208 protein-coding genes, 1 tRNA gene and 2 pseudogenes (1 of these 211 cut by a window edge) are annotated in these 226653 nt (G+C 66.2%); 100 read left to right on the plus strand and 111 right to left on the minus strand.

The window, feature by feature from the left end; translation table 11 throughout:
- Positions 1–358 precede the first annotated feature (358 nt).
- From DM450_RS17455 to DM450_RS17495, 9 genes are all read right to left on the minus strand, one after another.
- A complete protein-coding gene (locus DM450_RS17455) occupies positions 359–1390 on the minus strand; it encodes a contractile injection system protein, VgrG/Pvc8 family (RefSeq protein ID WP_142636936.1) in 1032 nt (343 codons plus the stop codon).
- On the minus strand, positions 1390–1764 hold the full coding sequence (locus DM450_RS17460; protein ID WP_142636938.1) for a phage tail protein: 375 nt from the start codon (positions 1762–1764) through the stop codon (positions 1390–1392). Before DM450_RS17460 ends, DM450_RS17455 begins: the two co-directional genes overlap by 1 nt.
- Positions 1764–3539: a hypothetical protein gene (locus tag DM450_RS17465; protein WP_142636940.1), complete on the minus strand. Its 1776-nt coding sequence runs from the start codon at positions 3537–3539 to the stop codon at positions 1764–1766. The genes DM450_RS17460 and DM450_RS17465 overlap by 1 nt, the downstream gene beginning before the upstream one ends.
- A 4-nt stretch (positions 3540–3543) precedes the next feature.
- Positions 3544–3756 carry a GpE family phage tail protein gene (locus tag DM450_RS26480; RefSeq protein WP_312846180.1) on the minus strand — a complete coding sequence of 71 codons (213 nt, stop codon included), beginning with the start codon at positions 3754–3756 and terminating at the stop codon, positions 3544–3546.
- Positions 3681–4016, minus strand: coding sequence for a phage tail assembly protein (locus tag DM450_RS17475; protein WP_142636942.1), 336 nt, complete (start codon positions 4014–4016; stop codon positions 3681–3683). The genes DM450_RS26480 and DM450_RS17475 overlap by 76 nt, the downstream gene beginning before the upstream one ends.
- 118 nt (positions 4017–4134) lie before the next feature.
- A complete protein-coding gene (locus DM450_RS17480; protein ID WP_142636944.1) occupies positions 4135–4644 on the minus strand; it encodes a phage major tail tube protein in 510 nt (169 codons plus the stop codon).
- 38 nt (positions 4645–4682) lie between these two features.
- The gene (locus DM450_RS17485; RefSeq protein WP_142636946.1) at positions 4683–5813 is read right to left on the minus strand and encodes a phage tail sheath subtilisin-like domain-containing protein; all 1131 of its coding nucleotides are present in this window, start codon (positions 5811–5813) and stop codon (positions 4683–4685) included.
- Positions 5814–5824: 11 nt separating this feature from the next.
- Positions 5825–6178, minus strand: coding sequence for a GPW/gp25 family protein (locus tag DM450_RS17490; RefSeq protein ID WP_142636948.1), 354 nt, complete (start codon positions 6176–6178; stop codon positions 5825–5827).
- On the minus strand, positions 6175–6714 hold the full coding sequence (locus DM450_RS17495; protein WP_142636949.1) for a phage baseplate assembly protein V: 540 nt from the start codon (positions 6712–6714) through the stop codon (positions 6175–6177). The genes DM450_RS17490 and DM450_RS17495 overlap by 4 nt, the downstream gene beginning before the upstream one ends.
- Before the next feature lie 111 nt (positions 6715–6825).
- Between DM450_RS17495 and DM450_RS17500 the strand changes: the two genes are divergently transcribed.
- From DM450_RS17500 to DM450_RS17530, 8 genes are read left to right on the plus strand one after another with little or no spacing between them, the layout of a single operon-like run.
- Positions 6826–7722, plus strand: a complete 897-nt coding sequence (locus DM450_RS17500) for a baseplate J/gp47 family protein (RefSeq protein WP_142636951.1) — start codon at positions 6826–6828, stop codon at positions 7720–7722.
- Entirely contained in the window at positions 7719–8351 is a 633-nt protein-coding gene (locus DM450_RS17505) for a phage tail protein I (RefSeq protein WP_142636953.1), read from the plus strand. The genes DM450_RS17500 and DM450_RS17505 overlap by 4 nt, the downstream gene beginning before the upstream one ends.
- A complete protein-coding gene (locus DM450_RS17510) occupies positions 8351–9382 on the plus strand; it encodes a hypothetical protein (RefSeq protein WP_142636955.1) in 1032 nt (343 codons plus the stop codon). Before DM450_RS17505 ends, DM450_RS17510 begins: the two co-directional genes overlap by 1 nt.
- 36 nt (positions 9383–9418) lie before the next feature.
- Positions 9419–11785 carry a hypothetical protein gene (locus DM450_RS17515; RefSeq protein WP_142636957.1) on the plus strand — a complete coding sequence of 789 codons (2367 nt, stop codon included), beginning with the start codon at positions 9419–9421 and terminating at the stop codon, positions 11783–11785.
- Positions 11786–11811: 26 nt separating this feature from the next.
- Entirely contained in the window at positions 11812–12174 is a 363-nt protein-coding gene (locus tag DM450_RS17520) for a hypothetical protein (RefSeq protein ID WP_142636959.1), read from the plus strand.
- Positions 12171–12344: a hypothetical protein gene (locus tag DM450_RS25905; RefSeq protein ID WP_185928645.1), complete on the plus strand. Its 174-nt coding sequence runs from the start codon at positions 12171–12173 to the stop codon at positions 12342–12344. The genes DM450_RS17520 and DM450_RS25905 overlap by 4 nt, the downstream gene beginning before the upstream one ends.
- On the plus strand, positions 12337–12810 hold the full coding sequence (locus DM450_RS17525; protein ID WP_142636961.1) for a lysozyme: 474 nt from the start codon (positions 12337–12339) through the stop codon (positions 12808–12810). The genes DM450_RS25905 and DM450_RS17525 overlap by 8 nt, the downstream gene beginning before the upstream one ends.
- Positions 12810–13418, plus strand: a complete 609-nt coding sequence (locus tag DM450_RS17530; RefSeq protein WP_142636963.1) for a hypothetical protein — start codon at positions 12810–12812, stop codon at positions 13416–13418. Before DM450_RS17525 ends, DM450_RS17530 begins: the two co-directional genes overlap by 1 nt.
- A 430-nt stretch (positions 13419–13848) precedes the next feature.
- Here DM450_RS17530 and DM450_RS17535 read toward each other — a convergent pair whose 3' ends face one another.
- The 7 genes from DM450_RS17535 to DM450_RS17565 form a co-directional block, all read right to left on the minus strand.
- Positions 13849–14316 carry a phage virion morphogenesis protein gene (locus DM450_RS17535; protein WP_142636965.1) on the minus strand — a complete coding sequence of 156 codons (468 nt, stop codon included), beginning with the start codon at positions 14314–14316 and terminating at the stop codon, positions 13849–13851.
- Positions 14316–14801, minus strand: a complete 486-nt coding sequence (locus tag DM450_RS17540) for a phage tail protein (protein ID WP_142636967.1) — start codon at positions 14799–14801, stop codon at positions 14316–14318. Before DM450_RS17540 ends, DM450_RS17535 begins: the two co-directional genes overlap by 1 nt.
- A 3-nt stretch (positions 14802–14804) precedes the next feature.
- Entirely contained in the window at positions 14805–15023 is a 219-nt protein-coding gene (locus DM450_RS17545) for a tail protein X (protein WP_142636969.1), read from the minus strand.
- Between the two features lie 127 nt (positions 15024–15150).
- Complete coding sequence (locus DM450_RS17550) at positions 15151–15615, minus strand: head completion/stabilization protein (RefSeq protein ID WP_142636971.1); 465 nt, start codon at positions 15613–15615, stop codon at positions 15151–15153.
- 102 nt (positions 15616–15717) lie between these two features.
- On the minus strand, positions 15718–16479 hold the full coding sequence (gpM, locus tag DM450_RS17555) for a phage terminase small subunit (RefSeq protein ID WP_260609974.1): 762 nt from the start codon (positions 16477–16479) through the stop codon (positions 15718–15720).
- A gap of 110 nt (positions 16480–16589) precedes the next feature.
- Positions 16590–17618, minus strand: a complete 1029-nt coding sequence (locus tag DM450_RS17560) for a phage major capsid protein, P2 family (protein ID WP_142636973.1) — start codon at positions 17616–17618, stop codon at positions 16590–16592.
- Between the two features lie 51 nt (positions 17619–17669).
- On the minus strand, positions 17670–18545 hold the full coding sequence (locus DM450_RS17565) for a GPO family capsid scaffolding protein (protein ID WP_142636975.1): 876 nt from the start codon (positions 18543–18545) through the stop codon (positions 17670–17672).
- Between the two features lie 162 nt (positions 18546–18707).
- Here DM450_RS17565 and DM450_RS17570 point away from each other — a divergent pair, with 162 nt between their 5' ends.
- From DM450_RS17570 to DM450_RS17585, 4 genes are all read left to right on the plus strand, one after another.
- Positions 18708–20594 (plus strand): terminase large subunit domain-containing protein, encoded by a 1887-nt coding sequence (locus DM450_RS17570; RefSeq protein WP_142636977.1) that lies wholly within the window; start codon positions 18708–18710, stop codon positions 20592–20594.
- Positions 20591–21664 carry a phage portal protein gene (locus DM450_RS17575; protein WP_142636979.1) on the plus strand — a complete coding sequence of 358 codons (1074 nt, stop codon included), beginning with the start codon at positions 20591–20593 and terminating at the stop codon, positions 21662–21664. Before DM450_RS17570 ends, DM450_RS17575 begins: the two co-directional genes overlap by 4 nt.
- Before the next feature lie 146 nt (positions 21665–21810).
- Positions 21811–22623 carry a DNA adenine methylase gene (locus tag DM450_RS17580; protein ID WP_142636980.1) on the plus strand — a complete coding sequence of 271 codons (813 nt, stop codon included), beginning with the start codon at positions 21811–21813 and terminating at the stop codon, positions 22621–22623.
- A gap of 246 nt (positions 22624–22869) precedes the next feature.
- Positions 22870–25440, plus strand: coding sequence for a toll/interleukin-1 receptor domain-containing protein (locus DM450_RS17585; RefSeq protein WP_142636982.1), 2571 nt, complete (start codon positions 22870–22872; stop codon positions 25438–25440).
- A gap of 172 nt (positions 25441–25612) precedes the next feature.
- Here the strand turns inward: DM450_RS17585 and DM450_RS26305 are convergent, their stop codons facing one another.
- A complete protein-coding gene (locus tag DM450_RS26305) occupies positions 25613–26650 on the minus strand; it encodes an SOS response-associated peptidase (protein ID WP_260609975.1) in 1038 nt (345 codons plus the stop codon).
- A gap of 362 nt (positions 26651–27012) precedes the next feature.
- On the opposite strand from DM450_RS26305, the gene DM450_RS17595 reads away from it, so the two are divergent.
- A complete protein-coding gene (locus DM450_RS17595; RefSeq protein WP_142636984.1) occupies positions 27013–27309 on the plus strand; it encodes a hypothetical protein in 297 nt (98 codons plus the stop codon).
- A gap of 177 nt (positions 27310–27486) precedes the next feature.
- Here the strand turns inward: DM450_RS17595 and DM450_RS17600 are convergent, their stop codons facing one another.
- The 3 genes from DM450_RS17600 to DM450_RS17610 all read right to left on the minus strand — a co-directional run bounded on the left by DM450_RS17600 (position 27487) and on the right by DM450_RS17610 (position 29981).
- Positions 27487–28425: a helix-turn-helix domain-containing protein gene (locus tag DM450_RS17600; RefSeq protein ID WP_142636986.1), complete on the minus strand. Its 939-nt coding sequence runs from the start codon at positions 28423–28425 to the stop codon at positions 27487–27489.
- A gap of 22 nt (positions 28426–28447) precedes the next feature.
- On the minus strand, positions 28448–29758 hold the full coding sequence (locus DM450_RS17605; protein ID WP_142636988.1) for a tyrosine-type recombinase/integrase: 1311 nt from the start codon (positions 29756–29758) through the stop codon (positions 28448–28450).
- A gap of 149 nt (positions 29759–29907) precedes the next feature.
- Positions 29908–29981: transfer RNA gene (locus DM450_RS17610), tRNA-Gln, on the minus strand.
- 178 nt (positions 29982–30159) lie between these two features.
- On the opposite strand from DM450_RS17610, the gene DM450_RS17615 reads away from it, so the two are divergent.
- A complete protein-coding gene (locus tag DM450_RS17615; protein ID WP_409529346.1) occupies positions 30160–31575 on the plus strand; it encodes a Ppx/GppA phosphatase family protein in 1416 nt (471 codons plus the stop codon).
- The gene (locus DM450_RS17620; RefSeq protein WP_142636990.1) at positions 31572–32243 is read left to right on the plus strand and encodes an RlmE family RNA methyltransferase; all 672 of its coding nucleotides are present in this window, start codon (positions 31572–31574) and stop codon (positions 32241–32243) included. Before DM450_RS17615 ends, DM450_RS17620 begins: the two co-directional genes overlap by 4 nt.
- A 131-nt stretch (positions 32244–32374) precedes the next feature.
- On the opposite strand, the gene DM450_RS17625 is transcribed toward DM450_RS17620, so the two are convergent.
- Positions 32375–33004: a c-type cytochrome gene (locus tag DM450_RS17625; RefSeq protein WP_142636991.1), complete on the minus strand. Its 630-nt coding sequence runs from the start codon at positions 33002–33004 to the stop codon at positions 32375–32377.
- Between the two features lie 121 nt (positions 33005–33125).
- Here DM450_RS17625 and DM450_RS17630 point away from each other — a divergent pair, with 121 nt between their 5' ends.
- The 11 genes from DM450_RS17630 to DM450_RS17680 all read left to right on the plus strand — a co-directional run bounded on the left by DM450_RS17630 (position 33126) and on the right by DM450_RS17680 (position 45450).
- The gene (locus tag DM450_RS17630; RefSeq protein ID WP_142636992.1) at positions 33126–34034 is read left to right on the plus strand and encodes a prephenate dehydratase; all 909 of its coding nucleotides are present in this window, start codon (positions 33126–33128) and stop codon (positions 34032–34034) included.
- Between the two features lie 186 nt (positions 34035–34220).
- On the plus strand, positions 34221–34874 hold the full coding sequence (locus DM450_RS17635; RefSeq protein ID WP_142636993.1) for a hypothetical protein: 654 nt from the start codon (positions 34221–34223) through the stop codon (positions 34872–34874).
- The gene (locus DM450_RS17640) at positions 34871–36199 is read left to right on the plus strand and encodes a DUF4350 domain-containing protein (RefSeq protein ID WP_142636996.1); all 1329 of its coding nucleotides are present in this window, start codon (positions 34871–34873) and stop codon (positions 36197–36199) included. The genes DM450_RS17635 and DM450_RS17640 overlap by 4 nt, the downstream gene beginning before the upstream one ends.
- Positions 36196–37170: a MoxR family ATPase gene (locus DM450_RS17645; RefSeq protein ID WP_142636998.1), complete on the plus strand. Its 975-nt coding sequence runs from the start codon at positions 36196–36198 to the stop codon at positions 37168–37170. The genes DM450_RS17640 and DM450_RS17645 overlap by 4 nt, the downstream gene beginning before the upstream one ends.
- Before the next feature lie 4 nt (positions 37171–37174).
- Positions 37175–38503, plus strand: coding sequence for a DUF58 domain-containing protein (locus tag DM450_RS17650; RefSeq protein ID WP_142637000.1), 1329 nt, complete (start codon positions 37175–37177; stop codon positions 38501–38503).
- The gene (locus DM450_RS17655) at positions 38500–39570 is read left to right on the plus strand and encodes a stage II sporulation protein M (RefSeq protein WP_142637002.1); all 1071 of its coding nucleotides are present in this window, start codon (positions 38500–38502) and stop codon (positions 39568–39570) included. The genes DM450_RS17650 and DM450_RS17655 overlap by 4 nt, the downstream gene beginning before the upstream one ends.
- Positions 39567–40505, plus strand: coding sequence for an RDD family protein (locus DM450_RS17660; RefSeq protein WP_142637004.1), 939 nt, complete (start codon positions 39567–39569; stop codon positions 40503–40505). The genes DM450_RS17655 and DM450_RS17660 overlap by 4 nt, the downstream gene beginning before the upstream one ends.
- A complete protein-coding gene (locus DM450_RS17665; RefSeq protein ID WP_142637006.1) occupies positions 40502–40969 on the plus strand; it encodes a GNAT family N-acetyltransferase in 468 nt (155 codons plus the stop codon). Before DM450_RS17660 ends, DM450_RS17665 begins: the two co-directional genes overlap by 4 nt.
- A complete protein-coding gene (locus tag DM450_RS17670; protein ID WP_142637008.1) occupies positions 40969–41490 on the plus strand; it encodes a GNAT family N-acetyltransferase in 522 nt (173 codons plus the stop codon). The genes DM450_RS17665 and DM450_RS17670 overlap by 1 nt, the downstream gene beginning before the upstream one ends.
- Before the next feature lie 4 nt (positions 41491–41494).
- Positions 41495–42346, plus strand: a complete 852-nt coding sequence (locus tag DM450_RS17675) for a sulfurtransferase (RefSeq protein WP_142637010.1) — start codon at positions 41495–41497, stop codon at positions 42344–42346.
- 215 nt (positions 42347–42561) lie between these two features.
- Positions 42562–45450 (plus strand): CHAT domain-containing tetratricopeptide repeat protein, encoded by a 2889-nt coding sequence (locus tag DM450_RS17680; RefSeq protein WP_142637013.1) that lies wholly within the window; start codon positions 42562–42564, stop codon positions 45448–45450.
- A 48-nt stretch (positions 45451–45498) separates the two neighbouring features.
- Here DM450_RS17680 and DM450_RS17685 read toward each other — a convergent pair whose 3' ends face one another.
- From DM450_RS17685 to DM450_RS17705, 5 genes are all read right to left on the minus strand, one after another.
- A complete protein-coding gene (locus DM450_RS17685) occupies positions 45499–46044 on the minus strand; it encodes a glutathione peroxidase (protein WP_142637015.1) in 546 nt (181 codons plus the stop codon).
- Positions 46045–46113: 69 nt separating this feature from the next.
- Positions 46114–47070 (minus strand): NAD-dependent epimerase/dehydratase family protein, encoded by a 957-nt coding sequence (locus DM450_RS17690; RefSeq protein ID WP_142637017.1) that lies wholly within the window; start codon positions 47068–47070, stop codon positions 46114–46116.
- Between the two features lie 4 nt (positions 47071–47074).
- The gene (locus tag DM450_RS17695; protein ID WP_142637019.1) at positions 47075–47761 is read right to left on the minus strand and encodes a glutathione S-transferase family protein; all 687 of its coding nucleotides are present in this window, start codon (positions 47759–47761) and stop codon (positions 47075–47077) included.
- A 172-nt stretch (positions 47762–47933) separates the two neighbouring features.
- On the minus strand, positions 47934–48569 hold the full coding sequence (locus DM450_RS17700; RefSeq protein WP_142637021.1) for a CoA transferase subunit B: 636 nt from the start codon (positions 48567–48569) through the stop codon (positions 47934–47936).
- Positions 48569–49276 carry a CoA transferase subunit A gene (locus tag DM450_RS17705; RefSeq protein ID WP_142637022.1) on the minus strand — a complete coding sequence of 236 codons (708 nt, stop codon included), beginning with the start codon at positions 49274–49276 and terminating at the stop codon, positions 48569–48571. Before DM450_RS17705 ends, DM450_RS17700 begins: the two co-directional genes overlap by 1 nt.
- A gap of 86 nt (positions 49277–49362) precedes the next feature.
- Here DM450_RS17705 and DM450_RS17710 point away from each other — a divergent pair, with 86 nt between their 5' ends.
- The 3 genes from DM450_RS17710 to DM450_RS17720 all read left to right on the plus strand — a co-directional run bounded on the left by DM450_RS17710 (position 49363) and on the right by DM450_RS17720 (position 54128).
- Positions 49363–50244 carry a LysR family transcriptional regulator gene (locus DM450_RS17710; RefSeq protein ID WP_142637023.1) on the plus strand — a complete coding sequence of 294 codons (882 nt, stop codon included), beginning with the start codon at positions 49363–49365 and terminating at the stop codon, positions 50242–50244.
- A 107-nt stretch (positions 50245–50351) separates the two neighbouring features.
- Positions 50352–51134, plus strand: coding sequence for a universal stress protein (locus tag DM450_RS17715; RefSeq protein WP_142637024.1), 783 nt, complete (start codon positions 50352–50354; stop codon positions 51132–51134).
- 681 nt (positions 51135–51815) lie between these two features.
- Positions 51816–54128, plus strand: a complete 2313-nt coding sequence (locus DM450_RS17720) for a CDC48 family AAA ATPase (protein ID WP_142637025.1) — start codon at positions 51816–51818, stop codon at positions 54126–54128.
- 52 nt (positions 54129–54180) lie between these two features.
- On the opposite strand, the gene DM450_RS17725 is transcribed toward DM450_RS17720, so the two are convergent.
- From DM450_RS17725 to polA, 3 genes are all read right to left on the minus strand, one after another.
- Positions 54181–54948, minus strand: coding sequence for a glutaminyl-peptide cyclotransferase (locus DM450_RS17725; RefSeq protein WP_142637026.1), 768 nt, complete (start codon positions 54946–54948; stop codon positions 54181–54183).
- 41 nt (positions 54949–54989) lie between these two features.
- Positions 54990–56126, minus strand: a complete 1137-nt coding sequence (locus DM450_RS17730; protein ID WP_142637027.1) for a mechanosensitive ion channel family protein — start codon at positions 56124–56126, stop codon at positions 54990–54992.
- Positions 56127–56191: 65 nt separating this feature from the next.
- Positions 56192–59032 carry a DNA polymerase I gene (polA, locus tag DM450_RS17735; RefSeq protein WP_142637028.1) on the minus strand — a complete coding sequence of 947 codons (2841 nt, stop codon included), beginning with the start codon at positions 59030–59032 and terminating at the stop codon, positions 56192–56194.
- Between the two features lie 238 nt (positions 59033–59270).
- On the opposite strand from polA, the gene DM450_RS17740 reads away from it, so the two are divergent.
- A complete protein-coding gene (locus tag DM450_RS17740; protein WP_142637029.1) occupies positions 59271–59594 on the plus strand; it encodes a hypothetical protein in 324 nt (107 codons plus the stop codon).
- Between the two features lie 111 nt (positions 59595–59705).
- On the opposite strand, the gene bla is transcribed toward DM450_RS17740, so the two are convergent.
- The 4 genes from bla to DM450_RS17760 form a co-directional block, all read right to left on the minus strand.
- The gene (gene bla, locus DM450_RS17745) at positions 59706–60740 is read right to left on the minus strand and encodes a class A beta-lactamase (protein ID WP_142637030.1); all 1035 of its coding nucleotides are present in this window, start codon (positions 60738–60740) and stop codon (positions 59706–59708) included.
- 301 nt (positions 60741–61041) lie between these two features.
- Positions 61042–62685, minus strand: coding sequence for a chaperonin GroEL (groL, locus tag DM450_RS17750; protein WP_142637031.1), 1644 nt, complete (start codon positions 62683–62685; stop codon positions 61042–61044).
- Positions 62686–62732: 47 nt separating this feature from the next.
- Positions 62733–63020, minus strand: coding sequence for a co-chaperone GroES (groES, locus tag DM450_RS17755; RefSeq protein WP_086492655.1), 288 nt, complete (start codon positions 63018–63020; stop codon positions 62733–62735).
- Positions 63021–63205: 185 nt separating this feature from the next.
- The gene (locus tag DM450_RS17760) at positions 63206–64585 is read right to left on the minus strand and encodes an MATE family efflux transporter (RefSeq protein WP_142637033.1); all 1380 of its coding nucleotides are present in this window, start codon (positions 64583–64585) and stop codon (positions 63206–63208) included.
- A gap of 140 nt (positions 64586–64725) precedes the next feature.
- Here DM450_RS17760 and DM450_RS17765 point away from each other — a divergent pair, with 140 nt between their 5' ends.
- Positions 64726–65184: a c-type cytochrome gene (locus tag DM450_RS17765; RefSeq protein ID WP_221889441.1), complete on the plus strand. Its 459-nt coding sequence runs from the start codon at positions 64726–64728 to the stop codon at positions 65182–65184.
- Positions 65185–65291: 107 nt separating this feature from the next.
- Here the strand turns inward: DM450_RS17765 and DM450_RS17770 are convergent, their stop codons facing one another.
- The 7 genes from DM450_RS17770 to DM450_RS17800 all read right to left on the minus strand — a co-directional run bounded on the left by DM450_RS17770 (position 65292) and on the right by DM450_RS17800 (position 69489).
- Positions 65292–65945: a hypothetical protein gene (locus DM450_RS17770; RefSeq protein ID WP_260609978.1), complete on the minus strand. Its 654-nt coding sequence runs from the start codon at positions 65943–65945 to the stop codon at positions 65292–65294.
- A gap of 79 nt (positions 65946–66024) precedes the next feature.
- Positions 66025–66972 (minus strand): bifunctional helix-turn-helix transcriptional regulator/GNAT family N-acetyltransferase, encoded by a 948-nt coding sequence (locus tag DM450_RS17775; RefSeq protein WP_142637035.1) that lies wholly within the window; start codon positions 66970–66972, stop codon positions 66025–66027.
- Between the two features lie 163 nt (positions 66973–67135).
- Positions 67136–67507 carry a 50S ribosomal protein L7/L12 gene (gene rplL, locus DM450_RS17780; RefSeq protein ID WP_021232876.1) on the minus strand — a complete coding sequence of 124 codons (372 nt, stop codon included), beginning with the start codon at positions 67505–67507 and terminating at the stop codon, positions 67136–67138.
- 87 nt (positions 67508–67594) lie between these two features.
- Positions 67595–68107: a 50S ribosomal protein L10 gene (rplJ, locus tag DM450_RS17785; RefSeq protein ID WP_142637037.1), complete on the minus strand. Its 513-nt coding sequence runs from the start codon at positions 68105–68107 to the stop codon at positions 67595–67597.
- A gap of 358 nt (positions 68108–68465) precedes the next feature.
- Complete coding sequence (locus DM450_RS17790) at positions 68466–68723, minus strand: helix-turn-helix domain-containing protein (protein ID WP_142637039.1); 258 nt, start codon at positions 68721–68723, stop codon at positions 68466–68468.
- Positions 68723–69271, minus strand: a complete 549-nt coding sequence (locus DM450_RS17795; RefSeq protein ID WP_260609981.1) for a DUF2975 domain-containing protein — start codon at positions 69269–69271, stop codon at positions 68723–68725. The genes DM450_RS17790 and DM450_RS17795 overlap by 1 nt, the downstream gene beginning before the upstream one ends.
- A gap of 26 nt (positions 69272–69297) precedes the next feature.
- A complete protein-coding gene (locus DM450_RS17800; protein ID WP_142637042.1) occupies positions 69298–69489 on the minus strand; it encodes a hypothetical protein in 192 nt (63 codons plus the stop codon).
- A 456-nt stretch (positions 69490–69945) separates the two neighbouring features.
- Between DM450_RS17800 and rpoB the strand changes: the two genes are divergently transcribed.
- The 3 genes from rpoB to DM450_RS17815 all read left to right on the plus strand — a co-directional run bounded on the left by rpoB (position 69946) and on the right by DM450_RS17815 (position 80845).
- Entirely contained in the window at positions 69946–74097 is a 4152-nt protein-coding gene (gene rpoB / locus DM450_RS17805) for a DNA-directed RNA polymerase subunit beta (RefSeq protein ID WP_142637044.1), read from the plus strand.
- Between the two features lie 82 nt (positions 74098–74179).
- Complete coding sequence (gene rpoC, locus DM450_RS17810; RefSeq protein ID WP_142637046.1) at positions 74180–78484, plus strand: DNA-directed RNA polymerase subunit beta'; 4305 nt, start codon at positions 74180–74182, stop codon at positions 78482–78484.
- Positions 78485–78646: 162 nt separating this feature from the next.
- Complete coding sequence (locus DM450_RS17815) at positions 78647–80845, plus strand: putative bifunctional diguanylate cyclase/phosphodiesterase (RefSeq protein ID WP_142637048.1); 2199 nt, start codon at positions 78647–78649, stop codon at positions 80843–80845.
- A 210-nt stretch (positions 80846–81055) separates the two neighbouring features.
- Here the strand turns inward: DM450_RS17815 and DM450_RS17820 are convergent, their stop codons facing one another.
- From DM450_RS17820 to hisS, 9 genes are all read right to left on the minus strand, one after another.
- Positions 81056–81583, minus strand: coding sequence for a TIGR02281 family clan AA aspartic protease (locus DM450_RS17820; protein ID WP_142637050.1), 528 nt, complete (start codon positions 81581–81583; stop codon positions 81056–81058).
- An 11-nt stretch (positions 81584–81594) separates the two neighbouring features.
- Complete coding sequence (locus tag DM450_RS17825; RefSeq protein WP_142637052.1) at positions 81595–82332, minus strand: hypothetical protein; 738 nt, start codon at positions 82330–82332, stop codon at positions 81595–81597.
- On the minus strand, positions 82329–83459 hold the full coding sequence (gene ispG / locus DM450_RS17830) for a flavodoxin-dependent (E)-4-hydroxy-3-methylbut-2-enyl-diphosphate synthase (protein ID WP_142637054.1): 1131 nt from the start codon (positions 83457–83459) through the stop codon (positions 82329–82331). Before ispG ends, DM450_RS17825 begins: the two co-directional genes overlap by 4 nt.
- Before the next feature lie 136 nt (positions 83460–83595).
- The gene (metK, locus tag DM450_RS17835; protein ID WP_142637056.1) at positions 83596–84825 is read right to left on the minus strand and encodes a methionine adenosyltransferase; all 1230 of its coding nucleotides are present in this window, start codon (positions 84823–84825) and stop codon (positions 83596–83598) included.
- Positions 84826–84866: 41 nt separating this feature from the next.
- Positions 84867–86534 carry an apolipoprotein N-acyltransferase gene (gene lnt / locus DM450_RS17840; RefSeq protein ID WP_260609983.1) on the minus strand — a complete coding sequence of 556 codons (1668 nt, stop codon included), beginning with the start codon at positions 86532–86534 and terminating at the stop codon, positions 84867–84869.
- A gap of 165 nt (positions 86535–86699) precedes the next feature.
- Positions 86700–87614 (minus strand): DUF4167 domain-containing protein, encoded by a 915-nt coding sequence (locus tag DM450_RS17845; RefSeq protein WP_142637061.1) that lies wholly within the window; start codon positions 87612–87614, stop codon positions 86700–86702.
- A 239-nt stretch (positions 87615–87853) separates the two neighbouring features.
- Positions 87854–88708, minus strand: coding sequence for a peptide chain release factor N(5)-glutamine methyltransferase (prmC, locus tag DM450_RS17850; RefSeq protein WP_142637063.1), 855 nt, complete (start codon positions 88706–88708; stop codon positions 87854–87856).
- Complete coding sequence (gene prfA / locus DM450_RS17855) at positions 88701–89771, minus strand: peptide chain release factor 1 (protein WP_142637065.1); 1071 nt, start codon at positions 89769–89771, stop codon at positions 88701–88703. Before prfA ends, prmC begins: the two co-directional genes overlap by 8 nt.
- Positions 89768–91024: a histidine--tRNA ligase gene (gene hisS / locus DM450_RS17860; protein WP_142637068.1), complete on the minus strand. Its 1257-nt coding sequence runs from the start codon at positions 91022–91024 to the stop codon at positions 89768–89770. The genes prfA and hisS overlap by 4 nt, the downstream gene beginning before the upstream one ends.
- Positions 91025–91200: 176 nt before the next feature.
- On the opposite strand from hisS, the gene DM450_RS17865 reads away from it, so the two are divergent.
- Complete coding sequence (locus DM450_RS17865; protein ID WP_142637070.1) at positions 91201–93150, plus strand: M61 family metallopeptidase; 1950 nt, start codon at positions 91201–91203, stop codon at positions 93148–93150.
- A 280-nt stretch (positions 93151–93430) separates the two neighbouring features.
- Entirely contained in the window at positions 93431–93976 is a 546-nt protein-coding gene (gene ppa / locus DM450_RS17870; RefSeq protein ID WP_142637072.1) for an inorganic diphosphatase, read from the plus strand.
- 108 nt (positions 93977–94084) lie between these two features.
- Here the strand turns inward: ppa and DM450_RS17875 are convergent, their stop codons facing one another.
- The gene (locus tag DM450_RS17875; RefSeq protein WP_142637074.1) at positions 94085–94834 is read right to left on the minus strand and encodes an SDR family NAD(P)-dependent oxidoreductase; all 750 of its coding nucleotides are present in this window, start codon (positions 94832–94834) and stop codon (positions 94085–94087) included.
- 591 nt (positions 94835–95425) lie between these two features.
- A complete protein-coding gene (locus DM450_RS17880) occupies positions 95426–96877 on the minus strand; it encodes an NAD-dependent succinate-semialdehyde dehydrogenase (RefSeq protein ID WP_142637076.1) in 1452 nt (483 codons plus the stop codon).
- 266 nt (positions 96878–97143) lie between these two features.
- Between DM450_RS17880 and DM450_RS17885 the strand changes: the two genes are divergently transcribed.
- The 6 genes from DM450_RS17885 to DM450_RS17910 all read left to right on the plus strand — a co-directional run bounded on the left by DM450_RS17885 (position 97144) and on the right by DM450_RS17910 (position 104760).
- The gene (locus tag DM450_RS17885) at positions 97144–97467 is read left to right on the plus strand and encodes a hypothetical protein (RefSeq protein ID WP_260610424.1); all 324 of its coding nucleotides are present in this window, start codon (positions 97144–97146) and stop codon (positions 97465–97467) included.
- A gap of 130 nt (positions 97468–97597) precedes the next feature.
- Positions 97598–98629, plus strand: coding sequence for a DUF2889 domain-containing protein (locus DM450_RS17890; RefSeq protein WP_142637081.1), 1032 nt, complete (start codon positions 97598–97600; stop codon positions 98627–98629).
- Positions 98630–98859: 230 nt separating this feature from the next.
- The gene (locus DM450_RS17895; protein ID WP_142637083.1) at positions 98860–102330 is read left to right on the plus strand and encodes an indolepyruvate ferredoxin oxidoreductase family protein; all 3471 of its coding nucleotides are present in this window, start codon (positions 98860–98862) and stop codon (positions 102328–102330) included.
- Between the two features lie 110 nt (positions 102331–102440).
- Entirely contained in the window at positions 102441–103256 is an 816-nt protein-coding gene (locus DM450_RS17900; RefSeq protein WP_142637085.1) for an SDR family NAD(P)-dependent oxidoreductase, read from the plus strand.
- On the plus strand, positions 103253–103756 hold the full coding sequence (locus tag DM450_RS17905) for a nuclear transport factor 2 family protein (protein ID WP_260609987.1): 504 nt from the start codon (positions 103253–103255) through the stop codon (positions 103754–103756). The genes DM450_RS17900 and DM450_RS17905 overlap by 4 nt, the downstream gene beginning before the upstream one ends.
- Positions 103753–104760: an LLM class flavin-dependent oxidoreductase gene (locus tag DM450_RS17910; RefSeq protein ID WP_260609988.1), complete on the plus strand. Its 1008-nt coding sequence runs from the start codon at positions 103753–103755 to the stop codon at positions 104758–104760. The genes DM450_RS17905 and DM450_RS17910 overlap by 4 nt, the downstream gene beginning before the upstream one ends.
- Positions 104761–104964: 204 nt before the next feature.
- Here DM450_RS17910 and DM450_RS17915 read toward each other — a convergent pair whose 3' ends face one another.
- Complete coding sequence (locus tag DM450_RS17915) at positions 104965–105828, minus strand: LysR family transcriptional regulator (RefSeq protein WP_142637087.1); 864 nt, start codon at positions 105826–105828, stop codon at positions 104965–104967.
- 125 nt (positions 105829–105953) lie between these two features.
- On the opposite strand from DM450_RS17915, the gene DM450_RS17920 reads away from it, so the two are divergent.
- From DM450_RS17920 to DM450_RS17935, 4 genes are read left to right on the plus strand one after another with little or no spacing between them, the layout of a single operon-like run.
- Positions 105954–107555 (plus strand): carboxyl transferase domain-containing protein, encoded by a 1602-nt coding sequence (locus DM450_RS17920; RefSeq protein ID WP_142637089.1) that lies wholly within the window; start codon positions 105954–105956, stop codon positions 107553–107555.
- A gap of 5 nt (positions 107556–107560) precedes the next feature.
- Positions 107561–107872: a DUF3088 family protein gene (locus DM450_RS17925; RefSeq protein WP_142637091.1), complete on the plus strand. Its 312-nt coding sequence runs from the start codon at positions 107561–107563 to the stop codon at positions 107870–107872.
- Complete coding sequence (locus DM450_RS17930; RefSeq protein ID WP_142637093.1) at positions 107869–109710, plus strand: acetyl/propionyl/methylcrotonyl-CoA carboxylase subunit alpha; 1842 nt, start codon at positions 107869–107871, stop codon at positions 109708–109710. Before DM450_RS17925 ends, DM450_RS17930 begins: the two co-directional genes overlap by 4 nt.
- The gene (locus tag DM450_RS17935; RefSeq protein WP_142637095.1) at positions 109710–110162 is read left to right on the plus strand and encodes a MaoC family dehydratase; all 453 of its coding nucleotides are present in this window, start codon (positions 109710–109712) and stop codon (positions 110160–110162) included. The genes DM450_RS17930 and DM450_RS17935 overlap by 1 nt, the downstream gene beginning before the upstream one ends.
- Before the next feature lie 276 nt (positions 110163–110438).
- Here DM450_RS17935 and DM450_RS17940 read toward each other — a convergent pair whose 3' ends face one another.
- Positions 110439–111263, minus strand: a complete 825-nt coding sequence (locus DM450_RS17940; RefSeq protein ID WP_142637096.1) for a glycine-rich domain-containing protein — start codon at positions 111261–111263, stop codon at positions 110439–110441.
- A 387-nt stretch (positions 111264–111650) separates the two neighbouring features.
- Here DM450_RS17940 and DM450_RS17945 point away from each other — a divergent pair, with 387 nt between their 5' ends.
- On the plus strand, positions 111651–112508 hold the full coding sequence (locus tag DM450_RS17945) for a hypothetical protein (RefSeq protein WP_142637098.1): 858 nt from the start codon (positions 111651–111653) through the stop codon (positions 112506–112508).
- A 24-nt stretch (positions 112509–112532) separates the two neighbouring features.
- Here the strand turns inward: DM450_RS17945 and DM450_RS17950 are convergent, their stop codons facing one another.
- Entirely contained in the window at positions 112533–113321 is a 789-nt protein-coding gene (locus DM450_RS17950; RefSeq protein WP_142637100.1) for an IclR family transcriptional regulator, read from the minus strand.
- A 132-nt stretch (positions 113322–113453) separates the two neighbouring features.
- Between DM450_RS17950 and DM450_RS17955 the strand changes: the two genes are divergently transcribed.
- The 5 genes from DM450_RS17955 to DM450_RS17975 all read left to right on the plus strand — a co-directional run bounded on the left by DM450_RS17955 (position 113454) and on the right by DM450_RS17975 (position 119144).
- Positions 113454–115040, plus strand: a complete 1587-nt coding sequence (locus DM450_RS17955; protein ID WP_142637102.1) for an acyl-CoA synthetase — start codon at positions 113454–113456, stop codon at positions 115038–115040.
- A 126-nt stretch (positions 115041–115166) separates the two neighbouring features.
- Complete coding sequence (locus DM450_RS17960; protein ID WP_142637104.1) at positions 115167–116309, plus strand: MaoC family dehydratase N-terminal domain-containing protein; 1143 nt, start codon at positions 115167–115169, stop codon at positions 116307–116309.
- Between the two features lie 194 nt (positions 116310–116503).
- Positions 116504–117712 carry a CaiB/BaiF CoA transferase family protein gene (locus tag DM450_RS17965; RefSeq protein ID WP_142637106.1) on the plus strand — a complete coding sequence of 403 codons (1209 nt, stop codon included), beginning with the start codon at positions 116504–116506 and terminating at the stop codon, positions 117710–117712.
- Positions 117713–117761: 49 nt separating this feature from the next.
- Positions 117762–118685, plus strand: coding sequence for an SDR family NAD(P)-dependent oxidoreductase (locus DM450_RS17970; RefSeq protein ID WP_142637108.1), 924 nt, complete (start codon positions 117762–117764; stop codon positions 118683–118685).
- Between the two features lie 114 nt (positions 118686–118799).
- Positions 118800–119144 carry an excalibur calcium-binding domain-containing protein gene (locus DM450_RS17975; RefSeq protein WP_142637110.1) on the plus strand — a complete coding sequence of 115 codons (345 nt, stop codon included), beginning with the start codon at positions 118800–118802 and terminating at the stop codon, positions 119142–119144.
- 78 nt (positions 119145–119222) lie between these two features.
- Here DM450_RS17975 and DM450_RS17980 read toward each other — a convergent pair whose 3' ends face one another.
- Positions 119223–119783, minus strand: a complete 561-nt coding sequence (locus tag DM450_RS17980; protein ID WP_185928648.1) for a TetR/AcrR family transcriptional regulator — start codon at positions 119781–119783, stop codon at positions 119223–119225.
- A gap of 86 nt (positions 119784–119869) precedes the next feature.
- Between DM450_RS17980 and DM450_RS17985 the strand changes: the two genes are divergently transcribed.
- From DM450_RS17985 to DM450_RS17995, 3 genes are all read left to right on the plus strand, one after another.
- The gene (locus DM450_RS17985; RefSeq protein WP_142637114.1) at positions 119870–120592 is read left to right on the plus strand and encodes an alpha/beta fold hydrolase; all 723 of its coding nucleotides are present in this window, start codon (positions 119870–119872) and stop codon (positions 120590–120592) included.
- Positions 120593–120772: 180 nt separating this feature from the next.
- Positions 120773–121222, plus strand: coding sequence for a hypothetical protein (locus DM450_RS17990; protein ID WP_142637116.1), 450 nt, complete (start codon positions 120773–120775; stop codon positions 121220–121222).
- Positions 121223–121935: 713 nt separating this feature from the next.
- Positions 121936–122538, plus strand: a complete 603-nt coding sequence (locus DM450_RS17995) for an NYN domain-containing protein (protein WP_142637118.1) — start codon at positions 121936–121938, stop codon at positions 122536–122538.
- Between the two features lie 613 nt (positions 122539–123151).
- Here DM450_RS17995 and DM450_RS18000 read toward each other — a convergent pair.
- The 20 genes from DM450_RS18000 to DM450_RS18095 all read right to left on the minus strand — a co-directional run bounded on the left by DM450_RS18000 (position 123152) and on the right by DM450_RS18095 (position 141014).
- Positions 123152–123754 (minus strand): response regulator transcription factor, encoded by a 603-nt coding sequence (locus DM450_RS18000; protein ID WP_142637120.1) that lies wholly within the window; start codon positions 123752–123754, stop codon positions 123152–123154.
- A 172-nt stretch (positions 123755–123926) separates the two neighbouring features.
- Positions 123927–124298: a flagellar protein FliS gene (locus tag DM450_RS18005; protein WP_142637122.1), complete on the minus strand. Its 372-nt coding sequence runs from the start codon at positions 124296–124298 to the stop codon at positions 123927–123929.
- A 13-nt stretch (positions 124299–124311) separates the two neighbouring features.
- A complete protein-coding gene (fliD, locus tag DM450_RS18010) occupies positions 124312–125757 on the minus strand; it encodes a flagellar filament capping protein FliD (protein WP_142637124.1) in 1446 nt (481 codons plus the stop codon).
- Between the two features lie 75 nt (positions 125758–125832).
- Positions 125833–127008 (minus strand): 5-demethoxyubiquinol-8 5-hydroxylase UbiM, encoded by a 1176-nt coding sequence (gene ubiM, locus DM450_RS18015; protein ID WP_142637126.1) that lies wholly within the window; start codon positions 127006–127008, stop codon positions 125833–125835.
- 113 nt (positions 127009–127121) lie between these two features.
- A complete protein-coding gene (locus DM450_RS18020) occupies positions 127122–128258 on the minus strand; it encodes a flagellar biosynthesis protein FlhB (RefSeq protein ID WP_142637128.1) in 1137 nt (378 codons plus the stop codon).
- Between the two features lie 18 nt (positions 128259–128276).
- Entirely contained in the window at positions 128277–129059 is a 783-nt protein-coding gene (locus DM450_RS18025) for a flagellar biosynthetic protein FliR (RefSeq protein WP_142637131.1), read from the minus strand.
- Positions 129056–129346 (minus strand): flagellar biosynthetic protein FliQ, encoded by a 291-nt coding sequence (locus DM450_RS18030; RefSeq protein WP_142637133.1) that lies wholly within the window; start codon positions 129344–129346, stop codon positions 129056–129058. Before DM450_RS18030 ends, DM450_RS18025 begins: the two co-directional genes overlap by 4 nt.
- Positions 129347–129360: 14 nt before the next feature.
- Positions 129361–130185 (minus strand): flagellar type III secretion system pore protein FliP, encoded by an 825-nt coding sequence (fliP, locus tag DM450_RS18035; RefSeq protein ID WP_142637134.1) that lies wholly within the window; start codon positions 130183–130185, stop codon positions 129361–129363.
- A complete protein-coding gene (locus DM450_RS18040) occupies positions 130182–130487 on the minus strand; it encodes a flagellar biosynthetic protein FliO (protein ID WP_142637136.1) in 306 nt (101 codons plus the stop codon). The genes fliP and DM450_RS18040 overlap by 4 nt, the downstream gene beginning before the upstream one ends.
- 6 nt (positions 130488–130493) lie before the next feature.
- Complete coding sequence (fliN, locus tag DM450_RS18045; protein ID WP_142637138.1) at positions 130494–130868, minus strand: flagellar motor switch protein FliN; 375 nt, start codon at positions 130866–130868, stop codon at positions 130494–130496.
- A gap of 18 nt (positions 130869–130886) precedes the next feature.
- Positions 130887–131807 (minus strand): FliM/FliN family flagellar motor switch protein, encoded by a 921-nt coding sequence (locus tag DM450_RS18050; protein ID WP_142637140.1) that lies wholly within the window; start codon positions 131805–131807, stop codon positions 130887–130889.
- Positions 131808–131815: 8 nt separating this feature from the next.
- Positions 131816–132412, minus strand: a complete 597-nt coding sequence (fliL, locus tag DM450_RS18055) for a flagellar basal body-associated protein FliL (RefSeq protein ID WP_142637142.1) — start codon at positions 132410–132412, stop codon at positions 131816–131818.
- Positions 132413–132439: 27 nt separating this feature from the next.
- Positions 132440–134152: a hypothetical protein gene (locus tag DM450_RS18060; RefSeq protein WP_142637144.1), complete on the minus strand. Its 1713-nt coding sequence runs from the start codon at positions 134150–134152 to the stop codon at positions 132440–132442.
- Between the two features lie 45 nt (positions 134153–134197).
- The gene (locus tag DM450_RS18065; RefSeq protein WP_142637146.1) at positions 134198–134623 is read right to left on the minus strand and encodes a hypothetical protein; all 426 of its coding nucleotides are present in this window, start codon (positions 134621–134623) and stop codon (positions 134198–134200) included.
- Positions 134620–135957: a FliI/YscN family ATPase gene (locus DM450_RS18070; RefSeq protein ID WP_142637148.1), complete on the minus strand. Its 1338-nt coding sequence runs from the start codon at positions 135955–135957 to the stop codon at positions 134620–134622. Before DM450_RS18070 ends, DM450_RS18065 begins: the two co-directional genes overlap by 4 nt.
- Positions 135951–136409 (minus strand): hypothetical protein, encoded by a 459-nt coding sequence (locus DM450_RS18075; RefSeq protein WP_185928649.1) that lies wholly within the window; start codon positions 136407–136409, stop codon positions 135951–135953. The genes DM450_RS18070 and DM450_RS18075 overlap by 7 nt, the downstream gene beginning before the upstream one ends.
- On the minus strand, positions 136402–137409 hold the full coding sequence (fliG, locus tag DM450_RS18080) for a flagellar motor switch protein FliG (protein ID WP_142637150.1): 1008 nt from the start codon (positions 137407–137409) through the stop codon (positions 136402–136404). The genes DM450_RS18075 and fliG overlap by 8 nt, the downstream gene beginning before the upstream one ends.
- Positions 137409–139235, minus strand: a complete 1827-nt coding sequence (fliF, locus tag DM450_RS18085) for a flagellar basal-body MS-ring/collar protein FliF (protein WP_142637152.1) — start codon at positions 139233–139235, stop codon at positions 137409–137411. The genes fliG and fliF overlap by 1 nt, the downstream gene beginning before the upstream one ends.
- Positions 139236–139242: 7 nt before the next feature.
- Positions 139243–139641, minus strand: a complete 399-nt coding sequence (gene fliE / locus DM450_RS18090) for a flagellar hook-basal body complex protein FliE (RefSeq protein WP_142637154.1) — start codon at positions 139639–139641, stop codon at positions 139243–139245.
- Positions 139638–141014 (minus strand): sigma-54 interaction domain-containing protein, encoded by a 1377-nt coding sequence (locus DM450_RS18095; RefSeq protein ID WP_142637156.1) that lies wholly within the window; start codon positions 141012–141014, stop codon positions 139638–139640. The genes fliE and DM450_RS18095 overlap by 4 nt, the downstream gene beginning before the upstream one ends.
- A gap of 274 nt (positions 141015–141288) precedes the next feature.
- Here DM450_RS18095 and DM450_RS18100 point away from each other — a divergent pair, with 274 nt between their 5' ends.
- On the plus strand, positions 141289–142113 hold the full coding sequence (locus DM450_RS18100) for a flagellin (protein WP_142637158.1): 825 nt from the start codon (positions 141289–141291) through the stop codon (positions 142111–142113).
- Positions 142114–142326: 213 nt separating this feature from the next.
- The gene (locus DM450_RS18105) at positions 142327–143388 is read left to right on the plus strand and encodes a class I SAM-dependent methyltransferase (protein WP_142637160.1); all 1062 of its coding nucleotides are present in this window, start codon (positions 142327–142329) and stop codon (positions 143386–143388) included.
- An 80-nt stretch (positions 143389–143468) separates the two neighbouring features.
- Here the strand turns inward: DM450_RS18105 and DM450_RS18110 are convergent, their stop codons facing one another.
- The 13 genes from DM450_RS18110 to flgB all read right to left on the minus strand — a co-directional run bounded on the left by DM450_RS18110 (position 143469) and on the right by flgB (position 153368).
- The gene (locus tag DM450_RS18110; protein WP_142637162.1) at positions 143469–144302 is read right to left on the minus strand and encodes a flagellar motor protein MotB; all 834 of its coding nucleotides are present in this window, start codon (positions 144300–144302) and stop codon (positions 143469–143471) included.
- Positions 144303–144311: 9 nt separating this feature from the next.
- On the minus strand, positions 144312–145175 hold the full coding sequence (motA, locus tag DM450_RS18115) for a flagellar motor stator protein MotA (protein WP_142637164.1): 864 nt from the start codon (positions 145173–145175) through the stop codon (positions 144312–144314).
- A gap of 57 nt (positions 145176–145232) precedes the next feature.
- The gene (locus tag DM450_RS18120) at positions 145233–146156 is read right to left on the minus strand and encodes a flagellar biosynthesis protein FlgL (protein ID WP_142637166.1); all 924 of its coding nucleotides are present in this window, start codon (positions 146154–146156) and stop codon (positions 145233–145235) included.
- Between the two features lie 33 nt (positions 146157–146189).
- The gene (gene flgK, locus DM450_RS18125) at positions 146190–147527 is read right to left on the minus strand and encodes a flagellar hook-associated protein FlgK (RefSeq protein ID WP_142637168.1); all 1338 of its coding nucleotides are present in this window, start codon (positions 147525–147527) and stop codon (positions 146190–146192) included.
- Positions 147528–147530: 3 nt separating this feature from the next.
- Complete coding sequence (locus DM450_RS18130; protein ID WP_142637170.1) at positions 147531–147923, minus strand: rod-binding protein; 393 nt, start codon at positions 147921–147923, stop codon at positions 147531–147533.
- Positions 147920–148996: a flagellar basal body P-ring protein FlgI gene (locus tag DM450_RS18135; protein ID WP_142638093.1), complete on the minus strand. Its 1077-nt coding sequence runs from the start codon at positions 148994–148996 to the stop codon at positions 147920–147922. Before DM450_RS18135 ends, DM450_RS18130 begins: the two co-directional genes overlap by 4 nt.
- Before the next feature lie 80 nt (positions 148997–149076).
- The gene (locus tag DM450_RS18140; RefSeq protein WP_142637172.1) at positions 149077–149772 is read right to left on the minus strand and encodes a flagellar basal body L-ring protein FlgH; all 696 of its coding nucleotides are present in this window, start codon (positions 149770–149772) and stop codon (positions 149077–149079) included.
- A gap of 2 nt (positions 149773–149774) precedes the next feature.
- The gene (gene flgG / locus DM450_RS18145) at positions 149775–150563 is read right to left on the minus strand and encodes a flagellar basal-body rod protein FlgG (protein WP_142637174.1); all 789 of its coding nucleotides are present in this window, start codon (positions 150561–150563) and stop codon (positions 149775–149777) included.
- 12 nt (positions 150564–150575) lie between these two features.
- Positions 150576–151328, minus strand: a complete 753-nt coding sequence (locus tag DM450_RS18150) for a flagellar basal body rod protein FlgF (protein WP_142637175.1) — start codon at positions 151326–151328, stop codon at positions 150576–150578.
- Positions 151329–151345: 17 nt separating this feature from the next.
- Positions 151346–152158 carry a flagellar hook-basal body protein gene (locus tag DM450_RS18155; RefSeq protein WP_142637177.1) on the minus strand — a complete coding sequence of 271 codons (813 nt, stop codon included), beginning with the start codon at positions 152156–152158 and terminating at the stop codon, positions 151346–151348.
- A 24-nt stretch (positions 152159–152182) separates the two neighbouring features.
- Positions 152183–152578 carry a flagellar hook capping FlgD N-terminal domain-containing protein gene (locus DM450_RS18160; protein ID WP_142637179.1) on the minus strand — a complete coding sequence of 132 codons (396 nt, stop codon included), beginning with the start codon at positions 152576–152578 and terminating at the stop codon, positions 152183–152185.
- Entirely contained in the window at positions 152575–153018 is a 444-nt protein-coding gene (gene flgC, locus DM450_RS18165) for a flagellar basal body rod protein FlgC (protein WP_142637181.1), read from the minus strand. Before flgC ends, DM450_RS18160 begins: the two co-directional genes overlap by 4 nt.
- A 2-nt stretch (positions 153019–153020) precedes the next feature.
- A complete protein-coding gene (gene flgB / locus DM450_RS18170; RefSeq protein ID WP_142637183.1) occupies positions 153021–153368 on the minus strand; it encodes a flagellar basal body rod protein FlgB in 348 nt (115 codons plus the stop codon).
- A 196-nt stretch (positions 153369–153564) separates the two neighbouring features.
- On the opposite strand from flgB, the gene DM450_RS18175 reads away from it, so the two are divergent.
- The 8 genes from DM450_RS18175 to DM450_RS18210 all read left to right on the plus strand — a co-directional run bounded on the left by DM450_RS18175 (position 153565) and on the right by DM450_RS18210 (position 160188).
- On the plus strand, positions 153565–154326 hold the full coding sequence (locus tag DM450_RS18175; RefSeq protein WP_260609998.1) for a MotA/TolQ/ExbB proton channel family protein: 762 nt from the start codon (positions 153565–153567) through the stop codon (positions 154324–154326).
- Positions 154323–154835: a hypothetical protein gene (locus DM450_RS18180; RefSeq protein WP_142637185.1), complete on the plus strand. Its 513-nt coding sequence runs from the start codon at positions 154323–154325 to the stop codon at positions 154833–154835. Before DM450_RS18175 ends, DM450_RS18180 begins: the two co-directional genes overlap by 4 nt.
- A complete protein-coding gene (locus tag DM450_RS18185; protein WP_142637187.1) occupies positions 154832–155344 on the plus strand; it encodes a flagella basal body P-ring formation protein FlgA in 513 nt (170 codons plus the stop codon). Before DM450_RS18180 ends, DM450_RS18185 begins: the two co-directional genes overlap by 4 nt.
- A gap of 115 nt (positions 155345–155459) precedes the next feature.
- Complete coding sequence (locus DM450_RS18190; RefSeq protein ID WP_142637189.1) at positions 155460–155783, plus strand: flagellar biosynthesis anti-sigma factor FlgM; 324 nt, start codon at positions 155460–155462, stop codon at positions 155781–155783.
- Entirely contained in the window at positions 155780–156151 is a 372-nt protein-coding gene (locus tag DM450_RS18195; RefSeq protein WP_142637191.1) for a flagellar protein FlgN, read from the plus strand. Before DM450_RS18190 ends, DM450_RS18195 begins: the two co-directional genes overlap by 4 nt.
- Before the next feature lie 184 nt (positions 156152–156335).
- Positions 156336–157265 (plus strand): lytic transglycosylase domain-containing protein, encoded by a 930-nt coding sequence (locus DM450_RS18200; RefSeq protein ID WP_142637193.1) that lies wholly within the window; start codon positions 156336–156338, stop codon positions 157263–157265.
- A 101-nt stretch (positions 157266–157366) separates the two neighbouring features.
- Positions 157367–159439 carry a flagellar biosynthesis protein FlhA gene (locus DM450_RS18205; protein WP_260610425.1) on the plus strand — a complete coding sequence of 691 codons (2073 nt, stop codon included), beginning with the start codon at positions 157367–157369 and terminating at the stop codon, positions 159437–159439.
- Positions 159436–160188 carry a sigma-70 family RNA polymerase sigma factor gene (locus tag DM450_RS18210; protein WP_142637195.1) on the plus strand — a complete coding sequence of 251 codons (753 nt, stop codon included), beginning with the start codon at positions 159436–159438 and terminating at the stop codon, positions 160186–160188. Before DM450_RS18205 ends, DM450_RS18210 begins: the two co-directional genes overlap by 4 nt.
- A gap of 69 nt (positions 160189–160257) precedes the next feature.
- Here DM450_RS18210 and DM450_RS18215 read toward each other — a convergent pair whose 3' ends face one another.
- The 3 genes from DM450_RS18215 to DM450_RS18225 all read right to left on the minus strand — a co-directional run bounded on the left by DM450_RS18215 (position 160258) and on the right by DM450_RS18225 (position 164287).
- Positions 160258–161124 carry an SMP-30/gluconolactonase/LRE family protein gene (locus DM450_RS18215; RefSeq protein ID WP_142637197.1) on the minus strand — a complete coding sequence of 289 codons (867 nt, stop codon included), beginning with the start codon at positions 161122–161124 and terminating at the stop codon, positions 160258–160260.
- A 203-nt stretch (positions 161125–161327) separates the two neighbouring features.
- A complete protein-coding gene (locus DM450_RS18220; protein ID WP_142637198.1) occupies positions 161328–163124 on the minus strand; it encodes an IlvD/Edd family dehydratase in 1797 nt (598 codons plus the stop codon).
- A gap of 20 nt (positions 163125–163144) precedes the next feature.
- Positions 163145–164287 (minus strand): aldose epimerase family protein, encoded by a 1143-nt coding sequence (locus DM450_RS18225; protein ID WP_409529366.1) that lies wholly within the window; start codon positions 164285–164287, stop codon positions 163145–163147.
- A gap of 194 nt (positions 164288–164481) precedes the next feature.
- Between DM450_RS18225 and DM450_RS18230 the strand changes: the two genes are divergently transcribed.
- Entirely contained in the window at positions 164482–165804 is a 1323-nt protein-coding gene (locus DM450_RS18230) for a sugar MFS transporter (RefSeq protein ID WP_142637202.1), read from the plus strand.
- Positions 165805–165885: 81 nt separating this feature from the next.
- Here the strand turns inward: DM450_RS18230 and DM450_RS18235 are convergent, their stop codons facing one another.
- Positions 165886–166635, minus strand: a complete 750-nt coding sequence (locus tag DM450_RS18235; protein ID WP_142637204.1) for a FadR/GntR family transcriptional regulator — start codon at positions 166633–166635, stop codon at positions 165886–165888.
- 130 nt (positions 166636–166765) lie between these two features.
- Here DM450_RS18235 and DM450_RS18240 point away from each other — a divergent pair, with 130 nt between their 5' ends.
- The 11 genes from DM450_RS18240 (at position 166766) to DM450_RS25910 (ending at position 181475) form a co-directional block, all read left to right on the plus strand.
- A complete protein-coding gene (locus DM450_RS18240; RefSeq protein ID WP_142637206.1) occupies positions 166766–168292 on the plus strand; it encodes an aldehyde dehydrogenase (NADP(+)) in 1527 nt (508 codons plus the stop codon).
- Positions 168293–168359: 67 nt separating this feature from the next.
- On the plus strand, positions 168360–169364 hold the full coding sequence (araD1, locus tag DM450_RS18245; RefSeq protein WP_142637208.1) for an AraD1 family protein: 1005 nt from the start codon (positions 168360–168362) through the stop codon (positions 169362–169364).
- 3 nt (positions 169365–169367) lie between these two features.
- Positions 169368–170294 (plus strand): Gfo/Idh/MocA family protein, encoded by a 927-nt coding sequence (locus DM450_RS18250; RefSeq protein WP_142637210.1) that lies wholly within the window; start codon positions 169368–169370, stop codon positions 170292–170294.
- 22 nt (positions 170295–170316) lie between these two features.
- A complete protein-coding gene (locus DM450_RS18255; protein ID WP_142637212.1) occupies positions 170317–171882 on the plus strand; it encodes an alpha-N-arabinofuranosidase in 1566 nt (521 codons plus the stop codon).
- Positions 171879–172763: a 2-dehydro-3-deoxygalactonokinase gene (locus DM450_RS18260; RefSeq protein WP_142637214.1), complete on the plus strand. Its 885-nt coding sequence runs from the start codon at positions 171879–171881 to the stop codon at positions 172761–172763. The genes DM450_RS18255 and DM450_RS18260 overlap by 4 nt, the downstream gene beginning before the upstream one ends.
- Positions 172760–173392 carry a 2-dehydro-3-deoxy-6-phosphogalactonate aldolase gene (locus DM450_RS18265; RefSeq protein WP_142637216.1) on the plus strand — a complete coding sequence of 211 codons (633 nt, stop codon included), beginning with the start codon at positions 172760–172762 and terminating at the stop codon, positions 173390–173392. Before DM450_RS18260 ends, DM450_RS18265 begins: the two co-directional genes overlap by 4 nt.
- Positions 173393–173394: 2 nt before the next feature.
- A complete protein-coding gene (locus DM450_RS18270) occupies positions 173395–174411 on the plus strand; it encodes an arabinan endo-1,5-alpha-L-arabinosidase (RefSeq protein ID WP_142637218.1) in 1017 nt (338 codons plus the stop codon).
- A gap of 99 nt (positions 174412–174510) precedes the next feature.
- Complete coding sequence (locus tag DM450_RS18275; protein WP_142637220.1) at positions 174511–175932, plus strand: family 43 glycosylhydrolase; 1422 nt, start codon at positions 174511–174513, stop codon at positions 175930–175932.
- Between the two features lie 238 nt (positions 175933–176170).
- Entirely contained in the window at positions 176171–179005 is a 2835-nt protein-coding gene (locus DM450_RS18280) for a TonB-dependent receptor (RefSeq protein WP_142637222.1), read from the plus strand.
- A 161-nt stretch (positions 179006–179166) separates the two neighbouring features.
- The gene (locus DM450_RS18285) at positions 179167–181254 is read left to right on the plus strand and encodes an MGH1-like glycoside hydrolase domain-containing protein (RefSeq protein WP_142637224.1); all 2088 of its coding nucleotides are present in this window, start codon (positions 179167–179169) and stop codon (positions 181252–181254) included.
- 65 nt (positions 181255–181319) lie between these two features.
- The gene (locus tag DM450_RS25910) at positions 181320–181475 is read left to right on the plus strand and encodes a hypothetical protein (protein WP_185928650.1); all 156 of its coding nucleotides are present in this window, start codon (positions 181320–181322) and stop codon (positions 181473–181475) included.
- Between the two features lie 2 nt (positions 181476–181477).
- Here the strand turns inward: DM450_RS25910 and DM450_RS18290 are convergent, their stop codons facing one another.
- Positions 181478–183541 carry a protein-disulfide reductase DsbD family protein gene (locus DM450_RS18290; RefSeq protein ID WP_142637226.1) on the minus strand — a complete coding sequence of 688 codons (2064 nt, stop codon included), beginning with the start codon at positions 183539–183541 and terminating at the stop codon, positions 181478–181480.
- Here DM450_RS18290 and DM450_RS18295 point away from each other — a divergent pair.
- On the plus strand, positions 183540–185336 hold the full coding sequence (locus DM450_RS18295; RefSeq protein WP_312846155.1) for an alkaline phosphatase family protein: 1797 nt from the start codon (positions 183540–183542) through the stop codon (positions 185334–185336). The genes DM450_RS18290 and DM450_RS18295 overlap by 2 nt on opposite strands.
- Positions 185333–186577 carry an FAD-dependent monooxygenase gene (locus tag DM450_RS18300; protein ID WP_142637229.1) on the plus strand — a complete coding sequence of 415 codons (1245 nt, stop codon included), beginning with the start codon at positions 185333–185335 and terminating at the stop codon, positions 186575–186577. The genes DM450_RS18295 and DM450_RS18300 overlap by 4 nt, the downstream gene beginning before the upstream one ends.
- A 64-nt stretch (positions 186578–186641) precedes the next feature.
- Here the strand turns inward: DM450_RS18300 and DM450_RS25915 are convergent, their stop codons facing one another.
- From DM450_RS25915 to hemC, 3 genes are read right to left on the minus strand one after another with little or no spacing between them, the layout of a single operon-like run.
- Positions 186642–187577, minus strand: coding sequence for a hypothetical protein (locus DM450_RS25915; protein WP_185928651.1), 936 nt, complete (start codon positions 187575–187577; stop codon positions 186642–186644).
- A 19-nt stretch (positions 187578–187596) separates the two neighbouring features.
- A complete protein-coding gene (locus tag DM450_RS18310; RefSeq protein WP_185928652.1) occupies positions 187597–188241 on the minus strand; it encodes a uroporphyrinogen-III synthase in 645 nt (214 codons plus the stop codon).
- Between the two features lie 59 nt (positions 188242–188300).
- Positions 188301–189254 carry a hydroxymethylbilane synthase gene (hemC, locus tag DM450_RS18315; RefSeq protein WP_142637233.1) on the minus strand — a complete coding sequence of 318 codons (954 nt, stop codon included), beginning with the start codon at positions 189252–189254 and terminating at the stop codon, positions 188301–188303.
- Between the two features lie 61 nt (positions 189255–189315).
- Here hemC and tsaD point away from each other — a divergent pair, with 61 nt between their 5' ends.
- From tsaD to DM450_RS18340, 5 genes are all read left to right on the plus strand, one after another.
- Complete coding sequence (tsaD, locus tag DM450_RS18320; protein WP_142637235.1) at positions 189316–190350, plus strand: tRNA (adenosine(37)-N6)-threonylcarbamoyltransferase complex transferase subunit TsaD; 1035 nt, start codon at positions 189316–189318, stop codon at positions 190348–190350.
- Positions 190347–191360: an NAD(P)H-dependent glycerol-3-phosphate dehydrogenase gene (locus DM450_RS18325; protein ID WP_142637237.1), complete on the plus strand. Its 1014-nt coding sequence runs from the start codon at positions 190347–190349 to the stop codon at positions 191358–191360. The genes tsaD and DM450_RS18325 overlap by 4 nt, the downstream gene beginning before the upstream one ends.
- A complete protein-coding gene (locus DM450_RS18330; RefSeq protein WP_185928653.1) occupies positions 191357–192880 on the plus strand; it encodes a lipopolysaccharide biosynthesis protein in 1524 nt (507 codons plus the stop codon). The genes DM450_RS18325 and DM450_RS18330 overlap by 4 nt, the downstream gene beginning before the upstream one ends.
- A 74-nt stretch (positions 192881–192954) precedes the next feature.
- On the plus strand, positions 192955–193674 hold the full coding sequence (locus DM450_RS18335) for an OmpA family protein (protein WP_142637239.1): 720 nt from the start codon (positions 192955–192957) through the stop codon (positions 193672–193674).
- 164 nt (positions 193675–193838) lie between these two features.
- Positions 193839–194564, plus strand: coding sequence for a hypothetical protein (locus DM450_RS18340; RefSeq protein ID WP_142638100.1), 726 nt, complete (start codon positions 193839–193841; stop codon positions 194562–194564).
- A 155-nt stretch (positions 194565–194719) separates the two neighbouring features.
- Here DM450_RS18340 and DM450_RS18345 read toward each other — a convergent pair whose 3' ends face one another.
- The 4 genes from DM450_RS18345 to uvrB all read right to left on the minus strand — a co-directional run bounded on the left by DM450_RS18345 (position 194720) and on the right by uvrB (position 201812).
- Positions 194720–196225 carry a S10 family peptidase gene (locus DM450_RS18345; RefSeq protein WP_142637241.1) on the minus strand — a complete coding sequence of 502 codons (1506 nt, stop codon included), beginning with the start codon at positions 196223–196225 and terminating at the stop codon, positions 194720–194722.
- Positions 196226–196487: 262 nt separating this feature from the next.
- The gene (locus DM450_RS18350; protein ID WP_142637243.1) at positions 196488–197993 is read right to left on the minus strand and encodes an acetyl-CoA hydrolase/transferase family protein; all 1506 of its coding nucleotides are present in this window, start codon (positions 197991–197993) and stop codon (positions 196488–196490) included.
- A gap of 160 nt (positions 197994–198153) precedes the next feature.
- Positions 198154–199272, minus strand: coding sequence for a helix-turn-helix transcriptional regulator (locus DM450_RS18355; protein ID WP_260610003.1), 1119 nt, complete (start codon positions 199270–199272; stop codon positions 198154–198156).
- 350 nt (positions 199273–199622) lie between these two features.
- A complete protein-coding gene (uvrB, locus tag DM450_RS18360) occupies positions 199623–201812 on the minus strand; it encodes an excinuclease ABC subunit UvrB (protein ID WP_142637245.1) in 2190 nt (729 codons plus the stop codon).
- 120 nt (positions 201813–201932) lie between these two features.
- Here uvrB and DM450_RS18365 point away from each other — a divergent pair, with 120 nt between their 5' ends.
- Both DM450_RS18365 and DM450_RS18370 read left to right on the plus strand, forming a co-directional pair.
- Positions 201933–202487, plus strand: coding sequence for a DUF3617 domain-containing protein (locus tag DM450_RS18365; RefSeq protein ID WP_142637248.1), 555 nt, complete (start codon positions 201933–201935; stop codon positions 202485–202487).
- Positions 202488–202532: 45 nt separating this feature from the next.
- Positions 202533–203294, plus strand: coding sequence for a triacylglycerol lipase (locus DM450_RS18370; RefSeq protein WP_185928654.1), 762 nt, complete (start codon positions 202533–202535; stop codon positions 203292–203294).
- Here DM450_RS18370 and DM450_RS18375 read toward each other — a convergent pair.
- Entirely contained in the window at positions 203291–204175 is an 885-nt protein-coding gene (locus tag DM450_RS18375) for an EamA family transporter (protein WP_142637249.1), read from the minus strand. The genes DM450_RS18370 and DM450_RS18375 overlap by 4 nt on opposite strands.
- Before the next feature lie 280 nt (positions 204176–204455).
- Between DM450_RS18375 and tnpA the strand changes: the two genes are divergently transcribed.
- The 4 genes from tnpA (at position 204456) to DM450_RS18395 (ending at position 207458) form a co-directional block, all read left to right on the plus strand.
- Positions 204456–204899 carry an IS66-like element accessory protein TnpA gene (tnpA, locus tag DM450_RS18380; protein ID WP_142635971.1) on the plus strand — a complete coding sequence of 148 codons (444 nt, stop codon included), beginning with the start codon at positions 204456–204458 and terminating at the stop codon, positions 204897–204899.
- The gene (gene tnpB / locus DM450_RS18385) at positions 204896–205249 is read left to right on the plus strand and encodes an IS66 family insertion sequence element accessory protein TnpB (protein ID WP_142635969.1); all 354 of its coding nucleotides are present in this window, start codon (positions 204896–204898) and stop codon (positions 205247–205249) included. The genes tnpA and tnpB overlap by 4 nt, the downstream gene beginning before the upstream one ends.
- 92 nt (positions 205250–205341) lie before the next feature.
- Positions 205342–206850 carry an IS66 family transposase gene (tnpC, locus tag DM450_RS18390; RefSeq protein WP_185928620.1) on the plus strand — a complete coding sequence of 503 codons (1509 nt, stop codon included), beginning with the start codon at positions 205342–205344 and terminating at the stop codon, positions 206848–206850.
- The gene (locus tag DM450_RS18395; protein ID WP_142635965.1) at positions 206847–207458 is read left to right on the plus strand and encodes a UPF0149 family protein; all 612 of its coding nucleotides are present in this window, start codon (positions 206847–206849) and stop codon (positions 207456–207458) included. The genes tnpC and DM450_RS18395 overlap by 4 nt, the downstream gene beginning before the upstream one ends.
- Before the next feature lie 356 nt (positions 207459–207814).
- Here the strand turns inward: DM450_RS18395 and DM450_RS18400 are convergent.
- Together DM450_RS18400 and DM450_RS18405 are read right to left on the minus strand one after the other, a co-directional pair.
- Positions 207815–208198: pseudogene (locus DM450_RS18400) on the minus strand (ATP-binding protein); the annotation flags it as partial.
- A gap of 23 nt (positions 208199–208221) precedes the next feature.
- Positions 208222–209682, minus strand: a complete 1461-nt coding sequence (locus DM450_RS18405; RefSeq protein WP_142637251.1) for a hypothetical protein — start codon at positions 209680–209682, stop codon at positions 208222–208224.
- A 328-nt stretch (positions 209683–210010) separates the two neighbouring features.
- On the opposite strand from DM450_RS18405, the gene DM450_RS18410 reads away from it, so the two are divergent.
- Positions 210011–211777 (plus strand): recombinase family protein, encoded by a 1767-nt coding sequence (locus tag DM450_RS18410; RefSeq protein ID WP_142637253.1) that lies wholly within the window; start codon positions 210011–210013, stop codon positions 211775–211777.
- A 51-nt stretch (positions 211778–211828) separates the two neighbouring features.
- On the opposite strand, the gene DM450_RS18415 is transcribed toward DM450_RS18410, so the two are convergent.
- From DM450_RS18415 to istA, 4 genes are all read right to left on the minus strand, one after another.
- On the minus strand, positions 211829–212074 hold the full coding sequence (locus DM450_RS18415; protein ID WP_142637255.1) for a hypothetical protein: 246 nt from the start codon (positions 212072–212074) through the stop codon (positions 211829–211831).
- A gap of 100 nt (positions 212075–212174) precedes the next feature.
- Positions 212175–212582 carry an HNH endonuclease signature motif containing protein gene (locus DM450_RS18420; protein ID WP_142637257.1) on the minus strand — a complete coding sequence of 136 codons (408 nt, stop codon included), beginning with the start codon at positions 212580–212582 and terminating at the stop codon, positions 212175–212177.
- 211 nt (positions 212583–212793) lie between these two features.
- A complete protein-coding gene (gene istB, locus DM450_RS18425) occupies positions 212794–213522 on the minus strand; it encodes an IS21-like element ISSsp4 family helper ATPase IstB (protein WP_013831348.1) in 729 nt (242 codons plus the stop codon).
- Positions 213509–215023, minus strand: a complete 1515-nt coding sequence (gene istA / locus DM450_RS18430) for an IS21 family transposase (RefSeq protein WP_142632652.1) — start codon at positions 215021–215023, stop codon at positions 213509–213511. Before istA ends, istB begins: the two co-directional genes overlap by 14 nt.
- A gap of 260 nt (positions 215024–215283) precedes the next feature.
- Between istA and DM450_RS18435 the strand changes: the two genes are divergently transcribed.
- A complete protein-coding gene (locus tag DM450_RS18435; RefSeq protein WP_142637259.1) occupies positions 215284–215463 on the plus strand; it encodes a hypothetical protein in 180 nt (59 codons plus the stop codon).
- 174 nt (positions 215464–215637) lie between these two features.
- On the opposite strand, the gene DM450_RS18440 is transcribed toward DM450_RS18435, so the two are convergent.
- From DM450_RS18440 to DM450_RS26555, 3 genes are all read right to left on the minus strand, one after another.
- Complete coding sequence (locus DM450_RS18440; protein WP_142637261.1) at positions 215638–216942, minus strand: hypothetical protein; 1305 nt, start codon at positions 216940–216942, stop codon at positions 215638–215640.
- 174 nt (positions 216943–217116) lie between these two features.
- A complete protein-coding gene (locus DM450_RS18445; protein WP_142637263.1) occupies positions 217117–219480 on the minus strand; it encodes a hypothetical protein in 2364 nt (787 codons plus the stop codon).
- A 123-nt stretch (positions 219481–219603) separates the two neighbouring features.
- The gene (locus DM450_RS26555) at positions 219604–220125 is read right to left on the minus strand and encodes an HNH endonuclease signature motif containing protein (RefSeq protein ID WP_142637265.1); all 522 of its coding nucleotides are present in this window, start codon (positions 220123–220125) and stop codon (positions 219604–219606) included.
- A 1209-nt stretch (positions 220126–221334) separates the two neighbouring features.
- On the opposite strand from DM450_RS26555, the gene DM450_RS18455 reads away from it, so the two are divergent.
- Genes DM450_RS18455 through DM450_RS18465 form a run of 3 tightly spaced genes read left to right on the plus strand, consistent with a single transcriptional unit; the run spans position 221335 to position 223172 of the window.
- Complete coding sequence (locus DM450_RS18455; RefSeq protein WP_142637267.1) at positions 221335–221958, plus strand: DUF2971 domain-containing protein; 624 nt, start codon at positions 221335–221337, stop codon at positions 221956–221958.
- Between the two features lie 45 nt (positions 221959–222003).
- The gene (locus DM450_RS18460; protein WP_066213739.1) at positions 222004–222816 is read left to right on the plus strand and encodes an IS5 family transposase; all 813 of its coding nucleotides are present in this window, start codon (positions 222004–222006) and stop codon (positions 222814–222816) included.
- Positions 222813–223172 (plus strand): hypothetical protein, encoded by a 360-nt coding sequence (locus DM450_RS18465; RefSeq protein ID WP_142637269.1) that lies wholly within the window; start codon positions 222813–222815, stop codon positions 223170–223172. Before DM450_RS18460 ends, DM450_RS18465 begins: the two co-directional genes overlap by 4 nt.
- A 305-nt stretch (positions 223173–223477) precedes the next feature.
- On the opposite strand, the pseudogene DM450_RS18470 reads toward DM450_RS18465, so the two are convergent.
- A pseudogene (locus tag DM450_RS18470) lies at positions 223478–224119 on the minus strand (magnesium chelatase domain-containing protein); the annotation flags it as partial.
- A 169-nt stretch (positions 224120–224288) separates the two neighbouring features.
- Here DM450_RS18470 and DM450_RS18475 point away from each other — a divergent pair.
- The 5 genes from DM450_RS18475 to yidC form a co-directional block, all read left to right on the plus strand.
- Entirely contained in the window at positions 224289–225119 is an 831-nt protein-coding gene (locus DM450_RS18475; RefSeq protein WP_242526270.1) for an alpha/beta hydrolase, read from the plus strand.
- A 142-nt stretch (positions 225120–225261) separates the two neighbouring features.
- Positions 225262–225396 (plus strand): 50S ribosomal protein L34, encoded by a 135-nt coding sequence (gene rpmH, locus DM450_RS18480; RefSeq protein WP_086494189.1) that lies wholly within the window; start codon positions 225262–225264, stop codon positions 225394–225396.
- A 152-nt stretch (positions 225397–225548) separates the two neighbouring features.
- Positions 225549–225929 (plus strand): ribonuclease P protein component, encoded by a 381-nt coding sequence (gene rnpA, locus DM450_RS18485; protein ID WP_142637271.1) that lies wholly within the window; start codon positions 225549–225551, stop codon positions 225927–225929.
- Positions 225926–226171 carry a membrane protein insertion efficiency factor YidD gene (gene yidD / locus DM450_RS18490; protein WP_379489270.1) on the plus strand — a complete coding sequence of 82 codons (246 nt, stop codon included), beginning with the start codon at positions 225926–225928 and terminating at the stop codon, positions 226169–226171. Before rnpA ends, yidD begins: the two co-directional genes overlap by 4 nt.
- A 70-nt stretch (positions 226172–226241) precedes the next feature.
- Positions 226242–226653: the 5' portion of a membrane protein insertase YidC gene (gene yidC / locus DM450_RS18495; protein WP_142637273.1), read on the plus strand. It continues 1355 nt past the right edge of the window; 412 of the gene's 1767 nt are visible here — the first part of the coding sequence; the start codon lies at positions 226242–226244; its stop codon lies beyond the right edge, outside the window.

Consider the following 226653-nt stretch of genomic DNA (forward strand, 5'->3'; position numbering starts at 1 on the left):
CAATCCCAACTCGCTAACGCCAAAGGCGTTGAAGGGGAATTTTGAAGTGTCGCCCCGGCACGCTAAGGCTGGCAAGTTCGATTCCGCATGACTCCGCGCAACTCGGTCAACCGCTATCAGGCTGAAGATAAGACCGGCTATTTGCGGCAAATAGTGCATTTTGCGCGATAAGAACGCGCCTTACCGCCGTGGAATATTCCAGCTATTTATCAATTACTTATGCCAAGTCAAAGACGGACTGTCGCTCCGCCAAACAGCGTCTTCTCTTTTCAGCTAAGTCCGCTTTGCGGGCGAGATTACGTGATCACCTACGTCTGAAACGGGCGCGAAGCGGTTGTTGGGGGCATGCCCACTCGGCCTAGATTACGACTTCTAGCGTCAGGCTCGTGGATAGACCGCCACGGCCGACCATTTGATGGTCGGCCGTGGCGATCAGCCATTGCGTCGCGTCAACATGCGGTCGAAAATCTGCGACCGTCACTTTGACGCCCGGGGCGAGCAAAGGGTTTCCGTGTGGCAGCGAAAGCTCGAGGTTGGCACTCGCCCGCTGAATACGCTTGTGTTCGGCTGCGCAGGCCGCCTTTGCATCGGCTTCGCTTCCATAGACGCGCTTGAGGCGCTTCCGGTTGGTTCCCCCGGTGCTGTGCGTCTTGCGCTTGCCTGCTTTATGATCGTGCCATTGCGCCTCCGCACCGTCCTGCGCCTTGTCGCGGGCGCAGCGCTTCCATGAATACCGGCTGCACTGGCTACGGTTGATGGTGGCCGTGGGCAACGCGGCGCCGGAGGCCGTCGTCGCAGCGCCAATTGGGGCAAAGATGAGGGCGCCGCCCTTTACCGTGGCGCTTGCGTCGTGTCGCCGCGCCAGGTCGCGGAGGAACTGCATATCGGACTTGTTGCCCTGCTCCCCCGCCGCCACCGTCTGACCAGACAAATCGGGATGGCACCGTGCGTTGAGGGCATGCCGCTTGGCGATTTCGGTCACAACCGCGCCGATAGTGGTTCCCGCCCAGACCCTGTTGCGCCGGGTGCGGAAAGAGTCCTTGAAATCGGCGCTGCGGGCGCGGATGCAGATCCGATCTGGCGGGCCTTCCCAACTGAGTTCGTCCACCGTGAATGCGCCCTTGTCGACCATTCCAGGCGTTACGCCGGTTCCGCGCAGCCACCCCATCTTGAGGCGCAGCGTTGAGCCCTGAGGTGGGGGTGTAAATTCGCCATCAGAATCGTGCACCGTGATTTCGAGCTCGTCCGCTTCCTCGCCCCGGCGCTCGGAAAGGCGCAGGGACAGTAGCCGAGGTTCGATGCTGTCTGTCAGGCTCTTGCCGTCCAGCGCCACATCCCATGCGGCGCGGGGCTGGACGTAGGCTTGCCCGGTGGTGACAACCTCTGCCATCACGCCACCCGCGAGAGTTCGATTGTGAACGAGGTTGCGCGTGCGCGGCCGTCGTCGATCAGATTGGCGGCGTCCTCGTCCAGCGAATCAATCGTGAAGGTGCCAAGGTTGTTGCCCAAGCCGTCGAGCAAGGGCAGGGCTTCGCCTTCGTCAGCCATTTGGGCCAGCGTTTCCAGCGACGAATAGGTGCCTGCCACTTCGGCCACGATGGTGCCCTTGAGTGTGATCTTGTCGTCGCCAGGGCCAGTGAACTGGCTGGCGGGACGTGCGCCGAAGCGCTCGGTCTTTTCGTTTCGCCAGTCGCGCTTGCGAGAGCGACCGTCAAAGGGGAGCGTGGTCGTATCGAAGACGAACATTCCAAGGGCGGCCAGCATCAGAAATCATCTCCATATCCGCGCCGGCCGTTCTGGCGCTGCCCTTCCTCGACCAACTTCGCCACACGGCGGGCAAATGCCTCGGAATCCTCGCCGGGCTTTTGGGCGATATGGAAGTGGTTCTCGATCTTTGCTGGCTGCGAAGCGGGGCGAACTGCTGCGGCGGCCGGAGCGAACGGGACGGCACCCGCTCCGGCCACAGCACTGGCCATGCGGCCGACTGCGCGCACGGGCCTGCCCTGGCCGCGTTCCAGCCCGATGCCCAGACCCTCGTTGATATGGCCGCCCATCTCCATGAACAGCCGCGACGGGCTCTTGATGCCGAAGTAGTTCTTGAAGGCGGTGACGCCGGATTTGGCGATGCCGATCAGGCGCGCGACCAGCAGCGCCGGATTGAGGGACGAGAGCAGACCGGTCATCATCATGGAACCGATCGATTTCATCCAGCCCGGCAGCGCGTTGAATTTGCCTTTCAACCATTCGAAACCGCTCATGAGAGCCGCCTTCACTGTGCCCCAGTGAGCATAGATCATATAGGCAGCAACCCCGATGGCGGCGACGGCGGCGGCGATCAGCAGCGGAACCGCGCCGACGGCAGCGATCACCGTACCGATCACCGAAGCGACGATGCCAAAGCCCGTGACAAGTCCGCCGATGATGGGAGCCAAAGTCGCAACGGCACCGGCAATTGCGGCAAAGCCGACGAGCAATGGCCCGATAACGGCAATCACGGCCCCGCCGATCACGATCCATCTGCGAGTTTCCGGTGAAAGGCCCGAAAAGGACTTGATGACGCCGGTAAATGCCTTGATCGCAGGCGTGAGGGCGGGAATCAGTTCGGTGCCAATGGTCAACGACATGTTCTGCCATGCGGTATCGGCCGCACGCAGTTGGTTTGCGGTCTGGTCGCTGGTTCGGAGCAAGTCGCCCTGCGCGTTCTTGGTCGATTCCATGATCAGGGACGCGCGCGCCATGATCTTCTGCTGCTCGGAGAACTCCTTGCCCACCGGCTTCAGGCCCATTTTCAGGGCCTGCGCCTTTACCGCGGCGTCGGTCATGAACACGCCGAAGTCGCGCAGCGGTTCGCTTTCGCCGGTCAGGCCGGATCGCAGCTTCTCCAGCGCGGCGCCGGGATCGACGTTGTAGAAGCTGGAGAGGTCCTGCGCGAGAACGGCGAACTGTTGGCTCATGGCGGCCGATTTGCTGGGATCGGCCATGTTGAAGAAGATGCCGAAGGTGTTCGCCGCGTCCATCATCTCCACCTTTGTGCGGTCGAGCGAGTTGCCAGTCTTTTCCGCCCAGGCATTCATCATGCCCGCCTGTTGCCCGAAGGTGACCCCGAAGGCGCTTTCCAGTTCCCCGGCATCCACGGCGGCCTGAAAGGCGGCGCGGCCGAAAGCGACCAGCGGCAGGGTGACTGCCGCCGATGCTGCCGCGCCCGCCTTGCCTGCGATCTCGGCCGTCTTGCCCGCGCGGGAACGGATCGTCTCCACGCGGCGCAGCTTGCCTTGCTGGATGTCGATTTCACGGTTGGTTTCGGCAATCGCGGCTTTCAGTTCACGCTCGGCCATGATCAGGCCGCCGTTCTGCGATCCACCCTTGGCCATGGTGCGATTGATGCGCGCGAGGTCCTTCTCCATGGCCCGCACTTCCTGCTGCATGCCGCGAATGGCCTCGGCGCCGCCCTTGCTGGTGCCGATGATGTTCTTGATGTTGTCCGAGACCTTGTCGATCCCGGTGAACTGAAACAGCAGGTTCAGCTTGTTGTCGGCCATGCGGCTATTCCACCCGGTTCATCGTGTTCCAGCGATCCACGGCGAGGCGGGACCACATGGCCAATTCTTCAAGGTCCATCGCCGCGAACTCGGAGAGCGGCCAATGGAAAACGGCTGCAACGTTGGCGATCTGCTCCTCGATCAGCCCCCAAGTGCCTTGACCATCGCGGCCTTCATCGCCGGGGGCATAAAAAAACCCTTCACGGCGCCCGCGAATTCCAGCAGGTCCTCGGTGTCGAGACCGGCGATGTCGCTCTCCATAAGGGTCGGCATGGTGATGCGCGGCAGGACGACGAAGAGCGTGTTCACGTCGGTGTTGAACAGTTCCTCAACCTTGAGATTGCGCAGTTCGCCCGCTTTCGGCTTGCGGAGCGTTACCTGGCGGATTTCGGTTTCGCCCCGCATGATCGGGCTCGAAAGCGTGATCGTGACGGTCTGGGGCTGGTTGTCGGCAGTGGGGGCAGCAGCATCGGCCATGGCGGGCTTCCTTGATCAGCAGCGGGCAGATGGAACCCCCTTCCGGCGCGCCCGCCAGAATTCGCCGGAAGGGGGGGAGATTGGGCCGCGTGTTGGGAGAGGTGCGGCCCGGAAAGGATCAATCGCCGATGATCGCGCGGATCTCGGCATAGCGATCCACGCCGAACACCACGAAGATGCCGGCCAGCAGGTCGATCTCGAGGATCACGGTGTTGTTGCGGATCAGCTTGTAGTAGGCGCAGGCCATCTTGTAGGTGGTCTCGGTATCGTCCCCCACCTTCTGGCTGCCGAAGTCCACCTCGGTGTACCGGCCGCGCGCGACCACTTCGACGTAGTCGACCACGCCCGTGCCCTGATTGCGATAGCCGCCGACGAAACGAAGCTGGGCGGCATCAACCGTGGTGGCGCCGAACTGCTGCAGCGGGGACAGGAACATGCCGCCCGCCTTGAATTCGAATTCGATCTTGTCGATGCCCTGGTCGATGATCACGGGGCCGAGCATGCCGCCGCCCCGGTATTCTTCCGTCTTGAGGGCCAGCTTGGGGATGGTCAGTTCGGGCACTTCGCCCTTCCAGCTATCGCCTTCGCCATAGCAATTCATGTCTACGAGTTTCGAGGGGAAGCCCATCGCGGTTCTCCTGTGTGTGCGGTGTCCGTACGCGGCGATCAGGCGGCCAGCTGGGCGGCGAGGTCGGCGTAATACTTGTCGGTGATGCGCTGGTTCAGCGTCAGGCCTTCCAGCGGCGCGGTCGGGGTGAAATCGTAGTCGATCACCAGCTTGCCGGCGGCGAGGGCCTCTGCCGGGTTCAGTTCCCCGTCGAACCACGCCTTGCCACCGATCAGGCGGCCTTGGGTGACAAGACGGCGGAACTTGGCGTTGATCGCCTCGAGGCAGTCCTTGATCAGCGCCTTGGTCAACGGGCGATCCTGCGCCCACACCAGCCCCAGGGCGATTTCGTCCTGCAGCATCTGCGACGTGCGCACGGCGGGTTCGAAGGCGAATAGCGGTTCGTCCGAGCAAGTGTCGTTGCCCCAATAGACGAACCCGCCTGAGGGCGAGCGGATCATGGTGACGATGTCGGAATCGTTCAGCGCCGCGACGTCAGTCGTTTCGTCCTGAATGTCGAAGAACAGGTCTTTCGAAATCCCGGTCACGCCGCTCACGGCCACGTTGCTGAGCGACTTGTGCCAGCCCGTTTCCTCATCGATCTGGGCGCGCAGGCCCAGCGCACGGGCCACGGCATCGCCTGAGAAGTCGTTCGACCAGTTGGGCCAGATCAGCGAGAGTTCGCGGGCGGCGAAATTCTCGCGATAGGTCTTGGCCTCGGCAATCGTATCCCCGATGCCTGCGGCGTAGACGCGGCCCCGCAGCTTCTTGGCCACGGTGGCAAAGGCGGTGGTCACGGCCTGGCTGTCCAGCCCTGGCGCACCCAGCACGCGCGGGCGATAACCGGTCTGCGCCTCGGCCGCGAGCAGGGCATACATGCCGGTGTAGAGACCGGCACTGCCGATCACGGCGGCGTCCTGCTCCGCTTCATCGTCCCCTTCGGCCACGCGGACCACGATCACGATGGGGCTGACCTGATCGTAGATCGCCTCCAGCGCGGGGCCGAGCGTGCCGGTGGTGCCGGTCTTGGCAAGGGCGCTGCGCAGGTCCGCGATCGGCGCGGGCTTGTTGAGCGGGAACAGGGCGGCGTCCGCATCGTCGGCCGTGGCGATCAGGCCGATCACGCCGCTGGCGAGCGTGGCAATGGTGCGGGTGCCGGTGAGCAGGATATTCGTCTTGATGCCGTGCATGGTGGCGGCTCCTATCGGGACAGGGGGATGGAAAGGCGGGTCAGGACGTTGCCCGCCACATCGGTGCGGTTGCCGGTGACGTTCATGACGGCTTGCCCGGCGGCGAGATCGCCTTCGAATGTCACCTGAGTGATGGCGATGCGAGGTTCCCACCGGGTAATGGCCAGTGTTACCGCCATTGCCGCCAGCAACAGGGTGGCCTTGTTTGACGGCCGGTCGATCAGATCGAACAGCAGGCATCCGTAATCGTGGAGCATCACCCGGCTGCCGATGGGCGTGGTGACGATGTCCGTGATGGACTGCACAAGGTGGTCATCGCCGGAAAGCGGTTTGCCCGAGGTGCTCATGCCGGTGAGGGAGGTCACGGTGCTGGCGCCCCAGACTGAGCGGTGCCGGCGGTGACGCCGATATGCTTGTGCCCCTTCAGGCTGACCGAACCGGCCAGAACGTCATCGCTGGCCGTGATCTTGCCGCTGACGTTCACGTCTCCGACGATGTCCACCCCGCCATCGGAGGCAAGGACGGTTGTCCCGCCCGAGGGAAGCTGGATCAGCAGTTCGGATGCATCGGGATCGTAGGAGATCATGGCTCCGTCCTTGAAGCGAATCAGGGCAACGGGTTCGTCAATCGGCGCCGGGTTTGCGTCGGACGGTATAGCGCCCACCACGATCCCGGCGCCGATCTCCCCGGCCGGGCAGATCACCAGGACCTGTTCGCCCACGCTGGGGGGAAGCCAGACGCGCGTTTCCCCCATGCGGGGGGCGGCCCATGGAAGCGGGGGCGATTCCACATCGTCATCCAGCATGACCGTGCAGCGGGCGGCAGCAAGGTCCACGGAGGCAACGGTGGCGTAGCGCGCCAGTGCGTCGGGATCGGTGGGAGCGTCTTCGGGCGTTCTCATGGGGCCACCATGGCGGACCCGAAAAACCAAGCTACACCCTGGGGTTGTGGCCCCTGCCGCCTACAACGCACGCGGGTAGCGATAAGGTCTGGCCCTGCCGATAGCTGAGGAATGGTTGGTTCCATCGCCTCATCCCCCGCCGTCGATCTTTCGACCGTGCCCGCCCCGGTGCTGGTGCCGCAGCCCTCCTATGCGGAGCGGCGCGCGGGAAAGATCGCGCGCCTTCAGGAACTGCACGAAGAGTTCACCGCTCTGGTGGCCAGCGATCCGGCAATCAAGCTGATCGATGCGGACAGCTATGACGAGCAGGTACTGGCGCAGGCCTGCAACGACATGGGCCAGGCGCTGCTGCTGGCGTTCGCCACCGGCAGCAACCTCGATCAATTGGGCGCGGGGAACGACGTTGCCCGTCTTGTGGTGACCCCCGCCACCGAAACGGCGGATGCCGTCATGGAGAGCGACACCGCTTTCCGGCAGCGCATCCAGCTTTCGCGCCATGCATTCTCGGTCGCCGGGCCGGAACTGGCCTATGTCTTCCACGCCCGCTCAGCCCATAGCGACATCGCCGACGCCTCTGCGGTTTCGAGTGCTCCCGGCGAAGTCGTGGTGACGGTGCTTTCCGGCAGCGGCACGGGCGTGCCCTCGGCAGACGTTCTGTCCGCCGTCGAAGCCGTGCTCACGGACAGCAGCGTGGTCCCCATGACCGATCTGGTCACGGTGCAGGCCGCACGGCCGTTCGAGTATGAGATCGTTGCGGAGATCTACCCTTTCGCCGGGCCGGATGCCGACCTGATCCTGTCGACGGCGCAGGAAAGCCTTGGCGCCTATCTCGAATCGACGCGCAAGCTGGGGCGCGATGTCGCGTGTTCGGCCCATATCGCCGCGCTGCACGTGGGCAATGTGCAGCGGGTGAAGCTGATTTCTCCGGCGGCGGATAAGGCGCTGGACCTGTCGCAGTACCCGCTGCCGACCGCGATTTCCGTCACCATCGGGGGCACGGAGTGGTGAAGACGCTGCTTCCCCACAACGCGAAGGCGGATGAGCGCGCGATGGAACAGGCGATGCAGGCCCGCATCGACCTGTCGAACATCGGCACCCTGAAGGACCCGCTTGCCTGTACCGCCAGCGTGCTGCCCTTCCTGGCATCGGAACTGGCCGTCAGCCATTGGGACACCGCGTGGAGCGAGGCCGAGAAGCGCCAGGCGGTCGCGGACGCCACCGCCTTCCACAAGATCAAGGGCACCCGCGCCGCCGTGGAAGAGGTGCTGGCGCGCCATCACGGGGCGCTGGATGTTGTCGTCTGGCACGAGGCCAATCCCCGGCGCAGCCCCTTCACCTTCGAAGTCCGTGCGCCTGCCGCCGCGATCCCGGCCAGCTTTCTCACGCAGGACCGGGCCGAGGCGATCATCCGCGACGTGGCGGCCGCCAAGTCGCTGCGTGACCATTTCGACTTCGTCCAGAACGTCGGCCTCACGTCCGGCATGTTCGTGGCGGCGGGCGGAAAGAGCGGCACCGCGCTGCGTGCCGACTATGCCGCCGCGCGCGATGACAGCCGCGACTGGTCGATCCTCCTGCAGACCGAGGACGGCGAGCCCATCGCCAATGGCGAGGCCGCCGATTTTCTGGAGACCGAGTGATGGCAGACTTCGTCCTTTCCCTGACGGACGCGGGGCTTGCCGCCGTGCGCGCCGCGTCGGGCACCAGCAAGACGGTGATCGCCACGCTGGGCCTGACCAACACGCCCTTTGTCCCGGCGCCGACGCTCACCGCGCTGCCGGGCCAGTTCAAGCAGATCGCGATCCTGTCCGGCGTGGCCCCGGCGCCCAACGTCATCCACCTGACCGCCTACGACCAGTCGGCCGAGGTGTGGGATGCGACCGGCTTCGGGCTGTTCCTAGACGATGGCACGCTGTTCGGGGCCTATAGTGGCGAGGAAACCGTGCTGAGCAAGGCCGGGCTGGCCTTTGCCCTCATGGCCTTCGACATCGCGATCAACGCCGACCTGGTCGCCAACATCGACTTTGGCGATACGAACTTCGTCTGGCCCCCCGCGACCGAGGAAACGCGCGGCATTGCCCGCCTGGCCACGCAGGGCGAGGTGGACGAGGGTGCCGAGGGCCAGACCATCGTCACCCCGCGCACGCTGGGCAATCGCCTTGCCGCCATGGCCGCCGCGATCAACGCGGCCATCACGGCCTCGGTGAACGCGCTCACCGCCTCCATCGCCGCGCTGACCGCCCGCAAGATCAGTGCCGGCGGCCTCGCAACTGGGGGCGGGGACCTGTCGGCCGACCGCACGATCACGGTGACCGAGGCGAGCGCCGCCGAGATCACGGCGGGCACCGCTGCCGACAAGGTGGTCACCCCGCGCCGCCTCGGCCCGATCTCCATGTCGCTCACGCAGAACGGCTATATCCGCTTCTTCGGGTTCCAGATGGCCTGGGGGCGCTTCAACGCCGCCGCGAACGACAGCACGGCGGTGGCATTCGCGCAGCCGTTTCCCACCGCGTGCTTTTCGGTGGTCGCCAGCGGCGGCGTGTCCGGCGGGCCGGATTCCAAGGACAACCCGCCGGTCGTGATCGCATCGACCATCACCAAGGACGGCTTTTCCGTCTTCAGCGCCGACGATTCCAACGACGTCACCTGCTTCATCGCGGTGGGCTGGTGATGCCCGCAAGGCTCCGCAACAAGGACGCTGCCTGACATGGCGAAAATCTCCCTTCTCCCTGACGCCCTCGATCTCGACGGCAGCGAACTGGTGCCCATCGTGCAGGGCGGCGCCACGCGGCAGGCCAGCTTCGGCGGTGCTGTTGCCACCCTGGCGCAGCCATTTGTCGTCCAGGCGCAGGCCGCCAGCGATCAGGCCGCCGACCTTGTCCGCGCGGAAAACACCTTCGTGGACGTTTCGCTTGCCGCCGCCGAGGCCGCCGTTGCGGATGGCACCTACTTCAAGCTGGTCGACAGCGCCGCCGGTACTGCGGAAATTCGCCTGCGGAACGCTGATGGTTCGGCGCTGGTCTATACCGAGATCACCCGGTCGGCGCTGGCATCCAACGGCGCCGACAAGGGGGCGTCGATGGTGGGCATGCAGGGTGGCGGCACCGCCGAACAGGGCCTGTCCGGCGCGCGCGGTCCCACGCTGGCCGAGGCTGTGTTGCTGACGATCCCGGCTGCTTTCACCGCCATCCAGTTGTCCGGCCACTCCGCGCCGGGGCTCGGCAAGTGCCTCTACCGCCGCGTTGCCGGGGAGCCGGGCCATGGTGGCAAGTTCCAGTCCGGCGACGGTGCATGGTGGGAACTGGCCGAGGAAGCGGTAACCCCGCAGATGTTCGGCGCTGCGGCCGATGACGGCAGCTTTGCAGGCACGAACGACCTTGCCGCCATCAAACTGGCCTTCAACGTCGCCTGCGCGCTGGGTGTGCCGCTGCGCATCAACCGCCCGCACTATGCCGTCGCAGCGGTCTACACCGATCCCATCGAGATCCCCGCGACCGGCGGCGTGATCGAGTTCGAAGGGCTGGGCCGCATCCGCTGGGGCAATTTCGGCCTTCCGCTGTTCTGGAATCAGGATGGCGTGGGCCGGATCGAGATCAGGAACGCGAACCTCATCGGCGATTACACGACGCCGCTGACGGTCAACAAACCGGCCTATGTCCAGCAGTTCTACAACGCGCTCGGGCGCGGCGCGGGCTACGGCTTCGGCAACAGCGTGACCGGCATGCTCTCCTTCCTCGGTTCAGCCGACGTCGAGGTCAGCAACCCCCGCTTCACGGCCCGGACGCTGGAGAACGACAAGCTCATCACCGTCTGCATCATGGCCGGTGAGGGCGCGAACGGTGCCAAGGGGGCGTTCAAGGTCACCGGGACCTCCACGTTCGACGGTATCCACTTCGGCATCCTCGCCTGGGCGTACAAGTCGCTCGATGTCGGGGACATCCTGGCAGACCACTGGGGCCAGCTTTCGGTTGCGGGTTATGCCGGGATCGCCACCCACGTGATCTACTGCTCGGTGCAGGGCGACGAGGACGTGCGTACGACGCTGGGCGACGTCTACGACCTTGGCACGGAAGTCGCCGGTATCGATTTCACGCTCGGCTCCTGCTCGGTCAAGTTCACCTCGCAGGGGCAGGCGATCCGGACGGGCAATCTCTATTCGCTGCGCGCTGCCGGCATCCTCGATATCAACGGCTCCAACTTCGATATCGCCTCCCTGTTCTGGAAGGGCGACAGCGCAGCCAAGCTGGGCGCGGGCAAGCCGATCCGCATCGGGCTCGGCCTTTATGACGGCTATGGCCGCACCGCGAATGGCGGCAAGTTCGGCAGCGTCTATCTGCATATCCCGGACGATCACAACAACACGGTGATCTTCTCGGAATACGGCTGCTACAACGTGAACTTCGGCAAGGTCACGATCCGGCACGACGGCACCTCGCAGCAGGCGGGCATCATCTCCGGTCCGTTCGGCAACTGCGACTTCGACGTCTATCTCGACATGCCGAACACGATCACGGCAGGCGCGCCGACGTTCATCAACATCCAGAACGGCGGGGACAACAACCGCGTCACCATGCGCACCAACAGCCCGCAGTTCAAAACGATGCGGGTCATCGAAAGCGACAAGGTCGGCTCCACCGGCAACACAGCGCTGATCACCGGCATCCTGACCGGCGAGGAACGCCGCCTGACGCCGGGCCACGAACTGGGCCTCTACCGGGTGGAAGCGCGTCTGGCGATGACGGCAGGCGCCACGCTGACTGCCGCCAACCTGATCCCGCGCGGCGCCAACGTGATCGCCCTGACCTCGACGATCTCGACGGCCGCAGGCACCTCGGCCGGGCTGACCGGATACAAGCTGGGCACGGCCGCCGACGATGATCTCTACGGCGTGCGGACCGGGGTGGGGGTGGGTGGCTACACCGGCAACGCGCAGTGGACCGCCGATGCTTCCGGCGTTCGCATCGCTGCCGAGAGCGTGATCGTGACCGCCGTGGGCGGCAATTTCGATGGCACGGGCGAGATCCTGATCGTCGCGAACTACTTCATCGGCGCTCCCTACACCGACCTGCTTTGACCCCCTCGAGAACGGTTGCTGCCCTTATGAAACTTGACGATTTCCTGCTCTGGCTGCTCTCGCTGTTCGGCGGCCTTGCCCTGTGCGGCGCGCGCCTGGGCTGGCTGCTGTTCGGCGTGGCGCCCGAGCCCCCGGCCGATCCCACCGCTTTCACGCTGTGGCGCCGCAAGCGGCAGTGGCTGGTCATTTCCGAACTCTCGGCCTTGCCCGCCTTCGCCACGATCTCGGTCCTGATCGGGCGCCTGCGCGAATGGCCGATGGAGGGGGTGATCCTGCTCTCCATGGTGCTGGGCGCGCTGGGCTTCGCCTTCTTCCTCGACGCGCTCCAGACCTTGGTGCGCAAGCGCATCGGCATGGCCGACGGCGCCCTGAAGGACGAAACGCCATGAGTTGGCCTTTCCTCGCGCTGATGCTGCTGTTCGCGGCGCTGTCGCTTTTCGCGCTGTGGCGCGCGTCCCGGCTGCACCGCCGTATCCTCGAGATCGACCCGCAGGCGCGCTGCCCGGCCACCCATCCGCTCGACTACCTCTCCCACCGAAAGGAAACCCGTCATGACTGACGCCCGCACGCTCAGCCCCGCAGGCGCCGCGCTGATCCACAAATGGGAAGGCTGCGGCAAGCAGCGCGCCGATGGCCGCTTCGATGCCTATCCCGATCCCGGCAGCAAGGACGGCAAGCCCTGGACCATCGGTTGGGGCTCCACCGGGCCGGACATCGCCAAGGGCACGATCTGGACGCAGGCGCAGTGCGATGCCCGGTTCGACCGCGATATCGCGCGCTTCGTCAACGAGGTGGCGCGGTTCATCGGCAGCACGCCGACCACGGCGAGCCAGTTCGATGCGCTGGTGTCCTTCCACTACAACACCGGGGCCATCGCCTCTTCGACGCTGGGCAAGCTGCATAAGGCGGGCAGGTTTGCCGATGCGCAGGCGCAGTTCGGCAAGTGGATCTACAACGACGGGAAGGTCATGGACGGCCTGAGGAAGCGCCGCGCGGACGAGGCTGCGCTTTACGGGGCCAAGTGATGGAAGCGCTTGCCATCGTGGGCGTCGCCAAGAAGGTGCTGCCCTGGGCGTGGGGTGCGATCAGGAAGCACTCGCGCCTCTTGCCCTACCTCGCCGCCGCCGCGCTTGTCTGGTGGCTCTGGAGCGGCAGGCAGGACGCCCTCCGGCAGCGGGACACGGCGCGCGCCGCGCTGGCCGCCGCCAAGGCCGCCACCGCCACCGAGATCGCGGCCCACCGCAAGACCAAGGACGATTACCGCGCCGCCCAGGCAGAGGCGGCCCGGCTCGATGCCGAACGGATCACGCGCGAGAAGGCGCGTCAGCAGGAGATCAACGATGCCGCTTCGAAGGACTATGCGGCGAGCCTTGCCGCTCTGCGCGCTCGCTATCAGCGCTTGCTCGACAGCGCCCGGGCCGGAAGCCCCACTGGCGGTGCGACCGGAAACGTCGCAGTGCCCGGCCTATCCGCTGCCCCCGGCGGAACTGCTGGTGCGGCCGACCTACGATTGGCTGGCGCCGCTGGAGAATGCCTCACGCCCGCCGAGCGGCTGATGGCGGCAGAGCAGGCGGCACAGCTCGATGCGCTGATCGGCGCGGTGATAAGTCAGTCGACAGTTACTGGCCGCTGACCGCCAAAACGGACCGCGTCACAAACCCAAAGGGGGCGTTCCAGCTATGGAGCGCCCTCTTTTCCCGTGCTTGGGCCTGTTACTTATGGGACCTGCTGACTGATACCTTCAGGCAGCCCAGACGTATGATGTCGCTCGGCGTTTCTGTTACGTGAATTTGGCCGTCCGGATGACCTGCCGAACACCAGATGGTGGTGTGTTTCGCTTTATCGTCGAGGTGGAACGAGGATGCCTGGTCCAAGTTCACCCAGATTGAACGCTTTGTCTTAACCTCGGTCAATTCAACCCAATTGCCTGTCATGGCACCCCCTTCGTCTAGACCTCCAGAATATGCGACACGGCGAGAAGCGTACAGGCGCAAATAGTTACCACGTTGCCCTGGACAAGCTCCAGCCGCGCCACGGCGGCGGTTGGAGAGGACACGGTGCTCCTATTTGCCAAGCATGTCGAAGACGATCTCGGCAATCAGGTCGAGGTCTTCGGGGGTGAAGCCGAGCAGGACGCGTTCGGGATACTTGGTGCGGACCGTCTTGCCGTTCTCGGTGTGGCCCACGAAGTCGGTCAGGCCGTACTGGTGGGCGCGGGCGGTGTGGGCGACGGACCCTTCGAAACCGACCGAGACACCGCTGGGCGTGGCGTTGATCTTGAACGATCGGCTCAGGCGCAGCTTGCGGAACATGCGGCCCTTTTTGATGCCGTCCTTTCTCGCCTTCAGGTTCCGCTTCTTGCGCGGCTGCATGGCCGATCCATCGGGCTGGATATTGGCGGCAATGCGCTTTGCGTTGGCCTTGCGCAGTTCCATGCCGATCTTGCGCGAGATCCGGCGGCGCCGGGCGGGGGACAGCTTTTCAAGCTCGCGGACGAGGAAAGCGTCCAGCTGCGCGAAACGGTCCGCCATTACGGGGCCACCTGAAACGGCATATCGTCGTCATGCGCCCAGATCGCGGTGAGCGGGCCTTCCTCGGCGCGCAGGGGCGTATCGTCCGGCAGCATGGGCACGGATTCGTCGATCACGGTGAGGACCGGCGCGCCGCCCGCCATGGCGACGGTGACGATCTCGGTCAGCGACAGCGTGATGCGGACATCGGACGTCTTGTCGTCGATGATGTTCGTTTCGAACGGGATCGGCGGGGCATCGCCGGCCAGCAGGTCCGGCTGCTGGTATCGCGCCCACTCGACGATGACGTAAAACAGCATCTCGGGGGCGCCCGTGAAGTTCTCTGCCACCACGATCAGTTCGTATTCCCAGGAAAAGCCGTGCTGCCGGTTGCCGGTGGCGCGGATGTTGCCGCGCTCCACCCACATGGCGAGCCGGTCCGGATCGCGGGCGGTTTCGGGAAGAAAGGCGGCGATGGCTTCGCGGAGCAGGCCGGGTTTCTTCATGGATCAATCCCAGGCGTTGATGGTGTCCAGCGCGACGGCGGCTGCGGCGGGCGGTTCGGGCAGCGTCACTGCGCGGCCTTCGGGCAGGATCGGGCCGAGCGCGGCAAGGCCGGGGTTCAGGGCATAGGCCTGCTCGACCACGCCGCCTTCGGTCGTGCCGAGGACGCGCCAGCAGATTTTGGCCAGCGTTTCGCCCTGCATGGCTTTGGTGATGGAGGTCATTGGGCAATGGCCCTCGCCACGACAGTGCCGATGAAGCCAACGATGAAGGCTAGAATGGGCAACTGATAGGAGAAGAGGACCGAAATTCTTGTCCGCCAGTTCCCGAGATGGATGCGTTTCCGACCCATCAGATCAGCTCCACGGCGGTGCGCGGCGTGCCGAGGATGTCGCGGATGGCGTGGGTGGCCATGCGCAGATACTCCTGCGCGGTCGTCGCCTCGGTGTCGGCGCGTGCCTGGCCGTCCTGCGTTGCCGTCAGGTCGCGGTGGGTCTCGGCCAGTTCGGCCGCCGCGTACATGCGGACGGCGCGGGTGTAGAGCAGCGTCAGGCGATGTTCGCCCGCCACCATGCGTTCGGGTTTCACATCGGCCAGCGATGCCGCGCCCTCCGCTTCGCACTCGCCGCGCCATTCGGCCAGTTCGCCTTCGACCGACAGCATGCCGCCCTGCACCGCGCCGAGCAGCCGCTCGGGCGTGACCATGGTGGTCAGGCGCAGGGCATCGCGCATGGCAGTGGCGTTGAAGTCTGGATACCAGCCATCGCCGGGCACCGTTATGTCAGCGGGGCGGGCAGGACCGGCAGAGAACGACATGGGCAGGGCTTCCTGAAAGGGGTGGGGGGTGAGGCTCAGAGCGCGGGTTGGGCTGTTGCCGTCCGCTTCTGTTCCGCCCCCCGGCGCGGGTGGCGCAGCTGGTTATGCGGGCGGGGAGGCGGGTGGACCAAGCTTCTTCAGTTCGGCCTCGTATGCCTGCCTGAGCTTCTTGGCGCCGCTGCCTTCATGCAGGGCGATGGCGCGGTCGAGGTGGCTGATCGCGGCGGCCAGCAGGGCGGGCTTGCCCCCGGCGACGGCCGATTCCGCGTTCGGGTCGAAAGCGTCGGCGCGGGCCTTGAAGGCAAGTCCAAGGGCCTTTTCCAGCTTGGCGCGGACCTGATCGAAGATATCGGCATCGCTGACCAGATCAGCCACGACGCCCAGCACATCGAAGGGCACGCTGCCGGGATCCTTGATGCCCGCTTCGGCCACTTCCTCGGCCACCAGCGTGGCCGGACTGCGGTTGTAGCGTTCGGGCAGTTCGATCCCGGCCAGCAGGACGTATTCGGCCAGCTTGAGCGCCAGCGGCCAGTCCTGGATGTCGATGGCCCAGATCATGATGGTCGAGACGATGTCGTCCTGGGTGCCGGCAGCGGCGTCTGCCGCGCCTTCCACCCATGGGCGATACTTCTCGATCATGGTGCGCTTGGCTTCGATCTTGCGTTCGGTGGACTGGATGTTGCGAAGGGTGCTCAGGTCAATGCCCAGCGCGGCGCGCAGCAACTCGTACTCGGTGGCGACCGGGCCGGTTTCGGGCATCGGGGCGGCGGTGCCGGTGGGAGGCACGGCGGCGGCGAGGCGCGAGGCCGCAGCGAGCTTGCGCTGATAGCTGGCCTGCGCGGGGGAAATCACTCTGGGCGGCATGGCGGGCGGCTCCTGTAAGGGGGAACCTGCCCCGCCCGGGGAGAGGAAAGAGCCGGGCGGGGCAGGGAAGGCGGTCAAGGGACCAACCGCCTTTTGTGACGGGGCGTCGATCAGGCGTCCTTGGCTTCGATGTTCTCGATCAAGCAGGCGTAATCGAGGTCCTCGATCACGTAGGCTTCGTTCGACGAGTTGTAGTCGGTGACCTGGTCGAGTTCCGGCTCGTCCTTCAGGAGGCGGCGCTGCTTGCCGTCCTGGAAGTAGATCGAGAGGTTGTCGAACCGGGTGATCAGGACCTTGCCGTTGGGGAAGCCCGGCACGCGCGCGGCGGGAAGGCCGCCGAGACGCTTGGTCGACATGATCAGGTCGCGGGCCAGCTGCTCGGTCGGCGCTTCATCCTGATTGATCAGGGGGAAGTACTTGTCGTGCAGCAGATCGCCGCCGGTGATGGCCACCAGTTCGGTGTCATCCTTCGCCCAGGCGGCGAGCAGGGTTTCCTTGGCGTCCCAGACCATCGCGTCCAGCGACGCGTAGTCGCCCGCCGCACCGTAGGTCACCTTCCCGGCGGTGGCGCCTTCGTCCATGACACGGGCCGCGTTTTCGAGGCGCATCTTCTGCAGCCAACCGATGTTGACGTCGGTCAGGAGCGGCGTGGTTTCCGGGTTGGTGGTGGCGTTGGCCGTCGCTGTCAGGCCGTTGAAGCCGATCAGGATGCGGTCGAGGGCGAAGCGCTTGAGGTTGTTGTCGCGCCAGAGCGTCTCGAATTCGGGGAATTTCGCCCACATGTCGATCTTGCCGTAGCGGATGGCGACGTCGAAGTTGGTCTGCACGCAGGCATAGCCGCGCTGGTCCATCGTGCTGGGATCGCGGCCCGCGCGGCGGGTGCCGCCTGCCGTGTTGGTGCGGCTTGCGATGGGGCTGCCGATGCCGAGGCCGAGCAGTTCGCCCGACATTTCGTCAACGGGGCTCATGTTGATCTGCGACAGGAAGGCGCTCGATTCCTGCACGCGCTGCTGCAGCTTCTGCTGGACGGACGGCGCGACCGAGAACTTGCGGGCCTGTGCGGTGGCCGCCGACACGCCGTTCAGCGCGGCGATGTTCTCGACCATCGCGTTGAACTTGGCGAGGGTTTCATTCTTCATGGGTATTGTCCTTGGAAGGGGAGAGGCAGGCGGCGCGGCGGCGTTGCGGGATCAGCAGTCGGTGCGGACGGCGTTGGTGAGGCCGCCGGTCGCGGGATCGCGGCGGGTGAACTGACCGCTCGGCTCGTTCTCCAGCGAGGTGCGCAGCCCCGCGAGATCGGCGGTCAGCCTGGTGATCTGCGCTGCGGTTTCCTTCGACGAAGCCTCGAAGGCGCTGGTCAACTGACCGACCAGTACGCCGAACGCGGCCAGCGCGCCGTCTGCCTGCGGTGCGGCCGGTGCCGGGGGATCGCCTGCGGGTTCCTGCTGGGTCTGCGGCTGCTGGGAAGCTGACGAATTGCCGGTGAACTGGGCGAGCATGCCCTTGATGGTGGCAAAGATGCCGGTGGGATCGGGATTGACCTCTTCCGCGCCGAAAACCTCCTGCGGGATTTCGTAGGCCTGGCACAGCAGGTTGTCGGCGGAGAGCTTGCGGTTGGAGTAGAAGCCCGGCGTCCGCGCCGCGAATTCCAGCGCCTCGGTGCCGAAGGAGGCCGGGCTGTCGGTGGCCGCCATGCCGGCGAGGTATGCCTTGCCGGTGCCACGGCAGTTCTGGCCGATTTCGATGGACGAGAAGATCTTCTGCTTCTTCTTGTTGATCTCGACGAAGGCGGGGAGGGGCGCGATCGCGGCCGAAAGGGCCATGACCTTCTGGGTCACGCTTCCGACCGGCAATTCGATTTCCTCGGCCTTCACGGCAACGACATCGCCCAGCATGTCGAACGAGCCGCCGGGGATGATCGCGCGGAAGTGCTCAAGATTGATGCGCACCCCGTAGAGTTCGGGATTGAACGTTTCGGCGCAGTCGAGAATGTCCTGCCGCGAAATCTTGCGGCCATCGGTGGTGTCGCCTTCCACGGCCACACGGAAATAGCGAAGTTCTGCCATCGGTTAGCTCCGGTCCTTCGGGTGCGCGGCCGGGTCTGGCCGAACTGATTGAGCCCAAAGGACAGGGTTGGAGGCCTCTTCGCAACGCGGGCGCGTTGTGGCTGCGAGGGTCCACAACGCTACCCCGGCGAACCCGATGAAATTCACCCGTAGCGTGGCCCCATGGCGACCAAATCGGCAGCAAAGAAACCCCGGCAGGACGCGGCGGCGGGCGGTGATGAACCGTCCGGCGAGCGCCCGGCCGTGGGCGCGGTGCCCGCGATTGTCGCCCAGCGCACCAAGGCGCGGTCCTTCTTCTGGCGGGGCTGGACGATCCAGCAGATCGCGGAGGAAATGGAGCTGCCTTACGCCACGGTCTATTCGTGGAAGGTTCGCCACAAGTGGGAGGAAGCCCCCGCGATCCAGCGCGCCGAGGAAGGCACGCTGGAACGCTACCTGACGCTGCTGGCCAAGGACAACAAGACCGGCGGCGACTTCAAGGAAATCGACCTGATCGGCCGCCAGTTCGAACGTCTGGCGCGCGTCGCCCGGTACGCCGATGGCGGCAACGAGGCCGATCTCAACCCGTCCCGCTCAAACGGGGCCAAGGCGACGAACGCCAAGAAGGAAAAGACCAAGAACCTGATCACGGGCGAGATGCTGGCGAAGCTTCGCGCGGACCTTGAGGACGGCCTGTTTGGCCATCAGTCGATCTGGCTGACCTCGACCTCCATGCGCACCCGCATGATCCTGAAATCGCGCCAGATCGGCGCGACCTGGTATTTCGCGCGGGAACGCCTGCTGGTGGCGCTGGAGACTGGCAAGAACCAGATCTTCATTTCCGCATCGCGCGCCCAGGCGAACATCTTCCGCAACTACATCGTGCAGTGGGTGCAGAAGGTCTGCGGCATTGCGCTGTCCGGCGATCCCATGGTGATCCAGCGCGGCGAGGGCCAGGGCGGCGAGCCGCAGGAAGCAGTGACGCTCTACTTCCTCGGCACCAACTACCGCACCGCGCAGGGCTATACCGGCGACGTCATCATTGACGAGTGCTTCTGGATTTACGGTTTCGAGGAACTGTTCAAGGTCGCCAGCGCCATCGCGACGCATAAGCAGTTCACGCGCACGCTGTTCTCCACGCCCAGCACGCTCGCCCACGAAGCCTATCCCATGTGGACGGGCGAGCGCGTCAACAAGCGCAGGGCGAAGGCCGACCGGCTGAAGATCGATATCGGGCATGCGACGCTCAAGGCAGGATCGCTGGGCGCCGATGGCATCTGGCGTCAGATCGTCACCGTGTTCGACGCCATCGACGGTGGGTTCGATCTGGTTGACCTGGCTGAACTGCAGCTTGAGTACGCGGCCGACGAATTCGATAACCTGTTCCGCTGCATCTTCCTCGACGACAGCCAGTCGATGTTCCCGTTCCAGATCATGCGCCGCTGCATGGTCGATAGCTGGGACGCCTGGCACAAGGATTATCAGCCCTATGCCCTGCGCCCCTACGCGGGCGAAGTGTGGCTGGGCTATGACCCCAACGCCAGCGAGAGCGGCACGGGCGACGATGCGGCGCTGGTGGCGATCGCTGCGCCCACCACGCCCGGCGGCAAGTTCCGCATCCTCGAAAAGCAGCGCCTGAAGGGCCTCGATTTCGTCGGCCAGGCGGAAGCGATCAAGGCCATGACCCGCAAGTACAACGTCACGAAGATCGGCATCGACGTGACCGGCGCCGGCAAGGCCGTGCACCAGCTTGTCGTGAAGTGGTTCCCCGACGCGCTGCCGATCACCTATTCGGTGCAGACCAAGACGGCGATGGTCCTGAAGGCCAAGAACGTCATCAGCAACGGGCGCCTCGAATTCGACGCCGGGTGGCTGGACATGATGGCCGCCTTCATGGCGATCCGCCCGGAAATCACCAAGGGCGGCACCCAGGTCACTTACGTCGCGAGCCGCGCCGGGGGCGTCGGCCACGCCGACCTCGCCTGGGCAACGATGCACGCCCTGTTCTTCGAACCCCTCGACATCATGGAAACCGACGAGGGCGAATCCACGCTGGAGATTTTTGCATGAATAGACGGCGCAATCACCGGCGGCCGACGCGCCAGCACTCGCCGGCTCAGGCCAACGCTCCAGAGACCGTGGGCGACGGCGAAGACACCGCCATGTTCAGTTTCGGCACGCCCGAGAGCGTCATCGACCGGCGCGAAATCTTCGACCTGTTCGAAGTGGCGCACAATGGGCGCTGGTACGAGCCGCCGATCTCGCTCGCCGGCCTCGGCCGTGCCTATCGCATGGCCCCCCATCATCAATCCGCGATCCTGCTCAAGCGCAACCTGCTGGCGGCAAGTTTCGTGCCCGGTACGCTGTTCCCGAAGGCCGAATTTGCGCGGTGGGCGCTGGACTGGCTGACCATGGGCAATGCTTATCTGGAGCGGGTGAACAGCCGCCTCGGACGACCGGCGGCGCTGCGCTGCTCGCCTGCCGCCTACACGCGCGTCGGGCTCTTGCCCGATCAGTTCTTCTGGGCGCCGCGCAGCTACGCGATCTCCGACGCGGTGGAATACCCGGCCGGGGCCGTCCATCACCTTTCCGAGCCGGACCCCATGCAGGAAATCTACGGCATGCCCGAGTACCTCTCGGCGCTGCAATCCGGCCTGCTGAACGAGAGCGCCACCCTGTTCCGCCGCAAGTACTATCTGAACGGTTCGCACGCCGGGTACATCCTGTGCATCACCGATGAGAACCTGAGCGAGAAGGACAGCAAGGCGATCCGGCAGGCGATGCGGGATTCGAAGGGGCCGGGCAATTTCCGCAACTTCTTCCTCCATCTGCCGAAGGGGAAGGAGAACAGCGTCAAGGTCATCCCCATTGCCAGCGTCGGCGCCAACGACGAGTTCCTGAACATCAAGAACGTCACGGCCGAGGATCTGCTGGCGGCGCACCGCGTGCCGCCGCAGCTGATCGGCATGGTCCCGAAGGGGACGAGCGGCTTCGGCAACGTCAACGACGCGGCGGCCATGTTCTACGAAATGGAAATCGTGCCGATCCAGTCGCGCATGCTGGAAGTGAACGACTGGCTGGGCGTGGAAGCGGTGCGCTTCGAGCGCCCGGCGATGGCGCTGCCGAGGACTGCCGCCTGAGGATTCCTCCCGCCGATGAGGCGGGGGACTTGGGCGTTGGACCGCCTTTGTCCGACGAATGCCAGTTCGTCATGATCCCACTCGGTCCCGCCATGGGGCCATCCCGCCTACCGACTCGGTTCGGGAACGAATAAGGAACAAAAACAATGCTGTCGAGCCCCCTCTCTTCGTTCGAGCGGGTAGACCCGGTGCGCCCGCTGGCGCCCTACATCGGAGGCAAGCGCGCGCTGGCAAAGCGCCTGGTCTCGCTGATCAACTCCATCGAACACGTCACCTATGCCGAGGTTTTCGTGGGAATGGGCGGCGTGTTCCTGCGCCGCGACCAGAAGCCCAAGGCCGAGGTCATCAACGACTGGTCGGAGGACGTGGCGACGTTCTTCCGCGTGATCCAGCACCACTACCTCGCCTTCCTTGACATGCTGCGCTGGCAGATCACGAGCCGCGCCGGCTTCGAAAAGCTGCTGGCGCTGGAGCCTAGCTCGCTGACGGACATGCAGCGGGCCGCCCGGTTCCTCTATCTCCAGCGCCTGGCGTTCGGCGGAAAGGTGCGGGGCAAGTCGTTCGGCGTGATCGTCGATCGCGGGGCGCGGTTCGATGTGACGAAGCTGGCGCCGATGATCGAGGCGGTGCACGAGCGGCTCGCGGGCGTCGTGATCGAGCGTTTGCCCTGGCCGGACTTCATCGCGCGCTATGACCGGCCGGGGACGCTGTTCTATCTCGATCCGCCCTACTACGGCAGCGAGGGCGACTATGGCCGCGACATGTTCGACCGCAGCCAGTTCGAACACATGGCGCAGCAGCTACGCGGCGTGCGCGGGCGGTTCATCGTGTCGCTCAACGATCATCCCGAGGTGCGCCGCATCTTTGCCGGGTTCGATTTCCGGGAAGAGAAGCTGGCCTATACGGTGGGCGGTGGGGCTAAGGCCAAGACGGTGGGCGAGGTCATCATCACCAACTGATGGATCTGGGCTGCGCACCGCATGGTGCGCAGCTATTACCACCCACGACAGCGACGCGCCCTTGTCGGCCCTCCAGCTGGGAAATTAGTGCGCCGATGAGCGGAAATTCTCTTTATGACCGGGACTGGAGACAAACCCCGAACCGGAGCGCCGATAATCTGACCTAAAAATGCCTCTGTAACGAATGCGAGGCTTCCGTTACGTGTGATCGCTAACTTGATCACACTGAAATGAATTCGAGGGACTATGCTGCCGACCGTATTTCTGTCGCTTTCTGGCATCGACGTAAATTTCGTCGGCAACGTCGAGCGCAACATTCCGCCAGGAATGGCATATTTCTATCCAAAGAGCTTTGAGAACGGCGAGAACCTCATCTCGGCGATGGAAGAACGGGTGGCAGAGAGCCGCATATTCGTACTTTTCGCATCGCGCGCATCAGTCGATTCCGTTTGGGTTCAATTTGAGATCGAGCGCGCGCGTCTCAATAAAATCCAGAACCCGGGGTTCCGATGTTTTGTCTTCCCTGTTGAGCCCGGTGTTGACCGAGCCAAGCTCCCCGCATGGATGCGCGAGGCATGGATTTCGTCGGCCGGCCACACCGCCAAAGATATCGCCCGTTATCTACGTGGTGTGCTGGCGAGCATGGCGGAGCTTAGCGGGACGATCCTACCGCCACTCGGGCGCGGCGGCCTTATCGACAAAGCACGCCGTGAGTATCAGAATGCCACGTTCACTAACAAGGTCGCTCCAGGCCTGTTCCTGTTCGCCGGCCACGCCGGCATTGGCCGCCGAACGGTCAAACGTCTTCTCATTCCGACACTTTTCCCAACACGGCCTGAGATGAACTACGGACCGGAGTTTGAACTTCCGCCCCATGCCGACCTCAGCGACATCTACCGCGCCGTTCGACAGGAGTTGGAAGACCACTTTTCGATTAAAGAATTCGAAAGAGCCTTGGCCGTTTTCAATGATGCGTCGATCGACGAGCAGGTCGACGAAATCCTTCGGTCGATGTGTCACTTCGCTGACCTTGGTCAGACGGTGACGATAGCCATTGGCCTCAGCCTGTACGAGGATCGCGGCGAACTTAAGCCTTGGGCCGCTGCGCTGTTGAGTGCTGCCGCGCGGTTTGACCAACTCAAGCTATGTCTGATCTCTGCGCGCCAGCTGAAATTCAAAGACCTGCGACCGCTGAAGAATGTCCAACAGGTGGACGTCGAACAGCTCGAGGCGCCCGACGTTCGGACTCTAATCTTGGAGACAATACCGGTTTTCGGAGGAGCACCTGCTCTGCCAAACGACACGGTGATCCAGTCAATCGGAGGGCATCCAACCGTAGCGCGTACCGTCGCCCGCCTCATTGCCCATGGTGGCCCGGTGGTCGTCGACAGCGACCCAAAGCAAATCCATGATATTCAGGAAGAGATCCTAGCAGAAAGCCTCAGCTTTGATCGCCTGACGCCGGTCGAGCGTGACATTCTCTCGATTCTGAGCTGGGTTCCTCAGCTTAATGGACGAATGATGGCCGACATCATCCAAGACCATCACGGCATCAAGCAAGAGGAAATGGTTGAAACGATCGAGTTTTTGATTGCCGGCTGCCTCATGCAGATCAGCGGTTCCAACTACCTTATCTCCGCGCCGATCCGAGGGATGTTTCGCCGGAAGCATGGTTACGGAAGCATCGAACTTCGCACCGTCTTCGCGCGCTTCCTGAAGGCTGAATGGGCCGCCGCCGTCGAAAATGACGAACTGAGAGCCGAATTGTTCGACGCTTTTGTCTACATGACCGCACTGGAGGGAGGCACACTCCCCAAGGAATTCAAGGGCCTTCTCTTGCCCTCGACCCTGCAAGACCTCGTTCGTGACGCCTATGATCGACGTCATATCGACGATCACGCTCTTGATCGAGTCGTGGCATGGGGAATGCCCGCTATCGACATGAAAATGGACGAGAATACCCGAGAGGAGATTCTGTCTTACCTGCTGCGCGCGCTGGTCCGGCTTGGCTCTCCCGATGCCAACCGAGTGCTCGGTTTCATTAAGGACAGTGGTTTCCGATCAGCTGCCTATCTTGAGGCGTTTCAAATTCGCTTATCTAGTGGCGATTTGAATGACGCTGTTTTGCGGCTTCGCGAAGCACGCAAGATCGGCAAATATATGAACAGCGTGATCGCCGATCTCGCCATTTGCCTCAAACTCCTCGGGCGGTGGACCGATTTAGATACGCTTCTGCAAGAGGAGGTCCGCAGGGTTGATCGTAATCCTGTTCTTCTGGACATCAAAATTGGAATTCTCGTTGCCGCAGGCGAATTTCCAGAGGCCGAGCGTGAAATTGGACGGCTTCGTGCGATGCCGTTCGATGACGGGCGAGCGGACTCGCGCGAGGCGACTATCCTGATGAACCGTGATCGTGATTTCGAAGGCGCATATAAACTGCTGACTGCTGTGCTGAACCGTCAAACACGCGGAGCGCTGGGGGTTCGCCGGCTTCGTGCTTTGGCTGCGGCCCGCGGTAAGCGCTACGAGGAGGCGCGGCGGGACGCGACCCATTTGCGTCCTAGGCAGGGCGGCGAAGACGCCTATCAGCGTATCGAAGCCGAAATCATGCTCACGCAGAAGGACTATGATGGTGCAGAGGCTGCACGGCGAAAGGTCCGTTCTGAAACGGTGCAGGATCGCTTGCTCGGCGCTCGCATTCTCGAGGCCAAGGGGCTCGATATCCAGACTCCCTTCGACCAACGTCAATCGCTTCTCAATGAAGCGGCTACGATTCGGCAGGCGAATCGATCCGTCGACGAGTATGATTTCGATTGACGCTTTTGGCTCTGAGATGGCGGGTTGTGGTGATGGCAGTCGTTCTAGCGCGGGCTTTGAAACGTCTTGAGTTGGTTGGCAGCTGACGTGACGCCGCGTAAGCGTTGCACCCCCCGCTCCAACCCGACAGTCGCCTACCGGCCCCGACCCGTCATCCATAATCCCTGGCACCTCAGTATTCGCTCTCTGAGACAGGCGGCGGCAAAATCGTTCCGCCAGATTTCCAGAGCACCCCAGTCGCTTGAACACGCATGCGATCTGCCGGAAGGGGGCGGTCGAAGCGGAACAGTTCGTCCAATGGGGCGTGCAGCCACGTGTCCCACTCTGCCTCATCGAGAATGACGGGGGAGCGGTCATGGATCGCGGCGAGTTCCGGCGCGTTTTCGGTCATGACGCCCGTGTAGCACGTGCCCCACTCGTCGCTGTCTCGCCACAGGCCGGCCCAGGCGAATGCCGGGCTGTCCTTCACCGACAGCCATGTCGTTGTCATCGACCCGGCCGGGCCAACCGCCTCGGCGTATGCCGCTGCGGGAATGAGGCAGCGCTGCGCGGGAAAAAGCGCCCACTGTTTCCAGAAGCCGTTCAGCTTGTCGAACCGGGCATTGTTGACCGGCTTGGGCTTCAGCGGTTGTCCGGCCTTGCCGCGCAGGTAGACCGGGAAGCCCCATGTCATCTGCTCGAGCACGCGCTCGCCGTCGACCAGGCGCACCACCCAGCCCGGCTCGCGCGGGTGAACAATCGCGGGCCCCTCGTTGAACTCGCGCAACTGGCGCGCGCCGAAGAGGCTCTTGATGAGTTGGCGGTCGCCCGGTGTGTATCGGTTGCACATGCAGGGAAGCTGCTGCGTTCCGCAGTCTGATTCAAGATCAGGCGCATACCGCCGTGCCAGGCGCCCCATCTGCACCGGATCGAGCGGCTCCACGCCCAGGCGATAGGCCCACGCGGCCACGGCACTGGCGAGGCTGGTGGTGTGGACATAGGTCGCGCCGCTGTCGAATTGGTGGAACGTGGACTGATAGGCGAGGTCTTCCCAAAACGATGCCGCCTGCCACCGCTCCGCAACGCCGCGCTGGACCAGCAGTTCCAGCGCGAGGCGGTGCCCCCATGTCCGCTCTACGTCGCCGCCGTGTGCGCGTGCCGCCGCATCTTCAAGGACATGGAGCGCAAGGCGCGAGAGGCGGTCGATTCGCATGATGAGGGAATAGAACATAGCACGAACATGCGGCAAGGGTGCCTGCGGCCGCCGCCCCATGGTGGTCGAGAGGCCCGCCCCACGCGCGCGGCGCGCCCTGCCTCTCGGTTGAAACATTATTACGTCTAGGCGCAACGGATCGGCCTTACGCTGACCCCGCGCGCCGCACTTGCCCCCACGCCTCGCCTGCTCGCTCTCTGGGCGGATTTTTCGCATGGTCGGGGGCGGTTCTGCACCCCTGAAAGGGCGGTTTTGGCCGGTGTCTGGCCGGGCAGGGCGCTTCGTGCATCATTTTGCGCCTTTTTGCACGAGCCATCCTGTTACGCGCCGTTTCAGTATGCCATTCACGGTGCACCATTTTCGGCGGGCGTGAGGGATAAATGGACAAGGCATTTGAAAGCGAAATTCTTGAGATTGCGGCACGTTACCGCGCGCAGGCGGCGGAATTTCCTACTTTGTATCCGCCGCGCGCGGACGATTTGGGCCAGCATATCCGTATCCGGCGGGAAGTGCCGCTTGAGTGGATCGCGATGGCTGAAATCTTGGAAAAGGCCCGCCCTTTGCCAGAGCCTGCAGCTTTGAGGCGCGTGCTTGCGTCATTCGATTATGGGGTCGGTGAGATCGCGGAAGACCTTTGTCGTCGTTACGACGAGCTTTCCGATTTCTTGACCGACTAAGCCGCAAAAACTCGCTGCCGCGCTTGGCACGCCCTTTGCTCTTGCCCCCCCTGGACACCCCGGGGCGGCGCAGCCGCCCCCGCGCGCCTTCTCCGTTGGCGCTCCGCTGATTGCGGGAATTACCTTCTAGGCATGGGGGCAATGCAAACTTGACGCCTAAGGGCGCCCCAAGCGCACTTAGTCCTTTCTATCTGGTTCTGTAGGTGGGGAATGAAGCGGCATTTCCATACTTTCAGAGGCAAATGAAAGGATGCCGAGGCGGGCGTTGTAGGCCGCCTGTGCGGCTGCATCGCCGGGATGACGGATCGCGGCCCACTGGTCGGTCGGAATGTCGCCCATGAGGTCCGTCTCCGCGCGCACGAAGGCGGCTTCCCCGACCTTGGCGTCGCGTTCCTTCCCGCGCCGCAGGAAGTCGGCCGCGCCGGTCAGGGTCTTGCCCAGGCGGTCTGCCAGACGCTGCACGCGGTTGGGCACCTTGCCCGATCCGGAGCGCTCCGGGTGCGATGCGAGCGTCACCCCGCGCCGCTTCAGGATTTGCCGCATCGTCATCTGAATCGGGCTTGGGAGGCGCGTGATCTCGAAAAAGTACGCGTTGGGCGCGGCCTTGGTCGGCTGCTTTTTGTTGTCTGTCGGCTCGCACCGGCGCACCCAATCGATCAACCCAAGGTCGCGCAGGATGTTGAGGTGGCGATATACGGTGTCGCGGCCGCATTCGGCCGCACCGGCGATCATCTCATACGTTGCGATGCATTCGCCCGTTTTGAAATTGGTGAAGCCAAGCACGGCATCAAGCGTGTTGAGGACGTTCCACTTCAGAACCCGCCGCCTTTGGGGGGCAGCGCCCGGAGTGGCGGGGGCCTTCGACGAGGCTGCCCGATCTGCGGCAAAAGCGATGCGCGCGTCTTCGTTGGCGTGCTTGAACCACTTTTTCGCCACCTCGACGATCGTGGCTAGCACGATTTTTCCCTGCCGCGCGCTGCCGTCACCAAGGATGCGGCCGACCTGTGCGCGCGAATCGTTGACGTCAAAGGTCCGGCGCCAGAAGCGGACGCGGGCTTCCGAGGTCGGGATGCTGGCGGCACCGGCCAGCAGATTGCCAAACGAGACCGCGTTCATCACGCGGCCTCCGCTTGGGTGGTCAGCCTGCCGCTGTGGCGCGATCCTTGGCTCGCCACGGCCGGTGCGCCGGCAGCAGCAAGTGCGGCTCGGCCGCGCCCTGCATCAGCAGGTCGGCCCAGATCTGCGCCAGCTTCCGCCGCCGGGGCAGGTACATGGCGCGGTTGTAGATAGGTTCGACGCCCTGCTGCGCGTGCGCGAGCATCAGATCGATGATCGCGCGGTCGCGTTCCTGATCCTCCATCGCCGCGCGTTCGTTCATGATGGTCGAGAAGGTCGAGCGCCAACCATGGGGCACGTGTACCCCCCGATACCCCGCGAGCCGGTACACCTTGCTCAAGGTGCTGTCGCTGATCGGCTTCGTCCAGGCGCCGGGGCCGGGGAAGAGCCAGCTTGGCCCGTCCCGCGACTGGCAAGCCAGGCTTTCCGAGATCGCCGCCTTCGCGACGTCCGCCGCTTGCCGGGACAACGGAATGACGAATTCCCACGTGATGTCGCGCTTCTGCGACCGCGTGAGCTTCATTTTCTCGGCCGGGATGCGCCAGACCGGGTTCGCACCGTCCAGCCCCTCGAATTCCTGCCGCTCGGCCAGGCGAACGACGCCCGGCCGCGCTGCCGTCAGCGCCAGCAGGCGCGAGGCCAGCACCGTTGACCAGTGCGACCCGGGCAAGTCCTCGACGTCCTTCAGGAGCTGCCGCGCGAATTCGACCTTGAGCGCGGCAGGGCGCAGCTTCGGGTCGGTGGGCAAAAGCGCCTTCTGGATGATCGCGGCCGGATCGGTCTCGGCCAGGCCCGAGGCAATCGCCCAGACGAACACTTCCGAGACGTGGTTGCGCACGCGGTGTGCCACGTCGTGCGAGCCGCGCTTCTCGATCCTGCGCACCATGTCCAGAACGACCGGTGGCGTGATGCCGCGTATCGGCTGCTTCCCGATCACCGGGAACACGTGCAGTTCCAAACGGCCGAGGATCGCTGCCGCGTACCGCGCGTTCAGCGTCTTGGCCTTGGCCTCGTGCCAGGCACGCGCGATTCGCTCGAAATTGTCGAAAGCATCGGCCAGCGCCTGAATCTTGCGGGCTTGCTTCTCGGCCGAGGGATCGATCCCGTCGCGAAGCTGTGCCTGCGCCTTGTCGCGGGCGATCCGCGCGGCGCTGAGCGTCACTTCTGGGTAGGCCCCGATCGAGAGCGTCTTCTCTTTCCCGGCGAATCGATATTTGAGCCGCCAGAGCTTGGAGCCCGACTTGCGCACGAGCAGATACAGCCCTCTGTCGTCGGTCAGCTTGCGGTCTTTCTCGCCCGGAATCGCCTTCCGGCAGGCAGTGTCGGTTAGCAAGGGTGAATACCCCCGATACCCCCAACTGTACCCCCACGGGGCCTGCGCTTGGCTGAGACGAGTAGAGATTGCATAAGCCGTATGTCGCAGAAAAAGCGGCGGAAACGCAAGGCGTTCGCGCTTGATGGAGACCGGCTGAGATAGGGAAGTGGATGCCCCGCGAGGATTCGAACCTCGATAGACGGAATCAGAATCCGTAGTCTTACCATTAGACGACGGGGCATCGGGAGGCGCCCCTCTAGTAGCGGTCGTGATTCGGGTCAACACCCTTTTTTACCGCCCTTGCTCCTTTCTCGTCTGGGCGTTAGCATCGGCGCAGGTATCCGCCACGCATGGCGGCAGATTTTTTGAAGAGATTTTGAAATATGGCGGAGCACGATCCGCCGGCAGCAAGAGTCGACGTGCCAGGCCGCCCAAGCAGGCGGCGCAAGGCGAGGAGGGGCAAATCGCGCCCGTCCGGCCCGGGCACGGCCAAGGCGAAGGGGCAGGCAAAGGATGCCGGCGCCGTCGCGGCAGGCGGAGCGCCGCGCGAAGAATCAGCAAACCGGGCGTCGGCACCGCCGCGCCGGGCGAAGTCGCGTACGGCCCGCAAATCGGGCAAGTCGCGCAAACCCGGCAAGAAGGCCGAAGGTGCGCAGGCGCGCTCGGCCGAAGCGCGCTCCCCTGAGGTCGCCGCGCCGGCTGCCGCCGAATCGCGTATTCTCGAAGTGCGCGGGCTCGAAGTACGGGGCACCGGTGGTCTGCCGCTGATCCGCGATTCGCTGCTGGCTCATCCCGCCGGGCGTCCGTCCGGGCGGCAGTCCTATGCCGCGATCGACCTTGGCACCAACAATTGCCGCCTGCTGATCGCCCGTCCTTCGGGCGAGAACTTCACGGTGATCGATGCCTTCAGCCGCGTCGTCCGGCTGGGCGAGGGGCTGGCGCAGTCCGGGCGTCTTTCCGATGCGGCGATGGAGCGCACGCTCGGCGCGCTGCGCGTCTGCGCGGACAAGCTGATGCGGCGCAACGTCTACCTCGCCCGCTCGGTGGCGACCGAGGCCTGCCGCCGCGCGGTCAACGGGCCCGAGTTCATCGAGCGCGTGCGCGCGGAAACCGGGATCGCGCTCGACATCATCAGCGCCCGCGAGGAAGCGCGGCTGGCGGTGCTGGGCTGCCATGTCCTGCTCGAATCGGGGCTGGGCCCGGCGATGATCTTCGACATCGGCGGCGGTTCCACCGAACTCGTGCTGATCGAGAGCACCGGCACCGTGCCGCGCATCCTCGACTGGCAGTCGGTGCCCTGGGGCGTGGTCTCGCTCACCGAAAGCTGCCCGCCCGAAGGCTCGACGCTGGAAGAGCGGCTGGCGCGCTATCGCCACATGCACGGCATCGTCGCGGACAGCTTCGCCGCATTTTCCAAGCGCGTTTCCGGGGCCCGCGAAAGCGCCGCGCAGACCGGGCCGCTGCGCCTGCTGGGGACCAGCGGCACGGTGACGACGCTGGCCAGCCTTCATCTCGAACTGCCGCAGTACGACCGCCGCATGGTGGACGGCCTGATCGTGCCCGCCGAATCGATGCGCGGGATCAGCGCCAGGCTGTCCTCGATGTCGATCGAGGAGCGCCGCGAACTCAACTGCATCGGGCGGGAGAGAGCCGATCTCGTGGTGGCCGGATGTGCTATCCTCGAGGCGATTCTCGATCTCTGGCCGGCCGCCCGCCTCGGCGTTGCCGACCGCGGCATTCGCGAAGGCATCCTGCGCAGCCTCATCGCTTCGCATTCATCGAACAAGACCATGCTCGCCACCGCGGGCGCACAAGCATTGGAGGCCCGGCCGTGAGCCGATCCGGACGCGATCCCAAGGAGCGGCTTCGTACCGCCAAGAAGCGCACGACCAGTTCGGCGCGCTGGCTGACCCGCCAGCTCAACGACCCTTACGTGAAGAAGGCCAAGGCCGACGGCTATCGCAGCCGCGCCGCCTACAAGCTGGTCGAGCTCGACGAGAAGTTCGACCTGTTCAAGGGTGTCGAGCGCGCGGTCGATCTCGGCATCGCGCCGGGCGGCTGGAGCCAGGTGCTGCGCCTCAAACGCCCGCAGGCGAAGATCGTGGGTATCGACCTGCTGCCCACCGACCCGATCGAGGGGGTGACGATCTTCGAGATGGACTTCATGGCCGACGAGGCGCCCGCCGCGCTGGAAGGCGCGCTCGACGGGCCGCCCGACCTCGTGCTGTCGGACATGGCGGCGAACACCGTGGGCCACAAGCAGACCGACCACTTGCGCACGATGGGCCTGGTCGAGACTGCCGCCGACTTCGCGATCCAGACCCTGGCGCCGGGCGGTACTTTTGTGGCCAAGGTCTTTGCGGGCGGCACCGATACCGAACTGCTGAACCTGCTCAAGCGCCGCTTTTCGAGCGTCAAGCATGCCAAGCCGCCGGCGAGCCGCAAGGATTCGTCCGAGTGGTACGTGATCGCCAAGGGCTTCAAGGGGCGCGAGGAGGCGTAAACGCCGCTATCGTCCTGCCCGTATATTCGCGGGCCGGGTGCCTGGCCGCCCCCGAATGACGAAAACGGCCCGACAGGCGACTCGGTGAAGCCTGCGGACCGTTTTCTGCCGGCCGGAGCCGGATCTGGGAATTACTGCGCGGCGGCCGAGGCTTCGCCGGCCGGTGCTGCCGAGGCATCGCCCGCAGGCGCATCGGCGGCGGGTGCGGCGGCGGGTGCGGCAGCGGGCGCAGCGGCGGTCGGCAGCGGCAGGTTGGAGCCCTGGGCGTTGAGATAGGCGATCACGTTGGCGCGGTCTTCCGGCTTGGGAAGCCCCGCGAACGTCATCTTGGTGCCGGGCGCCATTGCCTTGGGGCTCTTGAGCCACTGGTTCAGCTTGTCGAAGTCCCACTTGCCGCCCACACCCTTGAGCGCGTCGGAGAAGGCGAAGCCGCCCACGCCCTTGCCCACGTCCTCGCCGACGACGCCGTAGAGGTTGGGGCCGATGCCGTTGGCGCCGCCCTGGTTGACCGTGTGGCACGACTGGCACTTGGCGAACGTGGCCTGGCCCTTGGCGACGTCGGCGCTGGCGAGCAGCGTGGCGATCGGCGGCTCGGCGCCGCCCTCGGCGGTCTGTTCCACGCCTTCGATCGCATAGCCCATCGTCGCCGGACGGTCATGCTTGTCGGCGCGAAAATACATGCCACTGGCAATCGAAAGACCGAGACCTACGACCCCGGCGAACAGAGTCCACCCGGCAATTGTATTGAAACGATCGTCCATGTCCTGTCTGCCCCGGGTATTGTTATGATGATCCTCTTGGCTTCGAGGTCGTAATGTTGCCCGCAAGTTAGCGCAAGAGCCATTGCGGTCGCGCGCAATGCCGCCTAATCGCGCGGACGCTATGAACTCCTATCCCAAACCCGCACTCGAACTCGTTTCGCGCATGGCTGACGCGGCCGCGGCAGATCCCGCCCGGGCGATGGCGTTCCAGGGCGCGCCCGGATGCAATTCGCATCGCGCCGCGCTGGAATACGATTCCAATGCCCTGCCGCTGCCGTGCTTCTCGTTCGAGGACGCGCTCGACGCGGTGAAGGAAGGGCGCGCCGAGCGGGCGATCATCCCGATCGAGAACTCGCAGCACGGGCGCGTGGCCGACATCCACTTCCTGCTGCCCGAAAGCGGGCTGTCGATCGTGGGCGAGCATTTCATGGCGATCCACCATGCGCTGATGGCGCTGCCCCATGCCGATGGCAGCACCGGTCCGTTCTCGGCCGCCTACAGCCATCCGCAGGGCCTCGGCCAGTCGCGCCATTACTTGCGCGAGCGGGGCATCGTGCCGATGGCCTATGCCGATACCGCCGGCGCCGCGGCGCTGGTGCGCGAACTGGGCGATACCGGCGCCTGCGCCATCGCCCCCAAGCTGGCGGCCGAACTCTACGACCTCAGGGTCGTCGAGGAAAACGTCGAGGACGCGGCGAACAACACCACGCGCTTCGTGGTGCTGGCGCGCGAGCCGCTCGATCCCTTCGCGCTCAAGGGCGAGAAGGCGATGACGACCTTCATCTTCGAGGTGAAGAACATTGCCGCCGCGCTCTACAAGGCGCTGGGCGGGTTCGCGACCAACGGCGTCAACATGACCAAGCTGGAAAGCTACCAGATTGGCGCCAGTTTCGCGGCGACGACGTTCTATGCCGACATCGAGGGCGCGCCGGGCGATCCGCGCGTGGATTCGGCGCTGCAGGAACTGGCCTTCCACTGCAAGTACGTGCGCCCGCTCGGCACGTATCGCCAGGCGCGCGCGCGGGGCTGAACCAAATTGAACGGGGCCGGTCCCGGACTGGCCCTGAGATTTCGCCTGCGACGCCGCCGGACAGGTCGCGGGCGTCCGGGCGAAATCATGAAAAGCGCTGTTCGGACAACTTGTTAAGCGACACTGGCTTGCCTGCCGGTCCACCCCGTGCCAATCATCGGCGCGGTGGTAGCAGATAGGGCTTGAGTGGCGGGGCAAGCAGCAGCAGCGGCGGCAGCAAAGGCGGGTGAGGACTGGGCGGAGGTGCGCGGCGCGTCCGACATCCAGTACGCGCCCTTGCCGCATGTCCGGGTGCCGCCGGCGCAGACGCCCGAATGGCTGCGCGCACTCGGCCGCTGGCTCGAATGGCTGCTGGCCCCGGTCGGGCGGGCGCTGGGCATGTCCTGGCCGATCTTCCAGTATGTGCTGATCGCGCTTGCCGCGGTGCTGGCGCTGTTTGTGCTCTGGCGGGTGCTGGGGCCGATGCTGCTGGATCGCCGGCCGAAGGACGCGGATGAGGGCGTGGCGGCATGGGTGCCCGACCGGGCCGAGGCCGCCGCCCTCCTCGAGGATGCCGACCGGCTGGCCGCCGAAGGCCGGTTCGCCGAGGCGACCCATCTCCTCCTGCGCCGCAGCGTGCAGCAGATCCGCGCCAGCCGTCCGGACTGGATCCACCCGGCCAGCACCGCGCGCGAGATCTCGGTGCTGGCGGCGCTGCCCGAGGCCGGTCGCCATGCCTTTGCCACGATCGCCGAGCGGGTGGAGCGCAGCCGCTTTGCCCTGCGCGATCTGGGCGCGCCGGACTGGGTGGCCGCGCGCGAGGCCTATGCCGCCTTTGCGCAAGTGCGGCTGGCGGCATGAACGGCAACGACCTGCATCCCGAAACCGTCGAAGTCGGCGCCAATCCCTTCTCGCGCCGGGCGGTGCTGGCGCTCGTCCTGCTGGGCACCGCGCTGTTCATGGCGCTGCTGTGGATGATCGGCACCGGTATCGGGTTCAGCGAGACCAATGACGGTGAGGCCCATGCCGAGGGGCGCGGGCTCAACGGCTATGCGGCGATGGCGCAGTACCTCGAACTGCGCGGCCACCCCGTCCACAAGACCCGCAATGTCGGCGCGCTCGACAAGCCGGGGCTGCTGGTGCTGACGCCGCCCGCCACGACCGACGGCAAGGAGATCGACAAGATCGTCGCCAAGCGCCGCTATATCGGCCCGACCCTGGTGCTTTCGCCCAAGTGGCTGGCCTTCCCCGTCACGTCCCGGCAGCAGGAGAAGGGCGCGCGCAAGGGCTGGGTCAATCTCGACGAGCTCACCACGCTAGATTGGCCGGGGTTCCTCGATGACGTCTCCGTCGGCCGGGGCCAGGCCAGGGGGGCGCACGGGGCGCTGACCTGGCACGGGCTGGGGGGCGCCGGCGCCTTGCCCAGCCGTAAGGCGGTGCAATGGGGCAAGGGCGAAAACCTCGTGCCGCTGGTGCAGGACGAGCAGGGCCGTATCCTCGCCGGGTTCATCGCCGATGGCGGCGACTATCCCGAACTCGCCCGGGCGGCGAGGGTGACGCTGGAAACCAGCGAGGACGTGGATGGCATCTACCCGATCGTTGTGGTGTTCGAGCCCGATCTCGTCGACAACTGGGGCATGGCGGACCGCCGCTCGGCGCAGCTGATCGATGCGCTGGTCGCCGCCAGCGAGGTCGGCCCCAGCCAGGACGTCACTTTCGATCTTACGCTGAACGGCTTCGGACGGGCGCAGAACCTGCTGACGCTGGCCTTCACGCCGCCGTTCCTGGCGGCCACGCTGTCCCTCCTGCTGGCCGCGCTGGTGCTCGGCTGGCGCGCGTTCCTGCGCTTCGGTCCCCCGGCGGTTTCCGGGCGGGCGATCGCCTTCGGCAAGCGCGCGCTGGTGGCCAATGCGGCAGGTCTGGTGCGCCGCACCGGGCGGCTTCACCTGATTTCCCGGCCTTATGCCGATCACGCGCGCGACCGGCTGGTGCGCGCGCTCGGCCTGCCGCGCACGCTCGACGGCGCCGATGCCGATGCCGCCATCGACCGCGCCCTTGCCGCGCGTGATCCCGGCGCCGAACCCTTTTCACGGATCGCCGCGCGCCTGAGGCTGGCGCGGCGTTCGCAGGAACTCGTCAAGGCTGCGCGCGATCTCCACGCGCTCGAAAGGAAGCTTACCCGATGACCGACGCCCAGACCCTCGACCTCGCGCAAGTCGCCGCGCTGGCCGCGGACATCCGCGAGCAGATCGCCAAGGCGGTGGTCGGCCAGCACGCGGCGGTGGAGCACATGCTGATCGCGCTGATGGCGCGCGGCCATGTCCTGCTCGAAGGCCCTCCGGGAACCGCCAAGACGTTTCTCGCGCAGTCGTTCGCGGCGGCGATCGGGCTCGATTTCGGGCGGATCCAGTTCACTCCGGACCTGATGCCGGGCGACATCCTGGGGTCGAACCTGTTCAATTTCCAGACCAGCCAGTTCACCCTGACCCACGGCCCGATCTTCTGCGACCTGCTGCTGGCGGACGAGATCAACCGCACCCCGCCCAAGACCCAGGCGGCGCTGCTCGAAGCGATGCAGGAGCGGCGGGTGACGCTCGACGGCACCGTCCATCCGCTGCCCGACCAGTTCATGGTGGTGGCAACGCAGAACCCGATCGAGAGCCAGGGCGTCTATCCGCTGCCCGAAGCCCAGCTCGACCGTTTCCTGTTCAAGCTCGACATCGCCTATCCCAGCCTCGAGGAGGAACTGCGCATCGTCACCCGCTTCGGCGAGAACCGCGGCGCGCCGAGCCCGGCGGACTGCGGCATCCTTGCGGTGGCCAGCCCCGCGCTGCTGGAGGCGGCGACCCGCGCGGTCTCGGCCGTGACGCTGGCGGAAAGCGTGACCGACTATATCGTGCGGCTGGTCCGCGCCACCCGCGAGAGCCCCGATCTTGCCGGCGGCGCCTCGCCGCGCGCGGCGGTGCTGCTGGCAGGGGCAGCCCGCGCGCGCGCCGCGCTCGACGGGCGTGACTACGTGGTGCCCGACGATGTGAAGGCGCTGGCGCCCAGCGTGCTGCGCCACCGCCTGCTGCTGAGCCCGGCGGCCGAGATCGAGGGCAAGCAGGTGGAAGCGCTGGTCGCCCACCTCGTGGAGCAGACCGAGGCGCCGCGCTGACGCGATGAGCCTGCGTTTCGCCCCCCTGGTTCCCACTGCCCGCGCGGCGGCGCTGCTGGCGATCGCCGCGCCGGTCGCGCTGGTGATCGGCGCGGCGCGGCCGGAGGCGTGGATCGCGGCGCCTCTGGTCGGTCTTGCGGTCTTTGTGCTGGTGTTCTGTGACGCCTTGCTCGCCGGGCGGCTGGAGCGGTTCCGGGTCACCGTGCCGGGCGATGTCGAAGTGGGCGCCGAGGCGGTCATCGCGGTCGAAGCGGCGCTGCGCGGCGGGCGGGCATCGCGCATCGAGGTTGCGCTGGGCTGCGATCCGCGTCTGGCAGAAGGGGGGCGCGGGCAGTTTCCGCTCCGCCGTGATGGCGAGGAATGGCGCGGAAATCTGCCGTTTCGGCCCTCGCGCCGCGGCACCGGCAAAGTCAGCCGCACCTGGCTGCGCTGGACCGGGCCGCTGGGGCTCGGCGCGCGGCAACTGGCGGGCGATCTCGATGAGGAGGTGCGGGTCTGGCCCAATGTCGCGGCGGTGCGTTCGCCGGCATTGCAGGTCTTTCTCAAGGACGCGCAGTTCGGCGTCCTCGCCCGCCGGATTCGCGGCGAGGGCACGCAGTTCGAATCGCTCGCCGAATACGAACCGGGCATGGATCGCCGCCGGATCGACTGGAAGTCCTCGGCCCGCCACGTCCATCTCTACGCCAAGGAATACGAGGTCGAACGCAACAACCAGATCGTCTTCGCCTTCGACTGCGGGCAGTCGATGTGCGAGCCGGTCGACGGCGTGCCGCGGCTCGACCGGGCGGTCTCGGCCGCACTGGCGACGGGCTATGTCGCGCTCAAGGGCGGCGACCGCGTGGCCCTGTTCGGATTTGCCGCGCATCCGGAAGTCTCGACGCCGTTCATCGCCGCCTCGCGCGATTTCCACCGCCTGCAGCGGGCTGCCGCGGGGCTCGAATACCGCTCGGAAGAACCGAACTTCACGCTTGCGCTGGCGACACTCGCGGCGCGGCTGCAGCGCCGCTCGCTGATCGTGGTCTTTTCCGAATTTGCCGATCCTACCAGCGCGCAGCTGATGATCGAATCGATCGGCCGCCTGGTCTCGCGCCATCTGGTGCTGTTCGTGGCGATCGCCGACGAGGAACTGGAAGGCATCTCGTCGGCGGCACCCGATGACATGGAGGCGCTGTCGATGGCGGTTTCCGCGGATCTGCTGCTGCGCCAGCGGGCGCTGGTCCTGCGCGAACTGCGGCAGATGGGCGTTGAAGTGATCGAGGCACCCTATGCGGCGATCGGCACGCGGCTGATCGATGCCTATCTGGCGATCAAGCGTTCGGGAGCAATCGGATGAGCGCGATGTCGACAGGGACGGATATGGCCGCAGGGCAGGCCAGCGCCATCGCCAGCGTGGCCTTGCGCTCCGACCGGTTCCGGCTCGAGCGCGAGGGCGACTGGCAGCGGCTCGAGGCCATCGTCACGCGTATGGAAAAGGGGCGGCTGCGCAGCCTTTCCGACGAGGACCTGCTGGCCTTGCCGGGGCTCTACCGCACGGTGGCCTCCAGCCTCTCGATCGCCCGCGAAACCTCGCTCGACGCGGCCACGCTGGCCTATCTCGAGGCGCTGGTGCAGCGGGCCTGGTTCGTGGTCTACGGCCCGCGTTCCTCGCTGTGGGACTGGCTGCGCGGCTTCCTGGGCGGCGGCTGGAGCGCGGCGGTGCGGGCCATGTGGGTGGACGTGCTGGTGGCGCTGGCGGTCATGGTCGCAGGGACGCTGGTCGGCTGGTTGCTCGTCGCCCACGATACCGAGTGGTATTCGGCGCTGGTCTCGCCCGAAATGGCGGGATCGCGCGTCCCCGGCGCCACGCGCGAGGCGCTGCACGCCACGCTGTTCGGCCAATCCGGCCGTTCGGGCATGAGCGTGTTTGCCGCCAGCCTGTTCAGCAACAATGCCCAGGTCTGCATCCTCTCCTTCGCGCTCGGTTTTGCACTGGGCGTGCCGACACTCCTGCTGCTGGTGCAGAACACCGCGCTGCTCGGGGCGATGCTGTGGCTCTACAGCGGCAAGGGGCTGCTGCTCGACTTCACCGGCTGGCTGGCGATCCACGGCACCACCGAACTCTTCGCGATCCTGCTGGCGGGGGCCGCGGGGCTGCATATTGGCCGTTCCATGGCATTTCCCGGACGGCGCTCGGTGCTGGCTGCGGCTTCCGAGGCTGGACGCCGCGCGGCGACGGTGATGACCGGGGTGGTGCTGATGCTGATCCTGGCCGCACTGCTGGAAGGTTTTGCCCGCCAGCTGGTCGATCAGACGTTTGGACGGCTGGCGATCGGCGGCTTCATGCTGGCGCTATGGTGCGCCTACTTCTTCGCCTTTCGCGGCAATCACCCGCGCATTGGCAAACGGGGGCGCAAGGCATGAGCGCGATGCCCAACCGCCATCGCCGCTCCTCGCGCGATCGCCTGCTGGTCACCCCGGAAGGCATCTCGGTGCCGGTCACCGTCGCCAGCCGGGGCGCCCGCTTCGGCGCCGTCGCGATCGACTTCATCGTCATGATCGTGCTCATGGTGGCAACCACCTGGGCGCTGATCTACATTGCCGGCGGGGTCACCACGTTCGATCGCAGGCTGGAGGAAAATTCCGCCGCCGGCCACGCCCTGCAGTTCCTCATGATCGTGTGGCTCATCGCGATCTTCCTGTTCCGAAACGCCTATTTCCTGTTCTTCGAACTCGGTCCGCGCGGTGCCACGCCCGGCAAGCGACTGGCCGGGATTCGCATTGCCGCGCGCGACGGTGGCCGGTTGACCGCAGAGATGGTGATTGCGCGCAATCTGCTGCGCGATGTCGAACTGTTCCTGCCGGTCGTCTTTATCCTCCAGGCGGGCGCGGACAGCGGCATCGGCTGGCTGACGGCCTGCGGCTGGTTCGCGATCTTCCTGCTGTTTCCCCTGTTCAACCGCGACAACTTGCGCGCCGGTGACGTGATCGCGGGATCCTGGGTGCTGGAGCGGCCCCGCCGGAAGCTGGAAGCGGCGCTGTCGCTGGAGGTGGAGCCCCGGAGCGAGGACGAGGACTTTGGCACCGCCCCGGCGCGCGAGTATCGCTTCACCGAGGCGGAGCTGGCGGTCTATGGCGAATACGAGCTTCAGGCGCTGGAACGGGTGCTGCGCGAGAACCGTCTGCAGGCGCTGGAAAGCGTCTATCAGACGATTGCCCACAAGATCGACCGCAACGATGGCTGGAACGACGAACGCGCGTTTCTCGAGGCCTATTACACCCAGTTGCGTGCGCGGCTCGAAGCGGGCATGCGCATGGGCCGCCGCAAGGCCGACAAGTTTGCAGGGGATGCCCGTTGACGCTCGCGCTCACCATTGTCGAGGATGACCTCGCGGCCCCTGCCGTGCTTGAACTGCTCCAGTTCCATCTGGACGAGATGCACCAGTGGTCGCCGCCCGAAAGCGTGCACGCCATGCCGGCCGAGCGCCTGCGCCAGAGCGACGTGACGTTCTTTTCGGCCTGGGACGGTGAAACCCTCGCCGGCTGCGGGGCGATCAAGCACCTCGGCGAAGGGCACGGGGAACTGAAGTCGATGCGGGCGGCACCGGCCTATCGCGGCAAGGGGGTGGGCAAGGCGATCCTGCTGCGCCTGCTCGAGGAAGCGCGCGCGCGCGGTTATGTTCGCGTCAGCCTGGAAACCGGCAGGCCCGAGCCGTTCCATCCCGCGCACGGCCTCTACCGCGCCCACGGCTTTGCCGAATGCCCGCCGTTCGGCGACTATGTTTCCGACGATTTCTCGATCTGCATGACGAAAGACCTGTGATGAACCTGCGCCCCGCCGTTCCCGCCGATGCCGCTGCCCTGGCCGACCTTGGCCGCCGCAGTTTTGTCGTCAAGTTCGGGCACATGTACCGGGCGGAGGATCTCGCCAATTTCCTCGCCGAATCGCACAGCGAGGCCAAGATCGGCAAGGAGATCGCCGATCCGGAGATGCGGGTGATGCTGGCCGAGGCGGACGGCAGGTTGCTGGGTTTCTGCAAGCTGGTGATGACTTGCGGTTGGCACGAACATGCGCGCGGCGGGCAGGTGATCGAACTCAAGCAGCTTTACACCGATCCCGATGCGACCGGACAGGGCATCGGCGCCCGGCTGATGGACTGGGCGCTGGAGGTGGCAGGCCGCCACGAGGCCGACGAAGTGCAGCTCTCGGTCTGGAGCGGCAATGAGGGGGCGCAGAAATTCTATGCGCGCTATGGTTTCGCCAAGGTCGCCGACATCCACTTCATGGTAGGCGAGCAGCGCGACGAGGAATTCCTGTTCGCGCGGATGATGCAAGGATCCTGAAGCGATGGCCTATCGGACGCTGATCTCGGTTGCCGAACTGCATGCGCTACTGGCGGCGGGCGAGGAGGTGCTGATCCTCGATTGCGAATTCGAACTGGGGGCGCCGGACAAGGGGCGGGAGGCCTATCTTGGCGGGCACCTGCCGGGTGCGCGTTATGCCCACCTCGATGATGATCTGGCGGCGCCTTCGGATGGCACGAATGGCCGTCATCCCTTGCCTTCGCCGGTGGCCTTTGCCGCCTGGCTGCGCCGGCAGGGACTGAAGCAGGGGCAGCAGGTGGTGGCCTGCGATTCCAGCGGCGGAGCCTGGGCGGCACGGGCCTGGTGGCTGCTCAACTGGGTCGGGCATGACGTGGTCGCCGTGCTTGATGGCGGCAAGCAGGCCTGGGCGCAGGCAGGACTTCCTGCCGAGACGGGGCCGGCCGGTCCGGTACGGCCGGGCGATTTCGCGGCGCAGCCGCCTCTGGTCGCCGCGCCGGTGAGCGCGGCCGAGGTCCTGGCCAATATCGAGGGCGCCGCCGCGCAAGTGCTAGATGCCCGGGATCCTTTGCGGTTCCGGGGCGATCCCAACCCGATCGATCCCGTCGCCGGGCATATCCCGGGCGCACGCAACCGCTTTTTCCGCGACAATCTCGGGCCGGACGGGCGTTTCCGTCCGGCCGCCGAACTGGCCGAGGCGTTTTTGCGACTGCTCGACGGCAAGCCTGCGGTGCTGTCCTGCGGATCCGGCGTCACCGCCTGCCACAATGCCCTCGCCATGGCCCATGCCGGGCTTTCGGGGGCGCGGCTCTATCCCGGATCGTGGAGCGAGTGGATCGCCGATCCTGCTCGCCCGGTGGAGACCGGCGCCTGCTGACTTTTCCAATTTGCCTTGCAAGCGGCTGAAATATCAACTGCTTGCGTTCTTGCTTCGGGCGGACAAAACTGCCTTCAGGCGAAGCGAGTGCCATCGCCGGTGGCGACCCTGTAAGATGGGGTTCGGCGGCGGCGTGAGGGGCGATTATGGTGCGGTTGCGGACAGGCGTTCTGGCGCCGTTACTCGGAGCGATACTGGCATTCCACGGAACACCGGTGCGGGCGCGCACTGCGGTCGACGCGGATCTGCAGGCGCTGGCCGCGCTCGATACCTCGGGTGACCCGGCCTCCGCGCTCGCCCGCATCGATGCGGGGCTTGAACGGGCCCGCAAGGAGGCGCGGCGGGACCGCACGGCGGAACTGCTGGCCGAGGCCAACCGGGGCGAAGCGCTGTTCTGGCTGTCCCGCTACCGGGAGGCGCTGGCCAGCTTCGAGCATGTCGACCAGGGACTGGCTGCGCTTGGCGGGCCGATGACGCCGCGTTGGGCGGAAGTGGTCAACAATATCGGCTCGGTCCATTCCAGCCTTGGCGAACTCGACGAGGCGGCACGTTACAAGCAGCGTGCGCTGGACCTCAGCGCCCGGCTGACGGGCACCGCGAGCAGCGAATATGCCGCCGCGCTTTATGGCGCGGCGCTGGTCGATTACCGCCGGGGCAGGGTGCTCGAGGCGGTGCCGCGGATCGAGCAGGCCATCGCCATTGCCGGCCCGGCCGCGCAGCGCACCGGTCACAACGTCGAATTGCCGACGGTTGCCGGGATCACCCTCGCCTCCATCGAGATGCAGGCGGGCGATTCCGCATCGGCCGTCGCGGCGGCGCGCGGTGCGGCGCTGTGGGCCGAAGCCCATCTCGGCAGCGAGCATCGGCTGACCCTCGCCGCGCTCAACCAGCTTGGCGCCGCGCTCAATGACGGCGGCCTCTACGGGCAGGCGACCCCGATCCTGCGCCGCACGCTGGACTTGCGCGTGAAGTTACTGCCGCGCGATCATCCTGACATCGCCTATTCTCTCAACGCCTTGGCGTTTGCGCTGGAGCATGGCGGCTATCCGGACGAGGCGCTGCCTTTCTACGAACGTTCGGCCGCGATGTTCGAGGCGCTTCCACGCGAATCGCAGCCGATGTCGGGTGCCAATACCTTTGGGCAGATCGGCCGCATCGCCGCGCGTAATGGCGAGACCGAGCGGGCTCTGGCGCTGTTTCGCAAGGCGCTGGCCCTCGCGCGGCGTAACGCATCGTCGCCGGACGACCTCGAGGTGCTCTGGGCCGAAGTGAACCTGGCGACGGCGCTTGGCGGCCGCGGCGAACTGGGGGCGGCGCAGGTGCTGCTTGACCATGCGGTTGCAGGTTATGCGCTGCGGGCGCAGCCGAGCAACCCGGACCGGGTGACGGCATCGGTCCGGCGCGCGGCACTGCTGGGCCCGCAGGGCGCGCCGCACCAGGCGCTGGACGAGGTGCGCCGGGCGGTGGCGCCGCTGCGCGATCACCTTCTGGACCGGGCCAATCCCCAGGCTGAGGTCTCGCGCCTGCGCCTGGATGTGGCCGCTGTCTTTGTCGAGGAAGCGCGTGTGGCACTGGCGGCAGGCGACAGCGGGACCGCTTTCGATGCCTTGCAGATGGCGACCATGGGTGACTTGCAGGCCTCGATGCTCTCGCTCGGTGCCCTCGGTGCGGATGCGGCAGGCGGTCAAGTCGGCCAGGCACTCGGCGATTACCGTGCGGCCAAGGCGCGTCTGCGCGAAGTGGCCCGTAACCGCGACAGGGCGATTGGCCTCGGCGAAAGCGCGGGGCTTTCGGCCTTGCAGCGGGAGGTCGAGGCCGCACAGGAGGACGTTCGCCGCCGCGATGGACGGCTGGCGGCGCTGGTTCCCGGTTATGCGGCGCTGACCGGATTCGCGCCGACCAGCCTTGCCGATGCACGCGCTGGACTGCGCCGCGACGAGGGCATGGTGCTTTACGGACAGGACACGCAAGGGCTGGTGGTGATGGCCGTCACCGGCCGCGGGGTGACACAGGCCAGCGTGCCGGTCGTCCCGCGTCATCTGCTGGACCTGCAGCGCAAGATACGCGCCTCGATCGACGATGGCATGCTGGCTGGTGGCCTGGCGCCGTTCGACCGGAAATCGGCCCATGCGCTCTATTCGCTGTTGTTCCCGCCACCGGTGGAGCGTGCGCTGAAGGGCGTTCGCAAGGTGCGGGTGCTGGCGGCGGGGACGCTCGCGGCCTTGCCGTTCGACGCCCTGGTGACCGCGCCGCCACGCGGGGACGACAACGATCCTGAAGCGCTGCGACGTACCGCCTGGTTCGTGCGTCGCCATGCCGTCTCGATGATCGTCAGTATGGCACCTCCCGTTCGGCGATCGGCGCGGCCACCGCGCGGCGAGGATGCCGCGACCGGGTTCGCGGGGATCGGCGCCTTGCGTTCGGGCGCCTGGAAGGCGGCGTTGGCGGGGCAGGCGGCGAAGGGAATAACCGCCGAGGCGAATCCGCGGCTGGTGCAACTGGCCGCGCTCCCCGACCTTCCCGGCGCGCAGGGTGAGTTGACGGCGATGGCTCGGCGCTTTGGCCGCGACAGCCTCCTGCTGACCGGTGACGCGGCGAGCGAGGCCGCGGTGAAGGCCGCGCCGCTGGACCGGATGCGGGTCTTGGCCTTTGCGACGCATGGTCTGGTCGGCGGGGCGCAGCGCAATCTCGTCGAACCTGCACTGGTGCTGGCACCGCCGGGCCCTGGCGATACGGGTGATGACGGCCTGCTGACGGCCTCGGAAATCGCGCGTCTGCGGCTGGATGCGGATTGGGTGATCCTATCCGCCTGCGATACCAGCGCGGGTGAGAGCGAAAATGCGCCGACCTATTCGGGATTGGCGCGGGCTTTCATAGCGGCCGGAGCGCGCGCAATGCTGCTGTCACACTGGCCGGTGCGCGATGAAGTGGCCGGGCGTATAACGCTGTATACGGTAAAGGCGGCGGGCGGCGGAGCGGTTCGTCGCGGTTCCGGGCGGGCGGAGGCCTTGCGCCGCGCCGAGCTCAGGATCATTGCCGATCGCACGCTGGCCGGTTCAGCCCATCCCGCCATCTGGGCGCCCTTCGTGCTGGTGGGCGATTGAGGGGCTGTCGCGCTGCCGTGCCGGTGGTGCGAAAACCCCTCCGCAGCGTCATTTCGCCAGTTCGGCCTCGATCGCACCGACCAGCAGCGGATCCTGCGGGGCGGTGCCCGGCGCGAACCGGCCAACGACCGCGCCGTCGCGCGCGATGAGGAACTTTTCGAAGTTCCACAGCACCTCGGGATCGTCATTGGGCGTCATGCCGTACCCCTTGAAGCGTTCTTTCATGCCCTCGACGTCGCCCTGCTTGGTGGGGATCGCTTCGGTCAGCGCGGCGTAGAGCGGCTGCTTGGCTTCGCCAGTGACGTCCGCCTTGGTGAAGAGCGGGAACGAGACTCCGTAGTTGAGCTGGCAGAACTCGACGATCTCCTCGTCGCTGCCGGGTTCCTGGGCGCCGAAGTCGTTGGCCGGGAAGCCCAGCACTTCGAAACCCCTGGCCTTGTAGTCTTCGTAGAGCTTTTCGAGGCCTTCGTACTGCGGCGTTAGCCCGCACTTGGAGGCGACGTTGACCACCAGCAGCACTTTGCCTGCGTGGTTGGCGAGCGTGTCGGCGCTGCCGTCGATGCGGGTGAGGGGAATGGCGGCGATATCGGTCATCGGGAGCAGTCTCCTTGTGAATCGGGGCGGAGACTGCCCCTGCTTGCCGGTGCGGGCAAGGCGGCGCGATCAGATGGTTTGTCCCAGAACGGGTGAACTCCATTCGGGATCATGGGCATAGGGCAGCGGATCGCCCTGGCGAAGGGCGGCGAGAACGGCCGCGAAGTCGCTCCGGGCGCGCCAGCCCAGCAAGCGCTCGGCCTTGGCCGGATCGTAGACGCGCTCGATCCGCTCGGGAAGCACCCAGCCTTGCCGGGTGTAGAGTTCGTTCGCGTCGGGGAAATGGCGCAGGATCACACTGCGGGCATCGCGGGCCAGTTCCGCTGCATCCTCGCGCGTGAAGGGCGGCGGGGCGGAGAGCACGAACGTCTCGCAGCCCTCGATCCGTTCCAGCGCGGCGAGATGGGCAAGCGCGGCGTCTTCCACGGTCAGGCGGCGATGGAGCAGTTCGTTGGCCTTGAGATTGGGGCCGGACGGCACCGCAAGGCTATCGTCGTCCTCCGGGAAGAACCGGCCGGTGCGCAGGATCGCCGCCGCCATGCCGCTGCCCTGCGAGACAACGCGGCAGAGGTTTTCGGCGGCGAGCTTGGTGGCGCCATAGATGTTGCGCGGCTCCAGCGGGCCGAATGCCTCGTCCATCCACCACGCCCCCTTGTCGCCTGCCCCGGCCCGCACATCGGCGCGCACCATCAGCGAAGTGGTGGAGGTGAACAGAAACCGTGCGTGGCCCTCCAGCGCCGCGGCTTCCAGCAGGTTGAGCGTGCCGGTGACGTTGGTGTCGATGAAGGCCTGTCGCGGGAAACGGACGATGTCGGGCTTGTGCAGCGCCCCTGCGTGGATGACCGCCTCGATGCCATAATGGGCGACCGTCTGGAACACGAGGCTGCGGTTCGCCACCGAGCCGAGTACGCGGGTATGCGCGCCGGGCGCGACATCGAGCCCGGTCACGTCATGCCCGCGCGAGGCCAGCAGCGGAGCGAGATGGCGGCCGAGCCAGCCCGAGGAGCCGGTCAGCAGCACCCGCATCGGGTCAGTCCTGCGAGCGGTAGTCGGCGATCACGTCGCCGCACTCGGCGAGTTCCGCCTCGTGGCCTTCCTCGCGCCAGGTTTCGGCCAACGCTTCGGTTTCCCACTGCTTCATGGCCGGGTGGTCCAGGACGGTGTCGACCCAGACCTGACAGGTGCCGACGTCGAGACCATACGTGCGGATGCGGAAGGCGACCGGGGCAAAGAAGGCGTCGATCGCGGTGAACTTTTCGCCCGCCAGCCAGGGACCGCCGAAACGGGAGAGGCCTTCGCTGAAGATCTCCCTCAGACGGGCAACGTCGCGTACCAGCGCAGGCCGCATGGCCCTCGGTCGTACGCGCGTGCCGACGTTCATCGTGCAGTCGTTGCGCAAGGCGGAGAAGCCGCCATGCATTTCGGCGACCGCGCATTGTGCAAAGGCACGGGCGGCTTCGTCGCTGGGCCACACGCCGGGGTGACGGTCGGCCAGATAGAGCGTGATGCCCAGCGAATCCCACACCGTCCGCTCTCCGTCGATCAGGGCAGGGACTTGGCCGGTGGGGGAAAAGCTGCGGAACGCGTCGTAATTGGCAGGCGCCGTGAAGGGCTCGATCCGATCGGCAAAATCGATGCCGAGCGCCTTCATCAGCATCCAGGGCCTGAGCGACCAGCTGGAGTAGTTCCGATTGGCGGTGATCAAAGTGTAGGCCATCCGGAACTCTCCTTTGTTTGAAAATCCGCCGCAGGCGGATTTTGCTGCACCGGCCCACTCCCCACCCGACCTCCCATCAGGATACACTCGTGGGAGGTCGGCCCCCTCAGCGAAAAGGTCCCCCGGACCTTTTCGTGTTCTTCGGGACGGGAGTGGGCCGGTGCTGCGACTCTCACGTCAAATAATGCGCCGTGGTCTTAGCGGCGACTTCTTCCGCCGTCACGCCCGGAGCCAGTTCGATCAGCTTGAACGGGCTCTGGTGGTCGGGGCGCTGGAACACGGCAAGGTCGGTGACGATCATGTCGACCACGTTCTTGCCGGTGAGCGGCAGGGTGCAGGCCGGGATGAACTTGGGATCGCCGTTCTTGGCGTTGTGCTCCATGACCACGATGATCTTCTTCACGCCGGCCACGAGGTCCATCGCGCCGCCCATGCCCTTGATCATCTTGCCGGGGATCATCCAGTTGGCGATGTCGCCGTTCTCGGCGATCTCCATGGCGCCCAGCACGGCCAGGTCGATGTGGCCGCCGCGGATCATGCCGAAGCTGGTGGCGCTGTCGAAATAGGCCGATTGCGGCAGTTCGCTGACGGTCTGCTTGCCGGCGTTGATGAGGTCGGCGTCGACTTCGTCGGGATAAGGGAAGGGCCCGATGCCGAGCATGCCGTTTTCCGACTGGAGCGTCACCGTCATGCCGCCGGGAACATGGTTGGCGACCAGCGTCGGGATGCCGATGCCGAGGTTCACGTAGAACCCGTCCTGAAGCTCCTTTGCCGCGCGGGCGGCCATTTCGTCACGAGTCCAGCTCATCAGGCGGTCTCCCTTTCGCGGGTAGTCGTGAATTCGATCTTCTTGTCGTATGGCGCGCCCAGCACCAGACGCTGGACAAAGACACCCGGCAGATGGATGCCATCCGGGTCGAGCGAGCCGGTGGGGACGATCTCTTCCACTTCGACGACGCAGATCTTGCCACACGTGGCGGCAGGCACGTTGAAGTTGCGCGCGGTCTTGCGGAACACGACGTTGCCGCTTTCGTCCGCCTTCCATGCCTTCACCAGCGACAGGTCGGCAAAAATGCCTTCCTCGAGGATATATTCCTCGCCCCGGAAGACTTTCACTTCCTTGCCCTCGGCGATCTGCGTGCCGACGCCGGTCTTGGTATAGAAGCCGGGGATGCCGGCGCCGCCGGCGCGCATGCGTTCGGCCAGCGTGCCTTGCGGGCAGAATTCGACTTCGAGTTCGCCCGAGAGGAACTGGCGTTCGAACTCCTTGTTCTCGCCCACGTAGGACGAGATCATCTTGGCCACCTGCTTGGTGCGCAGCAGCTTGCCGATGCCTTCGTTATCGATACCGGCGTTGTTGGAAGCGAACGTCAGGCCCTTGACGCCCGAATCGCGCACCGCGTCCAGCAGGCGCTCGGGGATGCCGCAAAGGCCGAAGCCCCCGGCGGCGATGAGCAGGCCATCCTTCAGCAGTCCGTCCAGCGCGGCAGAAGCGCTGGGGTAGATCTTGTTCATGCTGTTCTCCCGTTTGGAGCGAACCTAGACAGCCAATCCCATTACGAATAGCGATTGTTTTTTATCGGAATCGATAAGTCAAAATTATGAAACGCATCGCCCTTTTCCATCTCGAAACGTTGATGTGGATCGACCGGCTCGGCACGTTCGCAGCTGCGGCACAAAGACTCAATACCACCCAGCCCGCGATCTCGGCGCGCGTGCGCGAGATCGAGGACCAGCTCGGCGTGCCGCTGTTCCAGCGCGACGGACGGCGCATGGTGTTGACGGCGCGCGGGCGGCGGCTGGTGGAGACGGCGGAACCCCTGCGGCAGGGGCTGGAGCAGGTCCTGCTGGAAGCCAGCGACTTTGCCGGGGCTACCGGCAACGTGCGCATCGGTTCGGGCGAGATCGCGGCGGCAACCTGCCTGCCCGGCTACATCGCGGCTATCGAGCGCGAGCGGCCGGGGGTGACGGTGGAGATCGAAATCGACCTCACGGCGCGTCTGCTCCAGCACTTGCTGGCGGGAACTTGCGATATCGTTTTCCTGGCCGGGCCGGTGGCGAGCCCGGGCATCCGCACGGCGCCGATCGGCGCGGTCGAGCTGGTCTGGGCGGCCAGCCCTGCTGTGGCCGCCGCCGGGGGCTTCGCGAGACCGCTTCCGGTCTGGTCACTGCCGGACCATTCGCCGCTGCATGCCGTGACGCTCGATGCCTTCGAGGGCGGCGCCCTTGCGGCGCGCTCGCTTGGCACCTGCAACAATGTGCGGACCCTGATCGAAATCGTAGCCTGCGGGCAGGGGGCGGCCGTATTGCCCGAGACGATGGTGCGCGGTGAACTGGCGGCAGGGGCGCTGGTCGAAGTCCTGCCCCGGCCATCCCGGCGCATTCATTTCGAGGCGGCGATCCGCTCTCGCGAGCGCGAGGCGGTTGTGCTCGACCTATTTGAACGCGCGGGGCAACTCTCCATCGACCAGGGTAGTGCCTGAAAGCCGGCAGCATGCCGGAAAGCGCCCGGGCCAATCGGCGCTTTGATCTCGGTCATGGTGGCGGCATACCCATGGGCTATGCAGGACCGGAAAAACGGAGAAATGCCATGCGCTCGATACTCGTGAACGCCGACCGCAAGCCCGCCAGCGATGCCCGTCTCGATACGGCGCTGGAACTGGCGCGCCATCTTGATGGCCACGTCACCGTGCTCGTCGATACACCGGTGTCGCGCTACATCGCGATGGACCCGATGGGCGGCAGCTATGTGATCAGCGAAGCGCTCGACCGTGCCCGGTCCGACGATGATGCTGCAGCGGATGCGGTGGAAACCCGCCTTGCCCGCGGCGACGTGCCTTTCGAAGTGGTTCGCAGCGAAGACGATCCGGTGCCCGCGCTGGCGGCCGCCGCGCGGCTGGCGGATCTTGTCGTGCTCACGCGGTCGGGCGGAATGGTGGGCCCGGTGGCGCTGTCTGCCCGCGCTCCCGTGCTGGCGCTGCCCGATGATGGCCGTCTCAGCCTGCCGATCCGCCGAGCAGTGATCGCCTGGGACGGTGGAGAGCAGTCCGCTGCCGCGCTCAAGGCTGCGATTCCGCTGCTGGGAAGCTGTGAACTGGTCAAGGTCGTCTCGGTGATCGAGAAGGTGGGCGGTTTCCCCGCGACCGATGCACTGCGTTATCTGTCGCGCAACGGCATCCACGCCGAGTTCGAGGAACTGGAGCGTCGGGGATCGACGGAGGAGACATTAGCCGTCGCGGTGGGCCAGGCCCAGGCAGACCTGCTGGTCATGGGCGCTTACGGCAAGAGCCGCATGCGCGAATTCCTGTTCGGCGGGGTCACTGCGTATTTCCTGAGCGACAAGGGCGCGCCGGCACTGCTTTTTGCGCATTGAGCGCACGGGGATGGCCGGAGAAGGCCGGGCTCGCGACTGCGAGCCCGGCCTTTCGTGTTTCCGGTTGATGGCGTTTGGTGTCCAGTCTGGAGCGGCGTCTGGCGTGGCATTGCCGCCGAATCGGTTCCTACCCGTTCTTTCGGGGCACTGTCGGGCGGGGAGGTGCTAAATAAGGTTAGGAAATTTCGCGTCGCAGCAGACAACGCTGGTCAGTGGGCGCGGATCCATCGCCCTGCCGATTGCGCTGCGTTCAATCATGAGGCGTGATTCACTTTCCAATGCACTGGATTTGCACGATCTTTGCCGAATTACGCGGTGTAGTTCGATACTTCGCAACTTGAATTGCATATATTGCAACACGGCGCTGGCTATTTCGCACTTGCACAATCGGTCGCCGGGAGGCATACAGATCCTGCCTTTCAGGCATCCTCTCCCAAAACTTCCACGGCCCGGTCGGTAACGTCCGGGCCTTTTTTTGTGCCCGCGAGACGCGCCCTAATCCGGCAAAATGGATGTGCTTTGCATCGCGCGCCCGGCCCGTTCGGAGCAATCCGGCCTTTCGTCCGTTTGAAATCCCTCAGGCGCATACCTAGTTCCTTGAGCACGTTCCCATCGTCTCTGCCTTGCCCGTTCGGGGAGGCCGAAGCGCAGAACCAGCATCGGGAACTTGAAAGGACAGTCATGGCGGAAGTCCCAACCCAGGTGGACGAACGGGTGGTCAAGCTGCAGGTCGCGGCGGCCCGGCAAGAAGAAAGCGGACAGGGCATTGCCCGCCTGTCGCGCGCCTCGCTCTCGGCGATCGGCGCGATGGAAGGCGACGTGCTGGAAGTGACCGGAAAAACCGTGACGGTGGCCCGTGCCGTGCTGGCCTATCCGGAAGACGAAGGGCTCTCGGTGATCCGGCTCGATGGTCTTCAGCGCGTCAATGCCGAAGTCGGCTCGGGCGATCATGTCAGCGTACGCAAGGCGGAATCGCGCCCCGCGCAGCGGGTGGTCTTTGCACCCGCGCAGAAGGACATGCGCCTGCAAGGGCCGTCCGGCGCGCTCAAGCGCAACTTCTTCGGCCGTCCGATGGTGCAGGGCGATATCGTCGCGACCACCGGCCAGCAGCAGGTTGCCGACATTCCGCCCGAACTGCGCCGCATGTTTAATGCGCCGGCCTTCGCGCTGACCCAGATCCGCCTCAATGTCGTCTCGACGACGCCGCGCGGCATCGTCCATATCGACGAGAATACCGAAGTCGAACTGCGCGAGCTGTTCGAGGAAGCTGATACCACCCGCGGTGACGTCAACTACGACGACGTTGGCGGCATGGCCGACACCATCCGCCAGCTGCGCGAGATGGTGGAACTGCCGCTGCGCTATCCCGAACTGTTCACCCGTCTGGGTGTCGCGCCGCCCAAGGGCGTGCTGCTGCATGGCCCGCCGGGCACCGGCAAGACGCGTCTTGCCCAGGCCGTCGCCAACGAGAGCGAGGCGAGTTTCTTCTCGATCAACGGGCCCGAGATCATGGGCTCGGGCTATGGCGAGAGCGAGAAGGCGCTGCGCGAAGTGTTCGAGGAAGCGGCCAAGGCGGCGCCCGCGATCATTTTTATCGACGAGATCGATTCCATCGCCCCCAAGCGCGACCAGGTCCACGGGGAGGCGGAAAAGCGCCTTGTCGCGCAGCTGCTCACGCTGATGGACGGGCTCAACAGCCGTGCCCATGTGGTGGTCATCGCCGCGACCAACCGGCCCGATGCGATCGACGAGGCACTGCGCCGTCCCGGCCGGTTCGACCGCGAGATCGTGATCGGGGTGCCGGACGAGAGCGGACGCCGCGAAATCCTCGGCATCCACACCCGCGGCATGCCGCTGGGCGACCAGGTGGACCTCAAGGAACTCGCCCGCACGACGCATGGCTTTGTCGGCGCCGATATCGCCGCGCTCGCGCGGGAAGCTGCGATCGAGGCGGTGCGCCGGATCATGCCGCAGCTCGATCTGGAAGCGCGCACGATCCCGGCCGAAGTGCTCGAAAGCCTGCAGGTGATCCGTGAGGACTTTGTCGAGGCGCTGCGGCGCGTCCAGCCTTCGGCCATGCGCGAGGTCATGGTCCAGGTACCCGACATCGGCTGGTCCGACATCGGCGGGCTCGACGAGGCGCAGCAGAAGCTGCAGGAAGGCATTGAACTGCCGCTGAAGAACCCCGAGGCGTTCCGCAAACTGGGGATCCGGCCAGCCAAGGGATTCCTGCTCTATGGGCCGCCCGGAACCGGCAAGACACTGCTCGCCAAGGCCGTGGCCAAGGAGGCGGAGGCGAACTTCATCTCGATCAAGTCGTCCGATCTCCTGTCCAAGTGGTACGGCGAGAGCGAGCAGCAGATCGCCCGCCTCTTTGCCCGCGCGCGGCAGGTGGCACCCTGCGTGATCTTCATCGACGAGATCGACAGCCTCGTGCCCGCACGCGGCGGCAGCGCTATGGGCGAACCGCAAGTGACGGCGCGGGTGGTCAACACCATCCTTGCCGAGATGGACGGCATGGAGGAACTCCAGTCGGTGGTGCTGGTCGGCGCGACCAACCGGCCGACGCTGGTCGATCCGGCGCTGCTGCGTCCCGGCCGGTTCGATGAACTGGTCTACGTCGGCACGCCGGACGAGGGCGGGCGCGCGCATATCCTCGGTATCCATACCGCGAAGATGCCGCTGGCGGACGACGTATCGCTGGCGGATATCGCCGCGCGGACGGCGCGCTTCACCGGTGCCGATCTCGAGGACGTGGTGCGCCGGGCCGGCCTCATTGCCATCCGCAAGCGCGGGGCCGATGTGGAAACCGTCACGATGGCGGATTTCGACGAGGCGCTGGAAGACAGCCGCGCCACGGTGACCGAGGAAATGGAATCCGAATATGCGCGGATGAAGGGCGAACTGAAGAAGCGCGCCATGGAAGTCGCACCGCTCGGTTTCATTGCCCCGGGCATGGTCGAACCGACCCGGCCGAAAAAGCACGGCGAGTAATCACGGTTGAGAGCCGTGCCTGCCCTCCCTGGAAAGGGGGGCAGGCGCGGCTTCACGGACAGACCGGGGTTATCTGGTAGATCCCGAACCAGTTCTTGCCGGTCACGAAGATGCGCTTGCCCTTGGCATCCCAGGCAATGCCGTTGAGCACCGCGTCCATGCCCGAGGCCCCGTCGCCCCGGCGCAGGCCCGAAAGATCGAGCCAGGCCTTCACCTTTCCGCTGGCCGGATCGATCCGGGCGATGCGCTCGGTGAGCCAGACGTTGGCCCAGATCTCGCCGTCGATCCATTCCAGCTCGTTGAGATTGTCCACCGGCTTGCCCTCGGCGGTTACGGCGAGACTGCCGGTCTGGCGCATGGTGGCGGGATCACGCAGGCGCAGGCTGGCGCTGCCGTCGCTCTGGTAGATCACCTCGCCGCTGCGCGTCATGCCCCAGCCTTCGCCTTCGTAGTGGAAGCTGCCGACGGGCTTCAGCGTCTTGCGGTCCCAGCGAAAGCCCTGGCCGCCGCGCCAGGTGAGGCTGATGATCTGGTCCTTCCAGTCGATGATGCCTTCCCCGAACAGGCTGGGATCGATCTCGGCCTGGGTCAGCGGGGTGGGATCTTCCAGCTTGCGCACCACGATGCGCGAGGCGCCTTCGCGGCCGGTGCTCTCGTAGAGCAGGCCGTTCGCGTAGAAGAGCCCCTCGGTGAAGGCGGTGGGATCGTGGGGGAAGCTTGCTTCGACGCGGTAGCTGCAGACCGGGATCCCGGCATGGGCGGGGACCGCTGCGGCAGGCGCGAGCAGCAGGGCGAGGACGGCGGCACAAGCACGGATCATGCGCCTGCGAGTGCCGCAGTCGGGCGCCGGCCGCAAGTGCTTTAGCGGGAGGCGCGCCGCGCGCCAAGATCCGCGACGGCTTCGGAGATCGAGGGCCCGGCGGCCAGTTCGACTGGTGCCACTTGCAGCGTGCGGCGCCGCACCAGGGCTTCAGGCATCTCGCGGCGGATCCAGTCGAGCATGTGTTCACGCATCGCGCAGCGCAAGTCGAACAGCGTCGGCCCGTCGCGCGCGCTCATCAGCAGGCGTACTTCCATGGCCTGGGCGCTGTGGTCGGTGACCTGCAGCACCTGTGCGCGGCCGTCGAACAGCCTGTGGGCGGTGACGGCGCGGGTATATTCTTCTCGCAGCGGCGTGATGTCGGTGGCGGGATCGAGATAGAGCATCACCGTGCCGAGCAACTGGGAGGTCGTCTTGGTCCAGTTCTGGAAGGTATCCTCGAGGAAGCGCGTGGTGGGAACGACCAGCCGGCGCTGGTCCCAGAGATTGACGACGACGTAGGTCGTGCGGATTTCCTCGATCCGGCCCCATTCGCCGTCGATGATGACGACGTCGTCGATCGAGATCGGTTCGGTCAATGCCATCTGGAAACCGCCGATCAGCGCCTTCAGGGCAGGCTGGGCGGCGGCACCGACGGCAAGCGCGGCAAGACCGGCCGAGGCCATCAACGTGGCGCCCACCTTCATCACGCCGGGAATCGAGAACAGCATCAGCGAGACCACCAGGAACACGATCACGAAAGTCGCGATGCGGCTGAGGATGGCAAGGCGGGTGCGGCGGCGGCGGGCGCTGCGGTTATCCTCCACCGATATGTCGGCGCGCAGGGTCATGGCATCGACCAGCGCGTGGAGGATGGCAATGGCGATCCAGCCGGTCAGCAGCGGCATCACGAAACCGGCGACGCGTTCCCAGAAATCACTGAGCGCCGGGGTTTGCCGGGCGGCCAGCACGATACCCATGGCCATGAAGGCCCAGCGCGTCGGGCGGGCGAGACGGGCGACGAGAATGTCGTCGGACTGGCTGGTACTGGACGTGACGATGCGGCGCAGTATGCGGAACAGCACGAAGTGTGCCGCAAGGGCGATGGCCGCGCCCAAGGCGCCTGCAATCACCGCGATAAGGACTTGCGCGGCCCAGTCTGGCAGCACGCCGACGTAGCGTTCGATCAGCTTGGTCATGAGGGGGGAACGATGCTGCGGCGCAGCAAGTTCCCCTTGGTCCTCGTTTTAGCGGAGTTTACGACCTAGTGCGCCGCGCCCCAGCTCAGCCCGTGGCCGATCTCCACGCCCAGCGGCACGTCCAGCTTCACCGCCGGTTCCGCCGCCGTCGCCATGACCCTGCGGATCACTTCGGAGGCGGCAGCCACGTCGGCTTCGGGCAATTCGAACACGAGTTCGTCGTGCACCTGCAGCAGCATGCGGACATGGCCGAGCCCGGCCTCGGCCAGTGCCGGGTTCATGCGGGCCATCGCGCGCTTGATGATGTCGGCGCTGGTGCCCTGGATCGGCGCGTTGATTGCCGCGCGTTCGCTGCCCTGACGCTCGGCGCCGTTTTTGGAATTGATGCGCGGGAACCAGGTCTTGCGGCCGAACAGGGTCTCCGAATAGCCCTTGGCGCGCACGGTCTCGAGCGTTTCGTGGATATAGCGCTGGATGCCCGGGAAACGTTCGAAATAGCGGTCGATCATCGCTTGCGCCTCGTCGGCCTCGGTGCCGAGACGGCCGGCAAGGCCCCAGCGCGAGATGCCGTAGAGGATCGCGAAGTTGATCGTCTTGGCCCGCCCGCGGGTGTCGCGGTCGACATGGCCGAACATCTCCATCGCCGTGCGGGCGTGGATGTCCTCGCCATTGGCGAAGGCTTCCTTGAGGCTGGGCACGTCGGCCATGTGCGCGGCAAGGCGCAGTTCGATCTGCGAATAGTCGGCGGCGAGCAGGACATGGCCGGGCTCGGCCACGAAGCAGTCGCGGATCTGGCGGCCGATCTCGGTGCGGATGGGGATGTTCTGCAGGTTCGGATCGGTCGAGGACAGGCGCCCGGTCTGGGCGCCGACCAGGCTGTAGCTGGTATGGACACGCTGCGTCTTCGGATTGATCGCGGCTTGCAGCGCCTCGGTATACGTCGAGCGCAGCTTGGACAGCTGGCGCCATTCGAGCACCTTGGTGGCGACGTCGGCACCTTCGCCGGCCAGCTTTTCGAGCACCGACTGGTCGGTCGAATACTGGCCGCTCTTGCCCTTCTTGCCGCCCTTGTAGCCGAGCTTGTCGAACAGGATCTCGCCCAGCTGCTTGGGGCTGCCGATGGTGAATTCCTGCCCGACCCTGGCATGGATCTCGGCCTCCAGGGCGCCGATGGCTTCGGCGAACTGGCTGGAAAGCCCGGCCAGCTTTTCACGGTCGACCTTGACGCCGTGGCGCTCCATCTGCGCGACGACCGGGATCAGCGGGCGGTCGACGCGCTCGTAGATGCGCGTGCCGCCTTCATCGGACAGGCGCGGCTTGAGCAGGGCGTGCAGGCGCCAGGTGACGTCGGCATCTTCCGCGGCATATTCGGTGGCGCGCGAAAGCGGCACTTCGCCGAAGGGGATCGCCTTCTTGCCGGTGCCGCAGACGTCCTTGAACGCGATCGGCGTGTGCAGCAGGTGGCGCTGGGACAGTTCGTCCATGCCGTGGCCGCCGCCGATTCCGTCGACCGAGCGGCCCGCATCCAGGCAGAAGCTGACGATCATGGTGTCGTCGATCGGTGCGACAGCGATTCCGTAGCGGGCCAGCACGTTGAGGTCGTACTTGATGTTCTGGCCGATCTTGAGGACGGCATCGCTTTCCAGCAGCGGTCTCAGCAGCGCGATCGCGGTATCGAGCGGAACCTGTTCGGGCTTTTCGGCGAACATGTCCGAGCCGCCATGGCCGAGCGGGATGTAGCAGGCCTGGTTGGGGCCGATGGCGAGGCTGACGCCGGTAAGGTCGGCCTGCATCGAATCGAGCATCGAGGTCTCGGTATCGACGGCCACGACGTGGGCGGCGGCGGCCTTGGCGATCCAGCGTTCCAGCGCTTCCACCGTCTGCACGCATTCGTAGCCGGCATGGTCGATGGCGGGCCATTCGGGCAGCGGCTGGCGGGCGGCGCCTTCGGTCGGGCCGCCAGCGGCGGTCACCGGCTTGGCGGGATTGAGCTGGGTCGCGCGTTCGGGGCTGCCGTGGCCGCCGTCGAGGCGCTTCAGCAGGCTGGTGAAACCGTGCCTGCCGAGGAATTCGGCCAGCGGGGCGGGCGGAATGGCGTCGAGCTTGAAGTCCTCCAGCGCCATCGGCAGCGTGCAGTCTTCCTTGAGCGTGACCAGCACCTTCGACAGGCGCGCCTGCTCGGCCTGTTCGATCAGGCGTTCCTGCAGCTTCGACTTCTTCATCGCGGGCGCGGCGGCGAGCGCGGATTCGAGGTCGCCGTAGTCCTGGATCAGCTTGGTCGCGGTCTTGGGGCCGACGCCGAAGACGCCCGGCACGTTATCGACCGAGTCGCCCATCAGTGCCAGTACGTCACCCACTTTTTCCGGCGGTACGCCGAACTTCTCGATCACTTCGGGAATATCGATGCGCTGGTTCTTCATGGTGTCCAGCATGTCGACGCAGCCGCCGCCGATGCCGCACTTGCCGACCAGCTGCATGAGGTCCTTGTCGGACGAGACGATGGTCACGTCCCAGCCCTGCGCGGTGGCGGCGCGGGCGTAGGAGGCGATCAGGTCGTCCGCCTCGAAGCCCACTTCCTCGATGCAGGGCAGCGAGAAGGCACGGGTGGCGTCGCGGATCAGCGGGAACTGGGGGACGAGATCCTCAGGCGGCGGCGGCCGGTTGGCCTTGTAGTCCTCGTAGATGTCGTTGCGGAACGAATGGCTGCCGGCATCGAGGATCACCGCGAGGTGGGTCGGTCCGTCGGCCTTGTTGAGGTCTTCGGCCAGCTTCCACAGCATCGTCGTATAGCCGTAGACCGCGCCCACGGGCGTTCCTTCCGGGTTGGTCAGCGGCGGCAGGCGGTGATAGGCGCGGAAGATGTAGGCCGAGCCGTCGACGAGATAGAGATGCTGCTTGGAATCCATGGCACGATCCGTAGCAGCGCCCGCGCGGCGCGTCAGCACTGCTCTCGAAAAAGGGAATGGGCATAATTCGCTATCCACCGGGAACCGGATCGCCTGTCCGCCGTTTGGGAGCGCATGCTTGAAACGCACGCGCACGAGGCCTAATCCTTGCGCGACCTGTCAGGAAGCGGAACCGGCCCCCCAGGCAGCTGCGTGCGGCCACCGGCGACGACTTCAGCAAAGAGGGAAGACTGAACACATGCGCAAGACCATGATCGCCGTGACTGTCGCTGCCGCGGCGCTTTCGCTCGCCGCCTGCTCGCAGAAGACCGAGGATGCCGCCAGCGACACCGCGACCTCGGCTGCCGAGGACGTATCGCAGGCCGCTGACGACATGGGCGATGCGGTTGACGCCGCGGGTGACAAGGCCGCGCAGGCTGCCGACGACACCAAGGATGCCGCCAGCGAAGCCGCCAAGTCTGCCGAGAAGACCCTTGACGACACCGCTGCCGATGCTGCCGCCGCTGCGGCCGATGTCACCAATGCGGAGAACGAACCGCATGATTCCTCGGCCCAGCACTGAGGGGTCAGGCACTGAGGTGACAAGCCCGGGCTTCGGTCCGGGCAGCCAGCCCCAAACGAAAAGGCCCGCCGGAGCGATCCGGCGGGCCTTTTCGTTTGGGAATATCTACTCTCAGCGCGCCGAGGCGGTGCGGCGGTAGCTGCCGGCGTCGGCCAGGTAACCTTCGTAGAGTGTGCGGGCGATGCTGGCGATGCGTGCTTCGCGGGCCGGGCGGCTGCCCTGGCCCGTGACGTAGATGGCCACAGCATAGGCGCGGCCGTCCGCGGTCTCGATGAAGCCGATGTCGCTCGAGGTGTTGTTGAGCGAGCCGGTCTTGTGCGAGACGGTGACACCGCTGGGCAGGCCGGCGCGGATGCGGTTGCGTCCGGTGACGCAGCGGCCCATCGCGCCCATCAGCACACTGCGGCTGCTTGGGGTCAGCCACTTGCCCTGGTAGATGCCGGTCAGGAGTTCGACCATGGCCAGCGGGGTGGCGCTGTCACGCTTGTCGACTACCTTGGCGGGATTGATGGCGCCGTCGTCGCGCACCAGCGTGGCGATGTCATGGTCGATGTGCCAGTCCTCGATCCCGGCGCGGCGGACCCAGGCATTGACGGCGGCGGGGCCGCCGACGACCTTGAGCAGGGCATCGGTCGCATAGTTGTTCGACCGGGTGATCATCAGTTCGAGGAGTTGCCGGGCCGACATGTAGGCGCCGGGACGGACCGGGGCGATCGGGCTGGAGAACGGCGCCGAGGCGACCGGGATCATCAGCGGATATTCGCTCGACAGGCTCCACTTGCCTTTGTCCACGCCGTCCAGGAAAGTGGCGGCGATGGCAACCTTGCTGGTGCTGGCCATCGGGAAGCGCTGGCTGCCCAGCACATCGACGGTGCGGCCGGTGGAGAGGTCCACCGCGGCCACGCCGATGCGTCCCTGCGAGGCTTCGGCAACGCCGGCCAGACGCCGCTCGAAATCGTTCGAGAACGTTCGCGGCGCACGTTGTTCGGTGCCGAACACCGAATCAAAGGATTCCTGGAATTCGTCGATGTTGCCCGCATGGGCAGGCGCGAGCGAAACCGCGCCGGCAGCGACAAGTGTTGCGACCTTCAAGAAGCGCTGCGTGCCGGCAAGGCACCGCGCAACGAGTTTGTCTGCCCCGATCATGCAGAACTACCCTAGCTTTTTATCCGTTCCCCAAGAGTTAATACGGATTCGGCAAAACGCCAGAGCCACGCGACGAACTGCATGGTCCATGCGGGCAATTGCGGGAACCGGCATGATCCTGTCGGTTTCGCGATGGATTCGGATTCGCTTGGGCAGGATTGCAAGTCCTTCTCGGGCCTCGCCAGGCCTCGTCAGGCTTCGCCAGGCATCGTCGGGCGGGCGGCAAACGAAAAGGGCCGGAGAGATCGCTCTCTCCGGCCCCAATTCGCGTCGGTGACGTGGTTGGCTTAGAAGCCGCCCCTTAGAAACCGCCCATGCCGCCCATGCCGCCCATGTCGGGCATCGCCGGCATGGCGGGCTTGTCGTCGGCCTTTTCGCTGATCGCCGCTTCGGTGGTGATCAGGAGACCGGCGACCGAAGCCGCATCCTGCAGCGCGGTGCGCACGACCTTGGTCGGGTCGATGACGCCGGCGGCGACGAGGTTTTCATAAACGTCGGTCGCGGCGTTGAAGCCGAGCGATTCGTCCGAACCGTCGAGCAGCTTGCCGGCGACGACGGCGCCGTCGTGGCCCGCGTTCTCGGCGATCTGCTTCAGCGGAGCGGTGATCGCCTTGCGGACGATGTCGACGCCGCGGGTCTGGTCGTCGTTGGCGCCGGTCAGGCCATCGAGGGCGCGCGTTGCGTAGAGCAGCGCGGTGCCGCCACCGGGGACGATGCCTTCTTCGACGGCAGCGCGGGTCGCGTGGAGAGCGTCGTCGACGCGGTCCTTGCGTTCCTTCACTTCGACTTCGGTCGCGCCGCCGACCTTGATGACGGCCACGCCGCCAGCCAGCTTGGCGAGACGCTCCTGGAGCTTTTCGCGGTCGTAGTCGCTGGTGGTGACTTCGATCTGGGCACGGATCTGCTCGACGCGGCCCTTGATGTCGTCAGCGGCACCCGAACCGTCGACAATGACGGTGTTGTCCTTGTCGATGGTGACCTTCTTGGCCTGGCCAAGCATGCCGAGCGTGACGCTCTCGAGCTTGATGCCGAGGTCTTCCGAGATCATCTCGCCGGCGGTCAGCGTGGCGATGTCGCCCAGCATGGCCTTGCGGCGATCGCCGAAGCCCGGAGCCTTGACGGCAGCGATCTTCAGGCCGCCACGCAGCTTGTTGACGACGAGCGTGGCAAGGGCTTCACCCTCGATGTCCTCGGCGATGATGAGGAGCGGACGGCCCGACTGCACCACGGCTTCGAGGATCGGCAGCAGCGCCTGGAGCGACGACAGCTTCTTCTCGTGGATGAGGATGTACGGGTTCTCGAGCTCGACCGTCATCTTCTCGGGGTTGGTGACGAAGTAGGGCGAGAGGTAGCCGCGGTCGAACTGCATGCCTTCGACGACATCGAGTTCGAATTCGAGACCCTTGGCCTCCTCGACGGTGATGACGCCTTCCTTGCCGACCTTTTCCATGGCCTCGGCGATCTTTTCGCCGACTTCGGTGTCACCGTTGGCCGAGATCACGCCGACCTGGGCGATTTCCGAGGAACCGGCAACGGCCTTCGAGCGGCCCTTGATGTTCTCGATGACCTTGCCGACAGCGAGGTCGATGCCGCGCTTGAGGTCCATCGGGTTCATGCCGGCGGCAACCGACTTCATGCCTTCGCGTACGATCGCCTGGGCGAGAACGGTCGCGGTGGTGGTGCCGTCACCGGCTGCGTCGTTGGCCTTCGAGGCCACTTCGCGCAGCATCTGGGCGCCCATGTTCTCGAACTTGTCCTTGAGTTCGATTTCCTTGGCGACCGAAACACCGTCCTTGGTGATGCGGGGAGCACCGAAGCTCTTCTCGATCACGACGTTGCGGCCCTTGGGGCCCAGGGTCACCTTGACGGCGTTGGCGAGGGTGTCGACGCCGGCGAGAATGCGTTCACGCGCGTCGCGGCCGAACTTTACGTCCTTGGCTGCCATGTTTTAAATCCTTCCAGAAAATATGAAAAACGCGGAAATTCGGGTGATCAGCCGATCACGCCCAGAATGTCCGATTCCTTCATGATCAGCAGGTCTTCACCGCCGACCTTGACTTCGGTGCCCGACCACTTGCCGAACAGCACGCGGTCGCCAACCTTGACGTCGAGGGGAGTGATGGTGCCGTTTTCAGCGCGGGCGCCGGTGCCGACGGCGACGATTTCGCCTTCAGCCGGCTTTTCCTTGGCGCTGTCGGGGATGATGATGCCACCGGCCGTCTTTTCTTCGGCCTCGACGCGGCGCACGAGAACACGGTCGTGCAGCGGGCGGAAAGTCATGGGATTCTCCCTTATCCTACGAACTAAAAGGGCAAGAAACTGGAATTGGCACTCTAGCATGCAGAGTGCCAACGGCCGCGGATATGGTTCGGCCTCGGGGTCTCGTCAAGCGATGACCCGTCAAAAAATTTCAGGACGGTGTAAGCGCGGGATGAGACGAGTGCATGACGGTCTCGCTTCCAGCCTCACATCGGCGCGAGGTGGAACCGCTCGCGCCAGTGCCAGCGCACCAGCAGCAGGATGGCCGCGGCGGTCAGGCCGACGGCAAGGCCGATCCACACACCGACGCCTTCCAGCGGGGTGAACAGGCCAAGCGCGGCAGAGGTCGCGAAGCCCGCCACCCAGTAGCCGAACAGGGCGATCATCATCGGCACGCGGGTATCCTGAATGCCGCGCAGGGCGCCGGCGACGACGGCCTGCAAGCCATCGGTCAGCTGGAATATCGCTGCCACGAACAGGAACTGCAGGGCAAAGGCGACCAGCACCGCGTTCTCGGGGGCGCTCACGTCGACATAGGCCGAGAGGATGAAGCGGGGGAACGCCAGCATGGTCGAGGCCGAGACGATCATGAACGCCATCGAGATCGCGATCGCTGCGCTGCCGGCATGGCCGACGCCGTGCCTGTTGCCCGCGCCGTAGTGATAGCCGACGCGGATCGTTGCGGCCTGGCCGACGCCGAACGGCACCTGGAAGGCGAAGGCGGCGATCTGCAGGGCGACGGTGTGGGCGGCCAGCTGCGCCTCGCCGATCCGGCCCATCAGGAAGGCGGCGCCCGAAAACAGGCCGCCCTCGGCGATCAGCGTGGCGGCGATCGGCAGGCCGAGCGCGAGGATCTGGCGCATGCGTTCGGTCTCGATCCGCCACATCCGGCCGAACACGTGGTAGCGGCGCAGCTTGCGGTCGGCCGAGATGGCCAGGGCATAGGCGATGACGGTCATGCAGGCGGTAAGAATGCTCGACAGCGCCGAGCCGGTCAGGCCCAGTGCCGGGAAGCCGAAGTGGCCAAAGACCAGCGTGTAGTTGCCCAGCACGTTGACGAGGATGGACAAGGCGGTAATCGCCGTGGCGAAGAACGGCCGTCCCAGCGCGGAGACAAACGTGCGCAACACGTTGGCCACCGCCATCGGCACGATCGCGATCGCGATCACCCGGATGAAGTGGCCGGACAGTGCGACCACTTCGGGTGCCTGCCCGGTCAGCCGCATGAAGGCGCCGCCGAAAAAGCACAGGCCGATGCAGGCCGCACCGATCAGCACCGCGATCCACAGCGCCATGCGGGTAGAGCGACGCACCTCCCGCACCGAGTTGTGGCGGCGGCCGATTTCTGCGGCGATCAGCGGGGCGACCGCGCCGGTAACGCCGTTGAGCCCCATCGCCAGCAGCGCAACGATGGCAACGGCAAGGCTCGAGGCGGCCAGTGCCAGTTGGCCAAGCCGGGCGACAAAGATCACGTCGGTGGCGAAGACCGCCATCTGCAGCAGGTTGGCAAGCGCCAGCGGTCCGGCGAGGCGCAGGGTGGCCGCCAGTTCGGTGCGGAAGGTCGAGGGCAGGTCACGTGTCGCCATGGTCGCCGGGCGATAGGCGTTTGGGACCATGAACGAAAGCGGATTTGCGCTGGATCAGTCACTTCCCTTCAAGGTCCCGACATAATACGGAACGTCGCCGAAAAGGACCGACAGGTCAGGCCAGGTTTTGGAGCTTCCGCATGAAACTGAAGTCGATGATCACCATCGCGCCGCTTGCGCTGCTAGCGGCCTGTGGAGGATCGGGCGGGGATTCTGCCAGCCAATCCGGCAGCGCGTCGGGGAACGAAAAGCCGTCGGCGGCGTCTGCCACGACGACGCAGCCCGAACCTGCAGCGGCCAGCAGCGCGGAGACGGCGCCCCCGGCATTCGCGATCTGCCGGTCGTGCCACTCGGTGGAGGCCGGGCGCAACGGCGTCGGGCCGACGCTGCACGGCATCGTTGGCAGCAAGGCCGGCGATGTCGCTGGTTTCCCGTTCAGTTCGGCGCTGCGCCAGTCCGGCATAACCTGGGATCGCCAGGCGCTCGATACCTGGCTGCAGGGGCCGATGAAGATGGTGCCGGGCACACGCATGGTGATCGCGGTTCCCGATCCCGTGAAGCGCGCCGAGATCATCGATTACCTCGAAAAGCAGAAGTAGTCGGGCTGCATAGGAAAAGGGCGCCGCCGCGGGGGGATGCGGTGGCGCCCTCTCTTCCGGACCTCATCGGGGGTAGGGGATGGCGAGGCCGGGGATGATTTCGGGTTTCAGATCGTGGTGGCGGGCATGGCCTGTCTGGGTGGTTCCGCCGGCCTTTCGACCTTGGCCGGGATTGTTCTGGTAGAGGGGCTGACCGCCTCGCACCTATCCGACGCCGCCTGTGTGATCTTTGGTGCGGAGCCCGAACCGTCGGAGCTGTAGGACACCGCGCGGGTGCAGCCGTTGGCGTCGGTGCTTGTCGAATAGTACGTCACCTGCGCGCCTTTCGGCATGACTCCGGTCATGTTGCCGGTCATTACGAGGGGTGATCCGCCCGAGGGGGCGTCCTGGGCGGCGGCCTGTTGTTGTATCCTGGCCGCGTGGGCCTGAATCATTGCCGCCTGTTGCATCATGACATTCATGCGCGCGTCCATGATTGCGGCGATGGCGTCCATGGCGGCGAAGGGATCGGCCATGTCCGGCATGGCTGCGGACTGGACCCGGTCGGCGGGAACGACCTCGACTTTGGGAGCGACCTCACCGGAATACTGGACCTGCACGATCGAGCCGTCAGGGGCATTGACGTTCATCGTGTGCAGTCTTGCAGCGGCGGATTCGGCTTCGGCTGCGCCGGCGCCCAGAATGACCAGAGCGGCAGCGCCCAGCAGGTACTTTCTCGCCTGAAACCTCGTCGTCCGCATCTTGCTCGAACGCATTCGCATGAGAGGGCAAGCTCCTTTGTGACTCGTCCTTTACCGGACGCAAGCTGCTACCGGGAAGCTGAACGCCGGATGACCCGTTTCACAGCGGATGGATCATCGCGACGTTGCAGCGTTCGTAGCGCGCTCCGTAACGCTCCATGATTCCGGCATCGTGGCGGAAGCCCAGTTTTTCATAGAGATGGATCGCCGCTTCACATTTCCTGTTGGTGAGCAGGTAGAGCGGATCGGCGCCCATCTCGCGGGCCCGGGCGATCATTGCGCCCAGCAGGAACTCGCCCGCCTTCAGGCCGCGCGCGGAGGAGCGCACACCCATCTTGGTCAGTTCGAAGGCATGCGCGCCGGTTTTCTGGAGCGCGCAAGTGCCGACGATACCCAGCCCCTCTGCCTCGACGAACAGGATCGTGCCCCCCGGATCAAGGATGCGCGCGCGAGGGTTTTCCAGTACCTCGCGGTCGGTGGGTTCGAGGCGGAACATCGCCTCGATCCATTCGGCATTGATGTCGTGGAATTCGGGGGCGAGCTGGTCGGAGAATTCGCGAACCGTCAGGCGCGGTTGGCCGAGGCGGGCATGGCGTTCCACCATCGAGGATTCGCTCAAGGCCATCTCGATCCGGGTGATGTGCTGCAGCAGTTCGGAGGTGCGTCCCTCGCACATCTCGTCCACGGCGCGGCCGATGCCGGGCCAGACCTGCAGCTTGACCCGCGCCATCGCGGACTTCCCGGCCGGGGTTAGCGAGAGAAGCCGCTGGCGCAGGTCCGCGCCCGACCTGGCTTCGACCAGGCCGAGTTCGACAAGCTGGCCGATCGCGCGTGTCACTCCGGGCTGGCTGGAGCCGACCGCGTCGGCCAGTTGTCCCACCGTCATGTCGCCGTCGTCGAGCGCGGTCAGCAGCGGGACCTGGCTGGGCTGGATGCCGAGGCCGGTGTCCTCGATGATCCGCGCCGCCTCGCCTTGCAGGCGTTCGGCCAGGCGTTTCATGCGGCTGCCGAGAAGAATACCGCCCAACCGGGCCACGACGTCGGTCATGAGAATCTCCATATCAAGTTATATATCTCGTTATGGAAATGGTCGTGCCGGGTCAAGCGGACATGATCATGCATGATGGGCGTTTCCGGACGCCATAAACGAAAAGGGCGGCCCCGAGAGGCCGCCCTTTCCTTTTTCTGCTCGGAAGAACCCGAGAAGAAGATTACTTGAGCTCGACGGTGCCGCCGGCTTCTTCGATCTTCTTCTTGATTTCTTCGGCTTCAGCCTTCGAAGCGCCTTCCTTGACGGCCTTCGGGGCGCCTTCGACGAGAGCCTTGGCTTCAGCCAGGCCCAGACCGGTGATGGCGCGGACTTCCTTGATGACGTTGATCTTCTTGCCACCGTCGCCGGTGAGGATCACGTCGAATTCAGTCTTTTCTTCAACAGCGGCGGCTTCGCCGGCCGGGGCAGCAGCCACGGCAACGGCAGCAGCGGCGGAAACGCCCCATGCTTCTTCGAGAGCCTTGGCGAGGTCAGCGGCCTCGAGGACGGTCAGCTGCGACAGTTCTTCAACAAGCTTGGCGATATCGGCCATGATAATAACTCCTGATCTGTGGTCCCGGGGTGCTGGATGCGGTCCGCCGGGATAAATCGTTACGAAATGAATTGCTTAAGCTTGAACTCAAGCAGCCTTGTCGGCGTAGGCAGCGAAGACGCGCGCCAGCTTGGCCGCCGGAGCGGTCTGCAGCTGGGCGATCTTGGTCGCCGGAGCCTGAACGAGGCCGATGAGCTTGGCGCGCAGTTCGTCGAGCGAGGGCATCGAGGCGAGAGCCTTGACACCAGCCGCATCCAGAACCTGCGAACCCATCGAGCCGCCGACGATCTCGATCTTGTCGGTCGTCTTGGCGAAGTCGACGACGGCCTTGGCAGCTGCGACGGGGTCCACCGAAGTGGCGATGGCCGTCGGGCCGGTCAGGAAGTCGCCGATACCGACGTAGTCGGTGTCCGCGATGGCAAGCTTGGCAAGACTGTTCTTTGCAACCTTGTAGGTAGCACCGGCTTCACGGATCTTGCCGCGCAGGGCGGTGGACTGGGCCACCGACATGCCGAGGTTGCGGGTGATGACCACCACGCCGACCTCGTTGAAGACCGCGTTGAGCTGGGCGACCGAATCGGCTTTCTGCAAACGATCCATGCCTTACTCCTTCACATGTGACCGTTTGGAACTTGCGTTCCGCACGGCCGGCTACGTTTGTCCGAAGCGCTGATGCGCTTCGAGCGGGTCCGTTGGCGATGGGGAAGGAGTTCTTCGGGGTGAAACCCGAATAGGGCACCACGCTTCATAAGGAGCGAGGGCCGGAAAATTTCCTGTTCCCCGTCTAGGCTGGAAATTAAGCACCCGCAAAATCGGGAGCACCAACTGTCTCGGACGGATGAACGAAGGGCCGGGGCCCAACGGTTCGAGGGCGCCTTTGCCGCAAAGCGCCCTCGGAGTCAAGTGAGTCGGTCCCGGCTCTCAGGCCCGGCTTTCAGGCGAGCTTTCAGGCCAGCTTTCAGGCCTCTGCGGGCGCGGCGGCCGGTTGCTCGCTGGCGTAGGCCAGCAGGTCACCCGGCTGGCAATCGAGTTCCCGGCAGATCGCTTCGAGGGTGGAGAAGCGGATCGCCTTGGCCTTGCCGGTCTTGAGGATCGACAGGTTTGCCAGGGTGATGCCGATGCGCTCGGCCAGTTCGGTCAGCGTCATGCGGCGGGCGTAGAGCAGGTCGTCGAGCTTGACCACGATATTGCCTCCTTCGTTGCTGTCATCGCCCATCACACGGTTCCTTCAAGGTCGGCGCGCATCTCCGCCCCCTTGCGGAAGACGCGGGCGAGGATGAACAGGATCAGCATCAGCAGCAGGCCGTTGCCGGAAATGCCGCCGATCGTGTCGATGCGGGTATGGCCCTCGCCGATCCTGTTGATCATCGCGCCAAGGCCTGCAAGCGGGGCGCCCAGCAACTGCACGGCCAGCGTCAGCCACGCCATCTGGGTAAGGCGCCGGGCGTTGTCCGGCACGAAGGGGTCGCCTTCGCCGACGGTGCCGACGATGCGCTTCAGGAGCTGGAACACCCGGAACAGGATGCCGCACAGGAGTGCGGCGAAAACCAGGATCGCGCTGACCACCCAGAAGAACTGCGGCATCACGAGGGGCATGTCCTTGGCGATCTGTGCCGAGATGTCGTCCTGGAGCAGCAGCATCAGTGGAATGGCCAGGAGGCAGGCGGCGACGGCGATGATCATGCTGGCCATCAGGAACCACAGGAGCCCCTTGGCGACGGCCAGCAGCGGGTCGCGGGTGATCGATTGCATGGTGGAGGTCATGTTTGCTTGCCCCTCTTTCGGCAGGATTACATCAGTGCCGGCGCGGAAGGCGCGGCGATGACGATGGTGACGTGGGTGCCCGTTTCGGCGACGATCGGCCGGTGGTCCGCGGCTTCGGCCGGGGCCGAGACGGTCGGCAGCCAGAAGGCGGTGGTCAGGAGTGCGGCCAGCCCCGCGGCGAGCGGGCGGGAGGCCTTGTGCATCTGCGACTGGGTCATTGGTCGTTCTCCGATATGTTCGATATCGATATTCAATAAGTCGGTTCGCGCTTATCGTCAATCGATAATATTGAAAAACGATATGCTCATGATTGTTTCCCGGTAAGGTGGCATTGGCGGCAGGGCTGTGCGCTGCGGCGGGAGGTGGCGGATCCCGGTGGGCCAAATTGACAGTGGGTGGCCCGGCCCCTATATGGACGCCTCGCTCGATGGCCTCGAGCAAGGCTGCCCATGCGCGGGGGCATGCCCGGGAAGGAGGCCTTCGGGATTTTATCCGATGCATCAGGCTGCTGGCCGCAATGGGCATTCCGTCAGGGATTCCGCGCGTGCCGGGCGGCCTTTTGGCGTTTCGGGTGCCCTGCTTTTGCAGCAGGGATTACGTCCTCGCAGACGAGATTTTCAAGGGGTCGTTCATCGCGAATCGGCCCCGAACCGAAGAGGCAAAAAGACCAGCTCATGGCCACCAAGCCCGCACACGTACGCTCTGCAAAGAAGCGCATCCGCAAGATCTTCGGCGACATCCACGAAGTCGTCCAGATGCCCAACCTCATCGAGGTGCAGCGCGAGAGCTACGAACAGTTCCTGCGTTCGAACCCGGCGACCGGTTATGTTTCCGGCCTCGAGAAGACCCTGCGCTCGGTCTTCCCGATCCGTGACTTTGCGGGCACCAGCGAACTCGACTTCGTGCACTACGAGCTGGAAGAGCCGAAGTACGACGTGACCGAGTGCCGCCAGCGCGGCATCACTTACGCGGCCCCGATGAAGGTCACGCTGCGCCTGATCGTGTTCGAAGTCGATGCCGAGACCGAGACCCGTTCGGTCCTCGATATCAAGGAGCAGGACGTCTACATGGGCGACATGCCGCTCATGACCGAGAACGGCACCTTCTTCATCAACGGCACCGAGCGCGTCATCGTATCGCAGATGCACCGTTCGCCGGGCGTCCTGTTCGACCACGACCGCGGCAAGACGCACTCCTCGGGCAAGTATCTTTTCGCTGCTCGCGTTATTCCGTACCGTGGTTCCTGGCTGGACTTCGAGTTCGACGCCAAGGACATCGTCAACGTACGTATCGACCGCAAGCGCAAGCTGCCGGTCACCTCGCTGCTGTTCGGCCTTGGTCTCGACAGCGAAGCGATCCTCAACCACTTCTACGAGACCGTGACCTGGAAGCGTGGTTCGGGCGGCTGGCAGCTGCCCTACCAGGCCGAAGCCTGGCGCGGTGCCAAGCCGGCATTCGACATCGTCGACGCCAAGTCGGGCGAAGTCGTGTTCCCCGCCGGCCAGAAGATCAGCCCGCGCGCTGCCAACAAGGCGCAGAAGGACGGTCTTGAGGAACTGCTGATCCCGACCGAGGAAATCTTCGGCCGCTATTCGGCCAAGGACCTGATCGACGAGTCGACCGGCCGCATCTACATCGAAGCCGGCGACGAAGTGTCGCCCGAAAACCTCGACGCGCTCGACCGCGCCGGCATCGACCAGATCGACCTGCTCGACATCGACGACATCAACACCGGTCCCTGGATCCGCAACACGCTCAAGGCCGACAAGGCCGAGAACCGCGACATGGGTCTGGAAGCGATCTACAAGGTCATGCGTCCGGGCGAACCGCCGACGAAGGAAACCGCCGAAGCGCTGTTCGAAGGCCTGTTCTTCGACGCCGACCGCTACGACCTTTCGGCCGTCGGCCGCGTCAAGATGAACATGCGTCTCGGCCTCGATGCCGAGGACACCGTGACCACCCTGCGCGTCGAGGACATCCTCGCCGTGGTCAAGGAACTGGTGAACCTCAAGGACGGCAAGGGCGAAATCGACGACATCGACAATCTCGGCAACCGCCGTGTGCGTTCGGTGGGCGAGCTGCTCGAGAACCAGTACCGCGTCGGCCTGCTCCGCATGGAGCGCGCCGTGAAGGAGCGCATGAGCTCGGTCGACGTGTCGACCGTGATGCCGAACGACCTCATCAACGCCAAGCCCGCCGTGGCCGCCGTTCGCGAGTTCTTCGGTTCCTCGCAGCTCTCGCAGTTCATGGACCAGACCAACCCGCTGTCGGAAGTCACCCACAAGCGCCGCGTTTCGGCGCTCGGGCCGGGTGGTCTTACCCGTGAGCGCGCCGGCTTCGAAGTCCGCGACGTTCACCCGACCCACTATGGCCGTATCTGCCCGATTGAAACGCCGGAAGGCCCGAACATCGGTCTGATCAACTCGCTGTCGACCTTCGCCCGCGTCAACAAGTACGGCTTCATCGAAACCCCGTACCGCAAGGTGAACGACGGTCACGTCACCAAGGACGTGGTCTACCTGTCGGCGATGGAAGAGCAGAAGCACACCGTCGCGCAGGCGTCGGCCGAGCTGAACGCCGACGGCTCGTTCGTCGAGGAACTCGTCTCGGCTCGCCAGAACGGCGAATTCGTGATGAGCCCGCGCGATCAGGTCACGCTGATGGACGTTTCGCCCAAGCAGCTCGTCTCGGTGGCCGCCTCGCTCATTCCGTTCCTGGAAAACGACGACGCCAACCGCGCACTCATGGGCTCGAACATGCAGCGTCAGGCCGTGCCGCTCGTGAAGGCGGACGCTCCGTTCGTCGGCACCGGCATGGAAGAGACGGTTGCACGCGATTCGGGCGCGGCGATCTCGGCGCTGCGCGCCGGTATCGTCGACCAGGTTGACGCGACCCGTATCGTTATCCGCGCCTCGGGCGATATCGAACCCGGCAAGTCGGGCGTCGATATCTACCGTCTGCAGAAGTTCGAGCGTTCGAACCAGTCGACCTGCATCAACCAGCGTCCGCTGGTGAAGGTGGGCGAAGTCGTGCAGGCGGGCGATACCATCGCCGACGGCCCGTCGACCGAGTTCGGCGAACTGGCCCTGGGCCGCAACGTGCTGGTCGCGTTCATGCCCTGGAACGGTTACAACTACGAAGACTCCATCCTGATCTCCGAGCGCATCGTGAAGGACGACGTGTTCACGTCGATCCACATCGACGAGTTCGAAGTGATGGCCCGCGACACCAAGCTGGGGCCGGAAGACATCACCCGCGACATCCCGAACGTCGGCGAGGAAGCCCTGCGCAACCTCGACGAGGCGGGCATCGTCTACATCGGTGCCGAAGTGCACCCGGGCGACATCCTGGTCGGCAAGATCACCCCGAAGGGCGAAAGCCCGATGACGCCGGAAGAAAAGCTCCTGCGCGCCATCTTCGGTGAAAAGGCCTCGGATGTCCGTGACACCTCGCTGCGTCTGCCGCCGGGCGTTTCGGGCACGATCGTCGACGTGCGCGTGTTCAACCGTCACGGCATCGAGGTCGACGACCGTACCCGCGCGATCCAGAACGAGGAAATCGAACGCCTCGCCAAGGACCGCGAGGACGAACGTGCGATCCTCAACCGCGCCACTTACAACCGTCTGAAGGACATGCTCCTCGGCCAGGTTGCCGCTTCGGCGCCCAAGGGCCTGAAGAAGGGCGTGGAGATCACCGAGGACGTGCTGGCTGAGGTCGAGCGTCACGAGTGGTGGAAGTTCGCGGTTGCGGACGATCACATGCAGTCGCAGCTCGAAGCGGTGAAGACCCAGTACGACATCACCGTCAAGGCGATCCAGGAGAAGTTCGAGGACCGCAAGGAGAAGCTGGAACGCGGTGACGAACTCGCGCCCGGCGTGCTCAAGATGGTCAAGGTCTTTGTTGCCGTGAAGCGCAAGCTTCAGCCGGGCGACAAGATGGCCGGCCGTCACGGCAACAAGGGTATCATCAGCCGCATCCTGCCGCTGGAAGACATGCCCTTCCTCGAGGACGGCACGCCCGTCGACTTCGTGATGAACCCGCTCGGCGTGCCTTCGCGCATGAACGTCGGCCAGATCTTCGAAACGCACCTTGGCTGGGCCGCCCGCGGTCTGGGCGCGCGTATCGGCGAGGCGCTGGATGCATGGCGCGTGGCCAACCCGAACCCGGTTGCCGGCCAGCCGCCGGAAGCCGTTCGCGAGCTGCTCAAGGAGATCTACGGCGACAACTACACCGCCGATATCGACTCGCGCAGCGACGAGCAGATCGTCGAGTTCGCCCAGTCCGTCCGCAAGGGCGTGCCGATGGGCTCGCCGGTGTTCGACGGCGCGGTCGAGAAGGATGTCTCCGACATGCTCAAGCTCGCCGGTCTCGACGAGTCGGGCCAGGTGAACCTCTACGACGGCCGTACCGGTGACTGCTTCGACCGCAAGGTCACGGTGGGCATGAAGTACGTGCTCAAGCTGCACCACCTTGTCGACGACAAGATCCACGCCCGTTCGATCGGTCCGTACTCGCTCGTCACCCAGCAGCCGCTGGGTGGTAAGGCGCAGTTCGGCGGCCAGCGCTTCGGTGAAATGGAGGTCTGGGCCCTCCAGGCCTACGGCGCCGCCTACACCCTGCAGGAAATGCTGACGGTGAAGTCGGACGACGTGGTCGGCCGTACCAAGGTCTACGAAGCGATCGTCAAGGGCGACGACACCTTCGAAGCCGGCATTCCGGAGAGCTTCAACGTTCTCGTCAAGGAAATGCGCTCGCTGGGCCTCAACGTCGAGCTTACGAGCCACGACGACATCGAGGACGACGGCACGGCGCTGGCGGCGGAATAACGGGATCACGGGCGGAGCCGCCGCGCTCCGCCCGCCCCAGTTTCCGTCCGATTAGAGAATTCACCCCCAGAGGGATTGAACCATGAACGACCTGACCAAGTTCACCAACCAGATGGCGAAGCCCGAGACCTTCGATCAGATCCAGATCGGTCTCGCGAGCCCCGAGCGTATTCGCTCCTGGTCCTTCGGCGAGATCAAGAAGCCGGAAACCATCAACTACCGTACGTTCAAGCCCGAGCGTGACGGCCTCTTCTGCGCCCGCATCTTCGGTCCCGTGAAGGACTACGAATGCCTTTGCGGCAAGTACAAGCGCATGAAGTACAAGGGCGTCGTCTGCGAGAAGTGCGGCGTCGAAGTCACCGTGACCAAGGTGCGCCGCGAGCGCATGGGCCACATCGAGCTGGCCGCTCCGGTCGCGCACATCTGGTTCCTCAAGTCGCTGCCCTCGCGCATCGGCCTGCTGCTCGACATGCAGCTCAAGCAGCTTGAGCGTGTCCTCTACTTCGAGAGCTACATCGTCATCGAGCCGGGCCTGACCCCGCTCGAGAAGTACCAGCTGCTCACCGAAGACGAACTGCTCGACGCCCAGGACGAGTATGGCGAAGACGCCTTCTCGGCCGGCATCGGCGCCGAGGCGGTGAAGCACATGCTCATCAACCTCGACCTCGAGCAGGAGCGTGCGGACCTTCTTCAGGAACTTGAGACGACCAAGTCGGAACTCAAGCCCAAGAAGATCATCAAGCGCCTCAAGGTCGTGGAATCGTTCATCGATTCGGGCAATCGTCCCGAATGGATGATCCTTGAAGTCGTCCCGGTCATTCCGCCCGAACTGCGCCCGCTGGTGCCGCTGGACGGTGGCCGTTTCGCGACGTCGGATCTCAACGACCTCTATCGCCGCGTCATCAACCGCAACAACCGTCTGAAGCGCCTGATCGAGCTGCGTGCGCCGGACATCATCGTCCGCAACGAAAAGCGCATGCTGCAGGAAGCCGTCGACGCGCTGTTCGACAACGGCCGCCGCGGCCGCGTCATCACCGGCGCCAACAAGCGTCCGCTGAAGTCGCTGTCCGACATGCTGAAGGGCAAGCAGGGCCGCTTCCGTCAGAACCTGCTCGGCAAGCGCGTCGACTATTCGGGCCGTTCGGTCATCGTGACCGGTCCGGAACTCAAGCTGCACCAGTGCGGTCTTCCCAAGAAGATGGCGCTCGAGCTGTTCAAGCCGTTCATCTACGCGCGCCTTGACGCCAAGGGTCTGTCGATGACCCTGAAGCAGGCCAAGAAGTGGGTCGAGAAGGAACGCAAGGAAGTCTGGGACATCCTCGACGAAGTCATTCGCGAGCACCCGGTCATGCTGAACCGCGCGCCGACGCTCCACCGTCTGGGCATCCAGGCGTTCGAACCGGTGCTGATCGAAGGCAAGGCGATCCAGCTGCACCCGCTCGTCTGCTCGGCCTTCAACGCCGACTTCGACGGTGACCAGATGGCCGTCCACGTGCCGCTCTCGCTGGAAGCCCAGCTGGAAGCCCGCGTGCTGATGATGTCGACCAACAACATCCTGTCGCCCGCCAACGGCAAGCCGATCATCGTTCCTTCGCAGGACATGGTTCTCGGCCTCTACTACCTGTCGATGGACCGCACCGGCGAGCCGGGTGAAGGCATGAAGTTCGCGGACATGGCCGAAGTGCACCAGGCGCTTCACGTCGGTGCCGTGACCCTGCACTCGAAGATCGAGGCCCGCGTGCCGCAGACCGACGAGAACGGTCAGCAGTACATGAAGCGCTTCGAGACCACCCCGGGCCGCATGCTGCTGGGCGAATGCCTGCCGAAGTCGCACACGGTGCCCTTCGACGTCGTCAACCGCCTTCTCACCAAGAAGGAAATCGGTGACGTCATCGACCAAGTGTATCGTCACACCGGCCAGAAGGACACGGTGCTGTTCGCCGACGCGATCATGTCGCTCGGCTTCCGCAACGCGTTCAAGGCGGGCATCTCCTTCGGCAAGGATGACATGATCATCCCGGATTCGAAGGAAGCCCTGGTGAACGAGACCAAGGAACTGGTTGCCGACTACGAGCAGCAGTACCAGGACGGCCTCATCACCCAGCAGGAAAAGTACAACAAGGTGATCGACGCCTGGAGCCGTTGCGGCGACCAGGTGGCGAACGCCATGATGGAAGAGCTGAAGGCTCAGCCGATCGATCCCGAGACCGGCCGCATGGCGCAGATCAACTCGATCTACATGATGAGCCACTCCGGTGCGCGTGGTAGCCCGGCGCAGATGAAGCAGCTGGGCGGTATGCGCGGCCTCATGGCCAAGCCGTCGGGCGAGATCATCGAAACGCCGATCATCTCGAACTTCAAGGAAGGTCTGACCGTTCTTGAATACTTCAACTCGACCCACGGCGCCCGTAAGGGTCTGGCCGACACCGCGCTCAAGACGGCGAACTCGGGTTACCTGACCCGCCGTCTGGTCGACGTGTCGCAGGACTGCGTTGTCGTGATCGAGGATTGCGGTACCGAGCGTGCGCTGGAAATGCGTTCGATCGTGCAGGGTGGTTCGACCATCGCCTCGCTGGCCGAGCGTATCCTGGGCCGTACCCTGGCCGAGGACATCCTCGACAAGGAAGGCAACACGGTTGCCGCCAAGGGCCAGCTCCTCGACGAAGCCGCCGTGGCCGCGATCGAGGCGACCGGCCTGCAGGCTGCCCGCATCCGTTCGCCGCTGGTCTGCGAAGCCCAGCAGGGCGTCTGCGGCAAGTGCTACGGCCGTGACCTGGCCCGTGGTACTCCGGTCAACATCGGTGAAGCTGTCGGCGTCATCGCCGCACAGTCGATCGGTGAACCGGGCACCCAGCTCACCATGCGTACCTTCCACATTGGCGGTGCCGCGCAGCTCAACGAAACCAGCCACCTGGAATCGATCTGCGACGGCCGTGTCGAGTATCGTGACATCCCGACCATCGTCGACAAGCGCGGTCGCCGCCTGTCGCTGGCCCGCAACGGCGAGATCGTGGTGTTCGACAGCGAAGGCCGCGAACGTGCGATCAGCCGCGTGCCTTACGGTACCGTGCTGCTCCACACTGACGGCGCTTCGGTGAAGGAAGGCGAACGCCTGGCCGAGTGGGATCCGTTCTCGCTGCCGATCATCACCGAAACCTCGGGCGTGGTGAAGTATCAGGACCTGATCGACACCCGCACGCTGACCGAGCACGTCGACGATGCAACCGGCATGACCAGCCGCGTCGTCACCGAAGACCGTTCGTCGCGCACCGCGAAGAAGAAGGAAGACCTGCGTCCGCGCATCACCCTTCTGGACGATTCGTCGGGCGAGACCGCGCGCTACATGATGGCGCCGGGCACCACGCTGTCGGTCGAGGACGGCCAGGCGGTCGAAGCGGGCGACATCATCGCCCGTGCCAGCCGCGAAGCCGCCAAGACCCGCGACATCACCGGTGGTCTGCCGCGCGTTGCCGAACTGTTCGAGGCCCGCAAGCCGAAGGACAACTCGATCATCGCCAAGGTTTCCGGCCGCATCGAGTTCGTGCGCGACTACAAGGCCAAGCGCAAGATCGCGATCATTCCGGAAGAGGGTGATCCGATCGAGTACCTGATCCCGAAGAGCCGCGTGATCGACGTGCAGGAAGGCGACTTCGTCAAGAAGGGCGACAACCTGATCTCGGGTTCGCCCGATCCGCACGACATTCTGGAAGTCCTCGGTGTCGAGGCGCTGGCGGAATACCTCGTGGCGGAAATCCAGGAAGTCTACCGCTTGCAGGGCGTGAAGATCAACGACAAGCACATCGAGACGATCGTTCGCCAGATGCTGCAGAAGGTCGAGATCACCGCGGGTGGCGACACCACCCTGCTGCCGGGCGAACAGGTCGACTACGAAGAGATGTTCGAGATCAACAGCAAGCTTCCCGAGGGCAAGATGCCCGCGGAAGGCAAGCCGGTGCTGCTCGGCATCACCAAGGCTTCGCTGCAGACCCGTTCGTTCATCTCGGCCGCATCCTTCCAGGAAACCACCCGCGTGCTCACGCAGGCGGCGGTCGAAGGCAAGAAGGACACCCTGATCGGCCTGAAGGAAAACGTCATCGTTGGCCGCCTGATCCCGGCGGGTACGGGTGCCGGCATGAACCGCATGCGCGTCGCCGCGTCGAGCAGGGACGCTGCCCTGCGCGCTTCGTACCGCCGCATGCAGGAAGCTCTGATCGCTGCCAACTCGGCGGAAGAAGAGCATGCCGCCGAACTGGCCCAGGGTCCGGAAGCGGCGATCGGCAACGATCCGCTGGCGATCGTCGAGGGTGAAACCCATGGTCTGGACGCCGATGCCGGCGATTACCTGATCAAGGGTGACGATCAGGCCGAAGGTGAAGGCGAAGCGTAAGCTTCCCTTCCCCCGGCTTAGCAGCCCCATGAAAAACCCCGCCGGAGCGATCCGGCGGGGTTTTTTCTTGGATTTGGCCTTTTTGGCGCCTTGTCATGGTTACGGGAAAGTAACCTTCGAGCGACTAAGCACTTGTCCTGAGATGCTGGCAGGACAGGGTCGATGGCCTGGAATTTCGGACGTTCAGACAGGTTGGCCGCGCGCGCGGCGTCCCGGCAGGCCCTGCTGCTGGGTGCGGAAGAAGCGCAGAGCTTCTGCCGGGCGGTGGAAGGCATCGACGGTATCGGCTTCTGGGCATCCGACGCGCAGGGCGCGATCCGCTATCTGTCGGAAAAGGCGCTCGTCCGGCTGCCCTCGCCCGATGCCGTGCTTGGCCAGCCGCTGACCGATGTTTTTGATACGCGCGATGACGGTGCCGGATCGGGACGCAGTCTGCGCTTCGTGCTTTCGCGCCGCTCGCGCTTCGAGAAGCTGACCGTCTGCACCGGTGATGGCGGTCAGCGCCGCTGGTGGCAGCTGTCGGGCGAGGCGCAGTTCGGGCCAGGCGGGGGGTTCGAGGGCTTCTGCGGGCTCTGCGCGGAGATCACCGACGAACGTCGGGTCGCCGAGGAGAACTCGCGCGATGCGATGCACGATCCGCTGACCGGGCTGATCAATCGGCGCGAGATGGCGCGGGCGCTGGAACGCACGCTCTCGGCCTACCGCGTGCAGGAACGCCCCTGTGCGACGCTGCTGATCGATCTGGACCGTTTCAAGCAAGTCAACGATACACTGGGCCATTCGACCGGCGATGCCCTGCTGCGGCAGGTTGCCGATCGTCTGGTGACGATCGTCGGCCAGGCCGAGCGGATCTGCCGGCTCGGCGGCGACGAATTCCAGATCCTGGTCCCCGATGTCGAGGATCGGGGCGATCTCGGTAATCTCGCCGAGCGGATTATCGCCATGCTTTCGCAGCCCTATTCGGTGGAGGGCAATCGCTGCATCATCGGCGCCTCGGTGGGTATTGCCGTGGCCCCGTTCGACGGCCAGGATGTTGATGAACTGGTGCGCAACGCCGATCTTGCGCTCTATGCCGCCAAGCACGGTGGGCGAGGGCGGTTCCGCTTCTTCTCACGCGATCTGCTGACGGCGGCGGAAGACCGCCGGATGCTGGAGGAACACCTCCACGATGCGCTGGCTCGCGGCGAACTGGAACTTCATTACCAGCCGATCGTCGCGGCGGGCAGCGATGCGGTTTCCGGCGCGGAGGCGTTGATGCGCTGGAACCACCCCGGCAAAGGGGTGATCAGCCCGGCCCAGTTCATCCCCATCGCCGAGGAATCGCCGATGATCTGCCAGATCGGCGAATGGGCGCTGCGCCAGGCCTGCCAGGATGCGGCGCAGTGGCCGGGGGACTTGCGCGTGGCGGTGAACGTCTCGCCGCGCCAGTTCACCGATACGGGGTTCCCCGCGGTGGTGGCAAGCGCGCTGGCGGCCTCGGGGTTGGCGGCGGAGCGCCTCGAGCTGGAGATCACCGAAGGCGTGTTCCTGGCCGAAGGGGCGGATACCGATGCCCGCTTCCACACGCTCAAGGCACTGGGGGTGCGGCTTGCCCTCGACGATTTCGGCACCGGCTATTCTTCGCTCGGCTACTTGCGTACGGCTCCCTTCGACAAGATCAAGATCGACCAGAGCTTCGTGCGCGGCACCGCCGAGGCGGGCACACGCAACAAGGCACTGATCAGCGCGATCGTCGCCATGGCCAAGGCCATCGGCATGGAAACCACCGCCGAGGGCATCGAGACGCTCGATCAACTGGCGATGATGCGCGAACTCGGCGTCAGTCATGTTCAGGGCTTTGTCTATGCCCAGGCGATGCCGGCAGCGGAATTCCTCGCTGCCGCCGCCCAGCCGCACTGGGGCATCGTGCCGAGCGGACCTGCCCGCCAGCGCGGCGAGCGTATTTCGATGTTCCGCTGGATCGGCGCGATCCACGAGGATCATTACTATCCGGCCGTGCTGCGCAATCTCTCGGCCACCGGCGCGCTGATCGACGGGCTGGAGGACGTTCCGGTGGGCACGCGCTTCGTGCTCTATTTCGGCGAGGGCCAGTTGGAGGTGGCGACGGTGCGGCGCACGATCGGCGAGCAACTGGGCGTGGCCTTCGAGAAGAGCCTGGTCAACGACGGTAACGGGGGGCTTTGCACCCGCACGCGAATTTCGCCTTACGATCTCGTCAATGCGGGCTTGCCGCCCGATTTCGAGGTCAGCACGATCCGCACGCCGATCGCGCCGCGCGACGGCCGGATTGCCATCCCGGCCTTCACCTCGACCGTCGGGCGCAAGGCGATACAGGGAACAGGCGTCTCGACTGGCGGCTGACGCACGCCGACCGGCGACATGGCCTTGCGCGGCGGAACGGGCGATAGAGGGGGTACCCCCCGTTCCCGCAAGGCCATACGCTCATGGACTCCCCTGTATCAAAAGTCGTCCGGGCCTCTTACCTCTCGGCTGCCGTGATGACGGCTTTTGTGGTCTGGTATGGTCTTGCGGGATTTGGGACCGGACCATGGGGCGGGGCGGTCTGAGCCCTCAGGGTTTGGCGCTGCCGAGCGTCATGCGCTGACCCTCTATCCGGACATCCCCTATTTGCGAGAGGAACGACTGGCCGAGCAGCGAGACGTCGAGCCCTTCGGGGATGATGGCAGCCGGCACGTCGCGCGCCGTCATGCCGCCCAGTTCGACGCTGGAGAGTCTGACGGGCACGCCGTAGACGGGGCCTGTGGCGCCGCGTCCGATCGGGGCGAGGTCATTGTCGCTCCAGCTCAGTCCGACGGCACGGGCATCGCTGCCGGTCAGCACCACGAGGGAGGCTCCGGTATCGATCAGGAAATGGGTGCTGTGCTGCTCGACGCTGGCATCGGCGTAGAAGTGGCCGTCGGCGGCGCGGGGCAGTTCGATCTCTCCGGCCAGCCATGCCGCCCGGGTGCGGCCTTCATCACCGGGGGTGACCGAGGCAGGGCCTGATGGAGCGGAGCCGGTTCCCGCATCGAGGTGCGGGGCGAGCCAGGCCACGCCGCCCAGTGCGGCAACCAGCAGGAAAAGAGGGCCCGAACGCATGGGGGCTGACCCTAGGCGTAAAGGTTTAACGGTTCCGTGCAGGCGTCTTCGCCGCGGTAGCCGTGGTGGAGACCGGTGGCGGCGAGCGACGCCATCTGCCCCACCACCAGCGCATCGAGCACCATGAGCAGCCAGACCAGCCAGATCGGGCGGTCCAGCGCGGCAATATGGTCGGCGCGGTGCAGCACCTGCAGCAGCAGCCAGACCGGGCCGATGTGGAGCAGGATCCGCAGGGCCTTGGTCCAGCCGCTGCGGTAGATCGCCAGCAGCCCGGTCTCGCGATCACCCAGCAGTCCGCCGACCATCAGCACCAGCCCCGGCAGACTGGCGAGCGTGAGCACCAGGCTCATCGTCAGCTGAACCACCGGCGCCACGCGCAGATCGAGCAAGGCCGGAAGCGAGGCGACTATCTGGACGCCGAGCCCCAGCAGGACCTGCTTCCAGGCAATCCCGGCAAGGCTCCAGCCGCGCAGGCCGGCGGCACGATTGGCCCAGAACCGCGCGCCCGCGAGCACCGCCAGCACCAGCGCGGCGATCTTGACCCCGCCGAACGCCAGGCGCTGCGGATCCAGCGCCAGGCTGGTGAAAGCCTCCTGGCTGGCGAACATGCCCAGACGGATCTCGACGGCATGCTGCGCCAGTTCCGGCAGCACCGCGATGAGCGGAACCAGCGGGGCAAGCGCCCAGAGCCGCACCGAATCGCGCAGCGTCGCGCCCAGCCCGCCGAGTTCGCGCTTGAGGCGGCTCATTCGGCGGCCTGGGCCTCCGCCGCGGCATTGGCGGCTTCGATCTCGGCGGCCTTGGCCTCGACCAGCTTGACGATATGGTCGAGCATGTCTTCCGATTGCACGACATGGTCGGTCACCCCCGAAAGGTAGACCATGTGCTTGCCGTTGCCGCCTCCGGTCAGGCCGATGTCGGTCTCGCGCGCCTCTCCCGGCCCGTTCACGACGCAGCCGAGTACCGAGAGCGAAAGCGGCGTCTTGATGTGCTGGAGACGGTCTTCCAGCGCTTCCACCGTGCGGATCACGTCGAAGCCCTGGCGAGCGCAACTGGGGCAGGAGACAACACGCACGCCGCGCGTGCGCAGGCCGAGGGCCTTCAGCATCTCGAAACCGACACGCACTTCCTCTTCCGGCTCGGCCGAGAGCGAGACACGCAGGGTGTCGCCGATGCCGGACCACAGCAGCATGCCCATGCCGATCGAGGACTTGACGGTGCCGCCGATGAGCCCGCCCGCTTCGGTGATGCCGAGGTGCAGCGGGCAGTTCACCGCCTCGGCCAGCCCCTGGTAGGCGGCGACGGCGAGGAACACGTCGCTGGCCTTCACGGCCACCTTGTATTCGTGGAAATCGTGGTCCTGCAGCAGCTTGATATGGTCGAGCGCGGATTCGACCAGCGCCTCGGGGCAAGGCTCGCCGTACTTTTCGAGCAGGTCCTTCTCGAGGCTCCCGGCGTTGACGCCGATGCGGATCGCACAGCCGTTGGCCTTGGCTGCGCGCACCACTTCGGCGACGCGGTCGTTCGAGCCGATGTTGCCGGGGTTGATGCGCAGGCAGGCGGCACCGGCATCGGCGGCTTCGAGCGCGCGCTTGTAGTGGAAATGGATGTCGGCGATCAGCGGCACGCGGGCAGCGCGTACGATCTCCTTCATCGCCGCGGTGCTTTCCACGTCCGGGCAGGAAACGCGGATGAGGTCCGCGCCGGCATCCTCGCAGCGGCGGATCTGGTCGATCGTCGCCTTGGCGTCGGACGTCAGCGTGTTCGTCATGGTCTGGACCGTGATCGGGGCATCGCCGCCGACGGGGACATTGCCGACCATGATCTGGCGGCTCTTGCGGCGCTCGATGTCGCGCCAGGGACGTACGGAAGACATGGCGCTCCCTATAGGCGTTCCATGTCTGGGTTTGAAGCGCGATTACGGTCGAGATGGATCGATGGAGCGCAAAACGCAGAAAAGGGGCGAGGCCTTGCGGCCTCGCCCCTTCAATTCTTCAGGCCTTGAGGCGCGTTCAGGCGACGGCAGTCGCCAGCGCGGCCTTGAGGTCCTCGACCAGGTCGGTGCGCTCCCAGGGGAACAGGTCGCCCTCGGGCTTGCGGCCGAAGTGACCATAGGCGGCGGTCGGGCCGTAGATCGGCTTGTTGAGGCCGAGGCCGACGCGAATGCCGCGCGGGGTCAGGCCGCCGAGCTTGTTGGCCGCGACCTTGGCAATCGCCACTTCGAGGTCGGCGTCCGCAACGGTGCCGGTGCCATGGGTGTCGACGTAGAGCGAAAGCGGTTCGGACACGCCGATGGCGTAGGAGACCTGGATCGTGCAACGCTTGGCAAGGCCGGCCGCGACCACGTTCTTGGCGAGGTAGCGGGTGACGTAGGCCGCCGAACGGTCGACCTTGGTGGGGTCCTTGCCCGAGAAGGCGCCGCCGCCGTGCGGCGAAGCGCCGCCGTAGGTGTCGACGATGATCTTGCGGCCGGTCAGGCCGGCGTCGCCGTCAGGGCCGCCGATCTCGAACTTGCCGGTCGGGTTGATGTGGAACTTGGTGGCCTCGGTCACGAAACCGTCGGGCAGAAGCTCGCTCACGACCTTCTTCACGTAGGCCTTGAGTTCGGCGTCCTTGGTGCCTTCGTGGTAGCCGGGCTTGTGCTGGGTCGACACGACGATGGCAGTCGCTTCGACCGGCACGCCGTTCTCGAAGCGCAGGGTGACCTGGCTCTTGGCGTCGGGTTCGAGGAAAGGTGCGGCGCCCGAGTGACGGTCGGCGGCGAGGCGTTCGAGGATCTTGTGGCTGTAGTCGAGCGTGGCGGGCATGAGGTCCGGCGTCTCGTCGCAGGCGAAGCCGAACATGATGCCCTGGTCGCCGGCGCCTTCATCCTTGTTGCCGCTCGAATCGACGCCCTGGGCGATGTCCGCACTCTGCGGGTGCAGATGGTTCTCGAAGACGAGGTCCTGCCAGTGGAAACCGGCCTGTTCGTAGCCGATGCGCTTCACGGTCTCGCGCACCACGGTCTGGATTTCCTCCTGCGCGCCCTGTTCCCAGTGGCCGGCGGTATCGATCATGCCCTTGCCGCGCACTTCGCCAGCCAGCACGACGCGCTGGGTGGTGGTGAGCGTTTCGCACGCGACGCGTGCTTCCGGGTCCTTCGACAGGAACAGGTCGACGATGGCATCGGAAATCTGGTCCGAAACCTTGTCGGGATGACCTTCGGAGACGCTCTCGGAGGTGAAGACGTAGTTATTGCGCATCGGGACACCACATATAAAGAAATCTTTATGTGGGTCCGCGTCTACTCCCCCCGGCGGCGGAGCGCAATGCCAGAAACCGCAATCACCAGCAGAAGTGCGGCAAATGCAAGCGGCAGCAGGTTGCCCCAGCGTGCGAAAAGGGTGGGATGATGGGACGGCGGGATCAGTCCGTCGAGCCGTCCGGCCTGGTGCCAGGGCACATGGGCACGCACGATGCCGTCGGCATCGATCACCGCGCTGATGCCGGTGGTGGTGGAGCGCATGACCGGCAGGCCTTCCTCGATCGCGCGCAGGCGGGCCTGCGCCAGATGCTGCGGCGGGCCCCAGGCGCCGAACCAGCCGTCGTTCGACGGATTGAAGATGTAGTCCGGGCGCAGGCGCGGATCGACCACTTCGCCGCTGAAGACGATCTCGTAGCAGATCTGTACCCCTGCCTTGCCCCAGTCGCCGAAGTCGATCGTGCGGGGGCCGGGGCCGGGCAGGAAGTCCAGCGCACCGGGGACGAGGCGGGTCGCGCCCAGCGGCTCCAGCAGCCAGCGCAGCGCGAGGTATTCGCCGTAAGGCACGAGGTGGGCCTTGGAATAGGAGGCGATGAGGTTGCCGTCGCCATCGATCGCGCTGACCGAATTGCGGGCCGCGATTTCCTCCTCGTCCTTCATCACCACGTCGACGGCGCCGGTCATCAGCAGCCCGTAGGGGCCGATCACCCGGCCGATCCGACGGCGGGCGAGCACCGGGTCGCCGGCATAGGTATAGATGCGGTAGAGGTAGGGCGGATAGCCGTCGCGGACATAGTCGCCAAGGCCTGATTCAGGCCAGAACACCACGCGCTTCTCGCCCGGGCGCCGGGGCAGCGAGAGGCGGGCGAGGGTGATGAAATTGGTCTCGAAATTGCGCGGATCGTCGATGAATTCCTGGCGGATGTCGGGCTGGACGAGGGTGAAGCGTACGGCGCCTTCCTCGCGCTGGCCCCAGGGGTCGGGCAGGAGCATCACTGCGGTCAGCGCGGCGTAGATCGCCAGCATCGGCAGCGCCCAGGCCCAGCGCCGGGCGCGTTGGCGCGTTGGCGGCGCGGCTTGGCTCAGCCGCAGGCACAGTCCGGGCAGGGCGGCGAGCAGCACCAGCAGGCCGGAAAGGCCATAAGTGCCGATCCAGGGCGCCGCCAGCGCCAGTCCGCGGGTCTCGAAACCGCCGAGCAGGGCGATGCCGAGCGGGTTCCAGGCAAATCCGGTGAAGACCCAGGCTCGCAGCCATTCCGCGACGATCCAGCACCCCGCCGTGGCCAGGGCCAGCGCGGCGAACACGGCGGCGCCGCCTGGCTGGCGGGCTCGGTGCAGCACCAGCCAGCCACCGAGTGCGGCCAGCGCGGGATAGATCGCAAGGTAGAGCGAAAGCAGCACCACTGCGACCATGCCCAGCCATGCCGGCATGTTGGCCTGATAGGTGAAGGCCGTCGCGATCCAGTTGTTGCCGAGCGTGAAGTGGCCGAGCCCGAAGCACCAGCCGATCAGGAACGTTCGCTGCCAGCCCGGTGCGCGGGCGACGAGTTCGAGCAGGACCGCCACGCCGATGAGCGTCAGCGGCCAGAGCGAGAGCGGCTGGAATCCGCAGGCTGCTGCGGCGCCGGCGAGAATGGCTAGGGCGCCGCTGGCAAGGCGGGGGTGCCGGGACAGGACGGTGCGGCCGGGAAGGGCCGGTTCGGATTTCACGGCGCGGATGTCACGGCAGGGCCTCGCGGGGCAAAGGAATCGTCCTGCGCGGCTATGTCGGCAAGCCTTTCGAGACGCAAGCGGGAAGCTGGAAACGAAACGGCCCGCATACTGCCTCGAGAGGCGGTATGCGGGCCGTTTCGATTACGGGCTTGCGGCCCGTTCTTAGGAGTTCACTGCCTCCAGCGTGCTGTCACCGGCTTCGTCGGCTGGCGGAGCGGCCTTGCGGGTGCGGCGACGGCGGGGCTTTTCCTCGCCGGTCGCTTCGTCGACGGGCGCGGCGGCGGCAGGCTTCTTTTCCTTCTTCTCCGGTTTGGCGGAGATGGCGGGCGGAAGCGAGGCGGGGTCGAGGACGGCCTCGGTCGGTGCGGCTTGGGCGGCAGGTGCCGTCTCGGCGCCGTCGGCGTCCTCTTGGCGATCGCGGCGCGGCTTGCGCGGCTTCAGGCCACGGTTGCTGCGGGCGTCGCGCACGAAGGGGTTTTCGGCCGGTTCGTAGACCGAACGGTTGCCGTCGGCTTCGACCTGGTCGCTCTCGGCTGCGGCCTCGGATTCGGCAAATTCGTCGGCCGGCGCTTCGACGCGGGGTGCGCGTTCGTGGCGCGGCTGGCGCTCCTGACGGTCATAGCCGCGTTCAGAACGGTCCTGACGCTCGGCTCGTTCCTGGCGCTCGGCTCGTTCCTGGCGCTCGGCTCGTTCCTGGCGCTCGGCTCGTTCCTGGCGCTCGGGACGTTCCTGACGTTCTTGGCTGCGTTCGGGCACGGCGTCGTAGTCGCCGTAATCGTCGCCGTAATCGTCCGAATAATCAGGCGAGCGGTCGTCGCGGCGGGGCTGGCGAGCCTCGTCCTGACGCTGCTTCTGGTCGGCGATCACGCGGAAATAGTGGTCTGCGAACTGGAGGTAGTATTCCTCCGTCACACGGTCCCCGTTGAGATGCGCGTCATGGGCCAGCTTCTTGTACTTCTCCAGCAGCTGCGGAGCGTTGCCGCGAGCCCTGCTGTCGATCCGGTTGGTCTGCTGGCCGCCCTGCTGGCGATTGTTACCGCGGCCGCGCCGACGGTTGTTACCACGATTATTATTCAAGGATTTATTTCCTCAAAACCCAGGGCATCGGCCGGATCCTTTCGGGCCGATCTGCCACACGTCACATGATCACGGATCGCCCCCGAGTGCCGTGATCTCCATCGTTGCCGAGTCGTAGCGCGTTTTCGCCGCGACGGTCATGCAAATGATGGAGATGAAGCGTCCGCATGGGAAATTCCATCCATGTGCCGCTTCGCGTTTATCCTTAGGCATTCCGGAGCGGGATTCCAAGAGGAATCTTACGCAATTGTTGAAAACTCGAGCATGCGTGGACGATTTCCAAGGTCGCGATGCAAGCGACTGGAAAGGCCTGCTTCTTGTCCGATCGCGGCAACCGACTCGGCCTGGCGATAGCCGATCTCGACCAGCGCGACTCCGCCCGGAGCCAGCAGCCGGGGCAGTTGCGGCACCAGTACCCGGTAGTCGTCTAGGCCTTCCTCACCGGCATAGAGCGCGCTGGCCGGCTCGAACGCGGCGACCGAGCGATCGAGGGTGACGGTCGTCTCGACATAGGGTGGATTGGCCAGAACAAGGTCGAACGGGCCGCCGAGCGGCTCGTCCCAGCCGGGGCTGTGCCAGTCGGCCTCGGCGATGCGGGCGCGGTCGGCCAGGCCCAGCGCCCGCGCATTGGCGGCAGCGACGGCACGGGCACCGGGCGAGCTGTCAATGCCGACACCGGTAGCCCCGGGCAGGTTGGCGAGTACTGCCAGCAAGAGGGCGCCGGACCCGGTGCCGCAGTCGAGCACCCTGCGGGTCTCGATCCCTGCCCGTGGAGGGACCGCGAGTGCGGCTTCGACCAGAACTTCGGAATCGCCGCGCGGGATCAGCACTTCGGGGCCGACCATGAAGGGCATTCCGAAGAATTCCTGATGGCCGGTGATATAGGAGACCGGTTCATGCTTCCCGCGGCGCTCCACCAGCGCCGCGAAACCCGCCGGCGCGGGGTCACGCATGCGCGCCAGCAGCATCGCCGAGCGCGAGCAGCCCAGCGCATGGGCCATCAGCACTTCTGCGTCGAGCCGGGCGGTATCGCTGGTTGCGCAGAGGCGTTCCGCCGCCTCGCGGATCGCTTCGCCGACAGTCCGGTCAGGCATCCATGGCGGCAAGGCGCTTGGCCTCGTCCTCGGCGATCAGGGCATCGACCAGTTCGGCCAGGCCAGGGCCTTCGAGAATCTCGGGCAGGCGGTGCAGGGTCAGGTTGATGCGGTGATCGGTGACGCGGCCTTGCGGGAAATTGTAGGTGCGGATGCGCTCCGAGCGGTCGCCCGAGCCGACCATGGCCTTGCGGGCCTCGGCCTCGGCGCCGTGGGCTTCCTCGCGCATCTTCTCGTAGAGGCGCGCGCGCAGGACCTGCATGGCCTTGGCCTTGTTCTTGTGCTGGCTGCGCTCGTCCTGGCAGATCACCACGAGGTTGGTCGGCAAGTGGGTGATGCGCACGGCCGAATCGGTGGTGTTGACGTGCTGGCCGCCCGCGCCCGATGCGCGGAAGATGTCGATCTTGAGGTCCTTGTCCTCGATCTGCACATCGACTTCGCTGGGTTCGGGCAGCACCGCCACGGTTGCCGCCGAGGTGTGGATGCGCCCGCCCGATTCGGTGACCGGCACCCGCTGTACGCGGTGGACGCCGCTCTCGAACTTGAGCTTGGCGAAGACGCCCGCGCCCGCGACGTTGGCGACGACTTCCTTGAAGCCGCCGAGGTCGTTGGCGTTGACGCTGATCATCTCGACCCGCCAGCCTTGCTCGGCGGCATAGCGTTCGTACATCCGGTAGAGATCGGCGGCGAACAGCGCGGCCTCGTCACCGCCGGTGCCGGCGCGGATTTCCAGCATGGCCGGGCGCACGTCGGCCGCATCGCGCGGCAGCATGGCCACGGCGAGCTGGCGCTCGGCCTCGGGCAGTTCGGCCTTGAGGCGGAGCACCTCCTCTTCGGCCAGTGCGCGCATGTCGGGGTCCGGGTCTTCCAGCGTCTGGAGCATGTCCAGTTCGCCGCGCATCGACACGACTTCGGCGGCGACACGCGCCACCGGTTCCAGCTCGGCATAGTCGCGACTGGCGGTGACAAAGGCGTCGCCTTCCAGCGTTCCAGAGGCAAGGCGTGCCTCAAGCTCGGAGAAACGCGCGGCGATCTGCGCCAAACGGGTGTCGGATATGCTCACGGATGGACCGACTGGAGAACCTGCTCGACCGCGAGATACTCGGCGGTCGGCTCGGCCGCACGCAAGTTGGCGACGGGGGCGCCGTCCTTGCTGCCGAACGAGACGAGCACCTTGGCGCCCATCTTCACGGCCTTGTCGAAGCGCTTGCGCGGGCTGCCGGTGGCGATCATCTCTGCGTCGAGGCCCTGGAAGCGCAGTGCGGTGATGACTTTCTGGGCATAGGCCAGCGCGGCGTCGTCCTCGACTGCGAGAACCACGGTCAGCGGCGCTTCGACCAGTACGCCGGCATCGGCGACGAGCATCGACAGGCGCTCGATCCCTGCCGCCCAGCCCACCGCCGGGGTGGCGGGGCCGCCGAGGCTTTCCATGAGCCCATCATAACGGCCGCCGCCAAGGACAGTGCCCTGCGCGCCGAGGCGGGTGGTGACGAATTCGAAGGCGGTGTGGCGATAATAGTCGAGCCCGCGCACCAGCGAGGGCGCACGTTCGTAGGCGACACCGGCGGCATCGAGGCCGGCCGTGACCGCCGCGAAGAAGTCCTGCGCCTCGCCCGAGAGGAAGTCGTCGATCTTCGGGGCGTCGCCGACAAAGACCTTGTCGCGCGGGTCCTTGGAATCGAGGATGCGCAGCGGATTGCGCTCCAGCCGATCCTGCGAATCTTCCGAAAGCTCGGCTTTGTGGGCACGGAAGTATTCGACCAGCGCGGCGCGCCAGGCGTCGCGGCTCTCGGCATCGCCCAGGGTGTTGAGCTGCAGCGTCACCCCGTCCGAAATGCCCAGTTCCTTGAGCAACTGGTCGGCCATGATCAGCAGTTCCACATCGGCAATCGGCTCGGGCGAACCGATCAGTTCGGCGTCGATCTGGTGGAACTGGCGATAGCGGCCCTTTTGCGGGCGCTCGTAGCGGAACAGCGGGCCGTGCGTGGCGATCTTGACCGGCGCGAACTGCTTCCAGCCATTGGTGAGGTAGGCGCGGGCGATGCCGGCGGTGAATTCGGGGCGCAGGGTCAGCGATTCGCCGCCGCGGTCCTCGAACGAGTACATTTCCTTGGAGACGACGTCGGTGGTTTCGCCGATCGAGCGCGAGAACACTTCGGTCTTTTCGAAGACCGGCATCTCGGCGCGGCGGAAGCGATACAGCTTGCGGACACGTTCGAAGGTTTCGACGACATGTGCGAACGCCTCGGCGTCGGGGCCGAAGATATCCTGGGTTCCGCGGATCGCCTGAGGCGTTTTGGTCGATGTCGTGCTCATAACGCGCGCGCTTAGCCCGATTGCGTCGGCGGGGAAAGTGGCTGCGGTGCGCTCTCTGTCATGGCCGTGCATCATGCCTGTCGGGAATGATCGAAAATTGCCCCGACCTCGGGGCCAGCGCGCCTGCGTGAATTGGATGGTTGCCAAACCCGGCAACAGCCGCAAAGAATGCCGAAATGAAATATCGTAACGCGGTCGTCACGCTCCTCGCCCTTCTTTCCGTCTCCACTCCGGCGCTTGCATCGGCCCAGGAGTCGAATACGCGCACGACGCCGATGGCGCCCGCGTTGCCCGCGCCGCTGCCCGCAGCGCAGGACAAGCCCTATGCGGGCACCATCGCGCTCGACATCGATGCCACCGACACGGTGCACGGCGTCTACCGCGTGACCCAGCAGGTTCCGGTCGCGCCCGGCACCACCAAGCTCACTCTGATCCAGCCGAGCTGGCTGCCCGGCAACCACTCGCCCACCGGTCCTTTCGCGCTGCTGGCGCAGATCCACTTCTTTGCCGATGGCAAGGAGATCAAGTGGGAGCGTGACACCGTTGCCGTGAATGCCTTCCATCTCGCGCTGCCCGCGGGCACGACGATGGTCACCGCGCAGTTCGTCCACACTTCGCCGGTGCAGTCGAGGGAAGGCCGCATCAGCATGACGCAGGAAATGCTGAACCTGCAGTGGGAAAAGATGAGCCTCTACCCGGCGGGCTATTACACCCGTGGCATCACCTACAAGCCGACCGTGAAGTTCCCGGCGGGCTGGACCGTCTACACCGCGCTCGACGGCAAGAGCCAGCAGGGCGACACGGTGACGTGGAACCCGATCGACTACGAACGTCTCGTCGATTCGCCGATCTTTGCAGGCAAGTACGCGCAGCGCTGGGATCTCGGCCACGGCGTCAGCATGGACGTGGTCGCGGATGAGCCCAAGCTGCTCGGCATCAAGCCCGAGAACATGGAGACCTACCGCAATCTCGTCTCGCAGGCCTTGTTCACCTTCGGCGCGCGCCACTTCGACCACTACGACTTCCTGCTGGGCCTGACCGACCGCATGGGCGGCATCGGCCTCGAACATCACCGTTCGAGCGAGAACCAGATGGAGCCCAAGGTCTGGACCGACTGGGACAAGATGGAATGGGATCGCAACGTGATCCCGCACGAGTTCACGCATAGCTGGAACGGCAAGTACCGCCGCCCCGCCGACCTGTGGACGCCGGACTACCAGCAGCCGATGCAGAACACGCTGCTCTGGGTCTACGAAGGCCAGACCCAGTTCTGGGGCTATATCCTCGCCGCGCGCTCGGGTGTGCAGTCCAAGCAGACCATCCTCGACACGCTGGCCGGCGCCGTCGCTCGCTATGCCGAGGCGACGCCGGGCCGCGGCTGGCGTTCGGTGGAAGACACCACGCATGCGCCGATCCTCAACATGCGCCGTCCGCTGCCGTACAGCTCTGTCACCCGCAACGAGGACTATTACGTCGAAGGCGCGCTGACCTGGCTCGAAGCGGACCAGATCATCCGTCAGGGCACGAAGGGCGCAAAGGGGCTCGACGACTTCGCCAAGGCCTTCTTCGGCGTGCGTGACGGCGACTGGGGCGAACTGACCTACGATTTCGACGAAGTCGTGAAGACGCTGAACGGTGTCTACCCCTATGACTGGGCCACTTTCCTCAAGACCCGCATTTACGACACCAATCAGCCCGCGCCCACCAAGGGTATCGAGATGGCCGGTTACAAGCTGGTCTGGAAGGATACGCAGAACGGCTACGAAAAGGGCATCGGCGATTCGCGCAAGTCGCTCGACCTCAGCTATTCGCTGGGCGTGTCGCTCGACAACGAGGGCACCGTCACCGCTTCGGTGTGGGATAGCGTGGGCTACAACGCCGGTCTCGTTGGCGGCGTGAAGGTCGTGGCGGTGAACGGCAAGGCCTACAGCGGCGAAGCGATCAAGGACGCGATCACCGCGGCCAAGTCGGCAAAGGAGCCGATCAGCCTGCTCGTGAAGCGTGGCGATGCTTTCAACACCGTCGCCGTCGATTACCACGGCGGCCTGCGGTTCCCCTGGCTGGAAAGCACCACGCCGGGCAAGGCCAACGGGCTCGATCGCCTGCTGGCGCCGCGCACCAGGTAAGCCTGCATCTGGCATGATTGCGAGCGGGGCCGAACTTCACAGTCCGGCCCCGTTTTTGTGACCGCAAAGGACCAAACGGCTCGTCTGGACCGTGGACATGGCCGAGGCAAGTCCGACCAATGTCGTGTATCGCGGCCGCAGCGGAGCCGCGATCCTTCCATTGCACGTGCGAGAAGGCGGTTGCGATGAATTAACCGTGCCGCTAAGCCCCGCCGTCAAAGTTCTACGCGGCGCGCGTTCTGTGGCGCCGCTCAAATCGTGCCCGTTGAAAAGGACCAACATGCGCATCGACATGATCCCTGTCGGCAAGAACCCGCCGGAGAGCCTGAACGTCATCATCGAGGTTCCCGTTGGCGGTGAGCCGGTAAAGTACGAATTCGACAAGGATTCGGGCGCGCTGTTCGTGGATCGCATCCTGCACACGCCGATGCGCTATCCGGCCAACTACGGCTTCGTGCCGCACACCCTCTCGCCCGATGGCGACCCGCTCGACGCACTGGTCGTTGCCCGCTCGCCCTTCGTGCCCGGCTCGGTGGTGCGCGTGCGCCCGATCGCGGTGCTGAACCTGGAAGACGAGCACGGCGGCGACGAGAAGCTGGTCTGCGTGCCCGATGACAAGACTTTCCCGTACTACTCGGACGTGTCGGAAAAGGGCGACCTGCCCCCGATCGTGTTCAGCCAGATCGAACACTTCTTTACCCACTACAAGGACCTCGAGGCCGAAAAGTGGGTGCGCATCGGCACCTGGGGCGGCGCTGAGGAAGCCCGCCAGATCGTGATCGAGGCGATCGAGCGCTACGAGGCGGACAAGGCCGCGAAGGCCTGAGCCACTACAAGTTCACACCCCATGTGAAGGAAGGGCCGGTGGAGCGATCCGCCGGCCCTTTTCCATGGGCCCGAGAGCTGATTCTCCTCAGTACGGTGACGTCCGGGATCAGCTCACCACGCGGCCGCCGTTGACGCCGATGGTCTGCCCGGTGACGTACTGGCTGCGTTCGTCGCAGAGCCAGGCGCAGGCATTGGCGATGTCGTCGGGCTCGCCCATGCGGCGCACCGGGATGGCCTGGATCAGCACTTCGGTGGGGACCTGGAAACGCTCGCGATTGGCCTCGGACATGATCGTGCCCATCACCGACCCAGGCGGGATGTTGTTCACGGTGATGCCGTAGGGTCCGAATTCCTGCGCCATCGAGCGGGTCATGGTCACCACGGCGCCCTTCGAGGACGAATAGGGGATCATGTTCACTGCACCGGTCTGCGCGCTGGAGGACGAGATGTTGACGATGCGGCCCCAGCCGGCGTTCTTCATGTCGGGCAGGCATTCCTGCGTCATGATGAACAGGCCGCGCACGTTGACGGCGTAGATGAAGTCCCAGCGCTCGTCGGTCAGTTCCTCGAACGGGGTGAAATCGGTGACGCCGGCGTTGTTGACCAGGATCGAGACCGGGCCCAGCGCCTCGCGCACCTGCTCCACGGCGGCCTTGACGGATGAGCGGCTGGAGACGTCCGCGCCCAGCGCGATGGCGGTGCCGCCGCCTTCGCGAATGGCCTTGACGGTATCGGCGCAGCGCTCGGCATCGAGGTCGAGCACGCCCACGGCTACCCCTTCCTTCGCCAACCGCTTCGCGCATGCCGCGCCGATCCCGGCGGCGGCGCCAGTGACGATGGCAACCTTGTAGGACATTGCTTTCTCCCATGCGGCGCATGGCGCGCCTCGTTGGGAACAGGGCTAAACGGAAAGGGGGCTTGACGGGAAGAGTGAGTTTGAACGTTTGTTCAAATTTCGCGGGGGCGTAGGGGAAGAGAAGAAAGAGAAGGATTCTGGGGGATGATCCCCCAGACCCGCAAAGCGTCTTCGTTGGGCATCGCCTATCCGTAGTGCGCTCCTTGCGGCGCAGCCAATGCGTCTCCCGACGCAGCCATGGGCGCACAACGCTGTTGGCCCGCGTGACCTAGGTCGTAAACTCATAAACGGCACCATCGAGGCGCCCAAATGGCGAACAGCTCGGGCCGAAGTTGCCGCCGGGCGGGCTGGTTGCCCGTCCAAGGCCGCTTCGGTTCGAGATGGAAGCCATTTGGGCGCCCCTTCGGGGTTTGCCCAAAATGGCCCAGCGCTGCGTCGGGAAGTCTTGAAATATCGACATATTCCAGCGCCTTCCCTCCTGACGCTGAGCCATTTTGCCTCAAACCTCGATGGTGCCGTTTATGAGTTTACGACCTAGACGGTATCGGGGGGGGCAGGGGGGCTATGCTCCCCTGCTTTATCCTTAGTTCTTCAAGCCGGCTTGATACCCATGCAGAGGTATTTCACCTCCATGTAGTCATCGAGGCCGTAGTGCGATCCTTCACGCCCGAGGCCGGACTGCTTGACCCCGCCGAACGGCGCCACTTCGGTGGAGATGAGCCCGGTGTTGATGCCCACCATGCCCGCCTCCAGCGCCTCGGCCACCCGCCAGACGCGGCTGAGGTCGCGGGCGTAGAAGTAGCTCGCCAGGCCGAACTCGGTATCGTTGGCCATGCGGATGGCATCGGCTTCGTCGGTGAAGCGGATCACGCCCGCCAGCGGCCCGAACGTCTCCTCGCGCGCCAGCTTCATGTCCGGCTTCACGCCCGCCACCACGGTGGGGTTGAAGAACGAGCCGCCGCGTTCGTTGCGCTGGCCGCCCGCCAGTACCTTGGCCCCTCCGGCGATGGCATCCTGAAGGTGCTCCTCGACCTTCTCGACCGCCTTCTCGTCGATCAGCGGGCCGACTTCGGTGCCCGCGTCCATGCCGTAGCCGACTTTCATGGCCGAGACGCGCTTGGCCAGCTTCTCGACGAATGCGTCGTAGACGCCGTCCTGCACGTAGAAACGGTTGGTGCACACGCACGTCTGTCCGCCGTTGCGGAACTTGGAGATCATCGCCCCATCGATCGCGGCATCGACATCGGCATCGTCGAACACCAGGAACGGCGCGTTGCCGCCCAGTTCCATCGAGGTCTTCTTGATCGTCTCGGCGCATTCGCGCAGCAGGTCGCGGCCGATCTCGGTGGAGCCGGTGAAGGTCAGCTTGGCGACCTTGGGGCTCTGCGTCAGCGCCGAGCCGATCTGCCCGGCGCTGCCGGTAACGACATTGACGACGCCCGCCGGAATGCCCGCCAGTTCGCACAGATGCGCGATGGCGAGCGCGGAATAAGGCGTGGCCGAGGCGGGCTTGATGACGATCGTGCAGCCCGCCGCCAGCGCCGGGCCGAGCTTGCGGGTGATCATCGCATTGGGGAAGTTCCAGGGCGTGATCGCGGCGACGACACCGACGCCCTGCTTGATGACGACGATGCGGCGGTCGGCGGCATGGCCGGGAATGGTGTCGCCATAGGCGCGCTTGGCCTCTTCGGCGAACCATTCGATGAAGCTGGCGCCATAGGCGATCTCGCCGCGCCCTTCGGCCAGCGGCTTGCCCTGTTCGCGGGTGAGCAGTTCGCCGAGGTCGTCCTGATGCTGGATCATCAGGTCGAACAGCCTGCGCATCAGTTTCGAGCGTTCGCCCGCGGTCCTGGCGCGCCATGCGGGAAGCGCGCGCTCGGCAGCCTCGATGGCGCGGCCCGTCTCGTCCGCACCCATCTTCGGCACCGTGCCCAGCACCGCACCGGAGCCGGGATCGGTCACTTCGAACGTCGCCCCGCTATCGGCATCGCACCACTGGCCGTCGATGTAGCACTGCTGACGGAGAAAATCGGTGAAAGCCATGGTCGTGCAGGTCCTTGCTGGTTGCGTGCGCGCCACATTCCTGAGGCTGCGGGCTGCCGCGGAGATAGGCAGCACGGGATAGCGAGGCAACCGCCGGCGGGCCGTCCGGTTCCAGCCAGCGCCCTCGCGATTGACGCGGCCCATTTGCGCCGACAGTCTTTTTTCGAAAAGAAATTCGCAAAAGTGAATTATCTCGGAGTGGGCTGCTGGATGACGCAGGTTTCATTGACGGCGCGTTCGTGGCCCGGCAGGGCTCGGCGTTGGAGGTGCTCGATCCGTCCGAAGAGAGCGTCGCCGCGCGGATCACCGGGCTTTCCCTTGGACAGCTGGAGCAGGCTATCGAGATCGCGGATTGGGGCATCCGCGTGCATCCGCTCATCCGCTTCGCCCTCGACGAAAAGCGCCTCTCCGGTGTGATCCAAGTTCACCTCGGCGAGGTCATATACGGGCTGACGGTCAGCGAAGTCGTCGGCTCCGATCTCCCCAATTACGTGGTGGGGAGGCTTGTTGATGACCGCACCGGCTGGCGCGAATATGCCGTTGTCGCGCCGGACAAGGCCGATGGGCGACGGGCGCATCCGTTGTCCTGAAGCCGAGGTCGAAGGGCTGGGTGCTGCCGCCGGGGCTTTCGCCGGGGTGTTTTCTGGCAACACCCATCTAGGCAAGCTGCTGGTGAAGGTGTCAGGCTGACCGGCGAAAACACAATCGCAGGATGCCACCATGACGGTTCATTACCCGCCGCCGCCGCGCCAGACCGCCAATCCCGCTCCGCTGCGCTCGGCGAACTCGCTGCGCCGTACTTCCAGCATAGATGTCGCCTGGCCCGATGGCGTGGATGGGCAGCGCCTCTTTGTCGGCCGCGCGCGCGATTATCTGACCGGGCCGGACGGGCACGGCTGCACGCTCGCCACGGGCGAATTCTCGCTGCGGATGAGCGAGGACAAGACGATCACCCGGATTGCCGCCGAGCCTGCGCCGACGAGCATCGGTCAGCTTGTCGGCGCGCGGGCGGGCGGGCACTTGCGCATGGCGCTGCGCGAGATCATGCCCGAACTGATTGTCCGGGCTGATCCGCTCTACCTCGTGCTCGACGACCTTTCGGGCACCGCGCTGGTTTCGTCGTTTGCCTGGGGCCAATGGTTTCCCGAGCGGATGGAACTGCTCAAGAAGCGGCTGGGCGGGAGCGGCGAGGACAACCCGGTGCTGGCCCAGCGCGTCAATGTCTGTTGGGGGCTTACCGAGGGCAACAGCGGGGTTACCGGAGGCGCGGCGCTGGAAAACGTGGCGGACGCGGACGCCGGGCATCTGCGCAATCCGGCCGATCCTGAAGGCTGGCACGCGTTTCTTGAACACGATGGCCCCGGGTTTCGCCGCGCTCGTCGCATCGATGTGACGCTGGACAGGAGCGGAGGGAACGGCGGCCTGATCCGTATCGCCTCTGCCTTTCAGGACAGCGCTAGGCTGCGCGACGGCGGCCGCGTCGCCATCCATGAATACAACCTTGGCGCGACCGTCGATGCGGAAACACTGGAAGTGCTGGCCCTCGAGCCCGAAGCGCGGATTCTCCCGTTCCGTGAGTGTCCCGGTGCGCTTCGTAACGTTGCGCGCCTTGTCGGGCGTAACCTTGGCCAGGTTCGCGAGGATGTGCTTGAAATGCTGCGTGGCCCGGAAGGCTGCACCCACCTCAACGACGCCCTGCGCGCACTGGCGGATGTGCCAAGGCTGGTCGAGGCACTGCGCCAGTCGGCGTGAAGGGCAGGGAAAGGTGCCGGTGCCGTTCGACAAGCTCAGGGGATTCCCCGGGCCCGCAAAATGTCTTTGTCGCGCTCAAACCATCCGTGACGGGCTCCCCTGCCTGAGCCCTTTCCTCGCCCCCAACCGCACCCCCAATTGACCCCGACTGCGCACCGTGCGCTCCCTGCTTGCACCCCCGCGCGCCATCTGGAAGGCCGCGAGAAAGAACAGGACAGCCGGGGATTCAAGTGACCAGGACGGTCGTTACGCTGGAGGACAAGTACAGGCAGGCCGATGGGCAGGTGGTGCTCGCGGCGCTGCAGGGCGTGGTGCGCCTGCTGATCGATCAAGCGCGACGGGACCGTGCACGGGGCCTCAACACGGCGGGCTATGTCACCGGCTATCGCGGCTCCCCGATCACCACGCTCGATGCGCAGCTCTGGGCCTGCGAAAAGCTGCTGAGCGAACATCGCGTGCGTTTCGAGCCCGGCCTGAACGAGGAACTGGCGGCGACCTCGCTGCGCGGCACCCAGCAGCTGGGTTGGTATGGCAAGCCCCATGTCGATGGGGTCTTTGCGCTCTGGTACGCGAAGGGCGTCGGTGTCGAGCGTGCGGGCGAGGCGATCAAGGCGGCGAACCTGGAAGGCACGCACCCCCGCGGCGGCGCGCTGCTGCTCTGCGGGGACGACCATGCGGCCAAGTCCTCGCTGACCGCCCACCAGTCCGAACACGTGCTGATCACGGCGATGGTCCCGGTGCTTTACCCGGCGACGACCGACGAGATTCTCAGCTTCGGCCAGTTCGGCTGGGCGCTGTCGCGGGCCAGCGGGCTCTATGTGGCGATGAAGGCGGTGACCGACACGCTGGATCTGACCACGACCGTCACGCTGCCTGGGAATGACTTTCCGATCGTCCTGCCGGAGATCGCCGCCGGACCTTCGCCGAACTTGCGCATTGCAATGTCGGCGTTGGAGCAGGAGCGCATGGTGATCGAGCGGCGGCTGCCGATCGTGCCGATGTTCACCGCACTCAACCCGGTCGACCGCGTCAGTCATGCTGCATCCGGAGCGCGGCTGACGGTGGTGAGTGCGGGCAAGGCCTGGCTCGATCTCTGCCAGGCGCTGGCAGATCTGGGGCTGGACGAGGAGGGATGTGCGGCGCTGGGGCTGAGGGTCGTCAAGCTTGGTCTTGTCTGGCCGCTCGATGCCGTGTTTGTGCGGCAGGCCTGCAGGGGCAGCGCCGAGGTCATGGTGGTGGAGGAAAAGCGGCCCGTCATCGAGGATCAGGTCGCCCGCCTGTTCTATGGCCGTGCCGATGCCCCGGCGCTTTCGGGCAAGACCGCGCCTGATGGCGCTGCGCTGCTCTCGCAAGTGGGCGTGCTTGATGCCTCGGCGGTGCGCCGCGCGCTGCTGGTGCGCATGGCGGCGCTCGGCATGCTGCAGCCTCATCTGGCCACGCGCGATGCCATGCTGCGCGTGCGGGAGGACTCCGCCGCCGCGCTCGAACGCACCGCGATCCGCCCCGCCTTCTTCTGCTCGGGGTGTCCTCACAATACCTCGACGCTGGTCCCGGAAGGTTCTGCGGCAATGGGGGCGACCGGATGCCATGGCCTTGCCCATTACATGCCGGAACGCCGTACGATGCAGACGGTGTCGATGGGGCAGGAAGGCATGCCCTGGATTGGCGCGCAGCATTTTGTCGATACACCGCACATGTTCCAGAACCTGGGCGATGGGACTTACACCCATTCCGGACTGCTGACGATCCGCGCGGCGGTGGCGGCAAAGAGCCGGGTGACCTTCAAGATCCTCTACAACGATGCCGTCGCCATGACTGGCGGACAGCCCGCCGAAGGCGCGCTCAGTCCCGAGCAGATCGTGCGTGAACTGGTGGTGGAAGGTGTCCATCCGGTGGTGCTGGTGAGCGAAGATCCGGCGCGCTTTGCTGCATCCGACCTGCCCGCCGGAACCCGGGTGCTGCACCGCGACGAACTGGACGCGGTGCAGCGCAGCTTGCGCGAAATGCCGGGAACCAGTGCCCTCGTTTACGAGCAGACGTGCGCCAACGAGAAGCGCCGCCGCCGCAAGAAGGGGGCCTATCCCGATCCCGACAAGCGTCTCTGGATCAACCCGGCGGTCTGTGAGGGCTGCGGTGACTGTTCGGTGCAGTCGAACTGCCTCTCGGTCGTGCCGGTCGAGACCGAGTTCGGCCGCAAGCGGGCCGTCGACCAGTCGAGCTGCAACAAGGATTTTTCCTGCATCAAGGGTTTTTGCCCGAGCTTTGTCGAGGTCGCGGGCGGTTCGCTCAGAAAGCGCGGCATCGATGATGCTGCACTCACGCGCATGGTGGCGGCCCTGCCCGAACCGGCGGTTGCGGCCATGCCGGGCGGGGCCTCGGCCATCGTGGTGGCGGGGATCGGCGGGACGGGGGTGCTGACGGTCGGCGCGGTGCTGGCGATGGCGGCGCAGCTCGAGGGCAAGGCCGCCAAAGTGCTGGACCAGACCGGCATGGCGCAGAAAGGCGGCGCGGTGGCGAGCCATGTCCGTATCGGCACCGCTGCTGCGGCGATCCCCTCCGCAAGACTGGGGGCGGGCATGGCGGACCTGGTGGTTGCGTGTGATCTGGTCGTGGCTTCCTCGCCCGAAGTGCTGTCGCTGGCGCGGCCCGATACGCGGGTGCTGGCGAACGAGGACGTGGTGCCGACCGGCGAATTCCAGCGCGACCGCAATCTCGATCTTACCGCCAGCCGCTTTCTGCGCGCCATCGGCAAGCGGGTCGATCCGGCGATGATCGCCTCGCTGCGCGCCGGTTCGCTGGCGACGCGGCTCCTTGGGGATTCGATCTTCACAAACCTGATGATGCTGGGTTTCGCCGCGCAGAAAGGGCTTCTGCCGGTACGACTGGCCTCGGTGGCGGAAGCGGTGCGGCTGAACGGTGTGGCGGTGGGCGCGAACCTGGCCGCGCTGTCGCTGGGAAGGCTGGCGGCAGCGGGCGGGGAGGACCTGTTCGCACTCGCCGATGCTGCGCCCCGGGTGAGCGAATCGCCTCGCGATCTGGCGGCCGTGACGGCCAGTTATGCACGCCTGCTGACCGATTGGCAGAACGCGGCCCACGCTGCGGACTATCTCCGGTTTCTTGACGAAATTGCAGACGCGTTGGCGGCGCGGGGGCTGGCGCAGAGTGAGCCTCTGCTGCGCGAGATCGCATGCCAGCTGGGCCGGCTGATGAGCTACAAGGACGAATACGAAGTGGCCCGCCTCTACAGCGCACCGGCCTTCCGCGCGGGGCTGGCGGACACGTTCGATGGCAAGCTTCGCCTCAGGCTGCACCTTGCCCCGCCGCTTCTGGCCTTGCGCAAGGACCGCAAGACCGGGCGCCCGCGCAAGATCGCCTTTGGCAGCTGGATTCTGCCGGTCTTTGCCTTGCTTGCCAGGGCTAGGCGCCTGCGCGGCACCTGGCTCGATCCCTTCGGTCATTCTGCCGAACGCCGCACCGAGCGTGCGCTGATCGGCGAGTACCGTGATCTCGTGCGCGAGATTGCCGCCAAAGTGAGCGTCGTGACCATGCCGCTTGCGATCGAACTGGCGGCAAGGCCTTCGCTGATCGCGGGCTATGGTCCGGTCAAGGAGGCAGGGGTCGCGGCCTATCGTGCAGAAGTCGCGGTGCTGCGGGCGAAGTTCGATGGCGCCCGGCAGGCGCCGCAGCGGGCCTTCGCCTGATGTGACGCCGTGGCGGTATGTACCGCTGAGGATTTGCTCCACATCGCGTTTTCCCGCACCGTCTCGAGGCTTGATGAATGCAGGCCCGCGCCTGCGGGCGGGGAGGATGGATGGAGGCAAAAGAGTTCGCGGCGCGCTACGGCCCCTGGGCACTGGTCGCCGGGGCTTCGGAGGGCACGGGTGCCGAGTTTGCCCGTCAATTGGCTGCCGCCGGCCTGAACCTGATCCTTGTCGCTCGGCGTGAAGCTCCGCTCGAAGCGCTTGCCGATGCGCTTCGGCTTGCCCATGGCATCGCGTGCGTGACGGCCTCGATCGACCTTGCGCGCGAGGATGCCGCCGATGCGCTCATGACGCTGGCGGAAGGGCGCGAAACCGGACTGCTGGTGCTGAATGCCGGGGCCGATCCCAATGGCGCGCTGTTCCTCGATACGCCGCTGGACAACTGGAACCTGCTCGCTGCGCGCAATGTCATGACAACGATGCAGGCACTCTACCGGTTTGCCGGGCCGATGCGTGCGCGCCGGCGCGGCGGATTGCTCGTGGTGGGCTCTGGGGCCTGCTATGGCGGCTTGCCGGGGATTGGTGTCTATGCGGCGAGCAAGGCGTTCGACCTGGTGCTGTGCGAGGCGCTCTGGGCGGAACTGGAGCCATACGGCGTCGACGTCCTGAGTTATGTGATCGGCCGTACCGACACGCCTGCTCACCGCGAACTCATGGCTGCGCGCGGCATGGCGATGCCGGAAGGCCTGGCGGACCCGGCGAATGTCGCGCGCCTCGGTCTGGAGCGCCTGCCCCACGGGCCGGTCTGCAATTGGGGCGAGGCCGATGATGCTGCGGGCATGTCCGCGACATCGGCGGCGCAGCGGCGCGAGCGGATCCGGCATGTCGCGGCAATCTCTGCTGCTTATGCGGGAGCCGCGCGGTGAAGGAATTGCTGGAGGAACTGGCGGATCGGCAGGCGATTGCCGACCAGATCCATCGCTATTGCCGCAGCGTGGACCGCCTCGATGTCGCGCTCGGGTATACGGTGTTTCACGAGGATGCAGAGGCCGACTACGGCGAGCAGGGCTATCGCGGCAGCGGACGCGGTGCGATCGACTGGATCTGCGCGGCACACGCGGACCTGCTCCACCATATGCATCAGGCTGGCAACGTGCTGATCGAACTCGACGGAGACCGTGCCGGCAGCGAGACCTACGTCACCGCCACGCTGCGCATGGCACGCGAGGGCAAGGTCATGCAGCTCGAGACCCATGCGCGCTACTGCGACCGTTGGTCGAAGCGCGGTGGCCACTGGGCGATCGATCGCCGCGAGGCGGTGATCGAGTTCGATGCCATCCGCGAAGTCACCCCGATGAAGAGCCATGCCCACGCACGCAGGGACCGCGGGGATCCCTCTTATGCCGCACTGGAGATCAGGCCGTGAATGCCATTCGTATCAACGTCTCATTCGACATGCGCTCGCCGGGCTGGGCAACGCCGACGCACGAACTGTACCGCGCGGCTGTCGAGATGGCCGCCTTTGTCGACAGGATCGGGGCCGACCAGATCGGGCTGATGCAGCATCACGGCTCCGAGGACGGGTACCTGCAGCAGCCTTTCACGCTGGCGGCCGGCATGGCGGCGGTGACCAGCCGTATCCGTTTCATGCTCGGCGCGGTTGTGCTGCCGCTGCACGATCCGGTCGAATTGGCCGAGCAGATCGCGATTGTCGACCAGATGTCGAACGGACGGCTAAATGTCATTTTCGGCGCCGGTTATGTGCCGTCCGAATTCGCCATGTTCCGCAAGTCCCTGAAGGACCGGGCGCGGTTGATGGACGAAGGGCTGGAGGTGATCCTGCGCGCGCTGCGGGGCGAAAGGTTCGAGTTCGACGGTCGCCCGATCTACGTCCGTCCGCTTCCGGTGCAGGCACCGGAGGACATCGTCATGGTCGGCGGCGGGGTGCCTGCATCGGCCAGGCGCGCGGCGAAGTTCGGCGTCGGCTTCGGGCCGATGAAACCCGAACTCGTCGACCTCTACCTTGCCGAATGCGAGCGGCTCGGCCACGCGCCGCGCACCCATTTCCGCCCGACGCCGGGGATGCCGCTGGCAGTCCATCTTTGCGAGGACCCCGATGCGGGCTGGGAAGCCATCGCGCCCCACGCGGTCCATGTCATTACCGAATATGCCAAGTGGGCCGAGCAGGAAGGCGATGGTTCGAACTCGCCGTTCAAGGGCCTTACCGATCCGGCGGTGCTGCGCCAGGCGGGCATGTTTGCAGTCTGGACGCCGGATCAGCTCGTGGAGAAAGTGCGCAGCATGGGCGGCGTGGGCCATGTCGGTTTCCAGCCTTTGCTGGGCGGACTTTCACCTGAGGAGGGGTGGAAAAGCCTCAAGCTGTTGGAAGCGACGATGCCGCGACTGAAGGTGGTTGCGGCTGAAGTTTGAAGGCAGGAAAGAAGTCCTGGGGCCCTTCGACCAGCTCAGGAGATCCCCCAGACCCGCAGAATGTCTTCGCCGCGCGCCACCTGGCCGGAGTCCGCCCCTTGCGGCGCAGGCAATATGTCTCCCGACGCCGCCATGAGCGCGCAACGCGGTTGGTCCGCGTAACCTAGACGATATTGGGGGTGCAGGGGGGCTATGCTCCCCTGCTTATTCCTTTTCTTCCCGATACAGCCGGCGCAAAATCTCCAGAAAAGCGCTCCGTCTCGCGCTCCCGGCGTGCAGCAGTCCCACCTCGCGCGTGAGTTCGAAATCGCGCACCGGCACGAACTGCACCGAGCCATCGGCGAACCCCTCCGGCATCATCCCGACCCCGGCGCCGCTGCGGATCACTGAGAGAACGCGCTCGTCGCTGGTGGTCTTGAGCACGAAGCGCGGGCGGACGCCGCGCTGGGTGAAGAAGCGGTTGATCTCCGGCAGGGCCTCGCAGTGGCGGCGCAGCGCCATGCGGTCCCTCGCGAGTTGTTCGGCGAGAATTTCGCGCTCGGCGGCCAGGGGATGGTCGGGCGGCAGTACCATCATGTAGCGTTCGCGGGCGAGGACCTCGGGCTGGTAGCGCGCGTGGTGGGGGCGAACGACCGTAAGGGCCACGTCGATCCGCCCGCGCTCCAGTCGCTCGGCAAGATCGCGCTCGCTGCCGTCGAGCAGTTCGAGCGCTTCGCCGCCGCCCTGTTCGTTATGCTCGGTCAAGGCGCGGCGTATCACGTAGGTCGGAATGGTGCCCAGCACGCCCACGCGCAGCAGGCTTGGTTCGGCGGCCTCGGCCAGTTCGACCAGCGCGTGCTCGTATTCGGCGGCGATGCGGCGGGCGCGGACGAGGAAACGGCTTCCCGCCGGAGTCAGGGCAACGCGCTGGCGATCCCTGTCGAACAGGCGCGCGCCCAGTTCGCGTTCCAGCTTGGCGATCCCGGCGGAAAGCGTCGGCTGGGTGACGCTGACCGCCCGCGCCGCGCGGCTGAAATTGCCGGTTTCGGCCACGGCCAGGAAATAGCGCAGCAGATATTGGTCGATCATAGGTGTCATCTATTACGAAGGGCGGAAACTTTCAATTTCCGCTGACCTTTCGGCTTGTCTACATAAGTGGGGCACATCACTCGAACGTGGGAAGCGGCCTGAGCGGCCCGACCGGAGAAGGAAGCATGAGCGCACCAGTGCTCCAGACCAGCCTGAATCTCGACAGCCCCGAAGCGCAGGCGCGTGATCGCCATAACCGCGCGCTGGTGGCCGAACTGCGCGGGAAAGTCGCCAAGGCGGCGCTCGGCGGGAACGAGAAATCGCGCGAACGCCATGTCGCGCGCGGCAAGCTGCTGCCGCGGGAACGCGTGGAGCGGCTGCTCGATCCCGGCTCGCCATTGCTGGAACTGGGGCAGCTTGCCGCGGAAGGACTCTATGAGGACGACATTCCCGGCGCCGGGCTGATTACCGCCATCGGCACGGTTTCCGGTCGTCAATGCATGATCGTCTGCAACGATGCCACCGTGAAAGGCGGCACCTATTACCCGATCACCGTGAAGAAGCACGTCCGCGCGCAGGAAATCGCGCAGGAAAACAACCTGCCGTGCATCTACCTTGTCGACAGTGGCGGCGCCAATCTGCCGCATCAGGCCGAGGTGTTTCCCGATCGCGACCACTTCGGCCGCATCTTCTTCAACCAGGCGCAGATGTCCGCGAGGGGCATTCCGCAGGTCGCCTGCGTGATGGGAAGCTGCACCGCCGGCGGCGCCTATGTTCCGGCGATGAGCGACGAGAGCGTGATCGTGAAGGAGCAGGGCACGATCTTCCTCGCCGGGCCGCCGCTGGTGCAGGCGGCGACGGGCGAAGTGATCTCGGCCGAAGACCTTGGCGGCGGCGATCTCCACAGCCGCAAGTCGGGCGTGACCGACCACCTTGCCGATAACGACGAGCATGCGCTGACCATCGTGCGCGATATCGTCAGCCATCTCGGCCCGCTGCATCATCACGATCAACCGCTGCGCGCGCCGCGTCCGCCCAAGTACGACCCGGAAGAACTCTATGCCATCGTGCCGGAGGATGTGCGTGCGCCTTATGATGTGCATGAGGTGATCGCCCGCATCGTCGATGGCAGCGAGTTCCACGAGTTCAAGGCGCTCTACGGCACCACGTTGGTCTGCGGTTTCGCGCATATCCACGGGCAACCAGTGGCGATCCTTGCCAACAACGGCGTGTTGTTCTCGGAGAGCGCGCAGAAGGGCGCGCACTTCATCGAACTGGCCTGCCAGCGCCGCATCCCGCTGCTGTTCCTCCAGAACATTTCCGGCTTCATGGTCGGCGGCAAGTACGAGGCGGAGGGCATCGCCAAGCATGGGGCCAAGCTCGTCACGGCTGTCGCCACCGCCACCGTTCCGAAGATCACCGTGCTGATCGGCGGCTCGTTCGGCGCGGGCAACTATGGCATGTGCGGGCGTGCCTACGATCCGCGTTTCCTGTTCACCTGGCCCAATGCGCGTATCTCGGTGATGGGCGGCGAACAGGCGGCTTCGGTGCTGGCGACTGTCCACCGTGATGCCGCGACGTGGTCGCCAGAGCAGGCGGAGGCGTTCAAGGCGCCGATCCGCCAGAAGTACGAGGATGAGGGCAACCCCTATTACGCCACCGCGCGCCTGTGGGATGACGGCGTGATCGACCCGGCGCAAACCCGCGACGTGCTGGGCCTTGCGCTGGCGGCCTGCCTTGAGGCACCGATCCCCGAGAAGCCGCAATTCGGCGTGTTCAGGATGTGATGGCGATGGCCAAGGATACTCTTTTTGTGCTCGATTTCGATTATGCCGATCCGGCTCTCGGCGGCGAGCGCCGATTCTATTGCAAGGATTGCGTGACGGTCGAGGGCCTCCTGGCGCTGTTCCCCGAGCGGGCGGGCAATATCGAGGTTGTCCGTGTCGGCTGGCCGCGCCCGCGCGCGGCGGTGGTCGCCATGCTGGGCGAGGCCAATCAGAACCTCCCCGCGCTTGCCTTTGCCGAGGGCGGTTTCGCGGGCGACATCGAGGGCGTCCTTGCGGCGCTGCATACCCGCCACGGCTTTCCGGAGCGTCATCCATGATCCAGTCGTTGCTCATCGCCAATCGCGGCGAGATTGCCTGCCGCGTCATCCGCACGGCCCGCCAGATGGGTATCCGCACTGTTGCCGTCTATTCCGATGCGGACGCCGATGCGCTGCATGTGCGCGAGGCGGACGAGGCCGTGCATATCGGCCCTTCACCGGCGCGCGAGAGCTATCTTGTCGGTGAGAAGATCCTTGCCGCGGCAAAGGCGACCGGGGCCGAGGCGATCCACCCCGGCTACGGCTTCCTGTCCGAGAATGCCGAGTTCGCGCAGGCGGTGATCGACGCGGGGCTGGTCTGGGTCGGGCCGAACCCGTCCTCGATCACTGCGATGGGCCTGAAGGACGCGGCGAAGAAGCTCATGGCCGAAGCCGGGGTGCCGGTGACGCCGGGCTACATGGGGGCTGACCAGGACCCTGCCTTCCTGGCCGACGAGGCCGCCAAGATCGGCTATCCGGTGCTGATCAAGGCGGTGGCCGGCGGCGGCGGCAAGGGCATGCGGCTGGTCGAGGCACCGGATGCCTTCATCGACGCGCTGGCCTCGTGCAAGCGCGAGGCGGCGTCGTCGTTCGGCAACGACCATGTGCTGATCGAGAAGTACATCGCCAGCCCGCGCCACATCGAAGTGCAGGTCTTCGGCGACAGCCACGGCAACGTCGTCCACTTGTTCGAGCGTGACTGCTCGCTCCAGCGCCGCCACCAGAAGGTGATCGAGGAAGCCCCCGCCCCCGGCATGGATGCGGCGACGCGCGAGGCGCTTTGCGCCGCCGCCGTGCGTGCGGCCAAGGCGGTGGACTATGTCGGCGCCGGCACCATCGAGTTCATCGCCGACGGTTCGGGCCCGCTTTCGGCCGACCGCATCTGGTTCATGGAAATGAACACGCGCCTGCAGGTCGAGCATCCGGTGACCGAGGAGATCACCGGGGTCGACCTCGTCGAATGGCAATTGCTCGTCGCCAGCGGCCAGCCGCTGCCCAAGGCGCAGCAGGACCTCGAGATCCATGGCTGGGCGATGGAGGCGCGCCTCTATGCCGAGGATCCGGCCAAGGGCTTCCTGCCCAGCATCGGCACGCTCGAACTGCTCGAGTTCGGCGAGGCCGAGGGCGGCCGCATCGACACCGGCGTCTACGAAGGCGCCGAAGTCTCGCCGTTCTACGACCCGATGATTGCCAAGGTCATCGCCTGGGGCGAGGACCGCGAGGAGGCGCGCGGGGCGCTGGGCGAGATGCTGGAGGACACCGCCGTCTGGCCGGTGCGCACCAATGCCTCGTTCCTCGTGAAAGCCCTGCAGCATCCCGACTTCGCCGCGGGCAAGGTCGACACCGCCCTGATCGGCCGCGATGGCGAGGCGATGGCCGAGGCGCCCGTGCCCTCGGACGAAGTGCTGGAGGCTGCCGCCAACTCGCTCGTGCCCGTCACCCCGCTCGCCGGTTTCCGCCTCAATGCTGCGCCGGCGCGGTCAGCATGGTTCTCGCTCGACGGCGAGAAGGTGGAGATCGCGCTGACGGGTGAAGGCAGCGACGAGCCCGAGGCGGCCGTGCTCGTCACCGAGCAGGGCCAGGCCTGGCTGCTCACCCCCTGGCGCCGCGACGGCGTGCATGGCAGCGCCGATGCCTCGGGCGCGATCCTGGCGCCGATGCCGGGCAAGGTGATCGCCGTCGAGGTCGCCCAAGGCCAGACCGTGACCAAGGGCCAGAAGCTGCTCACGCTCGAGGCGATGAAGATGGAGCACACGCTCACCGCGCCGTTTGACGGCACGGTGGCCGAACTCAACGCCGCTGCCGGAGCGCAAGTGCAGGTCGAAACCCTGCTCGCCCGGATCGAGGAGAGCGAATAATGCCCGGCAAGTTCTTCGACGAATGGACCCTCGGCGAGCGCATTACCCACCAGCCCAGCCGCACCGTTACCGAGACCGACAACCTCCTGTTCTCGGCGATGACGCACAACATGCAGCCGCTCCATCTCGACGCCGAGTTCGCGAAGCAGAGCGAGTTCGGCCAGATCCTCGTCAATTCCACTTTCACCTTCAGCCTTGCCGTCGGCCTGTCCATCGCGGACACCACGGTGGGCACGCTCGTCGCCAACCTCGGCTTCGACAAGGTGGTGACGCCCAGGCCCACCTTCATCGGCGATACGCTCACCTGCCATTCCGAAGTGGTCGAAATGCGCGAGAGCAAGTCGCGCCCGGCGCAGGGCATCGTCGTGTTCAAGCACGAACTGACCAACCAGCGCGGCGAGATCGCGCTGTCGATGCTGCGCACCGTCCTCCTCAAGAAGCGAGACGCCTGATCCGGCCCGGTTGACACTGTTGACACGGTCCAGAGGAAAAAAACCGCCTCCAGGCCGTGAAACGTGTCACCTTGCGGGTTGAACCGTCATCTTGTGCGCGAAAAGTGTCACCTTGTGACCGCGCAAGGCGACACTGTCCGCCGGTGCGTGTCACTTTGTGAAGCCCCGCGCCCGCTTTTCCCACGATGTCAAAGATCGCCTCGCGCGGGATCATGGCAGGGCGGGGCGATGTAGGAAAACGCTTTGCATTTGGGGGCGAAGGGAAAAACGCGAGGGTTAATCGCCGCCACCTCCACAGCCGCCGCCGCATGAGCTTCCACAGGAGGAGCCGCAGGCGTGAGAAGCGCTGCAATCGTGTCCATGCGAGGCGTGGTCGTTGCCGGAGGAGGAGCAACTTGTCGTCCCGCAGGAACTCCCGCCGTCATTCCGGCGGTTTTTCGGGTCTGCAGGGGCTTGCTCCAGACGGCTTGTGACAAGCGGGAGCACCAGAAGCGCGCCGGCGGAAACGACGATCCCCACGGCAAGGGCGGCAAGGCCCCGGGAGGCCAGGCCGATCGCGAGGATCAGGCAGATGACAAGGATCGGGGTGATCGGGTTCAGCGCGAGTATCGCGGATCGCCGCGCGGGTCTGACCGGCGGGGCAGCGTTCGAGGTGCAAGGCCGGGGCCAGACGTCGATGGGGGGATGCTCGCCGAACGTCGCTTCGTACCGCCGCAGGGTTTCAAGATAGGCGTCGCGGTGTCGCCCCGTATCCTCCGCGCTACCGGAAGAGGGTTCGTGGTGGAGGTCCGTTTCGAGAATCGTCCGGCACAGCACTTGCCAGTAATGGCGCGTGTGCAGAAGGTGGAGGTGCCATGCGCGATCGATATCGTCTGATGGCACGACCATCGACGGCGCTGTTGCCGCCAGCGCCAGAAATCGCAGGTACTCACTGTAGGCGCGTTCGGAGCGCGGCGAAGACCAGCCATTTTCAGCGGCCAGCTTGATCGTGAAATCGCTCCGGGCACCGGGGCGCACGATCTGCATGGTGAGAAGTTTCGCGTGAATATCGAGCGCGCGGCGGGCAAGCCCGTCGGCGTGGACGTTCCTAGCGTCACTCATGTCTGGATATCCCGTAAGGAGGGTGGAGCGGACCGGAAGGACGGGCGTTTTTGCCTGGGTTCAGGCAGGATAGGATCGCCCTGGGGGTGTCTCTGGTCCACGGCGTCATCATAGCGTATCGGCGCTTATTGTCTACTATTTTACTTGAGAATTATATTTCCGCCCTTCAACGATGTCGCCGGGCACTGCCACCAGTGCGGATCATGGCGATGCGGTCACGCGTGCGTCAATCGGGACATGTCGACGCGCTGCCCGCAGGCACGGGGTTACGATGACCCTGTAATCTCGATAAAATCTTGCAATTGCCGATGCTTAGCTAACGCTATTGATCCCGTGCGAACGGGGCGGCACCGGCTTCCCCCAACCATCGACATACAGGTTATCAAGATGAAGTCTGCTTATCGGCTCCCCGATCCGGGGCACATCCTGCCGGAGAGGGCGGTCGCGATCCGGCGGCACGGATTTGCCGACCATTATCGCCTGCTGTTCATCAGCGTTGTCCTGGGGCTGGTTTCGATCGGCACGGTGGTTGTCGTCTGGCCCGGACTCTACGCCGATTATCGCATCAGGCAGAACCCGGTGGAGGTGCCCGAGGCCTCGCTCGCCAGCAGCGAGTGCAAGACCAAGAACATCAGCGTCAATTGCAAGGCGGGAATCGCCTATCCGCGCGATGGACAGACCCAGATCCGTTCGGTCGAATTCTCGTTCATCAGCCTCGATCGCGGCGATTTCGAAACGACGGTGGTTGCCGAGCGCGGCCATCCCGACAACATCACCCTGTCGCTGGCGATCGACGAGCTGTGGAACCGCTTCCTTGGCTCACTGGCGATCGTCGTGCTGCTCGGCTGGACCGCGATCCTGATGGCGCGGCGCTTTATCCATGTTTCCGCCGCCGTGAAGGCGTTCAGGCAGCCGGCGGTGCTGCAGCCGGTCTGGGCGCGCATCACCATGCGCGGCAAAGGCAATCGCTGGGGCTGGGGCGGCGGCAGGAACCGCATCACCTATTTCCCGGTCACCGGGCTGCGCAAGGGCATGGCGATACCGACGCTGTTCACCAAGGCGGAGACGCCGTGGATGCATTACGATCCCGCGCAGAACGAGACCTTCGCGCTGGCGGCGCTCCATCCCGGCGCGATCCTGCCGATCATGCTGGACGAGGCGTTTGACCGCCTGGAACTGACCGATGACGAAGTGCGCCAGGCCCGCGTGGTCCGCGACGGGCTGGCGGCCCGGATCGGGGAGTGAGGCGCGCTGTGGGCTGCGCGCCGCTCAGCCTGCGAGATGGTCGCTGAGCGAGCGTGCCGCGCCGACCAGCGCCTGTTTTACCCGCTCCATCTCGCCGCGCAGGGTGGCGCCGATGCCGATGGCAACGAGGGCGTGGGTCGGCACGCCATTGCCGCGCCCGCCCTTCCACACCGGCGCGGCGATCACGGTGACGCCGGCGATGTAGTGGCCCTCGTCCACGGCAATGCCGGTCTGCCGCGCTTCGGCGACTTGCGCGCACCATTCTTCCCATGACGGCGCATGGTCCCAGCGCAGCGCCTCGAAGCGCGGGCGCAAGCTTTCGAGGTCGGAGACCCCAAAGGCGGCGATGCAGCGGCCGGTGGCGGAAACGAGCGCGGGGAAGCGGCTGCCCACTTGCGTCGAGAGCTGGAACGCCTCGCTCGCCTCAGCCATCGCCGTGACGATGATGTGGTCGAGCCCGAAGACCTGCACGCCCAGCGTGGTCAGCCCGAACTCGCGCGAGATGCGGTCGAGCGGGCCTTGCGCAAGATCGTTGAACTGGTCTCGCTTGAGCCAGCCACGGGCCAGCGTGAGCACGCCGGCATCGAGCGCGTAGCGCTTGGTATCGGGGTCAAAAGCCACGAATTCCTCGGCCACCAGCGCCCTCAGGACATAGAGGCAGGTGCTGGGCACGAGGCCCAGTTCGCGGGCCACGGCCTGCACCCCCATCGGCGATCCGCGCTTGCCCAGCAGGCGCAGCACGGCGGCCGCCCGGGCGATGGCGGGGGCCTTGCTGGCGCGCACGGCGTCTTCGAGGGGGTCTGTCTGGCTCATTGTTCAATATATAGAATAACATTCAATATTTACAAAACAAGCGCGTTTCATCACCATTGCTGAACACAAGGACAAAAAGCCGATGCGCGAGTCGTGCAAGCGAGTCGTGTCGGCGGGCAAGCGGGATGAGCGATGGTGAAGTTGACCGATCTTTCGAGCTATGCCGATGCGCAGGCGCATGCCTCCTCGGCAGCGCTGTGGGAACTGTTCGACGGCGACCGCGACGTGCTCAACATCGCGCATGAGTGCATCACCCGGCATGCCGATGGTTCGGGCCGGGCGGCGGTGCGGATCGCCCACGCAGATGGCCGCGATGAAATCCTCAGCTTCGACCTGATCGCCGCCGGAGCCGCGCGCTTTGCCCACTGGCTCGATGCCGAGGGGGTGCAACCGGGCGAGCGCATCGCCTTCATGCTGGAGCCCTCGCTGCCGTTCTACGTCTGCCTGTTCGGGGCGATGCAGACCGGGGCGATCTCGGTGCCGCTGTTCACGCTGTTCGGGCCCGACGCGCTGAAGCTCAGGATCGACGACTGCAAGCCCTCGATCCTCGTCACCAATGCCGAGAAGGCGGAGCTTGCACGCGGCGCGGTGACGGCGGAAAACGGCCTGCGCGTGATCGTCGCGGACGAGGGCCTGCTGGACGAGATCGCGAAGTTCCCCGCGACGTATGCGCCGAAGACCAGGGCCGGCGACCTCGCCGTGTTCCAGTACACCAGCGGCACCACGCGCGAGCTGCCCGAAGCGGTGAAGCACACGCACAAGGCATTGGTCACGCTGATGTTTGCGGCGCTCTACGGCACCGGGATCCGTCCGGGCGACGCGTTCTTCTGCCCGTCCTCGCCCGCATGGGGCCATGGTCTCTGGCACGGCACGCTGGCGCCATTAGGTCTGGGCGTCACCACCGGCACCTTCGCGGGGCGCTTCGATCCGGTGCGGCTGATGAAGGCGCTGGATGACTACGGCATCACCAATATGTCGGCGGCGGCAACGCACTACCGGATGATGAAGAACAGCGGCGCGGCGGGGGACTACGCGTTCCACTTCCGCAAGCTGTCCTACACCGGGGAGCCGATCGATCCGGCGACGCTGGAATGGATCGACGAGACGTTCAGGGTGCCGGTCTGCTCGATGTACGGCACCACCGAGATCGGCGTGGTGCTGGTGAACTACCCCGGTGCGGCGGACTTCACGGTGAAGCCGGGGTCGCTGGGCAAGGCGGTGCCGGGGCAGAAGCTGGAAGTCCAGCGCGCCGATGGCACGCCCACCGCCCCCGGCGAGATCGGCGAGCTGATGCTCTGGCGGGGCGGCGCCTGGATGACCACCAAGGACCGCGCGAAGATCGACGACGAGGGCTATTTCTACCACTGCGGCCGCGCCGATGACGTGATCATCTCGGCCGGCTGGACGATGTCCGCCGTCGAGATCGAGAACACCATGCTGCGGCATGACAACGTGCTGGAATGCGGGGTGATCGGCGTGCCCGACGCGCAGCGCGGGCAAGTGGTGAAGGCCTTTGTCGTCGCCGATCGCGCGGGCGACGATGGCTTCGTCAAGGAGCTTCAGGACTTCACCCGCGAACGCCTCGCCCAGCACGAATTCCCGCGCATCGTGGAGTTCGTGGACGAGCTTCCCAAGAACCCGGCCGGCAAGGTCCACCGCAAGATGCTGCGCGACCGCGAGGCGGCGAAGGCCGCTGAAGCGGTAGCAACTGTGAACTGACCCTTCCCGTCGTCCCCGCGAAAGCGGGGACCCCGCTTTTCTTGGCGGGCGCAGCGAGAAGGAAGCGGGGCCCCCGCTTTCGCGGGGGTGACGAAACAGAGTTTGAATATTCAGGAGAGTACCGAAATGGCAACGACAGCAGAGCCTACCACCAAGTTCCCCAAGATCACCGAGGCCGGTCTCGATGACCTGCGCGCCCGCATCGGCGTGAAGATCGAGAACACCGTCGAGCCGTGGAACTACGAGGCCACCCGCGACGCGATCCGCCACTATGCGCACGGCATCGGCGACGACAATCCGCTGTGGTGCGACCCCGAATATGCCGCGAAGACGAAGTACGGCTCGCTCGTCGCGCTGCCTTCGTTCCTGTTCACCACCAGCCGCATCGTCTCGGGTTACTGCGGCGGCCTTTCGGGCGTCCACGCGATGTGGGCGGGTGCCGACTGGACCTGGCACAAGCCGGTGCTGCGCGGCGACACCATCAGCACCGTCGCCTACCTCAAGGATCTGGTCGAGCATCAGACCAAGTTCGCGGGCCGCTCGTTCCAGCAGATCTACCACGTCGATTTCTACAACCAGCACGGCGAGCAGGTGGCCGGCGCGGACTCGTGGGTGTTCCGCACCGACCGTGACGAGGCGCGCGAGCGCGGCACCAAGTACACCGAAGCCCGCGGCCGCGTGGAGCCCTTCACCCAGGCCCAGCTCGACGAATTCTACGACATCTACGACCAGGAAGAGATCCGCGGCGCCGCCCCGCGCTACTTCGAGGACGTCAACGTCGGCGACAAGCTGCCGCCGATGATGAAGGGCCCGATGACCGTCACCGGCTTCATCTGCTACGCGCAGGGCTGGGGCGGCCTCTACATCCGCGCCAACAAGCTGGCCTACAAGATGCAGAAGGCGCATCCGGGCCTGGGCATCCGTAACCGCTTCAACGTGCCGGACTGCCCCGAGCGCGTGCACTGGGACGAAGCCTTCGCGCTCGAAGTCGGCGCGCCGGGCGCTTACGACTACGGCCCGGAGCGCTGCTCGTGGCTGACCCATCACATGACCGACTGGATCGGTGACGACGGCTTCCTCCACAAGTCGAACTGCCAGATCCGCCGCCACAACCCGGATGGCGATGCCATCATCATCACCGGCGAAGTGACGCGCAAGTTCGAGGAAGGCGGCAAGAAGTACGTCGAAGTGGCGCAGAAGGCGACGACCCATCGCGGCGAGCTTTCGGCCTTCGGCACCGCCGTGGCCGAACTGCCCGGCAAGGCCTGATGGTCTGAAGCCCCGAACAACGGGGGAGCGATTTCGGCCCGGACCTTTGCGCAAGGTCCGGGCCGTGTCGTAGGAATGCTGCCAAACGCAACGGGAGAGAGCATGGGCCAGAGCTATCATTACGGCCTCCACAGGCCCGAAGGGCGCGATGCGGTGGCCGCGATCCGTTCCCTCTTTCGCGAGAACCTGTCCCGATGAGCACGGACACGCCTTGGGCGGGGCCGCTCGCCGGGGTGCGGGTGATCGATTTCACCCGCGTGCTGGCAGGGCCCGCAGCCAGTCTGGCATTGGCCGACTTGGGCGCCGAAGTGTTCAAGATCGAACCGCCCGGCAGCGGCGACGAGACGCGCACCTTCCCGCCCCTGCGCGAGGGCGAGAGCCACTATTACCTCGCGGTCAATCGCGGCAAGAAGTCCATCGTTGTCGACCTCAAGAGCGAGGAGGGACTGGCGCTGGTGCGCGATCTCGCAGCCAAGTGCGACGTGCTGGTGGAGAACTACCGCCCCGGGGTGATGGACCGGCTCGGCCTTGGCTACGAGGCGATGAAGGCGATCAACCCGCGGCTGATCTACTGCTCGATCTCCGGCTACGGCCAGACCGGCCCGCTCAGGGACCGGCCCAGTTTCGACATCGTGCTCCAGGCCATGTCCGGCGCGCTCTCCATGAACGGCGAGCCGGACGGGCTGCCGACCAAGCTGGGCATTCCGCTGGGCGATCTGGTCGGCGGCATCAACGGGCCGATCGGCATTCTCTCGGCGCTTTACGAGCGGGAGCGGAGCGGCAAGGGGCGGCATATCGACGTCAGCCTGATGGACGGGCTGATCGGCATGCTCGGCTACATCGCGCAATTGGCCTTCTTCAACGGCAGCGATCCCAGCCGGGTGGGGTCGCAGCACCCCAATCTGGTGCCCTACGGCATCTTCCCGGCGCGCGAGGGATCCATCGTCATCGCCTGCCTGACGCCGGGGTTCTGGAGCCGGATCTGCCGCGCGATCGAGCGGCCGGACCTGACCGAAGATCCGCGCTACGACACGCTGGAAAAGCGCCGCGACGCGCGGGCCGAGGTCAACGCCATCGTTTCCGCCTTTACCGAGCGCCGCAGCGTGGACGAACTGGTGGCGATCTTCACCGCGCATGAAGTGCCGCATGCGCCGATCCTGGGCGTCACCGAGGCGCTGGCGCAGCCGCAGGCGGCGGCGCGCGAGATGGTGGTGGAAACGCAGCACAAGACGCTGGGGCCGATCCCCATCGTGGGTCGTCCGATCCGCTTCACCGACGCCCCGCAGCCGGTGCCGAGCGCGCCGCCGGTGCTGGGCGAGCATACCGATGCCATTCTGGAAGCGGTGCTCGATCTTTCGCCGGAGCGAATTGCGCAGTTGCGCCGCGCCGGAGTGGTTGCCTGAGGCCGTGCTTCGGGCAAGGCTGGCGTAAAGAACTCGAGAGGATTTCCCGATGGCCGACTTGCGCTTCGATGACCGTGTTGCCGTGATCACCGGCGGCGGGCGCGGTCTGGGCCGCGCCCACGCGCTCCTGCTGGCGAGCCGGGGCTGCAAGATCGTCGTCAACGATCCCGGCGTCTCGATGGCGGGCGATGCCACCGATGAGGGCCCCGCCGAGGCGCTGGCCGCCGAGATCCGCGCCATGGGCGGGGAGGCTGTCGCCAACACCGATAGCGTCGCCACCCCCGCAGGCGGCAAGGCGATCATCGGCGCGGCGCTCGATGCCTTCGGGCGGATCGACGTGCTGATCCACTCGGCGGGCAACGTGCGGCGCGGCAGCCTGAGCGATCTCGCCTACGAGGATTTCACCAGTGTCCTCGATGTCCACCTCAAGGGCGCCTACCACGTCGTGCGCGAGGCGTTTCCGCTGATGATGGCGCAAGGCTACGGGCGCATCGTGCTCACCAGTTCGATCAACGGGCTTTACGGCAAGTCGGACAATGTGACGTATGCGATGTGCAAGGCGGGCTTCATGGGCCTGTCCAACACCGCCGCGATCGAGGGGCAGCACAATGATGTGAAGTCCAACCTGATCGTGCCCGCCGCCGTCACCCGCATGTCCGAAGGCATCGATACCAGCCAGTTTCCGCCGATGGAGCCGGAACAGGTGGCGCCGATGGTCGGTTATCTCTGCCACGAAAGCTGCACGGCCTCGGGCGAGATGTTTGTCGCCATGGGCGGCCGCCTGGCGCGGGCCCGGGTGACCGAGAACGCGGGCGCCTTCCGCCAGGACTGGTCGCTGGAGCAAGTGGCGGACCAGATCGAGGCCATTCGCGATGGCGGCGCGGTTCTGGCCTTCCCGCCGGTGCCCGACGGCCAGCTTGAACATCTGCTCTACGGTTTCGGCATGATCCGGCGCGAGACGGCGGCGGTCTGAGGACAGGCCTCGAAAGTCCGCCTCCGGCCCGCTGCTGGCATCACCGTCCGGCGGCTTTCGGGGCCGGGCCTGATTGCGGTTAAATTCCTGCAAGGCTTGCGGTATGGCGAGGCCATGGTTCCGGCGCTCCCGATCTGTACCTGTCTTGCGGCCCTGCTGCTGATCGCGCCTGCCGCGGCCCATCCCGGCGGGCTCGATGCCGCCGGGTGCCACACCAATCGCAAGACCGGCGGCTACCATTGTCACGGCGGCCGAAGCGCCGCTTCGTCATCGCCGAAGGGCCCGTCATCGCCATCGCCATCGCCATCATCGCGGGCGCGGCGCATGCCACTGTCCGGTTCCGGCTATTACCCCAATTGCGCGGCCGTGCGCGCGGCGGAAGCGGCGCCGTTGCGGCGGGGCAGCCCCGGTTATCGCGCCGGGCTGGACCGCGACGGCGACGGGGTGGCCTGCGAATAGACCTCGGAGTCTGGCCGGAAAATGCCCTTGCGGGCTGGCGCCGCGAAATTCGCTTCTCGTGAATTTCCAAAAGGTCTCTCAGCCGCGCAAGTCCTCGAGGCAGCGGGTGAACCAATCGGCGACTTGTCGGCGTTCGTTCTCGCCGAAGCCGGTCAGCGGCAAGTGCCTGAGGAAAAACACGAAGCCGATCGAGAGGATCGAGATCTGCAGCGCCTTGACCGCGCCGCTGTCGCCGCCGATCGCCTCGGCGAGCGGTGCGATGCAGCGGCGGGCAAAGACGCGGGCGGCGATCTCGGCGGCTTCCGGCGCGCCCGAGGCCATGGCAATCATCAGCATCGGCTGGACCGATTCCGCCCGCCCCAGCAGTTCCCCGGTCACATGGCGGGCAAAGTCTTCGGGCGCAACCGCGAGCAGCGGGTCCACCGTCATGGCCTGGTCCAGCGCCGCCTCGAACAGGCCGGCCTTCGATCCGAAGTAGCGCAGGAGCAGCGGCGAACTGATGCCGGCGCGCGCGGCGATCTCGCGGATGCCGCTATGCGAATAGCCCTTGGTCGAAAACAGCTGCTTGGCGGCATCGAGAATGCGCGCACGGGTGGCTTGGGCATTTCTGGCGCCGCTGGGGGGAGGGGGTGCTTCCATCGCCGGGAGGCTATCGCCCGGATTGACAGAAGGGCAAGGGCGCCTGAAGTTACCAGTCGATAACATAGGGCGGGGAGAGGACGAAAATGGCGACATTTGTACTCGTGCACGGCGGCGGTCATGGCGGCTGGTGCTACAAGCCGGTGGCGCAGGGTCTCAGGGCGCTGGGGCATGAGGTCCATGCGCCCTCGCTCAGCGGCCTTGGCGATCGCAAGCATCTGCTGGGCCCGGCGATCGATCTCGACACCCATATCGACGATATTGCCCAGTTGCTGGAATACGAGGACCTGCGCGAGGTGATCCTGGTCGGCCACAGTTATGGCGGCATGGTCATCACCGGGGCGGCGGATCGCCAGCCGGGGCGGGTGGGGCACCGGGTCTATCTCGACGCGGCCTATCCGTGCGACGGCGAATCGCTGCACGACCATGCCTTCGTGATGATCGATCAGGCCCGCCAGACGATGCGGCAAGTGGACGGCGTCGAGGTGGTGCTCGAACCGGCACCGGGGTTTGCCGCCTTTTTCGGCGTGATCGATCCGGTCCTGGGGGCCTGGACCGATGCGCGGCTGACCCGGCAGCCGTGGAAATGCTTTGCGCAGAAGATCGTCTTCACCAACGAATCGGCCATGCGGGCGATTCCGGAGAGCCATCTCATCTGCACATCAACCATTCCCACCCGGGACATGTCCTTAATCACCGAGCGCTCGCAAGGGCGGGTATGGGATATCGACACCGGGCACGATCTCATGCTGACCAAGCCGGAATGGGTCTGCGAAAAACTCGATGCGATCGCCAGGCTGGAAAATTAACTCGATAATGGAGGCGGTTGTCGTGGAAAGTGCGGCTGCAGAAGCGTGAATACCGGTTTCACCATGAACGGAGAGGCTGTAGCAACCTGATACGGGGTGAAAGCCCACGTTGTTTGTGCGGATTGACAGTCGGGCCCACTTGGGGACTTTGGCGCATCCGCATGGACCGGGTTAGCAACGATGGCGAGTTCCGTGATCGAACGAGTTTCCGAGACCGACGTATGGACCGCGCGCCTGCGCGACTTTCTCCACGACTGCGCGGGCAGCGCCCCGGCGGAGGAGCACGATCGCATTCGCGAGGCGGTGCTGCTGCTGCATGATCCCGACGGGCTGGTCGGCCATGCCTTCGAACCGGCGGCGATCGCCGCGATGCTGGCCTGCGGGGCGGGGGAAAGCGCGGTGCTGGCGATCCTGGGGCCGGACCTCAATTGCATGATCTCGCGCGGGAGCGCCGGTTCGTGCCTGGCCACGCTGGTGCTGGCGGATGGTTCGGAAGAAGTGATCTGCGAAGGCTCCACGCTCGCGCTGGCGCTGCTGGCGGCCTATGTCTCGATGCTGCTGGCCGGTGCCGAGCGGGAGGATGAGGCCGTCAGCACGTTCACGATGCCCGCGGGCGTCCGGTTGCACTGACGCAGCCGATCCACTCTGGCACCCACTCTGGCCAGCCCGGCGTCGGCTGGCGCGGGCTATCGAGTGCATGATGCGATGGGTGAACGGGACGGCGCATCCGGGGGGTCGCACGAAGACCGGATGCGCCGCCAGTCGGGGTCATGGGGTCTCGCGGCGGTTCCGGCCCGGAGGGTGTCAAGGCCTGCCGCCTCGCCCCGGGCGGAAACCGCGGGTGCGAGACCGATGCCGGCGGAGTAATCAGGTGGCGTGCCGGCCTTCGGTTATCTAACGCAGCACTCGCTAAACCTTCGTGGGCGGCATGCTAAGGTCTATTCCGGGGCGGATTGCCAAGGCGAGTCAGGGGCCCTCGACGCTGATGCCATCGGACTCGCGCACGCAGGCGACGTCTTTGCGCCATTGTCGGCCGTTCCGGGCCTCATTTGACGGGTTTGGGAGTCGACCGTCCGTTTTCCCCGGCCGACTAGGTTCGCCAGCGGTGCCGAGGGGTGGAAAGCGAACCCACTGCTTTTGGACCTGTCGTGCGCATAGCCGACATCATGTGGCGCTAGTGCCCTCTGTCGGCGTGAAGCCACCTCTGCTACTCAGCCTCATCTTGAGTCGGCTGCGTGGGTCATAATCCAGCTTGATAGTGACGCAACGACGTTTCACGAAAATCTGAAAAGATAGGCGGCGGCGGAATTTTCGTCCTGAACCGCCTGATGAGGAGGTGACAGATGACAACGGACAGGGTGCACATAGTTTGGGATAATTCTAACATCTTCGTTTCTGGTAAAAAGCTTTGCGACCGGCAGGAGTATAGACCCGGACCTTTCCGCATCCATTTTCAGCACCTCATTGATCTCGCGGCGGACGGCCGACCAATCGAACAGGTATTTTGCGTCGGGTCGGTTCCTCCTCCTACTGACGCGGTCTGGGGGCACATCGAGCGACTTACCGGGAAGAAGCCCGAATTATATGAGCGGGGTGCGGCGTCCGGTACAGAGCAAGCCGTCGACCAAGCGCTCCAAACACGTATGTTGCGGTTAGGTTATGATTACGACCCGCCCGAGACAATCGTACTACTTAGTGGTGACGGAAGGGGATTTGAGGAGGGTATTGGCTTTTTCGCGGACATTCGGCGCTTGCATCGTGTGGGATGGAACGTGGAGGTCCTTGCCTGGAACGATAGCGTCAAACGAGAGATGCGCGACTGGGCAGAATCTGCGGGCATCTTTGTTCCGCTCGACAGCTTCTATTCCTCTGTTACCTACTTGGAGACGTTGCGTCCCGTCAAAGCGCTGAATTTGGCAGATCGGCCACGTAAATCAGAGGTATGATAGAGACGAAAGTTCTTTGCTTTGAATATCAATCTAACAATGTTGCTGATCGTTGAATTGGTTAACGATCAGCAACATTGTAGCTGGTAGCCAACGGCTGAATTTTCGATTCGTAGGTTCCAATCCCGACAGTCGCCTACCGGCCCAAACCGGCCCCTTGTCGAGGACTGGATCTGCCTGTGCCGCGTGACTCCTGGGGATTGCGGGTGGGGTCCATGGTCGGGGCATTGCAGGGGCCGTCGCTTGCCTTGCCTTGCCTTGTTGTCTCTCGCGCCAATTCAGTGGCGCGCCAGCGATCGGAGCGGGGCCGTGCTGGAGGGCGCGGTTTGTACATGGCACTGGATCTGGTCGGTTCCGATCGGCAGGCGCGCTGGGCGTTGTTCCGGGCGACTGGGTTTCCGGGAGCGGTGCCTTGCAGTGCCGGTTTTTATGGGCGCCGCTCCCGGAGACTTTCGGGGCCGAGATGCTCTGGCCAAGCCGAAGGGTAGATGGCCCCGGCCATGGCGGCCGGGAGGCATGGTTCGCGTTTTGCCCGCTGCTCCGCCGTCAGGCCGGTACCGGGCCCCGGCTCCGGCCCCGGCCCACGGCACTGGCATTGGCGGCGGGCGGGCGGTCAGTTCACCAGCGCTGCCTCGATGGCGATGCGGATGGCGTCGGAGGTGTGGTTGGCGCCCAGCTTGTTGAGCATGTTGGCGCGGTGGATTTCCACCGTGCGCGGGCTGATCGAGAGCTTTTCGCCGATCAGCCGGTTGGACAGGCCGCTGGCGACGCCGCCCAGCACTTCGCGTTCGCGGCGGGTCAGACGTTCCACCCGGGCGCGGGCCATGACTTCGCGCAGCTTGGCATTGCCCACCGTTTCCGCGCGGGCAATCGCCCGGGCCAGCGTTTCGTTGAGTTCGGCGGCGCCGATGGGCCAGGCGATATAGTCGATCGCGCCGTCCAGAATGGCCGCGACGATGCGGTTGGCGGAAGGGTCCTCGCTGAAGGCGATGATCGGGAACCATTCGCCGTGGTGGGCCATGGCTTCGATCAGGTCATCGATCACCCCGGCTTCGTCATGGATGAGGATCACGCCCGAGCGGGGCCAGGTGCTGGACAGTTCGCTAATGTTCTCGAACGGTTCGACGTGGATATTGCCGCTGGACAGGGCATGGCTGATCGCAGCCCGGCGTCGCATGTTGTTGTCGATAAGGATAAGGTTCGAAATCCGCTCCACGGGTATCCTCCCGATTCGGCATCTGCCTTAGGGGAGATAACCCATGTTGCGGAGCAGGCAGCCGGGCACCTGATCCGAAACCGAGGTACCGGCGGGCCGATCGGGGAAGGATCCGTACAAACGGCAGGAAACCGGTAACCAAAATGGAAGCAGCTGGCGGGGGCGACGGTGTTCAGCCGCCTTGCAGGGCGCGGCCGATCTCCGCGAAATCGCTGCGGAGCGTCTCGATTCGGCGCGGCTCGAACTCCACCGCGCTGTCCAGGATCGTGCGCTGGGCGGCGGCGTAGAGCTGGGTCAGCGCGCCGGCCATGCTGCTTTCGCCCGAGATGCCCAGTTGCAGCGCGGTGATCGCCGTCAGCGCCCGGGTGAGCGAGCGGCTGCGCAGGCCATTGTCGCCGATGCCGTGGGCATGGACAGCGGTGCTGAGCGCGCTCACCAGGTGTTCGTAGCACAAGTGCACGAGGTCCGCCGGCTTGGCGCCGTTGACGCGGGCGTCGAAGTCGACGCGGCGATAGGCTTCGTGCGGGTTCTGTTGGCGACGCATGGGCGGTTTCGACCTAGCTTGACTTGTTCCACTGGGCGATCTGGTTCTGCAGCATCGTCAGTGTCGATTTCGAGGTGCCGATGCGCGTTTCCGACACGGTGAATTGCGAGACCAGCCGCGCCCGCAGGGTTTCCTGCTGGGTGGCGAGGTCGCTCTGGTCGGTGGTCACTTTGGCCAGCAGCTTGGTGTAGCGGCTGATCGAACCGCCCAGCGAGCCGGTATCGGTGGTGGAACTGGCGGCGCGGTAGATCTTGTCGATCGCCGCGAAGACGCCGTTGATGCCATTGGTGAACATCGCCGAGACACCGTCGGGGTCGGCCGCGAGGGTGGCGTTGAGGCGGGTGGTGTCGAGCGTGAACGAGCCGTCGCGCTGGGTCTTGAGGCCGAGGTCGGCCAGGGTCCTGGCGGCGCCCGTGGCACCGGGCATGATCTGGGTGCCGGCGAGCGCCGAGAGCGAACGCTTGAGCGCGCGGGCGCCGGCGTCGTTGGCAAGGTCGCCGCCGATGGCCGTGGCGGTGCCGAGCGCGCTGGTCACTTCGTTGAGCGCATCGACGAGGTCCTGCATCGACGCGGCGATCGAGGTGGTGGGATCGGCAAAGCTCACCGTTGTCGGCGCGCCGGCATTGGTGGCCTTGAGGGTGAGCTTCACGCCGGGGATCACGTCGGTCAGCGTGTTCGAGGTTGCCGTCATCGACAGGCCGTCGACCTTGTAGGCGGCGTCGCTCGCACTGGCGAGCAGGGTGGCGTTTGTCGAACCGGCGCTCCAGGCAAGGCCGGCAAGACCGGGATTGGCGCTGTCCTCGGCAGCCTCGATGGTGAAGCCGTTCTTGGCCCCTTCCGCGCCCTTGATCACCAGCTGGGCGCCGCTGGTGGTCTGGGCGACATAGGCGCTGACCCCGGCGTTGGCGGCGTTGATCTTGCTGGCGACGTCGGCCAGCGTGTCGGTGGCGCCGATGGTGAGGTCGAGCGCGGCATGGGCCGTGTCGGCGGTGAAGCTGCTGCCCGAGACGGTGCCGAAGCGCAGCGTCAGGGTGCCGGCGCCGACGAGGTCGGTCCTGGCGGTATAGGCCTTGCTGGCAAGCTGCTGGCCCGAGGCGAGCTTGCTGACTTCCAGCGAATACGTGCCGGTGGGCGTGGTCGAGCCGGTCAGCGCCCCGCTGGCCACCGCGCTGTTGGCGATGCTGGGGGTGCGGGCAAGGTCGCCGCTGCGCACCAGGGTGCCGAGCGAGGTGTCGATCGCCAGCAGCATCGACTTGATGTTCGAGGCGGTGGAGATCTGGGTGTTGAGCTTTTCCGCCTGGGTGGTCAGCCGGTTGTTGCGGCTGGCGAACTGGGCCACGGCGAGGTTGTTGGCCAGCGCCGTCATGTCGACGCCGCTGCCGCCGCCGAGCGCGGTCACCAGCGAACTGGTGGTGAGCGTGGACGCGGCGCTGGTCGTCGAGGTGGTGCTGGTAACCATGGGCGGGGAGAACGGCAGCGCGCGCGCTTGTTTAAGCCCCCGGACCGCCCATCCGGGCGATTTCCAGACGGCCCCTCAGGTCTGCATCAGCATGCGGCTGACATTGCGCGAGAGCAGCGGAATCCGCGCGGCGGCGCGCAGGCCGAGGTGGCGGGCGGCGCGGGCGGCGGGGCGCTCGGCGGTGTAGAGGCCGACGATCATGTTGGTGGCGGTATAGATCGGCCGGCTGGCAAGGCGGTGCGCGGCCTCGTAGCGGCGCAGCAACAGCGAGGAGGCGATGGCATCGCTGCGGCCGCCGCGATGGGCCTCGGCCACCAGCCGCCCCAGCGTGCTGGCGCTGGCAAGGCCGAGGTTGAAGCCATGCGCGGTCACCGGGTGCATGCCGACCGCGGCATCGCCGATGAGGGCGGCGCGGCGCGCGGCGAAGTGGCGGGCGTAGGTTGTCGCGAGCGGGTAGACATGGGCCTTGCCGATCAGGCTCATGCGCCCGAGCCGTCCTTCGTAGCGGCGGGTGATCTCGGCGGCGAGGCGGTCGGCATCGAGCGCGGCCAGCCGCTCGATCTCGGGCGCGGCAAGGGTCAGCACGGCGGAGGACTCCCGGCCGCCGAGCGGCAGCATGGCGATCGTCTGGCCATGGTCGAACCATTCGGTGGCGACACCCTCGTGATCGAGATCGTGGGCCATGCGGCAGACCATCATGGCGCGGCCGGTGCGGTTCACTTGCGCGCCGATGCCCAGTTCCTCGCGCACGAAGGAGAAGCGCGAATCCGCGCCGACCAGCAGGCGGCCGGTCAGCCGGGTGCCGTCGGCCAGTTCGACCTCGGCCCGCTCGCGGTCGGTGCCGAGCGCGGCCACCGCCTGCCCGGCCAGGATCTCGAGATTGCCCTGCGTCTCGGTGGCGGCGAACAGCGCGCGGCGGATGCGGTGGTTGGAGACGAGGCAGCCCAGCCGGTCCTCGCCGCTGCCGTCGGCCCCGAACGAGAGGGCGAAGGGCGAACCGCCGTTGAGCACGCGCGCCTCGCGCAGCGGCGAGACCTGCCGCGGGTCGATCCAGCCCCAGGCGCCGAGCGTTTGCAGCGCACGGACGGAGCGATGGGTGAGCGCGATCTCGCGGCCGTCGACCGCCGGCTCGATCAGCGCTTCGAGCGGCTGGCGCTCGACGATGGCGATCCGCAGGGCGGTGTCGGCCAGCGCGGCCGCCAGCGCCAGACCGGCCGGTCCGCCGCCGACGATTATCAGGTCATGGGTCATCGCGCGGGGCTCCAACGATTTATCCGGGATTGGGAAGATAGAAGATAGGAGCGCAAGCGGTGCCGGGCACATGCGATCTGCGCCATGATTCACGTCAAAAATGGCAAGTCCGTCTACAGGCTCGAAGGATCGGGACGGCCATCGGCGTCGAAGCGCACGGTGACCGGCACCGAGATTTCCGGCGCCGCGCGCCGCTCGCCGCGCCTGAGCGAGAGCACGAAGGCCAGGATCGCGGCGACGGCGACATAGTGTTCCTCGCGGATCATGCGTCTCTCGCGGCTGGTGTAGAACACCGAGCGGGCCAGCGCGGGATAGGACAGCACCGGCACCGCGTGTTCGGCCGCCAGCTCGCGCATGGCCAGCGCCTTGTCGCCGCGCCCCTTGGCCAGGACGATCGGGGCGGGCGCCTTGGCCGGATCGTAGGCGAGGGCGACCGCGAAATGGGTGGGGTTGGTGATGACGAACTGCGCTTCCTGCATCGCCGGCACCAGCCCGCCCATGGCGATGCGGCGCTGGCGGTCCTTGATCGCGGCCTTCTTTTCCGGCGCGCCTTCGGCATCCTTGTTCTCGTCGCGCAGTTCCTGCAGCGTCATGCGCAGGCGCATGATCCGCCGCACGATCTGCACCGGCAGGTCGAACATCGCGATCACGAATAGCCCGCCGGCCAGCCAGAACAGCAGGTGGGTGATCGTGCCCCAGGCCCGCGCCGCCTCGCCGATCAGGTCGCCGCGGCCTAGCTGGACCAGGGTGGCCAGCTCGCCGCGCGCCCAGAACCAGGTGATCGCCGCCAGCAGCGACACTTTGGCCAGCCCCTTGGCCATCTCGATGGCGCCGGTCGGCCCGAACATGCGCTTGAGGCCGGAGAGCGGGTTGATGCGCGAGGCCTTGGGCAGCATGTTGCCGCCGACCCAGCGCCCCTCGCCGAACCCGAGCTGCGAGATCAGCGAGACCAGCATGACGCCGAGCCCCAGCACCAGCACCGGCGGCAGCAGCGCCAGCAGCACGTCGAGCAGGCGCTGGCCGGGGGTGAAGTCATCGAGGTCGGCGCGGCTCCAGGTGAAACCCGCCCGCAAGGCGCGCAGCAGCCGGTCGAGCACCCAGGGACCGGCGAGCAGCAGCCAGGCCCCGCCCACCGCCATGCCCGCTGCCGTCGCCATCTCGCGCGAGCGGATGACGTCGCCCTTCTCGGCGGCGTCCTTGCGCCGCTTGGCGGTGGGGGCAAAGCTCTTCTCGCCGTTGTCGTCGCTCATGGGGGGCTCATGAGGGGCTCACGGCTGCAGCACGAGGGCGGCCTGGTCGATGGCCATGGCGGAGAGCCGGGCGACCAGGTCGGTCAGCACCGGGGCGCTCACCAGCAGCGCGGCAAGGCCGCCCAGCACGCCGGCCGGCAGGCCGAGCGCGAAGAGGTTGAGCGCCGGGGCCGAGCGGCCGAGCACCCCGGTGACGACCTGCACCACCATCAGCACCAGGCAGGCGGGCAGGGCGATGGCGGCGCCGGTCACGAACGTGCGCGCGGCAAAGGAGGCGACGAGGGCAAAGCGTTCCGGCCCCAGCCAGGTCTGGCCGGGCGGGAAGGCGCGGTAGCTGTCGACCAGCAGCGCGAACCATTGCAGGTGGGCGCCCAGCGCCAGGAACACCATGGTCATGACCACCGCGAAATACTGGCCGAGCGCGGGGGACTGGGTGCCGGAATTGGGATCGACCGCGACCGCCATGTTCATGCCCATCGATCCGCCCACCACTTCGGCGGCGAGGATCGGCGCGGCAAAGGCCAGTTGCAGCACGAACCCCAGCGCCAGCCCGACCGAGACCTCGCCGCCGACCGCCAGCAGCCCGGGCAGCGACAGCAGCGCCGGGGGCGCGGCGACCGGGCTCCAGGCGCAGACCAGCACCGCCACCGCCCCGGCGACGATCACCCGCACTTGTGCGGGCACCCCGGCAATGCCGAACATCGGCGCGGCGACGAGGGCGGCGCCGATCCGCGTCATCACGAAGAGCAGGCGCCAGAATTCGGCCTCGAGCGGGCCGAAGCCGAAGTCGAGGCCGATCATGGGCGGGTCTGTTCGGCCTGCCCGGTGCGGGCGACCTGGGCAAAGACTTCCTGCGTGAAGTCGCCGATCAGCGTCATCATCGAACCGCCCAGCACCACCAGCACCAGCGCCGTCACCGCCAGCTTGGGCACGAAAGTCAGCGTCTGTTCGTTGACCGAGGTCGCCGCCTGCACCACCCCCACCACCAGCCCCACCGCCAGCGAGGCGAGCAGCACCGGCGCGGCGACCAGCGCGGTGACCCACAGCATCTTGTCGGCAAGGTCGAGCAGGGCGCCGATGTCTTCCATGGCTTCTCTCCCCGCTAGCCGAAGCTGGCCGCCAGCGAGCCCATCAGCAGGGCCCAGCCATCGACCATCACGAAGAGCAGCAGCTTGAACGGCAGCGAGACCACCATCGGGCTCATCATCATCATGCCCAGGCTCATCAGCACCGAGGAGACGACGAGGTCGATCACCAGGAACGGCAGGAACAGCATGAAGCCGATCTGGAAGGCGGTCTTGAGCTCGCTGGTGACAAAGGCGGGCAGCAGGATCGAGAACGGCACTTCGGCGGTGCTGGCAAAGCGCGGGCCGCCGCCGGGACCGGCGGGGTTCGCGCTGGTGCTGTGCGCCATGTCGGCAAACATGGTGAGGTCGCGCTCGCGGGTCTGGCGGATCATGAAGGCGTGGAATTCGCGCCCTGCCGCCGCGATCGCCTGCTGGGCATTGATCCGGTCGGCGGCATAAGGGACGATGGCGGAGGCGTTGACCCGTTCCAGCGTGGGCGACATGACAAACAGCGAGAGGAACAGAGACAGCCCGATCAGCACCTGGTTGGGCGGCGATTGCTGGAGCCCGATCGCCTGCCGCAGGATCGCCAGCACCACGAGGATGCGGGTGAAGCTGGTCATCATCAGCACCAGCGTGGGCAGCAGGGTCAGCAGCCCCATGATCAGCAGGAGCTGGAGCGAGAGGCTCATACCCGGGCCGCCGGGGCCGGAGCCGGTTCCGCCGATGGCGCCGAGGGCACGGTCGAGCGCGCCCGGAACGGCCGAGGGAACCGCGGACTGCACGGCGGATTGGGCCTGGACCGCCAGCGGCAGCAGCAGCGCCGCAAGCGCCGCGCCCAGGACGGCGATCCGCTTCATGGCGCCATCTCTGCGGCAGATCCGGCGGCACCTTCCGGGGTGGACGCGGTGCGGGCGGGGGCCTCTGCCAGCGTGGTCAGCCCCTGGCGCGAGGCGGAGACGAGGATCTCGCGGCCATGGAACTCGATCACCGCCAGCCGCAGCGTCGGCGAGAGCATCAGCGTCTCCACCACCCGCAGCGAGCGCCCGGCGGCGGGACTACCGGCCCGTTCCTGCAGGCGCCGCGCCAGCCACAGGCAGCCCCAGGCCATGGCGCCGATCAGCGGCAGCAGCAGGATCAGCTTGAGCAGATACCAGGCCATCGCCGCCTACTCCGCATCCGAGGCGGCGGGATCGGGCAGCACGGCATCGCCGGTTTCGCCGCCCGCATGGCCCCCCGCATGGCCCCCCGCATGCCCCCCCGCATGGCCGCCGCCTTCCGCGCCGCCGTCGCTTTCGTGCCCGGTCATCTCGACGATCCGCAGGCCGAAACGGCCATTGTGGGCGATCACCTCGCCCTTGGCGATCGGCTTGCCGTTGACCATGACGTCGAGCAGTTCGTCGGTCATGCGGTCGAGCACGACAAGGCTCTCGGGCCCCAGCGTCAGCACTTCGCGCAGTGTCAGGTGGGTCCGCCCGAGTTCCACCGAAAGGCGGACATCGACGTCGCGCAGGAAGTCCAGACTGCGGGGATGGATGTTCATGGGGCTTGGCTTTCCGTTCTAGAACGCGATCTGAATCTGGACGGCGACACGGTCGTCGAGCTCGCCGACCGCTCCGGTGGCAAACGTGCGCCCGCCCAGTTGCAGCGGCACGCTGCGCGCCACCGCCACCGGCAGCACGTCGCCGGGGCTGAGCGCGGAGAGGCGCGCCATCGGCACGGTCATGTCGACCAGCAGGGCGGTGACTTCGACCGGGATCGAGGCAAATGGTTCGCGGCGGGCATCAGGGCGCATGGGGGGGCGCCTGCCCTGGGCGCGGCCCTTGCTGGCGGCCGGACGGCGCGGCGGCAGGGTCACCGCGGCCAGTGTCGCGACCGGAAAGGAAAGCCGCAGCGACCAGGGGGCAAAGCCGGTTTCCTCGACCTCGAGGGTCAGCATGAGCAGGTCTTCGCCGCGCGGGAAAGGATCGAGCTGGCGCAGGCTGGTGTCGCGGCGCAGGCTGCGGGCAAGATAGGGGGTGGGCCCCTCCAGCGCGGCGCCAAGCGCCTGGCCCAGGCAGGTCTCGATCTGGTCGACCAGCAGCAGCGCGGAAAGCGGGAAGGCCTCGGGAATCGGGTCCGGCAGCACGCCGCGGCCGCCGAAGGTGCGGTCCACCAGGCGAAACACGGTCTCGGCCTCGAACGTCGCCAGCAGCGGCAGGCCGCCGGGATCGAGCACCATGAGCGTATGCGCGGCGAGCCCCTCGAGGTCGCCCTGCAGGCTGGCCAGGGTGCCGTCCATCGGCATGCCGGCCGAGACCACCGGCGGATCGCCGCCCGCAAGCCGGGCCAGCGCGGCGGCAAGCGTGCGGCTCAGGCGTTCGCCGATCAGCGAGAGCGCGGGCACCAGTTCGGCCAGGCTCGGCGCCTTGCCCAGCAGCTCGGTGCAATGCGCGGCCTTGCGGTACGTGCCGGAGAGGGTTGCGGGGGCGGAAGAGGCCATGGTGGCGGTCACTGGATGATGAAGTTGCGGAAATAGACGTTGTCGACCCCGCCGAAGCCTTCCTTCTGGATCAGCACCCGGTTGATCGCATCGGTCATCCGCTTCTGCAGACGGCCCTTGCCCTCGATCGTGTAGATGTCGTCCTCGGGGGTATCGGCCATGATCGCCAGCAGCGCCGAGCGGATCGCCAGTTCGTGCTTCTTGATCCACTGCAGCACGCGCCCGTCGTAGCGGGTCGAGCAGGCCAGGCTCAGTTGCAGCAGGGCGTCGGATTCCTTGAGGTTCGAGGTGAAGTCGTCGGTGAAGGTGTAGTAGGCGGTGCGATAGGGATCGCCGCCCTCGCCTTCGGGTTCCTCGCCGCCTCCCCCTTCGCCTTCGCCGCCTTCCTGCTTGGGCATGAAGGGGTCGGCCTCACCCTTGCGCACCAGCTTCGGGCGGTTGTCTTCCTTCACCTCGTGCTTGCCGCCGCCGATCACACCGGTGGCGACCAGGGCAAAGGCGCCGCCGCCGCCCACTGCCAGCATGCCCACGGCGACCAGGATCAGGCCGAGCTTGCCCTTGGATTTCTTGTCGCCCTCGCTCTCGGTTGCTGCCTTTTTGCTCACAATGCTTGCCCCTCGTCGCTGGTCGGATCAGGCGTAGATGCCGCTTCGGCCGGGTCCGGGGCCGGGTCCGGCGGCCGGGGGCCGGGTGCTCCCGCTGGCCTCGCCGGAGGCCTGGACGATGGTCGCCGCGCTGCCCTGGCGGGCGCGCTCCTCGTCCCTTGCTCCGGACTGCGCGGCGGTTCGATCTTGATTCGGGCGCGAATCCGCTCCGAACGAACCGGCCGCCCCCGGCCCGGAGTGGCTGGCGGACGCCTGTTGCCAGGCCTGCCGGGCCTCGCCGCTGCCGTTGCCGCTGCCGTTGCCGTTGCCGTTGCCGTCCGCAAGGGCGCCATTGCCGGCGCCCGCCGCCAGCGTGGCGGCGAGGCCGGTCTGGACCGCGCTGGCAAAAGCCGGATCGGCATTGGCCATGGTGACGCTGAGGGCGCCGCCCTCATGCCGGAACTGCAGCGATATGGGGCCGAATTCGCCATGGGTGATCGCCGTGCGCACGAGATGGGGGCTGGCCGCCTCGCGCGCCTCGCCCAGCTTGCTCACCAGTGTGGCGAAGTCCTGCGGGCCTTGCGCGGTTTCGCCGGTGCCGCTGGCAGGGGGCGTAAATGCGGAGGTGGGAGGGGCGGCCGCGCTGCTGCCGGAGGCGCCGATGGCGACGGTGTCCGGGGCGCTCTGCGCCAGTGTCACCGGCGCGGCCGGGAGCGCGGGTTGATCTGCCAGCGGATCGGCAGAGGAATTGCCAGAGGAATTGCCAGAGGGATAGGAGGCGCTGCGGCGGGCCTCGGCCAGCCGGGCGCTCGAATCCGGGGGCGGCGCTAAGGCGGGAGTGCCGGTACCGCCCGCGGTGGGCGCGGCCGGGTCTGTCGCCAGGGAAAGCGTTGCCGGCGCGGGATGGGCGCCGATACTGGTGTCGGTACTGCTGCCGGTACTGCTGAAGTCTTGTCCCGCAAGCGGCGAGGGGCGCAGGGCCGGCACTATCCGGGCGTTCATGGCCAGACCCCCGGCGGCCACCGGGGCCTTGTCCGCCGGCAAGGCGGTCTCATCCGGGCTATCTGGCGCTGGGGTGGGGTTGCGGTTTGCCGGATTTGGGGGGGCCGGATTTGCGGGGGCCGGATTGGCGGCGGCCGGATCGTCCGCAGCCGCATCGACGGGAACCAGTTCGATCGCCGCGAGAGCCACAGCCTTCGGTGCGACCGGGGCGCGTTCACCCGTTGCCGGGGCAAGTGCCGGGTCGCTCGACAACGGCGTCCCGGCAGGCACGGCGGCAGGCAGCGCGGGCACTGCCCGTGCGGGAACAGGCCGGGGCTCGGCCGAGGGCGAGATCGCGCGTGCCTCGCTGCCTTGCGGGGCCGCGGACGCTGCGGTCGCGGCAAGGTTCGGCACCAGCGCCAGGGCGGCGATCGCGGCCGCCAGCGGGGATGGATCGGGGGCCATCGGATCGGCAGCCAGCGGTTCGGGGCGGGGGATGTCTTGCACCGCGCCGCTTTCCCGCGTGCCGGGTTCCTCGCCTTGCGCCTTGGTGACGTCGTTTGCAGCCGCTTTTGCAGGCAGGACCGGCAAATCCTTGCCGGTCGGCTTGCCGCTCCCGATGCTGCTCCCGCTCCCGATGCCGCCCGCGATCGCCTGCGGGCCGGCTTCGGCGCCGCCGAGAATGGCGGCAAAACCGCCGCTTTCGGGGGGCGGTCCGGCACGCGTGCCGAGGCTGGCGGTGGCGGCGCCGGAAGCGGTAGGGGCGGAAAGCGGGGTCATGCCGGTGAAGTCCTCCAGTCGCGCGAGCGGATGCGGTGCCGGGGACTATTCAAGTCCCGTGCCAGACGGGCGACGCGCCGCCAGCGAGGGCACCTGACCGGCTTTGGCGATCATCCGTTCCTGCAAGGCGGCGCGTTCCTCGATGGCGGCGCGGCGGCGTTCGGCCTCGGCCAGTTGCAGCTGCTTGGCGTCCGCAATCGATTGCGCACGCTGCGCGTCGCCCTGGGTGCTGCGCGAGATCGCCGCCAGCCCGCTGGCGAAGCGCCCGACCTGGTGCAGCGCCGCGCCGTCGGCCATCTCGCGGCGCTGGCCGTAGTCCTCGGCCAGTCGCCGGGTGCGTTCGCAGAGCCCGCGCAGCTGTGTCAGCGTGCTTTCTGCCTGTGCGGCCTCCAGCGCGGCATTCTGCCTGGCGACGGCACGGATCTTCTCGAGCCGCCGAAGGCGCAGCAGGCGCTGGCGCTCGGCGTTCATGCCGCCAGCAGGTGGGCAAGCTGCGCGGTGCTGGCGGGCAGGTCGACGACGTCCCCGGCGGGCTGGCCGAGGAAACCGCTGAGCGCGCGGTGCATGGCGATCGCGCGGTCCAGCTGCGGGTCGGCCCCGGCGCGGTAGGCGCCCATCAGCACGAGGTCGCGATTGGCCTCGTAGCTGGCCGACAAGGCCCGGAACTGGCGGGCCAGCGCCTGATGGTCGGGCGGGACGATGTCGTTCATCACCCGGCTCAGCGAGGCGGCGATGTCGACCGCCGGATATTGCCCGCGCTGGGCCAGATCGCGCGACAGCACGATGTGCCCGTCGAGGATCGAGCGGGCGGTGTCGACGACGGGGTCGTCCTGGTTGTCGCCATCGGCCAGCACCGTGTAGAGACCCGTCACCGAGCCGCCGCTCGCGGCCGAATTGCCGGCGCGCTCGACCAGCTTGGTGATCGTCGCGAGCGCAGAGGGCGGATAGCCGCGGGCCGCGCCGGGTTCGCCCAGCAGCAGGCCGATCTCGCGCGCGGCGTGGGCGACGCGGGTCAGGCTGTCCATGATCAGCAGGACCCGAAGGCCCCTGGCGCGGAAATGCTCGGCCATCGCGGTCGCCAGCAGGGCGCCGCGCAGCCTGAGGTTCGGCGCATGGTCGGCGGGAACCGCCACGACCACGGTACGCTCCTTCTTCTCGGCATGCATGTGCCGCTCGACGAAGTCCGACACTTCGCGCGCGCGCTCGCCGATCAGGCCGACGATCACCACGTCGGCGCCGCCGGTGCGCGCCGCGCCGCGCGCGATCATGTCGATCAGCACCGACTTGCCGACACCCGATCCGGCCATGATGCCGATCCTCTGGCCGACGCCGAACGTGGTCAGCGCATTGAGCGCGCGCACCCCGGTATCGAAGGGCAGGCGGACCGGGCTGCGGTCCAGCGCGGACGTGCGCACGCCGCCGGCGGGCCATTCCTTCCGGGTGTGGATCGGATAGCCGCCGTCGATCGGCAGCCCCTCGCCATCGACCGCGCGGCCGAGGAACGCCTCGCCCACCGGCAGCAGCCCGGGGCGTCCTTCGGCCCAGACGCGGGCGCCGGGCCGCAGCAGGATGGTGTCGCCCAGCAGCATCATCATCGTCCGCCCGTTGCGAAAGCCGATCACTTCGGCGGCCAGCGAGGCGCGGGGGCCATGCGAGACCCGGCACATCGCCCCGACCGGCACCGAGAGCCCGCTCACTTCGAGCAATCCGCCGTCGCAGGCGGCAACCAGCCCGAACCGGCGCGGCGCCAGGTCGATGGGCTCGGCGGCACAGTCGGACAGGATGGAATCGAACAGGCTCAGCACTGGTCGAGCGCTTCGGCGATGGCGCGGCGCCAGGTCGCCGGGCCATCCTCGACCCCGCCGCTGGCGGTCTCGATGCGCACGGTGTCGCGCAGGCGCAGGCGCAAGTCCTCCTCCAGCTGGCTGTCGATCCGGGCGAAGGCAAGGGACAGGTCTTCGCGCGCGCGCGCGTCGATCTCGGCGCGGTGCCCGGCCTCGAGGCTGGCCTGGCGGTGGCCCTCGGCAAACCCTTGGGCAAAGGCCTCGCCCACGGGGTCGGGCCGGTCGGCTTCCGGCTCGGCGGCAGGTTGCGGCGCGGCGGGTTCCTCGGCGCCCGCGCCAGCGGGGCCGAAGCGGGCATCGGGACGGAAGGCGGCCGGCCGGGCCAGCGCCGCGAGGAGCTGCGCGACCGAGCCTGCGGGGCTCGCCCGGTCCGCGCCGGGAAACCCTTTCAGCGAGAAGCCGAGGTCAGACATAGTCGTCGTCTCCCGAACCGAACACGATCGCGCCGTCGGCGGCGAGCTTGCGGGCGATGGTCACGACTTCCTTCTGCGCGATCACCACGTCGGCCAGCCTGGTGCGGCCGCGCGCGGCGATCTCGTCGCGCACGCCGTCCGCCGCGCGCGAGGACATGGCGCGGAAGAAGACGTCGCGCTCCTCCTCGCTGATGCCCTTGAGCGAATCGATCAGCACTTCGCTGGGCACGTCGCGCAGCAGGGTGCCCATCGACTTGGGATCGAGCACGAAGAGGTGTTCGAACTTGAACATCTCGTCCTCGATCTGGCGGGCCAGCACCTTGTCGCGGCGGACCAGCTCGCTCATGACCCGTTTCTCGACGACTTTGCCGACGCCGTTGACGATGCCCGCCGCCTCGCGCACGCCGCCGACCTCGAAGGGGCGCTGGCCGTGGCACTCGGTGATCCGCCGCGCCAGCAGCTCCTCCAGCATGACCAGCGCCTGCGGCGAGATCGGCCCGAGCGTGGCGACGCGGTGGACGATCTCGGACTGCGCCGGTTCGGGCTGGGCATGGAGCACGGCGGCGGCGATGTCCGGGTCGAGCTGGACCAGCAGCACCGCCAGCGCCTGGGGATGCTCGTCGCGCACCAGCGGGATCAGCGATTCCGCCGTCAGCCAGCGCGCCAGTTCGAGGCTGGAGTGGCGCGGCGCCTCGGGGACGATGCGGCTCATCAGGTTCTCGGCCTTCACCTCGCCGACCGCGCGGGTGATCATCGTGCGGACCTGGCCGACCCGGTCATGGGCGACAAGCCCGAGCGCCTCGGTCTTCTCGATGAAACCGGCAATGGCCTCGGCGATCAGTTCGGGGCCGATCTCGCCCAGCGCGCACATCTTCTCGCCCAGGCGGCGCAGTTCGTCGGGTTCGAGCTCGGCGAGGATGTGCGAGGTCTGCTCGTCGTTGAGCAGCATCATCATCACCGCGGCATTGTCGGCGGGCAGCAGGGAGGCGGGCTCGTCCATCAGGCGGCCTTGGTTTCGTCGCTGCCGGGATCGTTGATCATCTGGCGCAGCGCGGCGACGGCGCTGTCCGGCTTTTCGGCGACGAGGCGCTGCGCGAGGTCGACCTGGCGGGCGAGCAGGTCGGAACGCGACACGTCGCTGTCCATGTCGATCACCCCGGCTGCGGGAATCGCCTGCCGGCCGAGCGGGCGTGCCCCTTCGGTGGGGGGGAGGATGTCGACCCCGTCGCCGTCATCCTCGTCCTCGTCGTCGGCGGCGGCTTTGCCCCTGGCGGTTTTGCCTTTGCGCTTGCCCTTGGTGCCGCCCGCGCGCTCGCCGCGCAGTGCCCGCACCATCGGCCGGACCCCGATCAGCAGCACCAGCAGCACCGCCAGCACGGCGGCGCCGTTGCGCACCAGCATCGCGAACCACGGGGTCTCGTAGAAGGCCAGCTTGTCGGCGGGGGCGGCGGCGTCGAAGGAGCGGATGACCACCTTGACCTGATCGCCGCGCTGCGGATCGGCGCCGACGGCGGCGCTGACCAGCGCCTGGATGTCCTGGATGTCTTGCGGCTTGGCGCTCTTGAGCGCGGCGGCGCTGATCGCGACCGCGACCGAGATCCGCTTCACCCCGCCGGGGCGCGAGCTCGACACCGAGACCTCGCGCCCCAGTTCGTACATGCGGCTGGAGGAACTTTCGCCGTTGGTCGGCGGCGGGGTCGCTCCGGGGGGAGCTCCGGGGGCGGCACCGGGTGCGGGCGCATTGCCCTGCGGGGCGCCGGGCCGGGCCTGGGTGGGCGGCGGCGGGGTGTTGGACAGCACGCCGGGAACGCCGGCGGCCGGGCCGGTGCCGGACTGCTGCGACTGCTGCTGGGTCTCGGAGCGCACGACGCCGTCCTTGTCGTAGCTTTCGCGGGCCTGGGTCACGTCGGCCATGTCGAGCTCGACCTGGGCCTGGGTGGTGAAGTTGGGTTCTCCCAGCATCGGGATCAGCAACTGGCTGACCTGGTCGCGCAGCTTGGCTTCCATGCGCGATTGCAGGTCGAGCCGGTCGGAATCGACGCCGCCCCCCGATCCGCCCCCCGTTCCGCCGCGCGACAGCAACCGGCCGTGCTGGTCGGCCACCCGCACCGCGTCGGGCGAAAGGCCGGGGATCGATCCGGCGACCAGGTTGACGATGGCCGAGACCTGGCTGTCCGCCAATTGCCGTCCCGGCTTCAGCCGCACCATGACCGAGGCCGAGGGCGCCACGTTGTCGCGCACGAAGACCGATTTCTCGGCTTCGGCGATATGCACGCGCACGCCCTCGACGCCGTCGATCTCGGCGATGGTCAGTTGCAGGTCGTGTTCGCGTGCGGCGCGCAGGCGTTCGCCCTCCAGCGTGCGGCTGGCCCCCATCGGCAGCTTGTCGAGCAGCTGGTCGCCGCTTTCCGGCGTGGCCAGTGCCCCGTCCGAGGCGACCAGCATGCGGGCGCGGTAATAATCGCCCTCGGCCACGGTCAGCGCGCCGGTCTCGTTCTCGATGCGGTAGCCGATGCCCGCCTGGTCGAGCGCGGCGGCGACGCCGGCCCGGTCGGCATCGCCAAGCTGGGAATAGAGGATCCGCTGCGGCGAGGGGGCCATCGCGTCCCAGGTCAGCAGGGCGCCGCCGACCGCCGCCAGCGCGACGAAGGCGGGCATGATCCGCCGCACGGCGGGCTGGGCGGTGAACGAGCCGATGCGGGTCAGCACCGGCCCGCCCTGGGGATCGGCGAAGGGGGCAAACAGCGATTGCGGAGCCGGCAGCTGCCCGGAAGTCGCAGGCCCGCCCGCGGCGCCGGGGATGTCGGGAACGGCGGGATCGGCCATGGTTCAGTCAGACCCCCAGCCGCATGATGTCCTGGTAGGCGGACAGCAGCTTGTTGCGGACTTGCAGCGTGGCCTCGAAGGCGACCCCCGCCTCCTGCCGCGCCAGCATGACCTTGGCGACGTCGGTCACTTCGCCTTTCTGGTAGGCGTCGGTCAGGGCCTCGGCCCTGGACTGCACGCCGTTCACGCCGTCGAGCGCGTTGTGCAGGCTCTGGGCAAAGCCGTTGGCGGGGCTGTCGAGCGGGATGGAACCGCTGGCGGTTGCAGTCTGGGCGCTTTCCTGCGCGGCGTGGATCTGTTGCAGCAGGTCGCTGCGCTGGATGATCTGCTGGCGCATCGCCATGATCTGCTGGATGCCGCCGGCATTGCCGGCAGCACTTCCGACGAGGCCGGAGATCGCGCTCATCTGCCGCCTCCGGCGGCGCGGCTGGCGATCACGCCGGACAGCGGCGTCACCACGTTGCGGCCGATCTCGATGCCGGCCTCGCGCAGCGAGGCCAGCCGGTAGCGCAAGGTGCGTTCGGAAATGCCCAGCGCGCGGGCGGCGCGCACGCGGCTGCCGCCGCAGGCTTCCAGCGTCTCGACGATGGCGCGGGCCTCGGAGATCTGGACGATGCTGGAGAGGCGGCGCGGGCCCGCGTCGTCGTCGGCGATGAGCGGCACGCCGGGGATGAAGGCGCCGGGGATGGAGGCACCGGGGATGGATGCGCCGGGCAGGGCGGCGCCGAGCAGGCGGGCCGGGCAGTCGAACACGATGTGTTCGGGGGTGATCATTGGCCGTCCGTGGGCGAGCAGCAGCGCGCGGCGCATGACGTTTTCCAGTTCGCGCACGTTGCCGGGCCAGGCATGGAGCTTGAGCATCGCGATCGCGCAGTCGGACAGGCACGGCACCCGCGCCGGATCGGGGGCATGGCGCAGGGCCATCGCGAAGGCGAGCGGGGCGATGTCGTCGGGCCGCTCGCGCAGCGAATCGAGCATCAGCGGGAAGACGTTGAGCCGGTAGTAGAGGTCGGCGCGGAAGCGCCCTTCGGCCACTTCGGTGGGCAGGTCGCGGTTGGCGCAGGCGATCACCCGGATGTCGACCTTGATCGGCCGGGTCGACCCGATCGGCACCACTTCCTGTTCCTGCAGCGCGCGCAGCAGCTTGGCCTGGAGCGGCAGCGGCATCTCGGCGATCTCGTCGAGCAGCAGGGTGCCGCCGTCGGCCGCGCGCATGAAGCCCTCGCTCGACTGGGTGGCGCCGGTGAAGGCGCCCTTCTGGTGGCCGAACAGCATGGCCTCCAGCATGGTTTCGGGCATCGCCGCGCAGTTGACCGCGATGAACGGCCCGCCCGCACGGCTGCTGCGGGCATGGATGAAGCGGCTGAGCACTTCCTTGCCGGTGCCGGTGGGGCCGTTGATGAGCACCGGGATGTCGCTCGCCGCCAGGCGGCTGGCGAGGGCAAAGATCGAGAGGCTGGCCGGATCGGCGGCGATCGGCGCCTCGGGGCCGGACATCGCCGCCAGCAGCATCGCCAGCGAGGCCTCGCTCACCGGGTCGGCATAAGTCACGGCGATGGCGCCGGATGCCGCGCGCGACAAGGCGGGGGCCTGTCCCCGTGTCAGGCGGACCTGACGGGCACCGGAGGCCATTGCCGCCTCGCGGTGGCCGGTGCCTGTCGCGGCGTCGCTCAGGACAACGCCGTCCGGGTCCAGCAGCGAGGCCGTGATGATCGCCGCACGGCGTGCCAGAGGGCCGTGGCGACGCTCGAATTCGGTGTCGAAAGCCTGTTCGGCCATGTCTCCGGTTTCCCCATGGAATTAATGTTCTTCCAAGGGATGGTATGGGTCCCAAACGGCGAACCCTTCGAAAATTTAAGTCCCCGTAGCCCCCCGTAGTTTTGCCCCGCGAAGCGGCGGGATCGCCGGTCTTTTTGCCGGCCTGCGGCAAGCATCCGGCAAGCAGGCGGCTTAATTTTGCCGGTCGCTTGCCGGTCTAGGGTCCGACAGCCGTGCCGGATGGGCCGGCATCAGGGCTGTTTCAAACTTCGGGACACGCAACGGGAGCATTTACATGTCTGTTATCAATACGAATATCAGCGCCATCAAGGCGTCGAACGCATCCAACACGGCCAACAAGATGCTGGGCACCGCGATGGAGCGCCTGTCGACCGGCAAGCGAATCAACTCGGCCAAGGACGATGCCGCCGGTCTTGCGATTGCCACCTCGATGACCGCGCAGGTGCGCGGCATGAGCCAGGGCATCCGCAACGCCAATGACGGTATCTCGCTGGCGCAGACGGCGGAAGGCGGGCTTTCCGAAGTCTCGAACATGCTCCAGCGCGTGCGGGAACTGGCGGTCCAGTCGTCCTCGGGCACCTACCAGTCGTCCGACCGCACCGCGATGCAGTCCGAAGTCACCGCGCTCACCAGCCAGATCAGCGACGTCCTTTCGCAGACCAAGTTCAACGGCAACGCGCTGTTCTCCACCAGTTCGGGCAGCGACGTGACGTTCGATATCCAGACCGGTGCCAATTCGGGCGAGACGATCACCCTGACCTCCTCGGCGATCGACGGCACCAACATCGACGCTTCGGCGCTCGACGTGACCACGGCCACGGCGGCCTCGACCACGATCGACAACGTCGATGCGGCGCTGGCCGACGTCAACGCCACCCGCGCCTCGCTCGGTGCCGGTCAGAACCGCCTCGAATCGGCGATCAACAACCTCACCAACAACGTGACGAACCTGTCGGACGCACGGTCGCGAATCGAGGATGCCGACTATTCGAGCGAAACCACCCAGATGGCCAAGGCGCAGATTCTCAGTCAGGCCTCGACCGCGATGATCGCGCAGGCCAACCAGAGCCAGCAGAACGTGCTCTCGCTGCTGCGTTAAGGCGTTGTCCGATCAGGTGTAATCACCTGGTCGGAAACGGCTCCAAGCCTGCGTGAACCGGGCCGGTCCCCACGGACCGGCCTGCCCAGGGCCCGGCGGGTGTTCCCCTGCCGCCGGGCCCTTTCGGGCGATTCGCGGCGGCGGCGATCCCGTGGTACTCTCGCGCTTGTGGGGTGGGCCTCGGTGAAAACCGCAAGCGAGAGGGAAACCACCATGTCCGACCGGATCGACGAAGCGAAGCTGCACGCCTTCATCGGCAAGATGCTGGGCGACCTTGGCGGCGCGATGAGCGTGCCGACCGTGCGAATCGGCATCAGGCTCGGCCTGTTCGAGGCCCTGGCCGGATCGCCCGCCACGGCGGGGGAACTGGCCGAACGCGCGGGCGGGCTGCATCCGCGTTACGTGCGCGAATGGGCGCTGGCCCAGGCGGCGGGCGGCTATGTCGACTACGATCCCGCGAGCGAGCGCTTCAGTCTCTCGCGCGAACAGGCGATGGTTTTTGTCGTGAAGGACAGCCCGGTCTACCTTGCCGGAGCCTATGAACTGGTGGCGGCGATGATCGAGGCCGAGCCGCGCGTCGAACAGTGCTTCCGCGACGGCCGCGGGGTGCGCTGGGGCGACCATGCCGGGTGCCTGTTCTGCGCGACCGGGGCCTTCTTCCGCCCCGGTTACGTCAACAACATCGTCCAGAACTGGATCCCGGCGCTCGACGGGGTGGAGGCGCGGCTGCAGGCCGGGGCCAACGTGGCGGACGTCGGCTGCGGGGTCGGTTTCTCCACCCTGCTGATGGCCGAGGCCTGGCCGCAGAGCCGGTTCGTCGGCTTCGATTTTCACGAACCCTCGATCGCCGAGGCGCGGCGCCATGCCCGCGCGCACGGAATGGAGGACCGCGTCCGCTTCGAAGTCGCGAGTGCCAAGGAGATCGCCGAGAGCGGGTTCGATCTCGTGACCATGTACGATTGCCTGCACGACATGGGCGATCCGCGCGGCTGCGCGCAGCACGTGCGCGGCATGCTGGCGCCGGGCGGGCACTGGATGGTGGTGGAGCCGATCGCCGGGGACAGCCCGGAGCAGAACCTCAACCCGGTCGGTCGGCTCTATTACAATGCCTCGACGATGATCTGCGTGCCGACCTCGCTCGATCAGGAAGTGGGCGAGGGGCTGGGCGCGCAGGCGGGCGAGGCGCGCATCGCCGCGATCATGCGCGAGGCGGGCTTCGGCAGCGTGCGCCGGGCGACGGAAGGACCGTTCAACATGGTGCTGGAAGCGGCCTAGGTCGCTGGCCCGTCTTTCTGGTCCATCTGGCGCCTCCATCTGGTGGCCAGCCCGGTGCCTTGGGGCCGCCGCCTAGCCGCCTAGTTGGCAAGCGTGATCGAGATGCGGCGGTTGCGCGGGTCGTGGGGGTCCTGCGGGATCAGCAGTTCCTGGTCGGCGACGCCTTCGATGCGCTTGAAACGGTCCGCCGGCACGCCGTCCCGGATGAGCTGCTGGCGGGTGGCTTCGGCGCGCCCGGCCGAGAGGGACCAGTTGTTGCCGGGAACCCCGTCGCGATAGGGGACCGCGTCGGTGTGGCCGCGGATCGTCAGGGCGCCGCCGTCCGGCCCCACCGCCTCGCTGATCGCGGTCAGCAACTGGAGCGCCTGCGGGGTCAGGATCGTCGTGCCGAGCTGGAACATCGAGAAGTCGGCATCGTCGACCATGTCGATCCGCACGCCCTCGGTGGTGTCGACCATGCGCAGGTTCTTGGCGAGACGGCGCAGGGCCTCGGTCGACTGGAGCTTGCGCGACAGCGCCTCCTTGGCGCGCGAGACCCGCTTGATCTTGGTGCCGCCCTCGCGGTTGCCGCCGGTGGTGTCGCGCGGGACGGTGATGGTCTTGGTGCCGGTGCCCCCGGCATGGGGCAGGTTGTCCTTCTCGGTCAGCGACGAGCCGCCGAGCAGGCCGTTGCCCGAACCCGCGCTGCCCTGCTTGGTCTTCACCAGCGTCGGCGAGAAATAGTCGGCAATGCCCTTGCGCTGCTTTTCGGTGGTGGCGCCGACGATCCACAGCAGCAGGAAAAACGCCATCATCGCGGTCACGAAGTCGGCATAGGCGACTTTCCAGGCGCCGCCGTGATGGCCGCCGGCCACCACCGTCACTTTCTTGACGATGATCGGCTTGGGGGCTTCCTTGGGTTTCTTGCTGGCCATCCGGTGTTCTCAGCGCCCGCGCATGGCGTCGAGCAGTTCGGACAGGCCCGGGCGGAACGCATGGCCCAGCCCCGAGCGCGCCGATTCCACCACCAGCGGCTGCGGCCAGCCGTGGAGGCTGGCGATGATGACCTGCTTCACCGCCTGGAAGATCTGCTCGTCCTGCTCGTTGATCTGCTTGAGGCGACCCGCCATCGGCGCGACGATGCCATAGGCGAGCAGCACGCCCATGAAGGTGCCGACCAGCGCCGAGCCGATCATCCCGCCCAGCACCGAGGGCGGCTTGTCGATCGAGCCCATCGTCTTCACCACGCCCAGCACGGCGGCGACGATACCCAGAGCGGGCAGCGAATCCGCCAGGTTCTGCAAGGCGTGCTGCGGCTCGTGATGCTCGTGGAAATGGGTCTTCATCGCATTGTCCATGACATCCTCGACCGCGTGGACTTCCAGCGTGCCCGAGGAGACGACGATCAGGGTCAGTGTGTCGCAGATCAGGTGGACCAGCGCCTCGTTCGCCAGCAGCCGGGGAAACTCGGCGAAGAGCGTGGAGCTTTGCGGCTCGTTGACATGGCTTTCGAGCGCGACCGGGCCTTCCGAGCGGAGCAGCTTCATCAGCCTGACGGTGAGGATGATGGCGTCGACATGGTCCTGCTTGTTGTGGCGCGGGCCCTTGAACACTTTGCCCAGGCCCCCGCCCAGCGCCTTGATCTCGTGCATCGAGTTGCCGGTGACGATCGCGCCGATGGCGGCGCCGCCGATGATCAGCATCTCGTGCGGGATCGCGTGCATGACCGGGCCGAGCGCGCCGCCGGTCATGGCAAAGCCGCCGAATACCATCACCAGCAGGATGACGACGCCGATGATTGCGAACATGGTTAACGTGTCCCCCCGAAAGGAAACCCGGCCATCCCCGCTGGCCGGGTCGTGAAATCAGCCGAGCTGGCTGAAGAGGTTGAGCGAAGCGAGCTTGCCGAACGTGGCTTGCGAGGCCTCCAGCACGGTCATGGTCTCCTGCAACTGGGCGATGGTGGTGGCGAGATCCGCCGCGCCGATGTCGGATTCCTCGGTCGAGCGCAGCGCCGAGAGGTCGGTGCGGCGATCGCCGGTCACCTCGATCCAGGCGAGCCGGGTGCCGATCACGGTCTGCCCGGTGGTCAGCGAATCGAGCCCGGTCTTGAGGTCGGTGAGCGCGGCGGCGGCAGCGCCGGTCGGATCGCTCGCGGCGCCCTGCAGTGCCTCGGCAAGGTTCCTGACCACCGCGAGCAGGTCGGTCGCGCTGCCGCCCGAGCCGGTGAAGGAGAGGAATTCCGGCCCGGTCATCGAGCGGGTGACGCTCTGCCCTTCGCCCAGCGGCAGGGTGCCCGAACTGGCGGTGCCGACATAGACCGCGTTGCCCGCGGCATCGAGCGAATAGGCATCGCCCGAACTGGCCCCGCCGAACAGCGCATGGCCGTTGGAATCGCGGGCATTGGCGAGCGCGAGCAGGTTGGTGAAGATCTGGTCGAGTTCGGCGCCGATCGAGCTGCGCTGGTCGTCGGACAAGGTGGAGTTCGACGCCTGCGTTGCCAGTTCCTGTGCGCGGATCAGCGCATCCGCCATGTCCGACATCGCCGAATCGGCCAGCGAGAGGTCGGCATTGGCGCGCTCGGCATTGCTCTGGTCGATGTCCGATAGCGCCTCCAGCCGCGACAGCGTGCGCAGCCGCGAGGCGGCGACCGGGTTGTCCGAGGAGCGATCGATCTTCTGCCCGCTCGACAGCTGCGACTGGTAGTTCTCGGCCTGGGTGCGCAAGTCCTTGATGTCGCGGCGCGACCTTTCGAAAAAGGCGGCGGTGCTGGTCGAGACGATCGTCATGACGTGAACAACATGGCACGGGCTCCGGTCGGACTAGCGGATCGAGAGGATGGAATCGAAGATGTCGGAGGCCACCTGCATGACCCGGCCATTGGCCTGGTAGGCCTGCTGGAAGCGGGTGAGGTTGACCGCTTCCTGGTCGAGATCGACGCCGGACTGCGCCTCCAGCGCGACCTTGGCGCTGCCGGCGATCGACTGGAGCGCATCGCGGGTGACGCTGCGCCCGGCCACCGCGCTGGAAATGCCGAACAGCAGCGAGTTCATGCCGCCCGCCGGGTCGGCGCTGTCGAGGGCGCTGCGCATGGCCTCGAGGTTGGATGCATCGCGGCTGTTGGCGCCGGCGCCGGCCGGGGCGGTGGCGATCTGGCTGCCGCTGGCGAGGGCGATGGCCATGCTGGCGGCATCGCTGCCGGAAAACATCGGCTGGCCGGAATTGCCGTTGAGGTCCACGCCCGAGGCTTGCGCGCCGTTGACGGCGGTGATGATGCCGGCGGCGATGGTGTCGAGCTGGCCGCGCACGTTGGCGAGTTCGGCGAGTGCCTGGTTCTTGCCGGCGATCGAGCCCGAGGCGATAGCCGCCGCTGTCCCGCCGAGCGTGAAGGTCAGGGTGCCGTCGCTGGCCGTCGCCATGGCCAGGCTCGCGGCGGTGCCGCCGCTGACGAGGTCGGGACCGCTGCTGCCGCCCAGGCGCAGCGCGACGGTGCCGTCGCCGGCAAAGGTCGTCGAGGTATCGACGTAAGTGCTGATCTTCTCGAGCAGCGAATCGCGCTGGTCGAGCAGGCTCGACTGGTCGCTCGACGAATCCGACGCGCGCGAGAGGCGCAAGTTCACGCGAGCGAGTTCGGCGGCCAGCGTGTTGACCTGGTCGACCCCGTCCTGCGCCTCGAACCGCAGCCCTTCGCCGGCGGCATCGAGGCTGGAGGCGGCCGTGTTGATGGTCTGGGCCAAGGTGCGCCCCTGTTCCAGCGCGGAGGCGCGCAGCGAACCGTCGACCGGATCGGACAGCAATTGCTTCAGCGCCGCCTCGAAATCGACGATCGAGGTATAGACCCCGGTCTGCTCGACCGCGGCCTCGACGTTCTCCAGCCCCTGCACTTCGGCATCGGCGCGGGAGGCGTCGGCACCGGTGCGGCGCACTTCCGACTGGCGGAACATGTCGGCGTTGCGCACGATGCCGGCAACCCGCACCCCCGCCAGGTTGATCGCGGTGGGCGCGGCGCTGACCGAATTGACCGCCAGTTCGGCGAGCGAGACGCTGCGCCGGACATAGCCGTCGGACGAGGCGTTCGAGATGTTCTGCGCGGTGATGTCGAGCGCCGCCCGGGCGGCGCGGGCGCCCGAATTGGCGATGGCGATGAGGTCGGCGGCCATGGCTTATGCGGCTCCCTCTCCGGCTGGCGCGGGTGTGGACGCGGGTGTGGACGCGGGTGTGGGCGCGGCTGTGGGTGTGGGGGTGGGCGCAGGTGCGGCGCCGTTCTGCGTGGCGGGCAGGAACCGCGCCATCTGCGCCTCGAGAATGGCGGCAAGGCCCAGCGTGCCGCTCTGCGCGGTGACGTCGGCGAAATGCTCGTCCTGCATCTGGCGGAAGGTGTCGAGCGCCTGGCTGCCGAACAGCGCATCGCCGCCGAAATCGGCCTTGCGCGCGGCGGCCAGCATCTGGCGCACGAACATCGCCTCGAACTGCTTTGCCGTGGCGGACAGCCTGTCGCGGTCGCTGGCGGCAGGAGGCGGCGTGAGACCGGAAAGCGGGGGCGCGATCATGCTCATATCACCACCATCTCCGCCTTGAGCGCGCCCGCCTGCTTGAGCGCTTCGAGGATCGCCACGAGGTCGGACGGGGTGACGCCGAGCAGGTTCAGCGCATCGACCACCTTGGCCAGCGAGGCGCCGCCCTTGAACAGCATGACCGCGCGCTTTTCCTCGTCGACCGAGAGTGTGGAGTTCTGCTCCACCGCCGTCCTGCCCTGGCTGAAGGGCGCGGGCTGGACGACGGTGGGGCGTTCCTCGACCCTGACGGTGAGCTTGCCGTGGCTGATCGCGGCAGGCGAGAGCCGCACGGCGGAATTGATGACGACCGTGCCGGTGCGGCTGTTGACGACAACCCGCGCCGGGGTCTCGGCGGGGTCGACGTCGATCATCTCGATCGCGGCCATGACGCTGGCGCGGGTGTCGGGTTCGGGGGGCAGGCGCAGCGCCAGCGTCACCCCGTCCTCGACCGAGGCCGTGCCCGGCAGGCGGCGGTTGATCGCATCGCGCACCCGCGCGGCGGTGAGGAAGTCGGCATCGAACAGGTTCCAGCGCAGCACCGCATTGCTGTCGAACCCGGTGGCGACCGCCCGCTCCACGCTGGCACCCTCGGCGATGCGGCCCACGGTCGGGATGTTGACGGTGACGTTGGAGCCGTCCTTGCCCGAGATGCCGAGCCCGCCCACCGCCAGGTTGCCTTGCGCCATCGCGTAGATCTGGCCGTCGGCCCCGTAGAGAGGGGTCATGATCAGCGCGCCGCCGCGCAGTGACTTGGCCTTGCCGATGGTCGAGACGGTCACGTCGATGCGCTGGCCCGGCTTGGCGAAGGCGGGCAGGTCGGCGGTGACCATGACGGCGGCGGCGTTCTTGAGGCCGGGCGAGACGCCGGCGGGCAGGGTTAGGCCCATGCGGCCCGACACCCCCTTCATCGCCTGCGTCAGGTATTCGAGGTTGTCGTCTCCCGAGCCGGGCAGGCCGACCACGATGCCGTAGCCGGTCAGCTGGTTCTGGCGCACGCCCTGGAACTGGCCGAGGTCGCGCACCCGCTCGGCATGGGCGTGGACGGGGGCGAGGAAGGCGATCAGCGCGATCATGCCGAGCAGCAGCAGCACCGGCACCGACACGGTGACCAGCCGGCTGGGCGGGATCGGGGGGAGATCGGGATCGTGGAGCATCAGAACGGCGAGATCATGTTGAAGAACTGGCCGAGCCAGCCCTGCCGCCCGGCGCGCATGATCGCGCCCTTGCCGGTATATTCGATCTGCGCGTCGGCCACCCGGGTCGAGGCGACCTGGTTGTCCGCGTCGATGTCGGCGAGGCGCACGATGCCCGAGAAGCGGACCCATTCGTCGCCTTGGCTGACCAGCATCTTCTTCTCTCCTTTGACGAGGGCGGTGCCGTTGGCACGCACTTCGGCGATGGTGACGGACAGCGTGGCGACCAGCGTACTGGTCTGCGCGGCATTGCCCTGACCATTGAACGACGAGGTGGAGCCGGCGTTAAGCGCGTTGGGATTGAGGAAGGACAGCGGCCCCGCGGTCGGCGGGGTGATCGCGGCGCTGCCGCCTTTCTGGCTCTTGGAGCTGACGGTCTTGGCGGCGGTGGTCGTCTCCACCAGCAGGATCGTCACCGGATCGCCGATGCGCGCGGCGCGGGTGCCGCTGTAGAGCGGGGCATAGCCGGCGGAGACGTTGAAGATGCCGCCGCTCGCCTCGCCCGGCATTGCGGAGGGCAGAGTGGCGGGCGGCAGGGCGGCGGGCGGAAGGGTCGCTTCGAACCCGCTCGGCCTGGGCTTCTTGCGGGCAAGGGCAGGCGGAGCGGCCAGCAGGGCCAGCGCCGATGCGGCCAGCAGGAGGGCGCGCGCGGCCATCGTCACAGCGTCTGGTTGGCGTTGCGCAGCATCTCGTCGACCGCCGAGATCATCTTTGAGTTGATCTCGTAGGCGCGCTGCGTCTCGATCATGTCGACCAGTTCCTCGACGACGTTGACGTTCGAGGCCTCCAGCATGCCCTGCCGGATCTGGCCGCGTCCGTCCTGCCCGGCGATGCCCAGCTGGACCGGGCCGCTGGCGGCGGTCTCGAGCAGGAAGTTGTCCGAGGCGGCCTGGAGCGCTGCCGGGTTGGTGAAGCTGGCGATGGTGATCTGGCCGAGCTGGCTGGGGTCGGCCTGTCCCGCGAGCTGCGCCGAGACGGTGCCGTCCTGCGAGACGGTGACCGAGGTCGCGCCTTCGGGAACGGTGATCGGCGGCTGGACCACGTATCCCTGTGTCGTCACCAGCTGGCCTTCGGAGGAGCGGGTGAAATTGCCCGCGCGGGTATAGGCGAGCTGGCCGCCGGGCAGGCTGATCTGGAAGTAGCCGTCGCCGTCGAGCGCAAGGTCGAAGGTGTTGTTGGTGGTCTGCAGCGAGCCTTGCGTGTCGATCCGCGAGGTCGACTGCACGGCGACCCCGGTGCCGAGGTTGAGCCCGGTGGCATAGACCGTCTCGGTCGACGACTGGGCGCCGGCGACACGCGCGTCCTGGTAGGCGAGCGTCGCGAAGTTGGCGCGATCGCGCTTGAACGAGGTGGTCGAGACATTGGCGAGGTTGTTGGCGATCACGCGCATGCGCGTGTCCTGGGCCTCGAGACCGGTACGGGCGACCTGAAGTGCGGAACTGGGCATGGCTTGCTATCCTCAGCTGTCGATGCGCATGAGCCGGACACCGCCCTCGTCGACCTGACGGGCGGTCTCGACCAGCTTGGTGCGCATTTCGAAGAGGCGCTGCGCCGAGATCATTTCGACGAGTACCTCCGAAGGGTTGACGTTGGACTGTTCGAGAGCCCCGGGAATTACCTGGGCATTTTCATCCATCGGCAGGGCTCCCCCCGGGGCGCCGCCGATCACGCGGAAATTGCCTTCGAGGTCCTTGGCGATCTGGCTGCCGGCGGGGCTCACCAGCTTCAGCCGGTCCACCCGCTGCGGCGGCTGGTCGGGCGTCGCCGGATCGGCAACGAGGATGCCGCCGTCCTCGGCAATCGTCACCGTGCCGCCGGGCGGGATGGAGATCGGCCCGGCATCGCCGATCACCGGCAGGCCGTCGCCGTTCTGCAGCACCCCGGTCGCGGTGATCGAGAGGTCGCCGCGCCGGGTGTAGACCTCCTGTCCGTCGCCCGCCTGCACCGCCAGCAGCGCCTCGCCCTGCAGCGCGACGTCGAGCGGATGGCCGGTGCGGTTGATCTCGCCCGGCTTCATCGAGGCCCCGGTGACCGCGGTGCCGGACAGCGCGCGCACTTCCAGTTGCGGGCCCTCCAGCGTCATCGGCGTGGCCTGCAGGATCTCCGACTTGAAGCCGATGGTCTGGGCATTGGCCATGTTGCTGGCGGTCACCCGCTCGCGGTTGAGCGAGGCGTTGAGCCCGGAGACGGCGGTATAGATCAGGCGGTCCATGGTTCAGCGGCCCCGCGTCAGGTGCGCAAGTTGATGATCGTCTGGGAGATCTGCGTGGCGGTATCGACGGCCTTGGCATTGGCCTGGAAATCGCGCTGGGCGGTGATCAGCGAGACCAGTTCCTCGGCCAGATCGACGTTGGAACGTTCGAGCGATCCGGCCAGCAGCGAACCGTAGAGCCCCGAACCCGGCTGGCCGTAAGTGGCCGCGCCGGAAATGCCGGTGGCCTTCCAGCTGGCATTTCCCAGCTGCTTGAGCCCGGTCGGGGCGATGAACGAGGCCAGCGCCAGCACGCCGACGGTGGTGTTGGAGCCGTCGGCATAAGTGGCGACGACCTGCCCGGTGGAACTGATGGTGACGCCCGCGAATTCGGAGCCGGCGGTGTTGGTCGAGGGGATCTGCGCGCTTTGCAGCGTGGTCGAGGAGATCGCCCCGGTGGAATCGACCGGGAAGACCTGGAGCCGCGACCCCTGCGCGTTCTTGACGTAGCCGTTGCCGTCGACCGAGAACGAGCCGGCGCGGGTATATTCGGTCTGGCCGGAGGTGGGCGAGACCACCGTGAAGAAACCCTCGCCGTTGATGGCGACGTCAAGCGCCGAGCCGGTCTGTTCGATCGGGCCGAGCGAGAACTCCTGCTTGATCGAGGAGACGCGGGCGCCGATGCCCACAGTCAGCGCCGGGTCGGTGAGGATCGAGGCCGAGACGATGTCGGCGAACGAGGCATCGCTTTTCTTGAAGCCGTCGGTTTCCGAGTTGGCGATGTTGTGGGCGATGACCGAGAGGTCGGTCTGGGCGTTCTTGAGCCCGGTGAGCGAGGTGTAGAAGGACATCGTGGTCTCCTGCGAAGAGGGGGGTCAGGCGGCGGCCGAAGAGGTGTCTGCGGAACCCGTGTCTCCGGAACCGGTGTCTGCGCTCGCCGTCGCCGCGCTCACCAGTTCGGCGAGCGAGGCCTGGGTGGCGGCCTGTGCTGCGGTCTGGGCGGAGACCAGGGTGTCGAGCTTGGACGAGATCGTGCTCAGCGTGTCCGCCATCGTCGTGGTGGAGGCGAGCGAGGAGAACTGCGCCATCTGCGCCAGCATCTCGGTCTGGTCCATCGGGTTGAACGGGTCCTGCTGCTGCATCTGGGTCATCATCAGCTTCAGGAAATCGCCCTGGTCGAGGTCGGCCAGAGAAGTCTTGGCGGCCGAGGTCTTGGCGGCCGAGGTCGAGGCGGTCGTGCTGCTGGTGTTGGTGATGGTGGTGACGGTCATTTCATCCTCACGGTGTCGAGCATGAGCTGCTTGGCGGTCGAGAGGGCCTCGACCAGGTTCTGGTACTGGCGAGAGGCTTCGAGCATCTCGACCATCTCGGCATTCTCGTCGACGGGGGCGACCCAGACGTCGCCGTTGGCATCGGCCAGCGGGTGGCCGGGGCTGTGCTGGCGCACCGCGGCGGCCTGCTCGCGCTGGACCGCCTGGACATCGACCGAGGCGAGGCCGCTGGCGGCGTCGAGGTCCTCGGCAAAGACCGCGCGGATCGGCTTGTAGGCCCCCTGTTCGCTGCCCGCGACCGAACCCGCGTTGGCCAGGTTCGAGGCGGCCGCGTTCATGCGCACGAGCTGGGCCGACATCGCCCGCTGCGCGAGCGCGAACATCGTCATCGGCGGCTGCCCTCCGCTTGCCTGCCCGCCGCCTGCCCGTTCGCCCGCCATCGTCAGTCGCCCCTCAAGGCGCGCGTCACGGTGTCGACGCGGGCGCGGATGAATTGCAGCGTGGCCGAATAGCCCACCGCGTTTTCGGAAAAGGCGATCTGCTCGTTCTGGAGCTCCACCGTGTTGCCGTCGAGCGAGGGCATGACCGGGACGCGGAACTGCGTGGCGCGGTCGGCGGCGGCGGCGAGGGGGCCGCCGGCCTCGGCGGACTTCAGCGCGGCGGTGAAGTCGATGTCCCTCGCCTTGTAGCCGGGGGTGGCGGCATTGGCGATGTTCGAGGCGATCAGGCCCATGCGCCGGGAGCGCAGCTCCAGCGCCTCGGCATGAATCCCGAACAGGTCCTGCGGCATCGTGACTGGCTCCTCAAGGCGTGGGCCCCGTTCACAGCAAGGGGCGTGCCAGTTGCCGGATCGCCGGATTCCGGGCGGCAGCGGGCGGAAGGCGCGGCGGCGGGGCGGCAAGCGCTTGCCGGTTCCGGCAAATCGCCGCCTCCGCCTGAAACCTGCCGGGGCGTGCCGTTCTTTGCCTCGAAGGGAGAATGGGCGCGTGATCGATCCGCATAACCTGCTCGACACCACCAGCGCGGTGATCGTTGTCGGCGGCACCGTGCTGGCGACCCTGCTGCGCTGCGGGATTGCCGATAGCCTGGCCGCCTGCAGGGCGCTGCGCGGGCTGTTCCGGCGCCGTTTCTCGGCGGCGCGGGCGCGGACCGGCCTCGCCGTCCACATCCAGGAGATGCAGCGCGACGGGGTGATCCGCACCGAGCCCTACCGGACCGGCGATGCCGAATTCGACGAGGCGACCAGCCTGCTGATCGGCAAACGCTCGATCGAGGCGCTGCATGTCGCCCATGCGCTCCACAAGCAGCGCCGCGTCGAGGCGACCCAGCGGGCGGTGCGTTCGCTCAACCAGGCGGCGGACCTTTCGCCGGTGTTCGGGCTGGCGGGGACGCTGGTCTCGCTCAGCCAGTTGCCGACCGGCGCCGCGGCGGAGGGGGACTTCACCGGGGCGATCTCGCTGGCGGTGCTGACCACGCTTTATGGCTTGCTGCTGGGCAATATCGTGTTTGCCCCGCTGGCCCGGATGGTCGCGCGCCGGGCGGTGGAGGAAGAGCACGAGCGTCAGCGCGTGCTCGACTGGCTGGAGGCACAGGTGATCGACGCGCTGCCCAGCAGCGCGCGGTCCGCGCGGGCTTCGCAGGTCTCGGCGGCGATGGAGGCCGTACCCGGCGGTGCGCCCGAACCGGCGGCCGAGGTGGAACTGGAGGACGGCGAGGAAAGCCGGCCGGACGGAGAATGGCCTTGGTGAGCGCGCGCACCGCGACGAGCTGGCAGACGTCGCTGGCCGATCTCTCGCTGATCCTGTTCATGCTGATGGCGGCGGCCCTGGCGCATCGGCCGGCGCCGCCGCGCACGGACGCGACAACGCAAACCGCCCCCCCCGATAGCGCCCACCCCCAAGCCCCTTCCGCGCAGGGCGAGCCCCTGGCGCTCTATATCGCCGCTCCGGGGGCGCCGCCGCTGGCGCGCTGGCTCGAGAGCCAGCCGCGCGATCCCCGCCAGCAATTGACCGTGACCCTGGCCTATGGTCCCGGTGCCGAGGCGAAGGCACTGGAAACGGCTGCGGCGCTGGTGCGGGAGCAGGGCGATTCCCTGGCTTCGGCGCGCATCGTCATCGAACCGGGCCCGGGGCCCGGAGTGGCGCCCTTGCGCGCGGCGCTCGCCTTCGACGCGCCTCCACGGGAGGCGCCAGCAGGGGTGGCACGAAGTTTGCGTCGCGCCGGCGAACAGACCAGCCACGGACGCCCGCCACGATGACCCTTGCCATGCTTGCCCTTGCCGCTGCCGCCTCGGGCGGTTTTGCCGATCTCGATGCGATCGACCGTCAGGTCGCGGCCTTTACCGGCATGCCGATCGGCGAGATCGGCGGTGCTCTCGGGCCGGTCGACCGCCGCTTGCGGCTGGCACCCTGCCATAGCGGCATGGCGCTGTCCTGGCGGGGAAGCGCGCGCGATGGCGGGCAGGACAGCGTGGTGGTGCAATGCGGCGATGTCGGAGGCTGGCGGCTGTTCGTGCCGGTGCGCCGTCCGGCGGCGGCGGCTGCCGATGTCCCGATCGCGCCGGTGATCCGGCGCGGCGATGCGGTGGCCATCGCGGTGGCCGGGGAGGGGTTTACCGTGACCCAGCCCGGCATGGCGCTGGAAGCGGGCGGGCCGGGCGACTGGATCCGCGTGCGGCCGCTGGCGGCGGCGAGTGCGGCGGGGCGCGGCCAGGAACTGCGGGCGCAAGTCACCTCGCCCGGCACGGTCTCGCTGCCAATTCCCTGAAATCATGTCCGTTGCGCCGGCTCTGCGCAGATACCCGGAGCCGCTGCGGGCGGGGGACTTAAAACTTTGTGCGCCGCACCGTTCTTCGCTGTGGAATTTGTGAAGGAGCGGCACCATGCCACCTATCGAAGTGGGACCTGCGGGCGCGGTCGGCGCCGCCAGTGCACGGCTTGCCCGCACGGCGGCCGGTGAATCATCGTCCGGCGCAAACGGCGTCACCGTCAGTTCGGAAGCCAGCGCCGCGCGGGCGACCGCGCCCGCGGCCAGCACCGCGGTCGAAGCCAGCGCGGCGCTCGATCCGGGCCAGATCCCGGTCGACACCGACCGGGTCGAACTGATCCGCAAGGCCGTCCAGGCGGGGACCTACCCGGTCATCCCGACCCAGATCGCCGATGCCATGATCGCAGCCCAGGTGCTGCTGTGGAGCCACGAGGGATGACCCAGTCCGACATCAGCCTGGCCCCGCCGCCGGAACTGCACGAAGCCCTGCGGCAAATGCTTGCCGTTCTGGAATGCGAGCGGCAGGCGCTTGCCGGTCTCGACCTCGATGCCATCGTGGGCGTGACCCAGGCGAAGGACCGGCTCTGCGGCACCCTGGACAGCGCCGGGATCATCGAGCTCGACGAGGAATGCCGGGGCATGCTCGAAACCGCGCGGCGGCTCAACGAGGTCAACCGGCAGGTGCGCAACATCATCGCGGCCAATGTCGCCAAGCGCCTGGACGTGCTGACCGGCACATCCCGGCTCTACCGTGCCGGGGCGAGCTATACGCTGGCCGGTGCGGCCATCGTTACCGGGCGCGGTTGAACGCGGGGCGGCGCGCGCCAGCCTCGGCCGGACGGGCCAGCCTCCCGCGGGATGAGACCGCCTCCGCTGCCCCGTCTGGCACGGCTCTTGCTGAAACGCTCCCGGAACGATCCGGATCGGGAGCGAGGCGTTGAGCTCAGGACAAGTTACCGGCGCGAATGGCACAGGGGGTGTCGGCACCACCGTGACAGCCGGGAATCCGGCGAAGGGAAGCGCGGTCCAGGCGGCGATCGCCCGGGCGGCGCAGGCCACCGGCGTCGATTTCCGCTACCTCCTGGCGCAGGCCAGGCTCGAATCCAGCCTCGACCCTTCCGCCCGTGCCGCCACGTCGAGTGCGACCGGCCTGTTCCAGTTCACCGACGGCACCTGGCTCCAGACCCTCGGGCGGCACGGCGGCGACCACGGCATGGCCTGGGTGCAGCAGGCCATTGCCGGCGGCGATCCGGCGATGCGCGCGCAAGTCCTGGGGCTGCGCTACGATGCCGATGCCTCGGCGCTGATGGCCGCCGAACTCGCCAGCGACAACAAGGCCGGGCTGACCGCCCAGCTCGGCCGCGAGCCGGATTCGACCGAACTCTACCTCGCCCATTTCCTCGGCATCGGCGGTGCCGGCCAGTTCCTCTCGGCGCTGTCGCGCGACCCCGCCCGCAGCGCCGCCTCGGTGCTGCCGCGCGCCGCCGCCGCCAATCCGGCGATCTTCTACGCCGATGGCGGGGCGCGCAGCCTCGAAGGGGTCATGGCGCTGATGCGCGGCAAGGTGAACGGCGCGATGCGGCAGGGGGAGGGGCTGGGGCTGGGAGAGGGCGTTCCCTCGCCCGATGCCCTGGCCGCGTCGGCGTCGCCGCGCATCGGCTACGAGGCGGTCGCCGCCGAATCGTCGGGCCTTGCCGTGGGGGGCGTTACCTTGGGCGGCGCCGTCACGGCGGGAGTCGCCACGGCGGGCGGGCCGGTCGCCCGCGCCTTTCGTGCCCGCGCCGCGCAGCCGGTGCCGGCGGCGGGCGGGAGCGGCGCGTCGATGGCGGATACGCTGCAGAGCATGTTCAGCGCCGCCGGAGTTGCGGCACCGGCCAATGTCCGCGCCGCCTATGCCCGGCTTGCGGGGCTGGGCCTGTGACTGCCCCGCTCCTGGCTCCTCTCCTGCCCCCCCTTTTCGCCCGCCTCGGCAATCCGGCGGCGGCGGCGCTGCCCGCCGGGATCCTCACGCTGATCGTGCTGATGATCGTGCCGGTCCCGGCGTTTGTCCTCGACGTCTCGTTCGTGCTCAACATCGCGCTGTCGCTGGCGGTGCTGATGGCGGCGATGAATGCCCGCAAGCCGCTCGACTTCTCCTCGTTCCCCTCGGTCCTGCTGTTCGCCACGCTGCTGCGCCTGGCGCTCAACGTCGCCTCCACCCGCGTCGTGCTGGTGCATGGCCACGAGGGCGAGGAAGCCGCCGGCAAGGTGATCGAGAGCTTCGGCCGGTTCCTGATCGGCGGCAATTTCGCGGTCGGCATCTTTGTCTTCCTGATCCTCATCATCATCAACCTGGTGGTCGTGACCAAGGGCGCCGGGCGCGTTTCGGAAGTCTCCGCGCGCTTCACGCTGGATGCCTTGCCGGGCAAGCAGATGGCGATCGACGCCGACCTCGCCGCCGGTCTCCTGACCGCCGACGAGGCCAAGGCGCGCCGCCGCGAGGTGGCGACCGAGGCGGACTTCTACGGGTCGATGGACGGCTCTTCCAAGTTCGTGAAGGGCGATGCGATCGCCGCGCTGCTGATCCTGGGGGTCAACATCGTCGCCGGTTTCTGCCTTGGCATGATCAGCCACGGGCTGTCGGCGGGCGCCGCGGCGCAGACCTACATCACGCTGGCGATCGGCGATGCGCTGGTGGCGCAAGTGCCCGCACTGCTGCTCTCGATTGCCGCCGCGGTGATCGTCACCCGCGTCGCCGACGACCGCCAGGGCGAGGGACGCGACCTTGCCGCGCAGATCGGCGGCCAGTTCGCGGCGCCGTCCACCTGGCTGCCGGTGGGGGTGGTGCTGGCTGCCATCGGCCTGATCCCGGCGATGCCGCAGTCGGTGTTCCTGCCCGCCGCCGGACTGGCGCTGTGGATCTGGCGCACCATGCGCAAGCGCCAGGCGCTTGCCGCCATGCCGGTGGTGGAGGCGCCGCCCGAGGTGGACCCCGCGCGGATCGACCTCGAGGACGTCTCCGACCACACGCTGGTGACCATCGAGCTGGGTTATGGGCTGGTCCAGCTGGTCGACGAACGGCGCGGCTCGCCGCTGGTCAGCCGGGTGACCGGGGTGCGCAAGCAGCTCAGCCAGACGTTCGGTTTCATCGTCCCGCAGTTTCGCGTGCGCGACGCGCTGGACATGCCGCCGCACGAGTACCGGGTGCTCCTGGGGGGCGTGAACCTCGGCGGGGCAAGTGTGCGGGCCGATCGCATCCTCGCCATCGACGCGGGCGAGGCGCGCCCCGGCCACACCCTGCGCGGCGAGGCGACCCACGATCCCAGCTTCGGCTGCCCGGCGCTGTGGATCGATCCCGCCGCGCGCGATCACGCCATCGCCGAGGGGTTCCTTACCGTCGATGCCGGTACGGTGATCGCCACCCACCTCAACCAGCTCCTGACCGAACGCGCGCAGGACCTGCTCGGGCCGGACCAGGTCAAGGCGCTGGTCGATGCGCTGAAGATCCATTCGGCCGGGCTGGTCGAGACGGTGCATCCCCAGCCGCTGTCGCTGGCGGCGCTCACCCGCCTGTTGCGGGCCCTGCTGGAGGACGGCATCCCGATTGCCCATCCGCTGCCGATCTTTGCCAGTATCGGCCGCGCGGTGCAGCAGACGCTCGACCACGAACGGCTGGTGGACCTGCTGCGGGCCGATCTCGGGGCGCTGATCGTCGGGCGCATTTGCCCGCCGCACGAGCGGCTGCCGGTCGTCACGCTCGATGTCGCCCTGGAGACGGCCATCGTGCAGGGCATGGTCGATCCGGCCAGCGGCCAGCCGGTGATCGAGCCCGATCTGGCGCGCATGATCGGCGAGCGGATTGCCGCGCTGGGGGCCGAGCGCGGGCCCGGCGCGGTGCCGCTGACGCTGGTGGTCCAGCCGCGGGCGCGGCGGGCACTGGCGGCACTGCTGCGGCTGCGGGCGCCCCATTGCCTGGTGCTCTCGATCTCCGAACTGCCGCCGACCCAGCCGATCGAGGTGGTCGACGTGGTCGGCGCGCCGCTGGCCGAGCAGCCGGTGCCCGGTCTTCCCCAGCCCGATTCCGACAACGATCCAGCTGAAAGCATGGCCGCATGAAACAGGACCAGAGGGCCTTCGTAGCCGGAGCCTACGCCAGCCGCGTGGCGGGCGCCTATCAGGGCGACATCGCCGACCGGGTGCGGCGTTTCCTGCCGATGGTGCGGCGCCTGGCCTGGCATGTCCATGGTTCCGGGCGGCCCGGAATCGAGGTGGAGGATCTCATCCAGGCCGGGCTGGTGGCGCTGACCGAGTGCGCGCAGAAACACCAGGGGCCGGGCGAGGACGGCTTTGCCGCTTATGCCAAGATGCGGGTGCGCGGGGCGATGGTGGACCTCATTCGCCGCACCGTGCCGATGTCGCGCGGGGCCAGCGAGCGGCGGCGGCAACTGGCGCTCAAGGAGCAGGAACTGCGCGGCGACCTTGGCCGGGAGGCGCTGCCGCACGAACTGGCCGCGGCCATGGGCATCGACGAGGCGGACCTCGCCGCCTTGCGCGATTCCAGCCATCCGCTGCGCTTCGATTCGATCGAGGAGACCTATTCGGACCAGAGCATGGCCTTTGCCGATGCCGGTCCGGACAGTCTCGAACTGCTTGCCAGTGAGGAGCAGCGGCGGGCGGTGGTGGCGGCGATTTCCGATCTGCCGGAACGGCTGCGGCTGATCGTGCAGCTTTATTTTGTCGAGGAACTCAACCTCGCCGAGATCGCCGGGGTCCTGCAGGTCTCGATCCCGCGCGTGCACCAGTTGAAGGCGCAGGCACTCGGCAAGTTGCGCGAGAGCCTGGAAGGGGTGGCGGATATCCTGTGACGGGGCGCCGGTAGGGGGCAGGGGGAAGGGGGCAGGGGCGGGCGATCTTGCCCGCCCCTGCCCTGAACGTCAGCCGTGGTAGATGCCGGCGGGGTTGCCGGTCACGCCCGCATCCACTTCGAACAAGGCGCCGTCGAACTCCGATTCCGGCAGGTCCTTGGCGGCCGAGGTCACGAACATGCGTTCGAGGTTTTTACCCGCGAAGGCGATGTTGGTGATCCGCCGGGCGGGCAGCTCGATCGACCGGACGCGGGTGCCGTCGGGGGCGAAGCGGGTGATCCGGCCGCCGTCCCAGTGGGCGACCCAGAGGAAACCTTCGGCATCGGTGGTCATGCCGTCCGGGTAGCCGTCTTCCTCGGTGAAGCGGATGAAGACCTCGCGGTCATGCGCGCTGTCCGGCGCGCCGTCGGCGCCCAGCTTGAAGCGGTAGATCGTCCGCAGCGCCGAATCGGTATGGTAGAGCCACTGGCCGCAGGGCGAGAAGGCCGGGCCGTTGGGCACGACATAGCCCGAATCGACGACCTGCCATTCGCCGGACGGTGACAGCCGATAGAGCGTGCCGATGGCGTTCTCCTCGGCCATTTCCAGGGTGCCGCACCAGATCGCGCCGTGGCGGTCGGCCTTGCCATCGTTCATGCGGTTGCCGGGCAGGTGGGGTTCGGGATCGTTGCGCTCGGAAATCGTCAGCGGGTCAAGCGTGATGCGGGAAACGCCGTCCTGGAAACCGCCGACGAGGCCGCCTTGCGCATGCTCGGCAACCCAGCCGAGGCGGGCGGGCATGTCCCAGCGGGTGACGGTGCCATCGGACAGGCTCAGGCGGTTGAGCGCGGGGGCAAGGATGTCCACCCAGTAGAAGGCGTTGTCCCGCGCGCACCACAGCGCGCCTTCGCCCAGCGTGTCGCGCACGTCACGATCGATCTTGCGCCAGAGTGTCATCCCAAGTCTCCCTCATCGTCGGTTTGCGGATCTGGATACGGTTCCGGCCCACTCTTCCACCAGCCCCCTGCCTTTTGCAGACTCGGTGGCAGGACCAGTGGGAGAGTGGGCCGGGACCCGCCCGGAAACCCGGGCAATTCGGTGCAGTGTCCGGGCTGAAACAAACGTTTCAGCCCGAAAGCACGGCTTAGTGGTTGTCGCGCTTAGTGGTTGTCTCTGGGCAGGCCCTTGGTCTGGGCGATGCGCTGGTACTTCTCGGCGCCTTCGAGGATCGCGCCGGTGTCCATCTGGCCCACGACCGAGCGCTGGATTTCCTGCCAGGGGGTCTGCGAGGCCGGGTAGGCATAACCGCCCTTGGCTTCGAGAGCTTCGCGGCGGGCGGTCAGTTCCTCGTCGGAAATGAGCACGTCCACGCGGCCCTTCTTGAGGTCCATGCGCACGCGGTCGCCGGTTTCGAGCAGGGCCAGACCGCCCATCGCCGCCGCTTCGGGCGAAGCGTTGAGGATCGAGGGGCTGCCCGAGGTGCCGGACTGGCGGCCGTCGCCGATGCACGGCAGCGCGGTGACGCCTTCGGTGATGAGGTAAGCCGGCGGGCGCATGTTGACGACTTCCGCCGCGCCCGGATAGCCGATCGGGCCGGCGCCGCGCATGAACAGCAGGGTGTCGGGGGTGATGCCGGTGGCCGGATCGTCGATGCGGTGGTGATAGTCCTCGGGACCGTCGAACACCACGGCCGGGCCTTCGAAGGCGTCCGGGTCCGCCGGGTTCGACAGGTAGCGGTCGCGGAACTCCTTGGAGATCACGCTGGTCTTCATGATCGCGGCGTCGAACAGGTTGCCCGACAGCACCAGGAAGCCCGCTTCCTCGACCAGCGGCGTGTCGAAGGTCTTGATGACCCGCTCGTCCTCGATCGTGGCGTCGCGGCAGTTGTCGCCCATGGTCTTGCCATTGACGGTCATCGCGCCCTCGTGGATCAGGCCCTGCTTGATGAGCTGGGCGACCACGGCGGGCACGCCGCCGGCACGGTAGTAGTCTTCGCCGAGGTATTCACCGGCGGGCTGCAGGTTCACCAGCAGCGGGATCTTGTGGCCGACGGTTTCCCAGTCCTTGAGCGGCAGGTCCACGCCGATGTGGCGGGCGATGGCGGCAAGGTGGATCGGGGCGTTGGTCGAACCGCCGATGGCGGCGTTGACGGCGATGGCGTTGTGGAACGCTTCCAGCGTCAGGATGTCCGAGGGCTTGAGATCCTCGTGCACCATGTCGACGATGCGCTTGCCGGTGTAATAGGCGCATTCCTGGCGGTCGCGGTAGGGCGCGGGGATCGCGGCCGAACCGGGCAGCATCATGCCGAGCGCTTCGGCGAGCGAGTTCATCGTCGTCGCCGTGCCCATGGTGTTGCAGTAGCCGGTCGAGGGGGCCGAGGAGGCGACGAGCTTGATGAAGCCCTCGTCGTCGATCTCGCCCGCCGCCAGCATCTGGCGGCCCTTCCACACGATCGTGCCCGAGCCGGTGCGCTCGCCCTTGTGCCAGCCGTTGAGCATCGGGCCGACCGACAGGGCGATCGCCGGGATGTTCACGGTGGCCGCCGCCATCAGCAGCGCCGGGGTGGTCTTGTCGCAGCCGGTGGTCAGCACCACGCCGTCGAGCGGGTAGCCGTAGATCGCCTCGACGAGGCCGAGGTAGGCGAGGTTGCGGTCAAGACCCGCGGTCGGGCGCTTGCCGGTTTCCTGGATCGGGTGGACCGGGAATTCGATGGCGATGCCGCCGGCCTCGCGGATGCCTTCGCGGATGCGCTCGGCCAGCACCAGGTGGTGGCGGTTGCACGGCGACAGGTCGCTGCCGGTCTGGGCGATACCGATGATCGGCTTGCCCGAGCGCAGCTCTTCCAGGCTGAGGCCGAAGTTCAGGTACCGCTCCAGGTAGAGCGAGGTCATGTCGATGTTGTCGGGATTGTCGAACCAGGCGCGCGAACGCAGCTTGGGTGCAGTCTTTTCGGTCATGGGGCGTTCGTTTCGTTCTGTCAGCGCGAAGAGGTGGAGACGCGGTAGATCATGACATGCTTGTAGGGCTTGCCGGGATCGACGCGGGTGGACGGGAAGTTCGCGTGGTTCGGCGAATCCGGGAACTTCTGCGGTTCCAGCGCGATACCGTCGCCCATGCGATAGAGGTGGCCGTTCTTGCCGATGAAAGTGCCATCGAGGAAGTTGCCGGCATAGAACTGGACGCCCGGTTCGGTCGTCAGCAGTTCGAGGACGCGGCCCGAAACGGGATCTTCGAGACGCGCGGCCAGTTCCGGCGTCTTGGTCACGCCCTTGTCGAGCGCGAAGTTGTGGTCGTAGCCGCGGCCCATGACGATCTGCTCGTCCTTGCCGTCGCGGATGCGTTCGCCGACGACGGTGGCCTTGCGGAAGTCGAACGCGGTGCCGGTCACGTCGCGCAGTTCGCCGGTCGGGATCAGCTTGTCGTTCACCGGGGTATAGTGGCTTGCCGGGATCGTCAGCAGGTCCTGGATGGCGTCGCGCGGGCTGCCTTCACCGGCCATGTTGAAGATGGCGTGGTTGGTCATGTTGATGACCGTGGGCTTGTCGGTGGTCGCCTCGAAGACGATCTGCAGGTTGCCCTTCTCGTCGAGCGAGTAGGTGACCTTGGTCTTCACCGTGCCGGGATAGCCCGAATCGCCGTCCGGGCTGACCAGCGTGAAGACGGCGGTGGCGACGGGGCCGGACTTGACCTGCTCCACCTTCCAGTTCTGCACGTCCCAGCCCTTGCCGCCGCCGTGCAGCGACTGGCCGTGGTCGTTCTGGGGCAGCTGGTAGGTCTTGCCGTCGAGGCTGAACTGGCCGTTCGCGATGCGGTTGCCGTAGCGGCCGATGGTGGCGCCCCAGTAGTTCGGACGCTTTTCGTAGCTGGCGATGTCGTCATAGCCGAGCAGCACGTCGGCGACCTTGCCGTCGCGGTCGGGCACGTCGAGCTTCCACAAGGTGGCGCCGAAGCTCAGGATCGTGGCGGAAACGCCGTTGGCGGCCTTCAGCGTCACGGCGGTGACGGGGCTGCCGTTCGACAGCGTGCCGGCAGGGGCCTGCGAAGCGTCGGCAGCCAGAGCGGCACCCGGAATTACGCAGGCAAGAGAAAGTGCGGTCGAAGTCACAAAAGCCTTGCGCAGAATCCTCATTCCCGTAGCTCCCATTTTGATTTCTGTGTGAGGACGAATCTCGTTGTGGGCGTGGCTGTCGCCCCATGCACAAGGCATTGACGAGGCCGTTTCGCGCATATAGTCCGACAAATAGAAAGAGCGCAAGCCGGTTTGCCCCAGATTGGATAATCGCGGTCCGGCAGCTTTGTTACGAGAGGATAGACATGCCCCCAGTGGTATCATCTGCCGATGCCCCCGTGGCGCACACGCCGCAGGCGGGTGTCCGCTACGGCCCCGCGCTGGCGCTGCTTGCCAGCCTTTTCTTCATGTGGGGCTTCATCACCGTCATCAACAACACGCTGCTGCCGCACCTGCGCAGCGTGTTCGAGCTCAGCTACACGCAGACGACGCTGATCGAATCGGTCTGGTTCATCGCCTACTTCTTCGCCTCGATTCCCTCGGCGAAGCTGATCGAGAAGATCGGCTACCAGAAGTCGCTGGTGATCGGCCTGCTGATCATGGCGGCCGGCGCCGTGGGCATGATGGCCGCGGCGAGCATTCCGTCCTACGGCGTGACGCTGGTGATGCTCTTCGTGATCGCCAGCGGCATCACCCTGCTGCAGGTCGCCGCCAACCCTTACGTCGCCGTCGTCGGCAAGCCGGAAACCGCGTCCTCGCGCCTCAATCTGGTGCAGGCGCTCAACTCGATGGGCACCATGCTTGCCCCGATGTTCGGCGCCTACCTGATCCTCGGCCGTTCGAAGAGCGGCACGGCCACTGCGGGAACCGTGCTGAGCGAGGCCGATCGTCTGGCTGACGCGCACTCGGTGATCCTGCCTTACGCGCTCGTTGCGGTGGTGCTGGTGATCCTGGCCGTCGTCATCGCCAAGTTCCCGCTGCCGGCGATGAAGTCCGCCTCGCCCGCCGACAAGGCGAAGCGTTCGGGCCTGATCAATCCGGAGCTGTTCAAGCACCGCAACCTGGTCTTCGGCATTCCCGCGATCTTCATCTACCTGATTGCGGAAATCGGCGTCGCCAACCTCTTCGTGAACTTCGTCAGCCAGCCTGACATCGCCAACCTGACGCACGAGCAGGCCGGCAAGTACCTCAGCTTCCTGTGGGGCGGCATGATGGTTGGCCGTTTCGCGGGCTCGGCGATCATGCAGCGCTTCGATGCGGGCAAGGTTCTGGCGTTCTTCTCGATCGGCGCCTTCGCGGTCATGATGATCACCGTCTTTGCGCATGGCCCGCTCGCCATGTGGTCGCTGATCCTCGTCGGCCTGTTCCACTCGATCATGTTCCCGACCATCTTCACGCTCGGCATCAAGGGCCTTGGCCCGCTGACCGAGGAAGCCTCGGGCCTGCTCGTGATGGCGATTGCCGGCGGCGCGCTGGTGGTGGTGCAGGGCTGGCTGGCCGATACCTACGGTCTCCAGACCTCGTTCCTGCTGACCGCGATCTGCGAACTCTATGTGCTGTTCTATGCGCTCTGGGGCAGCAAGACCACGCATGCGGAGCCGGATCTGGTTGTCGAAGCAGCCGAGTAACCCCGGGCTTCGAGCCATAACAAAAAAGGCCCCGGCGAGCGATCGCCGGGGCCTTTTCTTATGCGTCTTTAGGAGGGGCGGTCACGCCCCGTCCGGCTGCCCCATTGCGGTGCGGGTATCCTCGAGCGCCAGGTCGACCAGCACGTTCATCGCCTCGGCCGCCCCCGCCGCATCGCCGGCGGCAATGGCGTCGTAGACGCGCACGTGGTCGGGGATCGGGTTGCGGGGCAGGGCGCGGGCGCGCTGCTTGAACTGGGTGGTCCAGTTCACCGCCGCGCCGATCGAGGCGCTGAGCACCAGCAGCGCGTCGTTGCGCGTCGCCTGCAGGATCGCATTGTGGAAATCGCGGTCCGCCGCCCGTCCGGCCTCGGTGGTGAGGGTGTGGCGGCGCATCGCCGTCAGCGCTTCCTTCATCGCCTTGAGGTCGTCCTTGTCGCGGCGCTGCGCGGCAAGGCGGGCAGCGGCGGGTTCGACGATGGCGCGCAGTTCGAACAGGCTGCGCACGAACTCGATGTCCGGCTCGCCCGCAAAGGCCCAGCCGAGCACTTCGGGGTCGAGCAGATTCCACCGGTCACGGGGCAGCACCCGCGTTCCGGCCTTGGGGCGGCTGGCCACCAGACCTTTCGCGGTGAGCACCTGAATGGCCTCGCGATAGGCGCTGCGCGAGACCTGTAACTCCTCGGCGAAGGCGACTTCACCAGAAAGAATGTCTCCGGGCGCATATTTGCCGGACAAGATGGCCGTTCCCAGTTTATGGGCGATGGCGCCGTGCAGGCGGCGGCCCGGACCCCGGGCCTCGTCGGCCGGCCTTGCACTTTCTTCTTCGTTCACGAAATTGGCTTCTGACACTGGTAATGGCACCTCCCGAAAGGAACCTAACAGCCCTTTCAACGCGAAGGAACGACAAACATTGCGTTTCGCCTTCGCTGGGAATATGTCGGAGTAAATAGGGAGACCCCAAATGACCGAATTCCGTTCCATCGTGGCCGCAACCGGCGAACCCCAGGGTGAACCGCTGGCCGTGAACGGCACTGCCGATGTCGCTGCCGCCTGCGCCGCAGCCGCCGCGGCCTTCGATACCTACCGCGCCACCGACCGTGAAACCCGCGCTTCGTTCCTGGAGCGAATCGCCGACGAGATCCTCGCCATCGGTGAGCCGCTGATCGAGGCCTACATGGCCGAGAGCGGTCTGCCGCGCGGCCGTGGTGAAGGTGAGCGTGGCCGCACCATGGGCCAGCTGCGCCTGTTCGCCGATGTCGTGCGCAAGGGCCAGTGGCAGCAGCTGCGCATCGATCCGGCCCTGCCGGACCGCGCCCCGCTGCCCCGTCCGGACCTGCGCCTGCGCATGATCCCGGTTGGCCCGGTCGCCGTGTTTGGCGCCTCGAACTTCCCGCTCGCCTTCTCGACCGCGGGCGGTGACACCGCTTCGGCGCTCGCCGCCGGTTGCCCGGTCGTGGTCAAGGGCCACCCGGCCCACCCGATCACCGGCGGCCTGATTGCCGGTGCGATCGCCAAGGCGGTCAAGGATGCCGGCCTTCCCGAAGGCGTGTTCCAGCACCTCGTCGGCCCGTCGAACGAACTCGGCGCCGCGCTGGTCCAGGATCCGCGCATCGCTGCCGTCGGCTTCACCGGCTCGCGCGGTGGCGGTCTTGCCCTCGCCAAGCTGGCCGCGGCCCGCGAAGTGCCGATCCCGGTCTATGCCGAAATGTCGAGCATCAACCCGGTGCTGCTGCTCCCCGAAGCGCTCAAGGCGCGCGGTGAAGCGCTCGGCACCGCGTTCGTCGGCTCGCTGACGATGGGCGCCGGCCAGTTCTGCACCAACCCCGGCCTGATCCTGGCCGTCGAGGGTGAAGGTCTGGACGCCTTTGTCGCCGCCGCCACCGGCGGTGTTGCCGAAGCCAAGCCGCAGACCATGCTGACCACTGGCATCGCCGCCGCTTATGCCAAGGGCGTCGAAGCGCTCGAAGGCAACGCGGGCGTCGAGACCATCGCCAAGGGCGAGGAAGGCAGCAAGACCACCGGCGGTGCGATCCTGTTCCAGACCACGGCCGCCCAGTTCCTCGCGGACAAGGCGATCGGTCACGAAGTGTTCGGCGCCGCGTCGATCGTTGTCGTCTGCAAGGACGAAGCCGAACTCGCCGGCCTGCTCGAAGGCCTCGAAGGCCAGCTGACCGCCACCCTGCACATGGACGCAGCCGACGAAGCCGCCGCTTCGCGCCTGCTGCCGGTGCTGGAGCGCAAGGTCGGCCGTATCCTCGTCAACGGTTGGCCGACCGGCGTCGAAGTGTGCCACGCGATGGTCCACGGCGGCCCGTTCCCCTCGACCACCGACCCGCGCACCACGTCGGTCGGCAGCCTGGCGATCGACCGTTTCCTGCGTCCGGTCAGCTACCAGAACTTCGCACAGGCCCTGCTTCCGGCGGAACTGCGCGACGCCGCCTACGGTGACGGCGCGCCGCGCCTGATCGACGGCACGCTCACCCTCTAATCTGCCAACCCAACTGCCGCGGCGCGCTCCCCCAAGAAGGCGCGCCGCGGATCCGGGAGAGATCTCCATGACCTACCTTCGCCTGCTCCAGCATCGCGCGCCCGACGGCGTGCGCTCCGTCATCCTTGCCGAGGGCGATGCCGCCCACGTCCTGCAGGGCGTCACCACCACCCGCGAACTCGCGCTGCGCGCCATTGCCGAGGGTGTGACGCTGGCCGAGGCCGCCAAGGCTTGCGCCGCGGGCGAAGCGGTCGACATTGCCGCCGAATTCGCCGCCGGCACCCTGCTGGCCCCGATCGACCACGACGATTCCGCCCACCTGCTGCTGACCGGCACCGGCCTCACCCACCTCGGTTCGGCCGAAGGCCGCAACAAGATGCACGCCGCCGCCGCCTCGGGCGAGCACGTTACCGATTCCATGCGCATGTTCCTCGAGGGCCTCGAAGGCGGCAAGCCCGCCGACGGCACCGAAGGCCAGCAGCCGGAATGGTTCTACAAGGGCGACGGCCAGCTGCTGGTCGGCCCCGGCGACGCGCTGACCATGCCTGCGTTCGCCAAGGACGGCGGCGAAGAGCCGGAACTCGCCGGTATCTACCTCGTCGGCGAAGACGGCACCGTGTACCGCCTCGGCCTCGCGCTCGCCAACGAGTTCTCGGACCACGTGACCGAGCGTCACAACTACCTCTGGCTCGCCCACTCGAAGCTGCGCCAGGCCGCGCTTGGCCCGGAACTGCTGCTCGGCACCCCGCCGGAAAAGATCGAAGGCACCAGCAAGATCGTGCGCGACGGCGAAACGATCTGGGAAAAGCCCTTCCTCTCGGGCGAGGCGAACATGTCGCACACCTTCGCCAACCTTGAGCACCACCACTTCAAGTACGACCTGTTCCGCCGCGCCGGCGACGTGCACGTCCACTTCTTCGGCACCGCCACGCTCTCCTTCAGCGACGGCGTGACCACGCAGGAAGGCGACGTCTTCGAAATCTCGGCCGCGCCGTTCACCCTGCCGGTCGCCAACCCGCTCGCCCGCGCTGCCGCCCCGGCCGCGGCGACCATGACCGTGAAGGCGCTCTGAGCCATGGATCCGATCCGCATTGCCATCGTTGGCGTGGGCAAGATCGCCCGCGACCAGCACATCCCCGCGATCGAGGGCAACCCGAACTTCAGCATCGGCGCCACGGTCAGCCCGAACCATCGCGGCCCCGAAGGCATCCCGCACTTCAGCAGCCTTGAAGAGCTGATCGAGAGCGGCCCGGCGATCGACGCGGTGGCGCTCTGCACCCCGCCGCAGGTCCGTTACGACCTGGCCGCGCTGGCGCTGTCGAAGGGCATGCACGTGTTCCTCGAAAAGCCGCCGGGCGCCACGCTGGCCGAAGTGGCCGCGCTGGAAAGCCGCGCCGAGAAGGTGGGCGTCACCCTGTTCGCCTCGTGGCACTCGCGCTACGCCGCCGGTGTCGCTCCGGCCCGTGCCTGGCTGGCCGAGCGCACGATCAAGAGCGCCAGGATCGTCTGGCGCGAGGACGTGCGCGTCTGGCATCCGGGTCAGGACTGGATCTGGGAGCCGGGCGGCCTTGGCGTGTTCGATCCGGGCATCAATGCCCTCTCGATCGCCACCCACATCATGCCGCGCCCGTTCTTCCTCAAGGAAGCGACGCTCAGCCTGCCCGCCAACCGCGCCGCACCGATCGCCGCCGACATCGAGTTCCGCGACACCGCCGGGGCCGAGATCCACATGGACCTCGACTGGCGCCAGACCGGCCCGCAGTCGTGGGACATCATTGTCGAGACCGATGCCGGAACGCTCAAGCTCGCCAATGGCGGCGCCGTGCTCACCCTGCCCAGCGGCACCGAGCACAACGAGGACATGGAATATCCGGGCCTCTACGCGCGTTTCGCCAACCTGATCCGGGGCGGCCGCAGCGATGTCGACATCGCGCCGCTGCGCCTGGTGGCCGACGCCTTCCTGCGCGGCAAGCGTGCGCTGGTCGAAGAATTCCACGACTGATATTTCCGGGAGAGGACAAGAAATGTTGAAGGCGCTCCGCCGCACCACCGCCGTCGTCCTGCTGAGCGCCACCGCGCTCGCAGGCACGGCACAGGCCGACACCAACGGCCAGCCGACCACCGCGACGATCGCAGCCGACAAGCCCGGCCCGGTCTACCACAAGGAAGTCTTCACCCAGTTCGCCGAGCACCTCGGCACGGGCATCTACGGCGGCCTGTGGGTCGGCAAGAACAGCAAGATCCCCAACACCAACGGTTTCCGCAACGACGTCGTCTCGGCGCTGCGCGAGCTGCAGGTGCCGGTGATCCGCTGGCCCGGCGGCTGCTTTGCCGACGAATACCACTGGCGTGAAGGCATCGGCGCGCCTGCCAAGCGCCCGGTCAAGGTCAACACCCACTGGGGCGGCGTGACCGAACCCAACGCGGTGGGCACCCACGAATTCTTCGAACTGCTCCGCCAGGTCGGCGCGGAAGCCTATATCGCCGGCAACGTCGGTGACGGCACCCCGCGCGAAATGGCCGAATGGGTCGAATACATGACCGCGCCTGCCGGCTCGCTGGCCGACGAACGCGCCAAGAACGGCCACAAGGAGCCGTGGAAGGTCGCCTACTTCGGCGTCGGCAACGAGCTGTGGGGCTGCGGCGGCAACATGCGCCCCGAGTTCGCGGCGGACGAGACGCGCCGCTATGCGACCTTCGTGAAGGCGCCTGCGGGCACCCGGATCATCAAGGTCGCCTCGGGCGCCAACGTCGACGACTACAACTGGACCGAGACGATGATGCGCGTCGCCGGCGGCAACGTCGACGGCCTCTCGCTCCACTACTACACCCTGCCCGAAGGCGGCTGGCCGCCCAAGGCCGATCCGGTCAACTTCGACGAGCACGGCTGGGCCGATACGCTGAACGAAGCGCGCCGGATGGACGAGCTGATCACCAGGCACTCGGCGATCATGGACAAGTACGATCCCGAGAAGAAGGTCTTCCTCGCGGTCGACGAGTGGGGTTCGTGGTATGCCCAGGATCCGGGCACGCATCCCGGCTTCCTGCGCCAGCAGAACACCCTGCGCGATGCGCTGATCGCCTCGATCAACCTCGACATCTTCGCCAAGCATGCCGACCGCGTGCGCATGACCGCCATCGCCCAGATGGTGAACGTGCTGCAGGCGATGATCCTGACCGACGGCAACAAGATGGTGCTGACGCCGACTTACTGGGTCTTCGACATGTACAAGCCGTGGCAGGACGCGACGGTGCTGCCGATCGAGATCAAGTCGCCGTGGTATTCGAAGGACCAGTTCACGATGCCCGCGATCAGCGGCTCGGCGGTGAAGGGCAAGGACGGCAAGATCCATGTCGGCCTGTCGAACCTCGATCCGAACCAGTCCAACACCGTGACGATCAAGCTCGACGGCGTCGCGGCCGGCGGTGTCACCGGCAAGATCCTGACGGCCCCGGCGATCAATTCGCACAACACCTTCGACGCACCTGGCGTGGTGAAGCCGGAGGCGTTCTCGGGCGCGAGCGTCCAGGGCGGCCAGCTTGTCGTCACCCTGCCGGCCAAGTCGGTCGTGGTGCTCGAACTGCAATGAGCGTGAAGCACGTCGTCGGAGACTGGGGCACCACGCGCCTGCGGCTGTTCCGTATGGATGGCGGCGATGTCGACGCCCGGCTCGATGGGCCGGGCGCGCTCGCCGGTGATGCCGAGGGCGCGCTGGCCGAAAGGCTGGACGTCTGGAAGGCGGAAGGTGCTTTGTCCGAAGTCGTGCTGTGCGGCATGGCCGGTGCGCCGGGCGCGCTCGTCGCGGCAGGCTATGCGGCCTGCCCGGCGGACGCCGCCCACTGGCTGTCCTCGCGCACCCGGCTCGAAGTGGCGGGGATCCCGGTCTCGGTGCTGCCGGGGCTGAGCTGCACGGATTCCGAGGGCGTGCCCGAAGTGATGCGGGGCGAGGAGGCGCAAGTCTTCGGCGCCCTCGCGCTCCATCCCGAACTTGGCCAGGGCGAACACCTGATCGCGCTGCCCGGCACCCATTGCAAGTGGGTCTCGGTGGTCAACGGCACGATCGTCGGCTTCCGCACCCACCCGACCGGCGAACTCTATGCGCTGCTGGCGGGCCAGTCGACGCTGACCGGGCCGGATACACCGGGTGAGGGCACGTTCGACGACGGGTTTGCCCGCGGCACCGAACGCTGCGAGGAACCGCTGACCGGCGCCCTGTTCGAAGCCCGCGCCGCGCGGATGCTCGATGGGCGCTCGAAAGACTGGTCGCGCGGCTATATCTCCGGCCTGCTGATCGGCGGCGAAGTCGCCGCGCAAGTGCCGGAAGGCATTTCGGTGGTGCTGATCGGCGACCAGGCGCTTGTGGCGCTTTATGATCGCGCGCTGGCGGCCCGTGGCTGCACCTCGCGCAAGATCGATGGCGATGCGGCGGTTCTCGCCGGGCTCGCCATCGCGAAAGGACAGAAGGCATGAAGATCGAAGACGTTCTGGCCGCAGGCCATGCACCCGTTGTGGCGATCCTGCGCGGCATCCAGACCCATGAGGCGGTCGCCATCGGCGAGGCGCTGGTGGAAGCCGGCGTGCGCATCATCGAGGTGCCGTTCAACTCGCCCGATCCGGCCGGCTCGATCGGCGCCATGGTCGAGGCGCTGGGCGACCGCGCGGCCATCGGCGGCGGCACCGTGATCGGCACCGACCTTGCCGAAACGCTGGCGGGCGTGGGCGGCACGTTCATGGTCTCGCCCAATGTCGATCCCGCCGTCATCACGCGCTCGATCGAACTGGGCATGGACGTCCTGCCCGGCTTCCTGACCCCGACCGAAGCGTTCGCCGCCGTGGCGGCAGGCGCCCGCGACCTCAAGCTGTTCCCCGGCTCGGTGCTGGGCAGCGGCTACATCAAGGCGATCCGCGAAGTGCTGCCCAAGACCAGCCGCGTCTGGGCGGTGGGCGGCGTGGGCGCTGCCAATGTCGCGGAATACCGCGCGGCGGGCGTCTATGGCATCGGCGTCGGTGGCAGCCTCTACAAGCCCGGCTTCGATGCCGCGACGGTTGGCGCCAAGGCGGCCGAACTGGTCGCCGCGTGGAACGCAGCCGGGGGCTGAGCATGATCCGCAAGTTTTCGTTCCTGCTCGGTCTCGCCGCGCTGGGCCTGACCGGCAGTGTCGGCGCGCAACAGACGGACGGAGCGCCGACGCTCAATTCGCAGATGACCGGCGACCTCGTGGTCCACGATCCGGTCATCATCCGCGAGGGCGACACCTACTACGTCTTCTCCACCGTGGGCCGCTATGTCGGCATCAAGACCTCGAAGGACCTCAAGAGCTGGAAGGACGCAGGCGTCGTCTTTGCCGAGATTCCGGCATGGGCGAAGCAGGCGGTGCCCGGCACCGAGGGCATCTGGGCGCCGGACATTTCCTATGTGAACGGCGAATACCGGCTCTATTACTCGGTCTCGACGTTCGGCTCGAACCGCTCGGCGATCGGTCTTGCGACCAGCAAGACGCTCGATCCCAGGGCCAAGGGGTATGGCTGGAAGGATCAGGGGCTGGTCGTCATGTCCACGAAGGACGATGACTTCAACGCCATCGACCCGAACTTCGTGGCTGACGATCAGGGGCGCCAGTGGCTTGTCCTTGGCAGCTTCTGGTCGGGCATCAAGCTGTTCCCGCTCGATCCGAAGACCGGCAAGGTCGCGCCGGGCACCGAACCCTATGCGATCGCCCGCCGTCCGGCCCCTGCCGGCGGTCCCGCCCCGATCGAGGCGCCGTTCATCATCCCGCACGGCGGCTGGTATTACCTGATCGCCAGCTACGACTATTGCTGCAAGGGCGTGAACAGCACCTATTACACGGTCGTCTCGCGTTCGAAGAAGATCACCGGCCCCTACAAGGGCAAGGACGGCAGCGACATGATGCAGGGCGGCGGCACCATCCTGCTGCGCGCCGATCTGGAGGAGAAGCAGCGCTTCCGCGGCCCCGGCCACGCGGGCGCCTTCACCGACAAGGACGGCACGACCTACCTCGCCTACCACGCCTACGACAAGGAAGCCGAAGGCCGCCCGACGCTGCGCATCGCGCCGATCGTCTGGGGCGCCGACGGCTGGCCTACGGCGCAATACTGAGACCCACCAGCTGACACCCCGGCCCCTGCGCCGGGGTGTCCTTTTCCCCGGAGCGATCCGGGACACCAGAAACAAACCCGATAACGGAAGAGGACCGTCATGAATTTTCCCCTTTCGCGCCGCGCCTTTGCTGCCGGAGCCGCGCTGCTGCCGATGGCCTGCACCTCTGCCGGAAAGGGCGCGCTCGGACCGAGCGCGGCGCCCTCGGCAACGCCGGTCCCCGTCAATCCGCTGGTCCGCCAGCGCGCCGACGCGCAGGTCTTCCGTCATCACGACGGCAACTATTACCTGACCGGCTCGGTGCCCGAGTACGACCGCCTCGTGCTGCGCCGTTCGAAGACCGTCGCCGGCCTTGCCACCGCCGAGGAACGTGTGCTGTGGCGCCATGAGAAGACCGGCCCGATGTCCGGCTTCCTCTGGGCGCCCGAACTGCACCTGATCGACAACCGCTGGGTCATGTACTTCGCGGCTGGCCCCAGCGGCGGCGGCGAGGACGTGTTCCGCATCCGCACGTTTGCCGTGGTCTGCGACGGTCCCGACCCGATGACCGGCAACTGGAGCGTTCTGGGCGAGTTCAAGGCGCCCTGGGACAGCTTCAACCTCGATTCGACCAGCTTCATCCACCGCGGCGTGCGCTACTTCTCGTGGGCGCAGCGTGAGCCGGGCATCGAGACCAACTCGAACCTCTACATCGCGCCGATGAAGGACGCGCTGACGCTCTCGGCCGCGCCGACGCGGCTTTCGGTGCCGACGCTCGACTGGGAAATCCGCGGCTACAAGGTCAACGAGGCCCCGGCGGTGATCGAGCACGCCGGCAAGCTGTTCATGACCTATTCGGCCAGCGCCACCGACGCGCGCTATTGCCTCGGGCTGCTGTCGATCGATGCCGAGGCGAACCTGATGGACGCCAAGGCCTGGACCAAGTCGCCCGAGCCGGTCTTCGTGACCTGCCGCGAAACCTCGGTCTACGGCCCCGGCCACAACAGCTTCACCGAAGACGAGCAGGGCCGTCCGCTGCTGGTCTACCATGGCCGCGACTACGAGGCGATCCAGGGCGATCCGCTGTTCAACCCGGACCGCCACACCCGCGTCCAGCGCCTCTATTTCGACGACAAGGGCATGCCCGATTTCGGCGTGCCGGTGGGCAATGGCGCGATGCCGGACCGCTTCGTCTCGGTCGCCCGCCCGGGCACCTACATGGCGCACGAGGGCACCCGCATGACCAGCGCCAGGGTGGCACTGCCGCAGACCCAGTTCCGCGTGGAGGATGCGGGTGCGGGCACGGTGACGCTTTCGCCGATCCTGCTGTCCGATCATTGCCTGACGGCGACGGACGATGGCGGCGTGGCCGTGGCGCCGCGCTCGGCCGCGCCGGGGCAGAAGTTCCGCCGCGTGACGGCAGGCGGGGGCGCGGTGCGATTCGTTTCGGCGAGCGATCCGGCCAAGGCCCTGACAGTGGCACCGGACGGTCTGCGGCTGGCGCCGGGCCAGGATGTCGCGAGCGCCTGGAAGGTCGACTGACGCGCTGAAAGCGCGTCATAAACTCAGACCAGAAGCAAACGAGAGCCCCGCCCGGCAGCTGCCGGGCGGGGCTTTTCCGTGGTCGCCCAGGGCCATGTGCGTTAAATGTGCCACACTTATTTCATCATTTTTGCAGCGTTTTTGCTTTTCCGCTTGCGTGAGATTAGTCCGACTAATAATTAGTCTGAGTAATCTAAGGGGCATGGTATGGGCCAGCCCCACATGGGAGGGTTGATCCATGGCGCTCAAGCCATTTGCTTTCTGCACGGCATCCGTTCTCGCGCTCGGCCTCGCCAGCGTTGCCCAGGCGCAGGACACCGCACCGCAGGCCGTTGCCGACGATGCCGCTGCGCCCAGCACCGAAGACATCATCGTGACCGGCGTGCGCGCCTCGATCGTCGGCGCGCTCAACAGCCGCAAGAACAACATCCAGATCGTCGATTCGATCGTGGCCGAAGACGTCGGCAAGCTTCCCGACAACAACGTCGTCGAGGCGCTCCAGCGCGTGACCGGCATCCAGGTGACCGACCGTGCGGGCGGTGAAACCGGCACGATCACGATCCGCGGCCTGTCCGATCCCGTCACCACCTGGAACGGCCGCAACATCTTCACCGCTGCGGGTACCTCGTTCGCGCTGCAGGACATTTCCTCGAACCTCGTGCGCAAGATCGACGTCTACAAGACGCGTTCGGCCGACCAGCTCGAATTCGGCCTCGCCGGCCAGATCGACGTCGCCACGCGCCGTCCGTTCGACTTCGACGGTTTCACGATCTCGGGCCTCGCGCGCGGCGTCTACAGCGAACTGGCCGACAAGTTTAATCCCAACGTGGCGCTGCTGGTCAGCGATCGCTGGGAAACCGGCATCGGCGAGATGGGCTTCCTGATCAACGGCAGCTACACCCGCGCCAAGTATCGCAACCAGAACGTGCAGGCCGGCGCGCTGGTGCCGTTCGCCACCGAAAATCCCCCTTCGGGCACCTGGCTGACGCCGCTCCAGCGCATCTTCCCGCGCACCGACCCGGACAACCCCTACTGGACCCCGGGCCTGAACGCGGGCCTGCCCACCACCCCGGGTTCGACGCTGAACATCGACGGCGTCGAGGTGCCCTACTACCTCTCGCGCGACGCGGTCATCAGCTCCGACCTCTATGGCAAGCGTGAGCGTCCCTCGATCAACGCGGCCTTCCAGTGGGCACCGAACGACCGTTCGACCTACACCGCCGAGTTCTATTACACCGGCTTCCGCGGCACGACCTTCAACTCGATGATGTTCAGCTATGCCGACTGGTGGGGCGATCTCGGCAGCGATCCGGGCTCGACCTTCGAGCTTTACGACGGCACCAACATCATCAAGTCGCGCACGATGGGCGATGTGGCCGGCTTCAACAGCGCCGACTATGCGACCAACAAGACCGACAGCTATGTCTACGCCCTGAACGCGGCCTGGGACGTGGGTGCGCGCGGCAAGATCACCGCCGACCTCGCCTATCAGGACAGCAAGAACGAAACCTCGTTCTTCGCGATGCGCACCAACCGCGGTCCGCTGGATCTCGACGTCGACTTCAACGCCGGCGGCGGCATCCCGTCCTACAGCTTCGGCACGCCCGAAGTGCTGACCGATGCCAATGCCTGGACGGTCGGCGACCTGTTCGACAATGGCAACAAGAGCAAGGGCAGCGCCTGGACCTTCCAGCTCGACGGTTATTACGAGTGGGACGAAGGTTTCCTGCGCCGCATCAAGGCGGGCTTCCGCTACGACAACCGCAGCGCCAGCACTTTCGTGCGGGAACAGAGCGCGGGCGCTCTGGGCGGCACGCTGGCCTCGCTGGGTGACGATTACACCTTCACCAACAGCGGCTTCTTCGACGGCCGCGCCGATGTGCCGACCAGCTGGGTGCTCGCCAACGGCCCGGCGCTCTACAAGAACGCCGATGCCATCCGTTCGCTCTATCAGGCGGTGAACCCGAACCTGCTGCTGTCCGACCAGATGTCGTTCGGCCGCGTGTTCGACATCAACGAAGTGACGCTGGCTGGCTACGTGATGGCTGACGGCCAGATCGACATCTTCGGCCGTCCGCTGATGATCGAGGGCGGCGCGCGCCTCGTCACGATCGATACCGACTACAACTATTTCGATCGGTACAACGGCTTCGCCCGTACCGGCGTGTCGACCGGCGAGGCCAAGCTGCTGCCCAGCTTCACGGCGCGTTACGAGATCACGCCGAACCTGCGCATCCGCTTCAACTACGGTGAGACGCTGCGCCGTCCGGCCTTCGGCGACCTCAACCCGAACGTCTCGCTCACCGGCGACCTTTCGGGCCTCGGTTTCGGTACCGGCAGCGCGGGCAACGCCAACCTGAAGGCGACCACCTCGAAGAACTACGACCTTGCGATCGAGTGGTACTTCGAGCGCAACAGCGCGATCTTCGTCACCGGCTTCCGCCGCGAGATCAAGGGGCTGGTGGTGCCGCTCACCACGCTGGAATACATCCCCAACAACACGATCGAGGGCAGCACCGCGACCGACTACTTCCAGGTCACCCGCCCGACCAACGCATCGGACGGCGTGCTCAAGGGCGTGGAAATCGGCCTGACCTACTTCCCGACCTACCTGCCCAGCATCCTCGACGGTCTGGGCTTCCAGGGCAGCGCGACGATCCTCGATTCGGAACAGACGATCCCCGAAGTCGATGCGCAGGGGAACACCACCTATACCAAGTCGGCGTTCTTCGCGGTGTCGAAGTTCTCCTACAACGCCACGCTGGCCTACCAGCGCGGCCCGGTCGGTGCGCGTCTGTCCTATGTCTGGCGCAAGGGCTTCCTCAACAACAACGAGGCGCGGGCCTTCGCCAACCCGATCGGCATGTGGCGCAAGCCCGAGAAGAGCCTGGACTTCCAGCTCACCTACAACATCACCGACGACATCGGCCTGACCTTCGACGCGGTGAACCTCACCAAGGCGAAGCAGCAGAACTACTACAAGTACGACACGGCCGGCGGCCCGGTGACGATGAACTCGAGCACGCTGCTGATCGACCGCACCTTCGCGGCGGGCGTTCGCTTCAAGTTCTGATCTGATACCGGCAGGCCGCAGCGGATCGCCATTCGCGTTGCAGCCTGCCACCAGCGGCCGGTTCCCGGGGATTTCTCTCCCAACACGCCCCGGGAACCGGCCGCTCTTGTTTTTGCACGATGAATGTTGCCAGTCGCTCGCCAGACCATGAAGGGGTAACGATGCGCGGAAACCTACGCAGGATCCTTGCCACCGCGGCGCTTCTGGCCACGGCGGCCAGTCCGCCAGCAAGCCCGCCCACCAGCCTGGCCGCCGCTGTTTCCACGCCCTCTGTGGTTGCCGGGCGCGCGGCCCCGAAGCTCGACATCGCCGCCATTGCCAGGGCCCGCTTCGGCATGGACGCGGCCTGGTACGAGGCGCGCATTCCCTTCTTCGAAAGCGCCGATCCGAAGATCGATGCGGTCTATTACTACCGCTGGGGCCTGTTCCGCGCCCACCAGCGCGACCTTGGCGCGCAAGGCTACATCACCACCGAATTCGCCGACGACGTGGGCTGGCAGCGCGAGCCTTTCGCCAGCCTCAACGACGCCAGCGGCTTCCACATCGCCGAAGGGCGCTGGCTGAACGACCGCCGGTTCACCGACGACTACATCAATTTCATGTACGAAGGCGGCAACGACCGCCACTTCACCGACTACATGGCCGATTCGGTCTGGGGCCGTTACCTCGTTGACGGCGACAGGCAGGCGCTGCTCGCCCACCTCGGGACGATGCGCCATGTCTACCGGCTGTGGGACGAGAAGTTCGACTTCGCCAAGGGCCTCTACTTCGTCGAACCGCTGCTGGACGCGACCGAGTATACCGTCTCCTCGATCGACGCATCGGGCGGCAAGGACGGGTTCCGGGGCGGCGATGCTTTCCGTCCCTCGATCAACAGCTACATGTTCGCCAATGCCCGCGCGCTGGCGAAGATGGCGGAACTGGCCGGTGACGCCGCAATGGCGCAGGAATACGCCGCGCGGGCCGAGGCGCTGCGTGCGCATGTCCTGCAGGACTTGTGGAACCCGAAGCTCGGCCATTTCACCGACCGCTATCAGGTCAGCAACCCTTTCGTGAAATACTGGGAGCCGATCCGCAATCGCGAGCTGGTCGGCTACCTGCCCTGGATGTTCGACCTCGTGCCGGATGAGGCTCGGTACGCCTCGGCCTGGTCGCACCTGCTCGCCCCCGATGCGCTGGCCGGCAAGGCGGGCATGCGCACGGTCGAGAAGAGCTACGAATATTACATGCGCCAGTATCGCTACCTCGGCGATGCGCGCGAGTGTCAGTGGAACGGCCCGATCTGGCCTTACCAGACGACGCAGGTGCTGGCGGCGATGGGCAACCTGCTCGATCACTATGACGACCACGGTCCGGTCACCCGCAGCGACTACATGCGCCTGCTGCGCCAGTACACGCAGCTGCACTATCAGGGCGGCAGGCTCGATCTGGAAGAGGACTACGATCCGGAGACCGGCAAGCCGATCGTCGGGCTGGACCGCAGCCATCACTACTTCCACTCGGGCTACAACGACCTGATCCTGACCGGCCTTGTCGGCATCCGCCCGCGTGCGGACGACGTGCTGGAGGTCAATCCACTGCTGCCTGCCGCCGGCGACGCGCAGGCGCTGGCCTGGTTCCACATCGAACGCGTGCCCTATCACGGCCACGCGGTTTCGGTGACCTGGGACGCCGACGGCAAGCGTTATGGCCGCAAGGGCCTGACGGTTTCCGTCGACGGCGCAGAAGTGGCCCACCGCGACGACCTTGGCCGCGTGGAAGTGCCGCTTGCCCGCAAGGCCAACGCGCCGATCGTGCGGGAGACGAACCTTGCGGTGCAACTGGTGCGCGGCACTTTCCCCAAGGCCGCGGCCTCGTCCGGCACCGGGGCGGAGAACCTGCACGATGCCATCGATGGCCGCGCCTGGTTCTATCCCGAGCTTCCCAATGGCTGGGATTCCGCTGCTGGCAGGACCGACCAGTGGTACGCGGTGGACTTCGGCAAGCCGGTCACGCTCGGCAGCACCGAACTCGCCTTCTTTGCCGACGGCGCGAAGTTTGCCGCGCCGCGCAAGCTGGTGGTCGAGGTCTGGGCGGGCGGCCGCTGGCAGCAGGTCGCCGCGCCGACGGCGGCGCCGCTGGCCAATGGCGTGACGCGGCTCGTCTGGACGCCCGTCAAGGCAGAACGCCTGCGGGTGACGATGACGCCGGCCGGGGGCAAGGCGATCCGCCTGGCCGAGATCAAGGCCTTCGCAGGTGGAAAAATTTAACCTTACTTACGCGTAAACCCCAGGCTTGAAGGCGGAATTAACCGCGATTGCGCGCATATGAGGCCATGTCGCATGGTTATCCTCTTGCATCGCTTGTCGCCGGGGCATCGGCCTATGTGGACTTGTCCCTGCTGATGCCGGGCTGGCTGGCAGGGATCGCCTCGCTCCATCTGGTCTGCGCGGTTCTGTTCATGGGGCTGCTGAAGCAGGAAATGCAGTAGGCTCAGCCCCCGGCCTGGCGGGCGAGAAGGTCGCTGGTCAGCACTTGCGGCAGTTGCACTGCCTTGCCGTCCCTTCCGTACCAGACGTAAAGCGGCACGCCGGCCGCGCCCTGGGCGGTGAGATAGCGGGTGATCGCGGGGTCGCGGCGGGTCCAGTCTCCGCGCAGGACCACGACCCCGGCCTTGTCGAAGGCGGCCTTGGTTTCGGTGCGCTCGATGGCGACTTCCTCGTTCACCTTGCAGGACAGGCACCAGTCGGCGGTCATCCACACGAAGACCGGCTTCCCGGCGGCGCGCGCATCGGCCAGTGCCGTTTCGCTGAAGGGTCTGGCGCCGAGGATGGAGTCGACGCTCGCGGCAGGCGGCATCGGCGGGGGCAGGACAACAAGCGCGAAGACCGCCACGGCCAGCGCAATCGCTGCCGCTGGCCGTGCAGAGCCGCCCTTGCGCTGGGTGCGCCCCATCACGAAGAGCGCCGCCATGACCAGCGCGAGGCCAAGCAGGGCCTCGCCCGCGAACCACGGCCCGCCGACCTTCCACGTCAGCCAGGCGAGCGCCAGCGCGGTGAGGCCCATCGGCACCGCCAGCCAGCGGCGGAACGTCACCATCCAGGCGCCGGGGCGCGGCATGCGGCGGCGCAGCGGCGGAATGAAGGCGATGGCGAGGAAGGGCAGCGCGATGCCCACGCCCAGCGCCGCGAACAGCGCCATCGCGGGCAGCACCGGCAGCAGCAGCGCCGCGCCCATGGCGCTCGCCATGAACGGGCCGGTGCAGGGCGTTGCCACAAACGCCGCCAGCAGGCCGGTGACGAACGCGCCGCGCGTGAAGCTGGAGGGGGATCCGCCCGAGACGAAGCCCGGCACCGTCAGCTCGAACAGGCCCAGCAGGTTGGCAGTGATCGCGGCGGCCAGCAGCAGCAGGGCGATCACGACCAGCGGCTCCTGCAACTGGAAGGCCCAGCCCACTTCCTGACCGCCGGCGCGCAGCGCCAGCAGCACCCCGCCGAGGGCGAGGCAGGCGGTGACGACGCCTGCGGCATAGGCCAGCCCCTCGATCCGGGCATGGGCCTCGCTCTCGCCCGCGCGGGCGAGGCTCAGCGCCTTGAGGCTGAGGATCGGGAAAACGCAAGGCATCACATTGAGCAGCAGCCCGCCCGCCAGCGCGGCCAGCAGCAGGAGGGGCAACGGAGCAAGGGCTGGCGTTGAAGCGGTATCGCCGGCCAGCGGTGTGCCGCCGGTCGGCACGGCGCCGGGCCGGGCGGAAAAGGCGATGCCGTTGCCGTCGCCGTCCAGCCGCAGCACGCCGGTCAGCGCGGAGGCATCGCGTGCGTCGATCCTGGCGCGGGGGATGGTGACGATCAGCCTGTCGCCATTCCACGCGAAAGTCTGCCTCGCGGCATAGTCGACCAGCTTGTCCTCGCCCAGGAAGACATGCGGCGAGGCCAGCGGCGTGGTGGCGGGCAGGGGGATGGCGAGGTGCAGCGCCTTGCTATCCAGCGCAAACGTGGCGCTGGCGTCCAGCGGCGCGGGCAGGCGGCGCGTCCATTCGGCAAAGCGCGCATCGGGCGCAGGGGCGGCGGCGACGAGGGGCAGTTCCACGGCAAGCTCGGCGCGCTCGGGCACGCAGATCTGCTCGGTGCAGGCCAGCCACTGCGCGGCAAGGCGGATCGGCAGGCGGCTTCCCGGCGCGGCGTCGGCGGGCACGGTGATCGGCACCAGCACGGCGTAGTCATGTTCGAACACGTGGTTCATCAGGCCCGAGACCACCAGCGTCTGCGGCACCGGATAGCGCGGGGTTCCCGCCTTCGCGCCCTTCGGCAGCGTCCAGTCCAGCTCCATGCCGAGCCCGGCATCGCCGGGGTTCGACCAGTAGCCGTGCCAGCCCTTCTCGGGGGTCATGTGGATGGCCACCATGGCCTCGCTGCCCGGCGCGGCGGGGGCGGCGACCAGCTGGGCGGCGATATGCGGCGGGGCCCCGGTCTGCGCGCGAACGGCGATGGGCATCAGGACAAGCGCCAGCAATTGACACAGGAGTGTCACGGAGAGGCGATAGCGGCGCTTTTTCATGAATCTCCCACGAGTTGCCGAGGGTTGCGTTGAGCCGGTGATCCGGTCCAACCAGCATCTGCGCCCAACGCCTCCAGATTTCAAGGAAGACCCCTCGATGCGCTTTCTCTCCGCCTCGCTGGCCTCGATGGCCATGGCTCTTGCCGCCGCCCCGCCCGCCATGGCGAAGGATGCGCCCGGCGCGACCATTGCCCCCAGTCTTGCCATGCCCGCCGTGACCGAGCAGGTGCCGCAGGATGCGCCCAGGCTGATCGTGGCGATCTCGGTCGACCAGTTCTCCGCCGACCTCTTTGCGCAGTACCGCCAGCACTTCACCAAGGGCTTCACCCGCCTGCTGCAAGGCGGGGTCTATGCCCAGGGCTTCCAGTCGCACGCCGCGACCGAGACCTGCCCCGGCCACTCGACCCTGCTGACCGGCGTCCATCCCGCGCGCACCGGCATCACTGCGAATTCCTGGTACGTCCCCGGCATCGGCCGCGCGGACAAGGAAGTCTACTGCGTCGAGGACGAGAGCGACCCCAGGTCCACGCCGGACGTTCCGGTGGTGAGCCCCAAGCACCTGCTCGCCCCCACGCTGGGCGACCTGATGAAGAAGGCCAATCCCAAGACCATCAATGCCGCCGTCTCCGCCAAGGACCGCGCCGCGGTGATGATGAGCGGGCACGATACCGACGCCGTCTACTGGATCGGCGACAAGGGCTTCACGACTTTCGCGGGGCGCCGGATTTCCAAGGCGGCGGAGGCGGAAAACGCCGACCTCGCCCGCCGCATCGCTGCCGGTGACGGCCCGCTGGCGGTTCCGGGCTGGTGCGGCAGGGTCGACCGGGCGACGCCGATCGGCAACTTCACCATCGGCACCTGGCGCTTCCCCGCGACCGCAGGCGACTACAAGAGCTACGTCAACGGCCCGCGCATCGACACCGCGACGGCCGAGATGGCGGTGCGCATGGTGGACGAACTGGGCATGGGCAAGGACGCGGTGCCGGACGTGCTCTCGGTCAGCTTCTCGGCGACCGACAAGGTCGGCCATGCCTTCGGCACCGAGGGCGTGGAAATGTGCGTGCAGATGAACGTGCTGGACGAAGCGCTGGGTTATCTGTTCGACCAGCTGGATGCGCGCGGCATCGACTACGAAGTCGTGCTCAGCGCCGACCATGGCGGCTTCGATGCGCCCGAGCGCCAGCAGCTTCGCGGCAATCCCGATGCCGTGCGCATCGATCCCGCGCTCAGCGCCAAGGCGCTGGCCGCCGCCGTCTCGCAGGATACCGGCGTTACCGTGAAGAACGGCCCGCTGTTCTACGGCGCGGGCGAGGCGGGCAGCGTCTGGCTCTCCGCCGAACTGACGCCGGAACAGAAGGCCAAGGTGATCCCGGCGCTGGTCGCCCGTCTGAAGGCCAATCCGCAGATTGCCGAGGTCTACACGCAGGACCAGATCATGCAGTGGCCCGAACCCAAGGGCCATCCGCAGGACTGGACGATGGAGCAGAAGGTCCGCGCCTCGTTCGTGCCGGGCCGCTCGGGCGAAGTGCAGATGCTGACCGTGCGCGGCGTGGTGCCCGGCAAGGCGGCGCCGTTCAAGGTCGCCTCGCACGGCAGCCCGTGGGACTACGACCGCCGCGTGCCGATGCTGTTCTGGCGCAAGGGCATGACCGGCTTCGAACAGCCGAACCCGGTGGAGACCGTGGACATCGCGCCCACCCTTGCCGCGACGGTCGGTTTGTCCGCACCTGCGGGCACTTGGGACGGAAGGTGTCTCGACATCGACGCGGCGGAGGCCGATAGCTGCCGTCGATGAACGACTCGGCAGCAAGGCTCGATATAGCGGCGGATCGCCGCGACCTGATTATCCTCGGCGGCGGTCTCGTCGGCATGACGCTGGCGCTGGCTGCTGCCAAGGCGGGGATCACCAGCCACGTGATCGACCGCGCCGATCCGGCGGACCTTACCGCCGAGGGCGCGGACGGCCGCGCCTCGGCGATCTCGACCGCCAGCTGGAACCTGTTCGGGAAGATCGGCCTCGCGCCCGCGCTCAGCGGGCTCGGTTGCCCGATCGATTCCATTGCCGTCACCGACGGGATGAAGCCCGGCCGGATCGATTTCACCCCCAAGCCCGACGAGGGCACGCTGGGGCGCATGTTCGCCAACCGCGACTTGCGCCTCGCGCTGTTCGATGCGGCGAAGGATGAGCCCAGCATCGCCTGGCACGTGAAGACCGAGGCGGTGCGCCGCGATCGCGGCCCGCACGGCGTGGACGTGGAACTGAGCGACGGGCGCGTGCTCAAGGCCAGCCTGCTGGTCGCCGCCGAAGGCCGCCAGTCGCCCACCCGGGACGAGGCCGGTTTTGCGCTCGCCAAGTGGGACTACAAGCACCGCGCGATGGTCGCCGGGCTGTTCCACGAGAAGCCCCACGGCAATACCGCCTGGGAAATCTTCTACCCGGCCGGGCCCTTCGCGCTGCTGCCGCTGCTGGACGATGCCGAAGGCCGCCACCGCAGCGCGCTGGTCTGGACGGTGTCGGAAAAGGATGCCGCCGGTGTCATCGCCATGAGCGATGCGATGTTCGTGAACGAGGTGGAGCGCCGCATGCACGGGGTGCTCGGCACGATCTCGCTCTCGGCCCCGCGCATGAGCTATCCGCTGCGCTTCCACCATGCCGGCCATGTCATCGACGAGCGTCTCGCGGTGATCGGCGATGCCGCGCACGGGATGCACCCGATTGCCGGGCAGGGCCTCAACCTTGGCCTGCGCGACGTCGGCGCCCTCGTCGAAGTGCTGCGCGAGGGCATGCGTCTGGGCCTTGAGCCGGGCGACATGGAACTGCTCAAGCGGTACGAGAAGTGGCGCAGCCTCGATTCCTTCATGGTCATGTCGGTCACCGATGGCCTGACCCGGCTGTTCGGGGTGCCCGGCCGTCTGCCCAGCGCGGTGCGGCGGCTTGGCATGGGGGCGGTACAACGCCTGCCCACGCTCAAGCGCTTCTTCATGGACGAGGCGCGGGGCATGTCGGGCTCGCTGCCGGAACTGCTGCAGGGCTGACAGGAAAAAAGGGCGCCGACGGGCGCCCTTTGTACTCGTTCGCGGCCCGCTTGCCTCTGGCCGATCAGCCTTCGGTCGCCTCCGGGCTGGGCTCTTCGCTGGGCTGCGCACCGGGAGCGGCGAGCGGGCTGGGCTGCGTGACCGTGTTGCCCGCCGAATCCTGCAGGCGGTGCGATTCCAGCATCGCAGTGGTCTCCAGCAGGTCGAGCGCGTCCTGCGCGTCCTGGTAGCGGCGCGCGTCGGCGATCCAGATTTCGGCGGCCTGGGCATTGGGCAGGCGCTGGACTTCGTTGATCGCGCTGGGGATGCGGCGCGCCGTCAGCATCACGCGGGCGCGGTCGATCCGCGCGGTGGGCGTCAGCAGGGTCGAGGAATCGCGGTGGACCGTGAAGAGGCCGGACAGCTCGCTGCGGGCGCGGTCCCACAGGCTCTGGTTGCTCTGGGTTTCGCTGAGTTCGGGCGACAGCGCCTCGAGCCGGGCGGTCAGTTCGTCAAGCGTGACCGGGTTCTTGGCAAAGGCGATCACGGTATCGACGGCGCGCGGCTGGGCATTGGTGAAGCGCAGGCGCAGCTGGTCGGCGACGTAGCTGAGCGGTTCGCCCCGGTCGATCATGCGGCGGGCGGCAAAGGCGATCAGCAGGCCTTCGGCCCGCGCGGCATTGCCCGAGGCGGCATTGGTTTCGAAATCGACGCGCGAGAGCCGGTCCTCGATCAGCGCGAGACGGCCCTCGACCACGCCGATCGCGGCCAGATCCTGCGGCGAGGAGGGCGCCGGAACCCTGGGCGCGGGGGCGGCCGCGGGCGCGGTGACGGCCTGCGCGGGCGGCTGGTCGTCCTGCGCCTGGCGGCCCGGGATCAGCCGGTCGAAATAGCCATCCTGCACGGCCCAGAGCGACAGGGCGCCGCCCAGCACGAAGGCCAGCAGCGCAACGAAAAACCCTCCGGCGCGCGAACGCGGGCGGTGCGGCATCGGGGTAGGCTGGGAAGTCTGGTCCTGCATCACGCTCGTTTCTGTAAGATCACGATCCCGGCGTAAACCCTTGGCACAACTCTTTGGCCAAGGCCAGCAATGCGGCATCGGTGGCTGTGGGTGCGGCAGCGAGCCCGGCCCAGCCGGTTCCGGCCGCCGCGGCAATGCGCGGACCGAGCGCGGTGACGTGGATCTGGCTGCGGACTATGCCGGCGCTGTCGCATAAGCGGGCGAAATGGCGCGCCGCCTCGGCGGAATGGAGCAGCACGAGGCACGGGGCGCGGAGCCGCGCCGCCAGGGCGCCGGGCAGGGGCAGGGCCTGGCTGGCATAGACCTCGCGGGTCAGCACCGTGACATGAGCCGGTATTTCAAGGGAAATACGCTCGCGACCGGCCAGCCGCAAAAGGCGGCGATGTGCCGGATCGATTTGCACGAGCAGTCCTTGCAGTCCCCCCGTGCCGGTGCGCACCACGTCGAGGCCGGCCGCGCGGGCCGCGGCCGCCGTGGTTTCGCCCACGGCATAGGCGGGCAGGCCGCGATAGCGCGCGAGGTCCGCCCCGCCATGGCGCAGGGCATTGGCGCTGCCGAGCAGCAAGGCGTCGACTTCCGTGCGCGCCGGAGCCTCCCAGCGCAGCGGATGCACCGCAAAGAGCGGGAACGCTTCCGCCTCCAGCCCCAGTGCCCGCGCCGCCATGCAGGTGGCCTCGGCGCCGGGCGCGGGCCGCACGACGACCAGCGGGAGCAGGGCCTTGTTCAGCTATCGGCTCCCGCGCCGCTGAAATGCACGGCGATGGCAGGCACCGCTCGGGCCAGCAGCCGGGCCGCGAGCGCGGCGGGGCCGGTGCCGTCGGTGGCCGCGAAACGGGCTTCGCCCTCAACTTTTTCGGCCCCGTCGGGGCTGTAGAGGGCCGCGCGCATGATCAGGTCCTCACCGTCATGGCGGGTCAGCACCGCGATCGGGCTGTGGCAATTGCCGCCGAGGCCGGCCAGCAGCGCGCGTTCCGCCGCGACGGCGGCGTGGCTGGAGGCGTCGTCGACGGCGGCGAGGAAGGCCCTGGTGCGAGCATCATCGGCGCGGCATTCGATCATGATCGCGGCCTGGGCGGGGGCGGGCAGCCAGTCGTTCTCGTCGAGCGCATGGCCGGTGCCGGTCTCGCCCAGGCGCCGGAGCCCGGCGGCGGCGAGGAACGTGGCGTCGGCCTCGCCCGCCGCCAGCTTGGCAAGGCGGGTGGCGACATTGCCGCGGAAGGTCACCACGGTGCAGTCCGGGCGGGCATGGAGCAACTGCGCGGCGCGGCGCGGGGCGCTGGTGCCGACGATGGCCCCTTGCGGCAGCGCGCGGATCGATTCGGCGCCGACCAGCACGTCGCGCACGTCCTCGCGCGGCAGGATCGCGCCGATGGTGAAGGCTTCGGGCCGGATCGTCTCGACGTCCTTGGCCGAATGGACCGCAAAATCGATCTCGCCGCTGGCCAGCCAGGCGTCGAGTTCCTTGGTCCAGAGCGCCTTTCCACCGATTTCGGCAAGCGCCCGGTCCTGGATGCGATCGCCGCTGGCGGTCACCGCCACGATCTCTATATGCGCTGCATCGATTCCATGCGCGGCGGCAAGCCGGTCGCGTGCTTCCTCGGCCTGTGCGATCGCCAGCGGCGAACGGCGGGTGCCAAGGCGGAAATGGGTCTCATGTGTTTTGGTTGGCGTCGTCATCGGCGGGTTGTGCTACCCGCCAATGTCGTCCAGTGGAAGGGCCGTTCAGGGTAAACCGATAATGACCACGATTTTGGGCATCGAAAGCTCGTGCGACGAGACGGCGGCCGCGCTGGTAACCGGCGACCGCACGATCCTTGCGCAGCGCATCGCCTCGCAGGACGAGGCGCACCGGCCCTATGGCGGTGTCGTGCCCGAGATCGCCGCGCGTGCCCATGCCGAACGGCTGGCCCCGCTGATCGAGGCGACGCTGGCCGACGCCGGCATGACGCTGGACGATGTCGACGCGATTGCCGCCACCGCCGGGCCGGGGCTGATCGGCGGGGTGATGGTCGGCCTGGTCACCGCCAAGGCGCTGGCGATGGCGACCGGCAAGCCGCTGATCGCGATCAACCACCTTGAAGGCCACGCCCTCTCGCCGCGTCTGGCCGATGGCGATTTGCAATATCCCTACCTGCTGCTGCTGGTCTCGGGCGGACACTGCCAGATCCTGCTGGTCGAAGGCGTGGGCAAGTTCCGCCGCCTCGCCACCACCATCGACGATGCGCTGGGCGAGGCTTTCGACAAGTCCGCCAAGCTGCTCGGCCTCGGCTATCCCGGCGGCCCGGCGATGGAGCGGCTGGCGCTGGCGGGCGATGCGAAAAAAGTGCCGCTGCCGCGCCCGCTCAAGGGTTCGGACGAGCCGCACTTCTCGTTTGCCGGGCTCAAGAGCGCGGTGATGCGCGCCAAGCAGTCGGGCCAGTACAGCGATGCCGATATCGCCGCTTCCTTCCAGCAAGCCGCGATCGACTGCCTGATCGACCGTGCGCGCCGGGCACTGGCGGCGGCGGGGCCGGTGAATGCGCTGGTCGTGGCCGGCGGCGTTGCGGCCAACAAGGCGATCCGCGGCGCGCTGGAGGCGCTGGCGGCCGAACACGATCTCGATTTCGTGGCGCCGCCGCTGGCGCTGTGCACCGACAATGCGGCAATGATAGCCTGGGCCGGGGCGGAGCGTTTTGCGCTCGGCCAGTCGGACCCGCTCGACGTGGCCGCGCGGCCGCGCTGGCCGCTCGATCCCGAAGCCGATGCCGTGCGCGGCGCCGGGGTCAAGGCGTGAGCGCGGCGCTGGGCGTCATCGGCGCCGGGGCCTGGGGCACCGCGCTGGCGCAGGCGGCTGCCGGTGACGGCAGCGAAGTGCTGCTCTGGGCGCGCGAGCCGGAGCTTGCCGCGCGCATCAACGCGGAGCGCTGCAACGCGGTCTATCTGCCCGGCGCTGCCTTGGCGCAAGGTGTTCGCGCCACTTCGGATCTCGCCGAACTGGCCAGCTTGCCGGCGCTGCTGGCGGTTGTTCCCGCCCAGTTCCTCGGCGGCGTGCTGGCGCGGCTTCCCGCGCTGGGGTTCGCCGGGACGCCGCGCGACCTGGTGCTCTGCGCCAAGGGCATCGAGGCCGGATCGGGACGCCTGATGGCGCAAGTGGCGGCCGAGGCCGTGCCGGGCGCCGAGATCGCGGTGCTCTCCGGCCCGACGTTCGCGCATGAAGTCGCGGCGGGGCTCCCCACCGCGGTCACGCTCGCCTGTTCGGGCGGGCGGGCGCAGTGGGCGCGGCTATCGCCCTTGATCGCAAGGCCCGCCCTGCGACCCTACTACTCCGACGACGTCACCGGCGCGGAAGTCGGCGGGGCGATCAAGAACGTGCTGGCGATTGCCTGCGGCGTGGCGGAAGGGCTGCGGCTCGGCCAGAACGCGCGCGCCGCGCTCATCGCGCGCGGTTATGCGGAAATGCTGCGGTTCGGCCTGGCGCGCGGCGCGCGGGCGGAAACGCTGTCGGGCCTGTGCGGCCTTGGAGATCTTGTGCTGACCTGTTCGTCCACTTCCAGCCGCAATTTCTCGCTCGGCCTCGCGCTGGGCGAGGGGCAGACCGCCGGGCAGGCGCTGGCGGGCAAGGCCACGGTGGCTGAAGGCGCGGCTACCGCGCCGGTGCTGCGCGATCTGGCACGGCGCGATGGCATCGAGATGCCGATCGTCGAGGCGGTGTGCCGCCTGCTGGAAGGCAAGGCGCCTGCCGCCGAAGTGGTCAGCGGCATTCTGGCCCGTCCCCTGCGCGCCGAGCAGGAGCCCAGTCTTTGACCGACGGCATTATCGCCCGCGAGGAAGGCGTGCGGCAGGAAAAGGAACGCGACGATATCGCGGCGCTCGCCAAGGGTGGGCGGACCAATCTGTTCGGCTTTTTCCTGCGCCTTGCCGCGCGCATCCCGTTCCTGTTCATCGCCGGCCGCGCCTCGGTCTATGGCCCCGCCGCGCTGGGCCGCTTCGCCTCGGCGCTGGTGGTGATCGAACTGACCTCGATGATCTGCACGATGGGCGAAAAGCGCGGCCTCGCGCTGCGCCTGTCGAACAGCGAGGGCAAGGTGCACCCCGCCAATGTGGTGGCGGACGGCTCGATCCTGGCGCTGCTGGCAAGCTGCGCGGCGGCATTGTTCTTCTACCTCGTGCCGGCGCCGATGTTCCCGGGCGGCCATTATACCGAGATGGACCGGCTGATGGTGATCGCCATCCCGCCGCTGACGATGACCGAGATCTGGCTGGCGGCGCTTGCCTATCGGCTGCGGGTCAGCCCGACGGTGTGGTCGCGCGCCATCGTCGAGCCCTGGACGATCTCGATCCTGGCCGGGGCGATGATCTGGCTGGCGCCGCACAGCGGCCTGTCGATCGCCTATATCGGCTCGATCTGCGCGGCGGCGCTGACGGCCTTCATTCCCTTCGTGCGCGCATACGGCATGCCGCAAGGCTGGCGTCCCCGCCCGCGCGAGATGCGCAAGCTGGCACTGCGCTCGGCGCCGATTGCGCTCGCCGACACGATCGAGTGGGGTACCCGCCGCGTCGACATCTTCCTGCTGGGCTTCCTGGCGCCGGCCTCGGCGGTCGGCGTCTATTACGCGGCGCAGCAGGTGGCGAGCCTGCCGCAGAAGCTCAAGACCAGCTTCGAGCCGGTGCTGGGCCCGGTGATCACCCGCAACCTGAAGGAAAAGGACTATGCCGCGATTGCCCGGCAGGTCTGCCAGGTGGGGTTCTGGATCACCGCGGCACAGGCGGGCATCGCGCTGGCTTTGGGGATTCCGGGCGAGGGTGTCATGGGCCTTGTCGGCCGCGAGTTCGTGGGCGGCACCGGGGCGCTGGCGTTCCTGCTGGCGGCCGAAGTGGTGGCGGCCACCGCCGTCGTCAGCGAGGCGGCGCTGATCTACGTCGCCAAGATGCGCAACCTCGTGGTGTCGCTGGTGACCATCGGCGTGCAGGCGGCACTGACTTTCGGCGGTATCCTGCTGATGCAGCACTGGGGCTACAATTCGCTCTACCAGGCGGCGACGGCAGCGGCGGCGCTGATGGTCTCGCTGGGCTTCGCCTCGCTGGTGAAGTCGCACATGCTGGCCAGGTTCCTCGGGCAATCGATCAACAACTGGCGCTGGGCGCTGGTCTGGGCAGCGGTTCCCGCCGTGGTCATCGGCTACCTCGCGACCCGCTTCCTGCCGGAGTGGGCGGAACTGGCCTTCGGCATTCCCGCGATCCTGGGGGCCTATCTGCTGGTGATCTGGAAAAAGGCGTTTGGCCCGGAAGACCGCAAGCTGTTCCAGAAAACCAAGTCGGCCTGAGTATTTCCGCGCAGGTTCGGCAATTTTCCGGGCGGCTGTTTCCAGAGGCCCGAAAATTCGTCTAGGCTGAAGGCATGAATCCTCGCCGTGCTTCCATCGTCGCCGCCGGCGCCGCGCTCTGCCTTGCCCTCTCGTTCGTTTCCACCCGGTTCGAGGGCCCCGCATTCATCGACGGTCTTGCCGGACAGGCGCTGGCGGTGCGCGATGCGGCGGGCGGGCAGGCGGTCAGTGTCGATTTCCGGGACCGCTACGGCTGGCTGACCCGCCACCCGGTCCTGCGCGGCGGCCAGAAATTGAACGATGCAACGCGCAGCAGGGTGGCCGCCGCGGTGGCCGAAGTGCCGGGCATCGGCGGGGTGAGCTGGGGCGGGCAGGAGAGCCCCTCCGCCAAGCTGCGCTGCCAGGACGACGTCGAGGCGATCCTCGCCACCCGCTCGATCCGCTTCACCGAGGCCAGCGCGCAGATCGATCCGCAGAGCGCGCGGCTGCTCAACGAAGTGGCGCAGGCGCTGCGGCCGTGTGTGGGCAGCATCATCGCGGTGACCGGCCATACCGATGCCGGCGGCATCACCGAGGCCAATGTCGCGCTGTCGCGCGCGCGCGCCGAGGCGGTGCGCTGGGCGCTGATCGGGCGCGGCATCCCGGCCGACGGGCTGCGGGCGACCGGCGTCGGCCCCAGGTCGCCGATCCCGGGGCTCGATCCCTACGACCCCGCCAATCGCCGCATCGAATTCTCGGTGATCGCCTCGGCCCCGGTCAAGCCCACGCCGATCGACACGCCGGGGCCGAGCTGAATGCGTAATTCACAGCAGTGCGCGGGCCTGCTCGGAAATGCTATGAAAGGAGCCGCCCATGCCGCTATGGCTTGAAATGGCCGTCTCGGTGCTGCTGACCTACCTAGCGGGGTTCGGCATCGGCTGGCTTGTATGGAACCGGAAGGGATAGTTTCGTGCTGCAAATGATCCAGGCCAACTGGCTGGTCTTCATCGCCGCGCTGTTGATCGGCATTGTCGTCGCCTACTGGCTGTTTGCCCGGGCGTCGAAACCGGCGCCGCGCGTCCATCGTCCCGACGTGCTGGACGAAGGGGCCGCCCCCGCGCAGCGCAACCAGGCCCTGATCGACGAGGCGCCGCCCGCCGCGCAGTTCGCCGCGCCCGCCCCGGCGGTACCGGCCGCCGCGCCCGCGCATGTGCACATCGATCCGCCGGCCATGGCCGGAACGATGGCGGGGATCGGCGAGGTGATCGCCGTCGCCGCGCAGGAGGAAGTCGACAACGCGGTGCCGCCGCAGACCATCGCGGCAGAGACCGAGGCCGAACGGGCCGCCGATGTCGCTGCGCAAACGGCTGCAGAGGCGGCTGCACAGACGGCTGGCGAGCCGCTGTCGGCGCCTGAACCGGCGGTCGCTCCTGCTCCGGCCCCCGCTGCTCCGGCGGCAAGCGAGGCGGGCGACGACTTGCGCAAGATCAAGGGCCTCGGCCCCAAGATGCTGACGCTGCTCAATTCGCTGGGCGTTACCCGCTTTGCCCAGATCGCGGCCTGGAGCGATGCCGACCTCGACGATCTCGACGGCAAGCTGGGCGCCTTCGCGGGCCGCCCGCGCCGCGACAACTGGGTGGAGCAGGCCAGACTGCTCGCCAGCGGCGACACCGGCGATTACGAGGCGAAGTTCGGCAAGCTCTGAGCGGTAGGCGCGAACACGAAAAAAGGGGCCGTGCCTTGGCTGGCACGGCCCCTTTTTGGTGTCTGGGAGGAGCGGTCCGAAGACCGCCCCCGATACTTGGGTTGGACGCGTTTTCCGAGTCATCAGGTGATTCCACCTGATTGGAAAACGCTTTATCACGCCCCGGCGCGATAGCTTGCCATGATGTCGCGGCGCAGCGCCGCGCCGCTGTCGGTGCGCGAGTAGAACATGTGACCGCCCGGGTACATGTGCAGGTTCACGCGGTCCGCGCGGCCGAACTCGGGCATCTGCGAGATGATCAGGCGCGAGCCGAAATAGGGGCACGAGAGGTCGTCCCAGCCGTGGACGATGTCGACGGTCATCTTCGGATCGATCGAGATCGCCTGGCGCAGGTCCTTCACCGGGTTGTCGGTGTTGTCGCGGTCCCAGGCCTCGTTCACCTCGAACGACAGCGCGTTGTAGCGCGCATCGACCTTCCAGCCGACCTGACGGGTCACGAAATCGACCATCGCCGAGGTGGTGGGCGCGATCAGCGTGGTCAGCAGCGGGTCGCCGTATTGCGGGCGGGCGCTGGCCGGGAACGGGTCGAACGCGGTGAAGTTCGAATCGTAGACCGAGCCGACCAGGCCCTGGTCGCGGCGGATTTCGCGCAAGTACGTGCCGATGTCGACACGCCCGTTCATGCGGCGCACCAGCGCCGGATCGAGCCCGGTGATCTCGGCAACCCTGGCCGAAAGGCGGTCTGTCGCGGCCTTGTCCTTGGGACCGGCGAGGAAGTCGGCGACGTATTCGGTCTTCAGGTACTGCTCGATCGGCGCCATGGCCTCGGCGCTGAGCTTGCCCTCGCGCTCGAGATGACCGGCGGCCATCGCGGGCAGGTTGAGCATCCAGGGCAGCGGCGAGAGGCCGTCGTCGTCGCCGATCGCCGGCGGGTCGAGATAGGGCGAGACCAGCGTCATGCCGTTGATGCCCACGCCCATCTGGGTCTGGAGATAGTAGGCGAGGCGCGGCACGCGGTAGCCGCCGTAGCTTTCGCCGGCGAGGTACTTGCGGCTGGTCAGGCGGCCGTTCGTGTTCAGCCAGTCATAGACGATGCGGCTGAGGTACTTGATGTCGTTCTCGGAGGTGAAGAACGCCTTCTTGGTCGCCTCGGCATCGACGCGGCTGCGCGAGAAGCCGGTGCCGATCGGGTCGATGAAGACGAGGTCGGTGAAGTCCAGCCACGAGTTGGCATTGTCGTGCAGCACCGCCGGGTCGGAAGGGGCGTCGCCCTGCGCGCCGAACTGCACGCGCTTGGGGCCGATGGCGCCGAGGTTCAGGTAGACCGAGGCCGCGCCGGGGCCGCCGTTGAAGGCGAACGTGACGGGGCGGTTGGCGGGGGCGCCGGGCACCGTGTAGGCGGTATAGACCACCTCGCCGATGGTCTTGCCCTTCTCGTCCTTCACCGGCAGCGAACCGACCGTGGCGACGTAGCTCACGGTCTTGCCGCCGATCACCGCCGACTGCTTGATCGACTTCGCCGCGGGGAAGGGCGCGAGCTGGCTGTCGTCCTTCTTCTCGTCCTTGGTTTCGGGAGCAGGCTTGTCGGCCGCGTAAGTGGCGGCCGGGCCTGCGGCGAGGGCGAGCGAAAGCGCCAGGCAGGCGAGGGAAACGGTGCGCATCGGGAAGGTCGACCCCTTGTTGAGTGCGCCCGCGACGGGGGCGCCTATGGGGGCGATACCTAGAACGGGTAAATAGTATACGGCAAGGGGCTCCGAGCCTAAAATGCGACATGGGCGCCGCACTTTTTCTTGAAGCTCGTCACATCCGTGACGAGCTTGCGGCACCGGCTCACTCCCCCACCCATCAGGATACACTCGTGGGTGGCAGGGTGGGGGAGTGGGCCGGTGCCGCAAAATTCGCCTGTGGCGAATTTTCAAGCAGTTACGGCAGCATCGAGCCCGTCTCGATGAAGCGCTGGTGCCACGACAGCGCCTCGCCCGGCAGCGAGGGCGACTGCAGGCCGTAGGAGCCCTTGAGCGCGCGGGCGTAGTAGTCTTCCAGCAGCGGGCGGTAGTCCGGGTGGGCGCAGTTGGCGATGATGACCTTGGCGCGTTCCTTGGGGCTGAGCCCGCGCAGATCGGCCAGGCCCTGCTCGGTGACGATCACCTGCACGTCCTGGTTGATGTGATCGACATGGCTGGCCTGCGGCACGATGGCCGAGATCTTGCCGCCCTTGGCGGTCGAAGGCGTCATGAAGATCGAGATATAGGCATTGCGCGCGAAGTCGCCCGAGCCGCCGATGCCGTTCTGGATGCGCGAGCCCATGACGTGGGTGGAGTTCACCGCGCCGTAGATGTCCGCCTCGATCAGCCCGTTCATGGCGAGGCAGCCCAGGCGGCGGATCAGTTCGGGGTGGTTGGAGATTTCCTGCGGGCGCAGGATCATCTTGTCGCGGTAGCGGGCCATGTCCGCATTCACGCGGGCGGCCGCCTCGGGGCTCAGCGAGAAGGCGGTGGCCGACGCCATGCGCAGCTTGCCCGAGTCCAGCAGGTCCAGCATGCCGTCCTGGATGACTTCGGTGTAGGAGGTCAGGCTGTCGAACGGCGCGTCGACCAGGCCGGTCAGCACGGCGTTGGCGATATTGCCCACGCCCGACTGGATCGGCAGCAGCGCCTTGGGCAGGCGGCCCAGCTTCACTTCGTGGTTCAGGAATTCGAGGATGTGGCCGGCGATCGCCTTGGCCTTTTCGTCCGGCGGGCTGAACGGGGCGTTGCGGTCGGGCCGGTCGGTCTCGACGACGGCGACGACCTTGGCGGGATCGACCTTGAGATAGGGCGAGCCGATGCGGTCATCGGGCTTCACCAGCGGGATCGGCACGCGCGCGGGCGGCAGGGCGGTGCCGTAGTAGATGTCGTGCATGCCCTCGAGCGCTTCGTTCTGCCACGCGTTCACTTCGAGGATGACCTTCTCGGCGCGGTCCAGCCAGGTCTTGTTGTTGCCCACCGAGGAGGAGGGGATCAGGCTGCCGTCGGCGCGGATGCCGGCCACTTCGATCACGGCGGTGTCGAGCTCGCCGAGGAAGCCCTGCCAGGCCATCGGCGCGACCTGCGACAAGTGCATGTCGAAGTAGTTCATCTCGCCCTTGTTGATGCGTTCGCGGGCGATGGGGTCGGAGTTGTAGGGCAGGCGGAATTCGATGCCGTCGGCCTTGGCCAGCGCACCGTCGAGTTCCGGCCCGGTCGAGGCGCCGGTCCACATGCGGACCTTGAAGCCGCGTCCGGCGGCATGTTCGGCCTCGATCTGGGCGGCAAGGGCCAGGGGAACCGCCTTGGGATAACCCGAGCCGGTGAAGCCGCTCATGCCGACCGTGGAGCCGCTGGTGATGAGCCGGGCGGCGTCCTCCGCGGACATGACTTTGGAGCGAAACTCGGCACTCTCGATGCGCATGGCAACCTCTTCGTTTCTGACTGACGTTGCTTGCGCCAGTCGGCTTCAAGGGGCGACGAATCCAGTGCAAAGTCCACCTGGACGATTGCGCAAGATGCATGACAGTAATCGCCCCTCCCGTCACCGTGCAAACTACGGCCGGGCAAGTTGCCGAGGCGGATCAACGGGAAGCGAGTTCGATCACCTCGCGCGCCATGGAGACCAGCACCGCCTCGCGGTTGACGCCGCATTTCTGGAAGATCGTGCGCAACTGGCTGATGACGGTCTGCACGCTGACCCCGCGCAAGTTGGCGACGGCCTGGCGCGAATGGCCCTGTACCAGAAGCGAGACAACTTCGCCTTCCGCCAGCGTGAGCCCGAGCGCGGTGGCAAGGTGGGCGGATTGCTGCGCGGTCGGCCGCAGCGGCGTGCGCAAGGTGACGATGGCGCGCGGGGCGGTGCCGAAGCTCCAGTCCTGCCGGGGCAGGCTGCGCACGTCGAGCAGCAGCGGGGCATCGGCGCTGCGCAGCCAGAGGTCGGCGGCGCCGTCCTCCCGTCCCGCAAGCGCGCGGCCGATGCGGGCCTGGAGTTCGCGGTCCACATCCGGCCGGGTCGCGTGCAGGGTGGCGGCCCGGATCTGCAGGGAATCGGGGCCAAGCAGCGCCTGTGCCGCCGCGGTGACGCCGCAGACCTTGCCGATGCCGTCGAGCAGGATCGCGGCGCTGCGGATCGCGTCCAGCGAACCACGCAGCAATTCGATGCCCTGGTGCTCGATGGCGTCCTGCATGCGGATGGCGGCGAGAACCGCGGGGGCCGCCTCGGCCAGGACGGCGCGCTGTGCCTCGTTGCTGCGGCCCACGCCCTGGCCGCGCAGGATGGCGAGGCCGAAAAACACGCCGGGACGCTGGCTGAGCACGACCTGCGCGCCGAACTCGGCATCGTTGCGGCGGACATAGTCGAGATAGGCCTCGTCGGTATGGGCCTTGCGGATCGCGTCGTAGTGATCTTCCCAGGTCACCTCGAAGGGCATGCGTGTTGCCGCGACGCGGTAGTTCACCTGGGGGTTGAAGCCGTCGATCGCGAGAAATTCGTCGAAGTAGTCGGGAATGCCCTCGGCATCGGTGACCCAGTTGAAGGCGGCGTGGCGCTCGCCCAGCGCGAGCAACTGCGAGCGGGTCGATCCGGTGGCATCGGCCAGCGCTTTCAGGGCGGCGTCCCAGCCCCCTTCCTCGAAAGGTGCGCGCGCAAAGAGATCGGCGATCCCCTCGGCGCGACAGCGGTGATCCCTGAATGAGCCCACCGGCGCATCATGTAAGGTGAAGCGGCGATTAACAAGTACCGTCATCCATCCCTGAAATAAGGGACTCTACCATGTTCATGGTATGCTGCGGGTTACATGTCGATGCACAATGCCGTCGCGACCCGAGGGATCGGTACTTGCGATCCTGAGACTCTCAGCCCGGGACCTGGCAACAGGTCCCGGGCTCTTTTTTCGAGGAGGAGGGCCGGGACCCGGCAACAGGCCCCGGGCTCTTTTTTTCGAGGAGGAGGGCCGGGACCCGGCAACAGGCCCGCGGGCTCTTTTTTCGAGGAGCAGTGGCCGGAATCCGGCAAAGGCCCGCGGGCTTCTTCGGGACGTTCAGGCGGGGGTTACTTGCCCCATTTCTTCTGCATCTTGCCGTAGCGGGTCTTGCGGGTGCCGGGTTTGCCCTCGTTGCTGCGGCCGACGATCGGCGCCTTCCTGTGCTCGTCCGGGATGCCCAGTTCGCTGGCCTCCAGCTTGCGGATCTCGTCGCGGATGCGCCCGGCTTCCTCGAATTCGAGGTCGGCGGCGGCGGCGCGCATCTTCTTTTCCAGCTCCTCGATATAGGCACGCAAGTTGTGGCCGACGAGGTTGTTGGCGCCGTCGTCGGTCTCGATGTCGATCAGCACGCCGTCGCGGCTGGCGGTATCGGCGACGATGTCGGCGATGCGGCGCTTGATCGTCTGCGGGGTGATGCCGTGCTCGGCGTTGTATTCTTCCTGCTTGGCGCGGCGGCGATCGGTTTCGGCGATGGCGCGCTCCATCGATCCGGTCATGCGGTCGGCATAGAGGATCACGCGGCCGTCGACGTTGCGCGCGGCGCGGCCGATGGTCTGGATCAGCGAGGTCTCGCTGCGCAGGAAACCTTCCTTGTCGGCATCGAGGATGCAGACGAGCCCGCACTCGGGAATGTCGAGCCCCTCGCGCAAGAGGTTGATGCCCACCAGCACGTCGTAGACCCCCATGCGCAAGTCGCGGATCAGCTCGATGCGTTCCAGAGTCTCGACGTCGCTGTGCATGTAGCGCACGCGCACCCCGGCCTCGTGCATGAACTCGGTGAGGTCCTCGGCCATGCGCTTGGTGAGGGTGGTGACGAGGGTGCGATAGCCGCGCTCGGCCGCCGTCTTGCACTCCATGATGCAGTCCTGCACCTGGTCCTCGACCGGGCGGATCTCGACCGGCGGATCGATCAGGCCGGTCGGGCGGATCACCTGCTCGGCAAAGACGCCGCCGGACTCCTCCATCTCCCACGATCCCGGCGTGGCCGAGACGGCGATGGTCTGCGGGCGCATCGCGTCCCACTCGTTGAAGCGCAGCGGGCGGTTGTCGATGCAACTCGGCAGGCGGAAGCCGTATTCGGCGAGCGTGATCTTGCGGCGGTGGTCGCCTTTCGACATCGCGCCGATCTGCGGCACCGTCTGGTGGCTTTCGTCCACGAACAGCAGGGCATTGTCCGGCAGGTACTCGAACAGGGTCGGCGGCGGTTCGCCCGGCAGGCGGCCGGTGAGGAAGCGCGAATAGTTCTCGATCCCCGCGCAACTGCCGGTGGCGGCGATCATCTCGAGGTCGAAATTGGTGCGCTGCTCGAGCCGTTGGGCTTCGAGCAGGCGGCCTTCGGCTTCGAGTTCCTTGAGCCGCTCGGTCAGTTCGAAGCGGATCGCCTCGCTGGCCTGCTTCATCGTCGGCCCGGGCGTGACGTAGTGCGAATTCGCGTAGACCCGCACCTTTTCGAGCACCGAGCCCTTCTTGCCGGTGAGCGGATCGAATTCGGCGATCTCCTCGATCTCGTCGCCGAAGAACGAGATGCGCCAGGCGGTGTCCTCAAGGTGGCTGGGAAACAGTTCCAGGTTGTCCCCGCGCACGCGAAAGGTGCCGCGGGTGAAGGCGGCATCGTTGCGCTTGTACTGGAGGGCGACGAGCTTGCGGATGATCTCGCGCTGGTCCTGCGTGTCGCCGGTCTTGAGGTCGAAGATCATCGCCGAGTAAGTCTCGACCGAGCCGATGCCGTAGAGGCACGAGACCGAGGCGACGATGATCACGTCGTCCCGCTCCAGCAGGGCGCGCGTGGCCGAGTGGCGCATGCGGTCGATCGCCTCGTTCACCGAGCTTTCCTTCTCGATGTAGGTGTCCGACCGGGCGACGTAGGCCTCGGGCTGGTAATAGTCGTAGTAGGAGACGAAGTATTCGACCGCGTTCTCCGGGAAGAAGTCCTTCATTTCGGCATAGAGCTGGGCGGCGAGGATCTTGTTCGGCGCCAGGATCAGCGCCGGGCGCTGCAGTTCCTCGATGACCTTGGCCATCGTGAAGGTCTTGCCCGAGCCGGTGACGCCCAGCAGCACCTGCGTCTTCTCGCCCTCGCCCGCCGTGGTGACGAGGTCGGCGATGGCGGTCGGCTGGTCACCGTTGGGCTCGTACTCGGACACGACCTTGAAGGGCCGGCCCGGCATCGACTTGTCCGGACGCGCGGGCTTGTGGGGGACAAACGTGCCCGAGGTATCCGGTTCCTCAAGGCCCCGGCGGATGATCAGCTCTGCCATGGAAGAACATATGGGGTATATCGTAGCAGCCCGCAATGTCTTGCCGGAAGGGGCTCGCGGGAAAGGCGCGGCGATGATAGGTCCTCGCCTCCCGGATCAGGTGCGAAAGGGTTCGACTCCATGAAGCGTATGGCAGCAGTTTCGGCAGCAGTTTCGATCGTGGGGCTGGCACTCGCGCTGGCGGCGTGCGGCTCGAAGGAGCAGAAGAGCGGCGAGCCCAAGACGATGGACGAGGTGAAGGAGGAGGCGGCGCAGCTGCAGCGCCCCCGGCCCGGCCAGTACACGCAGAAAGTCGAGATCACGAAGATGGACGTGCCCGGCATGCCCAGCGAAGCGGCGGCGCAGATGAAGACGATGATGGCGAAAGGACAGGTCAACCAGTTCTGCCTGACCCAGGCGGAGGCCGACAAGGGGTACCGCGACATGTTCGACGGGATCGGCAAGGGCCGCGAATGCAGCTATTCGCGCTTCGAGGTTGATGGCGGCAAGCTGGATGCCCAGATGGAGTGCAAGTCCGCCGATCAGGGAACCGCCCGGATCCAGTTGGCGGGCACCGTGAGCGACCAGGGCTCGGATGTGACGGTGGACATGAACATGTCCGGCGGCCCCGCGCCGATGGGCGAGATGAAGATGGCGATGCACATGACGACTGCGCGTCTCGGGGACTGTCCTTAAAGTGCAAGGGGCCCGCAAGGTGCAAGGAGGCCCGCAAGGCTGAGGATGAAGGTGGAAGAACCGGCTCCGCGACAGATCGACATGATGCGCAGCGCCATCGCGCGCCGTGCAGCGCTGGCGCGCGAGCCGCATCCCGAAGGCGTGCGCAAGCCCTCGCTGCGCCTGTTCCTCGCCGAACTGGCTTCGTTGGGGCGGGGCAAGAAGAAGCCCATTGTCGTGGACAAGGCGCAGCATCCGCAGCCGGTCATGCTGCTGCCCGGCTTTGGAGCGCATCCCAACCGGATGCGGCCGATGGCCGATGCCCTCGCCGAGGCGGGGCATGAGGTCCACGAATGGGGGCTCGGGCTCAATCTCGGGCCGAACCCGCAGAACTTCGCCTTCCTGATGCGGCGGGTCGGCACGCTGGCGCGCCAGCACAAGCGGCCCATCGCGCTGGTCGGCTGGAGCCTTGGCGGCCTTTTCGCGCGGGAGATCGCGCGGCGCGAGCCCGATTGCGTGTCCAAGGTCATCACCATGGGCACGCCGTTTTCGGGCGATCCGCGCGCCAACAATGCCTGGCGGGCCTATCAGATGGTGACGGGGCACTCGGTCAGCGCGCCGCCGATCGACTGCGATTTCACCGCCAAGCCGCCGGTCCCGACGATCGCGCTATGGAGCCCGCGCGACGGGGTGATCCATCCGCGCTCGGCCTGCGGCTGGCCCGGTGAGCGGGACCGGGCGGTGGCGATCCGCTGCGCGCACCTTGGTTTCGCCAGCGATCCGCGCGTGGTGGCCGAGGTCTTGCGGCAACTCGACGCCGAGGATTAAGCCATCACATCGTCGCTCGGACGGGCAACCGGCGGGCGCGAGGCCAGCGAGCAGCCCGCGCTGGCGCCGATCATCATCGCGACCGCCAGCCATTGCAGCATGCTCAGCCGCTCGCCGAGGACGAGGAAACCGACGATGGCGCCCAGCGCCGGGGCCATGCTGCTGAGCAGGCCGACGATGCGGCTGGAAAGCTGGCCCATCGCCCGCATCTCCAGAACGTAGGGCAATGCGCTCGACAGCACCGCGACAATGGCGCCCAATGCCAGGGCATGCAGCGGCAGGCTTGCGGGGGCAGAAGCGAGGCCGAACGGCACGGTGACGCAGCAGGCGACCACCATGCCCACCGATACCGCGACCGAACCGCCCACTTGCGAAGCGCGCCGGCCGCAGAGGATATAAAGTGCCCAGCAGGCGGCCGCCGCCAGTGCGAACACGATGCCCAGCGGATCGAGCGCATGGGCATTGCCCTGCCACGGGATCAGCAGGGCCATGCCGCCCACCGCCAGCGCCAGCCACAGGAAATCCTTCACCGAGCGCGAACTGGCCAGCACCAGGCTCAGCGGGCCGCAGATCTCGATGGCGACGGCGATGCCGATGGGGATGCGCCTGATCGCCCAGTAGATCATCAGGTTCATGCAGCCGAGCACCAGCCCGTAGAGCAGCAGCCACTTGAGCTGCCGGCTTGTGAATTTCACGCGCCACGGACGGGCGATGGCCAGCAGGATCAGCGCGGAGATCGTCGTGCGCAGCGCGGCGACGCCTTCGGGGTCGACCAGCGGGAACAGGCTCTTGGCGAAGGCCGCGCCGAGGTTGATCGAGCTTTGCGCGACAACGATGGAAAGGCCGGCAAGAAGGGCCGTGCGGTCGGTCTGCGAGGTCATGTCGGGGCGATGCCAGTTGGAGAGGCAGAAAGATAGAGAAGTCCTGGGGCCCTTCGATACACGCAGGAGATCCCCCAGACCCGCATAATGTCCCCGTTTCGCCCAGCCTATCTGTCTAGGCGGCGTGGACAAATTCCTCGAGGTCACGACCGGAGGCAAAACCCGTCAATTCAAGGAGGCGAGGCGCAGGACTATGGTTAGCGATGCGAGCGCCCCACGTAGACGGCGCTGATTGCTGAGCCAATGACCCTGCCTTTGAATTGGCAGCGGAGATGGCAAGATGCTCGATGATGACGCCAGTGGTTTGAACGGCGATTTAAACAGTGCGGCACGGTGTGCGAATACGCATTGGAACGGTGTGCCGCATAGTGCGAAGTCGGATGTAGCCGAAGCGACAATCCTGGGCCCGCAGAAGCGCAACCGACGGTGGGATGCACACGAGAAGGCGCGGATCACTGCGGAAAGCTTTGAGCCGGGCGCCAACATCAGCGCGGTGGCGCGGCGCCATGGCATGAGCCCGGGCTTGCTCCATTACTGGCGGCGAACGGTGCGCGACCGGGCGGCGATGGAGCCGATCTCGTTTGTGCCGCTGGAAGTCGACGATGGCACGCGGGCTCCGGAAGGCAGTCTCGAGATTGGGTTCGACGGCGCCCACGTCGTGGTGCGCGGCGCGGTGGACGCCGGCGTCCTGAGGGTTGTTTGCGAGGCGCTGCGTCAGCGATGATCGGCGGGCGCAGCGATCTGAAAGTCGTGCTGGTGTCGGGCCCGATCGACTTCAGGGCCGGTATCAACAGGCTCGCCTCGCTGGTGGCCAACGAGTTGGGCCGAGATCCCTATTCCAGTGATGTCTTCGTGTTCCGGTCGAAGCGGATGGACCGTTTGAAGCTCCTGCATTTTGACGGCTCCGGAACCATCATGGTGACAAAGTGGCTGGAGGCTGGGAAGTTCTTCTGGCCGCCCGTGACAGGCGGGGTGATCAAGCTGACCTCGGCGCAGATGACGCTGCTGCTGGGCGGAATGGACTGGCGCCGCCTTGAGGAAAACCCGATAAAAAAGCCCGACATGGCAGGGTGAAAGTGCCGGTTTTTATGGGTTTTTGCGCGATTGTGTGCTAACAAAATCGGGTGACCCGACCCCCGGAAAATCAGGCTGACGCACTCGATGCGATGACCCGCCGGGTGGCGGAACTGGAGGCCGAACTCGCGGCGGCCTCCAGGCTGTTGCAGACCTATAAGGCGATGTTGTTCGGTTCGCGCTCCGAAAAAGCGCGCGTCGTTCTGGACGAGCAAGGGTGCCTCGATCTGGGGGACCTGAGTGCCGTTCACGTGGCGCCAGCAGCCAACGATGATCCGATGCCCATGGGGGTAAAGCCTCGTGCCAGGCGCAACATCGGCGCTCTACCCAAGCATCTGCCCCGGATCATTCACGTCATCGAACCTGAAAGCACGCAGTGTGCCTGCTGTCAGGGCGGCATGCATAAAATCGGCGAGGACGTGAGCGAGGCGCTCGACATCGTGCCGGCCATCCTGCGTGTGATTGCGACCGTCCGCCCCAAGTACGCTTGCCGGACCTGTGAGGGCGGCATCGTCCAGGCACCGGCGCCGCGCAGGATGATCGAAGGCGGAATGGCGACAACCTCGCTGATCGCCTGGATCGTGACACAGCGCTTCGCATGGTATCTTCCGGTTTATCGCCAGGCCCAGATGCTGGCAGGGCATGGCCTGCAGATTGATCGATCGACGCTGACACGCTGGCTGAAGTGCGCAGCCTGGTGGCTCGAAGGCCTCTACGATCTGCAACTGCGGGCAATCCATAGTCATCCCCGCATCCACGTCGATGAAACCCGGATGCCTGTGGTTGGAGGTGGCAACGGCAAAGTCCGCATCGACCAGTTCTGGGCCCATGGAACCGATGATCGCCCCTGGAATGGTCCGGCACCGCCGGCGGTGTGCTATGTCCATGCCCGTTCCCGAAGCCATCGCACGATATCCGAGCAGCTTGGACGCTATCAGGGCGTGCTCCAGGTCGATGGCTATCGTGCCTATAAGGCCTTCGAGAACCCGGACGAGTTGTCCGGAGATATCCGGCTCGCGTTCTGCCTCGCGCATCTGCGGCGACGCTTCGTGGACCTTCATAAAAGCACCCGATCGCCGATCACCGCGCAGATCATCACTCTGCTCAGTCGCATTTATCGGATCGAGGCGGAAATCCGTGGCACCAGTGCCGAGCACCGGCTGCTCACGCGGCAGGAGAAGTCCAGGCCGATCATGGAGGAACTCAAGGCGCTGCTCGACGATACCTTGCCGCGCGTCTCGCAGGTCTCGGATCTGGCTGGGCACATCCGCTATGCTCAGGGCCACTGGCGCGGCCTCAACCTGTTCCTCGAAGATGGCCGCGTCGAGGTCGATAACAACATGATCGAGCGGCAAATGCGCCCGATTGGAATCGGACGCCGCAATAGTCTGTTCGCCGGCAACGAAGGCGGGGCCCATACGTGGGCGGTGCTCGCTTCCCTGCTTCAGACAGCAAAACTGAACGGGCTCGATCCCTACACCTGGCTGAACGATGTGCTGGCCCGGATGGTCTCGGGTGAAGTCCTCAGCAATGATCTCGAGCAGCTCCTGGCATGGAACTGGCGCCCCGCTGAACCGACCGCTATGCGACTGGCCGCATGAGTAGCACCAGTCGCTTCAAGCGCCCAAAGAAGCCCAGAAGAGCGCGCATCCTCACGCATGAAAAGCTTGAGGAATGGCTGGCCACTCGCGAGCATCCGATGCCGGGCGTATCGATGATCGACGGCTATCTCGCCGCGCTTGTCGTATCGCCCCAGTTCATTCCTCCCGAAGACTGGCTGCGCCCCATAGTCGGAGACGGCATCGCCTGGGCGCCGGATGGCAGTATCGAGGAGGCTGTCCGCAACACGATCTTCCAGCGGTATAGCCAGATTGGCGCGACCCTGTCCGGCGGACCGAAGCGCTATGCCCCCATTTACATGCGCACGGACGCTGGCGAAGTTCTCCTGGAGGACTTCGCCAATGGCTTCTACCTCGGCATGCGGCTCAGCATCGACGACTGGAAGCCGCACATATCCAATCCGGAAATCGGCCACCCACTGACCGCCATCCTCGGTCATTGCACGACAATGATGCCCGAGGATCAACGCCAGAACGCACTACGCGGCCAGGCCGGCGAGATCCTGGCTCAATCCTGGAAAATCGTTCCAGAGCTGGTCGAGATGCTTCACGTCAGCATCGGCGGCGCCCGAAACATCGAAATCCGATAACCAGCAGCGTCAACGTGGGGTTCTCGCACCGCTAACGGACTATGTCGATAGTTCAAGCCGAACCGACGCCGAAGTGGCGGGTTTTGGTCCGGCCCCTTCGGGGTAGCCCCCATGTGCCCCCCGGCAGCGTTGCACGGCCTTGAAAGAGAACCACTCTTCCCGCGTCCGCGCGCCTCGCCGGGGGGCACATGGGGGCTATCGTGACCTCGAGGAATTTGTCCACGCCGCCTAGCGCTCCCTGCGGCGCAGCCAATATGTCTCCCGACGCAGCCGTGGGTGCGCAACGGAGTTGGCCTGCCTGACCTAGACGGTATCGGGGGTGCAGGGGGGCTTTGCTCCCCTGCTTTTCCCTTTCTTCACCCCCTCGGCGGCTGCCGCCGATAGCTGAGTGCTTCCGCCACATGCACGCGGCCGACTTCGGCGCTTCCGGCAAGGTCGGCGATCGTGCGCGCCACGCGCAGGATGCGCGTATAGCCGCGGGCCGAGAGGTGCATCGCCTCCGCCGCCTGCATCAACAGCTTGCGCCCGGGTTCATCGGGCGTGGCGTGGGTTTTGAGCAGGTCACCGTCGAGTTCGGCATTGGTGCGCCTGCCGGTGCCGGAAAGCCGCGCGGTCTGCACGGCGCGGGCGCGGGCGACGCGCTGCGCCACTTCGGCGCTGCCTTCCTTGGGCGGCGGCAGGGCGAGGTCCACCGCGCGCACCGGGTCGACCTCGACGTGGAGGTCGATGCGGTCGCGAAGTGTAACTCTTTTCAAGATGGGCGTTACCCGGAAATTTCACGCAGCTTCTTACGGAATAGAGCTTGTAAAGCAGAGCCTCTTGCAAGGGGTTGTGTGTTCAACAGGTCAATAATGTTTTTATCAGTAAGTGTGATCAGGATGCCGTTCTGCGCTTGAAAGACATCCTTGCATCGCTTGGTAAGCACCTTCTCATCGTCGACGGCGCGGCAGACAATGATGCCAAATCGTCCCCGTCTCGGATCGAAGCGGCCCGCCAACTGATCTATTTCTGGGTTGGCAATGTCATCGCTATAGTTCTTTGCTTCAATGATGACTTCCCGTGATGTGGTAAAAGGGTCATCTTTGCGGTCTTTGAAAAAGCCTTCTTCTGCCGAGTTCAAAAATGTCAGATCAATTCGTTTCCTCCCGTCGTTGATCTCGCGCTCCAGCGACGGACTGATCAAATCTGGGTAAAACAGGTAAGTGAGCACACCGGTGATAAAATGGTGATAGGCCGTGGCGTGCCGCTTGCCCGTTGGAATTGCGGCCAGCGTCTTTTTAAGACCTTCATCAAATGCCGTCTGGTGGAATACCTCACCATTGGCTTCGACAAGCGTTCTAATCCCCACTGGCGCGTGACGATCTAAGACGGTTCGGAATTTTTTATATTCGGCAGGGTGATCGTTAGAGAAACTTGCCAAGAACGACTTTTTAAGTGGAAATTTCTCTCGTATCTTAGACTTACGAACGACCCTCCTTGTTGTATTTTTTGTTTTAACAACCTCTACAAGTGAGCCATTCGTTCTAAGTTGCTCGTCTTGAATGAAATTTGTGACAAAATGATTATAATATTTTGACGCAGCTTGCTGGAGCCCCCCCTTCCAGCGAACATACCGTTTTGGGACGAGAAGAATCTTATGGTCATTTATGACTGGAATATTGTCATATTCGTCTTTGATCCAATCCCTGCCCACCGAATCCCAAATGAGGCCAGCGGGGACTTTATGGGGTATTTCTCGCCCCAAAATTTCAAACTGATCTTTCGTATATTCAATCAAGTGACGGCGGATTATATTCGTTGTCATATCTGAAATTTTGTCAGCGCCGATGCCGTCAATAAATAGGGCTGCGTCCGTTAAATCCTGAAGAAGGCCGGATTTTGCTGCGGGTGACGCCTTAAGGCTATCGAAGACCTGTTTTGCTTGTCCCGGACCGAGGCCTCGACCGTTCGGCTCACCGGATGATACACCGAGATGCGTTTCGTTGGGCTCTCGGAGCCCTTCGAGCAATTGCGTCCCCTTTGTATCATTTCCCTTTTTGATAGCCTTCAGAACGGTGTCGAAAAAGCTTCTAATGTCATCCTGACATTTTTGCGCGAATTCGTCGCGTGGCTTAAGAAAGCTGGCTGGATCGATGTATAGAGGAAAATCTAACTCAAGATCGATGTCAACAAAATCAAGTAGGGGCTGCGACTGATTTAGGCCCAGCGCTTTCGATAACAGCATTTACCACTCCGCCCATTTCACAACGATAAACGCTAATGCATCGTTGCTGATCTCTGCAACCGAATCATACATGTCAAAAAAGTCAAACATCTTTTTTCGAAACAATGTGTCTTCCTCGGGGGAGTTCGGCTGGGTAGCCAACTGCCTTCAATGCCTTTGTGGCCCCTCATCGTTAAATCATTAGCCTTACTGATTTTTCATGCAGGTCGATGCGATTCAACAATATTGCAGTCGGTGGAATCTCTACAAGTATCAGAAAGGTAGGGCGAATTTTGACGCAGGCTGCTGCTGCGTTGGCAAGGGCACTGTTTTCAAGTAGAAGGTTGCTATGCTCGCTATCGCTTACGCCCGCTGGTCCTCCATGGAGCAAACCAAAGGCTCGACGCTCGTCCGCCAGATCGAAAACACCACCGCATTCATCGAAGCATGGGGGTGGCAGAATGTTGCCGAGCCGATGATCGACCGGGGCAAGTCCGCCTACACTGGCGCAAACATCGAGACGGGCCAACTCGGCAAGTTTCGCGACAGCATCATGTCTGGGCGGCGAGAGGCAAGCAATCTGGTCTTGGTTGTCGAAGAATTGGATCGCCTCTCCCGTCAGCCCGCCGACATCATGTTGTCGTGGCTCTCTCCGCTGGTTCGCAAGGGCCTCACCATCGCGGTGGTGAACACGGGCCAGATGATCACCCGTGAGATGCTCGACCACGACATGGGCGGGCTGATGATGATCTTGATCACGGCTTTCGGTTCGCACACCGAATCCCGCAAGAAGGCGAAGCGGGTCGCGGCAGCTTGGGAACAGAAGCGCGAAGCAGCGCGGAATGGCGAGGCCAAAATCCAGCGCAATCATCGCCGACCGAAGTGGGTTGAGATCGATGATGCGGGCCAGTTCTATGTACCGGAGCACAAAGAAAAAATCGTCAAACTGATTTTCGAGAACCGGGTGAATGGGATCGGCAAGGGCCTCACCGCCAAGCGCCTCAATGAAATGGCCCTCACGGATTCACGCTACGCCCCTTGGGAATTGGATGCCGGGGAGCGCAAGGCACCCTCGATGTGGACGGCGACCTACATCGGTCGTGTTCTGCGCAACCGGGCGGTGATGGGCGAATGGCAACCATACCGTCGTCCACGCAACGGTGAGGTGACGGCCCTCGAACCGATTGCTGATTATTACCCACGCATCATCGACCCCGCGCTCTTCATGCGCGCGAACGAAAAACGGATTGCGGACGCATTGAAGCACCAAGGTCGAGGGCGCGGTCTATCCAATTTGCTCGGCACGAAAGCCATTTGCGCCGAGTGCGGCGGGCAAATGTCAGCGCTTGGCTCTGCGGCTTACTTCACGAACAAAAAAGGTGAGAAGCACCGCCACTACTTCCTTTACTGCCGCAACGCCAAGGTGGGGAAGACCTGCGAGAACCAGCGTGGATGGACCTATGATCGCGTCGAAGGGCCGATCCTCGACCGCATCCTCACCCTCGCCATGGATGATCAGCATTTCGCGAGCGACGATCAGGACACCGTTGCGCTGGAACTGGCGGTGCATTCGACGAAAGCGTCGATTGCTGAGATTGAGCGGAAAATCGAAAATGTGCTCGATGTCATCGAGGGCGGTGGCGGTGCGCAGGCAAAGGGACGCTTGCTCAAGTTACAGCAGGAATTGGAACACGCGCAGGAAGCGCACGAGAAGGCCGTTGAGAGCCTTTCCAGTGCTCGGGGTGCTGTGAGCCCAAGTGAGCACATCAAGCGTGTAAGCGAAGTCAGAATGCTCCTATGGAGCGATGACGAGGATGAACGCTTCCAAGCTCGGTCGAGAGTTAAGGCAGCGCTACAGGCTGTGTTGCAGTCGATCCGTTTCCATCCCCGCACGGGCAATGTGACTGTGCGGTTGGTGGCTAATACGCGCATGTTTGCCATCAATCATGGCGGCGAGATCATCGACGACATCGATCTCGGCGGGCCACACTTTGAACCGGTGACGGTGGTCGATTTGATGACCGGCGACACTGAAGTGAGAAACAATCTCGATCTCGATCAGCGACAGGCTGCGAAAGACTATCAGCGTCGAAAAGAGACGACCGACATCAGGTAGGAGCTTGGTTGGTTGATAAGGCGCACTTGGAAATTATGCGTTCTGGCGGTGTTATCCGCGCCACTTCGTCACTCGGTAAAGCTGCTCAAGCTCACTTCGTGAAAACCGCAGGAAGAACGCATCAAAGGGAACGGTCGTGATGTCGCCTTCCCGGTGGTGAGGTGGGATCGGATCGGCGGTCAGCGCGAGCATATTCAAATATCGGACGGCGGCGCGGTGCCAGTGGACCCGTCGCCTGCGGCCTTCCTTGGTGGAGAGGGTGGCGAGATCGGCGTAGAAGTGTTCGAGAAGGGTCATGGATGAGAAGGGCCGCTACCATGGGAGTGATAGCGGCCCGAGGAGACAGGAGTGTGGGCGGCGAGGAGAACCAATTGCTTACCGCCCACACCACTATTTATCATGCGGCCATCGAGATGATGACGGTGGAGCGAACCCTGCCACGCGGGACGAAGGCGAAATCGCCGTGAACTTCCAGCGCTGCGCGGAGATACGCCTCGGCGGCTTCTTCTTCGCGCTCGAAGGTGCCAAGGTAGACAGCGCGTCCATTGACGCGGATGTAGGTGCGCCATTTTTTGCCGGAGCGGCTTACGCCTTTGAATTTCGACACGCCACGCAGCTTCCTTGAGATGATGTTTTGACCGCGTGTTGCGATCCGCAAATTTGAAATCGCGTTATTCGTTTTGTCGCCATCGCGGTGATCAATTTCACCATCAGGCCATTCACCAAAGTGCAGTGCCCATGCTATCCGATGACCGAGTAGGCACTGTTTGCCGACGCGAATCCAGCAGTATCCTTGATTCATCATGTCAACCGGCGCGCAAAACTGACCCCCTATCGGCGCCCAATATTGACCCCACCTTTCGGTAGTCTGGCGGTTATCCCGGTAGTCGATAGGAGGGGCCCACGGACGACGACGCGCACCGTCAGGTGTGCTGGCGGCGGCGTCCGTGGGAGGTCCCTGTTGACCCACCGGGTTAACCGCCGGGGATGGGGGTCCGGGGGAAGGGGTTTTCGGCTCAGTTCCGGTTTTTGAACCGCCAGCTGTCATTGCCCGTCTCGATGATGTCGCAGTGGTGCGTGATGCGATCGAGAAGAGCGGTGGTCATCTTGGGGTCGTGGAAGACGCTCGGCCATTCGCCGAAGGCGAGATTGGTCGTGATAATGACCGAGGTCTTTTCGTAGAGCTTGCTGATCAGGTGGAAGAGCATCTGGCCACCGGACCGGGCGAACGGCAGGTAGCCGAGCTCGTCAAGCACCACGAGATCAAGCCGCGAGAGTTGGGTGGCAAGGCTGCCGGCCTTGCCCAGGCGAGCCTCTTCCTCAAGCCGGTTCACCAGATCGACCGTATTGAAGTATCGGCCTCTGGCACCGGCGCGCACCACTGCGGCGGTGATGGCGAGAGCCAGATGAGTCTTGCCCGTGCCTGTTCCGCCGATCAGCACGATATTGCGCCGTTCCGGCAGGAACGAGCCCGTATGAAGCGAGCGGATCAGTCCTTCGTTGATCGGCGTGCCATCGAACATGAACCCATCCAGGTCCTTGATCGCCGGAAGCTTGGCTGCGGTCATGCGATAACGGATCGATGCCGCATCCCGGTGCGCCGTCTCCGCACGCAACAGGTCGCCCAACATCTCCATGACCGTTCTGTCTCGGCGGATGCCGTTGGTGACGGCATCATCGAAGGCCGCCACCATGCCCTTGAGCCCCAGCCCCTTGAGGGCGGCCATGATCTCATGCCGCTGCATCGAGGTCTCGCACGGTATCGTAGCGGCCGCAGTTCGCCTCTGGCGGATGCTTGAGCTTCAGGTTGACGACGACGTCCATAGCCTGGGCATCATGAGGCTCGCGGCGACGGGACAGGATGTTGAGGATGATCTCGTCGCTGATAGTACCGGCGCTGAGTGCCTCGCGCACTGCGGCCTCGACAGCCTCCAGGCCATCTTCGGGGACAGCGGCGAGGACGCGTACAAAGCGCCGGTCGGCATCGTCGCCCTTGCCCAACTTACGCCGCAATTGGGCCAGTGCAGGTGGGAGAGCCCAGTCCTGGAAGGGAGCACCATTGCGCAACGCACCGGGCTTGCGGGCGAGGATGGGCAGGTAGTGCCATGGATCGAAGATTGTCTGGTTCCGGCCGAAGACCCGTTCGTGTTCGGCCACGACAGCGCCGTCGCAGCGGATCACGATGCGCGTTGCATAGGCCCGCACCTGCACAGCCTGATGGGCCGCCTTTGCCATCACCGAGTACCGATTGCGATCGAAGCTCACGAGGCACGTCGAACTGGCTACGTGTTCGCTCTCGAAGAACCCGTCGAAGGGAACCGGTAGCGGTTGCAGCATCGGCCGCTCCACCTCCAGCGCCTGCGCGATCGTCATGCCTTCCTGGTCAGGATGCTGGTTGCGTTCCGCCCAGCGCCGGCACTCGGCTTCCAGCCAGATGTTCAGTTCCTCGAGGCTGGCAAAGCGCAGGCGCGGCTTGAACAGGCGCTCCCTACTGGTCTGAACCTGGTTCTCGACCTGACCCTTCTCCCACCCTGCGGCAGGACTACAGGCCACCGGCTCAACGCGATAGTGGTCCGTCATGATCAGAAACCGCCGGTTGAACAGGCGTTCCTTGCCGGTGAACACCGTCGTCACCGCCGTCTTCATATTGTCGTAGATGCCGCGCGTCGGAATCCCACCGAAGAAGGCAAAGGCGCGGGCATGTGCGTCGAACACCATCTCTTGCGTCTCGCGAGGATAGGCACGGACAAATGGTGCCCGTGACCAGCAAAACCGCATATGCGCGACCTTCACGCGCATTGGCTTGCCGGCGATCTCGACGTCCTCATGGCTCCAGTCGAACTGGTAAGCCTCGCCGGGCCGGTACATCAACGGGATGAACGCCTTGGTCATATCGCCGGCGTCAACGCGACGCTCACGCTTCCAGCGTGCAGCATAGCGCCGCACAGCGTCATAAGAGCCGCCAAACCCTTCGCGCTGAAGCAGATCATGGATCCGCGTCATGCGAAGCCGGTCACGCCGGGGCAGCCCTTCGTTCTCTTCAAGCAGTTCTTCCAGGCGAGTGCTGAAAGGGCCGGTCTGCGGCCGATGCTGTTCCTTGCGCTCGTAACTGGCATCCGCGTTCGGCGCCCGGATCGCCTTGCGCACCGTGTTGCGCGACAGCCGCAAATCCCGCGCTATCGCCTTGATCGGCTTACCGTCCCGGTGCTCCCGACGGATCCTCGTAATCGTCTCCACAACCAACATCCCTGTACCCGCCGTCCGGAACCGAAACGGCGGCGCTTCTCACAATGAGATGAAGGGGGTCAATTTTAGACGCCGATCACCCCGCTAAGGGGGTCAATTTTGCACGCCGCTCCACACTAAATAGTTGAAAATAATGATAATTTATTCTTGAGTCGTGATTCTCGCTCGATTAGTGGGTGTCCTCCGGTGCAATTCTGCACGTGATTTACGGGGGGACTTTTATGAATGACGGGTGCGTTGAGCTTTGCGGCGAAACTTCCGTGGAGCTTCACGACATGGGGGACGAATGCCTTGTCCTGTGCGCCACCAATGACGCGGGAGAGGTCGAGAAGATCGCGTTGGAATGGGGGCAACTCTTGCAGGCCGTGGAGGCGCTGCGTCCGCGTTACGGCACCACAGCGAAAAACACAGAGCCAGCCGTGATGGCAATGGCGGGCTGACCCATGGGCGTGGCGCGGGGGAAGGGAACGCAAAAAACGTAACCGGTTAACCCCCCGCCTCCCCCTCGTATAGCGTAGGGCTGAAGTCAGCCTTCGGTGATACAGAGGATGATACAAAGAGATATTCTCCATAGTCATCACCTCAGGTCACTCCCTCAGGCAGACCCCAGCCCTTCAGCCTTCGATCACAGGGGAAACCCCCAGCCTATCCTTGAATATCTCTCCTATGATCCTCTTCACCAAGCCAGCGGAGGCCGTAGGGACAATCAGGCTGTCGTGGACAGGCAGGGCAGGAATATCATGCTCATAGGCCAGTGTTTCCATAACGCTCAGAATGATCTCACTTTCTAGGAATTGAAGCTCTCCCCAGCCAACGGAAGCGTTGGTTCCACCGCCTAGCGGAAGGGGTAGCTTCTCAAGGATTCTGTCTCCCGTCTCCTTTATCGGATACTCCTTGATTGGGTCGATGCCGTACTTGGCTGTTAGGTCCGCAGCCGCCTCCTTCGGCCATGATCGGTGGCGCTTTCCGTGGCTGATAGTCATTGTGACCCATTGCTTCACGATTGCCCTAGGTATCCCATCAATCGTGTATGGGTCGCCCTCCAGGCACTCCTTCGGCACATGTCCTAGGCCAGCGAGAATGGTCAGATGGCTGGAGCGAAGGTCTAGCTCGACTGTAGACAAGCCGTTGAGCGTAATGGCCTTGCGGGCCTCTCGCTTGGCGTTCTGATAGTTCCCCCTACTGAGGGCGTAGAGTCTCCCGCCATGCCTCCATCCATGGTCGGGAAGCTGACCCTCCGCGAATATGCGCTTCAGGTGGACGGTAGGGCCGAACGGCTCGATGGCCTGATTGGATAGAAAGCCGTTGAGCTTCTCCATCCGGGCAATCATGGCAGCGGTCATAGGGTCTTTCGGGTCTATAGGAAGCGAAGGGCGCTTGCCGATCCCGGTAGACCTAGGAGGCTTTCCGCCCCGTAGGATCAGGTAGGCTTGCGGCTTGCTCTGTGCCTTCGCCAGTGCGTCAGCGTCAGGGCCGAAATGCTCATGCCAATCGGCAAGGGCGATGCCGCGATCTTCAAACCACTGGCGTAGGGCATCGGTCGCCCGAAAACGGGTGGCTTGCTGACCGGCGATTTGCCAGTTGCCCCCGGTCAGTTCCCCCTTTGCCATGCGCTGCTTGCCCAACTCCACTTCAATGAACCTGTCTGCGGTCATGGCCTCGAAGATGGGGCGAACGACCCGATAGCCGATAGCCTCTCCGGTGAACCCCTCCGGACGAATGGCACGATAGAGCCAGCCGCCATTGTCAGCAGGGTCGCGATGAAGGAGGTCAGCAATCAGCCCGCCGAACGCCTCCTTCTGTTTCTGTCGCGGCTTAGGCTTCTGACGGTCCCTCAGGAGGCATTCCAGCAAGGCGTTGCATAGGCCCTTCGCTAAATCGGATTGGGGCCGGTCTAGGAGGGTGGCGAAGGTCGCCATTGCGTGCTGCTGGGGAAGTGAGAGAGGCAAGGATAGGGGCATGTGGTCAAGTCACGGTTATGTTGATGGAATTACAGCCCTAGGAGGCCGTCTAGGGCGCAAAGACTAGGTGGTATGAAAGGCCAGCACCATGTTCCTTTGCGCCCTGTAGGGCCTCCTAGGCGCTCCTAGGGCTTATCGTTTTATCTGCTCAATCAAGGGCGTAAGGACGCTGCGGCCATAGTCCCTGTGATCCGCCCCAAGGCGGTCCAAGGCGTCGGTCGCGATACCCTGTGCCTTCGCACGGCTGGACGTATTGCCGATGGATGCCACCGCTGTTGCAAGCGCCTCCTTCGCGTCCGATGGGAGCGCGGGGTGATCCATCACGGTGCGGAGAGTCTCCGAAACACGTTGCTGATTGCCCCGAGCGGTCGCGGCGTAGGCCAGCGGATTGCGGATGGTTTCCGCACTGGCCTGCCGTGCCCGTAGTTCCGCAAGCTGCTGGCGCACTTCCCCAGCCTTAATCAAGTCAGGGTCGGTCGCTGCCTGCTCGGGGTACACTTCGCTGACGCGGGCGTTCCAAGCATTCTGACCCTCACCGCCAGACATGGTAACAGGGTCGAGCCTGTCCAGTTCGGCTATCAGTTCGGCCTCTCGGGCAGAGAGCTTAGCCAGACCTTCGCCATAGGAGGCTGGGGCTGCTTCTCGACTTGCAGCCTGCGATGGTGGCGTCCACTTCGGGTCCCGCTTCAAGACTCCATTATCTGCCATGCTGCCGAGACGGTCGATTAGGGCGTTGCCTGCATTGCCCGCCATGAGCTTCGATGGGTCATCCAAGTGCGCCTTGAACTGATCGGACGTAATTGCACCGTCATTCAGAGCCTTGAGTGCCCCTGCGTCCTGCTCGGCAGGCAGGAGGCCGGTCCTGTCATAGATCGAACCGCGATAGCCTCCGGACGGCTTCACGTTATCCCGAGCGTTGGCAATCCCGACCTTACGGCCTTCGGCGTTGAGACGATCCGCTTCCGCCTGTGCTGCCTTCTTGGCGAGGTATGGGGCGTCAAGGGCGTCAGCAGATAGGCGAGACAAGGAATCTGACCCATTTGCACTTTCCCTTGCAGCAATGACTTCCGGCAGATTGGCAAATCGAGAGGCCTTTCCGGCGAGAGACAACGCTTCCGCTACCTGACGGGAACGGCTCCGAGACATGGCACGCCCAAGGTTTCCACCGATGGCACCCCCGATGGGGCCTCCTACCTTCCACCCAGCCGTAGAGCCGATGGTGCCACCAATGTCGGCAGCGATGCGACTACCGGAGGCGTTCCGGCCCTCAGGGACGTAGGCCCTCAGGCGGCGGGATTTCTCGACTGCTTCCGCCACAGCGTCTCCGGCTGGCGTTCCGTCCCGCAGGGATTGGACCTCGCTATCGGACAGAAGATGGCGCTTTGCCATAGCTGTCTGAAGGCGGGCCTTAGTTGAGGGCGGGAGGTCCAGCGACTTCAATTCATCCACCGGCAGATAGGAGGTTTCAAGATCATCGATGCGGCTAAGGAGGGTCGATTCCTGCGCCTTCGAGAGCTTCTGCTTCGCATTGCCTACGCTGAGCGTCCTGACGATCTTATCCAAATCGTCGGAGACTTTCGCGTCCGTCAGCGCGTGAGGGTTCCCAGCCTGAGCTTTTGCGAATTGGGCATCAGCGAGTTTCGGGAACAGTCGGCGGGCCGCAGGGCTTAGGATCGCCCCGGTTGCCTTAGTGGCACCGTGCAGTGCAGTGCCGCCAATCGCGCCCAGCGCAGCGCCCGTGGCAGCGCCGTCCAGCCGATCAGTGATGCCACCTTCGTCAGAGCCAAAGCCATAGGCGGCACCGTATGCGGCCCCCGTCTTTGCAGCGGCCCCCAGCTTCCCGAGGGTGCCAAGGGCCTTTGCGCCCCCAAGTCCTCCGGTGATGGGAAGCAGACCCCCAGCAAGGCCACCGCCAAGGAAATAGCCGAAATGCTCATCCTCTGCGGCTTTCTTCACGCCACGATAGGCGTCAATGTTCTCATTGGCCGCGTCTGACAGGCTCTTGCCGTCCCATATCGAGCTTTTGCCGATGCCGGGAATAACAGCCGCAAGGCCACCGCCGATTTCGTCGTCCAATCCGAAGGAGAGACCGTCCAGAGCGCCAAGGCCGAAGGCACCAAGACGAGAGGTCTGCTCAGGGGTGGGAGGCGCTGCGGTGGGCGACTGTGGTAATGGCGTAGGCTGGGGATGCTTCAGGCTCGCTTGATAATCAGCTTCCTGCTGTTTGACCCAATCGTCATTGAAGCCGCCTGTTTCGGGGTTGTAAGCGTTACCTCCGAAACCGTCAGGGGCGTAGATTTCGGGGTCCTTAGGCTGGGGTTGTGCAAGGGGTTGCCGGTTGGCTGCTTGGGGCGTGGGCGTTATGTGCCCCTGTGGGCTTGCTTGCGTTGATTGGACAATCTCATTGATCGTGGCTTCCTGTTCCTGGGGGGACATTTTCAGGAAGGTGTCATCGACTTCGACGCGGCCAAGGCCGTCGATTTCGAGAATGGGCATTAGTTTTTGGTTTTCCTAGGAATATGGCCTCTCTTTGGCTGCGCCTGAGAATGTGTGCACACATGGAGATGCGGTGCGGGCGAGAGGCGGGGGTTAGATTGTGTTGGGTGGGAGGTGACGGGGTTAGGCGTCAGGATCGGATTTCCATTCGCGTATCCATCGCCGTGTCGTCGTGGCGCTAACGCCGAACACGGCGGCCAGCGCAGTGCCCGTGCAATCGGTCGCAAGCCAATGGCAGTGCGCGGCCTCTTCTCGCTGAGAGTAGCGGGTAGCGTTGGTGACGCGCTTGTGTTCCGAGCAGGATAAGACCCGCAAGTGTTTGCGGTTCACGCACCCCCTGTTTCCGCAGATATGGTCTACTTCATAACCGGGCGGTATCGAATCTGGACCGTACTTCGAGAGGTATGCAAGCCGGTGTGCGCCTACATGGCTCCTTCGCGGTCCTGTGCGGGGGCGTAGTTGGAGATACCCTTTTCGATTCCGTGAATGGCTGACGATCTCGATGCAGGACTGGCGCATCGTGGGGTGAGGGATGCGGGCAAACTTCAATGGGCGCTTCTGACGACCACTTTTCCTAGCTGCGCTCAAAGGCCCGCGTTCCCGGCAAGCTCTGGATGGTAATGGGTCAGCAGTCGCTTCGCCCATTTCTTGCGCTTGCTCATGCCTCCGGGGGACCTAACGATTGTCAGGGCCTCTATGGTGGCCTCCGCGCCTTCCGTGTCGTCGGGAGCAATGACCCCTCGGGCTTGGAGGGTGGAAACAAGGGCGTCGGCTTCTAGTCTTGCTGCGGTCTTGGCAACGGCTGCGGAGCGATGGTCCCAGCCTACAGGGGTGCCGTGGAATCGTCCTTTGCGAGCCATGTTCTTAGGGTCGCGTCGGGAGGCGAGTTCCTTGGCGTAGGCCGAGCGTTCCTCAGGGGTCTTTAGCTTGTCCCATATCCCGGCCTTCCGATTCGGAGAGCGGGGCTTGGCGGCTGGGGGAGGCGGTGGGGCCATCGGGGCCGCGAGGGCCTTTTCGATGAAGCTGGCGACTGTTTCCGGCCTCTCTGGACGGGGCGTGCGTGGAGGTTTCCGCGACCGCTTGGGCCGCGCGAATGATGGTGTGGTCATTGGTGCTTCTTGGAGTGTGGCGTGAAGGCTCCTGTGGGCGAGCCTGACGCGGTTTGCTGGATGTATCCGGCTTTTACCCCGGTCGGCAACAAGAGTGCCGCCCTCAGGATATAAAAGGGGTATATTCCAAACGGCGGTTTTCTGGGGTTTTCGGCAGTGCCGAGTGCGCTGGAAATGCCCCGGCTCTTGTTGCTCTCAGGGTATATGTGGGGTTTAGTTCAGCCAGCAACAAAAGCACCGCCTTCTAGATATATCGGACTTTTAGTCCAAATGGCGGATTTCTGCGGGTTTGCGAGTGGGCTTCAAGACAGGCGGGTCTTGTTGTCTACCGGGTATATCAGCAGGCAGTCCGAGGCAGATAAAATCCAGTTTCCATTTTGCTTAAAAATCGGCGGATTTCTGCGGATTTTGGCCTGATTTTGGCCCTAAAAGGCAAAGGGCCTTCGCAGGTTTGGAGAGAGGGCTTTTAAGATCGAATAGGGACTGTTTGTCATATGTCTGCCATTTGTAATCATATGGGCTGGGGCGGGCGGGCAAATTGAGGCCAGTCGGAAGGGAAGTGGGGGTTGTTGTGGCCCGCGCTACATGGAGACATTGCGCCTGTTGTCACCGGCAAGGCGCTCAGCCAGATATCCATCGAAAATTCGCTATTCAGTTGCCCTTGCATTCAATCACGTGCTTCTTAGTACTAAAATTCACTGCACTTAGATGGCGAAAACCTAAAAATCATATTTTCGGGGAACCCATGAAGCTTATTTTCAAATATTTTTTAGAAGAGCGTCTCGATGATGTATTTTTGCGCGATGGTCACGTAGGCATAAAGTGCTCACTACCGCAGGAATATAACGACCCATATGAACTATTTCTAGGCGTGGATTTCGATCAGGGATCTGAACTTTTGGCGACCTATAGTGAGGTCGTGCAGGAAATACCTTCACAGCTTACTAGCTGCTTCTCGAAGTCGCCGGTGGTGGCCCCTATGTGGGCACACTACGCGAACGATCACCGAGGATTTGTTATCGGATTTGACGTTGCTCAGTTCCAAGAAGCGTTCCCCGAATTGTTGGTGAGAGAAATCTCTTATCTACAGCGTCCGAGCGAAAGTTTAGTTGGGTTCACGGAGATGGCCGCCCACCGTAGAAAGCCAAGAGATGCCATGCGTTTGCGGGATGCGGTGAGATATCATAGCTATTTCTCGAAGTATAAAGAATGGAGCTACGAACAAGAGGTCCGAGCGGTCAACTTCGAGGACTACGTTGAAGACGTTCATGGTCACAAGATAATCTACGTACCCAAGCAGTGCGTCGCGGTCGTCGTCGCTGGTGCAAAGTCCACTGAGAGGCCGTTTCGAAAGGAGTTGAGCGGCTGAGGTTCGTGTGATTCCGGGGGTTTTGCAGACAACCCGGAGATCTTGATGTGGACCCCAGCCACCCGCGTGCAGCATACGCGTGTTTCGAAGCGTTACCAGACGGATTTGAGCGATGCTGAGTGGGCGCTGATCGCGGCATTTGTTCCCGAGGCGCGCACGACGGGGCGGCGACGGCAATGGCCAATGCGCGAAATCGTGAACGCCATCTTCTACGTTCTGCGCGGCGGGATTGCATGGCGGTTGCTGCCCAAGGACTTCCCGCCGTGGCAGACGGTCTACCGCTGGTTTGCCCGGTTTCGTGACGAATGCCTGTTCGAGCGGATCAACCATGCGCTGGTCGCGCTCGATCGCGAGCGAGCCGGAAGGGACGCCTCGCCAAGCGCAGCCATCATCGACAGTCAGAGCGTCAAGACCACCGAGAGCGGCGGACCGCGCGGCTACGATGCTGGCAAGAAGATCAAAGGTCGCAAGCGCCATGCTCTGGTCGATACTGACGGCAGGCCGCTGCTTGTCGAGCCGCACACCGCCGATGTCCAGGATCGTGATGGCGGCGGCGCGTTGCTGCAAATCTCGCGCGGCCTCTTCCCGTTCATCGAGAAGGTCTGGGCCGATGGCGGCTATAACCATCACCGTGTCACCGAGGCGACCCGCATCACCGTCGAGATAGTCAGCAAGATCGCCGGGCAGTCCGGCTTCGTCGTCCTCCCTCGGCGCTGGGTGGTCGAGCGGTTCTTCGCTTGGGTCAATCGAAACCGCCGTCTGGCCAAGGACGTGGAAGCCACCCTCAAATCCGCCGCAGCCTTCCTCTACGCCGCCGCCGCCATGCTCATGCTACGCCGTTTGGCTCGGTCAGCGTGAGTTTCGAAACCGACTCTGACAAGACGAAAACCACTCTCGGCGAAGCTGCGGCTAAACAGGAGGCTGAGTTTTACCATGAGAAAATTGGTCGCAGTTTCCCGATGCCCTACCTAATCGATGGTAGCGGAGCGGCCAGCGTATTTAGCAATGAAGAGATCGCCGCGCCGGAGGGGGCGTGTGAGGAATGTCGCGAGCCACTAAAGTCGAAGGGAAAGCGTTGCGCGTGGTGCGCAATCGATGATGTGCAGCGAACCAATGCTGCCAATAATAACCCATTAAGAATGTTGGATAGCTATGGACTTCTTGATGAGTACATGGCGAGTTTCCCGCGAGGCCCGCGTGTCCCTTACAAGTAGACTATCTAATATTAATGTACCTTCGTCACTGGCCAAGATGAGGCGTTTCGCGAACGTCAGAAAACTCCAGGTGCCGCAAGGGGCGGGAATTAGGTGTCAGAGTCTAACCACATCGTCTCACGCCGGTAGGCGATATTTACGATCATAGTCCTCTACGCGGACCCTGCGGATAACGCTGCCAGCAGATTTCAATTAGCTCCCTCTCGAAATCCGCCAATTCATCACTGACTTGTATCTGTCGGCGGGGTAGGCAGGGTGTGCCGCGTGAACCATCGCCTCAGGAAATAGGGTCTTGTAGTCTCTAACAGGAGGAGGTTGTGCGATCCGGCGGCGGCGATCTCCAGCGCGCGGCGGGCGACTTCCTGGCCCTTCACCTGCTTGAGATCCGGCCCGCGCTCGGGCGGATCGGCCTTGCCCGGTTCGGGGCTGGGCAGGACCTGCAGCCCCTTGAGGTGGTTGAGCAGGCTGATCAGGTTGGGGGCGGCGACCACCGGCACGCCTTCGGCCCAGCGCGCTTCGGTGCCCTGCGCGGCGGGGCAGATCAGCCCCTTGTCGAGCGCGCTGGCGTGGAGTGCGGCCAGCAGCACGCCGGGGGAGGGGATCACCCGCCCGTCGAGCGCGAGTTCGCCCACGGCGACAAAATCGCCCAGTTGCTCGGCATCGATCACGCCCATCGCCGCCAGCAGCGCCAGCGCGATCGGCAGGTCGTAATGCGAGCCTTCCTTGGGCAGGTCGGCCGGCGAGAGGTTGATGGTGATGCGTTTGGGCGGCAGCGCCAGCCCCATCGCCGTAAGCGCGGCGCTGACCCGCTGGCGGCTTTCGCCAACCGCCTTGTCGGGCAGGCCGACCAGAGTGAACCCGGGCATTCCCGGTGCTACCTGGCATTGGACTTCGACCGGGCGTGCCTCGAGACCGAGGTAGGCAACGGTCGAAACGAGTGCGACCACGAAGGACCCTTGGCTCCTGGAGTAATACGTAGAATTACTTGGCTTGGGGCTGGGATGACATCGGCGTCCGGCACTGTCGATATGGAAAAGAACGTCTAGGCCAAACCTTACAGCCTTTTAACCGAATGTCTCACGGTTTGGGTAAGTTTCCCGGTCGCACTCTGGCCGCATGCGACCCATCCTGCTTTCCATGCTCGCCGTGCTCCCTCTGGCCGCTTCGCCGGCCCAGGCGCATGTACCGGCACGCACCGCGGCGATCGCCTATGAGATCGTGCTGTTCGAGGAGCCCGGTTACGTCCAGCAACCGGCGGCCTTCGTGGCGGACGAGGCGCCTGCCTTCACCGGCGGCGAGCGTCTGGTCGGCAGCGGCGGCGCCATTGCCTGGCAGCCTTCGGCGCCGGCGGCGATCCCCCGGGGCATCGCCGCCTACGGCCCGTTCCGTGTGGTCGATGCCCGGCATGTCGCGCTGGTCGACGTTACCGATTCGCGCAGCCCCGCCCAGTTCGCGGCCCTGCTGAACGACTGGCCGGCGATCGCCGAACTCGAGATGATCGAGTGTCCGGGCACCGAGGACGATCTGGCGAATTTGCGGCTGGGGCGGATGATCCGCGCGCGCGGCATCGCCACCCGGGTCCCGAACGGCGGTTCGGTGCGTTCCGGCGCGGTCGAGCTGTTTCTGGCGGGGGCGCGGCGTTATGCCGATTCGGGCGCCGAGTTCGCGGTCCATTCCTGGCTCGACGATTCGGGCCGCGAGGCCGGCGACTATGCCGCCGATGCCCCGGCGAACCGGCGCTATCTCGACTATTACCGGCAGATGGGCATGAGCGCGCAGGAGGCCCGTGCCTTCTATGCGATGACCAATTCGGTGTCCTTCGAATCGGCGCTGTGGTTCGGTGCGGCGGAAATGGGGCGCTGGGTGGCGCTCGACCGCGAGGTCGTGCCCGCGCGTGCAAAGGCCCGGATCGATCTTGCCGCCGCCTGGATCGGCTCGCTACAGTGAGCGGGCCCGGTAATACTGCCCCCTGGGGCGAGGCGGCACCGGCTTTGCCTTGACTCTGTTTGCGCGCTCCAGTATCGGCGCGCTCTGTTTTGCGGTCGTCCCGGTTGGACGGCCTCTTTTGTTCGGATTTTCGAGGACCGTCATGAAGCGCACTTTCCAGCCCAGCCGCCTTGTCCGCGCCCGCCGTCACGGCTTCCGCGCCCGCACGGCGACCGTCGGTGGCCGCAAGGTTCTTCGTGCGCGCCGCGCCCGCGGCCGTTCGAAGCTCTCGGCCTGATCGAGACTTTTCCAGCCTCACGGCTGGATGCGGCACCGGCCCGTGCCGCTATCCGATCCCTCGCCTGCCCCGTTGCGTGGTGAGGAATCGGGTAGCGGCACGGGCCGCCGCCGTTTGTACTTTGCAGTTCCCCTCCCTATCTGCCGGCTGACATGACCGCCGCCTATACCACCATGACCCGCCGGGCCGACTTTGTTGCGGCCAATGGCGGCCTTCGCGTGGCGCGGCCGGGATTCGTGCTTCTGGCCAGGCCCAATGGCGGGCAGGGGCAGCGGGCGGGCATCACCGTCACCAAGAAGATCGGCAATGCCGTCGTGCGCAATCGCATGAAGCGGCGCTTCCGTGCGCTTCTGCGCGAGCTTCTGGCCGGGCATGGCCTTGCCGATACCGACCATGTGCTGATCGGCCGCGAAGGCGGGGTGGAGCGCGATTTCGCGCTGCTGCGCGAGGAACTGCTGGCGGCGCTGGCGCGGGCCCAGGCCGGCAAGGGTGATCCGCCCCGGCGTAAAGGCCCGAGGAAGCCGCGTAAGTGAAGCGCGTGTTCGCCTTGCTTGCACGCCTTCCGGGCTTGCTGCTGATCGGCGTGGCCCGCGCCTGGCAGCTTGGCCCTTCGCAGGTCCTGCCGCCCTCCTGCCGCTATTCGCCCTCCTGTTCGCAGTACGCGATCATTGCAGTGCGCAAGCACGGTGCGATTAAGGGTGGCTGGCTGGCGTTCAAGCGTCTATTGCGCTGCCAGCCTTGGGGTGGGCACGGCTACGACCCGGTGCCGGATTGACTTGACTTTGAGGTAGCGGAGGGCGCGTCCCGGCCGCTGCCACCGACGGGATTACGACAGGAAAGCCTTCGTGGAAAAGCAGCGCAACATCATACTGGCGGTCGTCCTGACCGCGCTCGTGCTCTTCGGCTGGGAGCAGGGCGTCGCCTATTTCTACCCGAACGCCAACAAGCCCAAGGTGGAACAGACCGCCGCGCCGAGTGCCGATCCGGCCAGCGCCGCCAAGCCGACCCGCGAGGGCGGACTGCGTGACGCCGCCGAAGTGGCGCTGGAGCAGCAGGACCTCAAGACCGCGCTGACCCACGGCGGCCGCGTGCCGATCCAGGCGCCCGGCGTGTCGGGCTCGATCAACCTCACCGGCGCGCTGCTCGACGATCTCGTGCTCAACCGCCACCGCGAGACGGTCGAGAAGAACTCCGGCCCGGTCCGCATGTTCTCGCCCTCGGGCACCCCGGCGCAGCAGTTCGCGCAGTTCGGCTGGG

It is taken from the genome of Sphingomonas sp. IC081 (assembly GCF_006874585.1).
Lineage (GTDB): Bacteria > Pseudomonadota > Alphaproteobacteria > Sphingomonadales > Sphingomonadaceae > Novosphingobium.

What these genes read in the sequence shown, in the direction of transcription:
- ubiM (WP_142637126.1), bottom strand. Translation starts at nt 127,008, where the DNA reads ATGACCCATGACCTGATAATCGTCGGCGGCGGACCGGCCGGTCTGGCG.
- DM450_RS18340 (WP_142638100.1), top strand. Translation starts at nt 193,839, where the DNA reads ATGATCCAGGCCAACTGGCTGGTCTTCATCGCCGCGCTGTTGATCGGC.
- DM450_RS18440 (WP_142637261.1), bottom strand. Translation starts at nt 216,942, where the DNA reads ATGGCGACCTTCGCCACCCTCCTAGACCGGCCCCAATCCGATTTAGCG.
- rplJ (WP_142637037.1), bottom strand. Translation starts at nt 68,107, where the DNA reads ATGGATCGTTTGCAGAAAGCCGATTCGGTCGCCCAGCTCAACGCGGTC.
- DM450_RS17640 (WP_142636996.1), top strand. Translation starts at nt 34,871, where the DNA reads ATGAACGGCAACGACCTGCATCCCGAAACCGTCGAAGTCGGCGCCAAT.
- DM450_RS17580 (WP_142636980.1), top strand. Translation starts at nt 21,811, where the DNA reads ATGCTGTCGAGCCCCCTCTCTTCGTTCGAGCGGGTAGACCCGGTGCGC.
- rpmH (WP_086494189.1), top strand. Translation starts at nt 225,262, where the DNA reads ATGAAGCGCACTTTCCAGCCCAGCCGCCTTGTCCGCGCCCGCCGTCAC.
- DM450_RS18410 (WP_142637253.1), top strand. Translation starts at nt 210,011, where the DNA reads ATGCTCGCTATCGCTTACGCCCGCTGGTCCTCCATGGAGCAAACCAAA.
- DM450_RS17495 (WP_142636949.1), bottom strand. Translation starts at nt 6,714, where the DNA reads ATGAGAACGCCCGAAGACGCTCCCACCGATCCCGACGCACTGGCGCGC.
- DM450_RS17510 (WP_142636955.1), top strand. Translation starts at nt 8,351, where the DNA reads ATGGCAGACTTCGTCCTTTCCCTGACGGACGCGGGGCTTGCCGCCGTG.
- DM450_RS18190 (WP_142637189.1), top strand. Translation starts at nt 155,460, where the DNA reads ATGCCACCTATCGAAGTGGGACCTGCGGGCGCGGTCGGCGCCGCCAGT.
- hisS (WP_142637068.1), bottom strand. Translation starts at nt 91,024, where the DNA reads ATGAGCACGACATCGACCAAAACGCCTCAGGCGATCCGCGGAACCCAG.
- DM450_RS18195 (WP_142637191.1), top strand. Translation starts at nt 155,780, where the DNA reads ATGACCCAGTCCGACATCAGCCTGGCCCCGCCGCCGGAACTGCACGAA.
- flgB (WP_142637183.1), bottom strand. Translation starts at nt 153,368, where the DNA reads ATGCCGCAGGACCTGTTCGGGATTCATGCCGAGGCGCTGGAGCTGCGC.
- tnpC (WP_185928620.1), top strand. Translation starts at nt 205,342, where the DNA reads ATGACCCGCCGGGTGGCGGAACTGGAGGCCGAACTCGCGGCGGCCTCC.
- DM450_RS18250 (WP_142637210.1), top strand. Translation starts at nt 169,368, where the DNA reads ATGGATCCGATCCGCATTGCCATCGTTGGCGTGGGCAAGATCGCCCGC.
- DM450_RS18210 (WP_142637195.1), top strand. Translation starts at nt 159,436, where the DNA reads ATGAAACAGGACCAGAGGGCCTTCGTAGCCGGAGCCTACGCCAGCCGC.
- DM450_RS17820 (WP_142637050.1), bottom strand. Translation starts at nt 81,583, where the DNA reads ATGCGTTCGGGCCCTCTTTTCCTGCTGGTTGCCGCACTGGGCGGCGTG.
- DM450_RS17520 (WP_142636959.1), top strand. Translation starts at nt 11,812, where the DNA reads ATGAAACTTGACGATTTCCTGCTCTGGCTGCTCTCGCTGTTCGGCGGC.
- DM450_RS18065 (WP_142637146.1), bottom strand. Translation starts at nt 134,623, where the DNA reads ATGAACGCCGAGCGCCAGCGCCTGCTGCGCCTTCGGCGGCTCGAGAAG.
- DM450_RS17655 (WP_142637002.1), top strand. Translation starts at nt 38,500, where the DNA reads ATGAGCGCGATGTCGACAGGGACGGATATGGCCGCAGGGCAGGCCAGC.
- DM450_RS17480 (WP_142636944.1), bottom strand. Translation starts at nt 4,644, where the DNA reads ATGGGCTTCCCCTCGAAACTCGTAGACATGAATTGCTATGGCGAAGGC.
- DM450_RS18285 (WP_142637224.1), top strand. Translation starts at nt 179,167, where the DNA reads ATGCGCGGAAACCTACGCAGGATCCTTGCCACCGCGGCGCTTCTGGCC.
- fliG (WP_142637150.1), bottom strand. Translation starts at nt 137,409, where the DNA reads ATGGACGAGCCCGCCTCCCTGCTGCCCGCCGACAATGCCGCGGTGATG.
- DM450_RS17560 (WP_142636973.1), bottom strand. Translation starts at nt 17,618, where the DNA reads ATGAAGAATGAAACCCTCGCCAAGTTCAACGCGATGGTCGAGAACATC.
- DM450_RS18460 (WP_066213739.1), top strand. Translation starts at nt 222,004, where the DNA reads ATGTGGACCCCAGCCACCCGCGTGCAGCATACGCGTGTTTCGAAGCGT.
- DM450_RS17630 (WP_142636992.1), top strand. Translation starts at nt 33,126, where the DNA reads ATGAACTCCTATCCCAAACCCGCACTCGAACTCGTTTCGCGCATGGCT.
- fliN (WP_142637138.1), bottom strand. Translation starts at nt 130,868, where the DNA reads ATGAACATCCATCCCCGCAGTCTGGACTTCCTGCGCGACGTCGATGTC.
- DM450_RS17990 (WP_142637116.1), top strand. Translation starts at nt 120,773, where the DNA reads ATGGCGAGTTCCGTGATCGAACGAGTTTCCGAGACCGACGTATGGACC.
- DM450_RS17920 (WP_142637089.1), top strand. Translation starts at nt 105,954, where the DNA reads ATGAGCGCACCAGTGCTCCAGACCAGCCTGAATCTCGACAGCCCCGAA.
- DM450_RS17660 (WP_142637004.1), top strand. Translation starts at nt 39,567, where the DNA reads ATGAGCGCGATGCCCAACCGCCATCGCCGCTCCTCGCGCGATCGCCTG.
- DM450_RS18060 (WP_142637144.1), bottom strand. Translation starts at nt 134,152, where the DNA reads ATGACCCCGCTTTCCGCCCCTACCGCTTCCGGCGCCGCCACCGCCAGC.
- groL (WP_142637031.1), bottom strand. Translation starts at nt 62,685, where the DNA reads ATGGCAGCCAAGGACGTAAAGTTCGGCCGCGACGCGCGTGAACGCATT.
- DM450_RS17625 (WP_142636991.1), bottom strand. Translation starts at nt 33,004, where the DNA reads ATGGACGATCGTTTCAATACAATTGCCGGGTGGACTCTGTTCGCCGGG.
- DM450_RS18395 (WP_142635965.1), top strand. Translation starts at nt 206,847, where the DNA reads ATGAGTAGCACCAGTCGCTTCAAGCGCCCAAAGAAGCCCAGAAGAGCG.
- DM450_RS17515 (WP_142636957.1), top strand. Translation starts at nt 9,419, where the DNA reads ATGGCGAAAATCTCCCTTCTCCCTGACGCCCTCGATCTCGACGGCAGC.
- DM450_RS18005 (WP_142637122.1), bottom strand. Translation starts at nt 124,298, where the DNA reads ATGCGTCGCCAACAGAACCCGCACGAAGCCTATCGCCGCGTCGACTTC.
- DM450_RS18290 (WP_142637226.1), bottom strand. Translation starts at nt 183,541, where the DNA reads ATGAAAAAGCGCCGCTATCGCCTCTCCGTGACACTCCTGTGTCAATTG.
- DM450_RS18205 (WP_260610425.1), top strand. Translation starts at nt 157,367, where the DNA reads ATGATCGTGCCGGTCCCGGCGTTTGTCCTCGACGTCTCGTTCGTGCTC.
- DM450_RS17765 (WP_221889441.1), top strand. Translation starts at nt 64,726, where the DNA reads ATGAAACTGAAGTCGATGATCACCATCGCGCCGCTTGCGCTGCTAGCG.
- flgK (WP_142637168.1), bottom strand. Translation starts at nt 147,527, where the DNA reads ATGGCCGCCGACCTCATCGCCATCGCCAATTCGGGCGCCCGCGCCGCC.
- DM450_RS17685 (WP_142637015.1), bottom strand. Translation starts at nt 46,044, where the DNA reads ATGACCGATATCGCCGCCATTCCCCTCACCCGCATCGACGGCAGCGCC.
- DM450_RS17565 (WP_142636975.1), bottom strand. Translation starts at nt 18,545, where the DNA reads ATGGCAGAACTTCGCTATTTCCGTGTGGCCGTGGAAGGCGACACCACC.
- DM450_RS18040 (WP_142637136.1), bottom strand. Translation starts at nt 130,487, where the DNA reads ATGGCCTGGTATCTGCTCAAGCTGATCCTGCTGCTGCCGCTGATCGGC.
- DM450_RS18020 (WP_142637128.1), bottom strand. Translation starts at nt 128,258, where the DNA reads ATGAGCGACGACAACGGCGAGAAGAGCTTTGCCCCCACCGCCAAGCGG.
- DM450_RS18275 (WP_142637220.1), top strand. Translation starts at nt 174,511, where the DNA reads ATGAATTTTCCCCTTTCGCGCCGCGCCTTTGCTGCCGGAGCCGCGCTG.
- DM450_RS18445 (WP_142637263.1), bottom strand. Translation starts at nt 219,480, where the DNA reads ATGCCCATTCTCGAAATCGACGGCCTTGGCCGCGTCGAAGTCGATGAC.
- DM450_RS17725 (WP_142637026.1), bottom strand. Translation starts at nt 54,948, where the DNA reads ATGATCCGTGCTTGTGCCGCCGTCCTCGCCCTGCTGCTCGCGCCTGCC.
- DM450_RS18160 (WP_142637179.1), bottom strand. Translation starts at nt 152,578, where the DNA reads ATGACCGTCACCACCATCACCAACACCAGCAGCACGACCGCCTCGACC.
- DM450_RS17695 (WP_142637019.1), bottom strand. Translation starts at nt 47,761, where the DNA reads ATGGCCTACACTTTGATCACCGCCAATCGGAACTACTCCAGCTGGTCG.
- DM450_RS17645 (WP_142636998.1), top strand. Translation starts at nt 36,196, where the DNA reads ATGACCGACGCCCAGACCCTCGACCTCGCGCAAGTCGCCGCGCTGGCC.
- rnpA (WP_142637271.1), top strand. Translation starts at nt 225,549, where the DNA reads ATGACCGCCGCCTATACCACCATGACCCGCCGGGCCGACTTTGTTGCG.
- DM450_RS17575 (WP_142636979.1), top strand. Translation starts at nt 20,591, where the DNA reads ATGAATAGACGGCGCAATCACCGGCGGCCGACGCGCCAGCACTCGCCG.
- DM450_RS18100 (WP_142637158.1), top strand. Translation starts at nt 141,289, where the DNA reads ATGTCTGTTATCAATACGAATATCAGCGCCATCAAGGCGTCGAACGCA.
- DM450_RS18075 (WP_185928649.1), bottom strand. Translation starts at nt 136,409, where the DNA reads ATGTCTGACCTCGGCTTCTCGCTGAAAGGGTTTCCCGGCGCGGACCGG.
- DM450_RS18270 (WP_142637218.1), top strand. Translation starts at nt 173,395, where the DNA reads ATGATCCGCAAGTTTTCGTTCCTGCTCGGTCTCGCCGCGCTGGGCCTG.
- fliF (WP_142637152.1), bottom strand. Translation starts at nt 139,235, where the DNA reads ATGGCCGATCCCGCCGTTCCCGACATCCCCGGCGCCGCGGGCGGGCCT.
- DM450_RS18240 (WP_142637206.1), top strand. Translation starts at nt 166,766, where the DNA reads ATGACCGAATTCCGTTCCATCGTGGCCGCAACCGGCGAACCCCAGGGT.
- flgC (WP_142637181.1), bottom strand. Translation starts at nt 153,018, where the DNA reads ATGGCGGGCGAACGGGCAGGCGGCGGGCAGGCAAGCGGAGGGCAGCCG.
- DM450_RS18375 (WP_142637249.1), bottom strand. Translation starts at nt 204,175, where the DNA reads ATGACCTCGCAGACCGACCGCACGGCCCTTCTTGCCGGCCTTTCCATC.
- DM450_RS17455 (WP_142636936.1), bottom strand. Translation starts at nt 1,390, where the DNA reads ATGGCAGAGGTTGTCACCACCGGGCAAGCCTACGTCCAGCCCCGCGCC.
- fliE (WP_142637154.1), bottom strand. Translation starts at nt 139,641, where the DNA reads ATGAGCGCGATCTCCGGCCTCGTCGGAAGTGCTGCCGGCAATGCCGGC.
- DM450_RS17690 (WP_142637017.1), bottom strand. Translation starts at nt 47,070, where the DNA reads ATGCGGGTGCTGCTGACCGGCTCCTCGGGCTGGCTCGGCCGCCATCTC.
- DM450_RS17740 (WP_142637029.1), top strand. Translation starts at nt 59,271, where the DNA reads ATGCGCAAGACCATGATCGCCGTGACTGTCGCTGCCGCGGCGCTTTCG.
- uvrB (WP_142637245.1), bottom strand. Translation starts at nt 201,812, where the DNA reads ATGGCAGAGCTGATCATCCGCCGGGGCCTTGAGGAACCGGATACCTCG.
- DM450_RS18120 (WP_142637166.1), bottom strand. Translation starts at nt 146,156, where the DNA reads ATGACGATCGTCTCGACCAGCACCGCCGCCTTTTTCGAAAGGTCGCGC.
- DM450_RS18455 (WP_142637267.1), top strand. Translation starts at nt 221,335, where the DNA reads ATGAAGCTTATTTTCAAATATTTTTTAGAAGAGCGTCTCGATGATGTA.
- DM450_RS17960 (WP_142637104.1), top strand. Translation starts at nt 115,167, where the DNA reads ATGGCAACGACAGCAGAGCCTACCACCAAGTTCCCCAAGATCACCGAG.
- DM450_RS17650 (WP_142637000.1), top strand. Translation starts at nt 37,175, where the DNA reads ATGAGCCTGCGTTTCGCCCCCCTGGTTCCCACTGCCCGCGCGGCGGCG.
- DM450_RS17710 (WP_142637023.1), top strand. Translation starts at nt 49,363, where the DNA reads ATGAAACGCATCGCCCTTTTCCATCTCGAAACGTTGATGTGGATCGAC.
- ppa (WP_142637072.1), top strand. Translation starts at nt 93,431, where the DNA reads ATGCGCATCGACATGATCCCTGTCGGCAAGAACCCGCCGGAGAGCCTG.
- DM450_RS17530 (WP_142636963.1), top strand. Translation starts at nt 12,810, where the DNA reads ATGGAAGCGCTTGCCATCGTGGGCGTCGCCAAGAAGGTGCTGCCCTGG.
- DM450_RS17595 (WP_142636984.1), top strand. Translation starts at nt 27,013, where the DNA reads ATGGACAAGGCATTTGAAAGCGAAATTCTTGAGATTGCGGCACGTTAC.
- flgG (WP_142637174.1), bottom strand. Translation starts at nt 150,563, where the DNA reads ATGCCCAGTTCCGCACTTCAGGTCGCCCGTACCGGTCTCGAGGCCCAG.
- DM450_RS26305 (WP_260609975.1), bottom strand. Translation starts at nt 26,650, where the DNA reads ATGTTCTATTCCCTCATCATGCGAATCGACCGCCTCTCGCGCCTTGCG.
- DM450_RS17880 (WP_142637076.1), bottom strand. Translation starts at nt 96,877, where the DNA reads ATGGCTTTCACCGATTTTCTCCGTCAGCAGTGCTACATCGACGGCCAG.
- DM450_RS18095 (WP_142637156.1), bottom strand. Translation starts at nt 141,014, where the DNA reads ATGGCCGAACAGGCTTTCGACACCGAATTCGAGCGTCGCCACGGCCCT.
- istA (WP_142632652.1), bottom strand. Translation starts at nt 215,023, where the DNA reads ATGTTGGTTGTGGAGACGATTACGAGGATCCGTCGGGAGCACCGGGAC.
- DM450_RS17995 (WP_142637118.1), top strand. Translation starts at nt 121,936, where the DNA reads ATGACAACGGACAGGGTGCACATAGTTTGGGATAATTCTAACATCTTC.
- DM450_RS17825 (WP_142637052.1), bottom strand. Translation starts at nt 82,332, where the DNA reads ATGAGCCGCCTCAAGCGCGAACTCGGCGGGCTGGGCGCGACGCTGCGC.
- DM450_RS17875 (WP_142637074.1), bottom strand. Translation starts at nt 94,834, where the DNA reads ATGTCCTACAAGGTTGCCATCGTCACTGGCGCCGCCGCCGGGATCGGC.
- DM450_RS17930 (WP_142637093.1), top strand. Translation starts at nt 107,869, where the DNA reads ATGATCCAGTCGTTGCTCATCGCCAATCGCGGCGAGATTGCCTGCCGC.
- fliD (WP_142637124.1), bottom strand. Translation starts at nt 125,757, where the DNA reads ATGGTTACCAGCACCACCTCGACGACCAGCGCCGCGTCCACGCTCACC.
- DM450_RS26555 (WP_142637265.1), bottom strand. Translation starts at nt 220,125, where the DNA reads ATGGGCGAAGCGACTGCTGACCCATTACCATCCAGAGCTTGCCGGGAA.
- DM450_RS25915 (WP_185928651.1), bottom strand. Translation starts at nt 187,577, where the DNA reads ATGCAGGACCAGACTTCCCAGCCTACCCCGATGCCGCACCGCCCGCGT.
- DM450_RS17600 (WP_142636986.1), bottom strand. Translation starts at nt 28,425, where the DNA reads ATGAACGCGGTCTCGTTTGGCAATCTGCTGGCCGGTGCCGCCAGCATC.
- DM450_RS17770 (WP_260609978.1), bottom strand. Translation starts at nt 65,945, where the DNA reads ATGCGAATGCGTTCGAGCAAGATGCGGACGACGAGGTTTCAGGCGAGA.
- DM450_RS18025 (WP_142637131.1), bottom strand. Translation starts at nt 129,059, where the DNA reads ATGATCGGCCTCGACTTCGGCTTCGGCCCGCTCGAGGCCGAATTCTGG.
- DM450_RS18335 (WP_142637239.1), top strand. Translation starts at nt 192,955, where the DNA reads ATGAATCCTCGCCGTGCTTCCATCGTCGCCGCCGGCGCCGCGCTCTGC.
- DM450_RS18260 (WP_142637214.1), top strand. Translation starts at nt 171,879, where the DNA reads ATGAGCGTGAAGCACGTCGTCGGAGACTGGGGCACCACGCGCCTGCGG.
- DM450_RS17925 (WP_142637091.1), top strand. Translation starts at nt 107,561, where the DNA reads ATGGCCAAGGATACTCTTTTTGTGCTCGATTTCGATTATGCCGATCCG.
- DM450_RS17550 (WP_142636971.1), bottom strand. Translation starts at nt 15,615, where the DNA reads ATGTCGTTCTCTGCCGGTCCTGCCCGCCCCGCTGACATAACGGTGCCC.
- DM450_RS25905 (WP_185928645.1), top strand. Translation starts at nt 12,171, where the DNA reads ATGAGTTGGCCTTTCCTCGCGCTGATGCTGCTGTTCGCGGCGCTGTCG.
- DM450_RS18300 (WP_142637229.1), top strand. Translation starts at nt 185,333, where the DNA reads ATGAACGACTCGGCAGCAAGGCTCGATATAGCGGCGGATCGCCGCGAC.
- metK (WP_142637056.1), bottom strand. Translation starts at nt 84,825, where the DNA reads ATGCGCAATAACTACGTCTTCACCTCCGAGAGCGTCTCCGAAGGTCAT.
- gpM (WP_260609974.1), bottom strand. Translation starts at nt 16,479, where the DNA reads ATGCCGCCCAGAGTGATTTCCCCCGCGCAGGCCAGCTATCAGCGCAAG.
- istB (WP_013831348.1), bottom strand. Translation starts at nt 213,522, where the DNA reads ATGCAGCGGCATGAGATCATGGCCGCCCTCAAGGGGCTGGGGCTCAAG.
- prmC (WP_142637063.1), bottom strand. Translation starts at nt 88,708, where the DNA reads ATGCCTGACCGGACTGTCGGCGAAGCGATCCGCGAGGCGGCGGAACGC.
- rplL (WP_021232876.1), bottom strand. Translation starts at nt 67,507, where the DNA reads ATGGCCGATATCGCCAAGCTTGTTGAAGAACTGTCGCAGCTGACCGTC.
- DM450_RS17485 (WP_142636946.1), bottom strand. Translation starts at nt 5,813, where the DNA reads ATGCACGGCATCAAGACGAATATCCTGCTCACCGGCACCCGCACCATT.
- DM450_RS17940 (WP_142637096.1), bottom strand. Translation starts at nt 111,263, where the DNA reads ATGAGTGACGCTAGGAACGTCCACGCCGACGGGCTTGCCCGCCGCGCG.
- DM450_RS18265 (WP_142637216.1), top strand. Translation starts at nt 172,760, where the DNA reads ATGAAGATCGAAGACGTTCTGGCCGCAGGCCATGCACCCGTTGTGGCG.
- DM450_RS18345 (WP_142637241.1), bottom strand. Translation starts at nt 196,225, where the DNA reads ATGCGCACCGTTTCCCTCGCCTGCCTGGCGCTTTCGCTCGCCCTCGCC.
- fliP (WP_142637134.1), bottom strand. Translation starts at nt 130,185, where the DNA reads ATGAAGCGGATCGCCGTCCTGGGCGCGGCGCTTGCGGCGCTGCTGCTG.
- DM450_RS18310 (WP_185928652.1), bottom strand. Translation starts at nt 188,241, where the DNA reads ATGGCGGCGCGGGCACTGGGGCTGGAGGCGGAAGCGTTCCCGCTCTTT.
- DM450_RS17465 (WP_142636940.1), bottom strand. Translation starts at nt 3,539, where the DNA reads ATGGCCGACAACAAGCTGAACCTGCTGTTTCAGTTCACCGGGATCGAC.
- DM450_RS17790 (WP_142637039.1), bottom strand. Translation starts at nt 68,723, where the DNA reads ATGGGCGATGACAGCAACGAAGGAGGCAATATCGTGGTCAAGCTCGAC.
- DM450_RS18150 (WP_142637175.1), bottom strand. Translation starts at nt 151,328, where the DNA reads ATGGACCGCCTGATCTATACCGCCGTCTCCGGGCTCAACGCCTCGCTC.
- DM450_RS17545 (WP_142636969.1), bottom strand. Translation starts at nt 15,023, where the DNA reads ATGACCTCCATCACCAAAGCCATGCAGGGCGAAACGCTGGCCAAAATC.
- tsaD (WP_142637235.1), top strand. Translation starts at nt 189,316, where the DNA reads ATGACCACGATTTTGGGCATCGAAAGCTCGTGCGACGAGACGGCGGCC.
- DM450_RS18370 (WP_185928654.1), top strand. Translation starts at nt 202,533, where the DNA reads ATGAAGGTGGAAGAACCGGCTCCGCGACAGATCGACATGATGCGCAGC.
- DM450_RS17795 (WP_260609981.1), bottom strand. Translation starts at nt 69,271, where the DNA reads ATGACCTCCACCATGCAATCGATCACCCGCGACCCGCTGCTGGCCGTC.
- DM450_RS18420 (WP_142637257.1), bottom strand. Translation starts at nt 212,582, where the DNA reads ATGATGAATCAAGGATACTGCTGGATTCGCGTCGGCAAACAGTGCCTA.
- araD1 (WP_142637208.1), top strand. Translation starts at nt 168,360, where the DNA reads ATGACCTACCTTCGCCTGCTCCAGCATCGCGCGCCCGACGGCGTGCGC.
- DM450_RS17570 (WP_142636977.1), top strand. Translation starts at nt 18,708, where the DNA reads ATGGCGACCAAATCGGCAGCAAAGAAACCCCGGCAGGACGCGGCGGCG.
- DM450_RS17535 (WP_142636965.1), bottom strand. Translation starts at nt 14,316, where the DNA reads ATGGCGGACCGTTTCGCGCAGCTGGACGCTTTCCTCGTCCGCGAGCTT.
- DM450_RS17585 (WP_142636982.1), top strand. Translation starts at nt 22,870, where the DNA reads ATGCTGCCGACCGTATTTCTGTCGCTTTCTGGCATCGACGTAAATTTC.
- DM450_RS17700 (WP_142637021.1), bottom strand. Translation starts at nt 48,569, where the DNA reads ATGAGCTGGACTCGTGACGAAATGGCCGCCCGCGCGGCAAAGGAGCTT.
- DM450_RS18155 (WP_142637177.1), bottom strand. Translation starts at nt 152,158, where the DNA reads ATGTCCTTCTACACCTCGCTCACCGGGCTCAAGAACGCCCAGACCGAC.
- tnpB (WP_142635969.1), top strand. Translation starts at nt 204,896, where the DNA reads ATGATCGGCGGGCGCAGCGATCTGAAAGTCGTGCTGGTGTCGGGCCCG.
- DM450_RS17720 (WP_142637025.1), top strand. Translation starts at nt 51,816, where the DNA reads ATGGCGGAAGTCCCAACCCAGGTGGACGAACGGGTGGTCAAGCTGCAG.
- DM450_RS18105 (WP_142637160.1), top strand. Translation starts at nt 142,327, where the DNA reads ATGTCCGACCGGATCGACGAAGCGAAGCTGCACGCCTTCATCGGCAAG.
- DM450_RS17815 (WP_142637048.1), top strand. Translation starts at nt 78,647, where the DNA reads ATGGCCTGGAATTTCGGACGTTCAGACAGGTTGGCCGCGCGCGCGGCG.
- DM450_RS17865 (WP_142637070.1), top strand. Translation starts at nt 91,201, where the DNA reads ATGAAATATCGTAACGCGGTCGTCACGCTCCTCGCCCTTCTTTCCGTC.
- DM450_RS17730 (WP_142637027.1), bottom strand. Translation starts at nt 56,126, where the DNA reads ATGACCAAGCTGATCGAACGCTACGTCGGCGTGCTGCCAGACTGGGCC.
- tnpA (WP_142635971.1), top strand. Translation starts at nt 204,456, where the DNA reads ATGCTCGATGATGACGCCAGTGGTTTGAACGGCGATTTAAACAGTGCG.
- DM450_RS17980 (WP_185928648.1), bottom strand. Translation starts at nt 119,783, where the DNA reads ATGGAAGCACCCCCTCCCCCCAGCGGCGCCAGAAATGCCCAAGCCACC.
- DM450_RS17475 (WP_142636942.1), bottom strand. Translation starts at nt 4,016, where the DNA reads ATGGCCGATGCTGCTGCCCCCACTGCCGACAACCAGCCCCAGACCGTC.
- DM450_RS17970 (WP_142637108.1), top strand. Translation starts at nt 117,762, where the DNA reads ATGGCCGACTTGCGCTTCGATGACCGTGTTGCCGTGATCACCGGCGGC.
- DM450_RS17460 (WP_142636938.1), bottom strand. Translation starts at nt 1,764, where the DNA reads ATGCTGGCCGCCCTTGGAATGTTCGTCTTCGATACGACCACGCTCCCC.
- rpoC (WP_142637046.1), top strand. Translation starts at nt 74,180, where the DNA reads ATGAACGACCTGACCAAGTTCACCAACCAGATGGCGAAGCCCGAGACC.
- DM450_RS18110 (WP_142637162.1), bottom strand. Translation starts at nt 144,302, where the DNA reads ATGGCCAGCAAGAAACCCAAGGAAGCCCCCAAGCCGATCATCGTCAAG.
- DM450_RS17900 (WP_142637085.1), top strand. Translation starts at nt 102,441, where the DNA reads ATGGAGGCAAAAGAGTTCGCGGCGCGCTACGGCCCCTGGGCACTGGTC.
- DM450_RS17975 (WP_142637110.1), top strand. Translation starts at nt 118,800, where the DNA reads ATGGTTCCGGCGCTCCCGATCTGTACCTGTCTTGCGGCCCTGCTGCTG.
- DM450_RS18185 (WP_142637187.1), top strand. Translation starts at nt 154,832, where the DNA reads ATGACCCTTGCCATGCTTGCCCTTGCCGCTGCCGCCTCGGGCGGTTTT.
- DM450_RS18280 (WP_142637222.1), top strand. Translation starts at nt 176,171, where the DNA reads ATGGCGCTCAAGCCATTTGCTTTCTGCACGGCATCCGTTCTCGCGCTC.
- DM450_RS18030 (WP_142637133.1), bottom strand. Translation starts at nt 129,346, where the DNA reads ATGGAAGACATCGGCGCCCTGCTCGACCTTGCCGACAAGATGCTGTGG.
- polA (WP_142637028.1), bottom strand. Translation starts at nt 59,032, where the DNA reads ATGGATTCCAAGCAGCATCTCTATCTCGTCGACGGCTCGGCCTACATC.
- DM450_RS18230 (WP_142637202.1), top strand. Translation starts at nt 164,482, where the DNA reads ATGCCCCCAGTGGTATCATCTGCCGATGCCCCCGTGGCGCACACGCCG.
- DM450_RS17760 (WP_142637033.1), bottom strand. Translation starts at nt 64,585, where the DNA reads ATGGCGACACGTGACCTGCCCTCGACCTTCCGCACCGAACTGGCGGCC.
- DM450_RS18140 (WP_142637172.1), bottom strand. Translation starts at nt 149,772, where the DNA reads ATGGCCGCGCGCGCCCTCCTGCTGGCCGCATCGGCGCTGGCCCTGCTG.
- motA (WP_142637164.1), bottom strand. Translation starts at nt 145,175, where the DNA reads ATGTTCGCAATCATCGGCGTCGTCATCCTGCTGGTGATGGTATTCGGC.
- DM450_RS17935 (WP_142637095.1), top strand. Translation starts at nt 109,710, where the DNA reads ATGCCCGGCAAGTTCTTCGACGAATGGACCCTCGGCGAGCGCATTACC.
- DM450_RS17705 (WP_142637022.1), bottom strand. Translation starts at nt 49,276, where the DNA reads ATGAACAAGATCTACCCCAGCGCTTCTGCCGCGCTGGACGGACTGCTG.
- DM450_RS18215 (WP_142637197.1), bottom strand. Translation starts at nt 161,124, where the DNA reads ATGACACTCTGGCGCAAGATCGATCGTGACGTGCGCGACACGCTGGGC.
- DM450_RS17670 (WP_142637008.1), top strand. Translation starts at nt 40,969, where the DNA reads ATGAACCTGCGCCCCGCCGTTCCCGCCGATGCCGCTGCCCTGGCCGAC.
- DM450_RS17800 (WP_142637042.1), bottom strand. Translation starts at nt 69,489, where the DNA reads ATGACCCAGTCGCAGATGCACAAGGCCTCCCGCCCGCTCGCCGCGGGG.
- DM450_RS17775 (WP_142637035.1), bottom strand. Translation starts at nt 66,972, where the DNA reads ATGACCGACGTCGTGGCCCGGTTGGGCGGTATTCTTCTCGGCAGCCGC.
- DM450_RS18365 (WP_142637248.1), top strand. Translation starts at nt 201,933, where the DNA reads ATGAAGCGTATGGCAGCAGTTTCGGCAGCAGTTTCGATCGTGGGGCTG.
- DM450_RS17945 (WP_142637098.1), top strand. Translation starts at nt 111,651, where the DNA reads ATGAAGTCTGCTTATCGGCTCCCCGATCCGGGGCACATCCTGCCGGAG.
- DM450_RS18220 (WP_142637198.1), bottom strand. Translation starts at nt 163,124, where the DNA reads ATGACCGAAAAGACTGCACCCAAGCTGCGTTCGCGCGCCTGGTTCGAC.
- DM450_RS18475 (WP_242526270.1), top strand. Translation starts at nt 224,289, where the DNA reads ATGCGACCCATCCTGCTTTCCATGCTCGCCGTGCTCCCTCTGGCCGCT.
- DM450_RS18255 (WP_142637212.1), top strand. Translation starts at nt 170,317, where the DNA reads ATGTTGAAGGCGCTCCGCCGCACCACCGCCGTCGTCCTGCTGAGCGCC.
- DM450_RS17525 (WP_142636961.1), top strand. Translation starts at nt 12,337, where the DNA reads ATGACTGACGCCCGCACGCTCAGCCCCGCAGGCGCCGCGCTGATCCAC.
- DM450_RS17540 (WP_142636967.1), bottom strand. Translation starts at nt 14,801, where the DNA reads ATGAAGAAACCCGGCCTGCTCCGCGAAGCCATCGCCGCCTTTCTTCCC.
- DM450_RS17950 (WP_142637100.1), bottom strand. Translation starts at nt 113,321, where the DNA reads ATGAGCCAGACAGACCCCCTCGAAGACGCCGTGCGCGCCAGCAAGGCC.
- DM450_RS25910 (WP_185928650.1), top strand. Translation starts at nt 181,320, where the DNA reads ATGTCGCATGGTTATCCTCTTGCATCGCTTGTCGCCGGGGCATCGGCC.
- DM450_RS18415 (WP_142637255.1), bottom strand. Translation starts at nt 212,074, where the DNA reads ATGACCCTTCTCGAACACTTCTACGCCGATCTCGCCACCCTCTCCACC.
- bla (WP_142637030.1), bottom strand. Translation starts at nt 60,740, where the DNA reads ATGATCGGGGCAGACAAACTCGTTGCGCGGTGCCTTGCCGGCACGCAG.
- hemC (WP_142637233.1), bottom strand. Translation starts at nt 189,254, where the DNA reads ATGACGACGCCAACCAAAACACATGAGACCCATTTCCGCCTTGGCACC.
- DM450_RS17890 (WP_142637081.1), top strand. Translation starts at nt 97,598, where the DNA reads ATGACGGTTCATTACCCGCCGCCGCCGCGCCAGACCGCCAATCCCGCT.
- DM450_RS18130 (WP_142637170.1), bottom strand. Translation starts at nt 147,923, where the DNA reads ATGAGCATGATCGCGCCCCCGCTTTCCGGTCTCACGCCGCCTCCTGCC.
- DM450_RS18050 (WP_142637140.1), bottom strand. Translation starts at nt 131,807, where the DNA reads ATGGCCTCTTCCGCCCCCGCAACCCTCTCCGGCACGTACCGCAAGGCC.
- DM450_RS18295 (WP_312846155.1), top strand. Translation starts at nt 183,540, where the DNA reads ATGAATCTCCCACGAGTTGCCGAGGGTTGCGTTGAGCCGGTGATCCGG.
- DM450_RS17675 (WP_142637010.1), top strand. Translation starts at nt 41,495, where the DNA reads ATGGCCTATCGGACGCTGATCTCGGTTGCCGAACTGCATGCGCTACTG.
- DM450_RS17500 (WP_142636951.1), top strand. Translation starts at nt 6,826, where the DNA reads ATGGTTGGTTCCATCGCCTCATCCCCCGCCGTCGATCTTTCGACCGTG.
- DM450_RS17985 (WP_142637114.1), top strand. Translation starts at nt 119,870, where the DNA reads ATGGCGACATTTGTACTCGTGCACGGCGGCGGTCATGGCGGCTGGTGC.
- DM450_RS18350 (WP_142637243.1), bottom strand. Translation starts at nt 197,993, where the DNA reads ATGCGCATCGAGAGTGCCGAGTTTCGCTCCAAAGTCATGTCCGCGGAG.
- DM450_RS17715 (WP_142637024.1), top strand. Translation starts at nt 50,352, where the DNA reads ATGCGCTCGATACTCGTGAACGCCGACCGCAAGCCCGCCAGCGATGCC.
- DM450_RS18135 (WP_142638093.1), bottom strand. Translation starts at nt 148,996, where the DNA reads ATGATCGCGCTGATCGCCTTCCTCGCCCCCGTCCACGCCCATGCCGAG.
- DM450_RS17965 (WP_142637106.1), top strand. Translation starts at nt 116,504, where the DNA reads ATGAGCACGGACACGCCTTGGGCGGGGCCGCTCGCCGGGGTGCGGGTG.
- rpoB (WP_142637044.1), top strand. Translation starts at nt 69,946, where the DNA reads ATGGCCACCAAGCCCGCACACGTACGCTCTGCAAAGAAGCGCATCCGC.
- groES (WP_086492655.1), bottom strand. Translation starts at nt 63,020, where the DNA reads ATGACTTTCCGCCCGCTGCACGACCGTGTTCTCGTGCGCCGCGTCGAG.
- ispG (WP_142637054.1), bottom strand. Translation starts at nt 83,459, where the DNA reads ATGTCTTCCGTACGTCCCTGGCGCGACATCGAGCGCCGCAAGAGCCGC.
- DM450_RS17915 (WP_142637087.1), bottom strand. Translation starts at nt 105,828, where the DNA reads ATGATCGACCAATATCTGCTGCGCTATTTCCTGGCCGTGGCCGAAACC.
- DM450_RS17955 (WP_142637102.1), top strand. Translation starts at nt 113,454, where the DNA reads ATGGTGAAGTTGACCGATCTTTCGAGCTATGCCGATGCGCAGGCGCAT.
- DM450_RS18405 (WP_142637251.1), bottom strand. Translation starts at nt 209,682, where the DNA reads ATGCTGTTATCGAAAGCGCTGGGCCTAAATCAGTCGCAGCCCCTACTT.